General features: G+C 65.7%; 228 protein-coding genes, 4 tRNA genes and 4 pseudogenes (1 of these 236 running past the window's edge). 112 read left to right on the top strand and 124 right to left on the bottom strand.

Annotation, left to right across the window (positions count from 1 at the left end; translation table 11 throughout):
- Positions 1-371, bottom strand: partial view of a GTP 3',8-cyclase MoaA gene (moaA, locus tag J0X25_RS37545; protein WP_207288967.1) — the 5' end (the start) only. Its footprint begins 622 nt before the window's first position; 371 of the gene's 993 nt are visible here — the first part of the coding sequence; the start codon lies at positions 369-371; its stop codon lies beyond the left edge, outside the window.
- A gap of 140 nt (positions 372-511) precedes the next feature.
- Between moaA and J0X25_RS37540 the strand changes: the two genes are divergently transcribed.
- The gene (locus tag J0X25_RS37540; protein WP_207288966.1) at positions 512-736 is read left to right on the top strand and encodes a hypothetical protein; all 225 of its coding nucleotides are present in this window, start codon (positions 512-514) and stop codon (positions 734-736) included.
- Positions 737-782: 46 nt separating this feature from the next.
- On the opposite strand, the gene J0X25_RS37535 is transcribed toward J0X25_RS37540, so the two are convergent.
- From J0X25_RS37535 to J0X25_RS37530, 3 genes and pseudogenes are all read right to left on the bottom strand, one after another.
- Positions 783-3,374 carry an RtcB family protein gene (locus J0X25_RS37535; protein WP_345778480.1) on the bottom strand — a complete coding sequence of 864 codons (2,592 nt, stop codon included), beginning with the start codon at positions 3,372-3,374 and terminating at the stop codon, positions 783-785.
- Positions 3,366-3,674 (bottom strand): annotated as a pseudogene (locus J0X25_RS39925) (RtcB family protein); the annotation flags it as partial. The pseudogene J0X25_RS39925 and the gene J0X25_RS37535, both read right to left, overlap by 9 nt.
- A 169-nt stretch (positions 3,675-3,843) precedes the next feature.
- On the bottom strand, positions 3,844-4,353 hold the full coding sequence (locus J0X25_RS37530; protein ID WP_207288964.1) for an archease: 510 nt from the start codon (positions 4,351-4,353) through the stop codon (positions 3,844-3,846).
- Positions 4,354-4,633: 280 nt separating this feature from the next.
- Between J0X25_RS37530 and J0X25_RS37525 the strand changes: the two genes are divergently transcribed.
- A complete protein-coding gene (locus tag J0X25_RS37525) occupies positions 4,634-5,110 on the top strand; it encodes a GNAT family N-acetyltransferase (RefSeq protein WP_207288963.1) in 477 nt (158 codons plus the stop codon).
- A gap of 125 nt (positions 5,111-5,235) precedes the next feature.
- Here J0X25_RS37525 and J0X25_RS37520 read toward each other — a convergent pair whose 3' ends face one another.
- Positions 5,236-5,928: a YqjF family protein gene (locus J0X25_RS37520; RefSeq protein WP_207288962.1), complete on the bottom strand. Its 693-nt coding sequence runs from the start codon at positions 5,926-5,928 to the stop codon at positions 5,236-5,238.
- Between the two features lie 99 nt (positions 5,929-6,027).
- Between J0X25_RS37520 and priS the strand changes: the two genes are divergently transcribed.
- From priS to bcp, 4 genes are all read left to right on the top strand, one after another.
- Positions 6,028-7,203 carry a DNA primase small subunit PriS gene (priS, locus tag J0X25_RS37515; protein WP_207288961.1) on the top strand — a complete coding sequence of 392 codons (1,176 nt, stop codon included), beginning with the start codon at positions 6,028-6,030 and terminating at the stop codon, positions 7,201-7,203.
- A gap of 10 nt (positions 7,204-7,213) precedes the next feature.
- Positions 7,214-8,173, top strand: a complete 960-nt coding sequence (locus J0X25_RS37510; protein ID WP_207288960.1) for a DNA replication complex subunit Gins51 — start codon at positions 7,214-7,216, stop codon at positions 8,171-8,173.
- Between the two features lie 895 nt (positions 8,174-9,068).
- The gene (locus J0X25_RS37505) at positions 9,069-9,986 is read left to right on the top strand and encodes a polysaccharide lyase (RefSeq protein WP_207288959.1); all 918 of its coding nucleotides are present in this window, start codon (positions 9,069-9,071) and stop codon (positions 9,984-9,986) included.
- A gap of 104 nt (positions 9,987-10,090) precedes the next feature.
- Positions 10,091-10,570, top strand: coding sequence for a thioredoxin-dependent thiol peroxidase (bcp, locus tag J0X25_RS37500; RefSeq protein WP_207288958.1), 480 nt, complete (start codon positions 10,091-10,093; stop codon positions 10,568-10,570).
- A 164-nt stretch (positions 10,571-10,734) separates the two neighbouring features.
- On the opposite strand, the gene J0X25_RS37495 is transcribed toward bcp, so the two are convergent.
- Both J0X25_RS37495 and J0X25_RS37490 read right to left on the bottom strand, forming a co-directional pair.
- Positions 10,735-12,999, bottom strand: coding sequence for a CDC48 family AAA ATPase (locus tag J0X25_RS37495; RefSeq protein WP_207288957.1), 2,265 nt, complete (start codon positions 12,997-12,999; stop codon positions 10,735-10,737).
- Positions 12,996-13,244 carry a DUF7127 family protein gene (locus J0X25_RS37490; RefSeq protein ID WP_207288956.1) on the bottom strand — a complete coding sequence of 83 codons (249 nt, stop codon included), beginning with the start codon at positions 13,242-13,244 and terminating at the stop codon, positions 12,996-12,998. Before J0X25_RS37490 ends, J0X25_RS37495 begins: the two co-directional genes overlap by 4 nt.
- A gap of 309 nt (positions 13,245-13,553) precedes the next feature.
- Between J0X25_RS37490 and J0X25_RS37485 the strand changes: the two genes are divergently transcribed.
- Positions 13,554-14,333 carry an alpha/beta fold hydrolase gene (locus J0X25_RS37485; RefSeq protein ID WP_207288955.1) on the top strand — a complete coding sequence of 260 codons (780 nt, stop codon included), beginning with the start codon at positions 13,554-13,556 and terminating at the stop codon, positions 14,331-14,333.
- Between the two features lie 108 nt (positions 14,334-14,441).
- On the opposite strand, the gene J0X25_RS37480 is transcribed toward J0X25_RS37485, so the two are convergent.
- Both J0X25_RS37480 and panB read right to left on the bottom strand, forming a co-directional pair.
- Complete coding sequence (locus tag J0X25_RS37480) at positions 14,442-14,663, bottom strand: DUF7511 domain-containing protein (protein WP_207288954.1); 222 nt, start codon at positions 14,661-14,663, stop codon at positions 14,442-14,444.
- 210 nt (positions 14,664-14,873) lie between these two features.
- Positions 14,874-15,686 carry a 3-methyl-2-oxobutanoate hydroxymethyltransferase gene (panB, locus tag J0X25_RS37475; protein WP_207288953.1) on the bottom strand — a complete coding sequence of 271 codons (813 nt, stop codon included), beginning with the start codon at positions 15,684-15,686 and terminating at the stop codon, positions 14,874-14,876.
- 173 nt (positions 15,687-15,859) lie between these two features.
- Between panB and J0X25_RS37470 the strand changes: the two genes are divergently transcribed.
- Positions 15,860-16,093 carry a DUF5822 domain-containing protein gene (locus J0X25_RS37470; RefSeq protein WP_207288952.1) on the top strand — a complete coding sequence of 78 codons (234 nt, stop codon included), beginning with the start codon at positions 15,860-15,862 and terminating at the stop codon, positions 16,091-16,093.
- A 71-nt stretch (positions 16,094-16,164) separates the two neighbouring features.
- On the opposite strand, the gene J0X25_RS37465 is transcribed toward J0X25_RS37470, so the two are convergent.
- The 4 genes from J0X25_RS37465 to J0X25_RS37450 form a co-directional block, all read right to left on the bottom strand.
- Positions 16,165-16,704 (bottom strand): HAD family hydrolase, encoded by a 540-nt coding sequence (locus J0X25_RS37465; RefSeq protein ID WP_207288951.1) that lies wholly within the window; start codon positions 16,702-16,704, stop codon positions 16,165-16,167.
- 361 nt (positions 16,705-17,065) lie between these two features.
- On the bottom strand, positions 17,066-18,202 hold the full coding sequence (locus J0X25_RS37460) for an acyl-CoA dehydrogenase family protein (RefSeq protein WP_207288950.1): 1,137 nt from the start codon (positions 18,200-18,202) through the stop codon (positions 17,066-17,068).
- 89 nt (positions 18,203-18,291) lie between these two features.
- Positions 18,292-19,209: a dihydrodipicolinate synthase family protein gene (locus J0X25_RS37455; protein WP_207288949.1), complete on the bottom strand. Its 918-nt coding sequence runs from the start codon at positions 19,207-19,209 to the stop codon at positions 18,292-18,294.
- A 128-nt stretch (positions 19,210-19,337) separates the two neighbouring features.
- Positions 19,338-20,015 (bottom strand): helix-turn-helix domain-containing protein, encoded by a 678-nt coding sequence (locus tag J0X25_RS37450; protein WP_207288948.1) that lies wholly within the window; start codon positions 20,013-20,015, stop codon positions 19,338-19,340.
- A 576-nt stretch (positions 20,016-20,591) separates the two neighbouring features.
- On the opposite strand from J0X25_RS37450, the gene J0X25_RS37445 reads away from it, so the two are divergent.
- Positions 20,592-20,774: a hypothetical protein gene (locus J0X25_RS37445; RefSeq protein WP_207288947.1), complete on the top strand. Its 183-nt coding sequence runs from the start codon at positions 20,592-20,594 to the stop codon at positions 20,772-20,774.
- 115 nt (positions 20,775-20,889) lie between these two features.
- Here J0X25_RS37445 and J0X25_RS37440 read toward each other — a convergent pair whose 3' ends face one another.
- Positions 20,890-22,260, bottom strand: a complete 1,371-nt coding sequence (locus tag J0X25_RS37440) for an HAD family hydrolase (RefSeq protein WP_207288946.1) — start codon at positions 22,258-22,260, stop codon at positions 20,890-20,892.
- 144 nt (positions 22,261-22,404) lie between these two features.
- Here J0X25_RS37440 and J0X25_RS37435 point away from each other — a divergent pair, with 144 nt between their 5' ends.
- The 4 genes from J0X25_RS37435 to J0X25_RS37420 all read left to right on the top strand — a co-directional run bounded on the left by J0X25_RS37435 (position 22,405) and on the right by J0X25_RS37420 (position 25,716).
- Entirely contained in the window at positions 22,405-23,505 is a 1,101-nt protein-coding gene (locus J0X25_RS37435) for a glucose 1-dehydrogenase (RefSeq protein ID WP_207288945.1), read from the top strand.
- Positions 23,502-24,152 (top strand): transcriptional regulator GfcR, encoded by a 651-nt coding sequence (gene gfcR, locus J0X25_RS37430; protein ID WP_207288944.1) that lies wholly within the window; start codon positions 23,502-23,504, stop codon positions 24,150-24,152. Before J0X25_RS37435 ends, gfcR begins: the two co-directional genes overlap by 4 nt.
- Before the next feature lie 306 nt (positions 24,153-24,458).
- Positions 24,459-24,743, top strand: a complete 285-nt coding sequence (locus tag J0X25_RS37425) for a hypothetical protein (RefSeq protein ID WP_207288943.1) — start codon at positions 24,459-24,461, stop codon at positions 24,741-24,743.
- Positions 24,744-25,071: 328 nt separating this feature from the next.
- Positions 25,072-25,716, top strand: a complete 645-nt coding sequence (locus J0X25_RS37420; protein WP_207288942.1) for a DUF4399 domain-containing protein — start codon at positions 25,072-25,074, stop codon at positions 25,714-25,716.
- Between the two features lie 71 nt (positions 25,717-25,787).
- Here the strand turns inward: J0X25_RS37420 and J0X25_RS37415 are convergent, their stop codons facing one another.
- Complete coding sequence (locus J0X25_RS37415) at positions 25,788-26,750, bottom strand: transcription initiation factor IIB (RefSeq protein WP_207288941.1); 963 nt, start codon at positions 26,748-26,750, stop codon at positions 25,788-25,790.
- Positions 26,751-26,912: 162 nt separating this feature from the next.
- On the opposite strand from J0X25_RS37415, the gene rnhA reads away from it, so the two are divergent.
- On the top strand, positions 26,913-27,506 hold the full coding sequence (rnhA, locus tag J0X25_RS37410; protein ID WP_207288940.1) for a ribonuclease HI: 594 nt from the start codon (positions 26,913-26,915) through the stop codon (positions 27,504-27,506).
- A gap of 123 nt (positions 27,507-27,629) precedes the next feature.
- Positions 27,630-28,262, top strand: coding sequence for a DUF7108 family protein (locus J0X25_RS37405; RefSeq protein ID WP_207288939.1), 633 nt, complete (start codon positions 27,630-27,632; stop codon positions 28,260-28,262).
- 30 nt (positions 28,263-28,292) lie between these two features.
- On the opposite strand, the gene J0X25_RS37400 is transcribed toward J0X25_RS37405, so the two are convergent.
- A complete protein-coding gene (locus J0X25_RS37400) occupies positions 28,293-28,652 on the bottom strand; it encodes a PadR family transcriptional regulator (RefSeq protein ID WP_207288938.1) in 360 nt (119 codons plus the stop codon).
- 206 nt (positions 28,653-28,858) lie between these two features.
- On the opposite strand from J0X25_RS37400, the gene J0X25_RS37395 reads away from it, so the two are divergent.
- From J0X25_RS37395 to J0X25_RS37390, 3 genes are all read left to right on the top strand, one after another.
- A complete protein-coding gene (locus J0X25_RS37395) occupies positions 28,859-29,389 on the top strand; it encodes an inorganic diphosphatase (protein WP_207288937.1) in 531 nt (176 codons plus the stop codon).
- Between the two features lie 180 nt (positions 29,390-29,569).
- Entirely contained in the window at positions 29,570-29,704 is a 135-nt protein-coding gene (locus J0X25_RS39870; RefSeq protein ID WP_284145169.1) for a hypothetical protein, read from the top strand.
- Positions 29,705-29,936: 232 nt separating this feature from the next.
- A complete protein-coding gene (locus J0X25_RS37390) occupies positions 29,937-31,280 on the top strand; it encodes an alkaline phosphatase family protein (RefSeq protein WP_207288936.1) in 1,344 nt (447 codons plus the stop codon).
- An 87-nt stretch (positions 31,281-31,367) separates the two neighbouring features.
- Here J0X25_RS37390 and J0X25_RS37385 read toward each other — a convergent pair whose 3' ends face one another.
- Complete coding sequence (locus J0X25_RS37385) at positions 31,368-33,872, bottom strand: ATP-binding protein (protein ID WP_225896700.1); 2,505 nt, start codon at positions 33,870-33,872, stop codon at positions 31,368-31,370.
- A gap of 119 nt (positions 33,873-33,991) precedes the next feature.
- Here J0X25_RS37385 and J0X25_RS37380 point away from each other — a divergent pair, with 119 nt between their 5' ends.
- From J0X25_RS37380 to J0X25_RS37355, 6 genes are all read left to right on the top strand, one after another.
- Positions 33,992-34,405 carry a DUF371 domain-containing protein gene (locus tag J0X25_RS37380; protein WP_207288935.1) on the top strand — a complete coding sequence of 138 codons (414 nt, stop codon included), beginning with the start codon at positions 33,992-33,994 and terminating at the stop codon, positions 34,403-34,405.
- 76 nt (positions 34,406-34,481) lie between these two features.
- Complete coding sequence (locus J0X25_RS37375; RefSeq protein ID WP_207288934.1) at positions 34,482-35,309, top strand: endonuclease III domain-containing protein; 828 nt, start codon at positions 34,482-34,484, stop codon at positions 35,307-35,309.
- A 132-nt stretch (positions 35,310-35,441) separates the two neighbouring features.
- A complete protein-coding gene (locus J0X25_RS37370) occupies positions 35,442-36,584 on the top strand; it encodes an ABC transporter substrate-binding protein (protein ID WP_207288933.1) in 1,143 nt (380 codons plus the stop codon).
- Positions 36,585-36,605: 21 nt separating this feature from the next.
- Positions 36,606-37,748 carry an ABC transporter ATP-binding protein gene (locus tag J0X25_RS37365; protein WP_207288932.1) on the top strand — a complete coding sequence of 381 codons (1,143 nt, stop codon included), beginning with the start codon at positions 36,606-36,608 and terminating at the stop codon, positions 37,746-37,748.
- Between the two features lie 2 nt (positions 37,749-37,750).
- Positions 37,751-38,671 carry an ABC transporter permease gene (locus tag J0X25_RS37360; protein WP_207288931.1) on the top strand — a complete coding sequence of 307 codons (921 nt, stop codon included), beginning with the start codon at positions 37,751-37,753 and terminating at the stop codon, positions 38,669-38,671.
- Positions 38,664-39,467 (top strand): ABC transporter permease, encoded by an 804-nt coding sequence (locus tag J0X25_RS37355; protein ID WP_207288930.1) that lies wholly within the window; start codon positions 38,664-38,666, stop codon positions 39,465-39,467. The genes J0X25_RS37360 and J0X25_RS37355 overlap by 8 nt, the downstream gene beginning before the upstream one ends.
- Positions 39,468-39,888: 421 nt before the next feature.
- Here the strand turns inward: J0X25_RS37355 and J0X25_RS37350 are convergent, their stop codons facing one another.
- The gene (locus J0X25_RS37350) at positions 39,889-41,823 is read right to left on the bottom strand and encodes a beta-CASP ribonuclease aCPSF1 (RefSeq protein WP_207288929.1); all 1,935 of its coding nucleotides are present in this window, start codon (positions 41,821-41,823) and stop codon (positions 39,889-39,891) included.
- Positions 41,824-42,154: 331 nt separating this feature from the next.
- Between J0X25_RS37350 and J0X25_RS37345 the strand changes: the two genes are divergently transcribed.
- The gene (locus tag J0X25_RS37345) at positions 42,155-42,640 is read left to right on the top strand and encodes a DUF7984 family protein (protein ID WP_207288928.1); all 486 of its coding nucleotides are present in this window, start codon (positions 42,155-42,157) and stop codon (positions 42,638-42,640) included.
- Positions 42,641-42,709: 69 nt separating this feature from the next.
- Here J0X25_RS37345 and J0X25_RS37340 read toward each other — a convergent pair whose 3' ends face one another.
- Complete coding sequence (locus J0X25_RS37340; protein WP_207288927.1) at positions 42,710-43,318, bottom strand: hypothetical protein; 609 nt, start codon at positions 43,316-43,318, stop codon at positions 42,710-42,712.
- A 149-nt stretch (positions 43,319-43,467) separates the two neighbouring features.
- Here J0X25_RS37340 and nucS point away from each other — a divergent pair, with 149 nt between their 5' ends.
- Positions 43,468-44,277, top strand: a complete 810-nt coding sequence (gene nucS / locus J0X25_RS37335) for an endonuclease NucS (protein WP_207288926.1) — start codon at positions 43,468-43,470, stop codon at positions 44,275-44,277.
- A 373-nt stretch (positions 44,278-44,650) separates the two neighbouring features.
- Positions 44,651-46,066: an aryl-sulfate sulfotransferase gene (locus J0X25_RS37330; protein ID WP_207288925.1), complete on the top strand. Its 1,416-nt coding sequence runs from the start codon at positions 44,651-44,653 to the stop codon at positions 46,064-46,066.
- A gap of 59 nt (positions 46,067-46,125) precedes the next feature.
- Here the strand turns inward: J0X25_RS37330 and J0X25_RS37325 are convergent, their stop codons facing one another.
- On the bottom strand, positions 46,126-46,464 hold the full coding sequence (locus J0X25_RS37325; protein WP_207288924.1) for a hypothetical protein: 339 nt from the start codon (positions 46,462-46,464) through the stop codon (positions 46,126-46,128).
- 241 nt (positions 46,465-46,705) lie between these two features.
- On the opposite strand from J0X25_RS37325, the gene J0X25_RS37320 reads away from it, so the two are divergent.
- Both J0X25_RS37320 and J0X25_RS37315 read left to right on the top strand, forming a co-directional pair.
- Positions 46,706-47,161, top strand: a complete 456-nt coding sequence (locus J0X25_RS37320) for a DoxX family protein (protein WP_207288923.1) — start codon at positions 46,706-46,708, stop codon at positions 47,159-47,161.
- 107 nt (positions 47,162-47,268) lie between these two features.
- Positions 47,269-47,796: a GNAT family N-acetyltransferase gene (locus J0X25_RS37315; RefSeq protein ID WP_207288922.1), complete on the top strand. Its 528-nt coding sequence runs from the start codon at positions 47,269-47,271 to the stop codon at positions 47,794-47,796.
- A 17-nt stretch (positions 47,797-47,813) separates the two neighbouring features.
- On the opposite strand, the gene mutS is transcribed toward J0X25_RS37315, so the two are convergent.
- Entirely contained in the window at positions 47,814-50,591 is a 2,778-nt protein-coding gene (gene mutS / locus J0X25_RS37310; RefSeq protein ID WP_207288921.1) for a DNA mismatch repair protein MutS, read from the bottom strand.
- A gap of 142 nt (positions 50,592-50,733) precedes the next feature.
- On the opposite strand from mutS, the gene J0X25_RS37305 reads away from it, so the two are divergent.
- Positions 50,734-52,155, top strand: a complete 1,422-nt coding sequence (locus J0X25_RS37305) for a winged helix-turn-helix transcriptional regulator (protein WP_207288920.1) — start codon at positions 50,734-50,736, stop codon at positions 52,153-52,155.
- Positions 52,156-52,194: 39 nt separating this feature from the next.
- Here the strand turns inward: J0X25_RS37305 and J0X25_RS37300 are convergent, their stop codons facing one another.
- From J0X25_RS37300 to gvpA, 4 genes are all read right to left on the bottom strand, one after another.
- The gene (locus tag J0X25_RS37300; protein WP_207288919.1) at positions 52,195-52,524 is read right to left on the bottom strand and encodes a CHY zinc finger protein; all 330 of its coding nucleotides are present in this window, start codon (positions 52,522-52,524) and stop codon (positions 52,195-52,197) included.
- A 177-nt stretch (positions 52,525-52,701) separates the two neighbouring features.
- Positions 52,702-53,241: a gas vesicle protein GvpO, halophile-type gene (gvpO, locus tag J0X25_RS37295; protein WP_226776977.1), complete on the bottom strand. Its 540-nt coding sequence runs from the start codon at positions 53,239-53,241 to the stop codon at positions 52,702-52,704.
- 126 nt (positions 53,242-53,367) lie between these two features.
- Positions 53,368-54,411, bottom strand: coding sequence for a gas vesicle protein GvpN (gvpN, locus tag J0X25_RS37290; RefSeq protein ID WP_207288918.1), 1,044 nt, complete (start codon positions 54,409-54,411; stop codon positions 53,368-53,370).
- Between the two features lie 6 nt (positions 54,412-54,417).
- Positions 54,418-54,708 carry a gas vesicle protein GvpA gene (gene gvpA / locus J0X25_RS37285; protein WP_207288917.1) on the bottom strand — a complete coding sequence of 97 codons (291 nt, stop codon included), beginning with the start codon at positions 54,706-54,708 and terminating at the stop codon, positions 54,418-54,420.
- A gap of 395 nt (positions 54,709-55,103) precedes the next feature.
- Between gvpA and J0X25_RS37280 the strand changes: the two genes are divergently transcribed.
- Genes J0X25_RS37280 through gvpM form a run of 9 tightly spaced genes read left to right on the top strand, consistent with a single transcriptional unit; the run spans position 55,104 to position 59,949 of the window.
- Positions 55,104-55,727: a GvpL/GvpF family gas vesicle protein gene (locus J0X25_RS37280; protein WP_207288916.1), complete on the top strand. Its 624-nt coding sequence runs from the start codon at positions 55,104-55,106 to the stop codon at positions 55,725-55,727.
- Between the two features lie 2 nt (positions 55,728-55,729).
- A complete protein-coding gene (gene gvpF, locus J0X25_RS37275; RefSeq protein WP_207288915.1) occupies positions 55,730-55,984 on the top strand; it encodes a gas vesicle protein GvpF in 255 nt (84 codons plus the stop codon).
- Complete coding sequence (locus J0X25_RS37270; RefSeq protein WP_207288914.1) at positions 55,984-56,601, top strand: DUF7127 family protein; 618 nt, start codon at positions 55,984-55,986, stop codon at positions 56,599-56,601. The genes gvpF and J0X25_RS37270 overlap by 1 nt, the downstream gene beginning before the upstream one ends.
- A complete protein-coding gene (locus J0X25_RS37265; protein WP_207288913.1) occupies positions 56,594-57,616 on the top strand; it encodes a hypothetical protein in 1,023 nt (340 codons plus the stop codon). Before J0X25_RS37270 ends, J0X25_RS37265 begins: the two co-directional genes overlap by 8 nt.
- Entirely contained in the window at positions 57,609-57,791 is a 183-nt protein-coding gene (locus tag J0X25_RS37260; protein ID WP_207288912.1) for a hypothetical protein, read from the top strand. Before J0X25_RS37265 ends, J0X25_RS37260 begins: the two co-directional genes overlap by 8 nt.
- Positions 57,772-58,362 (top strand): gas vesicle protein GvpJ, encoded by a 591-nt coding sequence (gene gvpJ, locus J0X25_RS37255; RefSeq protein ID WP_284145166.1) that lies wholly within the window; start codon positions 57,772-57,774, stop codon positions 58,360-58,362. The genes J0X25_RS37260 and gvpJ overlap by 20 nt, the downstream gene beginning before the upstream one ends.
- Complete coding sequence (locus J0X25_RS37250) at positions 58,359-58,703, top strand: gas vesicle protein K (RefSeq protein ID WP_207288910.1); 345 nt, start codon at positions 58,359-58,361, stop codon at positions 58,701-58,703. The genes gvpJ and J0X25_RS37250 overlap by 4 nt, the downstream gene beginning before the upstream one ends.
- Positions 58,700-59,614 carry a gas vesicle protein GvpL gene (gene gvpL, locus J0X25_RS37245; RefSeq protein WP_207288909.1) on the top strand — a complete coding sequence of 305 codons (915 nt, stop codon included), beginning with the start codon at positions 58,700-58,702 and terminating at the stop codon, positions 59,612-59,614. Before J0X25_RS37250 ends, gvpL begins: the two co-directional genes overlap by 4 nt.
- Positions 59,611-59,949, top strand: coding sequence for a gas vesicle protein GvpM (gene gvpM, locus J0X25_RS37240; RefSeq protein WP_207288908.1), 339 nt, complete (start codon positions 59,611-59,613; stop codon positions 59,947-59,949). The genes gvpL and gvpM overlap by 4 nt, the downstream gene beginning before the upstream one ends.
- Before the next feature lie 167 nt (positions 59,950-60,116).
- Here the strand turns inward: gvpM and J0X25_RS37235 are convergent, their stop codons facing one another.
- The 4 genes from J0X25_RS37235 to J0X25_RS37220 form a co-directional block, all read right to left on the bottom strand.
- Complete coding sequence (locus J0X25_RS37235) at positions 60,117-60,332, bottom strand: hypothetical protein (RefSeq protein WP_207288907.1); 216 nt, start codon at positions 60,330-60,332, stop codon at positions 60,117-60,119.
- Positions 60,333-60,570: 238 nt separating this feature from the next.
- On the bottom strand, positions 60,571-61,608 hold the full coding sequence (locus tag J0X25_RS37230) for a Gfo/Idh/MocA family protein (protein ID WP_425600923.1): 1,038 nt from the start codon (positions 61,606-61,608) through the stop codon (positions 60,571-60,573).
- 558 nt (positions 61,609-62,166) lie between these two features.
- On the bottom strand, positions 62,167-63,228 hold the full coding sequence (locus tag J0X25_RS37225; RefSeq protein WP_207288906.1) for a zinc-dependent alcohol dehydrogenase family protein: 1,062 nt from the start codon (positions 63,226-63,228) through the stop codon (positions 62,167-62,169).
- An 88-nt stretch (positions 63,229-63,316) separates the two neighbouring features.
- Positions 63,317-63,715 (bottom strand): hypothetical protein, encoded by a 399-nt coding sequence (locus J0X25_RS37220; protein ID WP_207288905.1) that lies wholly within the window; start codon positions 63,713-63,715, stop codon positions 63,317-63,319.
- Positions 63,716-63,937: 222 nt separating this feature from the next.
- On the opposite strand from J0X25_RS37220, the gene J0X25_RS37215 reads away from it, so the two are divergent.
- The 5 genes from J0X25_RS37215 to J0X25_RS37195 all read left to right on the top strand — a co-directional run bounded on the left by J0X25_RS37215 (position 63,938) and on the right by J0X25_RS37195 (position 67,519).
- The gene (locus J0X25_RS37215) at positions 63,938-65,797 is read left to right on the top strand and encodes an aldehyde ferredoxin oxidoreductase family protein (RefSeq protein ID WP_207288904.1); all 1,860 of its coding nucleotides are present in this window, start codon (positions 63,938-63,940) and stop codon (positions 65,795-65,797) included.
- The gene (locus tag J0X25_RS37210; protein ID WP_207288903.1) at positions 65,790-66,575 is read left to right on the top strand and encodes a DUF7124 domain-containing protein; all 786 of its coding nucleotides are present in this window, start codon (positions 65,790-65,792) and stop codon (positions 66,573-66,575) included. Before J0X25_RS37215 ends, J0X25_RS37210 begins: the two co-directional genes overlap by 8 nt.
- A gap of 74 nt (positions 66,576-66,649) precedes the next feature.
- Positions 66,650-66,907 (top strand): hypothetical protein, encoded by a 258-nt coding sequence (locus J0X25_RS37205; protein WP_207288902.1) that lies wholly within the window; start codon positions 66,650-66,652, stop codon positions 66,905-66,907.
- A gap of 1 nt (position 66,908) precedes the next feature.
- Positions 66,909-67,268: a hypothetical protein gene (locus J0X25_RS37200; RefSeq protein WP_207288901.1), complete on the top strand. Its 360-nt coding sequence runs from the start codon at positions 66,909-66,911 to the stop codon at positions 67,266-67,268.
- Between the two features lie 89 nt (positions 67,269-67,357).
- Positions 67,358-67,519, top strand: a complete 162-nt coding sequence (locus J0X25_RS37195; RefSeq protein WP_207288900.1) for a hypothetical protein — start codon at positions 67,358-67,360, stop codon at positions 67,517-67,519.
- A 53-nt stretch (positions 67,520-67,572) separates the two neighbouring features.
- On the opposite strand, the gene J0X25_RS37190 is transcribed toward J0X25_RS37195, so the two are convergent.
- A complete protein-coding gene (locus J0X25_RS37190) occupies positions 67,573-67,767 on the bottom strand; it encodes a hypothetical protein (protein WP_225896699.1) in 195 nt (64 codons plus the stop codon).
- A gap of 252 nt (positions 67,768-68,019) precedes the next feature.
- On the opposite strand from J0X25_RS37190, the gene J0X25_RS37185 reads away from it, so the two are divergent.
- A complete protein-coding gene (locus J0X25_RS37185; RefSeq protein WP_226776976.1) occupies positions 68,020-68,298 on the top strand; it encodes a hypothetical protein in 279 nt (92 codons plus the stop codon).
- 84 nt (positions 68,299-68,382) lie between these two features.
- Here J0X25_RS37185 and J0X25_RS37180 read toward each other — a convergent pair whose 3' ends face one another.
- Complete coding sequence (locus tag J0X25_RS37180; RefSeq protein WP_207288898.1) at positions 68,383-69,015, bottom strand: TorD/DmsD family molecular chaperone; 633 nt, start codon at positions 69,013-69,015, stop codon at positions 68,383-68,385.
- A 25-nt stretch (positions 69,016-69,040) separates the two neighbouring features.
- Complete coding sequence (locus tag J0X25_RS37175) at positions 69,041-71,179, bottom strand: hydrogenase iron-sulfur subunit (protein ID WP_207288897.1); 2,139 nt, start codon at positions 71,177-71,179, stop codon at positions 69,041-69,043.
- A gap of 259 nt (positions 71,180-71,438) precedes the next feature.
- Here J0X25_RS37175 and J0X25_RS37170 point away from each other — a divergent pair, with 259 nt between their 5' ends.
- Genes J0X25_RS37170 through J0X25_RS37155 form a run of 4 tightly spaced genes read left to right on the top strand, consistent with a single transcriptional unit; the run spans position 71,439 to position 77,291 of the window.
- The gene (locus J0X25_RS37170; RefSeq protein ID WP_207288896.1) at positions 71,439-74,768 is read left to right on the top strand and encodes a molybdopterin-dependent oxidoreductase; all 3,330 of its coding nucleotides are present in this window, start codon (positions 71,439-71,441) and stop codon (positions 74,766-74,768) included.
- Positions 74,765-75,445: a 4Fe-4S dicluster domain-containing protein gene (locus tag J0X25_RS37165; RefSeq protein ID WP_207288895.1), complete on the top strand. Its 681-nt coding sequence runs from the start codon at positions 74,765-74,767 to the stop codon at positions 75,443-75,445. The genes J0X25_RS37170 and J0X25_RS37165 overlap by 4 nt, the downstream gene beginning before the upstream one ends.
- Positions 75,442-76,131 (top strand): hypothetical protein, encoded by a 690-nt coding sequence (locus tag J0X25_RS37160; RefSeq protein ID WP_207288894.1) that lies wholly within the window; start codon positions 75,442-75,444, stop codon positions 76,129-76,131. Before J0X25_RS37165 ends, J0X25_RS37160 begins: the two co-directional genes overlap by 4 nt.
- Positions 76,128-77,291, top strand: a complete 1,164-nt coding sequence (locus J0X25_RS37155; RefSeq protein ID WP_225896697.1) for a cytochrome b/b6 domain-containing protein — start codon at positions 76,128-76,130, stop codon at positions 77,289-77,291. Before J0X25_RS37160 ends, J0X25_RS37155 begins: the two co-directional genes overlap by 4 nt.
- 288 nt (positions 77,292-77,579) lie before the next feature.
- Here J0X25_RS37155 and J0X25_RS37150 read toward each other — a convergent pair whose 3' ends face one another.
- Positions 77,580-79,175: a class I adenylate-forming enzyme family protein gene (locus J0X25_RS37150; protein ID WP_207288893.1), complete on the bottom strand. Its 1,596-nt coding sequence runs from the start codon at positions 79,173-79,175 to the stop codon at positions 77,580-77,582.
- A 154-nt stretch (positions 79,176-79,329) separates the two neighbouring features.
- Here J0X25_RS37150 and J0X25_RS37145 point away from each other — a divergent pair, with 154 nt between their 5' ends.
- The gene (locus J0X25_RS37145) at positions 79,330-80,580 is read left to right on the top strand and encodes an acyl-CoA dehydrogenase family protein (protein WP_207288892.1); all 1,251 of its coding nucleotides are present in this window, start codon (positions 79,330-79,332) and stop codon (positions 80,578-80,580) included.
- Positions 80,581-80,948: 368 nt separating this feature from the next.
- Here the strand turns inward: J0X25_RS37145 and J0X25_RS37140 are convergent, their stop codons facing one another.
- Both J0X25_RS37140 and J0X25_RS37135 read right to left on the bottom strand, forming a co-directional pair.
- Positions 80,949-82,118 (bottom strand): thiolase family protein, encoded by a 1,170-nt coding sequence (locus J0X25_RS37140; RefSeq protein ID WP_207288891.1) that lies wholly within the window; start codon positions 82,116-82,118, stop codon positions 80,949-80,951.
- Positions 82,119-82,210: 92 nt separating this feature from the next.
- Entirely contained in the window at positions 82,211-83,221 is a 1,011-nt protein-coding gene (locus tag J0X25_RS37135; protein ID WP_225896696.1) for an MBL fold metallo-hydrolase, read from the bottom strand.
- A 175-nt stretch (positions 83,222-83,396) separates the two neighbouring features.
- Here J0X25_RS37135 and J0X25_RS37130 point away from each other — a divergent pair, with 175 nt between their 5' ends.
- A complete protein-coding gene (locus J0X25_RS37130) occupies positions 83,397-84,194 on the top strand; it encodes an enoyl-CoA hydratase/isomerase family protein (protein WP_207288889.1) in 798 nt (265 codons plus the stop codon).
- A gap of 404 nt (positions 84,195-84,598) precedes the next feature.
- Here J0X25_RS37130 and J0X25_RS37125 read toward each other — a convergent pair whose 3' ends face one another.
- From J0X25_RS37125 to J0X25_RS37110, 4 genes are all read right to left on the bottom strand, one after another.
- On the bottom strand, positions 84,599-85,336 hold the full coding sequence (locus tag J0X25_RS37125; RefSeq protein WP_207288888.1) for a 3-hydroxyacyl-CoA dehydrogenase family protein: 738 nt from the start codon (positions 85,334-85,336) through the stop codon (positions 84,599-84,601).
- 43 nt (positions 85,337-85,379) lie between these two features.
- Positions 85,380-86,684 (bottom strand): MFS transporter, encoded by a 1,305-nt coding sequence (locus tag J0X25_RS37120; RefSeq protein WP_207288887.1) that lies wholly within the window; start codon positions 86,682-86,684, stop codon positions 85,380-85,382.
- Between the two features lie 132 nt (positions 86,685-86,816).
- A complete protein-coding gene (locus J0X25_RS37115) occupies positions 86,817-88,421 on the bottom strand; it encodes a class I adenylate-forming enzyme family protein (protein WP_207288886.1) in 1,605 nt (534 codons plus the stop codon).
- A 68-nt stretch (positions 88,422-88,489) separates the two neighbouring features.
- On the bottom strand, positions 88,490-89,260 hold the full coding sequence (locus J0X25_RS37110) for an SDR family NAD(P)-dependent oxidoreductase (protein ID WP_207288885.1): 771 nt from the start codon (positions 89,258-89,260) through the stop codon (positions 88,490-88,492).
- Between the two features lie 282 nt (positions 89,261-89,542).
- On the opposite strand from J0X25_RS37110, the gene J0X25_RS37105 reads away from it, so the two are divergent.
- The gene (locus J0X25_RS37105; protein WP_207290946.1) at positions 89,543-90,544 is read left to right on the top strand and encodes an FAS1-like dehydratase domain-containing protein; all 1,002 of its coding nucleotides are present in this window, start codon (positions 89,543-89,545) and stop codon (positions 90,542-90,544) included.
- Positions 90,545-90,858: 314 nt separating this feature from the next.
- On the opposite strand, the gene J0X25_RS37100 is transcribed toward J0X25_RS37105, so the two are convergent.
- Positions 90,859-91,314, bottom strand: coding sequence for a Zn-ribbon domain-containing OB-fold protein (locus J0X25_RS37100; RefSeq protein ID WP_207288884.1), 456 nt, complete (start codon positions 91,312-91,314; stop codon positions 90,859-90,861).
- On the bottom strand, positions 91,311-92,462 hold the full coding sequence (locus tag J0X25_RS37095; RefSeq protein ID WP_207288883.1) for an acetyl-CoA acetyltransferase: 1,152 nt from the start codon (positions 92,460-92,462) through the stop codon (positions 91,311-91,313). The genes J0X25_RS37100 and J0X25_RS37095 overlap by 4 nt, the downstream gene beginning before the upstream one ends.
- 91 nt (positions 92,463-92,553) lie before the next feature.
- Here J0X25_RS37095 and J0X25_RS37090 point away from each other — a divergent pair, with 91 nt between their 5' ends.
- From J0X25_RS37090 to J0X25_RS37070, 4 genes and pseudogenes are all read left to right on the top strand, one after another.
- The gene (locus J0X25_RS37090) at positions 92,554-92,781 is read left to right on the top strand and encodes an SDR family oxidoreductase (RefSeq protein WP_225896695.1); all 228 of its coding nucleotides are present in this window, start codon (positions 92,554-92,556) and stop codon (positions 92,779-92,781) included.
- 472 nt (positions 92,782-93,253) lie between these two features.
- Positions 93,254-94,723 (top strand): annotated as a pseudogene (locus J0X25_RS39920) (APC family permease).
- A gap of 148 nt (positions 94,724-94,871) precedes the next feature.
- Complete coding sequence (locus J0X25_RS37075) at positions 94,872-95,153, top strand: head-tail connector protein (protein ID WP_207288882.1); 282 nt, start codon at positions 94,872-94,874, stop codon at positions 95,151-95,153.
- A gap of 95 nt (positions 95,154-95,248) precedes the next feature.
- Complete coding sequence (locus J0X25_RS37070; protein WP_207288881.1) at positions 95,249-95,824, top strand: RDD family protein; 576 nt, start codon at positions 95,249-95,251, stop codon at positions 95,822-95,824.
- 15 nt (positions 95,825-95,839) lie between these two features.
- Here J0X25_RS37070 and J0X25_RS37065 read toward each other — a convergent pair whose 3' ends face one another.
- From J0X25_RS37065 to J0X25_RS37045, 5 genes are all read right to left on the bottom strand, one after another.
- A complete protein-coding gene (locus J0X25_RS37065) occupies positions 95,840-96,925 on the bottom strand; it encodes an ABC transporter ATP-binding protein (RefSeq protein ID WP_207288880.1) in 1,086 nt (361 codons plus the stop codon).
- 44 nt (positions 96,926-96,969) lie between these two features.
- The gene (locus tag J0X25_RS37060; RefSeq protein ID WP_207288879.1) at positions 96,970-97,842 is read right to left on the bottom strand and encodes a carbohydrate ABC transporter permease; all 873 of its coding nucleotides are present in this window, start codon (positions 97,840-97,842) and stop codon (positions 96,970-96,972) included.
- Complete coding sequence (locus tag J0X25_RS37055) at positions 97,839-98,792, bottom strand: carbohydrate ABC transporter permease (RefSeq protein WP_207288878.1); 954 nt, start codon at positions 98,790-98,792, stop codon at positions 97,839-97,841. The genes J0X25_RS37060 and J0X25_RS37055 overlap by 4 nt, the downstream gene beginning before the upstream one ends.
- 103 nt (positions 98,793-98,895) lie before the next feature.
- Entirely contained in the window at positions 98,896-100,329 is a 1,434-nt protein-coding gene (locus tag J0X25_RS37050) for an ABC transporter substrate-binding protein (RefSeq protein ID WP_207288877.1), read from the bottom strand.
- A 243-nt stretch (positions 100,330-100,572) separates the two neighbouring features.
- Positions 100,573-102,108, bottom strand: coding sequence for a molybdopterin-dependent oxidoreductase (locus J0X25_RS37045; RefSeq protein ID WP_207288876.1), 1,536 nt, complete (start codon positions 102,106-102,108; stop codon positions 100,573-100,575).
- A gap of 185 nt (positions 102,109-102,293) precedes the next feature.
- Between J0X25_RS37045 and J0X25_RS37040 the strand changes: the two genes are divergently transcribed.
- Positions 102,294-103,229, top strand: coding sequence for a D-2-hydroxyacid dehydrogenase (locus J0X25_RS37040; RefSeq protein WP_207288875.1), 936 nt, complete (start codon positions 102,294-102,296; stop codon positions 103,227-103,229).
- A 57-nt stretch (positions 103,230-103,286) separates the two neighbouring features.
- Here the strand turns inward: J0X25_RS37040 and J0X25_RS37035 are convergent, their stop codons facing one another.
- Together J0X25_RS37035 and J0X25_RS37030 are read right to left on the bottom strand one after the other, a co-directional pair.
- Entirely contained in the window at positions 103,287-104,282 is a 996-nt protein-coding gene (locus J0X25_RS37035) for an MBL fold metallo-hydrolase (protein WP_207288874.1), read from the bottom strand.
- Between the two features lie 3 nt (positions 104,283-104,285).
- On the bottom strand, positions 104,286-105,482 hold the full coding sequence (locus J0X25_RS37030) for an acyl-CoA dehydrogenase family protein (RefSeq protein ID WP_207288873.1): 1,197 nt from the start codon (positions 105,480-105,482) through the stop codon (positions 104,286-104,288).
- Positions 105,483-105,629: 147 nt separating this feature from the next.
- Here J0X25_RS37030 and J0X25_RS37025 point away from each other — a divergent pair, with 147 nt between their 5' ends.
- The 4 genes from J0X25_RS37025 (at position 105,630) to J0X25_RS37010 (ending at position 108,620) form a co-directional block, all read left to right on the top strand.
- Positions 105,630-106,406 carry an IclR family transcriptional regulator gene (locus J0X25_RS37025; RefSeq protein ID WP_207288872.1) on the top strand — a complete coding sequence of 259 codons (777 nt, stop codon included), beginning with the start codon at positions 105,630-105,632 and terminating at the stop codon, positions 106,404-106,406.
- A gap of 865 nt (positions 106,407-107,271) precedes the next feature.
- The gene (locus J0X25_RS37020; protein WP_207288871.1) at positions 107,272-107,415 is read left to right on the top strand and encodes a zinc-ribbon domain-containing protein; all 144 of its coding nucleotides are present in this window, start codon (positions 107,272-107,274) and stop codon (positions 107,413-107,415) included.
- Between the two features lie 62 nt (positions 107,416-107,477).
- A complete protein-coding gene (locus J0X25_RS37015; protein WP_207288870.1) occupies positions 107,478-108,137 on the top strand; it encodes a peptide-methionine (S)-S-oxide reductase MsrA in 660 nt (219 codons plus the stop codon).
- Positions 108,138-108,212: 75 nt separating this feature from the next.
- Positions 108,213-108,620 carry a hypothetical protein gene (locus J0X25_RS37010; RefSeq protein WP_207288869.1) on the top strand — a complete coding sequence of 136 codons (408 nt, stop codon included), beginning with the start codon at positions 108,213-108,215 and terminating at the stop codon, positions 108,618-108,620.
- An 8-nt stretch (positions 108,621-108,628) separates the two neighbouring features.
- Here J0X25_RS37010 and J0X25_RS37005 read toward each other — a convergent pair whose 3' ends face one another.
- Both J0X25_RS37005 and J0X25_RS37000 read right to left on the bottom strand, forming a co-directional pair.
- A complete protein-coding gene (locus tag J0X25_RS37005; protein ID WP_207288868.1) occupies positions 108,629-109,084 on the bottom strand; it encodes a MaoC family dehydratase in 456 nt (151 codons plus the stop codon).
- A gap of 85 nt (positions 109,085-109,169) precedes the next feature.
- Positions 109,170-109,310 (bottom strand): hypothetical protein, encoded by a 141-nt coding sequence (locus J0X25_RS37000; RefSeq protein ID WP_207288867.1) that lies wholly within the window; start codon positions 109,308-109,310, stop codon positions 109,170-109,172.
- Positions 109,311-109,519: 209 nt separating this feature from the next.
- Here J0X25_RS37000 and J0X25_RS36995 point away from each other — a divergent pair, with 209 nt between their 5' ends.
- The 3 genes from J0X25_RS36995 to J0X25_RS36985 all read left to right on the top strand — a co-directional run bounded on the left by J0X25_RS36995 (position 109,520) and on the right by J0X25_RS36985 (position 111,570).
- Positions 109,520-110,059 carry a DUF7342 family protein gene (locus tag J0X25_RS36995; protein ID WP_345778479.1) on the top strand — a complete coding sequence of 180 codons (540 nt, stop codon included), beginning with the start codon at positions 109,520-109,522 and terminating at the stop codon, positions 110,057-110,059.
- A complete protein-coding gene (locus tag J0X25_RS36990) occupies positions 110,059-110,568 on the top strand; it encodes a hypothetical protein (protein WP_207288866.1) in 510 nt (169 codons plus the stop codon). The genes J0X25_RS36995 and J0X25_RS36990 overlap by 1 nt, the downstream gene beginning before the upstream one ends.
- A 282-nt stretch (positions 110,569-110,850) precedes the next feature.
- Entirely contained in the window at positions 110,851-111,570 is a 720-nt protein-coding gene (locus tag J0X25_RS36985) for a DUF2270 domain-containing protein (protein WP_207288865.1), read from the top strand.
- A 256-nt stretch (positions 111,571-111,826) separates the two neighbouring features.
- On the opposite strand, the gene J0X25_RS36980 is transcribed toward J0X25_RS36985, so the two are convergent.
- Together J0X25_RS36980 and J0X25_RS36975 are read right to left on the bottom strand one after the other, a co-directional pair.
- Positions 111,827-111,901 (bottom strand) — tRNA-Val (locus J0X25_RS36980).
- Positions 111,902-111,941: 40 nt separating this feature from the next.
- Complete coding sequence (locus J0X25_RS36975; RefSeq protein ID WP_207288864.1) at positions 111,942-112,193, bottom strand: DUF7553 family protein; 252 nt, start codon at positions 112,191-112,193, stop codon at positions 111,942-111,944.
- Positions 112,194-112,322: 129 nt separating this feature from the next.
- Here J0X25_RS36975 and J0X25_RS36970 point away from each other — a divergent pair, with 129 nt between their 5' ends.
- On the top strand, positions 112,323-114,107 hold the full coding sequence (locus tag J0X25_RS36970) for an adenine deaminase C-terminal domain-containing protein (RefSeq protein ID WP_207288863.1): 1,785 nt from the start codon (positions 112,323-112,325) through the stop codon (positions 114,105-114,107).
- A gap of 90 nt (positions 114,108-114,197) precedes the next feature.
- On the opposite strand, the gene J0X25_RS36965 is transcribed toward J0X25_RS36970, so the two are convergent.
- Positions 114,198-114,731, bottom strand: a complete 534-nt coding sequence (locus J0X25_RS36965) for a cob(I)yrinic acid a,c-diamide adenosyltransferase (protein ID WP_207290944.1) — start codon at positions 114,729-114,731, stop codon at positions 114,198-114,200.
- 97 nt (positions 114,732-114,828) lie between these two features.
- Here J0X25_RS36965 and J0X25_RS36960 point away from each other — a divergent pair, with 97 nt between their 5' ends.
- Positions 114,829-115,002 (top strand): DUF7838 family putative zinc beta-ribbon protein, encoded by a 174-nt coding sequence (locus tag J0X25_RS36960; protein WP_207288862.1) that lies wholly within the window; start codon positions 114,829-114,831, stop codon positions 115,000-115,002.
- A 47-nt stretch (positions 115,003-115,049) separates the two neighbouring features.
- Here J0X25_RS36960 and gcvPB read toward each other — a convergent pair whose 3' ends face one another.
- Both gcvPB and gcvPA read right to left on the bottom strand, forming a co-directional pair.
- Entirely contained in the window at positions 115,050-116,597 is a 1,548-nt protein-coding gene (gene gcvPB / locus J0X25_RS36955) for an aminomethyl-transferring glycine dehydrogenase subunit GcvPB (protein ID WP_207288861.1), read from the bottom strand.
- Positions 116,594-117,931, bottom strand: coding sequence for an aminomethyl-transferring glycine dehydrogenase subunit GcvPA (gene gcvPA, locus J0X25_RS36950; protein ID WP_207288860.1), 1,338 nt, complete (start codon positions 117,929-117,931; stop codon positions 116,594-116,596). The genes gcvPB and gcvPA overlap by 4 nt, the downstream gene beginning before the upstream one ends.
- Positions 117,932-118,147: 216 nt before the next feature.
- Between gcvPA and J0X25_RS36945 the strand changes: the two genes are divergently transcribed.
- Positions 118,148-118,936, top strand: coding sequence for a DUF2270 domain-containing protein (locus J0X25_RS36945; RefSeq protein WP_207288859.1), 789 nt, complete (start codon positions 118,148-118,150; stop codon positions 118,934-118,936).
- A 14-nt stretch (positions 118,937-118,950) separates the two neighbouring features.
- Here the strand turns inward: J0X25_RS36945 and J0X25_RS36940 are convergent, their stop codons facing one another.
- The 3 genes from J0X25_RS36940 to J0X25_RS36930 form a co-directional block, all read right to left on the bottom strand.
- Positions 118,951-120,117 carry an AI-2E family transporter gene (locus J0X25_RS36940; RefSeq protein ID WP_207288858.1) on the bottom strand — a complete coding sequence of 389 codons (1,167 nt, stop codon included), beginning with the start codon at positions 120,115-120,117 and terminating at the stop codon, positions 118,951-118,953.
- Between the two features lie 95 nt (positions 120,118-120,212).
- Complete coding sequence (gene hmgB / locus J0X25_RS36935; RefSeq protein WP_207288857.1) at positions 120,213-121,550, bottom strand: hydroxymethylglutaryl-CoA synthase; 1,338 nt, start codon at positions 121,548-121,550, stop codon at positions 120,213-120,215.
- A gap of 133 nt (positions 121,551-121,683) precedes the next feature.
- On the bottom strand, positions 121,684-123,498 hold the full coding sequence (locus J0X25_RS36930) for a CARDB domain-containing protein (RefSeq protein ID WP_207288856.1): 1,815 nt from the start codon (positions 123,496-123,498) through the stop codon (positions 121,684-121,686).
- A gap of 187 nt (positions 123,499-123,685) precedes the next feature.
- Here J0X25_RS36930 and J0X25_RS36925 point away from each other — a divergent pair, with 187 nt between their 5' ends.
- Positions 123,686-124,459 carry a hypothetical protein gene (locus J0X25_RS36925; RefSeq protein ID WP_207288855.1) on the top strand — a complete coding sequence of 258 codons (774 nt, stop codon included), beginning with the start codon at positions 123,686-123,688 and terminating at the stop codon, positions 124,457-124,459.
- Positions 124,460-124,636: 177 nt separating this feature from the next.
- Complete coding sequence (locus tag J0X25_RS36920; protein WP_207288854.1) at positions 124,637-124,813, top strand: glycine zipper domain-containing protein; 177 nt, start codon at positions 124,637-124,639, stop codon at positions 124,811-124,813.
- Positions 124,814-124,874: 61 nt separating this feature from the next.
- On the opposite strand, the gene J0X25_RS36915 is transcribed toward J0X25_RS36920, so the two are convergent.
- The 4 genes from J0X25_RS36915 to J0X25_RS36900 form a co-directional block, all read right to left on the bottom strand.
- Positions 124,875-125,180 (bottom strand): zinc ribbon domain-containing protein, encoded by a 306-nt coding sequence (locus J0X25_RS36915; RefSeq protein WP_207288853.1) that lies wholly within the window; start codon positions 125,178-125,180, stop codon positions 124,875-124,877.
- Between the two features lie 146 nt (positions 125,181-125,326).
- The gene (locus J0X25_RS36910) at positions 125,327-125,908 is read right to left on the bottom strand and encodes a DUF7110 family protein (protein ID WP_207288852.1); all 582 of its coding nucleotides are present in this window, start codon (positions 125,906-125,908) and stop codon (positions 125,327-125,329) included.
- Positions 125,909-126,030: 122 nt separating this feature from the next.
- The gene (locus J0X25_RS36905; protein ID WP_207288851.1) at positions 126,031-126,375 is read right to left on the bottom strand and encodes a glutaredoxin family protein; all 345 of its coding nucleotides are present in this window, start codon (positions 126,373-126,375) and stop codon (positions 126,031-126,033) included.
- Positions 126,376-126,507: 132 nt separating this feature from the next.
- Positions 126,508-127,848, bottom strand: a complete 1,341-nt coding sequence (locus tag J0X25_RS36900) for a PQQ-dependent sugar dehydrogenase (RefSeq protein ID WP_207288850.1) — start codon at positions 127,846-127,848, stop codon at positions 126,508-126,510.
- 154 nt (positions 127,849-128,002) lie between these two features.
- On the opposite strand from J0X25_RS36900, the gene J0X25_RS36895 reads away from it, so the two are divergent.
- Positions 128,003-128,356 (top strand): DUF7344 domain-containing protein, encoded by a 354-nt coding sequence (locus tag J0X25_RS36895; protein WP_207288849.1) that lies wholly within the window; start codon positions 128,003-128,005, stop codon positions 128,354-128,356.
- Positions 128,357-128,438: 82 nt separating this feature from the next.
- On the opposite strand, the gene J0X25_RS36890 is transcribed toward J0X25_RS36895, so the two are convergent.
- Both J0X25_RS36890 and J0X25_RS36885 read right to left on the bottom strand, forming a co-directional pair.
- Positions 128,439-129,236, bottom strand: coding sequence for a M14 family metallopeptidase (locus tag J0X25_RS36890; protein ID WP_207288848.1), 798 nt, complete (start codon positions 129,234-129,236; stop codon positions 128,439-128,441).
- A gap of 141 nt (positions 129,237-129,377) precedes the next feature.
- Positions 129,378-129,869, bottom strand: a complete 492-nt coding sequence (locus J0X25_RS36885; RefSeq protein WP_207288847.1) for a DUF309 domain-containing protein — start codon at positions 129,867-129,869, stop codon at positions 129,378-129,380.
- 102 nt (positions 129,870-129,971) lie between these two features.
- On the opposite strand from J0X25_RS36885, the gene J0X25_RS39865 reads away from it, so the two are divergent.
- Together J0X25_RS39865 and J0X25_RS36880 are read left to right on the top strand one after the other, a co-directional pair.
- Complete coding sequence (locus J0X25_RS39865) at positions 129,972-130,100, top strand: hypothetical protein (RefSeq protein ID WP_284145164.1); 129 nt, start codon at positions 129,972-129,974, stop codon at positions 130,098-130,100.
- A 113-nt stretch (positions 130,101-130,213) separates the two neighbouring features.
- Complete coding sequence (locus J0X25_RS36880) at positions 130,214-130,531, top strand: hypothetical protein (protein WP_207288846.1); 318 nt, start codon at positions 130,214-130,216, stop codon at positions 130,529-130,531.
- Positions 130,532-130,739: 208 nt separating this feature from the next.
- Here J0X25_RS36880 and lrp read toward each other — a convergent pair whose 3' ends face one another.
- Positions 130,740-131,207, bottom strand: coding sequence for an HTH-type transcriptional regulator Lrp (gene lrp, locus J0X25_RS36875; protein WP_207288845.1), 468 nt, complete (start codon positions 131,205-131,207; stop codon positions 130,740-130,742).
- A 315-nt stretch (positions 131,208-131,522) separates the two neighbouring features.
- Between lrp and J0X25_RS36870 the strand changes: the two genes are divergently transcribed.
- Genes J0X25_RS36870 through J0X25_RS36855 form a run of 4 tightly spaced genes read left to right on the top strand, consistent with a single transcriptional unit; the run spans position 131,523 to position 134,708 of the window.
- The gene (locus tag J0X25_RS36870) at positions 131,523-132,473 is read left to right on the top strand and encodes an ABC transporter substrate-binding protein (RefSeq protein WP_207288844.1); all 951 of its coding nucleotides are present in this window, start codon (positions 131,523-131,525) and stop codon (positions 132,471-132,473) included.
- On the top strand, positions 132,473-133,189 hold the full coding sequence (locus tag J0X25_RS36865) for an ABC transporter permease (protein WP_207288843.1): 717 nt from the start codon (positions 132,473-132,475) through the stop codon (positions 133,187-133,189). Before J0X25_RS36870 ends, J0X25_RS36865 begins: the two co-directional genes overlap by 1 nt.
- Positions 133,186-133,953, top strand: a complete 768-nt coding sequence (locus tag J0X25_RS36860) for an amino acid ABC transporter ATP-binding protein (RefSeq protein ID WP_207288842.1) — start codon at positions 133,186-133,188, stop codon at positions 133,951-133,953. Before J0X25_RS36865 ends, J0X25_RS36860 begins: the two co-directional genes overlap by 4 nt.
- 50 nt (positions 133,954-134,003) lie before the next feature.
- Complete coding sequence (locus tag J0X25_RS36855) at positions 134,004-134,708, top strand: TOBE domain-containing protein (RefSeq protein ID WP_207288841.1); 705 nt, start codon at positions 134,004-134,006, stop codon at positions 134,706-134,708.
- A 72-nt stretch (positions 134,709-134,780) separates the two neighbouring features.
- Here the strand turns inward: J0X25_RS36855 and J0X25_RS36850 are convergent, their stop codons facing one another.
- Positions 134,781-135,137, bottom strand: coding sequence for a DUF7344 domain-containing protein (locus J0X25_RS36850; protein WP_207288840.1), 357 nt, complete (start codon positions 135,135-135,137; stop codon positions 134,781-134,783).
- 216 nt (positions 135,138-135,353) lie between these two features.
- On the opposite strand from J0X25_RS36850, the gene J0X25_RS36845 reads away from it, so the two are divergent.
- Together J0X25_RS36845 and J0X25_RS36840 are read left to right on the top strand one after the other, a co-directional pair.
- Positions 135,354-137,801, top strand: a complete 2,448-nt coding sequence (locus tag J0X25_RS36845) for an ATP-binding protein (protein WP_207288839.1) — start codon at positions 135,354-135,356, stop codon at positions 137,799-137,801.
- A gap of 167 nt (positions 137,802-137,968) precedes the next feature.
- Positions 137,969-138,127, top strand: a complete 159-nt coding sequence (locus J0X25_RS36840; protein WP_207288838.1) for a hypothetical protein — start codon at positions 137,969-137,971, stop codon at positions 138,125-138,127.
- A gap of 61 nt (positions 138,128-138,188) precedes the next feature.
- On the opposite strand, the gene J0X25_RS36835 is transcribed toward J0X25_RS36840, so the two are convergent.
- Positions 138,189-138,368 carry a hypothetical protein gene (locus tag J0X25_RS36835; protein WP_207288837.1) on the bottom strand — a complete coding sequence of 60 codons (180 nt, stop codon included), beginning with the start codon at positions 138,366-138,368 and terminating at the stop codon, positions 138,189-138,191.
- 320 nt (positions 138,369-138,688) lie between these two features.
- Positions 138,689-138,763: transfer RNA gene (locus J0X25_RS36830), tRNA-Glu, on the bottom strand.
- Positions 138,764-138,907: 144 nt separating this feature from the next.
- On the opposite strand from J0X25_RS36830, the gene J0X25_RS36825 reads away from it, so the two are divergent.
- The 4 genes from J0X25_RS36825 (at position 138,908) to J0X25_RS36810 (ending at position 143,076) form a co-directional block, all read left to right on the top strand.
- A complete protein-coding gene (locus J0X25_RS36825; protein WP_207288836.1) occupies positions 138,908-139,645 on the top strand; it encodes a fumarylacetoacetate hydrolase family protein in 738 nt (245 codons plus the stop codon).
- A gap of 83 nt (positions 139,646-139,728) precedes the next feature.
- The gene (locus tag J0X25_RS36820; protein ID WP_207288835.1) at positions 139,729-140,442 is read left to right on the top strand and encodes an MBL fold metallo-hydrolase; all 714 of its coding nucleotides are present in this window, start codon (positions 139,729-139,731) and stop codon (positions 140,440-140,442) included.
- 101 nt (positions 140,443-140,543) lie between these two features.
- Entirely contained in the window at positions 140,544-141,575 is a 1,032-nt protein-coding gene (locus tag J0X25_RS36815; RefSeq protein ID WP_207288834.1) for a DUF8108 domain-containing protein, read from the top strand.
- Between the two features lie 196 nt (positions 141,576-141,771).
- On the top strand, positions 141,772-143,076 hold the full coding sequence (locus tag J0X25_RS36810) for an MFS transporter (protein ID WP_225896691.1): 1,305 nt from the start codon (positions 141,772-141,774) through the stop codon (positions 143,074-143,076).
- A 109-nt stretch (positions 143,077-143,185) separates the two neighbouring features.
- On the opposite strand, the gene J0X25_RS36805 is transcribed toward J0X25_RS36810, so the two are convergent.
- The 3 genes from J0X25_RS36805 to J0X25_RS36795 form a co-directional block, all read right to left on the bottom strand.
- A complete protein-coding gene (locus tag J0X25_RS36805; RefSeq protein WP_207288833.1) occupies positions 143,186-144,277 on the bottom strand; it encodes a DNA topoisomerase IV subunit A in 1,092 nt (363 codons plus the stop codon).
- Positions 144,278-144,326: 49 nt separating this feature from the next.
- Positions 144,327-146,810: a DNA topoisomerase VI subunit B gene (locus J0X25_RS36800; protein WP_207288832.1), complete on the bottom strand. Its 2,484-nt coding sequence runs from the start codon at positions 146,808-146,810 to the stop codon at positions 144,327-144,329.
- A gap of 225 nt (positions 146,811-147,035) precedes the next feature.
- On the bottom strand, positions 147,036-148,043 hold the full coding sequence (locus J0X25_RS36795; RefSeq protein WP_207288831.1) for a two pore domain potassium channel family protein: 1,008 nt from the start codon (positions 148,041-148,043) through the stop codon (positions 147,036-147,038).
- Positions 148,044-148,348: 305 nt separating this feature from the next.
- Between J0X25_RS36795 and J0X25_RS36790 the strand changes: the two genes are divergently transcribed.
- From J0X25_RS36790 to J0X25_RS36780, 3 genes are all read left to right on the top strand, one after another.
- Positions 148,349-150,808 carry a PAS domain-containing sensor histidine kinase gene (locus J0X25_RS36790; RefSeq protein WP_207288830.1) on the top strand — a complete coding sequence of 820 codons (2,460 nt, stop codon included), beginning with the start codon at positions 148,349-148,351 and terminating at the stop codon, positions 150,806-150,808.
- 97 nt (positions 150,809-150,905) lie between these two features.
- The gene (locus J0X25_RS36785) at positions 150,906-151,259 is read left to right on the top strand and encodes a toxin-antitoxin system TumE family protein (RefSeq protein ID WP_207288829.1); all 354 of its coding nucleotides are present in this window, start codon (positions 150,906-150,908) and stop codon (positions 151,257-151,259) included.
- Entirely contained in the window at positions 151,252-151,656 is a 405-nt protein-coding gene (locus J0X25_RS36780; protein ID WP_207288828.1) for an HVO_A0114 family putative DNA-binding protein, read from the top strand. Before J0X25_RS36785 ends, J0X25_RS36780 begins: the two co-directional genes overlap by 8 nt.
- Positions 151,657-151,769: 113 nt before the next feature.
- Here the strand turns inward: J0X25_RS36780 and J0X25_RS36775 are convergent, their stop codons facing one another.
- The 3 genes from J0X25_RS36775 to J0X25_RS36765 all read right to left on the bottom strand — a co-directional run bounded on the left by J0X25_RS36775 (position 151,770) and on the right by J0X25_RS36765 (position 154,518).
- Positions 151,770-153,023: a hypothetical protein gene (locus J0X25_RS36775; RefSeq protein WP_207288827.1), complete on the bottom strand. Its 1,254-nt coding sequence runs from the start codon at positions 153,021-153,023 to the stop codon at positions 151,770-151,772.
- 192 nt (positions 153,024-153,215) lie between these two features.
- Positions 153,216-153,647 (bottom strand): universal stress protein, encoded by a 432-nt coding sequence (locus J0X25_RS36770; protein ID WP_207288826.1) that lies wholly within the window; start codon positions 153,645-153,647, stop codon positions 153,216-153,218.
- A gap of 91 nt (positions 153,648-153,738) precedes the next feature.
- On the bottom strand, positions 153,739-154,518 hold the full coding sequence (locus J0X25_RS36765; RefSeq protein WP_207288825.1) for a sulfite exporter TauE/SafE family protein: 780 nt from the start codon (positions 154,516-154,518) through the stop codon (positions 153,739-153,741).
- 302 nt (positions 154,519-154,820) lie between these two features.
- On the opposite strand from J0X25_RS36765, the gene J0X25_RS36760 reads away from it, so the two are divergent.
- From J0X25_RS36760 to gyrA, 4 genes are all read left to right on the top strand, one after another.
- The gene (locus J0X25_RS36760) at positions 154,821-156,047 is read left to right on the top strand and encodes an ABC transporter ATP-binding protein (protein ID WP_207288824.1); all 1,227 of its coding nucleotides are present in this window, start codon (positions 154,821-154,823) and stop codon (positions 156,045-156,047) included.
- Positions 156,044-156,844 (top strand): ABC transporter permease, encoded by an 801-nt coding sequence (locus J0X25_RS36755; protein ID WP_207288823.1) that lies wholly within the window; start codon positions 156,044-156,046, stop codon positions 156,842-156,844. The genes J0X25_RS36760 and J0X25_RS36755 overlap by 4 nt, the downstream gene beginning before the upstream one ends.
- A 146-nt stretch (positions 156,845-156,990) precedes the next feature.
- Complete coding sequence (gene gyrB / locus J0X25_RS36750) at positions 156,991-158,922, top strand: DNA topoisomerase (ATP-hydrolyzing) subunit B (protein ID WP_207288822.1); 1,932 nt, start codon at positions 156,991-156,993, stop codon at positions 158,920-158,922.
- Positions 158,923-158,943: 21 nt separating this feature from the next.
- The gene (gene gyrA, locus J0X25_RS36745) at positions 158,944-161,418 is read left to right on the top strand and encodes a DNA gyrase subunit A (protein ID WP_207288821.1); all 2,475 of its coding nucleotides are present in this window, start codon (positions 158,944-158,946) and stop codon (positions 161,416-161,418) included.
- Between the two features lie 182 nt (positions 161,419-161,600).
- Here gyrA and J0X25_RS36740 read toward each other — a convergent pair whose 3' ends face one another.
- The gene (locus J0X25_RS36740) at positions 161,601-162,134 is read right to left on the bottom strand and encodes an Rrf2 family transcriptional regulator (protein ID WP_207288820.1); all 534 of its coding nucleotides are present in this window, start codon (positions 162,132-162,134) and stop codon (positions 161,601-161,603) included.
- A 325-nt stretch (positions 162,135-162,459) separates the two neighbouring features.
- Positions 162,460-163,140, bottom strand: coding sequence for a metal-dependent transcriptional regulator (locus tag J0X25_RS36735; RefSeq protein ID WP_207288819.1), 681 nt, complete (start codon positions 163,138-163,140; stop codon positions 162,460-162,462).
- Between the two features lie 85 nt (positions 163,141-163,225).
- On the opposite strand from J0X25_RS36735, the gene rocF reads away from it, so the two are divergent.
- Together rocF and J0X25_RS36725 are read left to right on the top strand one after the other, a co-directional pair.
- A complete protein-coding gene (gene rocF / locus J0X25_RS36730) occupies positions 163,226-164,146 on the top strand; it encodes an arginase (protein WP_207288818.1) in 921 nt (306 codons plus the stop codon).
- 135 nt (positions 164,147-164,281) lie between these two features.
- Positions 164,282-165,451 (top strand): NAD(P)/FAD-dependent oxidoreductase, encoded by a 1,170-nt coding sequence (locus tag J0X25_RS36725; RefSeq protein ID WP_207288817.1) that lies wholly within the window; start codon positions 164,282-164,284, stop codon positions 165,449-165,451.
- A 52-nt stretch (positions 165,452-165,503) separates the two neighbouring features.
- Here the strand turns inward: J0X25_RS36725 and J0X25_RS36720 are convergent, their stop codons facing one another.
- The gene (locus tag J0X25_RS36720) at positions 165,504-166,037 is read right to left on the bottom strand and encodes an acyltransferase (protein WP_207288816.1); all 534 of its coding nucleotides are present in this window, start codon (positions 166,035-166,037) and stop codon (positions 165,504-165,506) included.
- Positions 166,038-166,307: 270 nt separating this feature from the next.
- Between J0X25_RS36720 and J0X25_RS36715 the strand changes: the two genes are divergently transcribed.
- The gene (locus J0X25_RS36715; RefSeq protein WP_207288815.1) at positions 166,308-166,661 is read left to right on the top strand and encodes a DUF7344 domain-containing protein; all 354 of its coding nucleotides are present in this window, start codon (positions 166,308-166,310) and stop codon (positions 166,659-166,661) included.
- Positions 166,662-166,688: 27 nt separating this feature from the next.
- On the opposite strand, the gene J0X25_RS36710 is transcribed toward J0X25_RS36715, so the two are convergent.
- On the bottom strand, positions 166,689-167,504 hold the full coding sequence (locus J0X25_RS36710; protein ID WP_207288814.1) for an Nmad3 family putative nucleotide modification protein: 816 nt from the start codon (positions 167,502-167,504) through the stop codon (positions 166,689-166,691).
- Positions 167,505-167,685: 181 nt separating this feature from the next.
- Between J0X25_RS36710 and J0X25_RS36705 the strand changes: the two genes are divergently transcribed.
- On the top strand, positions 167,686-167,916 hold the full coding sequence (locus tag J0X25_RS36705) for a hypothetical protein (protein WP_207288813.1): 231 nt from the start codon (positions 167,686-167,688) through the stop codon (positions 167,914-167,916).
- A gap of 26 nt (positions 167,917-167,942) precedes the next feature.
- Here the strand turns inward: J0X25_RS36705 and J0X25_RS36700 are convergent, their stop codons facing one another.
- Both J0X25_RS36700 and J0X25_RS36695 read right to left on the bottom strand, forming a co-directional pair.
- Complete coding sequence (locus tag J0X25_RS36700; RefSeq protein WP_207288812.1) at positions 167,943-168,197, bottom strand: hypothetical protein; 255 nt, start codon at positions 168,195-168,197, stop codon at positions 167,943-167,945.
- Positions 168,197-168,661, bottom strand: coding sequence for a type IV pilin domain-containing protein (locus J0X25_RS36695; RefSeq protein ID WP_207288811.1), 465 nt, complete (start codon positions 168,659-168,661; stop codon positions 168,197-168,199). Before J0X25_RS36695 ends, J0X25_RS36700 begins: the two co-directional genes overlap by 1 nt.
- 1,258 nt (positions 168,662-169,919) lie before the next feature.
- Here J0X25_RS36695 and J0X25_RS36690 point away from each other — a divergent pair.
- Positions 169,920-170,459: a type IV pilin domain-containing protein gene (locus tag J0X25_RS36690; RefSeq protein WP_207288810.1), complete on the top strand. Its 540-nt coding sequence runs from the start codon at positions 169,920-169,922 to the stop codon at positions 170,457-170,459.
- A gap of 418 nt (positions 170,460-170,877) precedes the next feature.
- Here J0X25_RS36690 and J0X25_RS36685 read toward each other — a convergent pair.
- Together J0X25_RS36685 and J0X25_RS36680 are read right to left on the bottom strand one after the other, a co-directional pair.
- Positions 170,878-171,119: pseudogene (locus tag J0X25_RS36685) on the bottom strand (DUF7563 family protein).
- A gap of 109 nt (positions 171,120-171,228) precedes the next feature.
- Positions 171,229-171,299: transfer RNA gene (locus J0X25_RS36680), tRNA-Pro, on the bottom strand.
- Between the two features lie 256 nt (positions 171,300-171,555).
- Here J0X25_RS36680 and J0X25_RS36675 point away from each other — a divergent pair.
- Entirely contained in the window at positions 171,556-172,866 is a 1,311-nt protein-coding gene (locus tag J0X25_RS36675; RefSeq protein ID WP_207288809.1) for a 5'-deoxyadenosine deaminase, read from the top strand.
- Positions 172,867-173,065: 199 nt separating this feature from the next.
- Here J0X25_RS36675 and J0X25_RS36670 read toward each other — a convergent pair whose 3' ends face one another.
- The 4 genes from J0X25_RS36670 to J0X25_RS36655 form a co-directional block, all read right to left on the bottom strand.
- Entirely contained in the window at positions 173,066-173,980 is a 915-nt protein-coding gene (locus J0X25_RS36670; protein WP_207288808.1) for an RNA-guided pseudouridylation complex pseudouridine synthase subunit Cbf5, read from the bottom strand.
- 4 nt (positions 173,981-173,984) lie between these two features.
- Complete coding sequence (gene cmk, locus J0X25_RS36665; protein ID WP_207288807.1) at positions 173,985-174,560, bottom strand: (d)CMP kinase; 576 nt, start codon at positions 174,558-174,560, stop codon at positions 173,985-173,987.
- A gap of 63 nt (positions 174,561-174,623) precedes the next feature.
- Positions 174,624-175,571, bottom strand: a complete 948-nt coding sequence (locus J0X25_RS36660; RefSeq protein WP_207288806.1) for a DUF106 domain-containing protein — start codon at positions 175,569-175,571, stop codon at positions 174,624-174,626.
- Between the two features lie 146 nt (positions 175,572-175,717).
- Positions 175,718-178,828, bottom strand: coding sequence for a DUF7289 family protein (locus tag J0X25_RS36655; RefSeq protein WP_425600922.1), 3,111 nt, complete (start codon positions 178,826-178,828; stop codon positions 175,718-175,720).
- A gap of 293 nt (positions 178,829-179,121) precedes the next feature.
- Between J0X25_RS36655 and J0X25_RS36650 the strand changes: the two genes are divergently transcribed.
- Entirely contained in the window at positions 179,122-180,636 is a 1,515-nt protein-coding gene (locus J0X25_RS36650; protein ID WP_207288804.1) for a DUF7289 family protein, read from the top strand.
- A gap of 26 nt (positions 180,637-180,662) precedes the next feature.
- On the opposite strand, the gene J0X25_RS36645 is transcribed toward J0X25_RS36650, so the two are convergent.
- Complete coding sequence (locus J0X25_RS36645) at positions 180,663-181,298, bottom strand: adenylate kinase (protein WP_207288803.1); 636 nt, start codon at positions 181,296-181,298, stop codon at positions 180,663-180,665.
- Positions 181,299-181,357: 59 nt separating this feature from the next.
- On the opposite strand from J0X25_RS36645, the gene J0X25_RS36640 reads away from it, so the two are divergent.
- Complete coding sequence (locus tag J0X25_RS36640) at positions 181,358-181,804, top strand: DUF7975 family protein (RefSeq protein WP_207288802.1); 447 nt, start codon at positions 181,358-181,360, stop codon at positions 181,802-181,804.
- 4 nt (positions 181,805-181,808) lie between these two features.
- Here J0X25_RS36640 and J0X25_RS36635 read toward each other — a convergent pair.
- Positions 181,809-182,085, bottom strand: a pseudogene (locus J0X25_RS36635) (amphi-Trp domain-containing protein).
- 500 nt (positions 182,086-182,585) lie between these two features.
- Here J0X25_RS36635 and coxB point away from each other — a divergent pair.
- Both coxB and J0X25_RS36625 read left to right on the top strand, forming a co-directional pair.
- A complete protein-coding gene (gene coxB / locus J0X25_RS36630) occupies positions 182,586-183,659 on the top strand; it encodes a cytochrome c oxidase subunit II (protein ID WP_207288800.1) in 1,074 nt (357 codons plus the stop codon).
- The gene (locus J0X25_RS36625) at positions 183,656-186,124 is read left to right on the top strand and encodes a cbb3-type cytochrome c oxidase subunit I (protein WP_207288799.1); all 2,469 of its coding nucleotides are present in this window, start codon (positions 183,656-183,658) and stop codon (positions 186,122-186,124) included. The genes coxB and J0X25_RS36625 overlap by 4 nt, the downstream gene beginning before the upstream one ends.
- Positions 186,125-186,505: 381 nt before the next feature.
- On the opposite strand, the gene J0X25_RS36620 is transcribed toward J0X25_RS36625, so the two are convergent.
- The gene (locus tag J0X25_RS36620; protein ID WP_207288798.1) at positions 186,506-186,823 is read right to left on the bottom strand and encodes a DUF7410 domain-containing protein; all 318 of its coding nucleotides are present in this window, start codon (positions 186,821-186,823) and stop codon (positions 186,506-186,508) included.
- A 51-nt stretch (positions 186,824-186,874) separates the two neighbouring features.
- Positions 186,875-188,278: a hypothetical protein gene (locus J0X25_RS36615; protein WP_207288797.1), complete on the bottom strand. Its 1,404-nt coding sequence runs from the start codon at positions 188,276-188,278 to the stop codon at positions 186,875-186,877.
- Between the two features lie 119 nt (positions 188,279-188,397).
- Here J0X25_RS36615 and J0X25_RS36610 point away from each other — a divergent pair, with 119 nt between their 5' ends.
- Entirely contained in the window at positions 188,398-188,661 is a 264-nt protein-coding gene (locus tag J0X25_RS36610) for a cytochrome C oxidase subunit IV family protein (RefSeq protein ID WP_207288796.1), read from the top strand.
- Between the two features lie 133 nt (positions 188,662-188,794).
- Here the strand turns inward: J0X25_RS36610 and J0X25_RS36605 are convergent, their stop codons facing one another.
- The 27 genes from J0X25_RS36605 to J0X25_RS36475 form a co-directional block, all read right to left on the bottom strand.
- Entirely contained in the window at positions 188,795-189,172 is a 378-nt protein-coding gene (locus J0X25_RS36605; RefSeq protein WP_207288795.1) for a nucleic acid-binding protein, read from the bottom strand.
- The gene (locus J0X25_RS36600; protein WP_207290942.1) at positions 189,169-190,329 is read right to left on the bottom strand and encodes a thiolase family protein; all 1,161 of its coding nucleotides are present in this window, start codon (positions 190,327-190,329) and stop codon (positions 189,169-189,171) included. The genes J0X25_RS36605 and J0X25_RS36600 overlap by 4 nt, the downstream gene beginning before the upstream one ends.
- A 221-nt stretch (positions 190,330-190,550) precedes the next feature.
- Positions 190,551-192,020, bottom strand: a complete 1,470-nt coding sequence (gene secY / locus J0X25_RS36595; protein ID WP_207288794.1) for a preprotein translocase subunit SecY — start codon at positions 192,018-192,020, stop codon at positions 190,551-190,553.
- A 3-nt stretch (positions 192,021-192,023) separates the two neighbouring features.
- Positions 192,024-192,524, bottom strand: a complete 501-nt coding sequence (locus J0X25_RS36590) for an uL15m family ribosomal protein (RefSeq protein WP_207288793.1) — start codon at positions 192,522-192,524, stop codon at positions 192,024-192,026.
- Between the two features lie 2 nt (positions 192,525-192,526).
- Positions 192,527-192,994, bottom strand: a complete 468-nt coding sequence (locus J0X25_RS36585) for a 50S ribosomal protein L30 (RefSeq protein WP_207288792.1) — start codon at positions 192,992-192,994, stop codon at positions 192,527-192,529.
- The gene (locus J0X25_RS36580) at positions 192,994-193,650 is read right to left on the bottom strand and encodes a 30S ribosomal protein S5 (RefSeq protein ID WP_207288791.1); all 657 of its coding nucleotides are present in this window, start codon (positions 193,648-193,650) and stop codon (positions 192,994-192,996) included. Before J0X25_RS36580 ends, J0X25_RS36585 begins: the two co-directional genes overlap by 1 nt.
- The gene (locus tag J0X25_RS36575) at positions 193,647-194,195 is read right to left on the bottom strand and encodes a 50S ribosomal protein L18 (protein WP_207288790.1); all 549 of its coding nucleotides are present in this window, start codon (positions 194,193-194,195) and stop codon (positions 193,647-193,649) included. The genes J0X25_RS36580 and J0X25_RS36575 overlap by 4 nt, the downstream gene beginning before the upstream one ends.
- Positions 194,195-194,644 (bottom strand): 50S ribosomal protein L19e, encoded by a 450-nt coding sequence (locus tag J0X25_RS36570; RefSeq protein WP_207288789.1) that lies wholly within the window; start codon positions 194,642-194,644, stop codon positions 194,195-194,197. Before J0X25_RS36570 ends, J0X25_RS36575 begins: the two co-directional genes overlap by 1 nt.
- Positions 194,637-195,362 (bottom strand): 50S ribosomal protein L32e, encoded by a 726-nt coding sequence (locus tag J0X25_RS36565; protein WP_207288788.1) that lies wholly within the window; start codon positions 195,360-195,362, stop codon positions 194,637-194,639. Before J0X25_RS36565 ends, J0X25_RS36570 begins: the two co-directional genes overlap by 8 nt.
- 3 nt (positions 195,363-195,365) lie before the next feature.
- Entirely contained in the window at positions 195,366-195,899 is a 534-nt protein-coding gene (locus J0X25_RS36560) for a 50S ribosomal protein L6 (protein ID WP_207288787.1), read from the bottom strand.
- A 2-nt stretch (positions 195,900-195,901) separates the two neighbouring features.
- Entirely contained in the window at positions 195,902-196,294 is a 393-nt protein-coding gene (locus J0X25_RS36555) for a 30S ribosomal protein S8 (RefSeq protein ID WP_207288786.1), read from the bottom strand.
- Position 196,295: 1 nt separating this feature from the next.
- On the bottom strand, positions 196,296-196,490 hold the full coding sequence (locus J0X25_RS36550) for a 30S ribosomal protein S14 (RefSeq protein ID WP_207288785.1): 195 nt from the start codon (positions 196,488-196,490) through the stop codon (positions 196,296-196,298).
- Positions 196,483-197,025 (bottom strand): 50S ribosomal protein L5, encoded by a 543-nt coding sequence (locus J0X25_RS36545; RefSeq protein WP_207288784.1) that lies wholly within the window; start codon positions 197,023-197,025, stop codon positions 196,483-196,485. Before J0X25_RS36545 ends, J0X25_RS36550 begins: the two co-directional genes overlap by 8 nt.
- Positions 197,018-197,770, bottom strand: coding sequence for a 30S ribosomal protein S4e (locus J0X25_RS36540; RefSeq protein ID WP_207288783.1), 753 nt, complete (start codon positions 197,768-197,770; stop codon positions 197,018-197,020). The genes J0X25_RS36545 and J0X25_RS36540 overlap by 8 nt, the downstream gene beginning before the upstream one ends.
- Positions 197,767-198,123 (bottom strand): 50S ribosomal protein L24, encoded by a 357-nt coding sequence (rplX, locus tag J0X25_RS36535; RefSeq protein WP_207288782.1) that lies wholly within the window; start codon positions 198,121-198,123, stop codon positions 197,767-197,769. Before rplX ends, J0X25_RS36540 begins: the two co-directional genes overlap by 4 nt.
- 4 nt (positions 198,124-198,127) lie before the next feature.
- The gene (locus tag J0X25_RS36530) at positions 198,128-198,526 is read right to left on the bottom strand and encodes a 50S ribosomal protein L14 (RefSeq protein WP_207288781.1); all 399 of its coding nucleotides are present in this window, start codon (positions 198,524-198,526) and stop codon (positions 198,128-198,130) included.
- Positions 198,526-198,969, bottom strand: a complete 444-nt coding sequence (locus J0X25_RS36525) for a 30S ribosomal protein S17 (RefSeq protein WP_207288780.1) — start codon at positions 198,967-198,969, stop codon at positions 198,526-198,528. Before J0X25_RS36525 ends, J0X25_RS36530 begins: the two co-directional genes overlap by 1 nt.
- Positions 198,960-199,409: a ribonuclease P protein component 1 gene (locus J0X25_RS36520; RefSeq protein WP_207288779.1), complete on the bottom strand. Its 450-nt coding sequence runs from the start codon at positions 199,407-199,409 to the stop codon at positions 198,960-198,962. Before J0X25_RS36520 ends, J0X25_RS36525 begins: the two co-directional genes overlap by 10 nt.
- A gap of 10 nt (positions 199,410-199,419) precedes the next feature.
- The gene (rpmC, locus tag J0X25_RS36515; RefSeq protein ID WP_207288778.1) at positions 199,420-199,632 is read right to left on the bottom strand and encodes a 50S ribosomal protein L29; all 213 of its coding nucleotides are present in this window, start codon (positions 199,630-199,632) and stop codon (positions 199,420-199,422) included.
- Positions 199,632-200,663 carry a 30S ribosomal protein S3 gene (locus J0X25_RS36510; RefSeq protein WP_207288777.1) on the bottom strand — a complete coding sequence of 344 codons (1,032 nt, stop codon included), beginning with the start codon at positions 200,661-200,663 and terminating at the stop codon, positions 199,632-199,634. Before J0X25_RS36510 ends, rpmC begins: the two co-directional genes overlap by 1 nt.
- Positions 200,663-201,136: a 50S ribosomal protein L22 gene (locus tag J0X25_RS36505; RefSeq protein ID WP_207288776.1), complete on the bottom strand. Its 474-nt coding sequence runs from the start codon at positions 201,134-201,136 to the stop codon at positions 200,663-200,665. The genes J0X25_RS36510 and J0X25_RS36505 overlap by 1 nt, the downstream gene beginning before the upstream one ends.
- 7 nt (positions 201,137-201,143) lie before the next feature.
- Entirely contained in the window at positions 201,144-201,566 is a 423-nt protein-coding gene (locus J0X25_RS36500) for a 30S ribosomal protein S19 (protein WP_207288775.1), read from the bottom strand.
- Positions 201,563-202,285, bottom strand: a complete 723-nt coding sequence (locus J0X25_RS36495; RefSeq protein ID WP_207288774.1) for a 50S ribosomal protein L2 — start codon at positions 202,283-202,285, stop codon at positions 201,563-201,565. Before J0X25_RS36495 ends, J0X25_RS36500 begins: the two co-directional genes overlap by 4 nt.
- Positions 202,286-202,287: 2 nt before the next feature.
- Positions 202,288-202,542, bottom strand: coding sequence for a 50S ribosomal protein L23 (locus J0X25_RS36490; protein ID WP_207288773.1), 255 nt, complete (start codon positions 202,540-202,542; stop codon positions 202,288-202,290).
- Positions 202,539-203,291 (bottom strand): 50S ribosomal protein L4, encoded by a 753-nt coding sequence (gene rpl4p / locus J0X25_RS36485; protein ID WP_207288772.1) that lies wholly within the window; start codon positions 203,289-203,291, stop codon positions 202,539-202,541. The genes J0X25_RS36490 and rpl4p overlap by 4 nt, the downstream gene beginning before the upstream one ends.
- A 3-nt stretch (positions 203,292-203,294) precedes the next feature.
- The gene (locus J0X25_RS36480; protein WP_207288771.1) at positions 203,295-204,314 is read right to left on the bottom strand and encodes a 50S ribosomal protein L3; all 1,020 of its coding nucleotides are present in this window, start codon (positions 204,312-204,314) and stop codon (positions 203,295-203,297) included.
- Positions 204,315-204,318: 4 nt separating this feature from the next.
- A complete protein-coding gene (locus J0X25_RS36475; RefSeq protein WP_207288770.1) occupies positions 204,319-205,191 on the bottom strand; it encodes a putative RNA uridine N3 methyltransferase in 873 nt (290 codons plus the stop codon).
- A 244-nt stretch (positions 205,192-205,435) separates the two neighbouring features.
- Here J0X25_RS36475 and J0X25_RS36470 point away from each other — a divergent pair, with 244 nt between their 5' ends.
- From J0X25_RS36470 to J0X25_RS36460, 3 genes are all read left to right on the top strand, one after another.
- On the top strand, positions 205,436-208,558 hold the full coding sequence (locus J0X25_RS36470; protein WP_207288769.1) for a PAS domain S-box protein: 3,123 nt from the start codon (positions 205,436-205,438) through the stop codon (positions 208,556-208,558).
- Positions 208,559-208,671: 113 nt separating this feature from the next.
- Positions 208,672-208,742 (top strand) — tRNA-Gly (locus J0X25_RS36465).
- Between the two features lie 295 nt (positions 208,743-209,037).
- Positions 209,038-209,457: a PPOX class F420-dependent oxidoreductase gene (locus J0X25_RS36460; protein WP_207288768.1), complete on the top strand. Its 420-nt coding sequence runs from the start codon at positions 209,038-209,040 to the stop codon at positions 209,455-209,457.
- A gap of 482 nt (positions 209,458-209,939) precedes the next feature.
- Here the strand turns inward: J0X25_RS36460 and J0X25_RS36455 are convergent, their stop codons facing one another.
- Positions 209,940-210,383 carry a DUF4112 domain-containing protein gene (locus tag J0X25_RS36455; RefSeq protein ID WP_207288767.1) on the bottom strand — a complete coding sequence of 148 codons (444 nt, stop codon included), beginning with the start codon at positions 210,381-210,383 and terminating at the stop codon, positions 209,940-209,942.
- A gap of 585 nt (positions 210,384-210,968) precedes the next feature.
- On the opposite strand from J0X25_RS36455, the gene J0X25_RS36450 reads away from it, so the two are divergent.
- Positions 210,969-211,322, top strand: coding sequence for a HalOD1 output domain-containing protein (locus tag J0X25_RS36450; protein ID WP_207288766.1), 354 nt, complete (start codon positions 210,969-210,971; stop codon positions 211,320-211,322).
- 162 nt (positions 211,323-211,484) lie between these two features.
- Positions 211,485-211,793, top strand: coding sequence for an MTH1187 family thiamine-binding protein (locus J0X25_RS36445; RefSeq protein WP_207288765.1), 309 nt, complete (start codon positions 211,485-211,487; stop codon positions 211,791-211,793).
- A gap of 104 nt (positions 211,794-211,897) precedes the next feature.
- On the opposite strand, the gene J0X25_RS36440 is transcribed toward J0X25_RS36445, so the two are convergent.
- On the bottom strand, positions 211,898-212,341 hold the full coding sequence (locus J0X25_RS36440; RefSeq protein WP_207288764.1) for a universal stress protein: 444 nt from the start codon (positions 212,339-212,341) through the stop codon (positions 211,898-211,900).
- Between the two features lie 153 nt (positions 212,342-212,494).
- Between J0X25_RS36440 and mch the strand changes: the two genes are divergently transcribed.
- The 4 genes from mch to J0X25_RS36420 all read left to right on the top strand — a co-directional run bounded on the left by mch (position 212,495) and on the right by J0X25_RS36420 (position 215,217).
- Entirely contained in the window at positions 212,495-213,427 is a 933-nt protein-coding gene (gene mch, locus J0X25_RS36435) for a methenyltetrahydromethanopterin cyclohydrolase (protein WP_207288763.1), read from the top strand.
- Positions 213,428-213,429: 2 nt separating this feature from the next.
- Complete coding sequence (locus tag J0X25_RS36430) at positions 213,430-213,954, top strand: double winged helix-containing putative transcriptional regulator (RefSeq protein WP_207288762.1); 525 nt, start codon at positions 213,430-213,432, stop codon at positions 213,952-213,954.
- 74 nt (positions 213,955-214,028) lie between these two features.
- Positions 214,029-214,754 (top strand): HAD family hydrolase, encoded by a 726-nt coding sequence (locus tag J0X25_RS36425; protein WP_207288761.1) that lies wholly within the window; start codon positions 214,029-214,031, stop codon positions 214,752-214,754.
- Between the two features lie 76 nt (positions 214,755-214,830).
- The gene (locus J0X25_RS36420) at positions 214,831-215,217 is read left to right on the top strand and encodes a hypothetical protein (RefSeq protein WP_207288760.1); all 387 of its coding nucleotides are present in this window, start codon (positions 214,831-214,833) and stop codon (positions 215,215-215,217) included.
- Between the two features lie 26 nt (positions 215,218-215,243).
- On the opposite strand, the gene J0X25_RS36415 is transcribed toward J0X25_RS36420, so the two are convergent.
- From J0X25_RS36415 to J0X25_RS39860, 3 genes are all read right to left on the bottom strand, one after another.
- The gene (locus J0X25_RS36415; protein WP_207290941.1) at positions 215,244-216,308 is read right to left on the bottom strand and encodes a pyridoxal-phosphate-dependent aminotransferase family protein; all 1,065 of its coding nucleotides are present in this window, start codon (positions 216,306-216,308) and stop codon (positions 215,244-215,246) included.
- 130 nt (positions 216,309-216,438) lie between these two features.
- A complete protein-coding gene (locus tag J0X25_RS36410; RefSeq protein ID WP_207288759.1) occupies positions 216,439-218,040 on the bottom strand; it encodes a GTPBP1 family GTP-binding protein in 1,602 nt (533 codons plus the stop codon).
- A 123-nt stretch (positions 218,041-218,163) separates the two neighbouring features.
- Positions 218,164-218,361, bottom strand: coding sequence for a J domain-containing protein (locus J0X25_RS39860; RefSeq protein ID WP_225896689.1), 198 nt, complete (start codon positions 218,359-218,361; stop codon positions 218,164-218,166).
- Between the two features lie 107 nt (positions 218,362-218,468).
- On the opposite strand from J0X25_RS39860, the gene J0X25_RS36400 reads away from it, so the two are divergent.
- Positions 218,469-218,660 (top strand): hypothetical protein, encoded by a 192-nt coding sequence (locus J0X25_RS36400; RefSeq protein WP_207288757.1) that lies wholly within the window; start codon positions 218,469-218,471, stop codon positions 218,658-218,660.
- A gap of 6 nt (positions 218,661-218,666) precedes the next feature.
- The gene (locus J0X25_RS36395) at positions 218,667-218,912 is read left to right on the top strand and encodes a hypothetical protein (RefSeq protein ID WP_207288756.1); all 246 of its coding nucleotides are present in this window, start codon (positions 218,667-218,669) and stop codon (positions 218,910-218,912) included.
- A 180-nt stretch (positions 218,913-219,092) separates the two neighbouring features.
- On the opposite strand, the gene pyrF is transcribed toward J0X25_RS36395, so the two are convergent.
- Positions 219,093-219,893 carry an orotidine-5'-phosphate decarboxylase gene (pyrF, locus tag J0X25_RS36390; protein ID WP_207288755.1) on the bottom strand — a complete coding sequence of 267 codons (801 nt, stop codon included), beginning with the start codon at positions 219,891-219,893 and terminating at the stop codon, positions 219,093-219,095.
- A 274-nt stretch (positions 219,894-220,167) separates the two neighbouring features.
- Between pyrF and J0X25_RS36385 the strand changes: the two genes are divergently transcribed.
- The gene (locus J0X25_RS36385) at positions 220,168-220,446 is read left to right on the top strand and encodes a hypothetical protein (protein ID WP_207288754.1); all 279 of its coding nucleotides are present in this window, start codon (positions 220,168-220,170) and stop codon (positions 220,444-220,446) included.
- Positions 220,447-220,497: 51 nt separating this feature from the next.
- On the opposite strand, the gene J0X25_RS36380 is transcribed toward J0X25_RS36385, so the two are convergent.
- Entirely contained in the window at positions 220,498-220,917 is a 420-nt protein-coding gene (locus J0X25_RS36380) for a VOC family protein (protein ID WP_207288753.1), read from the bottom strand.
- Between the last annotated feature and the right edge of the window lie 76 nt (positions 220,918-220,993).

Here is a 220,993-nt window from a genome sequence, read left to right as displayed (position 1 = left end):
AGCGCGTCCTGAGAGACGTTGACGCGCTCGAGGCCGGCGTCGACGAGATCGGGGGCGCGTCCCGGGAGGAAGGTCCCGTTGGTCGTCAGGGAAACCTCCATCGAATCGGGCGTGCGTTCGATGATCTCTTCGAGGTCCTGCCGGAGCATCGGCTCGCCGCCGGTGAACTTCACCGCGTCCACGTCGAACTCGGCGGCGACCTCGAGGAAGCGAACGACGTCGTCGGTCGACATCTCGTCGTCCTGCGGATCCATCGGGCCGCGCGTGTCACCCAGCCCCTCGTTGTGGCAGTAGACGCAGTCGAAATTACACCGATCGGTGAGGGAGACGCGAACCCCAGTTACCTCCCGCCCGAAGTCGTCGGTGAGCATGCTACTGAGTTGCAGTCGGATCCGCTTAAACGCGCCGGGTATTTCCACCGGTGGTAACCGATTTCGGTTGCGCTTCGAGGACGTCGCCGGGGCGACTCGTCGGCGGAAGACCTACCCGGCCCACGGCCGAACGTGGCCGCATGGACGAGGACATGCTCGAGGACCAGCGGCGGCTGGTCGAACTCATCGAGAGCGAGGGCTGGGACGTGACCGACCTCGAGATTTCGGCCTACGACAGCCCGTGGGCCGACGAGGACGACCCCGAGGCGACGGTAACGATCACGGCGCGAAAGCCCTACGAGAGCGAGGGGGACGACGGAGACGGCGAAGACGACGATGACGAGAATCCGTATCGCCTAAAGTAACCGATAGCGGGACACAGCGCGCGCCATGGGACTATAGGAGTCGAGATCACCCCTTGATGTTACAGACGGGGAACGTCCGCGCGACCTTGTCGCCGATGCCGAGTTCGTCGGAGACGCGGACGACCTCGTCGACGTCCTTGTAGACGCCCGGCGCCTCCTCGGCGACCGTCGAACCCGACTGGGCCTTGACGTAGATCCGATCCTGCTCCTCGAGTTCCTGCTGGACGTCGCCGCCCCAGAACTCGTCTTTGGCCTGCGTACGGCTCATCAGCCGGCCCGCACCGTGGGCCGTCGAGCCGAACGTGAGGTCCATGGAGTTTTCGCCGCCCCGGAGGACGTAGCTCCCGGTGCCCATGCTGCCGGGGATGATCACCGGCTGGCCGACATCGCGGTACGCTTTCGGTACTTCGGGATGACCCGCGGGGAACGCGCGGGTCGCACCCTTGCGGTGGACGTAGAGTTCGCGCTCGTCGCCGTCGCCCACGGCGTGCGTTTCCTTCTTCGCGATGTTGTGGGCCACGTCGTACAGCAGGTGCATGTCCATCTCCTCCCAGGAGCGGTCGAAGACGCGCTCGAAGACCTGCCGCGTGCGGTGCATGATCAGCTGGCGGTTGACCCACGCGAAGTTGATCGCCGCGTTCATCGCGCCGTAGTAGTCCTCGGCGAGCTGCGAGCCCGAGGGTGCGGCCGCGAGTTCCTTGTCGGGCAACTGGTCCAGCAGGCCCTGGTGTTGCTGCTCGATCTTCCGCAGGTAGTCGTTGCACGTCTGGTGACCCAGCCCGCGAGAGCCGCAGTGAATCAGGACGACGATCTGGTCCTCCTCGAGCCCGTAGGCCTCGCCCACATCGCCGTCGAAGACGTCCGTGACGCGCTGGACCTCGAGGAAGTGGTTGCCCGACCCGAGCGAGCCGATCTGGTTCTTCCCGCGATCCTTTGCCTTCTGGCTGACCTTGCTGGCATCGGCGCCCTCGCGCATCCCCTCGTCCTCGCAGTGAAGCAGGTCCTCCTCGACGGCGTGGCCGTGCTCGAGGGCCCAGTCGACGCCGCGCTCGAGGATCTCCTCGACGGTGTCGACGCCGGCTTCGACGATGCCGCCGCCGCCCAGACCCGACGGCACGTTGGCGAACAGCGAGTCGACGAGTTCCTCCTCGCGGCCCTGCAACTCGTCGTAGGTGAGGTTCGTCCGCATCATCCGGACGCCGCAGTTCGATACGACGAATCCGTTTCCGACGAAATTGTGGGCGTCGTGTGTCACGCCAATATCGTATACCGTCCGTTCACCGGCAGGTTCGATGGAGCGAACCTGGGCGGGAATCGTGAGGTCGTCGCCGACGGAAACCGGCTCACAGTACTCTTCGAATCCGGGGAAATCGGCGGGTGGCCGCGGTCGTCCCGTACGCTCGCTCCAGATACTTCGTTCGATGAATCGCTCGTTGATATCGAACTCGGATTTGATATCGGCGGCAGTCGTTCCGCCGTCAGCCATTGCTTTCGCTTCCGTAGCGATCTCTACTCGCCGATCGATCACCGCCTCTTTCCGCTTGAGGTACTGGAGCGCTTTGATAGATTTTCGCCGCTTCTCCTGGTTGTACCGATAGCCAACTGTCGAGAAGAACTGAACGAGGTTCGCAGAGTCGTTTTTGATCCCGAGGCGAAGTCTGATCGTCTCCCGATCGGTGCTCGAGTCGGTTTCGAACCGCTCGATCTCGTTCGTTTCGATACCGAGATCGGCGAGGAACGAGGCCAGATCCGCCATGAATTCCTCGCCAGCGTCCGCGACGTCGGTTATCCGTGTCTGCGACACCTTCGGACAGTACAGGTTCTTGTCGTGCTGGGCCGCAGGGGCGTTCATTTCGGCCCCAAAGTACGCCGAGACGTACAGCGCTTTCTGCCAGTTCGTCAGTCGATCGAAGTACCACGGTGTCGTGAAGTCCGATTCGATCTTCCGTCCGTCGGGTGCTCCCAGCGCGAGCAGCGCTTTCTGGAAGGCCTTCGAGGTCGATCGGGCGCTGTACTCCGTCGTTTCGAACGTCTTTCCGTCGATATCGTGCGATCGGTCTCGTTCGTAGATTTTCGAGGGTGTGAATCCGACCGCTTCGATGTCGTCCTGAATCGATTCGAGATCCTCGGGATCTCCGTAGAACCACGTCTGTCCGCCGGCTCCGATCGCGCCGTCTCCGGTGTGGAACCCGACGAGTTTGAGGAAGCGGTTGAACGCGTCGTCGGTCGATTTCAGCGGGAGGAGATCGCGCTCTTCCAGTGCACGAATGAGTTGCGGATTCTCGTCCGCGAAGTCGTCCTGGCTGAGGACCGTGAACTCCTCAGGTTCTTCGTCCGGGACGCCGCGGAACGGCTGGAGGAGAACCTCGTCGCCTTCGGTGAGCTCCTCGAGCGGCAGCATCCCGTCCGGCGTTCGGAACGGGTGATCCGCTGTCGCGGAGATCCGATCGCCGGTCTCCGTCCCTACTTCGTACACCGTCGCGTTCTCGCGCTCGGTGAACAGCCGAATTTCCGAGGGCGTGAGACGGTCGCTGGCGACCATCGCGTTCTCCTCCTCGAATCGGTCCTCAAGGTTCTCGATCGGAAGCCGGCGACCGTGCTCGAGGAGTACCTCCGTTTCTCCAGTGAGGCAGTTGATGTCGTAGCCGACCGCTCCCGGCGAAATACAGCCGTTTTCGGCGTCCAGTGCCCCGACCCCGCCGACGGGGAAGCCGTAGCCCTGGTGACCGTCGGGCATACAGATCGCGTAGTTGGTGATTCCGGGGAGGTGGGTCGTGTTCGTGAGTTGCTCGAGCGTCTTGTCCTCTGTAATCTGCTCGAGCAACGCTTCGCTGGCCAGCACCCGCGCCGGCACGCGCATGTCGCCCTCCTGCGGAATCTCCCAGACGTACTCGCGTACCCGCTCGAGCGTGATGCCGTCGGCGTCGAAGGTGGTCATACTCGAGCGTCGGGCGCCATCGATGAAAGATGTTCGTCTCTCCGTCGGCTTCGGGAGTCGTCACCAGCCAATCACCGCCGACGGCGTCGGGTCGCACGAACGGACCGTCCGGTCGCAAACGTGGGACTAATATGCCTTTGCGGGGAGTGCGTCTGTCCGACCGCCGGCGTCAAACGTCGAAGACGACGTACGCCTCCCAGCTCGTGTCGTCCTCGCGGCGCTCGAGTCGCATCTCCGAGTAGGTCACGGCCTTCACCTCGCGCGCGTCGACGTCGGCCAGTGGGACGCCGCGGGCGCTGGCCTCGAGGGACCACGCGTCGGGTTCGGCTGCATCGGGTGTGGCTCCGTCGGGTTCGGCTCCATCAGGCTCGGATCCGTCGGTATCGCCGTCCGGCCCCTCGATGGACTCGACGAGGTGGTCGACGGGGAGTGCCGCGCGGACGTCCCGCAGGTAGATCAGTTCGTCCAGGTAATCGAACAGCAGAGCCTCGCGGCCTTCCGCGGTCACCGAGAACGAGAACCGGTCGCCGGTTCCGTCGGGAATCTCGTCGCACGACGCGGCCGCGAGGCCGTCGGCGACGGCGGCGAAGACGGCCTCGAGCGAGTCGCCGTCGGCCGCGACCGCGACGTCGGCGGTGTGATCCCGCAGTTCGAAGCGACGGTCCGGCGCTGGCGTCATGGTCGCGAACGAGTTCGACCGCCGGCGTCGTATGCCCGTCGGTTTCGCGACGGTTCGCATGGCCCGTTCGGGGGGCCGGTACGCGGAGTCGGTTCTCGGAGCCGGTACGCGGAGCCGGTCTCGAGTCACGGTGGGATCGGTTCGAGCCACTGCCCGATGGCTGCGTCTCGAGACGCCGGCGCGTCCCGCCGCCGGACGACTGCAGACAGTCCGCTCGTCTGACGTTACGTCTTCTCGACTGCCGGTGGAATTATATTGACGACGGTGGTAGACCCTGGCAGTGAGCGTCAATATCGACAGTCGGGTCGTCGCGCCGGGGAGCGACGACTACGTCGACGAAGCCTGGCACCTCAAGGAGGAGATCAACAGTCAGGAAGGCGTGCTCAAGCAGCGGTACGACTTCTTTACCGACGCGTATCGCCGCTCGAAGGTCCACTGTTACGTTCAGGACGGGGAACTGATCGGGTTCGCCGCCGTCCGGCGGGACGGCTACATCCTCTTTCTGGCGGTCTCGCCGGGGTTTCGGGGAGAAGGGGTCGGCAAGAAACTCATCGCGCGGGTCGCCGAAGACCACGACTCGATCACGTGTCACGCCCGAACGAGCAACGAGAACGCCCTCCAGTTCTACGAACACCTCGGGTTCGAGATCAAACGCCGCATCGACGACTACTACGAAGACGGCGGCGACGCCTACTACCTGAAACTCGGTTCCGACGTCGGCATCACCGACAAGATCTCGGAACTGATGCGTCGCTGATCGGCCCTCGAGTAGCAGTCGCCTCCGTTCCCGATCAGCGTCGGCGCTCGGCCGTTGTCCCGCTCGTTCTCCGCTTCCGCCTCGAGGTCGGCCACTCCGGGCGCGGAACAGGGTGTAGTCGCTGCTCAGTTGAGGCGTCTGCTCCCGGACGCGATCGTGTCGACGCCGGGACTGTAGAAGTGAACGGGCTCGGTATCCGGCGTCGCGAACCCGTTGGCTCGAAAGAGCGAGTCAGGTTCGATCTCGACGTCGACGTCGTACAGCGACCACGGCTCGTGATCGATGGTGGCGTAGCGAAGCGTTCCGTCCGGGGCTTCGGTGTAGTAGCGGTAGCGCTCCGCGAGGAACGCGGCGAGGGTGTCCGGTTCGGCGGCATACTGGCCCCCACTCGGTTCGTACGTCGCGTCGAACTGCACCGGTCTGGCACCGGGATGGCGGCGGCGACTCGAGAACCGAACGCGGCCGCGTTCGACGGTGAGATCGATACTGGCGTAGTAGTACGGGAGGTGGTGGAAGAGGCGTGCACCGAGCACCCCTAGGATCCCGTCGGCGTCGAGGGAGAAGAAGTAGACTCCCGGCTCGCCGTCGGACGCCACGTAGGTTCGGAGGTTGAGTTCGGGGAGGGAGAATCCCGCCCCCGGGGGGAGTCTCTTCGGCCGGATGTCGACGTTCGTAAACGGAACGGCCGAGAGCCACGCCCGGCCGTCGTACGTCTCGAGTTCGAGCGCGTCCGGGAGGTGCGGTTCGACCACGGACGGATCGACCGGCCAGTTGGCGAAGAGGACGTGGCGCCAGCCCATGTGAAGCGATCCGAGCATTCGTTCGCGCTAGCAGACGATTGGCGCCCGGAAATAGCTCCGCTGGGGGTCGAACTTTCGGCAGGATTATACGCCCCCACCCCCGACTACTCGAGTCGTATGGAGGAGCGAACGAGGGCCTACCTGCGGGGGCGGTTCCGCGACCACTACCGACGGACGGAGATCACGCCGCCGCCCGCGGCCAACGAGCGCGAGTGGGGATTCATCCCGTGGACGGAGGGACCCGACACGACGATGGTCCGCCACCGTTCGCTGCTCGAACTGGGCGACCTCTCGGAGTTCCTCGTCCGAAAACGCCCGCGCCACGTCTACTTCTCGGCCGGCCGGTTTCGCGACCCCGGCGCGAGTTCGATGAGCGCCAAGGACTGGCAGTCCGCGGATCTGGTCTTCGACCTGGACGCCGACCACCTGCCCAGCGTGACCCTCGGCGAGGACACGTACGCCGAGATGCTCGCGAAGTGCAAGGGCGCACTCTTCCGACTGCTCGAGTTCCTCGAGGACGATTTCGGCTTCGAGGACCTCGAGATCGTCTTCTCGGGCGGGCGGGGGTATCACGTCCACGTGCGCGACGAGAACGTGCTCCACTTCGACCGGGAGCACCGCCGGGAGGTCGTCGACTACGTCCGCGGCATCGGCCTCGAGTTCGACGAACTGATCGACACCGAGACCGTCGCGGGACTCGGACGCAAAACGCCGACCGAGCGCCGAACGCTCGAGATCGAGGGGGGCTGGGGCAAACGCACCCACGCCCATTTGATGACGTTCGTCGACGACCTCCTCGAGATGGACGAAGAGGCGGCCTTAGAGCGCCTCCAGGAGTTCGACGGCATCGGCGAGGGGAAGGCGCAGGCGACGCTCAACGCCGCGCGGAACAACCGCCAGCAGCTCGCGGCGGGCAACGTGACGGTCCACACCGCCGTTTCCCAGCTCGCCGAGCGGTTCGCCGAGCGCGCGGTCGAGCGGGACAACGCGCCGATCGACGAACCCGTCACCACCGACACGAACCGGCTCATCCGCCTGCCGGGGAGCCTCCACGGCGGCAGCGGCCTCGAAACGGTCCGCCTCGCGCGCGACGAGATCGAGGCCTTCGACCCGCTGGTCGACGCCGTCCCGGACACGTTCCGGGGCCACGAGGTCACCGTCGACGTAACCGACGGCGGTGAGATCGAACTCGGGGGGGATAGCTTTACGGTCTCGGAGGGAGACCAGTCAGTACCGGAGTACGTTGCCGTGTTCCTGATGGCACGCGGCAGGGCGGAGAAGGAGAAGGAGTGAGAACGAACAGATGAACTTAGACGAGTTACGTTCGGTCCAGAGCAAGGAGCGTCAGAAGGACAGCCTCCAGAATCTGCGCCCCTCGTTCTACCAGGAGGTCGGCGAGTACATCGCCGACCTCGAGGACGAGCGCGACCGCGTCGCCGAGGGGGCAGACGACCCCTTCTCCTCGCCCGAAGTCGGTCGGCTGACCGACGAGATCGAGACCGCCAAGGACGTCGTCGAAGCCATCTACGAGCGTCGGATGGGCAAACTCGTCAAGCAGGCGAGCCTCGCCGCTGCGGGGATGCCAGCCGACGACGAGGGCCTCACGGCGGAAGAGGCCGACCTCTTCGACGACCTCGTCGACCGTATCAGTTCGAACAAATCGCGCGTCCTCGACGTCCTCGAGGGGATCGAGACCGAGGCCGCGACTGGCGGCGGTGCCATCGGCGGGGCCGATGACCCGGCGGGAGCGGGGACCGACCCCGACCCCGAACTCGCCGGTGGGCCTCGAGAGGCCACGGACCCGGCCGGACCCGACTCGAGTCCCGCGCCAGACGCGGATCCAGCGGCCGCCGATCCGATCGAGGACGGGACAGACGACGCGCCCCCGGCGCCGCCCCAGGCACCGCCGGCTGACGCCGATTCCGGCGCCGCTACCGGAACCGAACCCGGATCGAGCGACTCGAGCGGCGTGACGCCGGCCGACGTTATGGGCGGCGACGGGCCGGATCTCGACGACGAAACCGCCGGAGAGTCGCCGGAGGCCTCGGATACTACACCTGCCGATTCCGAACCCGACGCGGCGGCCGACGGCGCTGCCGAGACCGATATCGACCGCGTCACCGTCCGGATCACGCGCGACGTCGGCTCGATTCTCGGCGTCGACGACCGCGAATACAGCCTCTCGAGCGACGACATCGTCACCCTCCCCGAGCAGAACGCCGACCCGCTGCTCGAGCAGGAGGCGGCCGAACCGCTCGAGTAGATTCGTTTCGATCACGCGTGAGAAGGAAGTTGAGTGAATGTCGTTCCTGAACGACGAACTTCGGAGAATCGAAATGTAGTTTCAGTCGCATCAGCCGTTTTTGAGTCTGATATATTTGTCAGTAATCGTTACGCACGTGTGTATCTCCCAATAGCTATTTGAAAGGGGACGTAGCAAGGCATTACATGGCAAGGAGTAGCGAGGGTAGTGGTAGCAGCGATCGAGAGACGAAAGACGGGGAAGGTATCACCAGTGAAGCCAAAACCTTGGAATCCCCGATCGAGACAGGGTCTTTCACCGATGGCAGTGGACTCTATCACCCCAGTCCAAACCCGCCGTTTGAGCCGAAGCCCTGTCAGGATTGCGGGACTCACGTCGACGGTCAGAAGAGAGCCGGATGGTGGTTAGAACGAGAATGCTGGCAGAGTCCGAATAAGTACGAACTGTACTGCATCTCGTGTTGCGTCGAAAAGATGGCGTCGTGGCCGAACTATCCGGACGTTGATACCGAACATGACGTGAAAGAGATCCTCCAGTTGTGAGGTCGTTTCGCTGTCTTTGCATAACCCGTAGCGTCCTCGAGGAGACGGTATGTACTCGCTTCTCTGGAGTTATAGTTGAGAACGCAGTACCGGTTCCATTCGGACGGACGACTCAGAGACGGGATGATGACGCCTGAGTCTGCGCGATACCCGACCAGAATCAGATCCGTGCTCCCGATATAATCACCGAGTCGCGCTGAAGAGCGGTCGCGTCTGCGACGTAGCCATAGGTCTGCTGCAATAGCCGACACAACTCATTACTGTATACGCTATTCAGAACACTTGTGAGCGAGCTTACGGTGAGGCCCATTAGAATACCGTACGCGTAATCCAGATACACGACACTCACGATGGTGAGTAGACGACAGTTCCTCGCCTCTGCGACAGGAGTATCCGTCGCGTCGGTCACCGCCGGGTGTGCGTTCTTTTCAGATGACGGTGATAGCGACGAAAGTGAACTCGCGACGATCGCGTACGACGAGTATTCGGACCCAGGAGCTATCTACGACCAGTCGCTTGCTAACTATAGCGGCACCCCCGAACGGCATCAGTGGACGGACGATCCCGCCGGATCGGACGACATCGTCCTCGAGATCCCGTTCGGCGAGGGCGTCGACCACGCCGGAAACGCCGCGCTCGCACTCGACAATTCCGATCTGGAGGTGACCACAACCGATCACGGGCAGGCGAACCGGGTGTATCAGCGGTTCCAGTTGTACCTTCCGGAAGACTTTCAATTGCCCGATGGCGACACCCTTCGGTTCTGTTACGGTGGGATAAGTTACTCGGCGGGCGGCGCCCACTCCGGTGGCGGGATGCCCGACGGAACGAACGGCTGGTCGAGTCGGCCGTACCTCACGCGTCGCGACGCGGCCGACGGAACACCGGCACCGGACGACGGCTGGCACGTGGGTGAGTACACGTATCATATGGATCAGTCGAGTCCCGAGGCGGGTGATAGAGCGGTGTTTGGCAACGTCGTCGTGGATCCGGGCGACTGGATCACGGTCGAGACCGAAGTCGTCTGTAACACGTGGTCGGGCTCGTCGGCGAACGCAGATGGCGTCACGCGCTGCTGGATCGACGGCGCGCTCGCGTACGAGGAACAGGGATTGAGGTGGACGACCGACGATTCGAATCGGATCGAATTTTGCGGATTCACGGGTTACTACTGGCCGGGTAGCGACGGGAGTCCGACTGCGCAGTCGATCTACTTCAAAAATCACGCCGTCTCGACGACCGCTCGAAACACCGTCGTGACCCAGTCATAAGGCGTTCCGATACCTGCTTCCGCTCTACTGAGGACGAGGTTCAGTTCGCGAATCGAGCCATCACAAACCACAACGCATACGTCGATCCTCTCCAAGAGACGGCCATGCTCGACGTCGGCGACGAAGCACCCGAGTTCGAACTTCCAAACCAGCACGGCGACCTCGTTCGGCGCTCCGATTTCGAGGGCGAGCGCCTCGTCGTCTACTTCTATCCGCGGGCGAACACCGACGGCTGCACCACCGAGGCCTGCGCGTTCAACGACGCGAAACCCGACTTCGACGACCGCGACGTCTCCATCGTCGGCATCAGCGACGACCCGGTCGCGGACCTCGAGTCCTTCGCCGACGACTACGACCTCGCGTTCGACCTCCTCTCGGACGAACACGGCGAGGTCGCGTCGCTGTACGACTCCTACGGCGAGAAACAAATGTTCGGCAACACGTTCGACGGCGTCTTCCGTAACACCTACGTCGTCGACCCCGACGGCCGCATCGAGGCGGTCTACGAGGGCGTCACGCCGGACGGACACGCCGAAGAGGTTCTCGCGGATCTCGAGGACTCGTCGGCGGAAGTCTCCCCCTGAGTGACGTCGGCGGAAGTTTCTCCCTGATCGGACGCTCGTATCTCTCCCTGAGCGGGCTCTCGTAATTCGGTTTCCGGACGCGTGAGCCGTCGGCTCGGCGGGCGAGTGACGCTCGAGAAAAAACTGCGAAACGACCAGTCGGGTCGCGATCCGTTGCGACCGTCTTACTGGAAGGTGCGACCGAGCTGGTCCTTTTCCTGGCCCGGTTCGGCCGTGTTGAACTGCTCTTCGATCTCCTCGTACTGCTCGCGCGTGTCGGGAGTCACGCTCGGGTTGACCTCCTCGAGCGCGTGTTCGAAGTGCTCGCGGCTGAGTCGGACGTTCCCGATGGTGTCGTCGATATCCTCGGGGTCGACCGAGTTGATGAACTCGCGGCTGGCGGCCATCGACGCCTCGCGGCAGACCGCTTCGATGTCGGCGCCGACGTAGCCCTCCGTCTCCGCGGCGAGCCAGTCGAGGTCGACCGCGTCGGCCAGGGGCTTGCCTCGGGTGTGGACCTCGAAGATCTTCTTGCGCCCGCTCTCGTCGGGGACGGGCACGTGGACGTGGCGGTCCAGGCGTCCCGGACGGAGCAGCGCCGAGTCGATCAGGTCGGGGCGGTTGGTCGTGGCGATCACGACGACGTCCTCGAGTTCCTCGAGGCCGTCGAGTTCGGTCAGCAGCTGGCTGACGACTCGTTCGCCGACGCCGGAGTCGCCCTGCTGGCGGCCGCGCTGGCCCGCGATCGAGTCGATCTCGTCGAAGAAGATCACGGTCGGCGCGTTCGCCCGCGCCTTCTCGAAGACCTCGCGGACGCCCTTCTCGGACTCGCCGACGTACTTGTTCAGCAGTTCGGGGCCCTTGATCGAGATGAAGTTCGACTGGGCCTCGTTGGCGACGGCCTTGGCGAGCAGCGTCTTCCCGGTGCCCGGCGGGCCGTACATGAGGACACCCTTGGCGGCCTGCATGTCGAGCTGGTCGAACACCTCGGGGTAGTCCAGCGGCCACTGGACGTTCTCGCGGAGGCGCTCCTTGGTGTCATCGAGGCCGCCGACGTCGTTCCAGGTGACGTCGGGAACCTCGACGAAGACCTCGCGCATCGCGGAGGGCTGGATGCCCTTGAGCGCGTCCTTGAAGTCGTTCTCGGTGACCTCGAGCGTCTCGAGGACCTCGGCGTCGATCTCGTCTTCCTCCAGATCGAGGTCGGGACGGATGCGACGCAGGGCGTTCATCGCGCCCTCGCGGACGAGACTCTCGAGGTCGGCGCCGACGAACCCGTGGGTGTTCTCGGCGTACTGATCGAGATCGATTCCCTCCTGGAGGGGCATCCCGCGGGTGTGGACCTGCAGGATCTCCTTGCGGCCGTCCTTGTCCGGGACGCCGATCTCGATCTCGCGGTCGAAGCGACCGCCGCGGCGGAGCGCGGGGTCGATGTCGTCGACGCGGTTCGTCGCGGCGATGACGGTGACGCGCCCGCGCTCCTCGAGGCCGTCCATCAGGCTGAGCAGCTGGGCGACCACGCGCCGTTCGACGTCGCCGCCGGCGTCTTCGCGCTTGGCGGCGATCGAGTCGAGTTCGTCGATGAAGATGATCGCGGGGGCGTTCTCCTCGGCCTCCTCGAACACTTCCCGCAACTGCTCCTCGCTCTCACCGTAGTACTTCGACATGATCTCCGGACCGGAGATCGTCTCGAAGTGGGCGTCGATCTCGTTGGCGACGGCTTTCGCCATCAGGGTCTTCCCGGTGCCCGGCGGTCCGTGCAGGAGAACGCCCTTCGGCGGCTCGATCCCCAGCTGCTGGAACAGTTCGGGGTGGCGCATCGGCAGCTCGATCATCTCGCGGACCTGGTCGAGTTCGTCGTCCAGGCCGCCGATGTCCTCGTAGGTGACGTTGGGGACGCCCTCGGCGGAGCCGCCGGGGCCCGAACTCACCTGCTCGGCCGGCGTCTCGGAGATCTCGATGTTCGTCGAGTCCGTGATGACGACCGTGCCCGAGGGCGACGTGCTCGCGATCTTCAGCGGCACCGACTGGCCGGAGCTGGCCATCGGGCCGAACGAGAGCGAGAACGGCACCGTCTGGCCCTCGGTGACGGCCTGACCGCTCAGCTTGTCGCGGACGAGCGGACCGATATCCCCGCGAATGCGGAGGTTCTGGGGCAGCGCGACCGTGACCGACTTGGCGGGGTTGACGTCCGCGGGTTCGACGCTGACGTTGTCGTCGATCCCGACGTTGGCCTCCTGTCGAAGGCGGCCGTCGATCCGGATGATTCCTCGCCCCTCGTCCTCGGGGTAGCCGGGCCAGACGCGTGCGACGGCCTGGCTGTCGCCCGCTCCCTGGATTACGATGTAGTCCCCGTTCTCCAGATCGAGTTCGCGCATCGAGACGCGGTCGATCGCGGCCAGTCCGCGCCCGGCGTCCTTCTGTTTCAGTGGTTTAACGGTGAGTTTCATAGATCGCCCTCCATCTCGACAGTCAGGACCCCGTTTTTCATAAACGTGTGCGCGTCGTCTGCACCGTCGGGGAGTTCGAGTTCGTACTGTTCGCCGTCGACGACCACGATGACCGTCTCGTCGACGACATCGACTGCGGTCTCGGCGTGTTCGGTTCCGAAGTCGACGGCCAGCACCGCGGCGTCGTCGTACTCGTATCGACGGGCTACCTGCCCCTCTTCTCGGGTGAATTGTTCGAGAGTCATGCTGTAACTAACCCAAAGTAAGCACTGCTACTATATAAACTTATCGCCAGCAGATTCGATGACGGCGTCGGGGTACCGATCGAGTTAGCTGTTCGTGGTTCACACCACTCGAGTAGCGACTGCGCGGAGCGGTCGACCGGCGCCATCAGCATCGACCGTCGCCGCCTCGCGGCCTGCGCCCCTGGACCGTCGAATCCTCGGGCCCGGTCGGAACCGGTCAGGACAGTATTGGAGTGGAAGTCGCCGCCGGTGTCGGAGGCACCGCGGGAGCCTCGAGAGTTTAAGCGTGCCGCCGTCGTTCGTACGCGTATGGAGACGGTATCACACCACGGCCGCGAGACGGCCTACGAGGTTGCCGACCGCGATGGCGACGGGTCACCCATCTGTTTCGTCCACGGGAGCGGCGGGTCGCGCGACGCCTGGAAGGAACAGCACCGCCTCGCCGACCGAAACCCGATCGTCACGCTCGATCTCAGCGGCCACGGCGACTCCGACGACATCGACGCCCGGCCCGGCTACACGACGCTCTCGGCCTACGCCGACGACGTGGCGGCCGTCCTCGAGGCCACCGAGAGTCGCGTGCTGGTCGGTAACTCGCTGGGCGGGGCCGCCGCCCTGCAGCTCCTGATCGAGCGCGAGCTGGATCTCGACGCGGCGGTGCTCCTCGGCACCGGCGCGCGCATCGGCGTCCTCGAGGACCTACTGGAGTGGCTCGCCCACGATTACGAGCGAGCGATCGAGTTCCTCCACGGGCCCGATCGACTCTTCCACGACCCCGAGCCGGACCTGCGCGAGAAGTCGATCGAACGGTTCCGCGAGGCCGACCAGCAGGTCGTTCGCCGGGACTTCCTCACCTGTCACGAGTTCGACGTGCGCGACGACCTCGAATCGATCGACGTCCCGACCCTCGCGATCTACGGCGAGCACGACCAGTTGACGCCGCCGTGGTACCACGAGTACCTCGCCGAGGAGATCGACGACGCCTGGATCGCCGAACTCGAGGGGGCGGCCCACCTCGCGATGCTCGAGCAACCGACGGCGTTCAACGCGGCCGTCACGGAGTTTCTGAACATCGTCTCCGAACGGTAGGAAGGAGGCGGAGCAGGGCGGAGAAAAGAGGCGAGAGCGGGGCTGAGAACGGGGGTTACGGGCGGACCGGGTCCCGGAGTCGACCGCAGTTGAACCGATGGCTGCCGGCTACCGACGGGTCGCCAGCGAGACGAACGAATCCCCGGTTGCCGTGAGCCACTGGGACGAAATCTCGTCGGCCTCGAGGCCGCGCGGGAATATCGTGCAGACGGCGATATCGTCGTCGTGTTCGACGGTCACGTGCTGGAGAACCGTCGAGTCGTCGCCGGATTCGCGGTCGTCGACCGGTTTCGTCGTCGGTTCGATCGTGGAATCGGGCTGTTCAGACATGGGAGCACACCGCGTCGGTACTACCGAGTACTCGACCGAGACGTATAAACACTGGCGATAAATATACAATATCCCTTTTTGGACATAATATGTCCGTAGTATTCTCGCAGCGACCGATCGTGCTCGGATAGCAGTCGTCGGATAGCCCGTTTACTCGAGCGAGTCGCTCCCGGCAGATCGGCTCGAAAATCAGAGCGAACGCGCGACGGGTCAGTAGATGTCCTCGAGGTCGCTCTCTTCGTGGCTGTGTTCCTCGGCGGGGAAGCTCCCGGACTCGACGGCATCGACGTAGTCGTCGACGGCGGACGCCATCTCCTCGCGGACGTCGCCGAACTGCGCCGAGAACGAGGGCGACCACTCGCTCAGGCCGACCGCGTCGTCGATCACGAGCACCTGGCCGTCGCAGTCCGGGCCGGCGCCGATCCCGATCGTCGGGATGTCGATCGCCTCGGTGATCTCGGCCGCCAGGTTCGCGGGCACGTGCTCGAGGACCAGCGAGAACGCGCCCGCCTCCTCGTGTTCGATCGCGAGCTCGAGCATCCGCTCGGCCGCGTCTCGATCGGTCCCCTGCCGGGGGTAGCCGCCGTACTGATTGACGTGCTGGGGGGTCAGGCCGAGGTGGGCCATCACCGGAATCCCCAACTGGACCATCTTCTCCGTGATGTCGACGGTGTGCGGGCCGCTCTCGAGTTTGACGGCCTGGGCGTCCTCCTCCTTGAGCATCCGCCCGGCGTTCTCGAGGCTCTCCGTCTCGTCGACGCCGAAGGAGAGGAAGGGCATGTCGGCGACGACGAGGGCGTCCTCGGTCGCTCGCGAGACGGCGCCGACGTGGTGGGCCATCCCGTCGACGGTGACGGGGAGGGTCGTCTCGTGACCCAGCGCCGTGTTTCCCACGCTGTCGCCGACGAGGATGATGTCGACGCCCGCTTCGTCGACGATTCGGGCCGTCGGCGCGTCGTAGGCCGTCAGCATCGTGATCGGTTCCTCGCCCGCCTGCTCCCTGACGTCCCGCACGGTAGGCATACCCGTGGATTGGTCGCCGAGGACTAAATACCACCGTGCTTTACCGAAGGGGATCGCGCTCCCGCGCGCCGCTCGCTTCCGAGCGCGACCCGTCTTCAGGAACGCTGGCCCGTTTGGGGACCGAAAGCGCGAGATCCGCGGTAATTAAGAGGCACGGGTCGTCACTGTCAGTCGTGCCAGAACGCGTCGAGACGACGAATCCGGAGGGGGTCGACTACGGCTGGGTGATGCAGGTCACCTTCGTCGCCACGATCGTCGTCGGCGCGCCGATCGTCGCCCTGCTCTCGACGAACGTCGACCTCGCGACGTGGCCCGATCGCGCCGAGTTCGCGATCCGCGTCGGCGCTCCGATCTGGTTCTGTACGGCCCTCGTCGTCTTCGCGTACGCGAAACGGAACCTGCGCTGACGTTCGCCACCGCTCAAACTCGACGCTCGCCATCGATCGACCTCGACGCTCGCTACCGGCCGACCCGCTTCTCAGACGCCCGACGGCCCGTCGCCGACGAATTCGAACGCGACGCCCGCTCGTTCTGCGGTCAGCCGATCCCGGTCGGAGTCGCCCACGAACAGCGCTCGCTCCGGTTCGGCCTCGAGTTTCCGGACGGTCTCGAGTAACGGCTCCGGATCCGGCTTCTGCGTCGCCACCGTGTCCCGACCGACGACCGCCTCGACGGCCCCGGAGAGGTCGTGGCGCTCGAGGGCGATCCGGCAGGCTCCCTCGCAGTTCAGCGAGCAGACGCCGACCGGCACCCCCTGCTCGAGCAGTTCGTCGGCGTGAGCCAGCCGGGGTGCGGTCTCGGCCCCGTCGCGTTCGTGGGCCGCGATCGTCGACTCCACTTCCTCGGCGAGTCCGACGTCGCTCGCGGCCCCGAGCAGGTCCCACAGCTCTCGGCTCGGCGGCTCGATACCTGCGGATTCGTACACCTCGAGGACGTCTCGGGCGACCGCGTCCCAGTCCACGTCGAGGTCGACGAGCGTTCCGTCGAGATCGTAGACGACGGCGTCGTAGGCTGTCACGCACGGGGATAGAGCCGGGAGGTGAATAGTGACTTCGGTATCCGCGACCGTACACGACGAAACCGGTGCGGTTCTATCCGGTCGCGTTCGTCACAGCCGCTCCACGGAGTGCTGCAATCCGACTACCCGGCGTGCGGTGGCGCGCGCTGTCGGCCAGCCGAACGAGAGTGAGGGTGGACGACAACGCCGTGCGAGGGATGAGCGAGGGAGCGCAGCGACCGAGTGAATCGGCTGGGGAGGGCGTGGCGATTCCCAGTTGCCACGATAGCAGAGCACGCGTTTCCGTCTTGGCTCCCTCGAGTTCTACTTGACCCCTCGAGTCCCCCGTTCCACTCGCACCTCTGGCCAGCGAACCGTCGTTCTAGTCGAGCAACTCCCGCGCGATCACCGTCTTCTGGATCTCGGTCGTCCCCTCGTAGATCTCGGTGATCTTGGCGTCCCGGTAGAGGCGTTCGACCTCGCCCTCGGTGACGTAGCCGTAGCCGCCGTGGATCTGGACGGCCTCGTTGGTGACGAACATCGCCGCCTCGCTCGCGAAGTACTTGGCCATGCTGGCCTCGAGCGCCGCGCCGCCCGCGCTCGAGTCGGTCCCTCGCTTCCGGGCCGCGTCTCGAGTTAACAGTCGCGCGGCCCGCGTCCGGGTGGCCATCTCGGCGAGCTTGTGCCGGATCGACTGGATGTCCGAAATCGGCCCGCCGAACTGCGCTCGCTCGTCGCTGTAGGCCAGCGCCTCGTCGAGGGCGCACTGGGCGAGCCCCACGGACTGCGCGGCGATCGCGATGCGACCGCCGGTGAGGATGTGGAACGCGGCGGAGAGTCCCTTTCCCTCCTCTGTAAGCCGGTTCTCCGCGGGAATCCGAACCTCGTCGAAGGTCAGGCTCGTCGTGTCGCTTGCCCGGAGGCCGAGTTTGTCCTCTTTCTCGCCGACGGAGAGGCCGTCGACGTCGCCGGGCACCAGAAACTGCGTCACCGAGTTCGGATCGTCGCGGTCGGTCTTCGCGAAGAGGACGTAGACGCCCGCCCGCTGCCCGTTCGTGATCCACTGCTTCTCGCCGTCGATTACGTACTCGTCGCCCTCTCGAGAAGCTTCGGTCGACATCTCGGCCGGGTTCGATCCGGCGTGGGGTTCCGAGAGGGCGAAGGCGCCGACCGGCCGCCCCTCGGCCATCTCGGGCAGCCAGCGCTCCCGCAGGGCCTCGTCGCCGAACTCGGCGATACAGGAGGTGGCGAGCGAGTGGACCGACAGCGCCGTCGCGACGGCGAGCATTCCGTACGCGACCTCCTCGTTGACCACGGCGGCCGTCACCGGGTCCGCGTCGAAGCCGCCGTACTCCTCGGGTACCGTCAGTCCCGTCAGGTCGAGGTCGGCGAGACCGTCCCAGACGTCCTCGGGAAACGACTGCGTCTCGTCGGCCTCGAGCGCGGTCGGCCGGATCTCCTCGCTGGCGAACTCCCGGACGGTGTCGCGGATCGCCGCCTGCTCCTCGGTGAGTTCCATGGCCGATGTACGGGGGTCCGTGGCAAAAATTTCCGGGCTGGCCGGCGACGCTCGAGGGAGTGCGTCGATCGAGGCGTTTCCCGGCGGTCCTACAGCCCCGGCAGCTCCAGTTTCTCGAGTTGCGCGCGCATCGCCGCGGCCGACTCGTCGTCCTTCAGTCGGAGCGGTCTCCGCAGCGGGCCGGCGTCGAAATCGCGCATCCGGAGGGCGGTCTTGACGCCGGACATGTACGCGCCGCCGTGCTTGAACGCGTCCCGGACGTCGAAGATTCGGCTCTGGAGTTCCCGGGCGCGCGGTCGCTCGCCGGCGTCGTAGGCCTCGTAGCAGCCGACGACGAGTTCCGGGAAGGCGTTCGCGACGGCGCTGACAGCGCCCGAACAACCGACTGCGAATCCGGTGGTGATCAGCGAGTCCGAACCGGCGAGGAAGGTCAGTTCGGGGTGGTTGTCGATCGCTTGCACCAGCCACGGCACGTCCTTGCTCGAGTCCTTGACGCCCGCGAGATTGTCGATGGCCGCGAGTTCGTCGAGGGTCTCGAGCGAGAGTTCGTTGCCCGTCTTGCTCGGAATGTGGTAGACGTAGACCGGCAGGGAGACGGCCTCGGCGACCCGGCGGTAGTGCTCGAGCGCGGCTTCGTGATCGAGCGGGTAGTAGTAGGGCGTGACGACGACGATGCCGTCGGCGCCCGTCGATTCCGCGTGTTCGGCGTGGGCGACGGTCTCGTAGGTGCTCGGCGCGCCGACGCCCGCGATGACCGGCACCTCGTCGCCGACTTCCTCGACGACCGCCTCGACGACGCTCTCGCGCTCCGCGCCGGTCAGCAGCGGGAACTCGCCGTTGGTCCCCAGCGGGAAGACGCCGTGGGCGCCCCGGTCGACCACGAAGCGGGCGTGGTCGGCCGTCCGCTCGTAGTCGACCGACTCGTCGTCGTGGAACGCGGTGACCGTCGGCGGCACGACGCCGTGGAGCCCCAGCGGATCGTCCGCCCCGGGATCGTGATACGACATGGCCGTTCGTCCGCCGCGAACGGGCTTAAAAGACAAGCTTCCCTGACGAGCGCCGGAGTTAGTCCATCGGGCTCGAGACGCCGGCGCTCGGATCGGCTGCGAGCGCGAGAACCGCGCCGTCGGGTCCGTTACTCGGTCGCCAGTTGGCCCGTCGGTTCGTCGAGTTGCTCGCTGGCCAGCACGCGGTTCGCGCGCCGGAGCCGTTCCGAGAGCGCCTGGTGGGAGATGTCGAGTTCGTTGGCCAGTTCCTCGAGCGAAATCTCCCGCGGGACGTCGTAGTAGCCCTGCCGGTAGGCCTCGGAGATAGCCTCCTGCTGGGGCTCGGTCAGCGCCGCGGTCGTCTCGAGGTCCTCGTCCTGGCCGGCCTCGACCATCCGGCGAACGTCGACACGGGCGCCGCGGTCCTCGATGGCCGAGACGGCGTCGGAGAGCTCCTCGCGGTGGGGGAAGAGCAGCCGCAGCGTCCACTGGTCGTCGGCGACCTGCGCGTCGAGCAGCGTGCCGCCGTTGGTGTAGACCGCGCGACAGACCGAGCCGATATCCTCGCCGTACCGGAGCCGGTAGAACCACTCGTCCCCGTCGGCGTCCTCGAGAAGGCACTGGTACTCGGCGACGGTCGAATCGGCCTCGAGGGTCGCCTCGAGGTCGTCGCGGTCGACGTTCGAGAACCAGACGAGGGGCATCGTCCGCGACGGCCCCTCGGCGACGACGCTCTCGACGCGCACCTCGACGTCCGGGAACTGTTCGAACGTCGACGCGAGCGCGAACTCGTCGGTCGAGAGGGTCAGTTCTGCAATGGTCGTCATCGATCGATCACCCCGTACGGGTCGCTCGAGTCCGGTTGAAGAACGATACCGCTGTCCTGAGTGTGGCTCGTGTCGTTGGACCCGAATCGTCTCATAATTTCCTCGCCGATCCACGCTCAGGGGTGGCGAGAGCACCTGTCGGTACCCATCGATCGCTCAGCGGCGGCGTGATCGTCCGCGCCACTCCCGCTCGGATCGTGCTACCAACTGATACTGCGTGCGCTCGGTTGATGAGCAGGCTTTTGCATTCCAGCCGTTTAAGACAGCCTTTCACGGCCCGTGACGGTCAGAACAGGCTGATAACATGCTTCGCTCGGCTGCGGAACCGGAATTCGGTGGCGCGCGCTGTCGGAGGACCGAGCGATAGCGAGGGGATCCGACGGAACTGCGCGAGCGAATCGGCTGGGGAGGGCGTGGCGATTCCCTGTTGCCACGATAGCAGGACGCTTCGCTTCACCTACTCTGGTAATCGAAGCGCCGTTCCATTCGTACACACCATTCGATAGCGGCGAAGAACTGGCTGCACACTACCGACGAGCATAAGATTAATGCTCAGACAAGTCGAATAACTGCATAATGGCCGAGACCTCAGTGCCGAGAATCAATGTTGCTGAACGAACCGAAGTCGGTATGACCCTGCTGGGAATTGTATCGGCGGCTGCTGCATACTACACGGGACAGACTGGAAACTGGGAGCCGTTGATGGCGATCGCTATGGGACTTGCACTACTCGTCCTGTTCGTCACGTCAGAATCGTAAGCACGTGAATCGAACGGACGCATCGATCGAATCGAAATCCCAGTTCAACGACTCGAGCAACCCTTCGATCGTAACATCGCGAGAGCCGTAACCCATAGCACGAACAGTCACCGAGTCACTCGAGTCGCGCGAACCGATTCAACGCGTACACCGTCCGCAGGATGTCGACGCTCTTCCCGCGGTCGAAAACGAGTTCGTCCGTTTCGAGGACGTGCTCTAAGGTATCCTGCGAGGCGTGCTCGGGTGCGGCCGCGATGCCGGCGTCGTTCTCGTGGACCCACTCCATCACGCGCAGGTCGCTCTTGGAGTCGCCCATCACGAGCGCGAAGGGGTCGTCGACGCCCAGCACGTCCAGCGCGCGCTCGACGCCGACGACCTTGTTCAACTCGAGGCTGCCGATCTCGGCCGCGTCGGCCTCGTAGTAGGCGACGTCGATGCGCTCGAGGATAGCCGCGAGCGCGTCGGGCACCGCGTCGGCCGCGAGGTCGGGGTAGGCGCCCTCGCTCTCGAGGACGGCCCGAATCTCGGGGTCCTGCTCGGCGTAGAAGGTGCGCGTCCAGTCGGCGACGGTCTCGCCCTCGAGGTCGGCGGCGCCGTTGTCGTCCGCGGATTTTCCGTTGCCGTCGTCGCTCCCTCCTCCATCCTCGCTCGCTCCACCGTCGTCGCCCGCAGCGCCGTCATCCCCCGTAGCGCCGCCGTCGCTCGTCGCCTCGAGCGACTCACCGATCGCGTCGGCCAGCAGGTCGATCAGGTAGACCAGCGCGGCGTCGATGGTCTCCCGGGCCCGCTGGGAGCCGGTCTCGTAGTTGGGCTTCATCGTGACGTTGAACTCGTTGCCCTGCAGGTGACAGCCCCGGCGGAGGTCCTCCGGGGCCTCGGGGAGCACCCGCGAGCGCACGTCGTCGAAGACGTCCCTGATTCCGGCGTCCAGCTCCTCGTAGAGCAGTTGCTTCGTGTCGGCGCCGTGACCCGGCGCGAACACGCCGGTCCCGGCCTCGTAGACGATCGAGAGGTTCCCGGAGTGGACGATTTCGCTGCCCAGCCCCTGAATCGCGAACCCCTTGACGTTCTCTAGGGTCTGGCCGGTACAGATCACGATCGGAACCCCGGCCTCGTGGAACTCCGTCAGGACGTGCAGCGTGTCGCGGGGGATCTCGTTGTCCGTTCCCCCCGCCGAGCGCAGCGTTTCGTCGACGTCGAGGACGAGGACGTTCACCGCGCGGCCGTACTTGGCCTCGAGGTCCAAGGCGGTGAACGCCTGATCGCGGTCGGCCCGGGCGGCGACCTCCGCGAACGTCTCGCCGGCCGCGAACGCCGAGCGAATCTCGTCCTTGCGCCGCTCGAGTTCCTCGTTCGCGGTCTGCCAGTGCTCGAGCGCGACGCGGGAGTCGATCGCCGGAAAGACGTCGACGAACGCCTGATACTCCCGTAATTGGTCCGTCTCGTACTCGTCGTACAGCTGGTAGACGAGATCGTACCGCTCCATGTCCCCTACCGACCGCGGGCAGCAGGATAATCGTTTCCAGTTGGCCGCTCCAGCGTGACCGATCATACTACCCGATCACCAACGTACAGAATTTTTACTCGACTAGGAATAAATACTTAACAGCAGGCCGCGTAGTGTGATACCATGAAAGCCATCGCAGTCGAGCCCGGGGCGGGTGCGCCGGAACGAATCGAACTCCCCGTCCCCGAACCGGCCCCCGGCGAAGCCCTCGTCCGAACGCTCCGCGTCGGCGTCGACGGTACCGACTACGAGGTCATCGACGGCTGTCACGGCGGCGTCCCCGCGGGTGACGACCGACTCGTCCTCGGTCACGAGGCCGTCGGGATCGTCGAGGAGCCCAACGGAACCGACCTCGAGGCGGGCCAGTACGTCGTGCCGACGGTCCGCCGGCCGCCGGCGGGCGTCGAGACGAACGACTACTTCGAACGCGGCGAACCCGACATGGCGCCCGACGGCGAGTACGTCGAGCGCGGGATCGTCGGCGCCCACGGGTTCATGGCCGAGTACTTCACGAGTCCGGCCGACTGTCTCGTCCCCATCCCCGCCGACCTCGCGCCGGTCGGCTTCCTCGTCGAACCGATCAGCATCACCGAGAAGGCCCTCCAGCACGCGGCCGCGTCGCGGGCCGCGTTCGACTGGCGACCCGAGTCCGCGCTCGTCCTCGGGAACGGCTCCCTGGGGCTGTTGACCGCCGCGATGTTCCGGACGACGATCGGCTACGATCGGGTCTACTGTCTGGGGCGGCGCGACCGACCGGACCCCTCGATCGACATCCTCGACGAACTCGGCGTCACCTACATCGACTCCCGCGAGACGCCGGTGTCGGAGATCGCCGACGCCTACGAGCCGATGGACGTCGTCTACGAGGCGACGGGGTACGCGAAACACGCCTTCGAGTCCATCGACGCGCTCGCCCCCAACGGCGTCGCCGCCCTGCTCGGCGTCCCCGGCGACTGGTCGTTCGAGATCGACGGCGGGCGACTCCACCGCGAACTGGTCCTCCACAACAAGGCCATCGTGGGTAGCGTCAACTCGAATCGCGACCACTTCGCGTCGGCAGTCGACACGCTCGCGGAGCTCCCGCCGTGGCTCCTCGAGGCCGTCGTGACCGGCGTCTACGGCCTCGAGGAGTACGATCGCGCGTTTCCGAACGCGACGACCGACGAACGGTCGGGCGACGACGACACGACTATAAAAACGGCGGTCGAATTCAGCGATATATGAAAAACGTCGACGACCTCATCGAGAGCGCGGCCGAGCTCGCGACCCGGGGGCTCTCGAAGGGAGAGATCGCGGACGAACTGAACGTCTCCCGGGAGACGGCGAGCTGGCTCGTCGAGCGCAGCGGCGCGACGACGGAACCGAGCGACCGACAGCAGGAGGCGCCCGCGAGCCCGGGCGGCCCCCAGGACATCCACGTCGACTGGTCGGCCATCGGCCGGGACAGCAAACGGATGGGTTCCATCGCGGACGCGATGGCGGACATGCTCGTCAAACACGGCGAGGACGTCGACCTGACGATCGGCATCGAGAAGGCCGGCGGCCCGATCGCGACGCTCGTCGCGCGCGAACTCGAGACCGATCTGGGGACTTACACGCCCGCGAAACACCAGTGGGAGGAGGGCGACATCGAGGAGCTCGGCGGGACCTTTAGCCGGAATTTCGCGGGGATCCGCGACCGCGAGTGCTACGTCGTCGACGACACGATCACCAGCGGGACGACGATGCGCGAAACCATCGAGGCCATCCGCGCCGAGGGCGGCGACCCCCTCGCGTGCGTGGTTCTCGCGGACAAACAGGGCCTCGAGGAGATCGAGGGCGTCCCGGTCTACTCGCTGTTGCAGGTCATCAGCGTCGGCAAGGAGGAGTGATCGCCCGGTCGGACCCGCGATCGAACTGCAGCGGCCGATCAGTGCCGGGGTCGAACGCGGGGTCGGACGGACGTTCCGCCGAGTAACTGACGATTTTCTAACGTGCGCCGGATCCCAGCAGGGTGTCCGTTCTCGTCGAAACGGTCGACGCGATATCCTATCAGGCCGCAAGACAATCGCGGTCGACGACCCGAACGCGACCGCTTTTCGGCGGAATCGACGTAACGATAGTTTGCCGCTGAAACACGGGCACTAGGCTCCGAATTCTCTTGCCGGTCAGTCCCCCTCTCTCGAGTGACGAAACAGATGACGGACAGACTTACGCGCCGACGGACGATCGCACTGTGCGGTGGAATCAGCCTCACGGCCCTCGCGGGCTGTGGCGGCGGAGGCGGCGGTAACGGGAACGCCAACGGCGGGGAGAACGGCGGCGAGGAGACCGAAACTGAAGACGGCGAGAACGAAACCGACATCGGCGGCAACGAAACTGAAAACGAGACCAACGAGACCGGAAACGAGACCAACGAGACCGATATCGGCGGCAACGAAACTGAAAACGAGACCAACGACACCAACGAATCCGATATATAGGTGTCCCCCGCCCGAGGAGCGCCGCCACGCCGGTATCGAACGCGCTCCGGGGGTATTCGAGCGGTCCGAGTCGACCCAGGGCGGTCGTCGTCTCGGGGATTCGAACCGTAGCGAGGGCAGGCCGCGACCTTTTCGCCACGAGGCCCCCAGCGAGAGGTACAGCGGAACCGTCCGTCGGGGCGTGTCGATCCGATCGACTCCTGATCACCGTCCCGACGCGCGAACGGGGATCGCCGACTGCTGTCTTCCAGCGACGGCCGCCGACCGAGAGAGTGCCGTTAGCCGTCGGTGTCTCCCCAACGACGCCATCGAACGAGTTAGATCCACCATGACACGATCATCGACGCGACGACGATACCTCACGGCCGGCGTTGCGGCGGGCGCCGCCGCACTCGCTGGTTGCACCGACGTGCTCGAGGGCGACGACGGGAGCGGGGACCCCTCGAACGAGAGCCAAGGCGGGAACGACTCGCAGAACGACAGCGGCGGCGACACGGTCGCCGATATCGATTACGAGGAGGTCGACGGCGAACTCTCCTTCGTCTCGCCCGAAGACGGCGCCGAGGTCTCGAGTCCCGTCTCGGTCGAGATGGAGGTCGAGGGCCTCGAGCTCGACGCAGTCGAGGGAGACGAGACGTCCGAGAACGGAGTCGGTCACCTCCACGTGATCGTCGACCAGGGGTGTATCGAACCGGGCTACGTCATCCCGCAGGAAGACGGCTACCATCACCTGAGCGAGGGCGGACGAGAGATCGAACTCGAACTCGAACCGGGCGAACACGACCTCTGTGCGCAGGCGGGTGACGGCATTCACAACGCCTACGCCCTCACCGACGAGATCACGATCGAAGTCACCGAGGGCGGGGACGGCGGGAACGAAAGCGACGGTGGAAACGAGACCGACGGCGGGAACGAGTCGGCGGCGGGCCTGGGGAACGCGGAGAACGGAACCGACGTCGACGACGAGCAGTAAGCTCCCGGGCGCGGCGGCTGTACGGTCGCTGATCGGCGATTCGGCGCAAAAAATAACGGTGAGCGGACGACCTAGCCGTGGATGCCCATCGCTTCGATCTGTTCCTGATAGCGGTTCCGGATGGTCACTTCCGTGACCTGCGCGACGTCGGCGACTTCACGCTGGGTCTTCTTCTCGTTGCAGAGCAGCGACGCGGCGTAAATCGCGGCCGCGGCGTAGCCGGTCGGTGACTTGCCCGAGAGCAGGCCTTCCTCGGCCGTCTTCTCGATGATCTCGTTAGCCTTGGTCTGGACCTCTTCGGAGAGTTCGAGTTCGGAACAGAAGCGAGGGACGTACTTTTTCGGGTCGACGGGGCGCATCTCGAGACCGAGTTCCTGCGAGATGTACCGATACGTGCGACCGATCTCTTTGCGTTCGACGCGAGAGACTTCCGAGATTTCCTCGAGGGAGCGCGGGATGCCTTCCTTCCGACAGGCGGCGTACAGCGCGGACGTGGCGACCCCTTCGATCGACCGGCCGCGGATGAGGTCTTCCTTCAGCGCGCGTCGGTAGATGACCGAGGCGACCTCGCGGACGGACCGAGGGACCCCGAGCGCGGAGGCCATCCGGTCGATCTCGCTGAGCGCGAACTGCAGGTTCCGCTCCCCGGCGTCTTTGGTTCGGATGCGTTCCTGCCACTTGCGCAGGCGGTGCATCTGACTGCGTTTCTTCGAGGAAATAGAGCGGCCGTAGGCGTCCTTGTCCTTCCAGTCGATGGTCGTCGTCAGCCCCTTGTCGTGCATCGTCTGGGTCGTCGGCGCGCCGACGCGGGACTTCTCCTGTCGTTCCTGGTGGTTGAACGCCCGCCACTCCGGGCCGGGATCGATCTTTTCTTCCTCCACGACGAGCCCACAGTCTTCACAGATGAGCTCACCCCGGTCGGAGTCCTTTACGAGATTGTCCGATTCACACTCGGGGCAGGCACGTACCCCCTCCTGCTCCTCGGTCTCGTCCGTCTCACGCGTTCGCTCCCGCTGGCGGGTGGGCCGTGTCATCGCACTTTTATAGTAGTATCACCATGGTATATAAATCCTCGGGAACCGTTTTCACCATCTGACGCGTATCTCCCGAAATCGGCATCGAGGAGCCTCCAGACGCGAAGTTTACGATTCGGAACCGGAAAGACTTTATCCGATTCCACCGGACAACAGCCCGGAATGCCGGTCATCGAATGCGACGTCGAGACGGCTCGAGAGCGACTCGAGGCGGCGGACGTCTCCGTCGAGTCGGGGAACACGGATCACGAGCGCTGGCGGGCCAGTCGCGGCGGTGCGTCCGCGGTCGCCTACGACGACAAGGTCGTCATCCAGGGCTCGGACCCGCGGGACCTCGAGGCCATCCTGCGCGAGGGCGGCGGGCGCGCCCACGTCTACTTCGACGGCGCGAGCCGCGGCAACCCGGGCCCCGCAGCCATCGGCTGGCTGATCGTCACCGGCGACGGCATCGTCGCCGAGGGCGGCGAGACGATCGGCCGCGCGACGAACAACCAGGCCGAGTACGAGGCGCTGATCACGGCCCTCGAGGCCGCCAGCGACTACAGCTACGACGAGGTTCACGTCCGCGGGGATTCCGAACTGATCGTCAAACAGGTCCGGGGCGAGTACGACACCAACGATCCCGAACTGCGCGAGCGGCGCGTCAGCGTCCACGAACTCCTCCGCGCGTTCGACGAGTGGACCCTCGAGTACGTCCCCCGCGAGGTCAACGAGCGTGCGGACGAACTGGCCAACGAGGCGCTGGATCGGGCCTGACCCGTCGGCCACGGTGCTCGACGGCGCTCGTCGGTTGTTGCTCGCCGTCACTGCGGATCGGCAAGGGGAGACTGCCACTGCGGATCGGCAAGAGGAAAAGTCCTCGAGCGCGTACGCCGCGGTATGACCGACTCGAACGAATCCCTCGCCGACGCCGGCGGTGCCGACGGGGCCGGGGACGAGCCCGCGACCGCGGAACTCCCCGCAGACGTCGTCGACGAGGCCGAGCGGCTCACGCGGATCGCGCGCGAGACGCCCGACGAGAACGAGGCGCAGGCCCGCAGAGAGTGGCGCGCGAGTCTCCTCGAGAACTACGAGTTCACCGCCCGCGTCCGGGAGGACGACGACGCCGTCCTCGTGCTCCACCCCGAGGAGTGGCACGACGCCGAGGAGGGGGTCATCAGAACCGACCGGATCGACGACCTCTCGCGGGCGATCGAGATTCCCCTCGAGGGAACGGACGATCCCGACGACTGGGAGGCGATCGACGCGCACAACCGCGACATCGTCGCTCGAGTCCGGGACCGTCACGGCGACGTCGACGGTGACAACGCCGCGGCGCTGGCCGACTTCGTCGGTAACCACTACGCGAAACGGATCGAGGACCTGACGGGCGCGGAACTCGCGGAGTTCGTGACGGACTACTTCGTCAGGAACGCCTGGCCGTCGGAAAAACAACGCGACGTGATCGAGGAGTCGATCACGCGGATCTACGAAACGGTCGACGAACCGGTACCCGAGTTCCGGGACCGGTAACTGGTGGATTCTGGTGGTGTATCGGCGCGTTCAGTAGCTGTCGTCGACGATGTCGCGGATCTCGTCGGCGCGGTCGTCGTCCGTGACGATCTTCGAGAGCGACCACTCGATGCCGTCGAGGACGGCGTCGTAGCCGTCGTCGGTCAGCGAGTACTGGTTGGTTCGCTTGTCGAGTTCGCTCTTCTCGACGAGCCCGAGGTCGACGAGTTCGTCGAGGTTCGGGTAGAGTCGGCCGTGGTTTACTTCCGTTCCGTAGTAGTCCTCGAGTTCACGTTTGATCGCCAGGCCGTACATCGGCTCTTTGGCCAGGATCGTGAGGATGTTGGTCTGGAACGCGGTGAGTTCGCGTGCAATACTCTGTTCGCCGGTGATTGATTGTGCCTCTGACATACGTGTGCAAATGTCACCAGACTATTTAAGACTTGTCAACTAATTCTCGGTTCGACCGCTCCGCAGCGGGTCGATCAACTCCGGGGCCGCCGGACACTGGTGGTGTTTGTCCGGATCTCATCGTCGAGGTGTCTGGTAACCGTCGTCCGTACTGTGACACTCGATTACGAAAGTACTTTTTGATCCACCCGTGGAGTTTCGGGTACATGGTCAACCTCTGGGAAGACCTCGAAACCGGACCGAACCCGCCCGAAGAGATCTACGCCGTCGTGGAGTGTCTCAAGGGAGAGCGCAACAAGTACGAGTACGACAAGGACGTCCCGGGGGTCGTCCTCGATCGCGTCCTCCACAGCAACGTCCACTATCCGAGCGACTACGGGTTCATCCCGCAGTCGTACTACGACGACGAGGACCCCTTCGACGTGCTCGTCCTCGTCGAGGACCAGACGTTCCCCGGCTGCATCATCGAGGCGCGCCCGGTCGCACTGATGAAGATGGACGACGACGGCGAGCAGGACGACAAGGTCATCGCCGTCCCCAGCGAGGACCCGCGCTACGACCACATCGAGGACCTCGACGACATCCCACAGCAGCAACTCGACGAGATCGACGAGTTCTTCGCGACCTACAAGAACCTCGAGGAAGGGAAGGAAGTCGAGACGCAGGGCTGGGAGGACAGACAGGCCGCCTACGACGCGATCGAACACGCGCAGGATCTCTACGAAGAGAACTTCTGAGAGTCGCTGCCGGCTCGCCACACCCGTTTTTCTCGCTTCTGACGCCGTTCACAGCGGTCTGCACCCACCGTTCCGTCGGTTCGGTCGCCACCGGATTCACGGGAGTTATGGACAGCCGTTCGCTTCATGCATTATGAGCATGGGTAATTTTATCCCCGTTCCCGTCGTGGCTAGACCCGTATGGCAGCACCCAACCCGTCCGCACGACCGTCCCCCTCGGCAGACGACGCGCCCGACGCCGCCGTCGGCATGGCTCACCCGACGGTCGTTCCCGTGAACTTCGACGCCGACGACCAGACCGACCGCGACGACTGAGGGCCGCTGCTCGTCGCACGACGGCCGACAGCCTCGAGTGTGCGCTCGATTCGCACCGAGACAGGTGACGAGCCGGACCAGGCCACCATTCTGCACTGAAACGCCAATCAGCACCAGATCGTCAATCCGATCGAATCGATCGTCGGAACGGTGGCTGGGAGACGGTGACAACCATTCGCAAGGCTGTATCTCGAAACGAACCTTCTTGTATGCGGTCGGACTACCCACGCCCATGGGTCTGTTCGATCGACTGCGGGGCGACGACACTCCCCGAGTCGCGTTTATCGGGGTCGACGGCGTGCCGTACAGTCTCCTGTCGGAGAACGAGGAACTGTTCCCGAACTTCGCCGCGATCGCCGAGGAGGGGACGGCCGGCGAGATCTCGAGCATCGTGCCGCCGGAATCCAGCGCCTGCTGGCCGTCGCTGACGACCGGGAAGAATCCCGGTGAGACGGGCGTCTACGGCTTTCAGGACCGCGAGATCGGTACCTACGACACCTACGTCCCCATGGGACGGGAGGTCCAGGCCGACCGCGTCTGGGACCGCGTCCAGGAGGATGGTCGCAAGGCGACCGTGATGAACGTCCCCGTGACCTTCCCGCCACAGCGCAACGTCCAGCGGATGGTCTCGGGCTTCCTCTCGCCCGGCCTCGACAAAGCGGCCTACCCCGACGACGTTCGGGACTACCTCGAGACGCTCGACTACCGGATCGACGTCAATCCGAAACTCGGCCACCAGGAGGACAAATCCGAGTTCATCGAGGACGCTCACGCCACCGTCGACGCGCGCTTCGAGGCATTTAAACACTACATCGAGGAGGACGACTGGGACCTGTTCTTCGGCGTCTTCATGACGACCGACCGGGTCAACCACTTCCTGTTCAAGGACTACGAGCGCGACGGCGAGTACAAGGACGAATTCCTCGAGTTCTACCAGAAGATCGACGACTACATCGGCCGGCTTCGCGACGCGCTCCCGGAGGACGTCACCATGATCGTCGCCTCCGACCACGGCTTCACCAGCCTCGACTACGAGGTCCACTTCAACGAGTGGCTCCGGGAGGAGGGGTGGCTCTCCTTCCAGACCGACGATCCGGAAGAACTGGACGACATCGCCGACGAAACTAGGGCGTACTCCTTCATCCCCGGTCGGTTCTACATCAACCTCGAGGGCCGGGAACCGCGCGGCTCCGTCCCCGAGGACGAGTACGACGAGGTCCGCGACGAACTGAAGGCGGACCTCGAGGCACTCGAGGGGCCGAACGGGAACCAGGTGGTCGAACGCGTCGTCGAGAAGGAGGAGGCCTTCCGCGGCGATCACGACGACATCGCGCCGGACCTGGTCGCGATCCCGAACAAGGGCTTCGACCTCAAGTCCGGCTTCAAGGCCGACTCCGAGGTCTTCGACACCGGCCCCCGAAACGGGATGCACAGCTTCGACAACACCTCGCTGTACATCGACCATCCGGACGCGACCATCGGCAACGCCGACCTCTTCGACATCACGCCGACCGTTCTCGACCTGCTGGACGTCGACTACAGCCGCGGCGAGTTCGACGGCGCGAGCCTGCTGTAAGGCCGTTCGCTCGCGAGCGACTCGACGATAGCGCGAATTTTCGATCCGTACCGTCGCGGACACTGCCCTCGGAACCTCCGGTCCGCTTCAGTCGTCGCCGTCCGCATCGACTGGCGGTAGCGTGAACGAGAAGGTCGTTTCGTCACCGGGCTGGGAGTCGACCCAGATCTCCCCGTCGTGGCGTTCGACGATCCGTTCGCAGACCGCGAGGCCGATCCCCGTCCCGGCGTAGCCGTCCGCGGCGGGCAACCCCTCGAAGATTTCGAAGATGCGTTCCTGGTCCGCCGGATCGATCCCGATCCCCTCGTCGGTGACGGAGACGATCCAGTCCGTCCCGTTCCGCTCGGCGGCGACGTGGATCCGCGGCGATTCCGCACCGCTGTACCGGATCGCGTTCGACAGGAGATTCTCGAACACCTGTCGCAACTGTCCCTCGTCGCCCTCGACGCGAGGGAGCGACGCGGCGGTGATCTCGGCGTCGCTCTCCTCGATCGCCATCCGGAGGTCGTCTCGAGCGTCGGCGAGAACGCCCTCGAGATCGACCGGTTCGAACTCGTCACCTTGCGTCTCGACCCGCGAGTACTGTAACAGCCCGTCGATCATCGAGCGCATGCGTTCGGCGCCGTCGACGGCGAACTCGAGGAACTCCACGCCGTCCTCGTCGAGTTCGTCGGCGTACCGTCGCTCGATCAACTGGAGGTAGGTGGAGACCATCCGCAGCGGCTCCTGCAGGTCGTGACTGGCGGCGTAGGCGAACTGCTCGAGGCGCTCGTTGGACTCGGCGAGTCGTTCGTTGGACTTCTCGAGGTCCACGACCAGTTCCTCGAGTTCCTCGCGGTACTGCTGGCGTTCGATCGCCTCGGCGAGGACGTTGGCGACGCTCTGAACGAACGTGACGTCCTCGTCGGTGAACGTCCGCCGCTCGGTGTCGTGAGTTCCCAGAATCCCCCACGGCTCGTCGAACGGGCCGATGACGGTGCTGATCCCGCTGTGAACGTCGTGGCTCGTCAGCAGTTCGGGGCCGCTCAGTCGCGGATCCGTCTCGATGTCCTCGACCACGATCGGCCCGTCGTTCGCCAGGGTCACCGCGGCCTGCGACTCCGCTTCGACCGCGGACACCGACGCCTCGCCGACGAGGCCGTCGCGCCACCCGACGCCCTGACGGAGCAGGAGCTCTTCCTCCTCCTCGTCGAGGTCGAGCACTTTGCAGTACTCGTTGTCCAAAACGTCCGCCACGTTTCTGGTCGCCTCGCGCATGAGTTCGTCCAGATCGTCGGTCTCGAGGGCGAACTGACCGAGGTCGGCCACGACCCGTTGCTGGCGGGCCCGCTGCTCGAGCGCTCGTTCGCGCTGCTTGCGCTCGGTGATGTCCTGGGACATCGCGAGGATGCCGAACACTTCGTCGTCGGTGGTCAGCGGGAGCACCCGGAACTCGAACGTTCGCCCCTGAAGCGGCAGTTCGAAGCTGTTCGATTCGCCGTCGAGTGCCGCGCGGTAGTTCGGTTCCATTTGCTCGCGGATCTCGGGCGGGTACACGTCCCGTACGCGTTCGCCCCGGAGGTCGTCGGCGTCGAAATCGAGTTTCTCGAAGCCCTGGCCCTCGACGAGCGTGTGGCGGAGGTCGTCGTCGAGCAGCACCACCGCGCCGTTCGGGAAGTTCTCCGCGAGGGTCCGGTATCGCTGTTCCGACTCCTCGAGCGCCCGTTCGCGCGCCTTGCGCTCGGAGATGTCGCGTCCGATGCCCGCCAGCACCGGTTCCTCGTCGCGGACCTCGAGGGTCGACGCGGCGAACTCGTAGGGAACCCGGGTTCCGTCGCTGGTACACAGTTCCGCCTCGAACTGTGTACGGCCGGTTTCGACTCCCTCCATGATCCCGTTCGTAACCGTCTCGCGGTCGTCGTCGGCGACCAGCCCCGCGAAGGTCATCGACGAGAGGGCCGCGTCCGCGTACCCCGTCACGTCGCTGAGGCTCTCGTTCCACCGCTTGAGGCTGCCGTCCGCCGCGATGACGTAGAAGACGTCGTGGATGGCGTCCAGCACCTCGTCGGTGTACTGCCGGTAGTGCTCGAGGCGCGTATTCGATTCCTCGAGGCGGGTGTTCGTCTCCGCCAGCCGGTGAACCGTCTCCTCGAGTTCCGCCTGCGTGTCCTCGAGTTCGCGGTTTCGCTGCCTGAGTTCGCGCCGCCGCGTCTTGGCCCGGACGTCGTAGCTGCCGACGCCGAAGCCGGCGGCGGTGCTCAGCGCGGTGAGGATCGGCACCCCCGTCCCCGGGTCGTCGACGCTTCCGTCGGGTCGGAGGTGAAAGAGGACGAGCAGGGCCCCCATCGTCCCGAACCCGAGCAGACACCAGCGGAGGATGTCCGGGTAGAACTCGTCGTCGATGCCGGCTCCGGATACCCAGTAACTCCCGTAGACGAGGACGAGACCGGGGCCTGCGATCAGCAGCGTGACGATGAGGACGTTCCCCAGCGCGGTGCCCTGCGAGAGGCGGACGAACGCCCGCCCGACGGCGAGCGCGACGTACAGCACGCCGAGCGCGACGATGCCGACTCTCGCACTGCCGGGCGACAGGAAGCGATTCCGGAAAGGCACGGTACGCACTTTCCGGGATACCGTAATGGATGTTTCGCTGACCGACTCGAGTCGTCGCGACCGCGCCGACGGCGGCTCCACTTCGAGGCCGTTTTCCGCCCGGCAACGAACCCCCGTGCATGGAAGAGGTCATCCGCGCTCGCGGCCACGAGCACGTCTCCGCCGAGCACGCGAGCACGTTCGAGGTGACGACCGACGACTACCTCACCCCCGCGGGGGACTGCATCCTCGCGATCGAGGCCGACCGCGCCCCCGCCGATTTCGATCCCGCGTTCGTCGCGGCCTGTCGGGACGCGGACGCGTCGATCACGGTCACGATCGAAGCGGGCGGCCACTCCGACTCGGTGACGGGACGGGGGGATCCCGACCTCGAGTTCACGAACGAGCGCAGCGCCGTGGGGCGAACGAGCGACTACGTGGACGACCGGACGATCGTGAACGACGCAGAGTTCGCGGCCGAGGGGTTCGACCGCGACCTCGTCGCGGCGCTGGCCGACGGCGCTGACGCGACCGTGACGATCAGCGTGGAGTAGTTCCCGTGCAGTCGTCGCAGCAGGGTGTGGTTCTCCTTCCGTCGTCGTTTTGTCCCGGCCGTCCGAAGACGAGACCATGAGCGACGACGAACCCGCGGTCAACATCAGCGGCGGCACGGAGGGCGGTGGCGTCGCCGCCGAGTTCGACCCCGCGACGGCCGACACCCGCGCAGAGGTGGTCGTCGATCGACTAGGCGAACTGTACTGGCAGAAGACCTACGGCGGGCAGGACGCATTCACCTGTCTCGTTCGGACGATCCTGAGCCAGAACACCAGCGACAAGGCCAGCCAGCCGGCGCACGACGCGCTGATCGATCGGTACGGTGGTCCCGAGACCGACCTCGCGGCGTCGCTCGCCGCGGCCGAGCAGTCGGAACTGGCCGAAACGATCAGCTCTGCGGGCCTCTACAACCGCAAGTCCGAGATCCTCGTCGCGACCGCCGAGTGGGTCCTCGAGGAGTTCGGCTCCGCCGGGGCGTTCGACGAGTTCGTCACGGAAGGAGCACCGGCCGAGGTCCGCGAGACGCTGCTCTCGGTTCGCGGCGTCGGCCCGAAAACCGCCGACTGCGTCCTGCTGTTCGCGGGCGGCCGCGGCGGCGTCTTTCCGGTCGACACGCACGTCCACCGGATTTACCGCCGCATGGGGATCGCACCGGCCGACGCCGACCACGAGGACGTGCGCGCCGTTCTCGAGCGCGAGGTACCCACTGCCAAGTGCGGGTTCGGCCACACGGCGACGATCCAGTTCGGCCGGGAGTACTGCACGGCGCGCAAGCCGGCCTGCCTCGAGGATCCGGAGGCCTGTCCGATGGCCGACATCTGTGAGCAGGTCGGGGTCTACCCCGAGACCGGCGAGGTGATCGATCCCGCCGAGGCGCCGGAGGCGGCCGAATCCGATACCTGAGTTCGAGCCCCGTCGTTCTTGTCGGTTTCTCGAGCAGTATCGGACCGATCGGTAAGAGAACTGGTAACACGTTGCGACGTTCCGTGAAGCCACAATCGTTTTACGTCACCACCAGAGATGACCGGGGTACCAATGGCTGCAGACCCTGATCGGGTTGCAGAGACGAGCGAGAGTGCGACCGAGCCGACAACTGACACCGAGCGTTCTTCTGTCTCACGCCGCCGACTGTTGACGACGACAGCGGTCGGGTCGGCGACCGCCCTCGCCGGCTGTACGGAACTGCTCTCGAGTGGGGGTGGCGATCCGCTCCGCGTCAGCGTCTGGAGCGGGAACTACGCCGACCGGTTCGAGGAATCGGTCGTCCCGAAATACGAAGAGGAGTTCGATGCGGAGATCCAGATCGAACGCGGCTGGAACGACATCCTCACCAACATCCAGACGGCCCCGGACGGCGACCCGCCGTACGACGTCACCATCACGGAGGGGAACTTCTACTACCTCGGCCGACAGGACGATCTCTTCCACGAGATCAGGACGGAGAACGTCCCCAACGCCGACGAACTCATCGATTACTACTCCGAGTTCCGGAGCACGGAGTACGGGATGCCGGTCGACGGCGCGCCCTGTACCATCGTCCACCGCGAGAACGTGGACTTCGAATTCGAATCGTGGAGCGACCTCTCTGCGCCGGCCGTCCAGGAGAGCAACGGGATCGGCGTCGACACCGGCTTCTGGTGGTTCCCGGTGTACGCCGCCGCCGTCGGGATGGACGAGGCGGAACTCGGCGAGGAGATGCACGACGCCGACCTGCACGACGACGTCCTCGAAACGGTCCGGAACTGGCCGATCACCAGCTGGGCCAGCTCCGGCGAGGACATCTGGCAGGCCTTCCGCAACGACGTCATCGACGTCGCCCAGTGGTACTACGAGCAGACGGAGTACGACATCGACGACTACGACGGGCTGACCCACACGATGCCGGAGGAGACGACCGGCTACCTGAACCACTGGTGCGTCGTCAAGGGCACCGACAAGCGCGACCGGGCCGAGGAGTTCATCAACTTCCTCATGGACTCGGAGGTCCAGACGGCGTGGTCCGAGGAGATGCCCACTCTGTTCTGTAACGAGAACACCGAGTACGCCGGCGACCTCGCCGACGACCTGCCGAGCAACAGCGAGGAAGCGTCGAACATCGCCTTCCCGGACTGGGAGTTCCTCGCCGACCACAGCGGCGACCTCTCCGACGCGTTCAGCGAGATCCAGCGCAACTCCTGACGGACCCACCGCTATTCATACATGTCTGAAATCACGCTTGCCGGACTCGAGAAACGGTACGGAGACGAACTCGCCGTCGAAGACGTCTCGGTGACGATCGACGACGGCGAACTGCTCTGCCTGCTCGGCCCCAGCGGCAGCGGCAAGTCCACGACGCTGCGGATGCTCGCCGGCCTCGAGACGCCGACGGACGGCGAAATTCGCATCGACGACGAGGACGTGACCGATCGGCCGGCCTACGAGCGCACGACTGCGACCGTCTTCCAGGACTGGGCGCTGTTCCCCCACAAGACGGTGCTCGAGAACGTCGCGTTCGGGCTGAAGATGCAGGGCGTCGAGAAGGCGGAACGCCGAGAGCAGGCGCGAACGATGCTCGAGCGCGTCCGAATGGAGGAGTACGCCGACGACGATCCGATGAACCTGAGCGGCGGGCAGAAACAGCGCGTCGCACTCGCACGAGCCCTCGCCGTCAACCCCGACGTGTTGTTGCTCGACGAGCCGCTGTCGAACCTCGACAAGCGACTCAGCGAGGACATGCAGATCGAACTCCGCGAGATCCACGCGGACCTCGAGGAGACGTTCGTCCACGTCACGCACGATCAGGACGAGGCGTTCACCCTCGCCGATCGGATCGGCATCATGGCCGACGGGAAGCTGGTCCAGGTCGGCGAGCCGAACGAGGTCTACCAGAATCCGAAGAACCGATTCATCGAGGGCTTCCTCGGCGATACGAACTTCGTCGAGGGGACGGTCGAGCGGACGACGGCGGACTCGGTCCGCGTCGACACGGAGCTGGGACGGGAGGTCGTCATTCCGACGACGAACGGCGGCGCGGACGCGCTCGCCGAGGGCGATTCGGTGGTCCTCTCGCTCCGTCCCGAGGCCCTCTCGATCGAATCGGCGGCGGACGCCGACGGCGAGGCGGCGACCCAGGCCGTTCGCGCCGACGGAAGTACGACGAATTTCGTCGTCGGCACGGTCGAGAACGTCCTCTATCGGGGATCGACGGTTCGGTACTCCGTCGACGTCGAGGGAACGTCGGTGTTCGCCGAACGTACCGTCTCGGACTCCGGCGAGTTCGAGGCCGGCGACGAGATCGGGATTAGCTGGGACGGCGCGGACGTCCTCGCGTTCCGCGACGACGGCTCGAGGGTCGACCTCTAACGATGTCGGGAACGCAATCGTCGCTGCCGGCGCCGATCGCTCGGCTCTGGGAACCGCTCCGGAAGCGGTCGCGCTCGAAGCGGGCGCTGTTGCTGATGGCCCCGCTACTGGTCTTCGAGTTGCTGCTCTTCGTCGCCCCGTTCCTGATCCTGCTGCGGATCAGCCTCACCGGCGGGTCGTCCGACCTTCGCTACGCCGAGGGGACCTGGTCGGTGGACGGCTACGTCGAGGTGTTCACCAACGGCGTGTTGCTCGAGCCCATCATCTATTCGTTCAAACTGGGGCTGGCGGCCACGGCGATCACGGTCGTGGTCGCGCTGTTTTACGCCTACGCGATCCGGCGAGCCGAGGGGCTGGTCAAGTCGGCACTGCTGTTCTCGGTCGTCCTGCCCCTGTTGACGACGCTCGTGATCAAGACCTACGCGTTCCGACCGCTGCTCTCGCCGAACGGAACGCTCAACGACGTGCTCCTGGGGCTGAATCTCGTCTCGGAGCCGATCCAGTTCGCCCCCGGAACGGTCGGCGTGATCGTCGGTCAGGTCTACATCGTCCTGCCCTACGCCGTCCTGGCGATCTACAGCGTCCTGTCGACGATGGACTGGGGGCTCGTCGAGGCCGCTCGCGACCTCGGAGCGAGCCGTCCGCGCTCGTTCCTCGAGGTCGTCGTCCCCCAGGCGATGCCCGGGATCATCGTCGCGACGGTGATCTCCTTCGCCTGGAGCGTCGGCGCGTACGCCGCACCGGGGCTCCTCGGTGCGCGGGACCAGGCGTTCGCGATCGAAGTCGAGAAGCGGTTGCTGTCGAACCTCCAGTGGGAGATCGCGACCGCGTACTCGGTCGTCATGCTGGTGTTGATGCTCGTGAGCGTTGCCGTTCTCACCGTCGCGCTCGGCCGCTTCGGAGGTGAGATGGAGTATGCGTAGAGAGACCCTCGAGAACGCCCTGTTCCGAGCGGGCTATCTGGCGATCCTGACGTTCATGCTGTTGCCCCTCGTCGTGGTCGTCGTGACCTCCTTCGCTGAGTCGGGCAATCTCGCCTTTCCGCCCGAGAGCTACTCGCTGGTCCACTACCGCTCGTTCCTCGAGGAAACGCGCTGGATGTCGGCGTTCGACAACAGCCTCCTCGTCGGCGTCGGGACGACGGTCGTCGCGACGACGCTGGGCGTCACGGCGGCGTTCGGGCACGAACTCGACGACGGCCGGGCCGGGCAGCTGCTCGCGCCCCTCGTCCTCGTCCCGCTGCTGATCCCGCCGATCATTCTCGGGATCTCGATGCGCGTCTACTTCGTCAGGGCCGGGCTGGACGCCTCCTACCTGAGCATCATCCTCGCGCACACGCTGTGGGCGACGCCGCTCGTCTACTTCGTGATGCGGTCCGTCTTCAGCCGGTTCGACTGGCAACTGCTCGACGCCGCGAGGGACCTCGGCGCGGGGCCGATTCAGTCGTTCGTCTACGCCGTCCTCCCGAACGTCAAACACGGGATCTTCGTCGGCGCGCTGCTCGCGTTCATCGTCAGCCTCCAGGAGTTCGTGATGGCGCTGTTCCTCTCGAGCCACGGCACGGAGACGATCCCGGTCGTGGCCTGGCAAGCGCTGCGACAGTCGCTGGATCCGATGGTGAGCGTCGTCTCGACGTTCCTCATCCTCATCTCGATCGGTGCGATCGTGATCGCGACGATCGCGACGAACCTGGACTGGCTCTCGAAGCAACTCTCCTGATCGACCCTCGCCGATCACGATTCTCCCGACGCAGCAGAACACTCGAGTAGGCGTCACTGAACCCGATCAGCCAAAGGGCTTCACGAGATCGGCCTGCCACAGCGCGGTGGCCGACTCGAGCGCGCGACTCGAAATGAGAGCGCGCGCTCGAGTCACGGGGGAGGGCAGGCTCTCGCGCGGCGCGCGGATCCGCGCGCCGCGCCACGGCTGTGCCTGGTGGCCTGCGGAAATCGAAGATTTCCGGGCGACCGGAGCGCCGCCGGCGCTCCGGTAGAATCGTAACGGGCGAGCGATGCGAGGTCGCGAAGCGACCTCGAGGTGGAGTCGCGTGGAGCAACGCTCCACGGACCGTTCGAGCGGGTAAAGCCCGCGAGAAGACGGCGAAGCCGCGGAACGAGCCCGCCAGGGCTCGCCGACGGCTTTACAAGAAGCGGAAGGTCTCGAGGTTCTTCGGCGCGAACGTCCGCATGTTGTAGTCGTGGTACAGCGCCGAGGAGAGGTCCTGGACGGAGCGCTCGTCGCCGTGGACGCAGAGCACCTTCTCGGGGCGCGGATTCATCGTCTTGACGAAGTTCTCGAGGCCGGCGCGGTCGGCGTGGCCGGAGAAGCCGTCGACGGTCTCGACGTCCATGTTCAGCGAGAGGGTGCCCCGAGAGTTGTTGTCGCCCATGGCGCCGACCTCGCTGGTGGGGATCTCGTCCCAGCCATTTTGAATGCGTCGGCCGAGGGTCCCCTGGGCCTGGTAGCCGACGAAGACCAGCGTCGACTCCGGATCCGGGCCGATGTGGCCGAGCCAAGACATGATCGGGCCGCCCTCGACCATCCCCGAGGTCGAGAGGATGATACAGGAGTCGCCGTCGGCGACGTCCTGGCGTTCCTCCTCGCCGCCGTCGATGTGATTGAACTCCTCGGCGAGGAAGGGGTTCTCGTCATCGTGGAAGATCCGGTCGCGCAGGTCGTCGCGGAGGTACTCGGGGTAGGTCGTGTGGATCGCCGTCGCCTCCCAGATCATCCCGTCCAAGTGGACTGGAACGCGGGGGATCTCGCCCTTTCGCATCGCCTCCTCCAAGACGAGCATGATCTCCTGCGAGCGGCCCACCGCGAACGCGGGGATGACGACCTTGCCGCCGCGTTCGGTGGTCTCGCTGATGACCTCCTTGAGCGTGCGCTCTGAGTCGTCCTGATCGGTCTGGTAGTCGTTGCGCCCGCCGTAGGTCGACTCGAGGACGAGCGTCTCGACGCGCGGGAAGTCGTTGACCGCGCCGTTGAACAGCCGGGTGTCCTCGTAGTGGATGTCGCCGGAGAAGGCGACGTTGTAGAGGCCGTCACCGATGTGGAAGTGCGAGACGGCCGAACCGAGGATGTGACCCGCGTTGTGGAAGGTGAGTTTGACGTCCGGCGCGATGTCCGTGACGTCGCCGTACTCGAGCGGGATGGTGTGCTTGATCGCCTCGCGGACCTGTTCGGACTCGTAGGGCGGGGTGCGGCCCTCCTTGGCGGCGACGTCGAGGTAGTCCAGCGTCAGCAGCCCCATCAGGTCTCGAGTGGGTTCGGTACAGTAAATCGGCCCGTCGTAGCCGTACTTGAACAGGAGGGGAATCAGCGCGGAGTGGTCGAGGTGGGCGTGGGTGAGGACCACGGCGTCGATGGTCTGTGGACCCGCGCCGAATGCCTCGGGCGCGTGGAGGTAGGGAACCTCGCCCTCGGCACCGGGCTTGTCGCCGCAGTCGATGAGGATGCGCGTCTCCGGCGTCGAGAGGATGAAGGAGGCTCGACCGACTTCGCGACAACAGCCCAGCGTGGAGATGCGGACGTACTCGTCGTCGGACATCTCCTCGCGGTGGATCTGCCGGCCGACTTTCTCGAGGATGTCCCGTCGCTCGTCGCGTTCCTGCTTGAGGAAGCTCCGGACGTTCGAGACCGTCGAGGACTCGATCGGTGGCGTGCGGACGACTTCGGGCGTCCAGCCCACGTTCTTGGTGATTTCCCGAAGCGTCGACCCGTGGCGGCCGATGACCATGCCGGGCTTTTCGGCCTCGATGACGACCTCGCCGGTGTCGGCGTGGAAGTCCAGGTCGGTGACGCCGGCGTTCTCGGGGATGACGTTCATGATCTCCTCGCGGGCCTCGTCGGGCCGCGAGAGAACGCTCGGGTCCGGGCGGACGGTGATCCGCTTGCGGAGTTTGCTGGCGAGTTGCCGGATGAGGTCGCCCTGTCGCGCGAACTTCTTCGGATCGCGCGTGTAGACGACCACTTCGGGGCCTTCGTATTTCACCGAGGAAACCGAGATATCGCTCGGTAACTCGCTCGTGATCTGTGCTTTCAAATCGTCGAGTTGCTGCTCTACAGTACTCATAGGTCGCCGATTGTGGCTTGCGTGAACTCGCCGCCGGAGAGCGAACGTGTCGGGCCGGTTCTCACGGACGCCGGTGGACGAGACGATTCGACGGTCGGCCGCACTCCATCGTACCGGCGATATCGGTGTGTCGCGTCGCCCACGTGGGACGACGACAAACGTCTCGTAGTCCGGATCATCCGTGTGAGACCGTCTCGCGACGAATACGCTCCCGTCGGTTGTCCTGGTTCGTGCGGGAAGATTCCAGGGAGAACCCGCTTATCGGACGCTATTCTTTGCGTCGTATATAAGCCTTCGCAAAAATCAGGGCCGTCGACCGCGAACTGGGGGTATGCACCTCACGCACGAACGCGTCGTGACGGAGCGAGATTGGGTCGCGAACCGAGCCGAGACGGTCGTTCCGCTCGTCAATCGCGTCCGCGACGATCTCGGCGAGATCTTCGATACCGACGTCGACCACGTCACGGAGGCGCAGTACGTCGCGGCGGTGGACGACGTCTTCGTCGACGGCGATCTGGCGGTCAACGTCGCCGCGCTGGTCGCGATCCTCCGCGAACTCGACGTCGAGGGCGATTACCCGGGCTTCGTCGTCGACGAGATCCTCGGGCGAGAACTGGCCGCGACCATCGCCGGCGAGCAGCCGCTGCGGACCCTCGGCGAGGCGACGTTTCACTACGCCGACCTGCGAGTCCACGGCGAGGAAGACGAGAATGCGGGCGTCGACGACTGCGAGGCGGCGCTGGCGGCCGGCTTCCAGGAGCGCTTGCCGGGCTGGAACTGGACCGAGCGCGAGAGTCCGTTCGGCGTCGACCGATAGCGGATCGACGGATCGAGGCATTGAGGCATCGACGGTTCGAGACATCGACGCCGGAACGCGCGCCTCGAGTTACTCGGCGGTCACGTTTCCGTCGCTCGAGTTCTCGGTCTCGTTCCCGCCGTCCGAATCGCCCGTCTCGTTTCCGGGACCCGACTCGGTTTCGGTACCGTTCTCCTGTTGCTCCGCCTGTTGCTGCCGTTCCTGGAGCATCTGCCGGCGCTGGGCCTGTTGTTCCTGTCGCCGGACGAACGCGTCGTACTGGTCGCCGGGATAGATGCCGCTGATCTCGCCCGATCGAAGCGCGCTCATGATCGCTTCGTCGGAGCCGGTGACGCGGAAGAGGCCGTACTGCGTCTCGGCGTCCTCGATCGAGATATCGCTGCCGTCGGCCGACTCCTCGAACTCCGTCGCGGCCGCTTCGGTCAGATTTTGCTGCTCCGATACCATCCGCTGCTGGGCCTCCTGACGGCTGAGATTGCCGTTCTCGACCTCCGATTGAATCTCCTCGTTGAGAGCCTGCATCTCCTCCCGGTCCGGAGCCACCGCGACCGTGACCGCGTCGCTCGAGTCGCCGTCGGACTGCATTAGCGAGTCGAGTTGCGCACAGCCGGCGAGCGATGCAGCGGCACCAGTGCCGGCGATCTGGATGAATCGGCGGCGGTCGTGACCGTTCGTCATTCGACTCGTACGCATAGATCCCCGAAGATAAGCGTTTTTGACAACCGCTACCACTCGGTCGCGCATCGGTGGCGAGCACGCACCCCCGAGAAGCGGTTCGGATCACCGGTCCGGGCCGCTTTTATTCGCGCGAGGGCTACGCAAACGCAGTGACTTCCGGGACACCGACACAACAGTCCCCGCACGCGGTAACCCTCGAGCGACCCGCCCTCGAGGACGCCCGCGAGGCCATCGCCGACGGCATCGAGCGCGAGGCGCTCGTGACCGTCTTCGGCCGCTGCACCGTCGACTACGAGGGGCGAGCCTCGAGCGTACTCGAGGCCGGCGACCGCCACGTCATGCTCAAACCCGACGGGGCGGCGCTGGTCCACACCGACGAGGGCCAGCAGCCGGTCAACTGGCAGCCCCCGGGCTGCGAGCACGACGTCTACTGCGACCGCGCGGGAGCGGTTGACGGAGACGAAGACAACGACGGCGCCGGAGACGACGACGGAACGGACGCGCTCGTCCTCGAGAGCCTCCGGTCGAACCCCGACGAGCGGCTGCTGGTCCGCTTCCAGCGCGTCCTGCAGGTCTCGACGTTCTCGGGCACCGACGAGAACGAACTCGCCCTCTCGGGGACGGAGGAGGATCTCCGCCAGCGCCTCCTCGAGGAACCCGCCCTGCTCGAACCCGGCTTCACGCCGCTTGCGACGGAACGAGCGACGCCCGCCGGGGCCGTCGACATCTACGGCGAGGATTCGGCGGGCCGAACGGTCGTCGTCGAACTCAAGCGCCGCCGCGTCGGGCCGGACGCGGTGAGCCAGCTCCGGCGCTACGTCGACGCCCTGACGCGGGACCTCCACGCCGACGCCGACGTCCGCGGGATTCTGGTCGCGCCCTCCGTGACCGACCGCGCGGAACGGTTGCTCGGCGAGCACGGTCTCGAGTTCGTGTCGCTCGAGCCGACCGACGGGTGAGTACCACGCACGGGCGCGATCGTCGAACCGCTACACGTCGCTTTCGGACCGTTCTCGGCTTGAGCAGAAAGGGGGCGGGTTTACTGTCGCGGTATCCCGTAGCATGGTGTGCCGACTACCGAGTGCAGTTCCAATGAGACGGATGTTCCCCGTGCAGCCATCGGCAGCGCGCTCTCGAAAGCGACGCGGCGAGAGATCCCCCGACCGATCGCTTCCCCGCAGACCGGCATCGCGTCCGCTACCCTCGACGCGACGGCCCGTCGAAGGCGCAGAACCAGTTACCGTCGCGTTCACGCAGATGCTCCCGCCGTGCGTGGGGGTGACATCCGCTCTGCGTGCGGGTGACGTCCGCTCTGCGTGCGGGTGACGTCCCGTGAGTGCTCGGTTCCGTCCCCCGCCCGTCCGCCCCCGATCGGCGCTCACGCGCACTCGAGTACGGATCGGACTCGCCGTCCTCGTTCTCCTCTCGGCCGCCGTCGTCGTCAACGGAGCCGCGGGCGGCCTCTCGACGGCGTCGGAGGAGGCCGTTCCGAGGGCCCCGCCGACGGAGAACCACACGGTCGTCACCGAATCGGGACGCGCGGGGACCATAACCGCCTACGAACCCGACGGCGACGTGCTGTACTACAACAACTCGCGGACGAAGTACTTCGACGTGGACCCCGTCGAGGGCGATCCGCTGACCGTCGAGTACGCGGCGACCGACACGATCCACACCGAGGGCCCGACCTGTTCCGATCCGCCGTGCGCGCGAAACGTCATCGAGCGCGTCGACCTCGAGACCGGCGACGTCGAGATCGTTTACGAGCGCTACGATCACAAGGAGACCGCCGCGGAGTGGCACGACGCGGATCGCATCGACGAGAGGCACGTGGTCGTCGCCGATATCGTCGCCGATCAGGTGTTCATCGTCGACACGGAGACGGAGGTCGTCGAGTGGCTCTGGGACGCTCAGAGCGATTTCGCCCTCGAGAGCGGCCACGCGTTCCCCAACGATTGGGCCCACATCAACGACGTCGAGTACGTCGACGAGGGCCGACACGAAGGTCGAATCATGGTCAGCATGCGCAACCAGGATCAGGTCGTCTTCCTCGATCGGGAGGAGGGAGTGGTCGAAAACTGGACGCTCGGTAGCGAGAACGAGTACGAGATCCTGCACGAACAACACAACCCCGATTACATCCCCGAATCGCGGGGCGGTCCGGCGATCGTCGTCGCCGACTCCGAGAACGGCCGCGTTCAGGAGTTCCAGCGTGAGGACGGCGAGTGGACGCGCACGTGGCAGTGGGAGGACGACCGCATCCAGTGGCCCCGCGACGCCGACCGCCTTCCGAACGGGAAGACGCTGATCACCGATACGCACGGCAACCGCGTGCTGGCGGTCGACGAGTCCGGCGAGGTCGTCTGGCAGGTCGAGTCGACGATGCCCTACGACGCCGAACGCCTCGAGACCGGGGCCGAGAGCGAGGGCGGCCAGAGCGCACGGGAACTCGGCCTCGAGTCGCGTACGGTCGACGACGGGGACGCCGAAACCGGCGCCGGCGGGTTTCGGCCGGTCGAATTCGTCGGATCGATCGTCGAGTCGATTCTCCCTCACCGACTCTACAACGCGTTGATCTTCGTCGCCCCCGTCTGGGTCGGCGTGACCGAGGCCGCCGCCGTCGTCGTCGGGGTCGCGGCGGGACTCACCTGGGCCGGCCTCGAGACTGCGTGGTGGCTCCGTGACGCTAACGTCGCGTTCCGATCCCCGATCGTCCGCGAGGATGAGGGCGAGGAACGCCGTCAGTAAGGGGGGACCAGGTTTGCGATGAGTTCGGTCGCCGTCACCCGGTTCGAAAAATCATACGTTCAAGCGTCTCGCTGCCTGCTCTCCAGCGATTTCGACCGGATTCGAAACGACAGGAGCGTCCAGACGGCTCGACCGCCGATCGCGCCGACGGTGGTGATGAGCAGGAGCGAGCAGAAGTACCACGGCTTGGCCTGCACCACGGCCAACCCCCTCGTGGAGGCGGGGACGACGCCGAGTGCGAGTAGGTAAAACCCGGTGAGAAGGGCGAGCGACTCTCGACGATAACCGTGCCAGTAGAGGATCACGACGAGCACGCCCGAGAGTAACCCGAGTTGCCCGGAGTGAAGTTCCGGAATCGTGCTGAAAACCGACGAGAGGACGTTCTCAACCGTAGCCATAATACGGTGCTCTCAGCGGAGGGCTATATGCGGTACCCTGTATCTATTCAGCCGATATAGTGGGGGCGGCCGACAGCGACGACTGCGGGGGAATCCGTTCGACCCGAGGTCTGACCGGGACGGTCCCGCGAGGGTCGCCTCGAGAGGCCCCCGAATCCGTAACTCGACGGGGTCACGAATCACTCCCCTGCACGTGCCACGGTGGTCCCTAACTCGGTCGGCACCGCGATTCGAACTGTCGATGAACGTCTTCTCAGAACCAGAGCAGCGAAGCGACAGCACCGACGTCCTGCGATCCGACGGGACCGAATCTGCCGTTACCGAAACGCCGATGTTCCGTCTCGGTCGCATCCTCTTCGGCGGCATCCTCGCGTTCAACGCCCTCGACAACCTCCGGAACCTCCAGGGGCGGGTCGATTACGCCGACGCCAAGGACACGCCGCTGGCTCGCGTTTCGGTCCCCGCGATCAGCGGGAGCCTCCTGCTGGGCGGGCTCAGCGTCGCCCTCTGGCGGGCCCCGGTGGCCGGTGCCACGGCGGTCGCCAGCTTCCTCATCGGCGTCACGCCGATGATGCACGACTTCTGGAACGCGGAGGATGAGGAACAGCAACAGCAGGAACTGATCCACTTCCTGAAGAACACCGCGCTTCTCGGCGGCGCGCTCGCGTTCCTCGAGATCGCCCAGCGCGAAGAGTGACCGGTTCGCCCTCGCTTGCGACCTAGCGAGGAGACGACCGACGTGTCGTTCGTCCGAAGACTTTTCTTCGAGGTCAGGGAACGATCGAACCGACGAGGGATCGATTGATGACTGGCGACCTCCGCGTTCGCCGGGTTCGGCCGGCGGATACCGACCGCATCCAGGACCTGCACGAAACGGCCATGCGAGACGTCGGTGCCTACGTCGAGGACGGACCGGACGACGACCTCGAGGCCGTCACCGAAACCTACCTCGAGTCGGACGGCGAGTTCCTCGTCGGCGAGCGCGAGGATCGAATCGTCGCGATGGGCGCGTTCCGACCGGTCGAGGAGACGGATTACGTGACGGATTTCGTCTCCGATCTTCCGGCGTCGACGGTCGAACTGACACGGATGCGCGTCGACCCCGACCACCAGCGACGGGGGTACGGCCGGCGGATCGCCGCGGAACTCGAGGGGCGCGCCCGCGACCGGGGCTATACGGACATCGTGCTCGATACGATGGCAACGCAGACCGCTGCGCGTGAACTGTACGAGACGCTGGGATACGAGGAGGCGACGCGCGAGCGCATCGATGGGTTCGACGAGCCGTTCGACCTGCTCTTCTATCGGAAGTCGTTGCTCGGTGAGGAGTGAGACGTTTCGGACCGCGGTCAGTCCTCGAGCAGCCGCTTCAATCGATCCAGTTCCGTCAGCGCCTCGACGGGCGTGAGGTGCGCGAGGTCCAGCGCCCGGAGTTCGGCGGCGACGTCAGTTGGAATATCTCCTACGTCGGAGCGTAGCTCCGACGAGGATCGCGAACCAGCGGTTCGCTCACCCCCATCTGCAGTGGCCGCAGCGGGCGCGCCCCCGGCGTCGTCGGTTCCGGCTGACGCGCCTGACTCGTCAGTCTCGTCACGCGTGTCGCCGTTCCCGTCGTCGACCGCATCCGCTCCGGCCGCCTCAGCGACCAGTTCCCGCGAGCGCTCGACCACGTCCGCGGGGACGCCCGCGGCAGTCGCCACCTCGACGCCGTAGGACCCCGTCGCCGCGCCGGGCGCGATTTCGTGGTGGAAAACGACCTCGCCGTCTTCCTCGTCGACCTCGAAGTGGAGCGTGAACGCGGCCTCGAGGTCGTCGGCCAGTTCGGTCAGCGGGTGGTGGTGGGTCGCGAACAGCGTCGTCGCGCCGACCCGGTCGTGGACGTACTCGGTGATCGCCTGCGCGATGGCGAGGCCGTCGGCGGTCGAGGTGCCCCGGCCCACCTCGTCGAGCAAGACGAGCGAGTGCTCGTCGGCTTCCCGCAGGATGGTCGCGAGTTCGTCCATCTCGACCATGAACGTCGAGCGCCCGCCCGCGATGTCGTCGCTGGCGCCGACGCGGGTGAAGATCCGATCGACCGGCGTCAGTCTGGCCGCCCGCGCGGGGACGAAACTGCCGACCTGCGCGAGCAGGACGATCTGGGCGACCTGCCGCATGTAGGTCGACTTACCCGACATGTTCGGACCCGTGATCACCGCCAGCCGTCGGTCGTTCGTCAGGTGGGCGTCGTTCGGGACGAACGACTCCTGCGTGCGCTCGACGACGGGGTGGCGACCGCCCTCGACGTCGATCACGAGACCGTCTCGTCCCTCGCGCTCGAGCATCTCGGGTCGACAGTAGTCGTACTGGGCCGCGACGGTCGCGAGCGAGACGAGCGCGTCCAGCGTCGCGAGCGCGTCGGCGAGGCTCTGAACGCGTTCGACCTCGGCGGCGACCTCCCGGCGAACCTCGCGGAAGAGTTGGTACTCGCGCTCGTCGGCCCGCTGCTGGGCGCCGACGATCTCGTCCTCGCGCTCTTTCAGTTCCGGCGTGACGAACCGCTCGGAGTTCTTCAGCGTCTGGCGGCGCTGGTAGTTCTCGGGCACCGACTCGAGGTTCGGGTTCGTCACCTCGATGTAGTAGCCGTGGACCGAGTTGTGGCCGACCTTCAGCGAGTCGATTCCCGTCCGCTCGCGCTCGCGCTCCTCGAGGTCGTCGATCCACTGCTTCCCGTCCCTGGCGGTCCCCCGGAGGTCGTCCAGGTCCGCGTCGTACCCCTCCGCGATGATCCCGCCCTCGGTGATTTCGATCGGCGGCTCCGCGACGATCGAGTCCTCGATCAGTTCGCGGACGTCCGTCAGCGGATCGAGATTGGCGTGGAGTTCACGCAGGTGCTCGCAGTCCGCGTCGTCGAGTTGCTCCCGAATCTCGGGGACGACCGCGAGCGTATCCCGCAGCGAGCGCAGGTCCCGGGCGTTCGCTCGCTCGCGGGAGATGCGACCGATCAGCCGCTCGAGGTCGTAGACCTCCCGCAGGCGGTCGTGAAGCCGTTCGCGAGTCTGGACGGCCGCTTTCAGTTCGGCGACCGCGTCGTGGCGCGCCTCGATCTGATTCGGATCGAGCAGGGGCCGACGGATCCAGTCCCTGAGTTTGCGGCCGCCGAGCGCGCTGGCAGTTTCGTCGAGCACGCCGACGAGCGTGGCGTCGTCCCGCCCCCGAACCGATCGCGGTTCGAACAGTTCGAGGCTCCGCAGCGCGACGGCGTCGAGCAGCAGGTACTCCCGCGGATCGTAGCGGGTGAGCTGGGTGATGTACTCGAGTCGCTGGTCCGCGTCGCCCTCGAAGACGGCCTCGACGCGGCGCTCGTCGCTCTCGCCGCGTTCCCCCTCGTGCTCGCCGCCGCGGACGTACTCGGCGTACGCGAGCAGCGCGCCGCAGGCCCGGACTTCGACGTCGCTCGCGAGCAGGGCGTCGGGGTTCCGGAAGTACGTCGCAACTTTCTCCCCCGCCCGTTCGATATCGAACGCGCGCGCGTCGAACGGCGTCACCATGCAGTCGTCGGGGACGGGCTCGGCGGGCGCGTCGGGACCGACGACCGCCTCGGAGGGGGCGAATCGGCTCACCTCGTCGGCGATCGACTCCCCGCTGGTCGCGCTCGTCGCGTAGAAGTCGCCGGTCGAGACGTCGAGCAGGGCGAGACCGAGGCGCTCGCCGTCTCGAGCCAGCGCGGCGACGAAGTTGTTGTCGTCGCCGGCCAGCAGTTCGTCCTCGGTGAGCGTCCCGGGCGTGATCACGCGCGTCACCGCGCGCTCGACCACGCCGGACGTCTCGCCGGGTTCCTCCACCTGATCGGCGACAGCGACACGGTAGTCGGCCTCGAGCAACTCCTCGACGTACGACTCGGCGTTGTCGATCGGGATGCCGGCCATCGGGTACTCGCCGGTGGAGTCCTCGCGGCTGGTCAGGGCGATCTCGAGCAGGCGCGCGGTGCGCTCGGCGGCCCCGCAGAACGTCTCGTAGAAGTCCCCCACCTGAAAGAGGACGATCGCGTCGTCGTAGCGGGCACAGAGGTCGTGGTACTGCGCCATCATGGGCGTCAGCTCGTCGCGTTTCTCGGCCATCTCCTCGGGAGGGCCAAGCGCCGGATCCATACGTGAAACCCGCCGTCGAACGCGGAAATAGCTTGCTGGATCGCCCGCTGCCGGTCGGTTTCGGAGATAGTTAGATCAGGTTTATAGTCACGATAACGGAAAAAGCGTATTACGCTCGAGGTTGGAGACCCCGACGAGTAGCATGAGCGCCCGTTCGTCGATCGCGACCCGCGCACTCGCCTGCCTCGTCGCCGTCCTCGTCCTCGGTTCCGGGACGGTTGGCGTCGCCACCGCGGCGACCGGCGGTTCGACGTGGGAGACGACCAGCGACCCGCTCGGGGAGCGTACCGGCACGACGACGGTCGTTCTCGAGACGGTCGTCGTCGGGACGACCGACGCGCTCGAAAATACGACCGACGAGACGACGACGGAACTCGAGAACGCGACGAACGAGACCACTGACACCGTTGATGGGACCGTCAACGAAACGATCGACACCATCGAGAATACGACCGACGAGACGACGACGGAACTCGAGAACACGACCGACGAGACGACGACGGAACTCGAGAACACGACCGACGAGACGACGACGGAACTCGAGAACACGACCGACGAGACGAACGCCCTCCTCGAGAACGTGACCGAACGGGTGACCGCCCCGATCGAGGTGCGCGGCGGGGTCGGTGTCGAGGGGGACGGCTCGAACGTGACGGTCGGAACGGAACTCGGGGTCGCCGCGGCATCGAACGACGACGGGGCGGCCGAGGAGGACTCGAGCGGCGACGATGACGGCGAGGGTACCGGCCCGGCTCCGTCCGGCAGCGGGTCGTCGGGCGTCGATGCCGTGCTCGTCGGCCTGCTCGGCGCGATCACCGCCTCCGGCGCTGCCGCGGGGAGCACCGGTGCGTCCGCCGGGGCCGGGGCCAGCGGCGCGTCAGCCGGCGGCGCCGCGGCCGGCAGCGCAGCGGGTCTCGTGGGCGGTTGGCTGAGCCAGTTCGGCCAGCTTCCCGGCCTGCGCCACCTCCGGCGGGCCGGTTCGACCCTCCCCTGGGAGCTCCTGCCGATCTTCAGGTACAGCCGCTACGACGACTCGGACCCCCTCGAGAACGACCGACGGCGGGCGGTCTACGAGACGATCGCGGCCGATCCCGGCTGCTACCTCTCGCAGGTGAGCGATCGGAGCGACGTCGCGCTCTCGACGGTCCGCCACCACGTCCGCGTCCTCGAGGAGGAAGGGCTGGTGACCTCGGCCAAACTCAACGGCAAGCGCCGTTACTACCTCGACGCGGACGGCAACCGGCCGGGCGAGGGGACCGACGTCGCAGACGCCGAACTCCACGCCGCGCTCGCGGAACCGGCGAAGCGCGGGGTTCTCGAGACGCTCGCAGAGCTCGGATCGGCGCCGAACGGCCGCCTCGCGGACGAACTCGAGCGCGACCCGAGTACCGTCTCCCACCACCTCTCGGCGCTCGAGGACGACGAACTGGTCGTCCGCGAGAAGGACGGCCGAGCGATGGTCAACGAACTCGCGCCGGACGTCGAGGCGACGCTGCGCGACGAAGGGACCCCGTCCGAGGAGGAGTCGGCGGAGCCACCGATGTCGGCCCCCGCGGACGACTGACGGCGGTGTGGATGGGCCGAGTACTCACGTCCGCGATTCTCAGGTACCCGTCTCGAAGTAGCGGTCGGCGTGTGCCTCGCAGCCGGGATTGAACGACGCGCCGCAGGACGGGCACCGATAGTCGGCCTCGAGGTACGCTGGAACGGTCAGTTCGGTCCCGCAGACGCCACACAGCACCGACGGCTCGTCGAATCGGTCGCGCGGCCACGGAATCGCGTCGTGGTCGGCGACAGCCTCGTGGCACCGATAGCAGGGAAAATACGTCTCGCAACAGGCGAACCTGAAGGCGACCACGTCGCGGTCGGTGTGGTAGTGAGCACACCGGGTCTCGGAGCCGACGTCGACGCCGCGAACGGGTGGTCCGGACACGGGTATCGATCGTACTCAGGTGGCGGCAGAACTTTGCGGTTGCGAATCGGCCGTCATAGATCACTTCTCGAGTTCGTGACTGCCAGAAGCGGACCCGTAAGTGCTGGAGACAGCAGCGGCTCGAGCGGCCCTCGGCGGGCCGGTTCGGTCGGGACGACGAGCGCGTGATCGCGACCGCTACTCGAACTGCGCCGTGTCGCCGCGGCGGTAGCGATCGAGTCGACGATAGCCGTGGACGGTCGCGTTCTCGTCGAGTTCGATCTCGTAGCGGCCGACGATGTCCTGCGTGTCGGGGACGGCCCGGCGTTCGACGACCTCGACGATCGCTCGCCAGCCATCGTCGGTCGGCGTGATCTCGCTGACCGCGTCGAACTCCCTGCCGATGAGTTCGCCGGCCGTCGACTGGACGGTCCGGCGGACGGCCAGCACGCCGGCGATCTCGTCGTGGTCGGTGTCGACGTCGGCGTCGACGGACTCCGGATCGGTCTTCTCCTCGTCGGTCATGTCGACCGTGCCGAGCTCTCGACTCTGGCTCTCGGCGTCCGACTCGTCCTGTGCTTGTTCGTCTTCGACTGCTTGACTGTCACTCACGGTTGGATCACTCTCGTCGTGCTGGTAGCAGAACCCGTCGTCCCGGGCCGGTCGCGAGCAGCGCTCGTCGTTCTCGGTGAGCGCCTGACACTGGTCCGCTGATTGTTTCGTATCCGCTTCGGCCATTGGCTTGTTCTGAACCTACGTTCGTTTCGCGTGTGCTGATTCTCCAGGTGTTTCGATCTCGTCTCGAGGCGGTGCGTGCGCCCCGCCCGTTCGACGACGAGCGGGGTCGTGGGTCGTCGACCCGGTTCAGACCGACTCGGCGATCTGCGTCCGTAACTGCGAGACGTCCTCGGGCCCTTCGCCGGCGATCTTCGGCGCGAGCACGTCCATGAAGACGTCGGTCAGCAACTCGTCGTCGAACTCGCCGGCCTCGGCGTCGCCGTCACCGTTGCGCCGGCCGTCGAAGACCGCGAGTCCCTTCGCGGCCGTGATCGCCGCCCGCGTGCCGACGACGAGGTCGAGTTCGTCGCGCAGCGCCCGCGTCTTCGAAACGATCGCCTCGACGTCCTCCTCCGAGAGGTCGACGTGGGAGTTGACGATCGCCCGTTCGGTTTCCTCGTCGTAGTAGTCGATGTGAACGCCGACGAAGCGGTCGAGCAGCGCGTCCTGCTGGCGGTGGACGCCCGCGTACTCGACGTCGTTCGAGGTGAAGATCGCCCGGAACTCGGGGTGGACGTCGATCGTCCGATCCTCGCCGCGCTTGCCCGGTCGCTCGAGGACGCCCTCCTCGAACACCGAGAGCAAGACGTTGTGCGCCGAGGGATCGCTGCGCGAGAACTCGTTGTAGACGAGCGTCGCGCCCTCCCGGACGGCCACCGAGAGCGGGTTGTCCACCCAGCGTTCGCGAACGATCTCGGTCTTCTTGCTGACCCCGCCGACGAACTGGTCGCTCTCCTTGTACCGCTCGCCGCCGGCGTTCGCGCCGACGAGTGCGGCCGTGTCGACCGACTCGTCGCCGTTGATCCAGACGACCGGGCGACCGCGTTCGGCGGCGGCCGACAGCGCAAGCGCCGTCTTCCCACAGCCCGTCGGGCCGATCAGGTGGACCGGCTTCTCCGCTTCGAGCCAGCCGTTGATCCTGTCGCGCAGCGAGGCGACGGCGTCGGTCTCGATGAACGGCTCGGGAGCGACGTCCTCGGGGGCGGAGAGCGGGCTGTCGCCGTTCTTCTCGCCCATCTTCGACGACCTGCGGGCCAGTTCTTTCTTCGCTCGCCGCCCCTCTTTCTGGGAGCGGTCGGTCGCGATCTTCCGACCTCTGACCTTGCGCTTGCGCGAAGAATCGTCGGCCATGGAGCGTTATTGGGAGGCTGATTCGGGTGACGATTCCGGACGCGGTTCGACCTCGAGCTCTTCGAGCTCCTCGAGGTCGCCCTCCGCCGTCGCTTGCTCAATTTTTGCGATCTCCTCCGCGTAGTGGAGGAAGGTGTCGACCGAGGCGACGACGACGCGGGCCTCGATCGTCAGTAGCTCGATCCCGACGACCGAGATTCGTGCCCAGACGTCGATGACGACGCCCTTGTCGAGGATGCGATCCAGTACCTCTGCGAGACTCGAGGAGTCGGGTCTCCGACCTGATGATGCTGCCATACGGATCCGGATACATCCCCTGCTGGTAACACGGATTGGGCTGCGACTGCAAGCCGCCCCCGGCGATCCGCCGGCGATCCCTAGCGTTCGGCCCGGCCACGACGGGCTGCGTCTGCAAGCATCACCATGACCCGTGGTCGCACCGAAATTTCCGTGACGAGTTCCTCGAATACCCGACGGTACCAGCCCGTGCCCCAACGCGTGCGGGTGCCCGGGCAATCGAAACCCCATCCCGTTCCCATGATATCTGTCCGATCGATCCGTCTCGAGACCGGTACCGAACCGGACCGCCAGCCGCGGTCGGGAGTACCACCGACGTCGGAACTACCACCGACGGTCCGCGTTCCGCACGAGCCGACCGACCGAGTCCCGCGCCGCCGGGCGGTGATCGACCGATGACCAACCGGTACGTCTACGGCATCACCGACGGCGAACCCGTGGAGTTCGAGACCGACGCCGTCGGCGGCGCCGACCGCGTCTACACGGTCTCACACCGACGGCTCAACGCCGTCGTCTCCGACATCGACACGACCGACCCGGAGGAGACCGACGAGGACGCCCAGCGACACGACGACGTGCTCCGGGAGATCATGGACCGCGACGGCGTGCCGGGGATCGTGCCGATGCAGTTCGGGATGGCCTTCGAGAGCGACCGCGAACTGAAGAACGTCCTCCGAGGGGCGAGACCGGCGTTTCGGCGCGCCCTGAACGATGTCGAGGGCCGGATCGAACTCGGGCTCAAGATCGTCCGCGAGGAGGACGCCGACGTCGACGGAGACGCCCTCGAGAACGCCGTCGAGGACGCGCTCGACCCCATCGCCGCCCAGTCGGTTCCCAACGACCTGTTCAGCGATCGGCTCGTGCTCAACCGCTCCTACCTCGTCGACCGCGACGCGCGCGGCCAGTTCGACGAAGCGATCGCCGACCTCGAGGAGGAGTACGACGACCTCATGTTCCGCTACACGGGCCCGTTCGCCCCGTACAGCTTCGTCGACGTCACGATCGGAGCCCAACGGTAACCATGTTCATCCTCGACGACCTCCTGATCCGTCCGTTCGTCGGCATCGTGGACACGCTGCACACGATGGCGCTGAGCGAGATGTACGACCTCGAGGCGATCGAGGACGACCTCAAGGAGAACCAACTGCTGTACGAACTCGGCGAACGCTCCGAGGAGGAGTACCGGCGTCGCAAGGACGAACTCGAGGAGGAACTCGAGGTCGCCCGCGACGTCCACGAGCGACTCACGAGCGGCCGCGTAGAGGTGAAACGTTGATGTCACGAGACGACCGCACACCAGAGGACGACCGACGCGACGAATCGACCGACGACCAGGGCCACTGGCTCTCGAGCCTGCTGTCGGCCCTCGAGTGGCTCGACGAGGCGTCGACGTCCGGCCAGCGCCGCGGCGATCGAACGGTCGTCGACTACGACGTCTCGATCCGCTCGGGCGACGCGCTCGACGACCGGATGCGATCCGATCGAGCGCCACGTGCCAGCCCCGATGACGGCCGGGTCGATCCCGATCGGGAGGCCGACCGAGACTGGAATCGCCCGCGGACGCGACGGTACAGGTCGGAATCGTCCGGCTCCTCGGAGTCCGCGATGCCGTCGAGCGACCACCACGTGACGACGCGGGAGGCCGAGGACGAACTGCTGGTCACCGCCGACGTCGCCGGCGCCGATCCGGACGACGTCACCGTCGGCTTCGACGGCGCGACGCTCGTCGTCGCCGTGGACGGCCGCGAACTCGAGCGGATCGAGGTGCCGTGGCCCGATCGAACGGCCGACGCGACGATCAAGAACGGCGTGCTCACCGTCCTGATCGAGCCGTCCTCGAGCGGGGAGCCGGCAGGGGAATCGTCGGCGGAGACGGAGGACAACGATGAGTGACGAGACGACCGACGACGAGAGCTTCGACGCCCTCCTCGACGACGCCGAAGACTGCCTCGCGAACCTCGACGAGTGCCTCGGCGGCGTCGAAAACGTCGACGACCTCGACGACAGCACCCTCGAGTCCGTCCTCGGCGACGTCGAGACGCTCGCGAGAGTCGTGCGCGAGACCGAAGACCTGCTCGAGGCGATCGACCTCAGCGAACTTCCAGAAGCCGTCGACGGGGACGAACTCCTCGAGGCGATCGAGCTCGGGGACATTCCCGAGGTGCTCGCCGACGACGAGCAGGGGGCGAGCGACCTCGTGAATTTCACGCAGCTCTTCCGGGCGATCAACCTGCTGAACGCCTGGGACGCCGCGGATCTGGCCGGTCTCTGGCGGGAGAAACGAGAACTCGACGACGCGATGGACGCCCTCGGGGACGGCGAGGACGCCGGCATGGTCGAAGACGCGATCTCGGACATCGCCAACGGGGACGACGACGACGGCGGCCTGATCGGCGGCGACGACGACGACTTGATCGAGATGGGCGCGGGCGACGCGAAGCAGGCGCTGGGTGACATCAACGTCGCGGAGGACCCGGAGGCCTACCAGATCGCCATTCAGGAGCAGGCGATGAAGGGGATCGACGCCTTCCGGTCGGCGCTGCTCGAGACCCACGAGAAGTTCGAGCAACTCTACGAGTTCAACCGGGAGAAGATGCGCCGCCAGGACACCAGCACGAACTCGCGGAACCCGACCGCGGCGGCGACCATTCCGACCGAACGCCGCGATCTGGGGGGCGGCGCCAAGTACTCGACGGTCCCCCAGAGCGTGAAGCTCTCGACGGCGCCGACCCGGAAACGGATCTACGGCCGCCGGTTCGAGATCGAACGCGAGAAACAGCGACGGAAGGAGGACGACCGCGGGAAACAGCAACGGAGCGGAAACGAACGCGGGAAACAGCGACAGAGCGGAAACGACAGCGAGAAACAGCAGCGGAACGAGAACGAACGGAGCGAACCCAATGATTGAGTTACCGAATTCGATTCGACGGCGACTCGAGGTACTGACGGCCGTCGGGCTGGCGACCGTGTCCACGCCGACGGCTGTGACCGCGTCGGCGGCGACCGACGGGAGCGGTTCGAAGCGGACGGACGAGGTCGCGACGGGTGCGGCCGACGACGGAGGTGAGCGCCGTGGTCGATGACTTCCAGCCGAGCCGCCAGAAGGCCGACCTCGCCGAGGTCGTCGAGATGCTGCTCGACAAGGGGATCGTCATCAACGCCGACATCGCCGTCTCGATCGGCGACACCCAACTGCTCGGCGTGCAGGTCCGGGCCGCCATCGCCTCCTTCGAGACCGCGGCGAAGTACGGCCTCGAATTCCCCGAGGGGACCGACATGCGACGCGTCGCGGCGGCGGTCGACGACCCGTCGATCGCCGAGACCGACCGGCCGAACCCGGTGATCGATCCCACGAGCGGCGTCAACGTTACGCCCGACGAGCAGTACGAAGACGCCGACGGGAGCGAGGGAGATGGCGACGGAGACTCGAGCGACGAGGGGAGCGACGAGATGCCCGACCGCGGCGCGTCCCACCTCGGGGCGCGGCCGGATCCGGACCGGCCCACGAGCGGCGGCTTCGACCTGCTCAGCGACGACACAGGTGAAAAAGAGGAGGCGGAATCCGCCGACGAAGGGGGTGACGAGGCGGACGACGGCGACGCTGACGACGACGCCGAGAAAGCAGAGGCGACGAACACGGAGGGCGAGTCGTGACCCAGATCGACGTCGGCGACGGCGAAGACGCGCGACAGGGGTTAGTCACCCTCGTCGTCACCGTCGTGGAGATCCTGATGGACGCCCTCGAGCGCGAGGCGGTCCGTCGCATGGAGTCGGGGAACCTCGCGGACGAGGAGATCGATCGGCTCGGCCGCCAGCTCGCGACGATCGAGGAGGAGATCGAGGCGCTCAAGGAAGACGAGGGGATCGAGGAGGGCGTCGACGACCTCCGGGGCGAACTCGACGGGCTGGTCAACGACGCGATCGAACAGCTCCACGGCGAACCCACCGCCATCAACAAACCCGGCTACTCCGTCTTCGGAGGTGAGGACGAGTGAGTTCCGACGGCGCGGGTGAACGGGTCGAAACCCTCGAGGACCTCGACGTCGAGGACGCCGTCGACGAGGCGCTGCCCGACTTCGACGACGGGCGGTACCTCTACTGTATCGTCCGGGCCGAGGAGGGTGCGACCCTCGAGACGACCGGCGTCGACGGCGAGCCGATTTCGATCGTCGTCGACGACGGCATCGGCGCGGTCGTCCACGAAACCGACGGGATCTACGACTCGGCGGACCTCGCGCAGGTTCGTCGTTGGCTGGTCCGCCACCAGACGGTCGTCGACGAGGCCGGCGAGGCCTTCGGCACGCCGATCCCGTTCCAGTTCGACACGATCCTCCGGGGCGACGACGCGCGCGTCCGCGAGTGGCTCCGCGAGGAGCGCGACACGCTCGAGCGCGCGCTCTCGGGGCTGGCGGGCCACTGGGAGTACCGCGTCGAGGTCGTCGAGATCGATCCGATCGACGACGACGCGCTGATCGAACAGGACGAGCGATTGCAGGATCTCGCCCAACAGATCGACGACTCGAGCGAGGGGGCGGCGTTCCTGCTCGAGAAGAAGTTCGACCAGCGCCTGAAAGAACTGCGTGCGTCCCGCCGCGAGTCGATCACCGCCGATCTGCAGGAACGACTCGCGGACGTCGCGCGCGAGGTTCACACCCTCGAGCGGTCGCCGTCCGCGTCGCTCTCCGACGAGGTCGCCGGCGAGGGAGCGGACGAAGACGACGGCGAAACCCTGTGTCGGCTGACGCTGCTCGCCCACGAGGACGACGAGGGGGCGATCGGGTCGATCCTCGACGACGTGGCCGCGAACGACGGCTTCGAGGTCAGGTTCACGGGCCCCTGGCCGCCGTACACGTTCGCGCCGGAACTGGGCGGCGACGAATCGACCGACACCCCACCCAACGCATGAGACCGCGAAAGGACGAGGAGACGCTCGTCGACGTGCTCGACGTCCTGCTCAGGGACGGCGCCGTCCTCCGGGCGGACGTGATCGTCTCGGTCGCGGACATCCCGCTGGTCGGGATCAAACTCACCGCGGCCATCGCCGGGATGGAGACGATGACCGAGTACGGCCTCTTCGAGGAGTGGGATGTCGAACGCCGACGATCGGCGCTGAGCCGTCGCCAGCACCAGCGGGATCGGAGCGAACCGCCCGACGAACTCGAGCGGATCACGGTCGGGACCAGTCACGACGGTGCGTTGGCGCAGGAGGACGACGAGGACCGAGACGACAACGAGGAGTGAGCCGAACCGCAAAAGCGGTGGCTACGGACTCACTATCGGCGCCTCGAATCGAGCGGGGCCGAGTCGGAGCGCGTCGTCGGATCGAGGACGAGACGAGGAGATCGAGAACGGAACGGAGAACGTGGAGGGCGACCGACGATGCGACCGGAAGCGACGGTCGCCGGCTGTCAGGCGTACTCCGGTCGTTCCGTCGTGAGTTCGACGTCGCCGGTAACGGTCTCCGTGTCGCGGTCTTCGTCGTAGACGTACTGGCCCGTCGCCCCGCAGAGCGTGCACTCGTAGGTCTCGGAGATCTCGTTGATCATCTCGCCGTCCTCGAAGTAGACGCGGCTCTGGGTGATCTGCAGGAATTGGGCGGTCTCGCAGTTACTGCAGGTGATCATACCCGATCGAAAGCCGCGACCGGTTGTAGTTATCCGGCTTGTAACCGAAAGTGCGGCCGGCCTATGCGGCTCTTACCGCGGTCTGACCGGCCAGCGAGCGAAGCGTCGAGTGACGTGACCGCGGCTCGAATAACAGCACCGTTCGCCGGAGTAATCTGTACATACTGGCCGATAGCGACGCGGACGATCGGCGCGAAGGCGCGTCAGTGACGCGGCCGACGGCCGACTCGAGGGGGCATCACTCCGACACCGCGATTCGGTCGCCGGTACGGGCCGCCTCGTAGGCCGCTTCCGTCAGCGCCGTCACCCGGAGCGCGTCGCGAGCGGTCGCCGGCGGTTCGCTCCCCGTCCGAACGCTCTCGAGGAACGCGTCGGCCCGCGACTGCTCTGTTCGGACGTCGATGTAGGGATCGTATTCGCCGGCGTCGTCGTCGATTTCGGTGATCGTCCGCGGGCCCCACTGGCGCCCCTCGAGGTAGACGGCGCCGTCGTCGTCCCAGAGATGCAGGTGCTCGCGGACCGAGGGGGCGTCGCCGTTGAACGAGAACGTGCCGGTCGCGCCGTTCTCGAACCGGACGTCGAGGTGGGCCCGCCGATCGATCCGCTCGTCGTCGTCGTGAAACTCCATGCTCGCGGCGACCGATTCCGGCTCGAGGCCGGTCGTCCAGAGGACGCCGTCGAGGACGTGGCTGCCGGTGTCGTAGAGGAAGCCGCCGCCGGAGAGGTCCGGATCGAGCCGCCAGGTCCCCCGCGAGTCGTCGATCCAGCCCTGCGTGATCGATGCCGTCAGCCAGTTCGGGGACTGCTCGGTAAAACGCGCTCTGGCCGTTTGAAACGCCGTCTGGAGGTGTCGCTGGTAGCCGACCATCAGCGTCTCCGAACCGCGTTCGGCCCGGTCGGCGAGGTCTCGTGCGCGTTCGAGGTCCGTCGTCAGCGGCTTGTCGCAGTAGACGTGACAGCCGGCCTCGAGAGCAGCGACGACCTGCTCGTAGTGGAGCGTGTGTGGCGTTCCGATCAGGACGGCGTCGATCGGTTCGGCCTCGAGCATCGCCGCGTAGTCGGTGTACCGCCGATCCTCCGGGACCTCGAACTCGGCACCCGTCTCCTCGAGTCGGTCCGTATCGAGGTCGCAGAGCGCCCGCACGGTCGCGTCCGCGTGCCGGTGAAACTGTCCGCCGACGGTCGTCCCGATGTATCCCAGTCCGACGATGCCGATGCGAATCGGGCGTTCCGAGGCGTCGTGGCGCATAGTTTCGAACGCTCGTTCCAGAACCATGCCTCTGCGGGCGTCGCAGGCAAGCACGTATCCGTTCTGGGTTCTGCGGGTTCCGACTCGTTCCCGTCGGTCAACGCACCCTCCCGGTGGCCGACCCACCCTCGCCCCTCGAGTCACTGGGCCACCGGTTCGCGGTTCGAACGTCGACGTAACTGCGCTCTAGTCGGAGACTGTCAGCACGTTATTCAGTGCCTGTAACGGGTTCGCGTCGACTACCATCAGCCAAGTGCCTGCATAACAATGGGTGGAAACGCCATCGACTCGGATGCGGGGAGAACGACCCCGCCGGGTACACGCTCGACTCACTGCGACGCGCTGACCAGCCGATTGCGTGCGTTCGTGCCCGGATGCTCGGAAGTGGACTCGCCCCCGCTTCGAGTTAGCTCATGTCTCTCACGCCAGGGCGGGTTCCCGCCCCCGCCCGGCTTCACCAACCGACTCACCGACGAGCCGCGGCTATCGTCCGGTCGGGAGTGAACGGCCAGTTGCGTTCGACCAGTACCCGTGTCGATCGGCGAAAAATTGTGATCGTGCGGCGCGGGCGTCTCGCGTCGCCGCTCAGAACTCGGTAATGACGGGGATGCCGACCGTCTCGTAGTCGTCCATCGAGGCCAGCGTCTCCGGCAGGTCGTCGAGCGAGAGTCGCTCGCCGATGATCTTGCTCGGCTCGAGCGTGCCCTGCGCGATCAGCTTGAACAGTTCCTCGTAGCGGACCAGCGGCATGCCGAAGGAGCCGTGGAAGTCGATCTCCTGCATCGTCATGATGTCGACTGGCAGTTCGATCTGGCCCTCCTCCTCGCCGGTCGTCAGGCCGACCTGTACGTGGCTCCCCCGCGTGCCGAGGCTGTTGACCGAGTTTTTACAGGTCTCGGCGACGCCCAACGCGTCGATAGAGACGTCGGCGCCGCCGTCGGTGATCGACTGGACCTCCCGGGCCGCGCTGTCGACTTCGGTGACGTTGACCGTCGCGCGAGCGCCGAGTTCCTCGGCGCGCTCGAGTTTGTCGTCCACGAGGTCGATCGCGATCGGGTGGGCGCCCAGCGCGTTCGCGATGTGGATCGCGGAGAGCCCGACGCCGCCGCAGCCGTGGACGGCGACCCAGTCGCCGGGGCGGAGATTCGCGCGGTCGGCCAGCGCGTGGTAGGCCGTCATGAACCGGCAGCCGAGGCCGGCCATCTCGTCGTACTCGACGTCCTCGGGGAGTTTGACGCAGTTGAAGTCCGCTTCCCGAACCGGGAAGGCCTCCGCGAACGCGCCCTGGGAGAACTCGGAGAGTCCGAGCGGAATTACCGTCTCGCAGTTGTTAGCCCGTCCCTCGCGGCAGTGGGGACAGGTCCCGTCGCCGAGGTGGAACGGGACGGCGACCCGGTCGCCCTCCTCGAGCGTCTCGACCTCGGATCCGACCTCGGAGACGACGCCGGCGGGTTCGTGGCCGAGAATCTGGCCTTCGGGGACGCCCGCCCCGATCCAACTCCAGTCCCCCTGCCAGGCGTGCCAGTCGCTGCGACAGACCCCGCACGCCTCCGTCTCGACGATCACCTGATCCGGCTCCGGCTCCGGATACGCGACGTCTTCGATCTCGAGCGGTTCCCCGTGTTCATCGATTACGGCTGCTCGCATGTGATCGTAGTTCTGTAGGATGGTACAAAAGTTTATGAGGTATTGCCATAGTTTGGAATCGGAAACGGACTAGCCGTTTATCGCGCGTTCAGCTGAGTAGTTCGGCGCTTTCCACTGATAATTCCACCGTCACGTCCTGACGGGTCTGTTCGCTGATCTGATCGATGTTTCGCGTCAGGACCTCGAGGACGTCTTCCGGTTCAGGGTAGACCAGCAGGTTCCCGTCCCCGTCTTCCATCACGAGTTGCGTGTCCGCGAGGGTCACCTGATCGCCCTCGATGTGAGCGACGGTGGCCGGGAGCGCCTCCGCGCCGCCGACGTCACCCTCCTCGACTTTCGCGATGTAGAGGGAATCGAGCCCGATCAAGTCCTTGTACTCGCGGACCCGCTCCGCGCACGCGACCATGTCGCGCGTGATCGCCGTCTTCCCCTCGTCGCCGTGCGTCCCCTCGTAGCAGTGTTTGCAGACACGGAGTTCCATCCGCATACCGTGTGGTTCGTGATCGCTCCGCAAGGGGATTTCGCAGGCGATCGTGGCGTTCTCTCTAAATTTGATATTTTCTCGATACGAACTAAAATTCATTCGCCGAGAGTCGTCTCACTACCGGAATATTCAGCAAGGAAAAGTGTGTTCTATAGCGTATATTTTTGGTCGATTTCATCGGTCAAAGCAACGGTTAAAGGAGGTTCGCGCCGTACGAGCTATCCGATGGCACGGGAGTATCCGAGCCGCGTTCTCAGGGTCGACCTCTCCGACCGGACCGTCTCCAGCGAGCCGGTCCCGGAGACGTGGCTCGAGCGCTACATCGGGGGGAAGGGACTCGGCGCGCGGTACCTCTACGCGGACCTCGAGCCGGGAACCGACCCGCTCTCGCCCGAGAACGTGCTGGCGTTCGTCGTCGGTCCGGTGTCGGGGCTGACCCCGGGCGAGCCCCGGTACGCGGCGATCACGAAGTCGCCGCTGACGGGGACCTTTCTCGACTCCTACAGCGGCGGCGAGTTCGCCGGTCGGCTGGCGGGATCGCTCGAGGACCACCTCGCCGTTCTCGTCACGGGCCAAGCCGACGAACCCGTCGTCCTCTCGGTCGCGGACGGCGAGGCGACGATCGAACCCGCAGACGACCTCCGCGGTACCGACGCCGCGGAGACCTGCGCGGCCTTTCCCGACGCCGGCGTCGCTTGCATCGGCCCCGCCGGGGAGCACGAGGTCCAGTACGCCACCATCGCCGCCGACGGCGGGGACCACCACGCCGGGCGGGGCGGCGCCGGCGCCGTGATGGGCTCGAAGAACCTGAAGGCCGTCGTCGCGCGCGGCGAGGCGCCGACGGGACTCGAGGATCTCCGGGAGCGCTACGAACGCCGCTTCGCCGAGAGCGAGGACGGGCGGTGGCAGTCGGCCAGCGGGACGCTCGAGACGATCGACGTCGCGAACGCGGTCGGCGTGCTTCCGACGCGGGGCTGGCAACATAGCCGATTCGACGGCGCCGACGACCTCGGCATCGAGGCGGTCCGCGAGCGCGCCAGCGGAAGAGAACGTCCCGACGACGCGGTCCCTGGCGGGTTTCGGGTCGAGACCGGGGCGGGCGAGAGCGTCCCGCGGGGGGCCACGCCGATCGTCCTCGGGGCCGGGCTCGCGATCGACGATTTCGACGCCGTCGCGACGCTGGGCGCGGTCTGCGATCGCCTCGGGGTCGACGTCATCAGCGCGGGGAACGCGGTCGCCTGGGCCGTCCGCGCCAGTCAGGCGGACCTGCTCGAGCGCGACCTCTCCTTCGGCGACGAAGACGCCGCGAACGACGTGATCCGCGAAATCGCGTCCAGAAAGACTCCGCTGGGCGACGCGCTGGCCGACGGGATCGACGCCGCGGCCGCCGAATTCGGCGGCGAGGACCTCGTCCCGACGGTCAAGGGGATGGACTACTCGTCGTACGATCCCCGCGGCGCGGAGACGATGGCGCTGGCCTACGCGACCAGCGATCGGGGCGCCTGTCACCGACGGGCCAGACCCGTCGAGTCCGAAGCGGTCGGCCGGGCGTGGCCCGACGACCGCGCTCGCGTCGCCGCCGTGGCCGGCGAGCAGAACCGCCGAGCGGTCCTCTGGAGCCTGATCGCCGACGACTTCCTCGAGGACGCCCTCTCCCATGACCTCGGCGCCGAGTGGCTCGCGGCGGTCGGCCGCGAGGTCGACCGCACCGACCTCGCGACCGTCGGCGAGCGGATCTGGACGCTCGTGCGGCTGTTCAACGTCCGAGAGGGCTTTTCCCGCGAGGACGACGCGCTGCCCGACGCCCTGCTCGAGTCCCGTGGCGACGCGGACGGTGGGAGCGGTGCGGCCGGCGACGGTGGCAACGCGAACGGCGACGGCCTCGATCCCGAGCGGTTCGACGCCCTGCTCGAGCGCTATTACCGCTACCGTGGCTGGAACGAGGAGGGGCGGCCGACCCTGGAGACGGTTCGACGACTCGATCTCCGCGAGGTAGTCGACGACTCCACGCCGATCCCGGAGACCGGTGGTACTGGGGCGAGAGCCGAGTCCGAACCGTCCCCGGAGGTGAGCGACGATGACTGATCGGATCGATCTGGACGACCTCGAGACCGGCGCGGACGCGGAGACGGAGGAGGCGGGAAACCGCGGCGACTGGCTGTGGCGCGACGACGAGTCGGCCGAGCCGGCGGACGAGTTCGATTCGCCGTCGCCGGCGACGGGCGGCGCCGCCGATACGATCGAGGACGGTCCCGACCGCGCTCCGGCGCCCCACGTCCCGACGACCGGCGAGAGCACTCCCGTCGGGATTCCGACTGAAGGGAACGGGTCGGGGATTGACGCCTCGAGCGGCACGGCGAATTCGACGGCGGATGCGAGCGGAAACGGAAACGATACCGAATCGATGCGACCGATGGGAACGAAACCGTCGGGCGGGTCGACCGCGGCGGACGGTGCCGAACCGGCGTCTGGTCCTCACGGCGGTGGCGCGGACGAGATGACGATGGCGATCACCTACGGCGCCCTGCACCGCCTCGAGCACCCGGCGGCGGTTTTCGCGAGCGCGTCCGAGTGGAGCGACTGGGTCGGCATCGTCGGCGACGTGCCCGCCTACGTCGTCCAGAAGTTCCAGCGGGATCGGGGGATCGACGTCGACTTCTTCAACGGGACCGGAACCGGACCCGGCGAACGGCTCGCCGAGATCGATCAGAACTCGATGTTTTACGCCGAGCGGATGGTCGTCGTCGGTCTCGAGGGCGAGGACGAACCGATCGCCGAGGCGGCCGACTGGGAGTTCGTCCCGCTCGAGACCGCCGCTGCGAAGGCGGAGTGGCCACTCGAGGACGACGCCGCGTCGGAGTAGTCAGTACCGATGACGGTCCCGCTCGAGTACCGGTGAGCCGGGGAATTTTTACCGCCGGTGTGGTCATCGGTCGCATGGGTATTCGGACCGCGATCGAACACAATCCGCTCGTGACGGCGGGGCTCCTGTTCGCCATCGGCTGGAGCGTGGTGATCGGGGCGCGGATCGTCGATCAGATGGGATCGATCGCCGGCGGCAACTGGGTCGGCCAGCACGGCCTCGGCGGGCTGATGGGGTTGCTCGTCATCGCCGCCTTCCTCGGACTGTTGATCGCCTCGTTCGGCGCGCTCGGCGAACCGGACCCCGCACCGGAAGAGTGGCCGCCCGAGTGAGATGAGCGGTGACGACCGACTCACCGTCCCCGTCAGCGACCGGTTCCGCGAGGCTGCGATCGAGTGGGGCGACAGCCGACTGATGGACGAAAACGACGCCCTCGAGAGCAAGGCCGAACAGGCCTTGCTCGAGATCGAACACCTCGTCGCCGACGCGACCGAGGTCGAGTTCGCGGTCGAGGACGGCGAGATCCACCACCAGCCGAGCGACGACCTCGAGGCGTTTCTCGACCGGCAGGCCGACGCGTACGGGCTCGAGCCCGCGGACGTCCTCGCGATGCACGTCGACCTGTTCGCGCGGGTGTTTCTCGAAGGCGAGGAGACGGGGGGCGCGGACCCGGACGATCCGCGGCCCTGGTGACCTGCGAGGGCGTCATCCCCGCCGATCGCGGCCGACGTATACGCGAACCGCCGCAAAGCTATAAGCGTGTGACTCGTGGACAGCTAGCTATGACGCACACCGACTGGCGTCCGAAGCCGACGCTCGCGCGCAAGCGGGGCAGAGAGGTGTGGGACCACGAGGGGCCACACCGGATCAACGACGGCGAAATCGACGGCGAGATCGAGTTCAGCGACGCCGTCCTCGAGGGGTTCCGGGACGAAGACGACTGAGCCGTGCGTTTCGACACGCGGCCTCGACCGCTGTGGATTCGGTGAGTCGACCGTCAGTAGCCGGTGACGTCCTCGAAACAGCTTCCGCAGCGGTCGATGGCGGCGGACGTGCGGACCTCTTCGCCGGAGACGACCCGCGTCCGGTCGTGGGTCGCGGTCACGAGCGATCCACACGCCGTCGTTCGATGACTTCCGTCGTCGCGGGGCTTGTGTGCGGTGTTCGTTCGGGTATTGAGAATGCGACGCATGGCGATAGCCACGCGAGAACTGTGCTTAGTTCTATCACCCACATAGTTGGTGATAGCGAACCTGAAGAGTCCAATCCCGCGACCCGTCTCGAACGCCGACATCACCCGGGCCGGCAAACGCGATCCCGGACGGCGAAGCGTCGGGACACGGCGTAGCAGCGGTCACACAAGGATTATCTCGTCCGAAATACACAAAATAGATATTAATTCAACGAATTCGGTACGTCGAGCGGTTCGGTCGGTATCGTGGCCGTGGTCACCGTAGTCATCGGTGCACTGGTGCTGGGCTACGGTCCCCTGATCGTCCCGTCGTCGGTACTGGGCGGCGGCTGGATCGCCGCAATTGGAGTTTCCCTGCTCCTCTCGGGCCTGTTCTTCAGCGAGCGGATCGGAGACCGTCTGGATGTCACACCCGGTGGCCGACGCAGGCTCTCGCTGGCCTTCGCCGCCCTCGCCGTGGTGCTGGCGGTCGCGTTCGTCGCCGTCAACGGCGCGACCTTCGAGGCCGGCGAGATCGAGGGAAGTTCCTGAGAGCGGTCTCAGGGTTCGTTCGCGACGTCGACGTGACGAAGCCGGGGGATCGGAGCGTCGCGCGGAACCGGGCCGTCCCGTCGATCAGGCCATCCCCATCGCGATCTCCTCCTCGAAGGCGACGTAGCCCTCGAGGATCGAGGCGACGGCCTCGTAGAACCGCTCGTCGGTCGTCTCGCGGACGTCGGCCGCGAAGGCCGGAATCCACGCCGAGAGGTGTTCCTCGTGAAAGACGCGCTGGTAGCCGACGGCCTCCTCGTGGCCGGCCCGCTGCTGGCGGATCAGGGAGCGGAGGAAGGCGAGTTCGACCGCGATGTAGTCGTTCTCCTCCGGGTAGTCCTCGGGCGGGGACCAGCCGGCCGCGCCGTAACTGGCCTCGACCGTCGCCAGTCCCGCTCCGCGGAAGTCCGTGCCCTCGCGGTAGTAGGTCTCGTGAGGGAGGATCGACGGTCGCGGCCCGACGAACAGCCGGGTGAACTCGCCCTCGAGGTCGTCCTGAACGGGAGCCGTGCCGCGGCCCCTATTGGCCTCGATGAACGCCTCGAGGTCGGAAAACCCCCGATCGAGGTCGTCGCCGACGCTCCCCTCCGGGAGCGTCACCTCGTCGGAGCAAATCGTCTCGACGAACGCCTCGCTCGGCACGTCCGCGAACGCGTCGATCAGGAAGTTCACGAGCTCGAGTCGCGCTTCGTATAGCGCCTGTTGGTTCAGACTCATGGTGGATTCCTGTTTCGGGTCGGTATCATCCGTTTCCACGGTCGTAGAGCAGTTGTGCGCGGCAGTCGCCGCAGTAGTCGAAGACGCTTCCGCGCGCGCCCGGCGCGAGGTCCGCAACGACGTCGCCGACCGCCGACTGGATCTTCCGCGCGGAGCCCTCGCTCGTGAAGGGTTTCCCGCAGTTGTTGCACTCGCGCATCTCGCCGTCGTGGACCGCGATCCAGGCGGGGTCGTCCGCATCGCCGCGGTTCTCGGGCAGCAGCGAGCGGTCGAGTCCCTCGCGCATCGTGATGACGTCCTCGATGCAGCCCTCCTCGCAGGTCCCGCAGTTGACGCAGCGCTCGTGGTTGAACTCGAGCGTCGCCGTCTCCTCGTCGCGCCGGATCGCGTCGGTCGGACAGAGGGTGGAGCACGTGGGCGTCAGCGTACAGCCGTCCCCCACTTCCATCCGACCGAAGTCCGTCAGCCCCCTGATGACCTCGCGCTCGGGGTCGACGTGCTCGAGGATCGCGCGGACGCTCTCGAGCGTCCAGCCGTGGCTGTCGAAGGCCGGGTTCTCGCGGTCAGCATCGGTTTCGCCGGTGGCCTCGTGCTCGCCCGCCGGAACCGGCGAGGGCTCGAGTTCGACCGCGAACGTCGAGATCGCTTCCACGAACGCGCCCGGTTCGTCGGCGTCGGGCGCGAAGAACGCGAACCGCTCGCCGAGCTCGAGGTCGCGGCTGGCCCGGTTGAGTCGGTCGACGAGGTCGGCTTTCGGTTCCGGCCCCGAGTGCAGGCAGTCGCCGCCGCAGCCGACGATCGCGACGCCGTCGGCGCCGGAGGCCAGCGCGTGCATCCCGTGGGCCTCGCCCACGGTGTCGGTACAGTTCACGCGCACGGGGAGGATCGGCGGGTACTCGACGTCGGCCTTGCCCGCGGCGGCCAGTCGGCCGTACTCCGCCAGCGCGTCGTCGGCCTCCTCCGAGCAGACGAAGGCGACGATGGGGGCGTCGACGTCCGACCCCGACCGGTTCAGGAGCCAGCCGCCCTCCTCGCCGGTCGGCCGAAGGAGCGCCTCGACCTCGCGGGCGATGCGCTCGTTCGACGGCTCGCGCAGCATCGTCGCGCCCGTCGGACAGGCGCTGGTGCAGGCGCCGCAGTTCTGACAGGCTTCCTCGTGGAACGCGACCGCGTCGATCCGCGAGCGCTCGACCGCGTCGTGGGGACAGACCTCGACGCACTCGTTGCAGCCCGGCTGGCTCGAGTCGCCGGCCGCGCAGACCTCCATCTCGAGGTCGAGGTGGGCGGGCTTCTCGATCCCGCCGAGATGTTTCCGGACGGCCGAAATCGTCGCCGCGTCGATCGGCGCGGTGTAGAAGCCGACGCGACCGCCCCGCGTTCGCCGGGTCGCCGCGGGGTAGACGATCTGATCGAACTCGAGTTCCCGTTCGACGCCGTCCATCTCGATGGCGTCGGTGGGACAGACGTCCGTCCACGCACCGTCGGGAGCGTCGGGGTCGATATCGACCGGGTAGCGCGTGACCTGCTCGTCCGGGCCTTCGTGGACGCATTTCATGCAGGAGATGCACTCTTCGGTGACGCGGGACTCGAGGCGGACCTCGAACTCCCCGAACCGGCCGTCGACGCCGGCGACGCGTCCGCGCTCGATCGTCACGTGGTCGAGATCCGCCGCGCTGTCGACGTATTCGTCCCCGTCGGCGATCAGGGTGACGTCGGCGTCGTCGGCCAGCGCCGCGGCGGTGTCGGGGTCGGCGACGACAGCGACGCGCTCGCCGGCTTCGCGCGTGAGCGTCCTCGAGGGTGACTCGGCCTCGAGGCCGGCCTGCCGGGCGTTGACCATGCGGGCGGTCTTGGCCGTCGCGCCGGCCTCGTCGTGGACCCAGCCCGCGCCCTCGCGCTGGTCGACGAACGAGACCGCGTCCGGGTGGACCCCCTGCTGCTCGGCGACGCGCTCGAGTTTTCGCTGGACCCGCGACTCGGGACAGGTGACGATCAACTCGTCGAGGTCGTACTCCTCGATCACGTGCTCCATCGCCGGCAGGCCGTCCTCGCAGAGCAGCCGCGAACTCGCCGCGACGTCGACGCCCTCGATCCCCTCCCGAGCCCCCTCGAGGTCGACCTCGCACGTGTCGGCGCAGGAACAGACGAAACTCCCGACTCTCATCCCGTCGTGGTATCCCGTGGCACGATAAGAATATTGCGCCTGTTAATCTCTAACTTATGGCGTTCGTTCGAGATAAACGGATCATATTCCGACACTGTGCAGGTAATAGCCTAATAACCTAGTCAGAGCGTAAATTCCTCGAAGATTACTCGGGCAAATATTGATGGTGGATACCGGGGAAGGCGATAGGTATGGGTGTACGTAGCACACTGCCGGAACGGCGGGAAGGTGCGCGGGCCGCGGAAACGGACGTGATGCCATGAGCGCGGCGGACGAACCGGTTACGATCGATCTCGACCGGCGCTCGTTCGTGAAGGCGAGCGCGCTCGCCGGCGGAATCTTTCTCGGGGGCGGCGTGACGGGCCACGTCCTCGGCACCCAGGAGGATCAGGACGACGGCGTCCCCGAGGGGGAGGACACCGCGAAGGTGATCTGTAACTACTGTGCCGTCGGCTGCGGGTTCAAGGCGGTCAAGGACGGCAACTCGTTCGTCGCCCAGGAGCCGTGGTTCGAGAACCCGATCAACAACGGCGCGCTTTGCTCGAAGGGGGCGGGCATCCTCGAGACCGAGCACTCGCCCAAGCGGCTGAAACACCCGATGCGGAAGGAAGACGGCGAGTGGCGCCGAGTCACCTGGGACGAGGCCTATCGGGAGATCGCCGAGACGTGGCAGGAGACCGTCGAGGAGTACAGTCGCGAGAGCGTGATGCTGCTCGGCAGCGCTCACCACTCGAACGAGGCGGCCTACGCCATCCGGAAGCTCGCGGCGTTCATGGGGACGAACAACGTCGACCACCAGGCGCGGATCTGCCACTCGCCGACCGTCACGGGACTGGCCAACACCTGGGGGTTCGGCGCGATGACGAACACGATCAACGACTACCGCAACTTCGACCTGTTGATCATCCTCGGGCAGAACCCCGCCGAGTCCCACCCGATCGCGATGCAACACATCCTCGAGGGGCAGGCCCGAGGCGGCACGATCGTCTCCATCGACCCCAGGTACACGAAAACGTCGGCCCACGCCGACTACTTCTATCGGTTGCGCCCGGGGACGGACGTCGCGCTGATCTTCGGCCTGCTCAACTACGTCCGAGAGCAGGACGGGCTCGCCGAGGAGTTCCTCGAGGACCGCGTGATGGGGTGGCCCGACGTCGAGACCGAACTCGACCAGTACGACCTCGAGACCGTCGCCGACATCACCTGGATCGATCAGGGAGACCTCGAGGAGATCGGCGATATGATCGTCGAGAACGCGCCCCAGATCCAGGTCGAGTGGGCGATGGGCGGCACCCAGCACAACAACGGGACGCAGAACATCCGCGCGTACGCGCTGTTCAGCCTCGCGACCGGGAGCGCGGCCCGATCCGGCGGCGGCCTGCAGGTCATGCGCGGTCACGCCAACGTGCAGGGCGCGACGGATCTCGGCGTCGACGCGAGCATCCTGCCGGGCTACTACGGCGTCGACGCGCCCGGCTCGTGGGAACACTGGTCGGAAGTTTGGACCCGGAGTCCCTGGACCAGCGGGAGCATCTCCTTCGAAGACCTCTACCGAAACTTCGAGCGGATGCCCAACGAGATGTGGGCGGGCCTCGACGTTCCCGCCTCGGTCGAGGAAGGAGAATCCGAGTCGGAGGACGAAGGAGAATCGTCGGACGGCGAAGGGGGTGGCGGCGGCGATAGTGATAGCGAAGGCAGCGAGGACGAGGGCCTCCAGGAGGACGCCCCGATCGAGGACGCGGATCCTCAGTCGATGATGTTCCAGCGCGGGCTGACCGTCGCCCGCTGGTACGAGGCCGCACTGGGGCAGGAGGAGCGACTGCTCGACTCGAACCTCTACCAGCCGAACCCGCTGAAGATGGCCTTCTTCTGGGGCCACTCGGCCAACTCCATCAGCGAGATGGACAAGATGAAGCGGGCGATGGAGGCGCTGGACCTGCTGGTCGTCGTCGACGTCTTCCCCGCGGTCGCCGGGACGCTGCCCGACGACGCGGACGTCCTCCTGCTGCCGGCCTCGAGCCAGTACGAGCACGTGCGGTCGGTCACGAATTCGCACCGGTCGGTCCAGTGGAGCGAGGCCGCCGCGACGCCGGCCCACAACTCCAAGCCGGACCTCCAGATCATGCAGGAACTGGCCCAGTACATGGGCTTCGGCGAGCACTTCGACTGGGGAAGCGGACCGGAGCAACACAACGGCCGAAGCTCATACGAGGAGACGCTCCGAGAGATCAACCTCGGCGTGCGCTCGATCGGCTACCAGCAATCCCCCGAGAAACTCCAGCAGCACGTCGAGTACGACTGGGCGTTCAGCACCGAGGACCTGCGCGCGGAGAACACCGGGACGCCCGTCGACGGCGACTACTGGTCGCTCCCCTGGCCCTACTGGGGCGACGATCACCCCGGCTCGCCGATCATCTGGACACAGGAGTCCGACCCCCGCGACGGGGGCCACGACTTCCGCGTGAACTGGGGACAGCAGGCTCCGACGCCCGAGGAGTGGTCGGAGATGGACCTCGATAAGGAGTACCCCCTGCAGGAGACCGTCGACCAGCAGGGGGCGGACGGGCTGGACCTGATCGCCGAGTCGTTCGAGGCGCCGTGGTACGACGACGGGGAGATCGAGGGCGTTCCGTCGTATCCCGCCTACGCGACCATCCTGCCCGACGACCCCGCGGAGGCCTCGAGCCAGACGCTGCCAGTTCGGGCCGCCCTCGACGAGGACGTGTCGGTGTACGAGGCGGCGCAGGCGGTCGACGAGCAGTACGACGACGTGGACGTCGACCCCGCGGAGTTCGAGGAGTACGACTCCGAACAGCCGGATCCGCCGACGGGGCGCGGCAAGGCGCGGGGGGTCGTCTGGAACTTCATCGACACGGTGCCGGTTCACCGAGAGCCCGTCGAGAGCCCCCGACCGGATCTGGTCGAGGAGTGGCCGGCCAACGGCGAGCAGACCAACTTCTGGCGACTCGACCAGAACAACGCCAGCGTCCAGCAGCAGGCGACCGAGGCGGTCCACACGGAACTGGGCAGCGACGCCGAGAGCGGCCGGACCGTCATCATGACCTCCGGTCGACAGGTGGAACACCAGGGCGGCGGCGCCGAGACGCGGAACAACAAGTACACCGCCGACCGCCAGCCCCACATGTACGCGGAGATCAGCCCGAGTCTGGCCGAGGAACTCGACGTCGTCGGCGGCGAGGACCACGTCGTCGTCACCTCCGCCGACAAGGGATCGATCCTCGTGAAGGCCAACGTGACCAACCGCGTCAACGACGAGGAGGTCTTCCTCCCTTACCACTGGGGCGGAGTCTTCCACGGCCAGAACCAGGCCGAGAGCTGGCCGGAGGGAACGGAGCCGCTGGCGATCGGCGAGAGCGCGAACATCATCACGCCCAGCGGGTTCGACGCCGAGACCCAGATGCAGGAGACGAAGTCGGGCGTCGTCCACGTCCAGAAGGCGACCCAGCAGGTCGTCGACGACCTCGACATGGAGTTCATCGACTACCCCCAGGAAGAGAACGGTCTCGGCCGACAGAAGCGCTACGACGTCCGCGAGTGGGACATGGAAGAAGGCGGTGAGATACTATGACACAGGAAGGACCGTCCGGCCAGGTGATGGGCGAGGGCGTCATGAGCACCGGCGAGGGGATGCGAATCTTCCCCGACGTCGAGGCCTGTATCGACTGCGGCGGCTGCGTCGTCGCCTGTAAACGCACCTGGGACCGGGAGATCGACAACCAGCGCATCGACATCACGACCATGGCCGAGGGCGTCGCCGGTCCGCAAGGCGAGAACGCCGACAAGACCGAGCGACTGGCCGCGGGCGAGAACCCCGGCGAGACCAGCCTGCCGATGCAGTGTTACCACTGCGAGAACGCGCCCTGCGTCTCGGTCTGTCCGACGAACGCCCTCCAGAAGGAGGACGACGGCTTCGTGACGGTCCACGACGACCTCTGTGTCGGCTGTCAGTACTGCCTGTCTGGCTGTCCGTTCGGCGCGCCGCAGTTCCCGGACAGCGACGACGGCGCGGCCCGGATCGTCGGTACCGGAGGCATCATGGACAAGTGCACCGGCTGTCGCGAGCGCCAGGAGGTCCAGAAGGGTCCGGCCTGCGCCGAGGAGTGCGCGACCGACGCCATCCTCGTCGGCGGCGCCGGCGAGATCGCCGACGAACTCGAGCGACGCGGCAGCCAGCCGTTCTTCAACCAGGAGGCCATGAAGATCATCTTCGGGGCCGAGGACGCCCAATTCTTCGAGGAATCATGAGCGACGACCGACCATCCGACGGCGACGGCTACGAGCACGCCCTCGACCACGAGGACGACGACGTCCGGGCCGCGCGGGACCGCGAGCGGACGACCGACGCGGTCGACCGAACCGAACGCGACGCCGCCCGGAGCCGCGACGCACGGGCCGGGGTATCGTCCGACGAACGACTGAGGGGATCCGCCTCCGGACGGGCCGCCAGCGGGGGGACCAGTGACGGCGGTCACGGCGACGGCGACGACGACGGGAGCGGCGGCCGTTCGGACCGCATCGCCTTCTGGCTCAGCGCGCTGTTCGGCCTCGCCCTGGCGGTCGGCGCCGTCGCGCTCGTCACGGGACGCGCCCCCTTCTTCGAGAACGTCCTGCGGGTTCGGCCGACCGTCGACGGCGGCGGCGTCGGCGCCGACTGGCTCGTCGGCAACACACGGCCGATCCTCGAGGCCGCGATCGCGATCGTCCACTTCGCGGACGTCGTCATGGGGATCTTCATCCTCCTGATGGTGTTCATCCACTGGGCGGCGTTCCGGCGACTGGGAGCGCGAATGCGGCCGCCCGCGGGTTCGACTCGAGCGCCGGAGAGCGCCGCGGCGACCGATGGTGGCGCACCCGAATCGACTGGTGACGGAGACTCGAGTCGCGAGACGACCGACGATACAACTGCCGCCGACGGCGGTGATCGCCCGTGACGAACCTCGATCACGGCAAGTTCTCGCGGGCCACCACGATGTTCCACTCGCTGCTGGCGCTGACGGTGTTCGTCCTGTTCTTTACGGGGTACGCCATCGCCTTCAACACGGAGCTGTGGTGGCTCGTCGAGTTGATGGGCGGCAATCGTGGCGTGCTCTCGATCCACCGACTGGCCGGCTTCGCGCTGATCGCGCTGACCGGCTTCTGGGTACCGTACATGCTGCTTCGCTCGAGTAGCCGGTCCAACTTCCGCGGCGTCTTGCCGGCCGTCGCCGACGTAAAGGCGTTCGTGCAGGACGTCAAGTTCGCGCTGGGTCGGGCCGACGAGCGCCACCCCGCGGCCCGCCAGTTCGGGGGTTACAAGGCCGACGAGGTGCCGCTGATCTCCTACATCGGCAAGGGCGTCATCTGGATCTTCACCGTCGAGTTGCTCCTGCTGATGATTTCGGGGCTGCTCATCTGGCGCAAGACCTGGCTGATCGACTTCTATAACTCCCAGACGGTCGTGATGGCCTTCGTCGCCTTCCACGGCCTGCTCGGGGTCATCATGCTGATGGGCGTGATGTTCCACACCTTCGAGCACGGCTTCCACCCGGCGTTCTACCCCGTCGAAATGAAGGCGTTTCTGCCGAAGGATCGGACGCCGGGCTTCCACGGCGACTCCGACGACTACGAGACGACCGGGATCGAACGCCTCCGACGCAAGCGCTCGTGGCGGTGGACGACGAACGTGATGGGCGTGCTGGTCGTCGTCGGCATCGTCAGCATGATGATGGCCAGCCTCGAGTCGGTCGGAAATCCGACGGCTCCGCCGGGGGTTTACGTGAATTCGCTTCGTATGCTACCGTATGGCGGACCTCCTGTACACGATCTACGCCGTGGCGGTGCTCCTGGTCGCCGTGGGCGGCCTGCTCGGCGTCGTCTTCGCCACGCCGGACGTCACCGACGAGCGGGACCACCGGTACGACGCGCTGGCCGTCGTCGCCGCCGTCTTCATCCTGGCGATGGTGGGCGGCTTCCTGCTGTAGACCGCCACACCCGGCCGACTGCGGCGGCGTTATTACGGGCCGACTGCGGCGACGTTATTGCGGGCCGACTGCGGACAGTCGGTCGACCGGGTAGTTCGGGCTGTCGATTCCTGACGGACTCACGTGAATAATGGATATCAAACACTACCACCTGAGTCGGAGTGACGGAGTGTCGACGACGGAATCGATAGTTACCACCGCGTCGCACGCTATCCGCCGGTTGCCGTCGCTCTCTCCGGACTCGACACCGGCTTGTCGACCGGACCCGACCGGACCTCAACTCGAGAGTCACATCTACTCCGAGATGACCTGATACGCCCTTAGAACGCCTAGCTATCCGACCGGTGTACGGGTGGACGAGCAGTCATCGTACCCATACGTCAGTTGATATACTCTGTATCATCTCTTGAAGCTGATACTCACTCGCCGGGCTCATCGGACTCGCGCTCCTCGAGTCTGTACTTCTGGATCTTCCCGCTGGTCGTCCGGGGCAGTTCGTCGATGAACTCGACCTCGCGGGGGTGTTTGTAGGCGGCGACGCGGTCGAGGAAGTACTCCTTGATCCCCTCGCTCGTCACATCGACGCCCGGTTCGACGCCCGGCGCGGTGACGACGAACGCCTTCGGTACTTCGTTGCGCCGCTCGTCGGGAATCCCGACGACGGCGCCCTCGGCGACGGCCTCGTGTTCCGAGAGGAGTTCCTCGAGTTCGCTGGGGTAGACGTTGTAGCCGGCGGTGTTGATCATGTGCTTCTTCCGGTCGACGATCTCGTAGTAGTTGTCCGCGTCCCGGCGCGCGATGTCCCCCGTTCGGAAGTAGCCGTGCTCGGTGAACGCTCGCTCGGTCGCTTCGGGCATCTCGTGGTAGCCCGACATCACCTGCGGCCCGCGCACGAGGAGTTCGCCCTCCTCGCCCGGCGGGACCTCGTCGCCGCTGTCGTCGACGATCTTGCAGTCGGTCAGGCGGGTCGGCTGGCCGATCGTCCCGTGGCGGAGGCCGAAGGTCGAGTTCGACTGGGAGTGGGTCGCGCCGTTGGTCTCGGTGAGCCCGTACCCCTCGGCCATCTCGACGCCCGCTACGTCCTCGAACTCCTCCTGGACCGCGACGGACATCTTCGCGCCGCCCTCGCCGGCCGACTCGAGGCTCGTCAGGTCGTAGTCGCCGAAGTTCTCGCTGTTGACCATGTCGACGTACATCGCGGTGACGCCGACGTAGTGGGTGATCCCCTCGCGTTCGATCAGCTCCATCGCGGCGTCGGCGTCCCAGTTGGCCGCGCTCCGGAGGAAGACGCTGCCGCCACGGACCAGGGGCTGCCACGCGGTGTGGGTGAACCCGGTAATGTGGTACAGCGGCAGCCAGACGAGGCTCCGAACGTCCTCGTCCGCGATGTCGCTGGGCTGGGAGAGTATCGAGAACATCTGCGCGCGGAAGTTCCGGTGAGTTAGCTGGACACCCTTCGGTTTCCCCGTCGTCCCCGACGTGTACGGCAGCAGGGCGACGTCGTCGTCGGCCCGCTCGACGAAGCGCTCCTCCCCGCGGACGTCGGCGAAGGCGTGCGCGTCCGCGCCCTCGGCTTCCTCTCCGTCGCCGCTCTCGACGACGATCACGACCGGCTCCCGATCGACGTCCTCGAGGGCCTCCCGGAGGAACGGGACCAGCGCCTCGTGGGTGAGGACGGCGGTCGCGCCGGTGTCCTCGAGTTGGTAAGCGAGTTCCCGGCGTCGATACTGCGGGTTGACCGGCGAAACGGCGACGCCGGCCTTGAACGCGCCGAGCGAGCCGATCAGGTAGGGCGGACAGTTCGGCAGGTACTGGAGCAGTACCTCGCCGGGCTCGAGCCCGAGGTCCGCGAGGCCGCCGGCGAATCGGGCGCTCTCCTCTCGGAGGTCGTCGTGGGTCAGCGTGGTCCCGTGGTACTCGATCGCCGTCGCATCGCCGTGGTGGCGCGCGGTCTCGTCGTGCAATCGCGCTACATTCCCCTCTCTAGCGTCGAAGCTGACGTCGTCCAGGTTCATGGCCCACGATATCACGACACACTACTAAAAGGTACCCCGGGCTGACCTGGCTCGCGGCCGGCAGGGAGGTCGGTCGACGTTCGGTCTTTCTTTCACAACGTTGTAGCTGGCCGGTTTGTTGTACATTTACAATGTTGTACGTCTATTCCCCGGTATGGAGTACCACGACTCCGAGAAATCGAAGGAGGTCGCAGGGCGCGTAGAGCAATTCATGGACGAGGTCGTCATCCCGCGCGAGCGCGAGGCGCTCGCCACGGGTGAGCAGATCACGATGGACGAGATCCACGAGATGTGGGAGATGGCCAAGGATCGGGACCTGTTCGCGCCGCAGGTCCCCGAGGAGTACGGCGGCCAGGGACTGGACTTCAGCGACATGCTCCCGTCGTTCGAACAGGTCGGCCGGTCGTTGATCGGCGCGCTCGCGATCCGAGCCAACGCGCCCCAGGAGGGGAACATGCACACCCTCGAGATGGTCGGTACGGAAACGCAGAAAGAAGAGTGGCTCCGTCCGCTCGTTCAGGGGGACATTCAGACGGCGTTCGCGATGACCGAGCCCAAGGTCGGTGCCGGCTCCGACCCGAAGATGCTCCAGAGCACCGCCGTCAAGGACGGCGACGAGTGGGTCATCAACGCCCACAAGTGGTGGACCTCCGACGGGCTCGGTGCCGACTACTACCTGGCGATGGTCCGAACCGACCTCGACGCCCATCCCTACGAGGGCACGTCGATCATCATGGTGCCACGCGACGCCGACGGCGTCGAAGTCCAGCGAAACATCCCACACCTCGGCGGCCACGGCATCACCGAACGCGAAGGCGGCCACGCCGAGGTGAAGTTCGAGAACGTCCGCGTCCCCGTCGAGAACACGATCGGTGAGGAAGGCGAAGGGTTCCGTATCGCTCAGATGCGACTCGGCGGCGGCCGACTCACCCACTGCATGCGCTACTCGGGAATGGCCGAGCGCTCGCTCGACATCGCGAAGGCCTACCTTCAGGAGCGGGAGGCCTTCGGCACGAAACTCGAGGACAAGCAAGCGCTGCGCCACCGCATCGCCGACGCCGAAACCCGCCTGCACGCCGCGCGAACGATGGTTCGGCACGCCGCGCGCGAACTCGACCGCAGCGACGCTCGTATCGAGGTCGCGATGTCGAAGATGTTCACCGCGAACGTCACCAACGACACCATCGACCTCGCGCTGCAGTGTTGTGGCGGCAACGGGATCGGCAAGGACATCCCGATCGCGCACTTCTACGAGAACGTCCGCGCGTTCCGCATCGTCGACGGCGCCGACGAGGTCCACCGCCGCTCGATCGCCCGCTGGGCCTTCGAGGACGTCGACGAGGCCGAGATCGAGAACACGCTGCAGTTCGACGAGGAGCTGCGCATCGACGAACTCGACGAGTAACGAACGACATCGCAGTACCGTTTTTCGAGCCCAATTACCGACGGACAGTGGCGCGTGCTGTCGTCCGGCCGAGCAACGGTGAGGCCGGACGACGAAACCGCGCGAGGGATGAGCGACCGGAGGGAGCGTTAGCGCGGAACCTCCGGTTCCGCGAACCATCCGAACGGACGCTTTGCGTCCGTGAGGAGAAATCGGCTGGGGAGGACGTGGCCACTCCCTGTTGCCACGGTAGCAGCGGTAGAGCGAACTGCCTCGAGTCAAGAGGTACTCGCCTTGCTTCTTTGTAACCCGTCTCGAGCGAGTCAGTCCCGCCGCTCAACAACCATCTCTACACCCAAAACGGAACGCGAAATCGCGTTTCGATGACCTTAGACCCGTTCGATGATCGTCGCGATCCCCTGCCCGAAGCCGATGCACATCGTCGAGAGCGCCCGGTCCTGGCCGGTGCGCTCGAGTTCGTGCGCCAACTTCGTCACCAGCGTCGCGCCGGTCGCGCCGAGCGGGTGGCCGTGGGCGATGGCGCCGCCGTTGACGTTCACGTTCTCCCAGGAGATGCCGGTCTCCTCGAGCCACGCGGCGACGACCGCGGCGAAGGCCTCGTTGACCTCGAACAGGTCGATGTCCTCGAGTTCCAGATCGGTTTTCTCGAGGACCTGCTCTGTCGCCGGAATCGGCCCCGTCAACATCGTCACGGGGTCGACGCCGACGACCTCGGTCTGGACGATGCGGGCCATCGGCTCCCAGCCGTGTTTCTCGGCGGCTTCCTCGCTGGCGACGAGCAGCGCGCTCGAGCCGTCGACGATCCCCGAGGAGTTGCCGGGGTGGTGGCGGCCCTCGCCCTCCTCGCGGAAGGAGAGCGGGAGGTTCGAGAGCGTCTCGAGGTCGGTGTCGGGCCGTGGGTGTTCGTCCTGCTCGACGGTGACCGACTCGCCGTCGAGTTCCGTCTCCACAGGAACGATCTGGTCGTCGTAGCGCCCCTCGTCCCAGGCCTCTCCCCAGCGGCGCTGGGAGTCGACGGCGAGTTCGTCGAGTTCCTCGCGGGTGAAGCCGTACTCCTCGGCGATGCGCTCGGCCCCCTCGCCCTGGTGGGTCAGTTCGTCGAAGTACTCGAAGTAGGTGTCCGTGACGGCGCTCGTGCCGTCCACGCCGTCGGCGCCGTCGGATCCCATCGGCACGCGGGTCATGTGTTCGACGCCGCCGGCGATCAGGACGTCGTGCTGGCCGGCCATCAGGTTCGCGGCCGCGAAGTTGAGCGCCTGCTGGCCGGAGCCGCACATCCGGTTGAGCTGGACGCCGGGGACGATATCGCCCCAGCCGGCGACCATCGGGGCGAGGCGCCCGATGTTGAGCCCCTGCTCGTCGACCGGGGTTACGCAGCCGTAGATCACGTCCTCGATCGTCTCGGGGTCGAAGTCGTTTCGCTCGCGGAGCGCCTCGAGCGGTTTCGCCGCCAGATCCTGCGGGTGCGTGTCGCGGAACGAGCCGTTGCGCTTGCCGAAGGGCGTCCGGACCGCGTCCACGATGACTGCGTTGTGCATGTGTTCCCGTACCACTAGCACGACGAGCGCCAAAGAGCTTACGTCGAGGACGGGGCTCGAGAGCGGCCAGTCCCCCTTGCTACGTCGGTTCGCTACGCCGGTTCGTAGTAACGAACGCCGTCGTCGAGCCGCGATTCGACGCGGCCCCGTCGCTCGAGCGTTCCCAGCGCGGCGACGGTTTCCCGCAGCATCATCACCCGCGTGCGGACGTCGTCGCTCCGATCACGTACGAGGGCGATCGCCGTGACGGACTCCTCGCCGCCCGCACAGCGGTCCGCGAGCCGCTCGACGCACCGATCGAGCCGGTCCTCGAGGTCCGCCCGCGAGCGCTCGATCGTCTCGCGATAGCGGTCGTGGACCGGTCCGTGGCCGGGGTAGACCCGGTCGAACGAGTAGTCCGCGAGCCGGTCGAGGGCCTCGAGGTAGGCGTCGATCCCCTCCCGTACGCCGTCGTCGAAGTTGACGTGGATCGCGGCCGCCCGGAACGGCTCGATGGCCATGTCGCCGGCGAAGACGACCCGCTCACCGCCGAGTTCGGTCCCGTAACAGTGGTGGGTCACGTGGTGGCCGGGGGTGTAGATGGAGTCGAACTCCCGACTCCCGATCTCGACGGGTTCGTCCGCGTCGATCCAGACGTCGACCGCCTCGAACGGCACCGCCTCGCGGATCCCGCGGTGGATCTCGAGCAACTCGTCGGCCGCGACCTCGAGGCGGTCGGAATCGAAGCCCGTCTCGCGCAGGTTCGCTCTGGTCGCCGCTTCGACGGTCTCGAGGTCGCGGCGGAACAGCTCTCGCAGCCGCGCCGGCGCGTAGACGGTCGGGTCGCCGGCCTCGAGGATCGTCCGCACCTGCCCGATGTGATCGATGTGCGCGTGCGTCAGTAGCAGGTGATCGACGTCCCCGGGCTCGTAGCCGATCGCTTCGAGGCCGTCGATCAGTTCCGTTCGGGCCCGCTCGCCGGCCATCCCGGCGTCGACGAGGATCGGCTCCTCGTCGGGGAGGAGGTACGCCGCGGTGTGATCCGGCGGCCACTCGACAGAACACTCGAGACGATGAACTTGCGACTGGTCGCCCTCGGGAGGCGATCGGTTCGTCCGTGACACGGACACGCGTACGAGCCCCGTTTGTGTTATGTTTTGCCACGCGGCAAGGCGGTCGCGGGGGCTCGAGGCTGGTGCGGTTGCTCGAAGCGGACGCGGTTGCTCGAGGCGGGGGACAGCGCTCCATGAGCGGACCCGATTCGCGTACTTATTTGGTGATCGATAGTGACCATCTTCCATGGACGAAGACCTCGAAACTGTCCTGGTGGAGTTCGACAGCGAAACCGGCGTCGGCACGCTCACGATGAACCGCCCGGACGCGCTCAACGCCCTGAACGGCCAACTCAGAGACGACATCATCGCGGGCCTGCAGCGCCTCGAGGCCGAGAACGAGGACGCCGACGGCGTCGCGCTCCGCGCGGTGGTCCTCGAGGGCGCCGGCGAGAAGGCCTTCTGTGCCGGCGCGGACGTCGGCGGCTTCTCCTCGGAGTCGGCCGGTGCGAGTTCCGAGCGCGACCACTACCGGTTCATCCGGGACTTCCCGGCGCCCGTGATCGCGAAGATCGACGGCTACTGTCTGGGCGGGGGCCTCGAGACCGCGCTCGCCTGCGACTTCCGGCTGGCCAGCGAGTCCAGCGCGTTCGGCTTCCCCGAAGTGAACCTCGGCATCCTCCCCGGCGCCGGCGGCGTCCAGTACGTCACGAAGCTGGCCGGCCCCGCCGTCGCCAAGGAACTGGCCATGTTCGGCGAGCACATCTCCGCCCAGCGGGCCGCCGACGAGGGCATTATCAACGACGTCTACGACGACGACGCCTTCGAGGACGAGGTCGACGCGTTCGTCACCAACCTGGCCGGACAGGCGCCGCTGGCGGTGCAGGCGATCAAGGACTCGGCGCACATGGCCGTCCAGTCGGGACTCGAGGAGGGCCTGCGCTACGACAGCAAGCTCTTCCGACAGCTCCTGCAGACCGAGGACTACGAGGAGGGCGCCGCCGCGTTCGGCGAGGACCGCGAGCCCGAATTCGAAGGGAAGTAACTACTCGAGACACCCGTTTCACTCTGCGATCAACGCGAGGAATTGTGTGCACTGACGGTGGCGCGTGCCGAACCGTGGTGAGCGAAGCGCGAACCACGGTGTGAAGCCGCGCGAGGGATGAGCGAGTGAAACGAGCGAATCGGCTGGGGAGGGTGTGGCGACTCCCTGTTGCCACGATTTACACACTGCTCGAGAACGTCGTCTGCTCTCGTAGCCCTGAGTGCGCTGCTCTCGCTGGCGGCTAGGATTTCCACTTCCTCCCCAGCCGATTCGCTCACTCCCTGAGGTCGTTCGCTCATCCCTCGCGCGGCTTCGCGTCGCGGTTCGGTATCCCCTCACCGCGACGCAGCGCGCGCCACTGCACGCCGACTTCTCTGTTCGAAACAATAGCCCGGACCGATTCGTCAGTCCCACTCTTCGCCGAGGCCGGCCAGCGAGAACGGGCCGACGGGGAGGTTGTAGCCGTCCTCGAGCGCCTTGTCGACCTGCTCCTTCGTGGCGATCCCTTCGTCGACGATCTTCTTGGCCTCCTCGCGCATGGCGGCGTGACAGCGGTTGGCGAGGAAGCCGTAGGAGCCGGGGTCGTCGTCGATGGTGACCCGCGTTTTGCCGAGTTCGTCGACCAGTTCCTCGGCGCGTTCGACGACCGCCTCGTCGGTCTCGGGCGCCTGGACGATTTCGACCATGTCCATCACCGCGACGGGATTGAAGAAGTGCGTCACCGCGACGCGCGAGGGATCCGAGACGGCGTTGGCGATCGAGGTCACCGCGAAGCCGCTCGTGTTCGAGTACAGGGGCTGGTCGTCCGTGACCTCGTCCAGATCGCGGAACACCTGTCCCTTGATCGCGAGGTTCTCGGTGACCGCCTCGATGACGAACTCGGTGCCGTCGGTCGCTTCCTCGAGGTCCGTCGTGAACGTCATCCGATCGAGCACCTCGTCCATCTCGTCCTCGGAGAGGTAGCCGCCCTCGACGGCGTCCTCGAGGCCGTAGTTGCCCGACACGACGCGTTCGCGGGCCTCCTCGGCCAGTTCCTCGTTGATCTCCCGAACGCGGACTTCGTAGCCGTTGCGGGCCAGTACCTGTGCGATGCCGGCACCCATGATGCCGCCGCCGACGACGGCTGCTGCTTGCTGTGCCATAAACTCACAACCCACATATGGTCCGATAATAGTTTCGATCGAGTCAATCGGCTTTCACGGGCGTCCGCGAGACCTCCGGGTCCCGCAGGAGCGGCAGGGAGACGATCAGCAGGCAGCTACAGACCAGCACGGCACAGAGGACGTACGTCCACTGGTAGCCGAACCAGCTGTCGACGGCGGGGAGCGCGATCAGCGGGCCGAGGCTGAGCCCGATATCGCCCAACACCTGATAGACGCCGCCCATCCGCCCGATTTCGTCGCCGGGTGTGAGGTCGCCCAGAATCGCGAGCATCGCCGGCGCGGCCGCGCCCATGCCGGCGCCGATCAACACGAGCGCAGCGAACAGCGCCTCGATCGTCGGGACGTACGCGATCAACAGGAACCCCGCGGTCATCGCCAGAAACGCGGGCACCGTCAGCAGCGTCCGGTCGCTGACCATATCGGAAATCCAGCCGGTCACGACCGTCGTCCCGCCCATCGTGAGCACGCCGACGCCCATCACGACGCCGCTGATCCCCGCGGCCTCGAGGACGGCGAGCTCGAGGCCGTGGAAGTCGGCGAAGCGGGCGAGCGTCGAGAGGATGATCCCGCCCCAGAGGAAGCGGACGGTGAAGTTGCCGAACCCGATCAGCAGCACGGTCGGCTGCCTGCGCAGCAGGGCCGGCACCTCGCGGAGCTTCGCGGACCTCGTGTCGGCGCCGCCGTGGACGTCGGGGAGGACGAACGTCGCGACCGTGCCGGCGATCAGCGCGAGGACGCCGGCGGTGAAGAAGGCGATCTCCATCGAGGCGATGTCGGTCAGGAGCCCCCCGAGGATGAGGCCGGTGGGGAACCCCAGCGACTGGCCGCCGCGCATGTAGCCGACCCAGCGGCCGCGGTTGTCCGACGTCGTCACGTACGTGATCGTCGCGAACGCGCCGATGAAGACGAACGCGCTGCCCAGTCCCCAGAACGTCCGCGCGAGGACGAAGACGACCCCCGGAAGCGACACCTCGCCGAAGCCGGGGATCGTCCCGAGGATGATCGGCGGCGTCCGGAGGCCGGCGATGTAGCCGAACGGCGCGAGCGCCTGCGTGAAGAGCCCGATGATCATCGGCGTCCGCGCGCCGACGCGGTCGATGATCGTTCCGGCCGGCGTGTTCATGAAGAGCCGCGCGATCCGGTTGGCAGAGAGGATCACGCTCAGCATCACCGTGCTGATCACGAGCCGCTCGTCGAGTAGCGGCAGCGTCGGGAAGGCGACGCCGGTCGCCACGCCACCGAAGAAGATTCCGGCGATGACCGCCAGCGCGACGGTTCTGATCTCGCCGGTCGAGTACGTGTCGTCCGTCCGCGCGTCGTCCGTCATCGAAGTCTGTGTGTCGTTTCGGTCATACGGTGTTCAAAGTTCCGTTCGGATTCCGTCTCGAAGTCCGAGCCGAAACGGCTGTGATATTCCGTCCTTGCGACGCCGCTCGGCCGCGGAAGCGTCCGCCTCGAGTCATTCGCCGCCGTCCGCGTATGCCGCTCGGAACTCCGCTTCGAGCACCGTCTTCCGGACCTTGCCGCTGCCGGTTTTGGGGAGTTCCTCGCGGATCTCGACGTACCGCGGGTGCTTGTACGGCGCGAGTTCGCCGAGGACGTACGACTCGATCGCTTCCTCGTCGAGGTCTGCACCCTCGGTTGTGGTGACCGCGGCCGCGACGGTCTCGCCCCGTCGCTCGTCGGGGACGCCGAAGACCGCCGCCTCGAGCACCCCCGGGTGGTCGTACAGCGTCTCCTCGATCTCGCGGGGGTAGACGTTGTACCCCGCGGTGAGGATCATCTCCTTCTCGCGGCCCTCGACGTAGTAGTAGTTGTCCTCGTCGCGGGAACCGATGTCGCCGGTTTTGAAGAAGCCGTCCTCGGTGAACACCGCCTCGTTCGCCTCGGGGTTCTTGTAGTAGCCCTTCATCACCTGCGGCCCCTCGACGAGGATCTCTCCCTCCTCGCCGACGCCGAGTTCCTCGCCGTTCTCGTCGACGATCTTCGAGCGCGCGTGGCCGATCGGCTGGCCGACGCTGCCGGCCCGGATCCCGAGCGTCGACCGGCGGAGCGTGTGCGTCGTCGCGGTCGTCTCCGTGAGGCCGTACCCCTCCGAGAGCGGCGCGTCGAACGTCTCCTCGAACTCCCGCTGGACGGGCTTGGGGAGTTTGTCGCCGCCCTGTCCGGCCCGCTGGAGCGACTCGAGGTCGTGCGCGTCGGGGTCGTAGGCCTCGAGCAGGTCGTTGAACATCGTCGCGACGCCGATGAACGAGGGAATGTCGAACTCGTCGATCACCTCGAGGACGCGCTCGGGATCCCACCGGTCGGGCCGGAGCAGGTGCAGCGTCCGGCCGGCACACAGCGAGGAGAGCATCCCGAGCAGCCCCGTGATGTGGTACATCGGGAGGACGATCAGCGCGTCCCCCTGGAGGGGGCTGGCGCTGTACCCCGAGACGCTGGTGGCGATCTGGACCCGGAAGTTCTCGTGGGTCAGCAGGACGCCCTTCGGATCGCCGGTGGTCCCCGAGGTGTAGGGCTGGAGCAGGACGTCGTCGTCCGCGCGGTCGACGATCTCGATCCGTCCCTCGTCGGTACCGCTTTCGCCGAGGTTCGCCAGCGAGTCGCACTCGCCGTCGACGTCGCTCCCTGGCGCCGTGGTGAGGATCTCGGCCTCGAGGTCGGCGACGGCGTTGACGACGTGATCGGCGGGCGATCCGGTGACGACGACCGCTTTCGCGTCGGCGTGATCGACCTGGTACTCGATCTCGCGGCGTCGATAGGCCGGGTTCAGCGGACTGGCAACGATCCCGGTTCGACAGCAGGCCCAGATCACCGCACAGAAGTCGATGCTGTTGGGAACGTAGACGCAGAGCCGGTCGTCGGGTTCGAGGCCGGCCGCGCGGAGGCCGCGCGCGTAGCGGTCGATCAGCGCGTCCAGTTCGCGGTACGTCACGGTTTCGCCGTCGTGTTCGATCGCCGTCTCGTCGGAATCGCCGTCGATCGCTCGCTCGAGGAGCGCGGCGATGTTACCGTCGTACGGCGGGGCCAGTAGCGACTCCGCCGGCACGGGCTCGCGGTCCATATGGCCCGTAATTTGACGATCGGTCCCAAAAGAGTATGGGTACTGGTAACAGGAGACGGGTTCCGGGCTCACTCGAGCCGCGGCGTCCCCATGATCGTGACCGTCTCGCCGACGAGGTACGACGAGGCCGAACTGGCGAGGAACTGCGCGAGGTCGGCGACCTCCTCGGGCGTGCCGATCGTCCGGTCGGCGGTGGTCCGGTCGATGGCGTCGGCCTCGTCCTCGACGCCCATCTGGGACTTGACGCCTTCCGTCGCGACCAGTCCTGGCGCGATACAGTTGACCCAGATGTCGTCTTCCGCCCAGTCGGCGGCGACCGACTTCGTGAAGTTGATCACGCCGGCCTTCGCGGCGCCGTAGTGACTCATCTGCCGCGAGCCCTGTTGCCCGGCTACGCTCGCGATATTGACGATCTTCCCGCCGCCGTGCTCGCGCATGTACGCGGCCGCCACCTGCGAGCAGTGGAACGTCCCGTGCAGGTTGATGTCGACGATGGTCTTCCAGCCGTTCTCGCTGATCTCCGCCGGCGGCGCCTGAAAGCTCGCGCCCGCGTTGTTGACCAGGATGTCGAGCGCGCCGAACTCGTCGACAGTCTGTTCTACCAGTTCCTCGACCGCGTCACGGTCGGTCACGTCGCACTCGAGGGGCAGCGCCCGCCCCTCGGCCTCACTCTCGTTGATCGCCTCCGCGACCGGTTCGACGTTCTCCAGTTCCCGCGAGGTGACGACGACGTTCGCGCCGTCGTCGGCGAACAGCTCGACCATCGCCTTCCCGATACCGCTCGAGGAGCCGGTGACGACGGCCGTCTGTCCCTCGAGGCTGAACTGCGTCGTCGTCATCGGTTCTCCCTCCGCTCTACGCGCGTCGCTCTCGACGCTATCGTGGTGGTTGCTGACATACTTCGTACAGGGGTTCGACGACCTCTTTGTTAAGTGATTCGTCCCTCCGAGCGCTCGCTATCGTCCGTGAGGAGTACGCTTATGGAACTCGTCGCGAAACCATCGTGGCAATGATGCGAAACCGGACCGGGGGTCGATCCCGGACGCGGACGGCGTATCGACGACGAGACGGCCGGCGACTGTGCTCGAATCCTCGAGGTGAGCGCCGTGCCGAATAAGTCGATGGACGAACTCGAGGCGATGGTCGGCGACTCGCGAGCGACCGTCGAGGACTTCCGCATCGAGCGGGGGAAGGTCGAGGAGTTCGCCCGGTCGATTACGGAGCCGGACCCGGTGTTCCGAGACGAGTCGGTCGCTCGAGAACGAGGGTTCGACGCCATCCCGGCCCCGCCGACGTATCCGCGCGTCACCCGGTTCCCGCGCTATCGCCCCGACGACCTCGAGGGGTACGGCTTCGATCTGGGCTTCCAGCCCGAGTACGTCCTCCACGGCGAGCAGTCCTACGAGTACGAGCGCCCGCTACGGGTCGGCGACGTGCTGACGGGTGAGACGACGCTCACGAAGGTCTTCCAGCGCGAAGGCGGCCGCGCCGGGACGATGACCTTCGCCGTCTACGAGACCCAGTACCGCGACCAGAACGGTAACCTCGTGATAACCGACCGCGCGACCGCCATCGAGACCTCCGGCGCGGTCGACAACGACGCGGACGACGGGAACGCGAGCGACGACTCGAGCGACGCTGCGACCGACGATTCGGAGACGGCGGCCGCCAACGGCGGGCAGGTCCCCGCCGCCGAGTCGGTCGATACCGTCCGATCGATCGCCGACCTCGAGGTCGGCGACGCGGGTCCGACGGTCGTCGTCGAGGACCTCGAGCGGATGCACTTCGTGAAGTACGCCGGCGCGAGCGGCGACTTCAACCCGATCCACTACGACGAGCCCTACGCCCGCGCGGCGGGCAACGAGAGCGTCTTCGGACAGGGGATGTTCACCGCCGGCGTCGCCTCGCGGGTCGTCACCGATTGGTTCCCGCTCGAGGCGGTCGACTCCTTCGGCGTCCGCTTCCAGTCGCAGGTCTTCCCCGACGACACGATCGTCGCGACCGGCGAGGTCGTCGACCGACAGGCCGACGGGGGCGCCGTCGGGGTAGATCTCGAGGCGACCAACCAGCACGGCGAGACGCTGCTGACCGGGTCGGTGACGGCGACGTTGGACGACGACTGAGCGGGCGTCTCAACTCATTTCGTTCTCTATCGATCACTGCATAGCGAGACGGCCGCTTGCGGTGGCGCGCGCTGGTGACGCCCCCGAGTACCACGAGGGGGCGTCGATGACACTGCGCGAGGGATGAGCGAGCGACCAGCGGAAGCGAGCGAATCGGTTGGGGAGGGTGTGGACCTCACCGTTGCCACGATAGCAGAGAACCGTCTCTGTCGTCGATTTCATCGCGAGAGAAGCACCGTCGATCCACCTCGGGAACCCTCGAGAACCCTCGAGAACCCTCGAGAAGGGACCAAGAAGGGACGAGATGAGCCGACTTACGCCGGTACGAACACGGGCACGGCGGCCTCGTCGGAGACCTGCCAGAACCGGACCTCGAGCGAGTCACCGACCTCGATCGCATCCGGCGCACAGTCCACCAACGCGAGCAATCGCGGCCCCTCGGCCAGATCGACCGCGGCGACGACGTACGGCGTCCGATCACCGAAGCCGGGTTCTCCCGGCACGTGACACACCGTGTACGTATAGACCGACCCGACACCCTCGCTCCGCTCGAACGGCGGATCCACGGCCCCGCAGCCGGTACAGACCGCCCGCGGGTACAACTGCGCGGTCCCGCACTCCTCGCAGTGCTGGTACAGCAACTCCCCCTCGAGCGTCGCGGCCCAGAACTCCGTATTCGCCCCGGAAGGAACCGGAACCGGTCCCTTCCACTCCTCGCGGCGGTCCTCCACCGTCGCGCTCGAGGCCGACTCGTCCGCGTCCCCAGTCATGCGTCCTCCCTCCGTAAGACGACGGTGCTACTCGAGGATAACACGCCGCCGGTCCCGTGGGCCACCGCGACCTCGGCCCCATCGACCTGCCTGTCACCGGTATAGTCGCCGCGCAACTGCCGCGCCGCCTCGATCAACACGAACACCCCGAAGTGGCCGGGATGGCAGTAGGAGAGCCCGCCGCCCTGCGTGTTCATCGGCAACTCGCCGCCGGGTGCGGTCGTTCCACCCTCGACGAACTCCCCGCCCTCGCCCTTCTCGCAGAAGCCCAGATCCTCGAGCGTCACGAGCGCGGTGTAGGAGAAGGAGTCGTAGAGCTGGGCGACGTCGACGTCGTCCGGCGAGATTCCGGCCTCGTCGAACGCCTTCGGCCCCGTCACCGCCGCTCCGGTCGTGGTCATGTCGGGCATCTCGCTGATGTCCTGTCGGTGGGTGCTCGTCGAGGCGACCCCGGCCACCGCGATCTCGGGCACCCCCAACTCGCGGGCCTTCTCCTCCGAGACCAGCACGACCGCGCCGCCGCCGTCCGAGACCAGACAGCAGTCCAGCAGGTTGAACGGCTCCGCGATCTGCCGGGACTCGAGGACGTCCTCGACCGTGATCGGCTCCCGCTGTGCGGCTTTGGGGTTCATCGACGCCCACTCGCGGGTCGCGACGGCGATCTCGGCGAGTTGCTCCTCGGTCGTCCCGTACTCGTGCATATGCCGGCGCGCGGCCATCGCGTAGGCACCCGGCGGCCGGAAGAGCCCCGTCGGCCGGACGAAGCCGTCGACGGGGTGGGTCACCTCGAGCGACCGGTCCCGTCCGGGGCCGGTTTTGCTCGTCGATCCGTAGGCGATGACGACGACGTCGGCCCGGCCGCGGGCCATCGCGTCACCGACGTGGCCGCAGAAGTTCTCGAACGACGACCCGCCGATCTCGGTCCCCTCGAGCAGCGACGGCTCCTCGAGGTCGAGGTACTCCGCCAGCACCAGCGCGGGCATGTAGTCGTCCCCGCCGCCGACCGCCACGCCGTCCACGTCCTCGAGCGTCAGATCGGCGTCCTCGAGTGCGCGAACGGTGGCGATCCCCGCGTTGTCGAGCCAGTTGCGGTCGGGGGTCTCGCCGAGGTCGCTCTCGGCGACGCCGGCGACGATCGGCTCAGCCACGCCACTCCCTCCGGAATGCAGTGCCTGCCATGGCCCTCGGTTTTCCGACGGGCGCCAAATAGCTTGTGGTGAGTTAACACAGATCTACGGTATGCCCGAGGGTGCCGAAGCCGTCGCGGACGAACTGGCGGACCTCTCACAGGAGGAACTCGCGGCGATCGACGAGAACTTCGCCCGCCTCGCGGACGCGACGCCGATAGGCCACCTCGGCCGCGGGGAGGACGTCGCCCCGCTGGTCGCGTTTCTCGCCTCGGACCACGCCGCGTACATCACCGGACAGGTCGTCGTCACCGGTGGTGCCGACCTGCTGTACTATTAAGCGGTCCCACTGTCGACAGTCGGCGGTTCGCGGTCGCAGGGGTTCGTCGCCGACGCTCGAGGTCACTCGTCCGTGGAACGCGATCGGATTCGATGGCCGACGAAGAGTCCGTTCCATCCGCCGCGACGCCGAAGCCGATCGGCCAGCGCTCGAAAACGGGCACTGATCGTGTCAGTGATTCTCGTGAGAGATACCCGCTAGGTTTACGTCATTCGGCTCATACTTTCACCCATGATCCAACGATCTGTGGGCGTGAGAATAGCTCCGGATGCAGGCGCGCAAGTCACCTCGAGAGCGGGCGCACGAACAGCCCAGGGCGCACGATTCGACGGGTCCGGTGACCGGCGGTCATCGACCGCGACCGACGTGAAATGGCGCCGACGATCGGCCCCTCGAGCGTCCCCGGCGCGAGTGGCCGGGAGCCGACGCCGTCGTGACATCGACCCGTTCCGAGACCGAGTGAGTGACTGAGATGTCCGACGCGGAGTTCAGCCTCATCGACGAGGAGATCGGCCTGTTCGGCGGGACCCTGCTGATCGTCGGGAACGTCATCGCGGTGACGGCGTTCCTGTTGCCCGCCCACCTCATCGCCGACGACGGCCTCGGTCCCGAGGTCGCCGTCGCGATGGTGCTGGTCCTGCTCCCGGTCACGTTCAGCATCCTCAGCACGCTCCAGATCGGCGGCGCGATGCCGGCCGCCGGCGGGAGTTACGTCTACGGCTCGCGGCTGATCGGTCCGTTCTTCGGCTTCCTGCTGCCGTGGATGGTCATCCCGTCGATCTGGCTCGGCCAACTCTATCTCGCCTTCGGCTTCGCCGAGTTCGTGCAGTTCTTCCCGACGTTCGACTGGATTCCGATGTGGGCGCTGATGTACGGCGTCATGATTCCGTTCATCGTGCTGAACGTCCTGGGGATCCGGCTGGTGACGCAGGTCCAGATCGTCCTCGTCTCGATCATCATCGGCGGCATGGTGACCTTCATCGTTCCGGGGGCCTTCCACGTCGATCCCGGGAACTACTCCGGGATGTTCGAGTCGGGCACCGGCTCGTTCTTCGTCGCCCTCGTCTCGCTGTCGATCGCCATGCACGGCTTCAACCTCGCGACGGACCTCGGCGAGGAACTCGAGGATCCCGTCAAAAACATCCTTCGCGTGCTCGCGCTGAGCGCCGTGATCTCGATCACCCTGATGACCGCGCTCGTGGTCGTCGCCGTCGGCGTCGTCCCGCTGGACTTCTACGTCGAGAACCGCGACGCGGGGGTCGCCTACGCCGCCTTCGAGTTCCTCCCGTCGGCGGGCGCGTACCTGGTCGCGGCCGCCGCGGTCGTCGGCGCGTTCACGTCGCTCAACACCCTCTAGACGGCCTACTCGAGGCAGTTGATGCGGGCCGCGCGCGACGAAGCGATCCCGCTCTACTTCGCGAAGCTCCACCCGACGTACCAGACGCCCTACCGAGCGATCTTGCTGCTGGCGGTCCCCGCACTGATCGTGGTGCCGCCGATGAGCCGGACGACGCCGGTCATCATGGCCTCGGTGCTCGCGATCACGTCGCTGGTCGGCGCGATCATCAGTTCCGTCGCGCTGTGGAACCTCCCCAAGCGGTTCGAACGCCGCTACGAGTACGCGATCTACAAGCTCCCGCGGCCGGTCCTGAAGTTCGTCGCCGTCGCGAGCGCGCTCATCGCGGCCGTCTTTCTCGCCGGCGTCTCCCTGGAGATGGGCTGGATCCTCGGGATCGTCCTCGGCTGGATGGCGCTGGCTTACCCGGCCTACCGGTACCGCGTCCGGTCGCTCCGGGAGAAGAAGGGCGTCGACCTGAAACGGCGCATGAAGTCCCTCCACGACTACGAGGAGGAACGCGCCGAAGCCGGATCACGTGCCGGTCGACCGACGAATGGGGATCCGACGACGGACGATTCGGCCTCGTCGGCGGTCGAGGACTGACGCTGCGGTTCTAACCGTCCGTTCTCCGTCTCGAGTCGGCTGCGAACGCCAGCTACACCGATCTCCGCTCGGTGTCCGTCGCCGTGCGAACGGTCCCTGTCACTGTCACCCATAGATATTTACGTCCCGCTGGGAATATCGAGTACATATGAGCGGGGATACCACGCGACAGACATCGGAGAGTGCCGGTCTGGAGAACATTCGCGAGGCGTCGGATGCAGTGGAGAAGTCCACGGCCGGAATAATTCTCGAGAAAATCTGGGAACGGTGGCGAACCGTCGGCGCTATCGTCGTGCTGGCGGTTACGACCGTCCTGCTGTACCGCGTGGACGGGTACCTGTCGATCGACACCCAGGTGTTCGGCGGGATCACCATCTTCCTGCTGCTGTACTTCCTCGTGACGCTCCGCACGGACGTCAGCATGGAATGACCCCGGCGGACGCCGACCCCGAGTACCGGTAGAGGACCAGATATTTTGTACACCTCGACGAATACCGTCGGTATGAACGTCGGGGCGATGACACAGTGATCGACTGGAAGTTAGACGGATTCCTGCCGACGCAGCGGCAACCGGCACCGGTACTGGAGTCCGCGGACGACCGCGACGTGTTGCTCGCACGCGGCGCTGCGGCGGCCATCGACCTGTTCGTCTGTTACGTCCTGATCGAGTTTCCGCTGATCTACGTGCTGGGAGAGGTGTTCAGCGGAACCTACGAGGCTCTCGGCGACTTCGTCGTCCCCCTGTCGCTGCTCGCGCTGCTGCCGATCTACGCCTCCTACTCGTTCGTCTGCGAGTGGCGATACGGTCGGACGCCGGGGAAGGTCAATCGGGGCCTGCTGGTCGTCATGGCGGACGGCAGCCCGTGCACCTACCGCGCCAGCGCCGTGCGGAACCTCCTCCTGTACGTCGACCTGCTGGGCGTCCCGCCGGTCGTGGTCGGTTCGGTATCGGCCCTCGTGACGGGCGGCCGTCGCCTCGGCGATTACGCCGCCGGGACCGTCGTCGTTCGCTCGACGGCGCCGACGGATCGCGACGCGGCGACGTCGGCCGACATGGACGCCAGCGCGGCCGCTCGAGCGGGCGAAAACGGAGAGAACTGACCGCTGGTCGAGCGCTCAGGCGATTCTGACGCCGGAGGTGGCGTCGTACAGTTGGATGTCGTCTTCCCGGAAGATGAGGCTGTACTCCTCGCCGTTCCCATCGAAGTCCGGATCGGTGACGACGACGACTTCACCGAACTCCGTGTCGAAGAAGCTGTGCGTCGCGTCGCCCAGCGGCTCGTCCAGCAGGTGCGTCGCCGGGATGCCGGCGGCGGGGTCGTCGCTGACCTGGATGTACTGCGGTCGGAGGCCGACGCGAACGTCCTCGCCGGCCCAACCCTCGAGGCCGTCGGAGGCCAGGTTGAAACGGTAGTCGCTTACCGCCAGTTCGGCGGTGCCGTTGACGGACCTGACGTTCCCGTCGAAGAACTGCGTCGACGGCTGTCCGATGAACTGGCTGACGAACTGCGAGTTCGGCTCGTCGTACACTTCCTTCGGCGGAGCGACCTGTGCCAGTTTCCCGTCGTTGATGACCGCGACGCGGTCGGACATCGTCATCGCCTCCTCCTGGTCGTGGGTCACGTACAGCGTCGGACAGCCGATCTCGTCGGTCACCTTCTCGATGACCGGCCGCAGTTCGGCCTTGAGCTTGGCGTCCAGGTCCGACATCGGCTCGTCGAACAGGAAGATCTCCGGGTCGCGCACCAGCGACCGGCCCAGCGCGACGCGCTGTTGTTGGCCGCCGGAGAGGTCCGCGGGCATCTTCTTGAGCTGGTCCGTGATCTGGAGCAACTCGGCGGCCTCCTCGACGCGGGCGATCCGTTCCTCCCGGGAGAAGCCGGTGATCTTGAGGCCGTAGGCCATGTTCTCCTGGACGCTCATGTGCGGGTAGAGCGCGATGTCCTGGAAGAGCAGGGCGATGTTGCGCTCCTGGACCGGCTTGTGCGTCACGTCGCGGTCGCCGAATTTGATCGTGCCGCTGGTGGGCTTGTTCAGCCCCGCGACGCAGCGCAGCGTCGTGGTCTTCCCACAGCCCGATGGGCCGACGAGCGTCACGAACTCGCCGTCTTCGATAGTGAGGTCGACGTCGTCGACGGCGACGATTTTGTTGCCCGATTCGTCGTACACTTTCGTCAGATTCCGAATCTCGATGTCTGGCATATGTTGGTTTGTCTCGTGGTGTTAATTGTAAAGGTGGTGCACTCTCAGAGGGCTCTGACCTGGAACCCCTTCAGCAGGTAGCTCTGCATGAAGTAGGCGAACAGGAGCGGTGGCAACGTCATGGCCAGCGAGATCGCCATCAGGTAGGCGTCCGGCAGGAACTGGGCCTGCCCCATCGCCCGGAGGATCCCGGGCGCGAACGTCGTGGTGTCGGTCTGGGGCAGGAGGATCTGCGCGAACGTGAAGTCGTTCCAGGCGAGCGCGAAGGCGAACAGGGCCGCGGCGATGATCGCCGGACGGCACTGGGGGACGACGACGTCGCGGAAGCCCCGCCAGCGCGACGCCCCGTCGACCCACGCGGCCTCCTCGTGGGCCGCCGGGATCGTCATGATGTACTTCCACATCAGCCACACCGCGAAGGGCATCGAGATCGCCGACAGGGCGATGATGAGCCCGGTGCGGGTCCCGAGCAGACCGATATTCTGCCAGATCTGGTAGAGCGGGATCCCGATCACGATGGGGCTGAAGAGGTACCCGATCAGGAGGATCCGCGCGAAGTTCTCCTTTTGCGGGAACTCGAGTCGCGCGAGGCCGTAGCCGGCGAGCAACGAGACGAGGACGACCGTCACGATGGTCCCGATGGCCACCACGACCGTGTTGAACATGTACGTGTACATCTCCGGCTGCGTCAACACGGTGAAGTTATCGAACGTGAAGATGTCCGGCGTGGGGAAGACGGTGACGCTACTCTCGACCGTCCCGTACTGGGTGAAGGCTAGCTGGGTCATCCAGTAGATCGGCCAGGCACCCACGATGACGATGATCGCGGTGCTGACGAGTTTCAGTGCTTCGGTGACTCGCATCTCGCCGTCGTATGAGAGGCCGAAGATGCCTCCCGGTGGTTCACTCTGACTCATGTCGTCGTCTCCACCTCCTCGCTGGGGTTGAAGATTTTGAAGTAGACGATCGCCGACGCCAGCAGGAACAGGAACATGACGACGGAGATCGCGTTAGCGAGCCCGTAGGCCTGGTCCGTGTAGACGGTCTTGTAGGCCAGTACGGGCAGCGTGGTCGTTGCGTTGCCGGGTCCACCTTCCGTCAGCTGCCAGATGATGTCGAACTTGTTGAACATGAAGACCGACCGGAGCAAGACGACGACCAGGACGATCCCCATGAGACGCGGCAGCGTGATGTCGCGGAACATCTGCCACCGGTTCGCACCGCAGACCTTCGCCGCCTCGTAGAACCGATCCGGAATCGCGCGCAACTGCGCGAGCGTGAAGATGGTGACGAAGACGGCGAACTTCCAGGTCCCGATGAGGATCAGCAGCCGCATGGCCCAGTCTCGCGAGCCCAGCGGTGCCTCCCGGCCGCCCCAGAGTCCGAACCACTCGGCGCCCATCATCTGGAAGACGCCGCCGGCCGGGTCGAACACCCGCATCGCCACCAGCGAGACGATGATCGTCGGGATCAGGTAGGCCGTAAAGACCACCGCGGTGAGCAGCTTCTGCCCGCGGGTGATGCGGTTGAGCACCAGCGCCATCCAGAGCCCGACGGCGAGCTGGAGGAGGGTGCTGCCGACCATGTAGATGATCCCTCGCCACAGCGAACCCCAGAACGTGGAGATGTTCAGGACCTCCCGGTAGTTCGCGAGGCCGGCCCACTGCCACTCCGGATTGAGCGTGTGAATGTGGTGTAACGATGCCCAGAACGCGAACGCGATCGGGAGCACCGCGATGAGCAAGTACAGGACAACGACGGGAAGGATGGTGCCGACACCGGCGACCGTTTCCCGTTTGACCGGCAGGTCGTCCCACGGAATGTACGTCCTGCCCGGCCGTATCGATTCTCCGGTTTCACTGGCCATATCTAGGATCCCACTGCATGCATGTATGTTAATCTCACGGTTGGTCATAAACGATTCGCTCGGTCTCGAACACGGCCAAATGAAAATCGGCCGTACTCGATAACTATGCGAACTGCTCCTGGGCGTCCGCGAAGGCTTCCTCGAGTTGGCTGTAGCCCCACTCGTAGGCCTCCTGAACCCCCATCGAGTCGGTGACGACGCGGTTGACCATCTCGCCGTAGAACCACTGCCGTTGCATGTACAGCGACTCGGGCGAGGAGGTGTTCGCTTCGTCGACGCTTCCGTAGTGGTTCCCCCAGATCTCGTCCTGGACGTACTCGAGCTTCTCGAGCAGGTGCTCGTGTTCCTGGAAGAGAGCCTGGTTCCGGAACGGGTCCGACTCGATCACGTCGGAGTACGTCGGCAGGAACCGTCCGGGGTCCGCCTCGTAGAAGCTCGCGGTCTGCTCCATGCTGTCGGCGTAGACCCACTCGAACCACTCCTTGGCACCTTCCGTGTTGCCGCCGTTCGAGAAGATGTGGTAGCCGTCGGGGGCCGGTGCGGAGAGCCAGTTCTCGCTCGGATCGACCCCGTCTAGCATCGGGTACGCGATGATCTCGGTGCTTCTGGCGACGTGGCGTAGCCCCTCTTTGGCCTCCTGGCTATCCTGTCCCTCGGCCGCCTGTGCGGTGACGCCGACCGGCCAGGCGTTGAGGTGATAACACTGGCCGTACTGGCCCTGAACCCACTGACTGAGCGAATCGGCCCAGCCGATACTGGTCGGGTCCGGCGAGTACTGGGAGAGCTGCTTGATGTACTCCAGGACCTGAGTCACCGTGTCCTCGGGCCAGTGGATTTCGAGTTCCTCGCGGGCGTCCGGATCCTTCCAGCGGAGGCCGATTCCGGAGATGCCGGCACTCGCCAGCAGGACGAGGAGTTCGTCCTGGCTCTTGCCGGTCGGTGCGCCGGCCAGTCCGTACCCGCGCATGTCCTCGAAGGGGCCACCGGCCTCGTCGATGGCCTGGGCGTTCTCGAGAACGTCGCTAAACGTCTCGGGCTCGTCCAGTCCGAGTTCCTCGTAGACGTCGGCCCGGTACTGGAAGTTCGAGACGTACACGCCGTGGGGGATCTGATAGATTTCGTCCCCTTCGCCGAGGAACGCCCCGCCGGCGTTCAGTTCTCCGTTGACCTCTTCGATCGCGGAGACGACGTCGTTGACGGGCTCGAGCTGATCGGTCGACCAGATGTCGGCCACCTGGTCGAACGTGGACGTGTTCGCGTCCGGCGGATTGCCCGCCTGGATCAGTTGGGCGAGACGTCCTTCCTGCGTTCCGGACATCCCGCCCTCCTCGATGTTCATCTGGAAGTCGGTCTCGTCCTCGAACTGGGACTCGAGGTCGCCCCAGAGAGACTCCCACGCACCGTTGTAGTAGTCGGTGATGAAGTGAACTTCGTCGTCACTGCCACCACCACCACCCAAACAGCCCGCCATGGCCGCCGTCATTCCCAACCCGGTTCCTGCGAGTACCTGCCGTCTATTGAAGCTATTTTCTGTCATCTGTGATCGACCCACACACGTTCACTGATAACAGGTATATCCAACCATATAAATCTACACTATTTTTTCACGGGATTGACGCTGCCAGCGCGCCCACCTTTTAAATGGGATCGGCTCGGATGCAGTCTTCCGTCGGGAATGGAACGACAGGACTCGCTCGTGCCGCGCTGTCCGCGCGCGCGAAGACGATGTGAGACCGTGCAGACATCGACGGCGTGAAACCCCGCGGACACCACCCCGCGATCACTGCGGTCGGATGGTCTCTGAAACCCAGCCGGTAGCGCCGTCGGGCTTCGGGCCGTCCTCCTCGGGGATCTGGAGGTTTCCCTCGCCGTCTCGGGCCCGGACGATCACCTCGTGTGAGCCCGCCGCTCCGTACTCGTGGCGCCACTGCCGCCAGACGTCTTCCCCGGGGAGCGGTTCGGAGAGTTCGGCTTCGACCCAGGTGTCGCCGCCGTCGGTCGAGACCTCGACGGACTCGATACCCCGGGTCCCGGCGTAGGCGTGGCCCGCCACCTCGAACCGGCCGCTTCCGAGGTGGTTGACCTGCCAGAGCTTGGCGACCGTCTCGACCGGGCCGGTGCCGTGCCAGCCGCGAGGCTCCCAGTATCCCTCGGTGTCCTCCTCGCGAACCTCGATGTCGGTCAGCCACTTCACGTTGATCTCGCCCCAGTGGCCCGGGACGAGGGCGCGCAGCGGCGCGCCGTGTGCCCGGGGCAGCGGTCGCCCGTTCATTCGATAGGCCAGCAGCCCGGGCCACAGCGCCTCGATGGGAAACTCGTTGTAGTAGCCGTCGGTTCCGTGCAGGATCACTCGGTCACCCTGGGGGTTCGCGTCCTCGAGCAGTGCCCTGACCGGCACCCCGCCCCACAGCGCGGTGTCCATCTGCCAGCCGTTGAGCTGGTCGCCGACGCAGCGCAACGTGGCGAACCGGTCCTCGAAGTCCATAGCCTCGACGTCGGCGAAGTCGTACTCCTGTTCGGCCTCGACGGCGCCGGTGATCGAGAGCGTCCACTCCCCGCGGTCGACGTCGGGATCCACGTTGGTAATGTCCACCTCGTAGAACTCAGTGCTGACCAGCGGCTCGAGCCCGTCGACGGGCAGTGACTGCTCTCTCGCCTGTGTGAGTAGCTCGCGGACCTCGGGCCGGGCGTCCTCGGGAATCTCGAGGCCGGACGGGAACGGCTCCTCGCCGGACCCGTGGACGAGGAGGCCGAGTGCGCCTACCCCGACTGCTGACCCGACTGCGCCCAGCACCCGCCGGCGGTCGAACGCGGGTGTGGCGTCCGCGCCGTCGACGAGGCCGGCTGCGACGACCGTTACCAGCAGGACGAGTCCGACCCCGGCGGCGGTGGCGCCGCTCGAGACAGGCGAACCGGTCAACGCGAACGCGAGTGCACCCGGCAGCGCCGCCCCGAGAACGACGCCGACGGCGGGCACGACGCCCGGGAGGACCAGCCGATCGGGGAGGGGTCCGCGACCCCAGATAACCGCCACACCGGGGAGGGCCGCCAGCCCGATACAGACGCACGTCAGTGCGATGGCGGTCACGAAGGCCAATCGGTGGGCGAGCGTCCCCAACTCCGTGATCGCGAACGCCACGAGCGCGTCGGGGCTGAGTGCGAGGACGATGCGATCGAACGGCGCCGCGACGAAAGCCGGCCGTCGACCGACGGACAGGTACGAACCTCCCACGCCACCGAGTCCCGCCGCGAGCGCCACGGCGGCCAGGGGGAGCCACGAGCGCACGCGATCGATCGCACCCTGCCTGTGAGACATTATGTAACAATATGGGATCGTCGGATATGAAACCTTCGCGGCCGCCTCGGGCGTCCCGGTCGCCGACGCGTACTATTTTGTCGCCACACCGCAATGACTGGCACACAAATGCTGTCTCGCAGCGACCGCCAACCACCAGGTGTCACCGTGCGTCGCCGACGCGAACCTCGGGAGGCGACCAGCCCATGACCGTCGTCGTCACGCCGTACATCTTCGGCGGCGGCGGTCCGCGACTGGTCGACGCGATCCGCGACCGTCGGCCCGAGATCGACCTCGAGCACCCCGACGAGGACGACGTGCTCGAGGTGGTCGCGGACGCCGAAATCGTCGTCACGGGACGACTCCCCGAAGACGTCCTCGAGGCCGCCGAGGACCTGCGCTGGGTGCAGGCGCTCAGCGCGGGGACGGACGCGTACGATCACGACGCGCTGGCCGATCGCGGGGTCGCGCTGACGACCGTCTCGGGGATCCACGCGAAACCGATCGGCCAGCAGGTGCTGGGCTACCTCCTGCACTTCGAACGGCGGTTCGATCGTGCGATCGCCCAGCAACAACGGCAGGAATGGGAGCGCTACCTCGGCGGCGAACTCGGCGATCGGACGGTCGGCATCGTCGGCGTCGGCGCGATCGGCTCGCAGGTCGCCGAGTACTGCACCGCCTACGACGCTCGCATCATCGGCACCAAGCGGGATCCGACCGACGTCCCCGCGGCCGTCGACGAGATCTACGGCCCGGACGACCTCGAGTCCGTCCTCGCGGCCAGCGACTACCTCGTCCTCGCCTGTCCGTTGACCGAGGAGACGCGAGGACTGATCGACGCCGACGCGCTCGCGACGCTCCACGACGATGCGGTGCTGGTCAACGTCGCCCGCGGCGAGGTCGTCGACCAGCCGGCGCTCGTGGACGCCCTCGATGCGGACGAACTCGGCGGCGCCGCGCTGGACGTCTTCGAGGCGGAACCGCTGCCCGAGGAGTCCCCGCTGTGGGACCGCGACGACGTGCTCGTGACGCCCCACATGGCGGGGTCGACGCCCCACTACTGGGAGCGGTGCGCCGACGTCTTCCTGCGGAACTACGACACGTTTCGAGCCGACGAGGACCTCGAGAATCGGGTCGTCTGAGTCGCCATCTCGGAACCGGCGGCGTTCTCAGACGATTCGCGGCGGCGCCGTCGAGGGTTACGCCGCCTTCAGCACGGAATAGCTGCGGACGCCGTCGCGGGTCGTGTAGTCGACGCGACCGCGCCGTGTCAGCGTTCCGAGCGCGCCGAGCGTGTCCAGTAGCTGTGCCGGATGGCGAATCTCGCCGATACGGTTCCGCGTGATCTCCATCGGCGTCGCCGGACCGACCGTCACGACGGCCTCGAGGGTCTCGCCGGTCAGTGACTCGAGTTCGGTGCGCATGCGCTCGATGGCACCCCGGGCGTCCGTAAAGACCGGGCCGTGGCCGGGGAACACCCGATCGAACGAGTGCTCCTCGAGTCGATCCATCCCCTCGTGGAACGCGTCGACGGCCTCGTAGGCGCCGTAATCGATTCCCACGTGGAGCGCCCCCGGACGGAACGAGTCGATGAGGCCGTCCCCGCTGAAGAGGACGCGCTGGCCGTCGACGGTGGCCGCGAGGCTCGCGTGGTGGATCTGGTGGCCGGGCGTGTGAATGGGATCGAACTCGAGACCGGCGACCGTCACCGACTCGTCGAACCCGAACCCGACGGCCGCGTCCGGGTCGAGCAGTCGTCGGTTTCGCTCCAGCGACTCACAGGCGCGTTCGGCCTCGTGCTCGATCGCTTCGCCCTGATAGCCCGCGGATCGGCCGATCTCGCGAACCCCGGCGGCCAGTTCGTCGGCGTCGCGCTCGAGTCGCTCGAGCACCGGCGCGGGGGCGTACACGGTTGCACCGCTCTCCCGGAGCAACGGCACCTGGCCGATGTGGTCGCTGTGGGGATGGGTGACGACGACCGCTTCGACGTCCGAAAGCTCGTACCCCTTCGCGGCCAGTTCGTCCCGGATCGTCTCCGCCGCCCGATCGGCCGGGTCGCCGGTGTCGACGAGGATCGGGGCGGGCGTTTCGATCAGGTACGCGGCGGCGTGTTTCGGCGGCCACTCGATATCGAAGTCCAGCCTGGTGATCGGCACCGAGGTCGGTTCCGATGCGCGATCCGTCGGATCCTGCATCGCTCAGATCAGTTCGCGAGCGATCGTTCGTTTCTGGATCTCGTCGGTGCCCTCGAAGATGCGGAAGACGCGCGCCGAGCGGTAGTTGCGCTCGATCGGGAGCTCCTTCATGTAGCCGGCGCCGCCGTGGACCTGCATCGCGATGTCGGCCGCGTCGTTGGCGAGTTGCGCGCCCCGGAGCTTCGCCATCGACTCCTCTTTGCGCGCGCGTTCGCCGTTGTCCATCTTCCAGGCCGCGTACCGGTAGAGCTGGCGGACCTGTTCGATGTCCGTCGCGAGTTCGGCAAGCTGGAAGGAGACCCCCTGCCGGTGGGCGATCGGTTTGTCGAACGTCTCCCGGTTGCGCGCGTACTCGACGGACATGTCGAGCAGGAACTGGGCGGTGCCGACCGAGCCCGCGGCGATGTTGATCCGCCCGCCGCCGATCCAGCTCATCGCTGCCTGGAATCCGTGGCCGACCTCGCCGAGCACCTGGTCCTCGCCGACGCGACAGTCGTTGAAGTAGAGTTCGGAGTGGGTGCCGGGCGTCATCCCCATCGCGCGGTGGATCGTGCCGACCTCGAAGCCGGGGTTGTCGTCGTCGACGAGGAAGCACGTGATCCCCTCGAGGTCGCCGTCTTCGCCGCTCGTCCGCGCGAAGACCATCGCGAAGTCGGCGTACGGACCGTTCGTGATGTAGCACTTCTGTCCGTTGATGACCCACTCGTCGCCGTCCTTCTCGGCGCGGGTGTCCATGTGGTGGGCGTCGCTGCCGTGGCCCGGCTCGGTGAGCGCGAAGCAGGTCGTGATCTCGCCGTCCATCAGCGGTTCGAGGTACTCCTCGCGCTGGTCCTCGTCGCACTCGAGCAGGATGGGCGTCGGTCCGCCGGCCCCGCCGAAGATGGCGCTGTGGAAGCCCGGCGGCCGGTTCGACATGTGCTCCCCGACGATGGCGCGCGTGAGGATGTCGACGTCGCCGCCGCCGACCTCCTCGGGCATCGTCATCCCGTAGAAGCCCGCCTCGACGGACTTCTGTCGGATCTGTTCGACGATGTTCCGATACTCGGGGACCTGTCGATGATCGTCGTCGACGATCTCCTTCTCGTAGTCCGCGCCGAGGAACTGATCGTACTCGTTCTCGAGCGGGGCGACCTCCCGATCGATGAATTCCTCGAGGGCCTTCGTAATCTGCACCGCTTCGGACGGTTCGCTGAAGTCCATAGCTCATATGACAGAACCGCCCACATAAATGTTATCGTATCCCACAGTCTTCGCGGCCCGCGGTCTCGATGGGAACTCGAGCGGCCGTCGGGTTCGTCCGTTCAACAGAGCGGAACAGTTATAATGCTCTGTCCGGGAGATTGTCGTATGGCAACCACCGGCACGGACGAGGGGGACAGGATCCAAGCGGTAGTCAAGACCCTGGATCTGCTGGAGGCGCTCTGGCAGGCCGAAGGCGCCGGCGTCACCGAACTGACCGAGCGAACGGGGCTGGCGAAGAGCACGGTCCACGCGCACCTGACGACGCTTCGCTCGAAGGGGTACGTCGTTCAGGACGGCGACGAGTACCGGCTGAGCCTCCGATTTCTCTCCTTCGGCGAACACGTCAAACGGGCACAGCCGCTGTACGAGGCCGCCGAGCAACCCCTCGCCGAACTCGCAGAACGAACCGGGGAACGGGTCCTCTGTTCGACGGAGCAACACGGCCTCGGCACCGTCCTTCGGGCGTACGACGGCGACCGGTCGGTTCCCACGGGTATCGAGGTCGGGACGCCGATCTACCTCCACTGTTCCGCTGGCGGGAAAGCGATGCTCGCCTACTTCGACCCGGAGAAGGTCGACCGGATCGTCGCCGACTGGGGGTTGCCGGAGTTCACCGACGAGACGATCACGGACTGGGAGTCGCTCGCGGCCGAACTCGAGGAGATCCGCGAGGTGGGTATCGCCTACAACCGGGGTGAGTACCTCCCGGGGATCGTCGCCGTCGCCGCCCCGATCCGCGACAACGACGGGACGGTCCACGGCGCCGTCACTGTCGCCGGTCCCAAGCACCGCCTCGAGAGCGAGTGGGACCGAGAGGAACTGCACGACCAACTGCGCTCCACGGCGAACACGATCGAAGTCAACCTGCTGTACACCGACTGAGACGCAGAGTTGGACGATATCACGGGCTGTTCCGTCCGGTTGAACGCCTGCGTATCCCCTCGATTCCTCTCGTTCTGGCGTCGATCGGACCTCGAACCGGCTCCCGTCCTCGCCAGACCGTTCGGCCGGCCGGAACGTCGCTTGAAATTACACTCATATGTACGTAAAAACACACGGAGCGTCCCGTCGGATGGGTCGATCGTCACTCGATGCGGACGGGAGCAGGCGGTCGCTACTGGAAGAGTCTCGCGCACCGCCCGCGACGAGGGGATCGAGGGAGATTTTCGACTCGCGGGCGGCAGGTGCGTTGCTGACGCTAACTCGGTCCCAACGGCTGACGACAACCATTAGTTCAGGGAGAGTACTCGGTAGTCTTCAGTGCCGTTAATATACTCTTTCTGTTTATTTATGGGTACTCTCTGGATACTTATCCATCTACTGTAGATTAAAGATTGGCTGGTATGGACGTTCTCAAGGAGTGATCGGCCGGAAAACGGCCATATATGGCGATATCGAGGGTTTACTCGAAAGCGGAGCGCCATGTCTCCTACCTCAATATTCTTGCTAATGGAATAAACAAATAAGGAATTATCTGCTCTAGGTCCATAAATATGCCAATATAGAGTTTTAGATAGGAATTTAGCCAACTATTAGGCGGAAAATATCTATGTCCATTGAATTCTATTAGCTATCAGATCTAAATTCTACTATGAGAACTGAGAGTAATCCAGTCGTCGCTCGAAAGTCGTGGAGCGGTTCTCTATCGAATTGGTGTCTTCAACCCGTGACTATCCTCGGGTCTGACCAATCGTGAACAATGCTGGCAGTTCCATTAATGCCAGTTCGAATCCAACGGGGCGGTAGGATGGGGGTCGTTACGAAACTGCGGCACTTCGTCGACGACGACGAAGGGCTGTACGAGTGCCGAAACTGCGGTGCAAAGCTCGACGACGATCGGGACCCGTGCCCGACCTGCGGTTCGGCCGAAATCGCCCACTACGAATTCTGAGGCGTTCCGGGGCGCCGTTACCCCGGCGACGAAGCCATCCGTCCGGAGCACCTGCTATCGGTATGGCACGGACGAACTGGAACGGAAAGGCGTCGACGCTCGAGGACGACGCGACGATGTCGGCGCCGACCGAGACGGCGACGCTGGGCATGGGCTGTTTCTGGGGTCCCGACGCGCTGTTCGGCGCGATGGACGGCGTCGTTCGGACCCGAGTCGGCTACGCCGGCGGGACGGACCCGACACCCAGCTACGGCTCGCTGGGCGATCACACCGAGGTCGTCCAACTCGAGTACGATCCGGAGGCCCTGTCCTTCGACGACGTGCTCGAGGCGTTCTGGGCGAACCACGACTGGGCGTCGTCGGCGCCGAAGCGCCAGTACCGGAGCGTCGTGCTCGCACACGACGATCGGCAGTACGAAACCGCCGTGCGACAGCGGACCGCAGTCGAGGAGCGGGCCGGGACCTCGGCCGCGACCGAGGTCGAACGGCTCGAGGGACTCACCCGCGCAGAGGAGTACCACCAGAAGTACGAACTCCGATCGACGCCGGTCGCTGGCGACGAACTCGCGGATCGCTACGGCGACGGGTTCGTCGATTCGACGGTCGTCGCCCGGCTCAACGGGTTCGTCGCGGGCTACGGTGAGCCCGACCACCGTGACGAACTGCTTGCGGAGCTGGATCTGCCACCGACGGTGGCGTCGGAACTGCGGCGCCGATTCTGAGTGACCCCACGACCGGTGGTCGTCGGATCGACGTCGGATCGGCCTTATTAGTACGTTCGGCTCGAAGTGGCGGCTATGACCGCCGACGATCGATACAAACTGTTCGGCGTCTACCTCTCGGAACCGGTCGCCGACGAACTTCACGATACGCTCTACGAAACGGCGGGTATCGTGGATCTCGAGGACTACTTCGAGGAAACCGCGGACTCCGTGCCTGTCGGCGACCCCGGTGCCGACGCCACTGACGACCTCGTCGCGACCGTCCGCGAGCGGTTCGCCGCCCTCTACGACCGGGCCGACTTCGAATCGGCGGCTGCCGCTCCGTCCGACGAGTTCGTGCTCGTCACGCTCGCCGCCCGCCCCCAGCGCGTCGCAGACGTTCGTGAACGGTTCCGGGCGGCCGCCACGATTCAGGAAGCGGACCTGCGGACCGTCCAGACCGCGATTCTCGAGGCCTATCTGGCGGACGAGGGGTCCGAGTAGCGGATCGGTTACGCCGCTTCGTCCGGGTTTCGGCGGGCGACCATTCCCAGCGCGATCCACGAGATGACGACGTCGCCGTGCTGGTTCGTGCCCTCGATCCGCGTGTCGACGTAGCCGCGTCGCGGATCGCTCTCGGAGACGCGCTTGTCCAGGACCTCGGTCCGGACCGAGATCGTATCGCCGGGTTTGACCGGCTGCTTCCAGCGAAGTTCGTCCACTCCGCGGGCGCCCATGCTGGCCCGATCGTCGACGAATCCGTCGACGAGCAGCCGCATACAGATCGAGGCCGTGTGCCACCCCGAGGCGACGAGTTCGCCGAACGCGGACTCCTCGGCCGCGTCCTCGTCGGTGTGGAACGGCTGCGGATCGTACTGTTCGGCGAACTCGAAGATTTCCTCCTTCGTGACCTCGTACTCGCCGAACTCCTGCGTCGTCCCGATCTCGACGTCCTCGTAGTACTGCATATCAGTGCCAGTGTGATACGTCAACAAGAGTCTGTGGGAACCCGAACATCGCGCTGCGGTAGCACCAGAGCGGCCGGCGGTCGTCTCAGGCCTCCTGTACCTCGTGGATGCTTACCCAGTGGTCCGGATAGGCCGCCTCGTGGTCGCTGGCGTCCCGGTTGGCGTCCGGCCAGTCGCCGCACTCGCGCTCGAGGTTACAGGAATCACAGCGGAGTTGGTATGCCATTCTTTCTCGTGGCACGAACACCGGCTTAAGCGTTGGCCACGGTCGATTGAACAGTCGTTCCGTCGGAGCAGTACGGAGTTTCTTCTGGACGTCCACCAGCCTAACCGCTATGTCAGATGACAAAGCTGACCGAGAGACCTCTGCTGCTAGTGTTTGATTATTTGTACAAAGCCAAATTATTTGAACTGGGCTGTGTAAGAGCCAGTACGATGGCCAACTCGAGCCAGGGGTCGTGGACGGAGAGCACGAGCGGGCGTGAGCGGGTTCGACACGTCGTGGAGTTGTTGGACGAATCGACGCCAGTACAGGAGATTGCGGACCGCGCGGAGGTTTCGCGCGCGACGGCAGACGACGAACTCCAGCGTCTGGAGAGCGACGACTGGGTCACCGAAACGACCATCGACGGCACGAAGGCGTACGATTTGAATCCCGTCCGGATGCTCTTCGACGAAGTAACGGACTTGATCGCGGAGCACTCGCGCGACGAGTTAGAGAGTCAGCTCACGGAGTTGAAAGCGGAGCAGGAGGAGCTCGCCGCGGAGTACGATGCCGATTCACTCACGGCGTTCCGAGAGCAACTCGCTGCGGACGAGTTATCGGCCGAGGAGCTCAGGGAGCGTCGCAACGTGATCGCGACGTGGGAGGCGATTAACACGGAACTCGGGCTCGTGAAGCACGCGCTCCAACTGTACGGAGACGTCGTCGAACTCTCCTCGTCTCGAACTGACTCGCGGTCGACGTTCGCCTGATGGTCGTCTTTCTGGCTAACCGGGCGAACTTACAGCACAAACGGCTCCACGACCGCATCCAGCAACGGCTCGGTGCCGAATTCAACGACGTTCGACGACGGCGTACCGAGCCGCGCGAAGCCGGCCCGTATCGCGTCGTCGGCGACGTGAATCCGCGGCAGTTCCTCGGCGACGACGAGTATCCCGTGACGGCCGCTCGAGTCGAAATCGGGTTCCAACTCCGAACGAGCGATCCGTACGAGCACTACTGGATCAACTGGCTCGAGCCGGATCGAAGCCTGCTCGTCGGCTGGCATCAGGACGACACCCACGGCGATCTCGGTCCGGTACACCTGCAAGTAACCGACGGCTCGACGGTCGTCGCTTACGAGCGAGCGCAGTTCATCGACACGCATCCACTCGACGTGGTCGAACAGCGGCTCGAATCGCTTCCGGATGCGCTCCTCGCCGTCGAATGGGAAGGCGAACGACCGATCGGGTTCGACGCGTCTGCGGCTCTCTTCGAGTAGCCACGCTACCATAGGCCCCGTTCTTCTCCACCCAAGTCGCCTGTTCACAGGTACTCTTCAACTGGTCAGGGAACGAACTACGGTGTGGCTCACGGCCAAATGAGTGCGGTAGTTGCGTGGTTGGCCTTCCGGCTTAGTGACGACTTCCTCGTCCAGTTCGGAAGGAATTGGTGACGTCGATTTGCTAAGTATCCTGTGTACTGTTCGATGTTCTCCCGGACATGACACTCAGGTTATGCCGTCACCATACCTGCTTATGGAGCGAGAAGCTGTCTCTCCGCTATGACCGATTCGAATAGCGACGAGTTCGACCCAACAGCACCAGACCAACGGGAGATCGGCCGGGAAATGGTTGACGACAGTACGGGACTCGGTTCGGTGATGGCCCACGTCTATCGCGGAGAGATCGACCGAGTGGGGACGTGGCGGCAGCGCCTCGACGAGACGACGACGTGGGCGGTGACGCTGATGGCAGCGATCTTGACGTGGGCGTTTTCGAGTACCGATAACCCACACTATATCTTGCTGATCGGGATCGTCGTCGTCACCATTTTTCTGGGCATCGAAGCACGGCGGTACCGGGACTACGACGTCTTTCGCTCCCGTGCTCGAGTCATCCAAGAGAACCTGTTCGCAAACGCCCTCGATCCGTCCCAAGGCACTGAAAATCACGACTGGCGAGCGGAACTGAGCAAGGACTATCGCAGGCCGACGCTGAAAGTCTCGGTATCCGAAGCAGTCGTAAACCGGCTCCGGCGTGTGTACCTTGCGCTGCTCAGCGTCCTAGTGGTCGCCTGGGTCTTCAGGATTACAGCGTTCGGGCCGCGACAAGACTGGCTGACAACCGCTGAAATCGCTCGTATCCCCGGGATTGCTGTGGTTGCCGTTGTGGGTGTGTTCTACGTCGTACTGCTGGGCGTCACCTTCTGGCCCCGCGAGCGCCACGCTAAGGGTGAATTCCGGGAAGGGGACCCGGACGACTGGAAAGAGACAGACCGATAAATCCGTTCGCTATACTGACCAGAGCACCCATACCAACTGCTGTGAAAATAAGGGTCGATACGCTTCTCTGCTTGTCCGCGCTTCCCGCTTGTAAGAGATCACCGGTAGATGAGCGAGTGGGTTGGGGCAGATTTGAACCACGCCAAGACGTTCCGGGTCGCTCACTGCGTTCGCTTCCCGGGCTGCGACTCGTCTGGTTCAAATCTGCCCAACATAACGAATTTGCTGCTCGTGAAATTGCTCGCAGCAAAATTAGTGGGTTGGGGCAGATTTGAACTGCCGACTTCCTCCGTGTGAAGGAGGTATCATAACCGGACTAGATCACCAACCCGCACGGGTTGATATCCGTGCGTTCGACTTAAGGCTTCCTTTCACCGAGCGTCCGACCCGTCTCGAGAGACGACCGCTCGTGCGGAACCCACCCGCCCGCTGACGGCTCGCTCGAGGCCGGACAGCCGCCCTCGAACCGACTCGAGGCGCGTCGGTTCCGGCTCCGGTTCGTCGTCGCGGCCCAGTCCTCGAACCCGAGAGACGGCCGGCTCGAGCGTCTCGGTGAGACCGAGTTTCGCGTGGTCGGCGGCGCGGGCGAGGTAGTAGCGGCTGTCGTGGAAGTGCTTGTTCATGTGATTCTCTCCCGTAGGGAGGCTTGGGTCTATTATAGCCCTTTCGCAGGGGACAGAATCCTCGCGAACCCCAGGCGAGGCCCTTCGGGATCGATTCCCATACAACGCTGGGCGGCCACCACCTCGAGTATGAACGAGTTACAGCCGGTCGCCCTCGAGCGCGAGGGCGCGACCGCCGACCTGGTCGTCGCGGGCGGACGCGTTTACTGCTCGAACCGCCGGGAATTCCTCGAGCGGGACGTCGCCGTCGTCGGCGATCGGATCGCGGCCCTCCTCGAGGACGCCGACTCCGTCACCGGACCCGAGACGACGGTCGTCGACGCCACGGAACGAATCGTCCTCCCGGGGCTGATCGACGCGCACACGCACACCGACCTACAGGCGGTCCCCGAGCGCACGGTCTCCGGGGCGCTCGCGAGCGGCACCACGTCAATCGTCACCGAGACCTCCGGGATCGGCCTCCTCTTCGGGAGCCGAGGGGCCGAAACCGTCCTCGAGCGAACTGAAGGGTTCCCGGTTACGACGTACCTCTCGCTCCCGCCGCAGCGACTCCTCGTCACGTTCGAACCCGCGCGCGGCGGCGACGCGGAGGTCGACGCCCTCGCGGACCTACTCGGTCACGAGCGCGTGGTCGGCGTCGGCGAGATCGACTGGATCCACGTCGTCGGCCGCGAGTCGCCGGTCGAACGGCTCTACGAGCGCGCCCGCGGGACCGACGCCACGATCGTCGGCCACGGAGCGGGCTGTCGCGGCGAGTCGCTCCGGGCGTTCGCGACCGTCGTGGACAACGACCACGAAGCCATCGCGGCCGACGGCGTTCGCGAACGCGCTGCCAACGGCATCCACGTCGTCGGCCGCTGCGGCTCGAACCGGGACGATCTGGGGGCGCTCGCCGAGGCCTTCCCCGACATCGATCGGGCCAGCGTCTCGCTGTCGACCGACGGCGTCTGGCCGGACGACCTGCTCGAGGGGTTCGGGATGGCCGACGTGGTCCGGCGCGCCATCGATGTCGGGATTCCGGAGAAAGCCGCCATCGACGCCGCGACCCGCAACCCGGCCGAACAGTTCGGACTCGACGGGCGGGGCGTCGTCGCCCCCGGCGCGTTCGCGGATCTGCTGGTCGTCGACGGCCTCGAGTCGCTGACCGTCGAGACGGTGGTGGCCGACGGCGACGTGGTCGTCACCGACGGCACGCCGGACGTGGCGGTGCGGGACGACCCCTATCCCGACTACCTCTACGATACGATTTCGGTCGACCTCGCCGAATCGCGGTTCACCGCGCCGCTCGAGGCGGCACCGGACGGTACCGTCCGCGCCATGGAGGTCGGCCGGGGGCTCGTGACGACCGAAACGACGGCCGAACCCGCAGTTCTCGACAACGCCGCCGACGCGGACGGCGAGTCCGACCCCGACCGACTCGGGCCCGACCCGGCCGCGGACGTCCTCACGGCGACGCTGTTCGACCGCGATCCCGCGACCGAGGACCGCGCCTTCACGGGCTTTCTGACCGGCTTCGGCCTCGAGCGAGGCGCCGTCGCTACGAGCGTAACCTGGGAGACGCCCGGCCTCGCGGTCGTCGCCGCCGACACCGCCGACGCGGTCGTGGCCGCCGAACGGGTCGCGGAGACGGGCGGCGGATTCGCCGTCGCTCGAGACGGCGCCGTCGTCGCCGACCTCGCGATGCCGGTCGCGGGGACCGCGTCCGAGGCGCCCCTCGAGGACGCCGTGGCCGAATTCGACGCGGTCGAGGATACCCTGCGCGAGAGCGGCGTCGACATCGAACGACCGCTGTTGACCCTCCAGACGCTGACGTTCCCCGGCGTTCCGGCGCTGAAGCTCACGCACTCGGGGTACGCCGACGTGCTCGGGCAATCGCTGGTCGGCCTCGAGCCGGCGGTCGAACGCGAGTCGTAACGGGCCACAGCGGCAACGCGACCGCAACGCCGCTGCTCAATACTGCGACCGCGCCGGCACTGGCCAGTACTGCGACCGCGACAACGCCGGTCAGTACTGCGGCGCTTCTTCCGGCTCGCCGTCGCGGGCGTTGACCACGCGACCGAACGTGAAGAGGCCGTCCGAGAGGCGATTCAGGTACTGGACGGCCTGCTCGTTGATCGCTTCTTCCGACGCCAGCGCGACGGCGCGGCGCTCGGCGCGCCGACAGACGGTTCTGGCGTGGTGGAGTGCCGCGCCGCGGTCGCTCCCCGTCGGCAGGATGAAGGAGGTCAGCGGCTCGAGTTCCTCGTCGTACTCGTCGATCCAGTCCTCGACGGTCTCGATGTGGTCGGCCCGGATCGCGGGGTCGTCCTCGTCGGGATCGGGGTTCGCGAAGTCGGCCTGGACGACGTGGAGGTGGTTCTGGACCTCCCGGAGGCGCTCGTCGACGTCGTCGTGGCCGGTCGGTCGAGTCGTGCCGATCAGCGCGTTCAGTTCGTCGACGGTGCCGTAAGCTTCGATGCGCGGACTGGCCTTCGAGACGCGGCTCATGTCTCGGAGGTCCGTCTGCCCGTCGTCGCCGCGGCCGGTGTAGATCGCCATGTCCGAGTGGACGGCCGAGGCGTACTTAACTTTCAGCGGGTCGTCGCGGCCGGCAGCGACCGAACCATTAAACAGCCGCCGCGCCCAACGCCCGAGCATGGCTATGGAACTCGAGCACGAGTGTCCGAACTGCGGCACCGAACGGGTCTTCTATCGCGCCGCGAGCACGACGGTCCACCTCGGCGAGAAGGTCAAGTGGCACTGCCCGGAGTGCGACTACGGCTTCGTGCGGATCTCCGACAACGAGACGGTCGTCGACTCGAGCGCGTAACGCCGACGCGGTGAGCGGCGCTGAAGGCGAGTTCGACGCGGCGGTACTCACTCCTCCTCGAGCGCCTGCCACGACAGTCGCGGACTTCGCGCGGCGCTCGTCTGGTCGATCCGTCGGGCCGTCGTCCGATCGGGTGCCGCCTCGAGGGTCGCGTCGTCCTCCGCGGCGACGGCGTTGAAGGCCGCGGCGAGTCGATCGAGCGTGTCCTCGCCCTCGACTTCCGTCGGTTCGGTCATCAGCGCCTCGGGGACGATCTCGGGCCACTTGGTCGTCGGCGGGTGGACGCCGTAGTCGAGCATCCGTTTGGCGACGTCGGCCGCGTCCTGGTCGCCCGCGCTGGCGACGAACTCGTGGTGGAACGGCTCGTAGGGGACGTCGTACTCGATCCGGCTTGCGAGGTAGTTCGCGTTCAACACCGCTTTCGCGCTGGCGTCCGCGAGTCCCTCGTCGCCCAGCCGCGCGATGTAGGCGAAGGCCTTGACGAGGACGAGCCAGTTGCCCTGGTAGCCGTGGACCTTGCCGATTGTCTGTTCGGGGTCGAACAGTTCGTACGTCGGGTCGCCGCTCTTGCTGGTCCCACCCTCGCGCACTCGAGGCGCGGGCAGAAACGGCGCGAGATCCTCGACGACGCCGACCGGGCCCGCACCCGGGCCGCCGCCCCCGTGGGGCGTCGCGAACGTCTTGTGGACGTTGTAGTGCATCACGTCGAAGCCCATGTCGCCCGGGCGAGCGCGGCCGAGCAGGGCATTGAGGTTCGCCCCGTCGTAGTACAGCAGGCCGCCGACGTCGTGGACCATCGCCGCGATCTCCTCGATGTCGCGCTCGAAGAGCCCCAGCGTGTTCGGGTTGGTCAACATCAGCGCCGCCGTGTTTTCCGAGAGGGCCGCCTCGAGCGCCTCGAGGTCGACCCGGCCGTCGTCGTCGCTGGGCAGAGCGACGACGTCGTAGCCCCCCAGCGCGGCGCTCGCGAAGTTGGTCCCGTGGGCGCTCTCGGGGACGATGACCTCGTCGCGGTGGCCCTCGCCGTTGTGCTCGTGGTAGGCCGCGGCGACGCGGATGCCGACGAACTCGCCCGCGGCGCCCGCGGGCGGCTGGAGCGTGACGGCGTCCATCCCGCCGATTCGGCCGAGGTAGTCCTGCAGCCGGTACAGTAGCTCGAGGGTGCCTTGAATCGACCGCTCTGAGCGGTCGGGGTGGACGGCCGCCGTCGGCAGCGCCGCCACGTCCTCGGTGAACTTCGGGTTGTACTTCATCGTGCACGATCCCAGCGGGTAGGGGCCGCTGTCGATCCCGTAGATCATCTGGGAGAGCCGCGTGTAGTGGCGCGCCAGTTCGGGTTCGGAGAGTTCGGGCAACTCGAGGGAGCCGCGCGTGAGGTCGTCGGGGAGCGGCGACTCGGCGTCGTCGCCCGTTTCGTCGGTCGCGTCCGCACCGCCGATCTCGACGCGCGTCAGGTCCTTCTCGGAGAGCAGCGGCTCGTACTGGCCGTTCTCCACGTAGCGCGCCTGATCGTAGCGGACCTGTTCCTCGCCGGCGGTTCCCTCGGGGCCGGCAGCTCCCTCCCCGACGGACCCGTCCTCCCGGTCCTCGCTCATCGGACCACCTCCTCGAACGCCGCGACGAACCGCTCGAGTCGCTCGTCGGGGACGCCGGCGACGCAGACCTGGATTGCGTGGTCGCCGAGGACGTGCACCGCGAACCCGCGTTTCTCGAGGTCGGCGGCGATCGCCGGCGCGGGCTGGTCGATCCGGACGACGAACTCGCGGAGGTGGTGGCGGTCGTGGACCGGCGCTTTGACGCCGACGATGTCGTCGAGGCGCTCGGCGAGGTCGGCGGCGCGGGTGACGCCGCGATTCGCGAGGTCGACCATCCCGCTCGGACCCAGGTACGCGGCGTGCATCGCGGTTCGCAGGGCGACCCAGGCCTGATTCGTACAGATGTTGCTCGTGGCCCGCTCCCGGCGGATGTGTTGCTCGCGGGTCTGCAGGGTGAGCGTGTAGGCCCGCCGGTCGGTCGCGTCCTCGCTGGCGCCGACCAGTCTACCCGGGACCTGTCGGAGGTAATCTTCCGTCGTCGCGAACAGCCCCAGTCCCATCCCGTAGCTCGTCGGCAGCCCCAGTACGCTCGCGTCGCCGACGACGACGTCGGCGCCGACGTCGGCGGGCCGCTGGAGCACGGAGAGCGCGATCGGGTCCGAACCGAGGACGAACAGGGCGTCGTTCTCGGCCGCGAGGTCGCCGACGGACTCGAGGCCCTCTTCGATCGTTCCCCGGACGGTCGGGTTCTCCGCGTAGACCATGACGCACTCCTCGTCGATCAGGTCCTCGAGCGCCGCGAGATCGACGTTGGCGTCGTCGGTCGGGTACGCCTCGACCGCGAGGTCGGTGCCGGCGACGTAGTTCTCGAGCGTCGAGCGTCGGCCCTCGAGCAGGAGGTCGGGAACGAGCACGCGGTAGCCGGTCGTATCCCGGACGCGCTCGGCCAGCGTGGCGGCCTCGCCCAGCGCCGTCGCGGCGTCGTACATCGAGCAGTTCGCGACCTCGAGGCCCGTCAGTTCGACCAGCAGCGACTGGTACTCGAACAGCGCCTGCAGGAACCCCTGCGAGACCTCGGGCTGGTACTGCGTGTAGGAGGTCAGAAACTCCGAGCGGTCCGCGAGATGGTCGACCAGCGACGGCACGTAGTAGCCGTAGTGGCCCCGCCCCAGCAGTTCCGTCAGGTCGTCGTTGCGCCCGAGGATCGAGCGCACGAGTCGCCTCGTCTCCCGCTCCGATCGCGCGTCGATCCCGAACTCCCCGTCGAACTCGACGGCCGCCGGGATGTCGAAGAGGTCCTCGACCGACTCGGCCCCGACTTCCTCGAGCATCCGCGATCGCTCCGCATCCGTGTGGGGAGCGTACGGGCTCCCCGTGGCGTGTGATCCGTGCATGGCTAAGCGTGATCTCGATCGATCGAGTCGATCCGTCTCCCTCCGCGTCGACAGCGGCGTTCGATCCGAGGCACGATACTCGCCTCTAGCGGGTACGGGGTAATGAACGCACTCGTTTCGGCGTGACTATCGGGTATCCGCCGATGGACGTGACTGTAACGATCCCTGCAGTCGCTACACGGACCACTATGCTGACCGGCGGTGTTGGGCGGTCGCATGGTCGACGAACGCGACGACGCCGGGGCGACCGAACGCGACGATCGAAAACGCCCCCACGATGACGCAGCCGAGAGCGGGCGGAACGAACGCACCGGCCGAGACGGTCCGCTCGATCGCGAAGATCAGGAGATCGGCGCGGCGGTCGCAAACGAATCCGAATTCCTGCTCGACGTCCTGCCCCACTTCTACCGCGGCGAGGTCAGTCAGGCCAACAGCGCGCAGGATCGGATCGACCGGACGACCGACTGGGCGATCACGCTGCTCGCCGCCGTGCTATCGCTCGTCTTCTCGAGTCGGAATATGCCCGCGTTCCTGCTTCTAATCGGGATCTTCGTCCTGTCGATCTTCCTGTTCTTCGAGGTGCGTCGGTACCAGTTCTACGACCACTGGCGCGCCCGCGTCCGCTTCGTCCAGGAGAACGTGTTCGCGAACGCCTTAGAGCCGACCGGGGTCGAACACCCGGCCTGGCGCGAGGAACTGAGCGACGACCTCCGGAATCCAACGTTCAAGGTCTCCACCCGAGAGGCGCTCTCCCGTCGGATACGGCGCGTGTACGGACTCCTCTTCGCGGTGGCCGGCGTCGGCTGGGCGTTCAAGGTCACGCTGTTCACGCCGGAACAGCAGTGGACCGAGGCCGCCGAGCTGCCAGGGATTCCCGGTACGGCCGTAGCGGTATTGCTCGCCGTGTTCTTCGCGTGCGTGATCGCAATCGCCCTCTGGCCGGGGGGACGGCAGGCGAAAGGCGAGATCCACGGTGTCGAACCGGGCGACTGGAAGGGCGACTGAGTCGCCGGGGCCGGTCAGGCCTCGGGGTCGGGATCGCCGTCCTCGGCCGCCGCGTCGGGGGCCGACGCCGTTCGCTCGTCGGTCTCCGCGTCGGTGGATTGGGCTCCCGACCGCTCGGGGGAGCCGTCGCCCGTCGTCCCGGCGTCGGTTTCCGGGCCGTCGGCGCGCTCCCGCGCGAAGATGTCGAGCACGACCTTCGCACCGCCGAGGACGACGGGACCGATGAACAGCCCCACGGCACCGAACGTGATGAGTCCGCCGAAGATGCCGACGACGATGATCGCGGAGTTGATCGCGCCCGTCCGGCCGATGAGCGCGGGCCGGAGATAGGTGTCTGAGAGGGTCACGAACAGGCCGTAGACCGCGAGCCCGGCGGCCGCGAGCGGGCGGCTCATCGCGAGGAGATAGATCGAGACGGGGAGCCAGACGCCGAACGCGCCGACGAGCGGCAGCAGCGTGAGCAGGAACGTGAGAACGGTGAGTAACACGACTGCGGGGACCCCCAGTATCGCGAGCCCGACGCCGAGCATCACGGCCTGGATCACCGCGACGAGGACGTTGCTGATGACCGACGCCTGCATGAGCTGGTCCAGTTCCTCGAACAGCTCCCGCTGGACGTCGTCGTCGATCGGGACGACCCGGTAGAGCCACTCGATCAGCCGATCCCCGTCCCGCAACAGCGCGAAACAGACGAACAGCGTGACCGTCAGCCCGATCGCGATCCCCGGTAGCCCGCCGACGACGTCGAGCGCGCCGGTCGCCAGCCCCCGTAGCCCGCCGGTAATCCCGTCCTGATACGACTCGTAGAGGCTCGTGAGATCGACGCTGTACCCGGTCTCGGCGACCATCGACTCGATCGTCTCGAGGTCGACCTCGCCGTTCCGGACCGCGGTCACGAGCTGGCTCGTCTGTCTGAGCGCGACGCTGAGGACGTAGATGATCGGGATCAGGATGACGATCACCGCGACCACGATCGTGATCGAGGCCGCGATCATCGGCCGGACGTGGGCCTCGAGGCGCCGCTGGAGCGGCAGTAGAATGTACGCGAGGACGACCCCGAAGAGGACGTACTGCAGGTACGGCAGGACGATGAGCAGTCCGAGGACGACCCCGACCAGCGCGAGCACGGTCAGGACGGGCTGTTCGACGATCCACGCCGGCGGCTCTGGACGATCTGGCATATCACCGGCTGCAACGCCCTGACGGATTAGTCCACTGTACCGATCGACGGACTGCGAACCGCTCGAGCGGCGGTACCGAGGGGCGAGCTGATCCGCTATTCGACGTACCGATACTTCCGCTCGCCCATGCGACCCCAGCCGTCGAAGACGAACTCTTCGTCGGGCGTCGTGAACTCCTCGACGTCGACGTCCATCTCGTGATTGTGGGCGTCGTGGATCTCCTCGTAGTCGTCCCACGTCATCTCGTAGCGGTCGGCAAGCTGGTCGTCGACGTTCAGCGCCTCGAGCTCCTCGATCCAGCCGTCACGAACCGTTTCGGCGTGGATCTCGGCCTGTGCACCGCTCCCGTAGGAGCCGACGAGCAGCTTTTCGCCGACCATCTCGCGGTCGTTCTCGAGGGCGTGTTTGAGCGCGCTCACGCGGGCGACGTGAACGGAGCCGGTGTACCAGTTGCCGACCTCGCGGGAGATGGTCAGCGTCGGGTCGATCGTGGCGTCGTACCACTCGGCGTAGCGGTCGGTGTCCTTGAGGGCGTCCATGTACTCCAGGAGCGCATCGCGGTACTCGTCGTCGGAGTCGAACGCCTCGGGGCGGGGCTGGCGACCGATCTCCTCGGCCAGTTCGTCCTCGACCTCCGTGTTCCGCGTGACGTGACGGAACGCGAGCAGGGCGGCCTTCCGGACCATGCCCGGGAACGGCGTGTGGAAGGGCGCGTAGGCGAAGTCCTCCTCGTGGACCTCCCCCGCAACGCTCTCGTAGTCCTCGAGGGCCTCGCGCATCCGCGCGAGGTAGACCTGCACGGAGCGTTTGCCGTCGACGCTCGGGAACTGCTGGTTGGGCTTCAGGAAGTCGGTCTCGTCGGCCGAGCCGTACCCCTGCTCGGTGGAGAGTTCGACCAGGTTCGGTTCCTCGCTGATGAGCATCGCGACGGCCCCGGCACCCTGGGTGGCCTCGCCGTCGTCACCCCGCGCGTAGAGCGCGGTGTCGGTCGCGATGACCAGCGCCGAGCGACCGCGATTCCGACCCGCGCGGATCCAGTTGTACGCGTCGTCTAAACTCTGGGTACCTGCGATACAGGCGAACTTCCGTTCGCCCTTGTTGGCGTGGTGGAAGTCCTCCTCGTAGACCTGCTCGAGGCAGCCAGCGACGTACGTCGAAACCGGCTTCGAGTTGTCGAAAGCGCTCTCGGTCGCCACGTCGATACGCCCGATATCGTCCGGCTCGAGGCCCTTGCGCTCCATCAACCGATGGGCGGCGTTGGCCCCCATCGTGACGATGTCCTCGTAACTATCGGGGAAGGAACTGGCGTTCAGTCCCAGCCCTTTCGTGTACTTCTCGGGGTCTTCGCCCTTCTCGGGTGCGAACGTCCCCGGGAGGTCGAGTTTGAGATTCCCGGTCCAGATCTCGATCGCGTCGATACCGACTGCAGTCATGCCTCGTCAATGGAGGTGACGATACATGATATTGTCGTTCGGGGTTTCGACAGTTGCCGAAACGATAACGCTGCCGCCCGGAGTGAGCGCCCTAAACCACCTCCATCCTCGCCGCAATCGGAGCCGGATCGTCTCAGCCCGCAACCTGCGTCCGAGTCGCGGTGGCACTGTTTCCGTTCACGTCGGTGACGGTTAGCTCCAGGGTGTACTCCTGTCCGCTCCCGAGGTTGGAGAACTCCTCGTTATTTCGGCTGGCGCTGGTTCCGCTGACGGCGGCCGTCCGCTCGTCAACGTACGTTCCATCGCGATAGAGTTCCACGGTGACGGTGTCCAGTTCCGCGTCGGTCGACGAGACGGCCCAACTGTATCTGATGCCGACGTTGTTGCCGGGCCGTTGCTCGGTCGTGAACGAGTCGACGCTCGGCCCGCCGGCGCTCTCGATGGTCACGCCCGTCGTCGCCTCGTCGTCACCGCTTGCGACGAGTGCGGTATACTCGCCGGCGTCACCGTCGGTCGTCGACCACTCGAGGGTCACCTGCGTGGACTCGCCCGGTTGCAGCGTGACCGACGCGGCGTCCCGCCGCTGGCCGTCAGTCTCGAGGGTCACGTTTTGCGTCCCGGCGTCGGATCCGTTGTTCTCGACAGTTGCCGTTACCGACAGCGTCTCGCCCTCGGTCACCGGCGAGTTCGTCCCGTCGATGGTGACGCCGAACAGCGGACTGCTCCCGCTCCCGAGCACGATATCGACCGGGACGCGGTCGCCGTCGCCGCCGCTCGAAGCGAACACGGTCACCGTTCCATTGGCTCGAGCCTCGAGTTCGGTCTGGTGGTCGCCGTTCTGGATCGTGCCGCTGGTGGGATCGACCCGTCCGACGCCGCTGTTGCTGACCGCATACTCGACGGTCGCGTCGTCGACCGACGGAGTCGTCTCCACGCTCATCGTTGCCGTATCGCCCACGCCAGCCGCCTCGAAGGTGCAGCGATCGGACGTACACGACACGCGATCATTTTCGGCTTCGATTCGACTCAGGTTCCAGCCGACGTCGTACGCGCCACCACCGTCGTCGCCGTCGTCCGATCTGTGAACGTCGTACTCGTCGGTCTTCGTACCGCCATCACCGATCCCGACTCGAGCGACCTGCAGTTTGTCGTACGTCTCGTTCAGTTCGAGCGTGAGGAGGGACCGGTCATTATCGTAGCCGGCTACTCGAGCGCCCGACTCGCCGTCGGCGAACGTCGTCCCGATCGTATCGTTCCATGCGGTGGGCGCAGCGGTTGGGATCGAAATCGTCACGTGGTTGTTCCCGCTCGCAGGTTCGATCGGCACCGCGTCGGACGGACCGCTGAGCGCGGTCGGATCGAGCGTGATGGCACCGCCGCCGGACTCCGAGAGTTCACCCTCGAGGACGACCAGCCTGATCGTCCCGTCCGAAAGCAGCGGTTGCTCGGTCAGCGTCACCTGCGCGTCGTCGAAGTCGTTGAACGCGAACCCGTGTTCGATCCGCGTCGTCGGTGCCGACCCGTACTCCCTGTAGTCGGGCGTATAGGCCAGCGTCGTCGTCTCGTGATCGCCCGTCAGATTGTCCGGGTTGCCGTCGTACTCCGAATCGGTGTCAGCCCGCGCGTCGACGGTTATATTTGCCGTTCCGGTCGTCTCGAGTCGCCCCGTCGGTGCCGGTGGGTTCGTCGCGAGGGTTCGGGACGGATACTGGGTCCCGAGCGTCACGGCCGTCGATTGCGTCCCGCCGCCGGTTCCGACGTTCTGGATCGCGTTCCGGAGGGTCTGTAACTCGTCGTGGACCTCCTGATTGTGCGCGAACTCGACCCGTTCGTTCTCCGCGGGAACGGCGTTGATCTGATAGAGCGCGAACGCGGAGAAGACGATCGCGAGCAACAGGACCGCCCCGATCTGGACGGTGACACCGCGCTCGTCTCCCCGGCGTACCATGTCGCTGCATTCGCTCGACCCCTTAAACGTGTACTGGCCGACCCGATACCGAGTTCGCTCGCCGTACTGAAGCCACGACAGTCGCTTGGCACCGTCGAGCGCGCCGCTGTTCGCGGCGGATTCCCGTCCGGAGACTGTCCTGAAGGGAGCGGCTTACTATGTGACATCTCGGGGTACTGCTTGCCGTATGCGACCCGTCGAAGATCGGCTCCGGGGCCATCTGGTCGAGGGCGAATCGATCCAGTCGGTGACGGCCGGACGGCTCCTCGAGGCCGGCGCGCGCGGCCGAGCGGCGATCGGACTCACCGAGCGGCGATTCCTCTGTGTCGACGACACCGGTGACTTCGTCGACGTCAGTTACGACTACGTCAGTTCGATCCGCAGGCGGCGGCGAACGAAGATCCGGGTTCGGTCCGAGAGTGGACCGAACCGACTGTTGCACCTCGTGGCAGGTCTCGTTGGGGCGCTCGCGCTGGTAACCGGACTCGTCCTCTCGTCGTCGATCCCGTCGTTTCGAGCCGCCGCGGCGGTCGCACTCGCCGTCGTGACGGTCGCCGTCGCCGTTCCGACCGAGATCGTCCGTCGGCGATCCAGCGTCAGTCGCTCGTACGACGAGATCGCCGTTGGCGTGGGTGGCCTCGCCCTGCTCGGGTTGGTCGGCACCGCGTTCGTCGCCTCGAGCGTGTCGATTCCCCTCTACGTGCTCGCGACCCTCGGCGGTCTGGTACTCGCCGGCTACGCCGTCCGATACCGCGACGAAATCGAGCCCCGAATCGAGGGCCTGGGTCTCGAGCGGGAGGACGAGGCGGTGATCGCCATCACGACCATCGACGGCACCACCGTCCGCGTCGCCGTCGACGCTGACTCGACGTTCGGCCGCGATCTCGGCACGTGGGTCCACCGGCGGGAGCGGGATCCCGCGATCGCGGAGACGCCCGTCGTCGGCACTCCCTCGGACTGACTCGGAATGCGAAACTGACTGTCCGGGTTACGTTGCCGTTACGGGACCCGAAAGCCCCTCAGTGTAGTCCGCGGGCGGGCCGATTGCTGCGCGCGGCGTTCGTTCGATGCGGTGGTGGTAGGTTCGCTATTCAACCTGAATGAAAGGCTTATCGTCTGACACGGCGTACGAGTGGTTATGTCGAGTCGAATAGCGAAGAAAGTCACCCGGGAGTCGATGGGGAAGGGGATCGCAGTCGGCCTCTCCGTCGGGATCGTGATCGGTGTCATGATGGACAATCTGCCGATGGGAATCGCCGTGGGTCTGGCCCTCGGACCCGCGTTCGCCGTCGGCTGGCGGAACGAAGAGCGATAGCTCGTCGGTCCCCTCGAGCCACACGGTCGACTCGTCAGCTACTGGGTAGCCGCGGTGCGCCTCACGAGGGGAGTTTTCCGAGACAGTTCCGACAGTACTGCGCCGTGGGGGCGTTCGACGCGCCACAGGCCGGACAGTGCCCGCTCGAGTCGCCGCCCGTCTCGAGTCGCATCCCGTTCCCCAGGACGGTCAGGACGTCGTCCTCGATCTCCCCGCCCTGTTCGCGGACCAACCGGTCGAGGAAGGCGTCGTCCCGCAGGCGCTCGAGCCCCCGGATCAACCCCAGAAAGAGCAGCGACGGGGCGATTATGACGAAGCCGGCGACGGTGAGTCGGCCGAGCAGCTCGAGGGTTCCGGGATCGTCCATGACGGTGGGTACGGCGCCACGAACAAAACTGCTCTCGAAGGTAAAGGAACAGGTCTCTCGCCCGGACTGTCGATCGTACTATCAAACTGTCAACCGCGAGAGCCGCGGCTCCAGAACGAATCTGCGTCGAACTCGAGACTGATCGGTCAGTCCGAGATGAACTTGTTGTCCCGCCAGTTGACGCCGCCCTGACCGTTGTTGTGGTCTCGAGGCCCCTCGACGACTTCGATGTTGGCCGGGCGCGGTTCGCCCTCGACGATGCGTGTCGCCTCGAGGTCGCCGTCGCGCTCCGAGATCGCCGTCAGCGTGCCCTTCTCGGCTGCTTCGGCGATACCACAGAGGACGAGGAACATCTGGTACTGGAGCAGCGAGTTCTGCAGGACGGTCTCGCGATCGCCCTTGAACGCCGCGAACTCGACGAGTTCGGATTCGATCTCCTCTTCGTCCTCCTCGTCCCAGCTGAAGGCGTTGCGTCGTTCGTCCGGATCCTCCTCGTAGACCCGATTTTCGGTGACGCTGGCTTTGAGCTGGGCGGTCGGCGTATACTTGCTGACCGACTGGTCCTCCGCGACGGCCTTGAGAATGAGCGTGTTGTTTCGCCGCGTGATCTCGACGTCGGTAATCCCGTCCGGGTACTCAGCCTCCTCGATGTGGTCCCGAAGGTCTTCGAGCGGTAGTTCGAGGGTCGAATGCAACCGATATACGTGTCTGGATTCCTCTGTTGACATGGTGGGATGACCTGCGGCGACGGTCGGTTGTTACCTCATACGAGAGCGCGACTTATATGATCTGCTATTGCATCCGTCGTCGACGCACCCGGATAAATTCACTCCCGCGGCTCGCGGTCGAATTACTCCGCGTCGAGGGTCTCGGCCAGTTCGCCCCGTTCCTCGAGTTCTTCGAGGACGTCCGAGCCGCCGACGAACTCGCCGTCGACGAACGTCTGCGGGATCGTCTCCCAGCCGCTGTGGCGGTTCAGGGCGGTGCGGAACTCGTCGAGCGAGTCGAGGACGTCGACGGTCTCGTACTCGTCGCGGTAGCTGTCGATGAGACCCAGCGCCTTTCGGGAGTAGCCACACTGGGGCATGAGTTCGGTCCCCTTCATGAAGAGGACGACCTCGTTGTTCTCGAGGGCGTCGTCGACCTGTTCGTTGACTTCGTCCTGATCGAGCCCCTGGTTCGGTGGGAATTCCATATCCGTGATAAGGCGGCGAACCGGGATAGGCCTTGCGTCCTCGCGGGCCCCAGTGCGTCCTCGTGACTCGTTCCCCGGTGGGCCGACTCGAGCGTCCGAAACACGTACGGCGGAGTCACGATCCGACGGGAATCACGAATTCGCAGCCTCGAGCCTGATGATCCGGTCGTCACCCTCGCGCGGGAACGCGCCGCTCGCGCGGCCGTCCCGGTTCGACGTGAGCAGGTAGAGCGAACCGTCGGGACCTGGTTCGACGTGTCGGAGACGGCCGAACGCTCCGTCGAACAGCGTGTTGACCGTCGCGGTGAATCGATCGTCGAGCCACGGGGCGTCGTAGCGGACGCCGGACTCGTCGCCACCATTGGCGGCTCCGTCGCCGTCGTCGCCGTCGTCTCCGGCATCGGGGGAGAGCGTGACGACGTGGAGGGCGCTCGAGGCGAGTCCGGCGACGAGCAGGCGGTTCTCCCAGAACCCGACGGCGTCGTCGGCGAAGGCGATGCCGGAGGGCGCCATCGTGGTCCCCGGACCGGTGTTGACCACCGGCGGCGCCGCGTCGTCGTACGCGTCGTAGCTCCCGTACTCTGAATCGTCAGGCCCGCCCCGGACGATATCCCAGCCGTAGTTTCCCCCGGGCCGGAGGACGGACACCTCGTCTCGAGCGCTCGGCCCGTGTTCGGCGATCACCGGTCGTCCCTGGGGCGTGAAATCGATACCCTGCGGGTTGCGGTGCCCGAGCGTGTAGGTTCGCCGGTCGCCGTCCGCGCCCCAGTCGGGATTTCGGGGATGGGGATCGCCGTCAGGAGCTATTCGAAGCACTGCCCCCGCCCGAGAGCCGGGATCCTGTGCGAGCGCGGGATCGTCGGCGTCGCCCGTGAGCACCCAGAGCGCCCCCTCGGGGCCGAACGCGATCCGCCCGCCGTTGTGGATCGACGCCCCGGGTATCCCCTCGAGGACCGGCTCGAGGTCGTCGGCCTCGAGATCGTACCGGACCAGCCGATTGCCGATGCCGTTCTCGTCGACCGTGTAGTAGACGAACACCGCCGCCGGGTCGGGATAGTCGGGGTGGACCGCGACCCCGAGCGTACCGCCCTCCCCGGGTGCGGACCGGTTCGGCAGGGCGTCGCCCGGGAGGACGGTCTCGCCGCCGTCGGGCCCGAGAGCCGCGTCTTCGGCCAGCGCGCTCGCGTCGAACCGCCGAACGCCGCCGTCGCGTTCGGTGACGAAAGCGTCGCCGTCGGCGAACGCGAGGTCCCACGGGACCTCGAGCCCGGCGACGACCGTGGTCGCGACGACGTCGTCCTCGGCGGGCGTCCCCTCGCCCGGCCGCCACTCGGGGGTCGACCAGTCGTCGTCTGGTACCGATTCGGGCGTGGCGAGCTCCCTCGCGTCGGGTTCCGACCCCGTACTGCAGCCGGCGATAGCGATCGAGAGTCCGACCGCCGCGAGGAGTCGTCGCCGCGTGCAGGCGTTCATGATCGACCTCACGGCGCCGAGACGGGAGAATACTGGGATCCGCCTCGCTCGACACGACCGCCGTAAGGGGGGCTCGAGCGTCGAGGCTGATCGATTCCAAGCTCTTTAGGCGGGTTTCCTATGCTCCTCCGACGCCTAGGATGGAACAACGGAGATGGAACCAACAGACGCGTTTCGAGTGCTCGCGAGCATCGATCGACAGCTCGTGCTTCACGAGCTCGTGACCGACTCCGAGCCGGTGTCGATCGAACAGCTCTCACAGCGCGTCGCCTCCCGACGACACGGACTGCCCCTCGAACGAATGACCGACGAGCAACTCGAACGCGCGCAGGTCCGTCTCGTCCATCAGCACTTCCCGCTCCTTTGCGACCGGAACCTCCTCGTCGTCGACTGGGAGACCCGCGAAGTGGCGCTGACGGGGAGCCCCGACGTCGACTCGCTGTTCGAGGCCGCCGAGGAACTCGAGCAGTGGCCACCGGACGACCTGATACACGACTTCGCGACGTAGTCGGCGACCCGTCGTTCCCACTCGCGGATAGCGAATCTTCTGCGGATCGATCGAATCCCTCGTGAATCGAGTTCCTCGCCGATCAGTCCGCCGCCGTCGGACTCGAGAGGACGTCCAGTTTCTCGGCCGCGTAGCCGAAGACGTCCCGGTAGCCGTTGGGCGACATGAGGACCGGATAGAACGGCTCCTCGGCGACCTGCGTGTCGCCGTCGGCGGCCGCGAACGGATCGCCGGCGTCGACTTCGGTGAAGTTGTCCACGAAGACCTCGTAGGTGTCGGCCTCCTGCTTGCGGATGACGTCGGTGAGCTGATAGACCGGGAGCTCGCTGTGCATCGTGTCGCCGGGCAACGCCCCGACGGCCGTCAGGAACGACCGCGTCAGTCGGTCGGCGTTCTGGGCGGCCGTCTCCGATCCCTGCATGCCACACTCGACTTCGACCGTGTCGACCGCGGAGAACAGCCGTCCCTCCGCGAAGTTACTCGTCTCGACCATCGCCGCCACCGGGAGCTGTGGGACCACCGCTCTGGCGGTCTCGCTGATCCCGTTGACGATCGCGAACGGCTCGGCGTGACTCTGGGTCGAGTGCATCGAGAAGGTGAGACAGCCCTCGAGTTCGTCGACCAGTCGGTGTGCGAGCCGTCCCTCGTGGGTCTTCGCGTTCGGGTCGCCCGGGAACGCCCGGTTCAAATCCTCGTCGACGAATCGGACCCGTCGCTCGAGCGCCTCTTCGTTCGCGACGACGAGTTTGACCGGCCGTTCGACTGTCGGACACTCGTCGAGTAGGCGCTCGACGGCCCGGACGCCGCAGGGTTCGTCCCCGTGGATCCCGGCGACGACTGCGAGCTCCGGCGTTCCCGACCCGAGCTGTGCAACTCTCATTATCGGACAGTAGGGCTCGGGAGCCATAGGCGATTCGGTCTCTCGCAACGATGAATAGTCACCCGATCCGACGTGGCACGCGGTACCATGCCCCCTGCTGCCGGTATGAACCGGGCGGCGTGGTCCGCGCGGTCCGAACTGTCACTCCTCGAGTCCGTCCGCGTACGCGAAATCCGCCGGGCCGGCGGTCGGCCGCTCGCCGTCGAGGGGGATCGCCCACTCGTCGATCCGGCCCGGTTCCCCGAGCGCGTTCGTGAGGACGGTTCGAACCTCGAGGAGGTCGACGCCGTAGTAGTCTCGCGGGACGTCCCGGAGGTACTGCAGCGCGGTTCGAAAGAGCGATCGCAACCCGTCGTCGTTGTCGAAGTCGACGCGCTTGTACGCGCCGGCGGCGACCTGGACCATCCCGTGCAGAAAGGAGCTCTCGGTCGTCCCGCGGCCGTAGTTGTACCACTCCGCCTCGAAGCAATCGTGGCTCTCGTGGTAGGCACCCTCGTTGAAGAGGCGGACCCCGTGGACCGTCGCGCGCCGGAGCGTCGCGTGGTCCCAGCGCCCCGTTTCGGCGTTCCAGCCCGTCGGCGTACCGGAGCCGGCGGGCGCCGCGACGGTGGGGTCGCTGGTGTGATCGTCCATAGGTCGAGTTGGATCGGCCGACGGGTAATTCCGTCGCCTGACTTAAAGTGGCCACCGAGGCAGCCGAGTATTTATTCGGTTCAGGTCCCGCGATTCGACTAGATGAAACACCCCATCTGGCGCTGCCAGCACTGCGGGGAACGCCTCTACGAGCACATCGACGGGAGGTACCAGTGCCCGAACTGCGGGCAACGGTACGATGCCGTGGACTACGGGACGGCGACGGCCTGATCGGCCGCTGGTTTAGCCGCACATCGCCTCGTTTGCGCTACCGACCGGTATTTAGTAAGCGGCCTGTAGCTGCGGGCCCAACGGTATAGGTACCAAGGCCCCAACGGAGACGTATGGAGACGCGATGGGCGACCGTCGACGGAGTCCACCTGCAGCTACCCGACGACTGCACCGCCGCCGAGCTACGAGACGAACTTCACAAACCGGACGACGCGACACTGATCGCCGTCACGGGTGACCTCGTGTCGGTCGTCCACGACGAGGACCAGCCCCTCACGGAGATGGTCGCCGGCTGTGCGGAGACGTACTACTTCAGACGACCCGACGAGCCCCAGCGAAACGACGTCCTCGGCGCCTCGGAGATCGATACGGCCCTCGAGGATCCCTCGGCCGACGAGACCACGTTCCAGCGGCCCGGAATCGGCCACTGACGCTCGCCGCCAGGTCGAATCGCGGTCGGCCCGCCGCTCGAGGCCGGGGTTCGGTTCTCATCGACGTCTCGTCGCGCCTCGAGCACCGCTGCCAGCGGTATCGGAGCGTCTCTGGCAACAGCAGTCGTAAGCGTCTCTGGCGACAGCGGAAGCGATCGCGCGGGGTAAGTCGACGGTTCTCGACCGCTGCGATCCGTCTCGAGACGATCTAGATGTCGGAACTCTCGCCGTCGAGTTCGAACTGCTCGTTCTCGACGACGGTGTTGAGGACGATGCTCGTGTTCGACTGGTTGATATCGGGGTCGGTGATCAGGGTCTTGATCTGGTCGTTCATGTCGTCGGTGTCGGTGAACTTGCCGATGGCGATCACGTCGTAGTCGCCGGTGACCTCGTAGACCGAAATCATCTGCCGGTGGTCCTTCAGCGTCTCCGTCAGTTCCGGGAGGGCGCTCCCCTCGGCCTTGAGTTGCATGATGGCGGTGACGTCGTAGCCGAGCGCGTCGTAGTCGACGATCGGCGTGTACCCCTGAATGACGTCCGCTTCCTCGAGGTCCGAGAGGTGGTTGGAGACGGTCGTGACGGAGACGTCGAGTTCCTCCGCGAGGCTGCGAAGGCTCGCGCGGCCGTCGTCGAGCAGTTCGTTGACCAGGTCCGTGTCCAGATGTTCGTAGGTCATTTGTATACTATGAAGGACTCCCTATATTAGGGCCTTACGAATATCCAGTTATGTCTCCTGCCCTCGAGCCTTCCAGCAGCAACGGCGTATTTCCACTCGATTTCGGTAGCCAACGGGTGCAGCGAGGGACGATCCGCGCTTTCGCGATCCGTTGCGAACGGCGCGCCCCGGCGGCGACGGAATCGATACCAGCTATCGGTGAGCCGAATCGACGGGCGTGATCCGGCAGATCGCGTGCGATCCCGCCACCGCGTACCCGCTCGTCGGTATTCCCCCATCCAAAGCTATTTCTCCCCGGCCGCTAGCGTGGTATCTATGACGATACAACGGCGTGAGTTCGTCGCCGCGCTCGCGACCGGGAGCGTCGCGGGACTCGCCGGCTGCGCGTCGCTGACCAGCGACTCCGACGGCGGATCGATCACCGGGGAAACGCTGACGCTGACGACGACCTCGAGCACGTACAACACCGGGTTGCTCGACGAACTCAACGCGCCCTTCGAAGATCGGTACGGCGTCACCGTCGACGCCGTCTCGCAGGGGACGGGCCAGGCCCTCGAGACCGCGCGAAACGGCGACTCCGACGTGGTGATGGTCCACGCCCGCTCGCTCGAGGACGAGTTCATGCGGGAGGGGTACGGCGTCAACCGGCGCGATCTGATGTACAACGACTTCGTCGTCGTCGGCGGCCCCGACGACCCCGCGGGAATCGGCGGCGGCGAGGACGTCGTCGCGTCCTTCGAGGCGATCGCCGAGTCGGAATCTGCGTTCGTCTCGCGGGGCGACGACTCCGGCACGCACACGAAGGAACTCGAGCTCTGGGACGAGACGGGACTCGCGGTCGAGGAATTCGGCGACTGGTACGCCGAGGTGGGCGCGGGGATGGGCGACGCACTCAATCGGGCCACCCAGCTGGACGCCTACACGCTGTCCGATCGCGGGACGTATCTGGACATGCAGGACGAACTCGACCTCGAGATCCACGTGCAGGGGCCCATCGAGGGCGGGGCGGAGCTGCTCGCGAACCCCTACGGAATCGTCGCCGTCAATCCGGCGGTCCACGACCACGTCGAGTACGACCTCGCGATGGCGTACATCGGTTTCATCACCGGCCCGGAGGGCCAGGAGCTCATCGAGAACTACACCGCCAACGGCGAACAGCTGTTCTACCCGGAGGCCCTCTCTGAGGACCCGAACTTCCGGCAGTACGTCCCCGAGGGGTGGAACGGCGCGGACGGCGGCGAGTCGAACGATTCATCGGACGGGTGATGCTACTCGAGAGCATCGTGATCGGTCCATCGCTGGCCGCGTTTCCCTTCGAGTGGAACTACGTCTGGAGCATCATCGTCGTCTCGCTGTACGTCAGCGTGATCGCGGTCGCGTTGAGCACGCTGTGTAGCCTCCCGATCGCGCTCGCCGTCGGGTTCGCGGAGTTTCGGGGCAAGCAGTTCCTGACGTCGGTCATCAACACCGGAATGGGGTTTCCGAGCGTCGTCGTCGGCCTCCTCGTGCTGGTCGCGGTCTCGAACCAGGGGCCGCTCGGGTCGCTCGGGCTCGTCTTCACGCGCGAGGCGATGATCATGTCCCAGTTCGTCCTCGCCGCGCCGGTCATCACCGGCGTGAGCCTCGCCGCCGTCAGTAGCGTCGAGGCGAACGTCCGCGACGCCGCCTACGCCATGGGCGGGACCCGACTCGACGTGGCGCTGGTTACGATCAAGGAGGCCCGCTACGGGATCGCGACCGCCGTCCTCGCGGGCTTCGGCCGCGCGATCAGCGAGGTCGGCTCCGTCCTCATCGTCGGCGGGAACATCGCCGGCGCGGACGGCACCTCGAAGACGCGGACGCTCACGACGGCGATCCAGCTCGAGGCCCAGCGGGGTCGGTACGAGACGGCCATGGTCCTCGGCGCGATTCTCCTCGTCCTCGTGTTGGTCGTCAACGGGATCGTAATCCGACTGGGCAGCGACGAAGGGGGGTACCGATGAGCCTCGAGGCGGCGGACGTCTCCCACGGCTACGGGGACGAGACCGTCCTCGACGGCGTCTCGCTGTCGGTCTCACCCGGCGAGGTCGTCGCGATCATCGGTCCCTCCGGCGTCGGCAAGACCACGCTGCTCCGGCTGCTGGCGCTGTTCGACGCGCCCGACGACGGGACGATCAGCTACGACGGCGAGGACGTCTGGCGGGTCGCCGAGGACCGGCGCCTCGCGTACCGCCGCCGCATCGGGATGGTCTTCCAGGAGGCGAGCCTCTTCGACGCGAGCGTCCGCCGGAACGCCCAGTACGGGCTGCGGGTCCGCCAGGCGTGGCCGGATCGGATCCGCCACGAGTTCGCGCGGCTCGTCGGCGGACAAAACGGAACCGGTGACGCGATCGACGCCCTCGAGACCGTCGGGCTGGCCGACAAGGCCGAACAGGACGCTGACTCGCTGTCCGGCGGCGAGGCCCAGCGGGTCGCGTTCGCCCGGGCGCTGGCGTACGATCCCGATATCCTCCTGCTGGACGAGCCCACCTCCGATCTCGACCCCAGAAACACGGCGGTCATCGAGGACGCCGTCGCCGAGGCCCGAACCGAGGGAATCGGCGTCGTCGTCGCGACCCACGACATGCACCAGGCCCGGCGCGTCGCGGACCGCACCGCCGTGTTGCTCGGCGACGGCATCATCGAAGTCGATCGGACGGAGCGCGTGTTCGACGACCCGCGGGACGACCGGACCCGGAAATTTATCGACGGCGAACTGATATACTGACCATCGATGTCCACCCACCGCGCACGCCGCGGTCACCGCTCGAGGCCACCATGACCGTCGAGAAGGAGTACAGTACGCAACTCGCGGTCGACGGCGTCACGATCGAGCGCCGCGACATCGAGATGCTCGACGCCATCGACCGGTACGGGTCGATGCACCGCGCGGCCGAGGAACTGGGCCGCTCGTACGCGCGCCTGCAGAACCGCATCGTCGAGATCGAGGACGCCGTCGGCCCGATCACGGAGCGCCAGCGCGGCGGCAGCGGCGGCGGCGGCACCGAGCTGACCGCGACCGCCCGCGAGCTACGCCAGCAGTTCGACCGCCACGACGCCGAACTCGACGGCGTCGCTCGAGTCACGGAATCGGTCTTCGCGGGCACCGTCCGGGAGCGAACCGGAGAACTCGCGACGGTCGAGACGGCGATCGGGCCGGTACTGGCGCTGGTTCCCGACGGGGCGAACGAGGTACAGCTCACCGTCCGCTCGGACGCCGTCGTGTTGACCGACCCCGACGAGGCGCCCGAGGCCGACGGCACCAGCCTCCGCAACCAGTTCCGGGGGACCGTCGACCGCCTCGAGCCGGGCGAATCGATCACCAGGGTGACGGTTCGGCTCGAGGGCGACGCCGAACTCCAGGCGCTGGTCACGAAATCCAGCGTAGAGCGGCTGGGACTGGCCCCGGGACGGGCGATCACCGCTTCGTTCAAGGCCACCGCCGCGAGGGGGATCCGGATCGACCCGGGCTCGCAGGCGTGAGCGACGCGTATCGACGCTCGAGGAGAGGTTTTTTGGGACCGTTCGAACCGGTGCGACTGGCGGGATAGCGGACTATCGGCGTCGCGCGCGCCGTCCCAGCAGGTCGTTCGGCGGCCAGTTGTCTAGCTCCTCGGCGGCCTCGAACAGCTTATCGACTTCCGCATCGTTGAGGACGATTTCCGTGTCGTCCCAGACGATATCGATGACGTCCGCCTCTTCCATTCGGGGTAGATGGGTGTGGATCAATCGGATTCGAGCGCGCCTGCGTTCCTCATCACTGAGCTTCTCGGGGACGAGTCGGTGTCTCCGGGCGGCGACCTGTCGGGAGAGTTCGGGAATCGAGGCCCGTCCGTCCCGTTCCAGTAGCTCGTGGAGGACGAGCTGACGGTCCGCGCTGGCCAACACCCGGAATGCTTCCCGACGGTCCATGTCAGTATTTGGCCCGACGGCTTCGGGGGGAAAAGCGACTCCGGCTAAATACATTGGTGTTCACCACGAGTCCCCGAACGGAACCCGCTTTTCACCCACGAAATCACAACAAAAACCTCGATCGGTGGTTGAATATCGCCGTTCCGGCGTCCGACCTCTTCGTTTCACGTTCGGTGAAAGAAGCGCTTATACAGTGTCCCCTGATATGGGTCCTAAATGCCTTCCTCCCCGTACGTGGATGTCGACTCGGACGCCGATACCCGCATCCGCCAGCAGGAGGTCGTCGCGGATCTCGGCCAGCGAGCCCTCGAGGCGGACGACCTCGACGGGTTGCTTCGCGAGGCGACCGCCGCCGTCGCCGAGACCCTCGGGACAGAGTACGCGAGCGTCCTCGAGGTGGTGCCCGGCGACGACGCCCTCCTTCGCCACGGCGTCGGCTGGCCGAACGAACTGGTCGGGACGGCGACGGTCTCGACCGATCCGGATTCACAGAGCGGGTACGCGCTTCGCCGCGACCGGCCGGTGATCGTCGACGACCTGCGCGCCGAGGAGCGGTTCTCCCGCGCCGACCGACTGGCCGATCACGACGTCGTGAGTAGCGTGAGCGCGGGTATCGGCACGGTCGAGGAGCCGTGGGGCGTCCTATCTGTGCACGCGACCGAGACGGAAGCGTTCACCGACTCCGACGCCGCCTTCGTCCGGAGCGTCGCCACCGTGCTCGCGTCGGCGATCGAGAACGCGCGGACGGAGCGCCGGTTCGAAGCGATCTTCGAGGATCCGAACATCCTCGTCGGACTGCTCGAACCCGACGGAACGGTCCTCGACATCAACGGGACGGCGATGGAGTACATCGACGCCGACCTCGAGGACGTAACCGGCGAACCCTTCTGGGAGACGCCGTGGTGGGGCGAGGGCGACGGTGCACACTCGGACGTTAGAGAGTGGACGAACCGGGCGGCGAACGGCGAGTACGTCGAGTTCGAGACCGATCTCACCCGCCCGAACGGGGAGCAGTACACGCTCAACGGCGTCTTCAGGCCCGTCACGAACGACGACGGCGACGTCGTCTCGATCATCGTCTCGGACCGCGACGTCACCGAACGCAAGGAGCGCGAACGGCACCTGCGCGACGCGAAGGAACAACTCGAAGCCGCGACCGAAGCGGGCGCGGTCGGAACGTGGGAGTGGTCGATTCCCGAGGACCGGATGACCGCCGGAGCATCGTTCGCCAAAACGTTCGGTCTCGATCCCGACGACGCCCGCAATGGCGTCCCGCTCGAACAGTTCATAGAAGCGATTCACGAAGACGACCGCGACCGGGTCGAACGGGAAATCGAGGAGGCCGTCGAGACCCGCGGAGAGTACGAGGCCGAATACCGCGTCTGGAACGCCGACGACGAACTCCGGTGGGTCGTCGCCCGCGGCCACGTCGAGGCCGACGAGGACGGCGATCCGAAGACGTTCCCCGGGGCGCTGACGGACATCACGGAGCGAAAGCGCGCCGAACTCGAGGCCGAGAAGCAGCGCAAGCAACTCGAGACGCTGTTTCAGGTGTTGCCCGTCGGGGCCGTCGTCGCGGACGCGGACGGCTCGCTGCTCAAAGCCAACGATACCGCCAGGGAACTCTGGGGCGGTGACGTCTTCGACGCGGAATCCGTCGAGGAGTACGACAAGTTCGAGGCGGTCTGGGCGGACTCGGGCGAACCGGTCGGTCCCGAGGACTGGACGATGTATCAGGTGCTCCAGGGCGAGGAGGTCTCGGAGCCCAACATCTACGAGATCAGCACGTTCGACGGCGAACAGCGGATCATCATGGAACACGGGATGCCGGTCAGGAACGAGCGCGGCGAGGTGAGTCGGGCGGTCGTCACGCTGACCGACATCACGGAACGCCGGGCCTCCCAGCGCAAACTCGAGGAGACGGTCGAGAAACTCGAGGCCTCGAACGAACGGCTCGAGCAGTTCGCCTACGCGGCCAGCCACGACCTGCAGGAGCCGCTGCGGATGATCACGAGCTACCTCCAGTTGCTCGAACGCCGCTACGGCGACGCGTTCGACGAGGACGGCCAGGAGTTCCTGGACTTCGCCGTCGACGGCGCCGAGCGCATGAGCGACATGATCGACGCCCTGCTCGAGTACTCCCGCGTCGAGACCCGGGGCGACCCCCTCGAGCCGGTCGACCTCGAGACCGCCCTCGGGGACGTGATCGACGACCTCCAGTTGCATATCGAGGAAACCGACGCCAGAATCTCGACCGGAACCCTCCCCGTTGTGGAGGGCGACGCGAGCCAGTTACGACAGGTGTTCCAGAACCTGCTGGAAAACGCGTTGACCTACCACGGCGACGACCCGCCGCGCGTGCACGTCGACGCCGAGCGATGCGAGGCGCCACGCGCCTCGGAACGAAGCGGCAACGCCGCGGAGAACGGTGGCGAGGAGTGGGTCGTTTCGGTCGCGGACGAGGGGATCGGGATCGATCCCGCCGATCAGGACCGGGTGTTCACCGTCTTCGATCGCCTCCACAGCCAGGAGGAGTACGAGGGGACGGGGATCGGACTGGCGCTCTGTCAGCGCATCGTCGAACGCCACGGCGGCGAGATCACCGTCGACTCCGAACCCGGCGACGGAACGACGTTCTCCTTCACGCTTCCGGCGGCCGAGTGACGCCGGCCACGTGAGACCGGCCGACTGACCCCAGTCGGACGGTCACAGCGCGGACCGAGCGTGGGCGAATCGCCGTTTCTTATCGCGGTGGGTCGCCTCGAGTCGGGGACGGCGGCGTGCATGTGCAGGCTTTAGCGTCTTTCACGTCAGGGAGCAAGTACAGGGAAATGGCCTTTCAACCGCCGACCGAGTGTCCGATCTGTGCCGAGACGCTGGATCCCGATCGAACGCTCGAGGACCATCTCAGACGAGCGCATCCCTACGACGAAGTGATCCAGTACGTCGCGTCCCAGCACGAACAGACGAACGCCCAGCCGCTTTCCTAGCTGGCCGAGCGTCGACGCGGACGTAGCGACCCGGCTGCTGTTCCCGCGACTCCAGCCAGAATTACATCGACGGCGGTAACTCGAGCGCGACGAGGTCGTGGCCGGTCTCGCCGCGATGTGCGTCGCCGATCCGTTCCGCTTCCTCGCGTCCCGTCGTCGCGCACTCGAACGAACAGCCCTCGCACTCCACGAGGAACCGCTTCGGCTCTCCCTGGCCCGGGTCGCGCTCTGTGATTGCCATGAGCCTTCTTCAGCGACACGCTGCTTGAACTCCTCTCCAAAACGGATTGGCGTCGCGTAGTGGACTTTCGGCCCGACTGAAATCTACTGTTTGTTCGTTTGTCAGACCGAGCCGGAATTAGCTCGCTCGAGTGGGGATGGCGATCTCTTTGCTCAAGGCCTGTACACCGTGAGAACTCGAGTGGATGTTATTCGCGGGAACGTGCTCCGTCTGGGATTTGAACTACGCCCAGACGTGCTCGCTACGCTGCGCGCGACTGGTCTACTTCAAATCCCAGAGCGTGCGCTTCCTTCTTCACTCACTTCGTTCGTTCAGAAGAGTGCTCCGTCTGGGATTTGAACCCAGGTCATCGGCTCGAAAGGCCGAAATGATTGGCCGGACTACACCAACGGAGCGTGAACGCAATAAGTCGTTGCCGAGGCCTAGTAAAAAGCGTTCCGTTCCGAGTCGAGGATGACACGGCCTGCCGCACGACGGAATCCCCGCCAGCGCGTGCCGTCATCTCAATCCTTTTGAAGCCGCGTCACGACCACCCACGCATGAAATACGTACGCTTCCGCGACCCAGCAGGGGCCGTTCGGCGCGGCGAACTCGAGTCCGGTCACGTCCACTTCGGAAACGAGAGCTACGCCCTCGAGGACGAGGCGATCGACGTCCTGCCGCCCTGTGAGCCGTCGAAGATCGTCTGTATCGGGCGCAACTACGCCGATCACGCCGACGAAATGGGGTCGAACCTGCCGGATCGACCGATGCTCTTCCTGAAGCCGCCGAACGCGGTCGCCGCCCACGGCGACACCGTCACCGCGCCCGCGGGCAAGGAGCGCATCGACCACGAGGCCGAACTGGGCGTCGTCATCGGCGAGCAGTGTCGCCACGTCCCGGTCTCGGACGCGATGGACGTCGTCGAGGGCTTCACCTGCGTCGACGACGTCTCGAACCGCGACGACCAGAACGAGGAACAAAACTGGATCCGCGGGAAGGCCTTCGACGGCGCCGCGCCGCTCGGTCCGGTGCTCGCGACCCCCGACGAGGTGCCCGACGACGCGTCCGTCCAGTCGCGGGTCAACGGCGAACTCCGACAGGACGGCTCCCGCGAACAACTCATCTTCCCGATCCCCGAACTGATCGCCGAGATCACGACCTACTTAACCCTCGAGCCGGGCGACGTCATCGCCACCGGCACGCCCGAGGGCGTCGGCCCGCTCGAGGACGGCGACGAGGTCGAGATCGAAATCGAGGGCGTCGGTACGCTCGAGCACAGCATTCGACGACCCTGAGCGCGCCGGGACGCAAGGCAACGCGTGCGTCCCTCCCTGCCGCAGACGAACCTTTTTCGACCCGCTCGAGCGAACACACGGGTATGACCGTTCGATTCGGTGCGGTGACCGTCGACTGGCTCGGCCTCGCGACGATCCGACTCGAGGGCCGGACCGGGGCGGTGATCTACGCGGACCCGGGGCCGGAGGAGTACGACGTCCTCGACGACGAACCGAAGGACGCCGATCTGGTCCTCGTCTCCCACGACCACCACTACGACCCCGAGTCGATCCGGCGGGTCGCCCGCGACGACGCGGTCGTCCTCGTCCACGAGTCGATCGACGCCGCCGAGATCGATCGGGTCGACGAGGGGCCCGAGGACCTGCCCTACGACGTCGAGCGCGTTCGCGACGACGAGTCGTTCGTCCTCGGGCCGCTGGACCTGTTCACGACGCCCGCCTACAACGATCCCGCGGGGCCACACGTCGACGACGACGGTAGCCCCTACCACCTCGAGAGGCGGGGCTGTGGCTACGGCGTCACCGTCGACGGCGTCACCGCCTTCTGGCCCGGCGACACCGACGTGCTGCCGATTCACGAGGACCTCGCGGTCGATCTCTTCTGTCCGCCGATCGGCGGAACGTTCACGATGGACCGCCGCGAGGCCGCCGCGCTCGCCGAGCGCATCGAACCGGATCTCGTCCTCCCGGTCCACTACGACACGTTCGAGGCGATCGAGACCGACGCCGACGCGTTCGTGGTCGAGGTCGCGAACCGCGGGATCCCGGTCGTCCTCGACGATCCGACCGGCCGCTGAGCGTCGATCACCGTCTCGGCCGCACTCGGTCCGAGCGCGAGACGAAAATCGCCCTCGCACGAGACCCAAACGTTAGTGTCATTGCGGCCATCAGTTCGCGTATGGGCGGCGACCATCGTTCGGGAGGGCACGCCGGGACCGCGCGATACTGTTCGAACTGCGGCACCGACATCGAGCCGTCGACGAACTACTGTCCGAGCTGCGGCGCCGCGACCGGGAACGCTGCCGGACGGTCGACCGATAGCACCGCACCCGATCGGAGCTGGACCGCCGGGAGAACCGATCGCGGCGACGGCACGGATCGCGAGCGTCTCGAGCGCCGGATCGCGACGGCCCTCGAGGAGGGGTGGGAGCTCGAGCGCGACTTCGGCGATCACGCCGTGTTGATCAAGCGGTCGCTCGGATCGGCCGGCGTGCACGCGCTCATCGCCCTGTTCACGATCTGGTTCACGATGGGGATCGGAAACGCCCTCTACGCGGGCTACAAGTACTTCGGCGACGTGGAGCGGACGGTCGTCCGGCCGGAGTCGGGCGCTCGGATGGGGTCAGTGTCGGCCGACGACTCGGTATCGGCTCAGGCCGACGCGACCGCGAACGGCTCCGCGTCCGCCGGCTCCTACTCGGTCGGACGGATCTTCGTGGTCGGCCTCCTCTGGCTGTTCGGCCTGGCGTTGCTCCTCGAGGGGTCGCTGCTCGCGAGCGGATTCGGCCTGCTCCTCCTCGTGACGGGCGCGGCGATGTCACCGTCGGTTCGCCGGCGGATTCGCGACCGGGAGCCGATCACGACGACCGGCCGGACGCGATCGGTCGAGGAGACCGTGGTTCGCTCGCCCGAGCGGCCGTGTGCCGTCTGCCACGACTCGATAGCGGAGGGAATCGAACGCCGGTACCGCGAGCGGGTCAGGCTCCTCGGCGTCTCGATCGTGACCACCGATCGCGGTGCGAACTACTACTGTCACACCTGTGCCGGGCTCGGGTCGATCACTCGCGACCGCGGGGACGGAAGCGAGAACGAAACCGAGACCGCGGACGCGGCCGCGACGACCGAGACAGGGACGAAAACGGAGGAGACGGGGGCGGAGACGGAGCGATCGGCCGCCGAACCGACCGAAACGAACGCGGGCACGGACTGACGGCCCGCTGTCGGGCCGCTCGAGCGCTGAATCGCGCGCGCCTCCCGCGAGAGGTGGACGCTCGAGGGTGACGGACTGCCGCTAAGGGTCCGAGCGAAACGACGGCCGTCGGATCCGTCGCGGTGTCGAAACGACGAGCTGCTGCGGCTTCCGGTTTGCCAACGTTTTCGGTGATCGACGTAACAGGGGTGGTAGTGTGAGCGTCCGCTCGCTGCCCGGTTGGTCGAGCGTCTGGTCGAACCCGTACCGCCGCCGGTGGCTCCTGTGGGGGATCCTCGCGGCGTTGTACCTGCTGGTGAGCGTCTACCGGCTCTCGACGGCGGTTATGGCGGGCTCGCTGATGGACGCGTTCGGGATCACGGGCGCTCAGCTGGGCCTGCTACACGCGTCGTTTTTCGTCGTCTACGCGCTGATGCAGATCCCCTCGGGGATCCTCGTCGACCGGATGGGTGCCCGGCGGACGGCCACGGTCGGCGCGGCGGTGATGAACCTCGGGGCGATCTGGTTCGCACTCGCCGGCGGCTACGGCGGCGGGCTCGGCGGCCGGTTTCTCATCGGTCTCGGCGGGAGCGTGATCTTCGTCGCGATGCTCCGGTTCTGCGCGAACTGGTATCGGGCAGACGAGTTCGGGACGATGAACGGGCTCTGTATCGCCGTCGGCGGGATCGGCGGCATCCTCGCGACGACCCCGTTCGCCGTCGCGGTCGAGGCCGCGGGCTGGCGAACGGCGCTATTGGCGCTGGGAGCGGGCGGATTCGCGGTCGCGGTCGCGACGTTCGTTTTCGTCCGCGACTCCGCCGAGCGGGCCGGGTTGCCCCAGATCGAGGGCGCGCCCGAGCGGTCGACGCTGTCGGTCCCGGAGGTACGCGAGTTCACCGCCCGCATCGTCTCCGACCGGTGGACCTGGGTCGCCGGCGTCATGCTGTACTGTACCGGCGGGATCAATCTGACGCTCGTGGGACTGTGGGGGATCCCCTACGTCGTCCAGACGTACGACGTCTCGGTGACGGCCGCTTCGACGATCACGCTCTTCGGCGGTATCGGACTCGTCGTCGGGCCGCCGACGTTCGGCCGCCTCTCGGACTACCTCGACCGCGATACCGAATTCATCGTCCTCGGCACGGTCGTCTACACGACCGTTCTCGGTTTCGTCGCCGCGACGGGCGACCCGCCGCTCGTCGCCCTCGGCGCGGTGTTCTTCCTGGCGGGGAGCCTGTTCGGGTCGTTCGTGCTCACCTTCCCGATGATCCAGTCCCGGTACGACGAGCGGGCCAGCGGCATCGCCATCGGGACGATCAACGGCGCGTCGTTCGCCGGTGCGGCCACCTTCCCGACGATCATGGGCTGGGCGCTCGACGCCTACTGGACCGGCGAGTTCCACAACGGCGCCCGCGTCTACACCGAGACCGGCTACCGCGTCGCGTTCGCGATCGGCGCCCTCGCCGGCGTCGTGGCCGTCTGCTGTGCGGTCTGGCTCCATCGCCACGATTACGAAGAGTGAGAAGACGGCGGCGGTGACGGACGGCTGCAGTATCGATCTCGAGCGCGGTATCGGTCTCGAGTCTCGAGTTCCGGTGGCGAAAACGGTTCGAGGGGAGTTCGAGGGGCGTCTAAAGGACGCCCATATCGTTGAGTCGCTCGGGCAGATACGTATCCGTCACGAAGTCCAGGCCGTGGGACGCCAGCGACTGCTGTTCGGACTTCTTCTCGATGTCGAGTTGCAGTTCGATCTGTTCCTCCCAGTAGTCGGTCTGGAACCGCGGGTCCTCGAGTTCGCTCTCGAGGGCGTTGACGTCCGAGTCCGAGAGCGGGTCGGTCGGCAGGTCGTACTCGACGATGTCCGCGGGCTGGATGCCGATGAACTTCGCCTCGGGCGTCGCGAGGTACTCCGAGAGGTGGGCCGACTTGATCGAGCCGTAGGCGACGGAGCCGTAGATGCGGTACGACCACGGGTCGCCGTCTGTAAAGACCACTACGGGGAGGCCGAGTTCGTCGTGGAAGCGCTTCGTCAGTCGCCGGGTGGCGCGTGCGGGCTGGCCCCCGAGGTGGACGACGATGGCGTTGTACTCCTCGTCGAAGCCGTTCTCGACGAGTCGGTCGCGCATGCCGCCGGTCTCCACGCAGAGGACGAAGTCGGCGTCGTTGTCGAGGAACTCGATCATGTCCGGGTTGTTCGGGATCTGGTACCCGCCCTGTCCGACGTCGAGCTGGCAGTGGATGTCGCGGTCGCCGCGCTTGGTCTGCTCGCGGATGTGGATCGGCCCCATCACCTTCGCGCCGGACTCCTCCGGGCGCATGTGGAAGTCCTCGCGGGTGACGCCGGAGACGATCTCCAGGTCCTCGATCAGCCCGTTCGACTCGTCCTGATCGTTGAACTGTGCCTCCGTGTTGTCCCAGCTTTCGGAGAGGTAGTAGAGTTCACGCAGGGTCGACGAGCGATCCTCTTCGAGCTGCTCGGCGAGGAACTCGATGGTGTAGACCGCCTTGAGGAGCTTTCGGGCCCCTCGAACCGAGTTCGCCGACCGCGTCGACTCCCGGTCGCCGTACACCCAGACGTCCTTCTCTTCGTCGTACTCGATGTTGTTCTTCGTCCGCGTCGGCACGGACATGTGTGGAATCTCGCCCAGTTCGAACTGGTCGTAGAACTGTGCCGCGAGGTCGATCAACTGCTCTCTGGCCTGCTGGTCGTTGTCTGCGCTCATTGTTTCACCGTGATTTCACTTCGTTCATCACGAGCCATCATTCGCGCGCTCATGATGACACCGTGAGTTTCTCGCTTTCGACTCCCTTCACGTCGAGATCGTACTCCGCGTCGTCGGCCACCACGTACTCGAGGGCGGCGTCCTCGCCGCTCGAGACGTCGGGTTCCCACTTGACGAACCACTCGCCGTCCATCTCGACGACGGTGGCGTCGTCGGGGAGGTCCGTCGGCTCGGCGGTGACGATGTCCGTGATCTCGAGGCTCTCGTTCGTACTCGAGTTGTTCTCGACGACGACCGACACCGCCTGGCCGTCGCCGTTCTGCTCGACGTCGCGCTCGACGAGCACGTTGTTCATGATCCGGGCGATTGCGTCGCCGATGTCGGGTTCGTCGCGGCCGGTGACCTCGGCGACCTTCGAGGCCATCTCGGGGAGGATCGTTCCCAGGACGTTCTGTTTCTTCCGGCGCTGTTGCATCGAGCGACGCTTGTTGAGGTAGCTCTTGAGTTCGCGGGCCGCCTCGCGAATGGCGAGCTCGATCTCGTCTTCGATCTCCGGCACGTTCGCGACGGCGTCCTTCGATTCGCTGGTGAAGGGGACGTTCGTCGAGGCGACGTGGATCATGATGACGGCCGGCCCCTTCGGCAGGCCGGAGCCCCCGGGCTGGTCGAGTCCGTAGTTGCGCCAGCCGATGGACTTGACCACGTCGGTCGTCGCACACGCGCCGCGCTGGTAGACCAGCGGCACGCGGTTGGCGAATCGCATGACGTTGACGCCGCCCTCGGCCTCGAGTTCGCCGCCGTAGGCGATGCCGGCCTCGACGATGAACGGGTCGCCGCCGTGGACCTCGGCGTCGCGGGTCGCGGAGGAGTAGAAGTCCGCGTCGAACTCCTTCTCGAGGCCGGCCGTGATGAGGTCCTCGGAGATCGGCGCGAGACACCGGGTCGGCGGCGCCATGATGTCGGTCGCGCGCATCCCGTCGACGAGATTGCTGGTGGCGTCGCGATCCTCGTTGAGTTCGCGAACGAGCGGCGGGTCGTCGGGGACGGTCGCCATCACGTCCCAGAGGGCCTCGACGACGTTCTCGCGGGCGGTGTCCCCGAAGGAGACGTCGTCGTACTCCTCGGTGAGGTCCGCGGCGCGGTCGACGTGTGCGCGCAGTTGCGTGTGGGTGAGCCGGTGGCGCAGGTTCCCCTCGTCATCGTCTCCGGCCTCGAGTTCGTCCTCGAACTTGGCCGCGAGCCGCTCGGCGAAGGCGTGGATCACGTCGTCGTCCTTGCGGGTGCTCGTCGCCTCGTCGGCGAGGTCGTAGCAGTCGGCGACGAGTCTGGATTCCGCGGCCGCGTCGTCGTCTTCGCGCTCCGCGTCGGCCTCGTCTTCTCGAGCGTCGATCAGGGCGCGCCAGACGACCTCGACGGCGTTCTCGCGGACGGTGTCGCCGAACGTCGTCCCGTGGTCGGCTTCGACGTCGTCGGCGGCGGAGTCGACGACCGCGAGGAGTTCGTGGTGGGCGATCCGGTCGCGGTCGTCGACCGCGTCGGCGATGGCCGCGGCGAAAGCGCTCGTGGCGTCGGCGCCCTTGTTCGACGTGGCGTCCGAAACCGCGGCCTCGAGGTCGACGTCCTCGTGGCTCGCCGGCGGTCGCCAGCGCATCTCGCGGCCGAAGTGACGGTCTCGGAACTCGTCGATGATCGTGTCGGCGGTCTTCTTCCCGACGCGGGTGAACTCCTCCTGCAGGAACCCGGAGATCGTCTGGGAGTCGGTCGCCGTCAGCATCTTCATGACGGTGCCGAGTTCGACCCCGTGGGGATGGGGTCGGATCTCCTCGGTCTCCTCCGGAAGCTGATCGGTCGCGCGCTCGAACTTGAAGTGTTCCTGGGGCTCGCGCAACTCGAGGCGCGCGTGGGGGTTGACGACCGCCGTGTGCTTGATGTAGTCGTGGAGTTGCTGGCGGGCGCGCATGTTCGCCTCCATCTCGAGTTCGATGCGCGTCCCGTGGGGGCGGTCCCAGGAGGTGGTCTCCTCGACGCTGATCTCGGGTTCGTTGGAGTCGGTGTCGACGATGAGTTCGAAGTACTCGGCCTCGCTCGAGCCCTGGGTTCGGCTGGTGATCTTTGCGGGTTTCCCGCTCGTGAGCTGCGAGTAGAGGACGGCGGCCGAGATCCCGATCCCCTGCTGCCCGCGCGATTGCTCGCGGGCGTGGAACCGGGAGCCGTAGAGCAGCTTTCCGAAGACCTTCGGCAGCGATTCCTTCGTGATCCCGGGTCCGTTGTCCTCGACGATCAGCCGGTAGTAGTCGCCGGCCTCCTCGATTTCGACGTAGATATCCGGGAGAATGCCCGACTCTTCGGCGGCGTCCAGGGCGTTGTCCACGGCCTCCTTGACGGCCGTGACGAGGCCTCGAGCACCGCTGTCGAAGCCGAGCATGTGCTTGTTCTTCTCGAAGAACTCGGCGATGGAGATCGCTTGCTGGTTCTCGGCCAGCTCCTCGGCGATCCCCGCTTCGTCACCGAGTGTCGACTGAAACGACGTCATTGTCCCCTCTTACAAACGGCGGGGCTAAAAGCTGTGTGCTACCGGAGCGGAAGTGAACGCGATCGGACCACGTTCCGCGGTACCACGCCTCGGGCAGCCAGTCAGTTCGGGGAGTGGTTGGTAGTTTCACGACCCGGGACCCACTGGTGACCGTCGTCAGCGACGGCCCGGTCGTCGTCGGGCTGGACGACGGGATCGACGGCTGAATCGTCGTTCGAGGCGTCGTCACTGATCTTCGACCGGCGGCCACTCCCACGCGTCGGCTTCGACCAGGCCGAGCAGGTGACGCCGGCGGTCGGTCAGCTCCGCGAGGCCCTCGGCGAACTCCTGGTCCGAGACGGTCGGAATGTCGTCCTCGCGAAGGCGATCGAGATCCGGCGAGCGCGGGACCGCCGGACTGGGATCGATGAACGCCTCGTCGAGGGCGTCGATGTAGCTCCGGGCGCTCGAGCGCGCGGTTTCGACGACGGCGGGGTCGGGGCTGTGCTCGTCGTCGACGGCGTACCGGAAGAGGGTGAGCGACTCGTCGAGGATGGACACGGCCACGGCCGACGCCTGCTCGCTCTGCTCGCTGTGGTAGTAGTGCAGGATCGGGTAGGACTTGTGTTGCTCGGCGAGCGTGCTCAGATCGGAACCGAGCGTCTCGAGGGTCAGTTCGAGGCCGTCGAAGTTCTCGCCGTTCCAGCCGGCGCGGACGAACGCCTCGCTCCGGTTGCCGAGTCCCGTGACGGTGCTGGCGAACGAGCGCTTGTCGGCGACGGCCCCGAGGACGGAGAGGATGTAGGAGACGCCGAGCGTGACGAAGGCCATTCCGGATGCGGTCGTGAACGCGCTGGCGATCTCCCAGACATCGCCGCCGTAGGTGGGGGAGTAATCGCCGTTGCCGTCGGTGAACATCGTGTACGCGACGTAGTAGATCCGGCCCGCCCAGTCCGCGGTGCCGCCGGTGCGAGTGTTGACGACTGCGAGGGGGGCGCTGGCGAAAACGAACGTCCAACCGACCCAGATGAAGCCGATCCACATGACGAGCGTCAGGGTGAGGATGAGGGGGCCGGCGAGACTGAGCGCCCTGTCGTCGTCCCCCGTCGCGGTTCGGAGGCCGCGCCAGACCCACGTCGTCAGGCGACCGGAGAGCGGGCCGGAGCCGCCATCGACCCAGAGGGTCGTCCAGAGGATATCGACGAATACGGCGACGAGCATGACGATGCCAACGACGAGGTACACCAGTTGCATCGTCCCCTTCTATCAGCAGGAGCACCGTCAACGATGCCCCGGTCACTGCGGCGGGTTTTTCAGCGGGAGGGGACCGGTCGGTATCGATCGGACGATCCGCTGCCCATCGACCGTCGATCCGACGGTTGTCCGGACCGGGTCCGAATCGGTGCGGCCGATGACTCCCATCACGACCCGTGCCGTCATCGATCGTGCCACACCGTCGACGCCCACGTGCTACCCCGTCCGTCCCCAAAATTCGGCCGATCCGTCATTTTCCGGGTCCAACGCCAAACGCTTATAAATTCGTGTCCGGATGAGGACATATGGGATCTTCAGACTCGACGGGCGTTACCGGGGAGGACGTCCGGCGTATCTTCTCGGAGTCGGGGCGGTCGTCGGCCCCGCTCACTACCGCCGAAGTCGCGGATCGATTGGAGCGGTCTCCCCCCGCCGTCGAAGGACGCCTCGAGGAACTCGCGGACCGAGGCGAACTCCGGACGAAGCGGATCGACGAGTCGACCCGGATCTGGTGGCGTGACCAGGAGGAAGCGGGAACGACCCCGCGGACGGGACAGGAGGAGTTCGCCGCCTTCGTGAGCGCCGTGCAGGACTACGCGATCTTCATGCTCGATCCCGACGGCGTCGTCGCGAGCTGGAACGAGGGCGCCGAACGGATCAAGGGTTACGAAGAGCACGAGATCGTCGGCCAACACTTCTCTACTTTCTACTCCGACGACGATATCGACAACGACGTACCGCAGACGAACCTCGAGACCGCCGCGAGCGAGGGACGCGTCGAGGACGAAGGGTGGCGCCTCCGCTCGGACGGCACGGAGTTCTGGGCGAACGTGGTCATCACCGCCATTCGGGACGACGAGGGTCGACTGCAGGGCTTCACGAAGGTCACCCGGGACATGACCGAGCGCCGCGAGTACGAACTGCAACTCCAGCGGGAACGGGACCTCACCGAACGGATCCTCGAGACCGTCCCGATCACGATCGGCGTCGTCACGGAGGACGGCGAACTCGTCCGCGCGAACCGGCGCATGCTCGACCGGTTCGATATCGAGGCCGACGCACTCGCGGCGTACAGTGTCGACTCGTGGGACCTCTACGACACCGAGGGGGAGCTGATTCCGACCGACGAGTGGCCGTGGGCCCGAGCGTTCCGGTCCGACGAGCCGGTGTACAACCAGCAGTATCAGGTCGACATCCCGGAAATCGGCCGTCGCTGGCTCTCGCTCAACGCCGCACCGCTCGAGGACGATCACCACGACGACGATCGCGTCGTCGTCGCGATCGACGACATCACCCCCCAGAAGGAGCGCGAACGGCTACTCCGCCGGGAGTACAACCAGACCGAGAAGCTGTTGCGAACCGCCCCGATCGCGATCGCCGTCCAGAACGCGGAGGGCGAAACGGTGCTGACCAACCGACGGGCACAGGAGGCGCTCGGGCTCTCCGACCAGGAGTTCATCGGCGAATCAGACGGCGACGACTGGGAGGTTCGCAATTCGAACGGAGACCCGCTCGATCCGGACGAGACCCCCGCGGCGCGCGTGCTGGAAACCGGCGAACCGGTGTTCGACGAGGAACTCGTCGTCGACTCCCCGGACGGCGAGCAGTTGCAGTTCCGCATGAACGCGACGCCGATCGTCGGGCCCGAAGGCGAGATCGACCGCGTCGTGACGGCCGCCGAGGACATCACCGAACTGAAAGATCGCGAACAACAACTCGAGGACCGGAAGACCGAACTCGAGACGGAACTGAGCGAGATCCTCGGCCGCATCTCGGACGCGTTCTACGCCATCGACGACGAGTGGCGGTTGACTCACCTCAACGAGTACGCCGCCGAGATCATGCAGGAGTCCAGGGAGGAGTTGCTCGGCCGGAAGATCTGGGAGACGCTCCCCGACGAGACCGAGGAGAGCTGCCGGGAGCGGTTCCAGGAGGCCATGGAGACCCAGGAGCCGGTCAACTTCGAGGTGTACGCGGACGAGTTCGACGCCTGGCTCGAGTACAACGTCTACCCCTCCGAGTCGGGGCTCTCGATCTACTTCCACGAAATCACCGAACGCAAGGAGTACCAGCGGAAACTCGAGAAATCGAACGAGCGCCTCGAGCAGTTCGCCTACGCCGCCAGTCACGACCTGCAGGAACCGCTGCGGATGGTCTCGAGCTACCTCCGGCTGCTCGAGGACCGCTACACCGACCAACTGGATTCCAACGGGGAGGAGTTCATCGAGTTCGCCGTCGACGGCGCCGATCGGATGCGCGACATGATCGACGGCCTGCTGGCCTACTCCCGGGTCGACACGCAGGGCGAACCGCTCGAACCGGTCGACCTCAATACCGTCCTCGAGGCCGTTCTCGACGATCTGCAGGTGAAAATCGAGGAGCACGACGCCGAGATTCTGTCCGACTCGCTGCCCCGCGTTCGCGGCGACGAGAGCCAGCTGCAGCAGGTGCTCCAGAACCTCGTCTCCAACGGGATCGAGTACAGCGGCGACGAACCGCCGCGGATCCACGTCTCGGCCGAACGCGCGCGCTCGAAGTGGGTAATCTCGGTTCGAGACGAGGGGATCGGCATCGACCCCGAGGACCAGGATCGCATCTTTCAGGTGTTCGAACGGCTCCACAGCCGCGAGGAGTACTCGGGGACCGGGATCGGGCTGGCACTCTGTCAGCGCATCGTCGAGCGCCACGAGGGGACGATCTGGGTCAACTCCGAACCCGGCGAGGGGACGACGTTCTCCTTTACGCTCCCTGCGGCCGACTCGTAACGGGTGTATTTCGGGCGGCCCGACTCGAGTCGATTGTCCTGACAGCGACACCTCCATCACGTATTTATCGTTGGCTGTCCAACCAACGGTGTAGTGGATGGAACCGACAGCCAACGACCTCGATGGGTTCGACGATGCGACGGTGTACGAGGACGGGACTGTAGTCCGCGTGTCGATCCGCCGTACCGAGGACGAGGCGTATCCCTCGGGATGGCGATATACGTTCCACTACGGAGCGCTTACTCCTAGTGCCGAAACGCTCGACGATGGGACGATCCGTCGGTACGATAATTCCCACGAGGACACGAAAGGCCACGAACTCCACGCCGCGCCCGATCCAGAGCCGAAACCTGTCGAGTTCACGGACATAGAAGAACTCTACGAGAGGTTCTGGGACGAGATACCAAAACCGCGATTCGATCCATCCAAGGAGACCGATACACATGACTAACAATACCGACGTCCTTCTGATCACGGTCGATGACGAAACCGAACCGTACGAAGAGGGATTACGAGCCATTCGACGACTCGAGGGCGGAGAATCCATCGATCAGGCAGCGACCGTCCGGTTTCCGGACGAATCACACCTGACCGAGGTATTTAACGAGCGAACATACACCCTTTTGCGAGTTATCAGGGACGAAAACCCGGATAGCATTCGTGAAACGGCTCGTCTGGTCGGCCGAGACAAGAAAAACGTCCACGAAGAACTGACGACGCTCGAAGCACTCGGCGTTATCCGCTTCGAGACGGTCGGTCAGGCGAAGCAGCCGGTGTTCCCGTACGACGACCTCGTCGTAACGCCGCTCGCACACGGCTCCGATGACGGTGCGACGGTCGCCCCCTGACACGACCGATTTGCTCGTATTTTCTACAGTGGAAGAATATGAGGGCTTCTGAGATCAGTTCCGGAAAGTACCTGAACGAGAGTGGAGCGCTACGCTGACAGCGTACTCGGACGTTACTGATCTTCTTCGACGATTTCGGCCAGCACTTCGGCGATCTCTCGATTCGTCTCGGGGCTGTAGTGACCGCCTTCGCCGCGCTCGACGTACAGCGACTCGATGTCGTCGTCGGGGTCGAGGTGACGGGCCATGTCGACGGTCTCGAGGGCGTCGTACTTCTCGCCCAGCCGATCCACGAGGTCGCCGTAGATCGGGCCGTGTTCGGACTCGTACTTCGCGTAGCGGAGCTGCTGGACCATCACGAAGACCGGTTTGAAGTCCTGCTCGTCCGCGTAGTCGACGAACTCCCCGATCAGCGCGTCGAACAGCGGTTCGTGGGTCTCGAACAGCCGCTCGTGGTAGCGCACGCGGGGCTGTTCCATCCGCAGGGCCGACTCGGTCTGGGCCGCGTCGAAGTCGACGCCCGGGATCGATCGACCGGTCCGGCGCTCGAGTTCCTTGCAGCCGGTGATCGCGGCGTACCGGAGATACTCCGAACTGTCGAGGAAGTCGGCCGTGTACGGGACCGACGCGTAGTGGGGCTTGAACCAGTGGTCGTAGTGGAAGTCGTTCGTCCGGAGGAAGTCGGCCTTCGACTCGAGGTCGAGCAGTTCCTCCTTCTCGTCGACGGGGCTGTCGATCAGTTTCAGGTCCCCGTCCTCGAGGGTGTACCGCGGTTTGACCGCGAGGATGTTCCCGAACTCCTGGTAGTGTTTCCACACCGAGAGGATGCGGGCGATCGAGGAGGCGGTGACGACCACGAAGACGTAGTCTGTCGGCTCCTCGGGGTACTGGCGCTTCATTCGCAGCAGGGCCTGATCGAGGCCGTAGTTACCGCCGCCGTAGTTGGCGACGTGGGTGTCCAGTTCCTCGGCCATGTAGTGCTGGAAGGTCCCGTCGTCGTCGACCTCTCGACAGAAACAGTAGGAGTCGCCGTAGGTGGAGACGGTAACGTCGTCCGCTCCCGTTTCGTCTCGACTCTTCGCGGGACAGACGCGACTGCCGTACTCGTCGGTCGAGTACGTGACCGTCGTCCGGACCTCCTCACCGGGGAGGTGGTCGCCGGTGTCCTTCTGTTTCTCCTGATTCGGCTGGGGGACCCAGCCTAGTTCGGGGTCGAAACTGCTGAACTTGCCCAGCAGTTCCCGGTCGATCTCGGGGAACTCCTCGGTGGCCACCGCCGGGATACGCTCGAGCGACTTGTACGACACGACCTCGAGTGCGATCGCGAGTCCGACGATCACGACCGCGAGAGCGACGAATGGAAGCATCGGATTGGGGTTTCCAGCACCGGAAGTAAGTGAATTGTGCCGTCATTCCCTACCTTCATCGGCCGTGAAAGGAATACGGGACGTTCGGCCCCGCGATCGAGGAGTCGAACCGATCGATCCAGGCCTCGAGCCGCCGACGATGGTGCCGGCTCGAACCGTCCGTCGACGACTGGCACTGCAGCGATGTGCGGGTCAGCGGACCACGGTCACCGGGACCGGCGAGTGTCTCACGACGACTTCGGCGACGCTCCCCAGCAGGAGGCGTTTGACGCCCGACCGGCCGCGGCTCCCCATCACGACGTGGTCGACGTCTTCGGTCTCGACGAATTCGACGATTTCCTGGGCCGGGGCGCCGAGTCGCGTGCGGGTCTCGATCCGCACGTCTCGCTCGGCGGCGAGTCGTTCGGGGACTGCGAGGCGTTCCTCGACGTCGCCGAAGACGTTCTCGACCGCCTCCGAGACTTCGTCGTCGTCCGTCGCGGTGTTGGGAATCGCGGGCACCGACGAGGTGTCGACGACCGTCAACGCGACGAACTCGCCGTCCGGAAACAGGTCGACGGCGTACTCGAGGGCCTCGCGGGCGCGCTCGGAGTCGTCGAAAGGGACCAGCACTCGGGATGGCATTGGGATCGATATCGCCCCCCAGTTCCTTTAGTCCTCCAGTCGGCGAACGGTGTCGGTCCGGACCGCCGGCGGACGGTTCGCGAATCATCCCTCAGAGGGCGAGGTACGGACCGACGGCGAAGAGGACGACCCCCAGCGCGACCTTCAGCTTCTCGGGGTCGATCGCGTGGGCGACCTTCCATCCCGTGACGACGCCCAGCAGGAGCGGCGTCCCGATGACGACGGCCAGCGGGAGGACCACCTGGCCCTGGAGGGCGTAGCCCGCGGCCGCGAAGCCCGCGATGAAGATCGACTGGACCTGCGCGACGGCGACGGCCAGCAGCATCGGGACGCCGACCAGCACCAGCGCGGGAACCGCGAGCACCGGGCCGCCGATCCCCAGCAGGCCGCTGCAGACCCCTAGAACGAAGCCGAGTCCGGCCAGCGCGACCTGCCCCTCCCGCTCGAGGGGGTCGAGATCGTACAGCGGGCTGAACCCGCGCCGTTCGCGGTAGAGGATGATGCCGCCGACGGTCATCGAGACGCCGCCGAGCAGGATGCCGAACACCGACCGCGGGACGAAGCCGTTGACGTAGGAGCCGACGAGGGCGCCGAGGACGCTTGAAACACTGAGGACGACCGCGATCGAGCGGCTCTGGCCGGTCTTCATCTCGCCGGAGTGGAGGTAGGCGGCGCTCCCGACGAGACCGGTGACGACGAACGTCGCGTGGGCGGTGCCGGCGATCTGGCTCGAGGCCAGCGGCGTCAGCGAGTAGAGCGCGATCGTCACGAAGATCCCGCCGGGACCGATCGCCGTGATGCCGATGCCCGAGAAGAAGGCGATCGAGACGAGCAGCAACACGAGGGAGACGTCGAAAGGAAGTCCGAACATAGAAGGGCGTTATCGGGGGGATTAGCCCAGGGGTTGTGACTCTTATGATCGGGGAACGGGTGTGCTACCCGTGAAATATCGGCATCTCGGGATGATTTGGGGACGGATCCGGCGGCCGTCGATCGGCGGTCCGGAGCCCGCCGGGACTGGCGGGTGTCGCCGTCCGAGCGGAATGTAAACATCCCGGTCACGGCGGTCTCGGCGACTGGAACGACCGTCTCGAGTCCGCGATACCCCAACCGATCGCAAGCGGACCAAAAGCGTCTTCCTTCGCCGAAGCCTCGGAACGTGTCAACGACACAATGGAGAGTGAGTCGACGGAGCTCGAGCGCGCTCGCGGGATCGACGGCGACGACGGGGGTAGCGACGCCACACTCGAGACTGAAGCGACGATCGAGACCGCCGCGCGCGAGCGGAACGGCCCCGCGCTGGCCGTCGAGGGGCTCTCGAAGACGTTCGGGAGCGGAGACGAGGCCGTAACCGCGGTCGAGGACGTCTCGTTCACCGTCGAATCCGGCGAAGTGATCGGGCTGCTCGGACCCAACGGCGCCGGCAAGACGACCACGATCAAGTCCATCCTCGGGCTGATCCTCCCCGACGAGGGCGCGGTCCGGATCCACGGTATCGACGTCTACGACCACCCCAGAGCGGCCTACGACCACGTCGACGCCATGCTCGAGGGAGCGCGCAACGACTACTGGCGGCTCACCGTCCGGGAGAACCTGCGGTACTTCGCGGCGATCCGCGGACGGGATCCCGACGCGCTCGCCGACCGCCACGACGAACTGCTCGAGCGATTGGACCTGTCCGACAGGGCCGATACCCCCGTTCGAGAGCTCTCCCGCGGGATGAAACAGAAGGTGTCCCTCGCGAGCGTGCTGGCCGGCGACGTCTCCGTGGCCTTCCTCGACGAACCGACGCTGGGCCTCGACGTCGAGAGTTCGCTGACGCTGCGGCGCGAACTCGTCAGACTCGCCGACGAGCGCGGACTGACGCTGGTGGTCTCGAGCCACGACATGGACGTCATCGAAGCCGTCTGCGACCGCGTCGTCATCATGAACGAGGGGCGGATCGTCGCCGACGACACCGTCGAGAACCTGCTGGCGGGCTTCGAGACGCAGGGGTACCGGATCGCCGTCCGCGGAGCCGACGAACCGATCCTCGCCGACCTCCGCGAGCGGTTCGACGTGACCGATCTCGAGCGACTCGACGACGACCGCACGCGGTTCGCGGTGGCGGCCGACTCGGCGACGTTCTACCGACTCACCGACGCGATGGAAGCCCACGGCCTCGAACTCGAGGCGGTCGAGACGGTCAAACCGAATCTGGAGGACGCGTTCGTCGAACTGACCGGCGGGAGTGGACACGGCGATGGGGGCGGAGGCGAACACGACGGCGGAGGCGAACGCGACGGCGGGGGCGGACGCGGCAGCGAGGACGGAATTCTCGGCGGCGAGGAGGAAGCTCGTGGCGGCAAGGATGAAACTCGCGGCAGCGATGGCGGAACTCACGGCGGTGAGCGGCGGTGAGCGCCGATCTCCGGTCCGGGCGGACGGGCGGTTACGTCACCCTGCTGCGGGCCGTGATCTACCGCGACCTCCTGATCTGGGTCCGGTATCCCGTCAACGCGGGCCTCAGGCTGTTCATCAACCTGCTGTTCTTCGGCATGCTGTTCTACGGCGGCACCCTGCTGGCGGGCCAGGCGATCGCGGACTCCCTCGAGGGACTGATCGTCGGCTACTTCCTGTGGACGCTGTCGACCGGCGCCTACTCGGGGCTGGTCAACGACGTCCGGGCCGAAGCGAGCTGGGGGACGCTCGAGCGCCACTACGTCACCCCCTTCGGCTTCGGCCCGGTGGTGCTCGCCAAGGCGGTGGCGATCGTCTTCCGGACGTTCCTCACCTCCGCCGTCGTCCTCGCGGTGATGCTCCTGGTGACCGAGACGCGACTCGACATTCACCTCACGACCGTCGTCCCCGTGGCGACGCTCGCGATCACCTCGGCGCTGGGGCTCGGCCTGGCGATGGGCGGACTGAGCGTGCTCTACAAGCGGATCGACAGCGTCGTCAACCTCCTCGGGTTCGCGTTCGTCGGGCTGATCTCGGCGCCCGCGTTCGACCTGTGGTGGACGGCGGCGCTCCCGCTAGTCCAGGGGAGCGCGATGCTCCAGCTGGCGATGACCGAGGGCGTTCGCCTCTGGGAGTTCGATCCCGTCGCGCTCGCGGTCCTCGTCGGGACGGCGCTCGGCTATCTGGGGCTGGGGTACCTCGTCTTCCGGTTCGCGACGCGCCGCGCCCGTCGGCTGGGCGTGCTCGGAGACTACTGAGCGGGTCGTCGCTCCGGTGATGACGACGAGATGCGGAGTTCGGCGACGGGGGATGCAGAGGTCGGCGACGGCGCAAGCGCCTCGCGCGCGAGCGCGTACACGTGACTTTTATTAGGGGCCGGCGGCTATCCGAAAGCAGGTTTTACATGTCCCAGGAAAGCGAGTACGGCGCCGGACAGATTCAGGTCCTAGAGGGCCTGGAGGCTGTGCGAAAGCGACCGGCGATGTACATCGGCTCTACGGATTCTCGAGGACTTCATCACCTGGTCTACGAGGTGGTGGACAACTCGATCGACGAGGCACTGGCCGGCTACTGCGACGATATCACCGTCACGATCCACGAGGACGGGTCGGTGGGCGTCGCGGACGACGGCCGTGGCATCCCCGTCGATACGCACGACGAGTACGACCGCCCCGCACTCGAGGTCATTCTGACGGTCCTCCACGCCGGCGGCAAGTTCGACAACAAGTCCTACCAGGTCTCCGGCGGCCTCCACGGCGTCGGCGTCTCGGTCGTCAACGCCCTCTCCGAGCGACTCGAGGCCGAGGTCAAACGCGACGGTGGCGTCTTCCGCCACGCGTTCGAGGAGGGCGAACCCGTCGGCGATATGGAACGGGTTCGCGATATGGACGACGACGAGGAGACCGGGACGCAGGTCCGGTTCTGGCCAGATACCGGCATCTTCGAGGGCGACGAGTTCTCCTTCTCGACGCTCTCGAACCGGCTCCGGGAACTGGCCTTCCTCAACTCGGGCGTTCGCATCACGCTGCGCGACGAGCGCGAGGCGGACGACGAGGGCGAATTCGTCGAAGATACGTACGAGTACGAGGGCGGCATCCGCGAGTTCGTCGACTACCTCAACGAGACGCGCTCGGCGATGCACGACGACGTCATCTACTTCGAGGACGAGGAGCAGAACATCCAGATCGAGGTCGCGATGCAGGCCACCGAGGAACTGCAGGGCTCGATCCACGCCTTCGCGAACAACATCAACACCCGCGAGGGCGGGACCCACCTCACCGGGTTCAAGACCGCGCTGACGCGGACGGTCAACGACTACGCGAAGGACAACGACATGCTCGACGACCTCGAGAACAACCTCAAGGGCGAGGACATCCGCGAGGGCCTTACTGCGGTCATCTCGGTCAAACACCCGGACCCGCAGTTCGAGGGCCAGACGAAGACGAAACTCGGGAACTCGGAAGTTCGGGGAATCGTCGAGAGCGCGATGCACGAGGGGCTCGGAACCTACTTCGAGGAACACCCCGACACTGCCCAGGCGATCGTGATGAAGGCCGTCGAGGCCGCGAAGGCCCGCAAGGCCGCCCAGAAGGCCGAGGAGCTGACCCGGCGGAAGTCCGCCCTCGAGTCCACGTCGCTGCCGGGCAAACTCGCGGACTGCCAGACCAAGGATCCCGACGAGGCCGAACTGTTCATCGCGGAGGGTGACTCCGCGGGCGGCAGCGCGAAGCAGGCTCGGAATCCGGATTTCCAGGCGATCCTCCCCATCAAGGGGAAGATCCTGAACGTCGAAAAGCATCGGCTGGACCGGATCCTCGAGAACGACGAGATCCGGAACATGATCACCGCCATCGGCGCGGGGATCGGCGACGAGTTCGACATCGAGGACGTCCGCTACAAGAAGATCATCATGGCGACCGACGCCGACGTCGACGGCGCCCACATCCGGACCCTCCTGTTGACGTTCTTCTACCGACACATGCGTCCGCTGCTCGAGGGTGGGTACGTCTACGCGACCCAGCCGCCGCTCTACCGGATTCGCTACCGCGGGGAGACCTACGACGCGATGACGGAGGCCGAACGCGACGAGATCGTCGAAGAGCAGTGCGACGGCAATCCGACGCAGGTCCAGCGGTTCAAGGGACTGGGCGAGATGAACCCCCAACAGCTCTGGGACACGACGATGGACCCCGAGAACCGCATCCTCAAGCAGATCACGATCGAGGACGCGGCCGCGGCGGACAAGATGTTCTCCGTCCTGATGGGCGACGCCGTCGAACCGCGCAAGCAGTTCATCAAGGACCACGCGCCGGAGGCCGAATGGATCGACATTTGAGAGACGTGGTGAGGTGACTACATGAGTTCAGACGTACCCGATCCGACCGACGTAGAGGCTCGAGCGGTAGAGAACGTCCGTATCGAGGACGAGATGGAGCAGAGCTACATCGACTACGCGATGTCCGTCATCGCGGGTCGCGCCCTCCCGCGGGTGGAGGACGGCCTGAAGCCCGTCCACCGGCGCATCCTGTACGCGATGCACGAGATGGGCGTCACCAGCGGTTCGTCCCACCGGAAGTCCTCCTCGATCGTCGGGGAGACGATGGGTGACTACCACCCCCACGGCGACAGCGCGATCTACGACACCCTGGTCCGGATGGCCCAGGACTTCTCGATGCGCTATCCCCTCGTGGACGGTCAGGGGAACTTCGGCTCGATGGACGGCGATCCGGCCGCGGCACAGCGGTACACCGAGGCCCGGATGTCCTCGATCTCCGAGGAACTGCTCGAGGACATCGACAAGGACACCGTCGATTTCTCCGCGAACTACGACGACCGCCTGCGCGAGCCCGACGTGCTCCCGGCGGCGTTCCCGAACCTCCTCGTGAACGGCTCCTCGGGGATCGCGGTCGGGATGTCGACCAACATCCCGCCGCACAACCTGAGCGAGATCGTCGACGCCACGATCGAACTGATCGACGACCCCGACGCGACGGTCGAGGACCTGATGGAGCACGTCAAGGGCCCCGACTTCCCCACCGGCGCGAACATCGTCGGCCGCGACGCCATCTACTCGGCCTACAAGACCGGCCGCGGGCGCCTCCGCGTGCGCGCCGAGTTCGAGGTCGAGGAGTGGAAGAGCGGGCGCAAACGAATCGTCATCACCGAACTGCCCTTCCAGGCGAACAAGGCTCGACTGGTCGAGCGCATCGCCGAGGACGTCAACGAGGGCGAGATCGAGGGCATCAGCGACCTGCGCGACGAGTCCGACCGCGACGGCGTCCGCATCGTCGTCGAACTCAAACGCGGCGCCAACACCGAGGTCGTCAAGAATCGCCTGCTCGAGAATCACCTCGAGCGCACGTTCGGCGTCATCAACCTCGCGCTGGTCGACGGCCAGCCCCAGGTGCTCTCGCTGAAGGAGACCTTGGAGGAGTACATCGCCCACCGCCGCGAAGTGGTTCGGCGGCGCAGCGAGTACGACCTCGCGGAAGCCGAGGACCGCGCCCACATCCTCGAGGGGCGACTGACCGCCGTCGAGAACGCCGACGACGTCGTCGAACTGATCCGCAACAGCGAGGACCGGTCGGCCGCGAAGGACGCGCTTCGCGAGGCCTACGACTTCTCGCAGGATCAGGCCGACCACATCGTCCGGATGCAGTTGGGCAGCCTCACCTCGATGGAGACCGCCGAGATCGAGACGGAGTACGAGGAGGTCCAGGCCGAAATCGAGCGCCTGACGACCATCCTCGAGAGCGAGGCGGAACTCCTGTCTGTCATCAAGGACGAACTCCGTGAGATCGAGGAGGAGTACGGCGACGACCGCCGGACCTCGATCGTCGAGGATCAGGGGACGGTCACCCACGAGGACCTCATCCCCGAGGAGGAGGTGTTCGTGGTCATGACCGAGGACGACTACGTCAAGCGGATGCCCATCGACGACTTCGACCCCCAGGGTCGGGGCGGTAAGGGCATCATCGGCGCGGACGTCAAAGAGGACGACCGCGTGACGACGGTGTTCCGGGCGAACACCCACGACTACCTGCTCTGCTTTACGAATCAGGGGCAGGTCTACCAGCTCAAGACCTACGAGATCCCCGAGATGGGCCGGACGGCGCGCGGGAAATCCGCGGTCAACATCCTCGACCTCGATCCCGGAGAGGACATCACCGCCATCGTCGACACCGACGCCTTCGGCGACGACGAGTTCGTGACGATGGCTACCCGCAACGGCTACGTCAAGCGGACCGCCGGCGAGGACTTCGAGAACATCCGTACGACGGGGATCATCGCCGCCGACCTCGAGGAGGACGACGAACTCGTCGACGTCGAGGTCACCGACGGCACGCAGGACCTCGTCATCGCCACCGAAGGCGGCATGACGATTCGGTTCGACGAGGACGAGGTTCGCGCGATGGGCCGCAACGCCCGCGGCGTCAACGGGATCAAACTGCAGGAGGACGACGCGGTCGCCGGCCTCGTCGCGACCGACGAGGACGACGGCCAGGCGCTGTTGACCGTGACTCGGAACGGCTACGGGAAGCGAACCCGCCTCTCGGAGTATCGCACCCAGTCGCGGTACGGCAAGGGGCTGATCGACATCAAGACGGGCGAGCGCAACGGCCCCGTGACGGCCGTCAAGGCCGTCGACGACGACGACCAGCTCGTCATGATGAGCGAGCGCGGGCAGATCGTTCGCACGCGCGTCGACGAGATCTCGGAGGTGGGCCGCAACACGATGGGCGTCATCGTCATGGACGTCGACGACGACGACGCGGTCGCGAGCGTCGACGACATCCCGGCGGCCGCGGCGGCCGACGCCGGGGAGAACTGATCGGCGCCCACTTCCTCTGATCGGACGCCGCCGGCGGCGTCACTCCGACGACGAGTCGACGGCTCGTCGGGCGAGTTACTCGCGTCGCCGTTGGCGTCGGTTATCTGTGAGCGTCGCTGGCGCCGGGACGTGCAGCGAGAGGAATTACGCAGCGCAGAAACGACCGAAATCGGTAGCGTCGATCAGTGGGCCGGCTCTTCGGCGGGCGCGATCATGTCGTCGATGCGCAGGATGAGGATGTTGTTCGTATCGTCTTTGCCGTCGACGCGGCCCTCGATGACGAGTTTCGACAGCGGCGTCGGACCGACGATGACCGAGTCGTCCTCGTGGATCTCGCCCATCGAACCCTGCATGTGGATTTCGGCCCGGCAGAGTTCGGGGTGGTGGACGCTCGAGAGGTCGATCTCCTCGACGATGATGTCCTCGACGGCCTGGCCCTCGTGCTCGAGGGGGACGGAGGCGGGATCGTCCATCTGCTGGATCTCGAGGGCCTCGTAGGCCGCTGCGGTCGGTTTGTAGCCGCCTTTGGGTCCCGGTACACCTTCTACCAGTTGCAGGGCTTTGAGACTCTGCATCTGGTTACGGATCGTTCCCGGATTACGGTCGACCTGTTCGGCGATGTCCTCTCCTTTGATCGCGGCCTCGGACTCCTTGTGGAGATTCGTCAACGCGCGCAGGATCTTCTTCTGACTGGGGGTGAGTTCGATGGATGACATACTGAATTGTTCGTAATTGATTTCCTTAAACCCGACGGGTGAGCCGGGCCGTTTTGCGAGGATTTCGACGTTTGGACCGGTTGTAGTAAGTCGTTTTGTTTCGATGATCGTCCCCGACCCGCGCTCGGTCGCGCTGGTCTCGTGTGGATTGCTACCACGAGTCGATCCGACCCTCGAGCACGGCGGCGACGAGGACGGCCTCGCGTCGGCATCACCGACGACTCAGCGGCTGCGAAACGGCTGCGTTGTCGACGAAGGCGCCACTCGATCGGTGCGACGCGTAGCCACCCCTCTCGGTCAGTCGTTGCGTCGCTACTCGAGGCAGTTACTGTTCTACTTCCGGCGGTTCCGCCACGCGGACGTGGTGGGCCACGGACTCGGGAAGCGAAACGGTACCGTCGTGATCGCTCGAGCGGGCCGTGACCATGCCGAAGGGGGCGACCTCGACGATTTCGAGTTCGACGCCGGGTCGGACGCCGTGCTCGGCGAGATACGAGAGCACGTCGGCGTCCCGGTCGGCGACCTCCTCGACGACCACGACGTCGCCTTCCGCGAACTCGGTGACGTCGTTGCCGTCGGGTCGCTCGGGCGGCTCGAGGTCGGCGCCGGGGATCGGCGAGCCGTGGGGGTCGACCGTCGGTTCGCCCAGTGCGGCCGCGACGCGGGCTTCGAAGTCCTCGCTGATGTGGTGTTCGAGCCGATCGGCTTCCTCGTGGACCTCCGCCCAGTCGTAGTCGAGGTGTTCGGTCAGGTAGGCCTCGAGCAGGCGGTGGTGGCGGATCACCTCCAGGGCGACGGTCTCGCCCTCGTCGGTCAGGGTGACGCCCTTGTACTTCTCGCGGTCGACCAGCCCCCGGTCCTCGAGTTTGTCGAGCATGCTGGTCACGGTCGGCGACGTGACGTCCAGCTCCGACGCGATGGCGGAGGTCTTGATACGATCGTCGCTCTCGCGCTGGAGCTGGTAGATCGCCTTGAGATAGTCCTCCATCACGTCGCTCAGCATCATCGTCCGCGAGTTTAGACCCATCTACCCCTAAAGCTGTCGCCGTCTCGATCGCCACGGTCAAATCGGGCCACATCGAAGGGTGACCATGAGCAAGACAGTCAGAATCATCGGTGCGCCGATGGACCTCGGCGCGGATCGGCGCGGCGTCGATATGGGACCGTCGGCCATTCGGTACGCGGAACTGGCAGACCGCCTGTCGGATTCGGGGGTCGATCCCGTCGACGCGGGCGATCTCTCGATCCCACGGGCCGAGGAACGCGACCCCGACGCGAGCCAGCCCAGCGAGGGGACGGCGAAGTTCCTCCGCGAGGTCGAAGACGTGTGCACGCGACTGAGCGATCGAGTCGCGGCGACCCTCGAAGACGGCGAGTTCCCCCTCGTGCTGGGCGGCGACCACTCGGTCGCGATCGGGTCGATGCACGGTGCGGCCCGGGCGGCCGACCTCGGCGCCGTCTGGTTCGACGCCCACGCGGACCTGAACACGCCCGAGACGTCCCCGAGCGGGAACGTCCACGGGATGCCCCTGGCCGCGGCGCTCGGTCGCGGTGCGTTCGGCGAGATGCCGTGGGCCCACGCGCCCCGCGTCCGCGAGGAGTCGATCGCCTACGTCGGACTGCGGAGCATCGACGACCGCGAGCGGGAACTCCTCCGCGAGAGCGAGATGACGGCGTACACGATGGCCGACATCGACGAACGCGGGATGACCGCCGTGGTCGCGGACGCCCTCGACGTCGCGACCGACGGTACCGACGGTGTTCACGTCAGCCTCGACCTCGACTGGGTCGACCCCAGAACCGCACCCGGCGTCGGGACGCCCGTCCGCGGCGGCGTCACCTACCGCGAGGCCCACGCCGCGCTCGAGACCGTCTCCGAACGCCACGAGGCCGACGACGTGGTGCGATCGATGGACGTCGTCGAGGTGAACCCGATCCTCGACGAGGGGAACGAGACGGCGACGATCGCGGCCGAACTCACGGCGAGCGCGTTCGGCAAGCGAATCCTCTGAATTCCACGATCCCCCGTCGCTCCACAATCATCACGAGGGCGACAGTACTATTCCCGAGATACGTCGTGTGAGAATACCTAACACGTGCATGATCGTTCCAACACCTTTGTATCGGAGGGTTTCGGACTAGGGAATATGACTGAGAACGTCGTCGTGCTCGGTGCCGGTTACGCCGGTGCTGGCGCGGTCAACAAGCTCCAGTCGGAGCTCGGGGGTAACGCGCGGCTGACATGGATCGCAGACGTCGACTACCATCTGGTTCTACACGAGTCCCACCGCGTGATTCGCGACCCGGAGGTCCGCTCGGACATCACGTTCCCCGTCGACGATATCGCGGACCAGTCGACCCGATTCGTTCAGGACGAGGTCGTCGGCCTCGACGTCGACGAGCAGGTCGTCGAACTCGCCGACAACGAGGACGTCGACTACGACTACGTCCTCGTCGCGCTGGGCAGCCAGACCGCCTACTACGGCATCCCCGGACTCGAGGAGCACTCGCTGACCCTGAAGAGCCTCGACGACGCCCTCGAGATCCACGACGCCATCAAAGAGGCCAGCCAGGAGGCGACCCGCGGCGAACCCGCACAGGTCGTCATCGGCGGCGCCGGCCTCTCGGGCATCCAGACCGCCGGCGAGATCGCGGAGTTCCGCGACGAACACCGCGCACCCCTCGAGATCCACCTCGTCGAAGCGCTCGAGGAGATTTTCCCCGGCAACGACCCCGAAATCCAGCAGGCGCTGCGCGACCTGCTCGAGGACGCCGGCGTCCAGATCCACACGGACGACCCGATCACCGAAGCGAAGGAGGACGTCATCGAGTTCGACGAGGGTGAACCCCTCGAGCACGACGTGCTCGTCTGGACCGGCGGGATCACCGGTCGGGACGCGCTCGACGAGGCCGAACTCGACAAGGAACACAATCGCGTCAACACGGAAGCCAACTTCCAGACCTCCGACGAGCGCGTCTTCGCCATCGGCGACTCGGCGATCGTCGATCAGGGCGACCAGCCCGCGCCGCCGACCGCCCAGGCCGCCTGGCAGGCCGCGGACGTCGTCGGCGAGAACATCGCTCGCGCCATCGAGAACCGGCCGCTGAAGACCTGGGAGTTCGAGGACAAGGGGACCGTCGTCTCCGTCGGCGAGAAGGCCGTCGCCCACGAGGTCAAGCCGGCCTTCGGCATGTCCCTCCCCGTCGATACCTTCGGCGGCTTCCCGGCGCAGAACCTGAAGAAGCTGATCGCCGCCCGCTGGATCGCGACGATCACCTCCTGGAACGTCGCCCGCAAGTCCTGGCCGTCGCTGTAGTCCGGCCCGGAACCCCCTTCGAATTGATCGTCGATCGCCTTTCTAAGCCGTCTCAGGAGTCGTCGGAAGCCGTCTCGCCGTCGTCCGTCCCCATCGGTTCGGCCGGGACGCCGGCGACCGTCGTATCCGGCGGGACGTCTCGGGTCACGAGCGAGTTCGCGGCGACGCGGGCGTTCGCCCCGATTTCGACGCCCGGGAGCACGATCGCGCCGGCGCCGATCATCGCCCGCTCGCCGATACGGACCTCGCCCGTGCGATACTCGTCGGAGAGGAACTCGTGACAGAGGATCGTCGCGTCGTAGCCGACGATCGCCTCGCGCTCGACGGTGATCAACTCCGGCCAGAAGACGTCCGGCGTGGCCTCGAGCCCCCAGGAGACGCCGGGGCCGACGGTGGCACCGAGTCGGCGCAACAGCCAGCGCTTGAGTCGCAGGCTCGGCGAGATCCGAATCAGCCAGACGACGACGTAGGAAATCGCGACGCGGAGCGGGTTACGCGCGCGGGTCCAGTCGGCGAGCGAGTTACCCGGCCCCGGGGTCGGATGGTGTCGGATGCGGTCGTGGCGGGACTCCGTCTCGTCGGTCACTGGCGGGGGTAGACGCTCTCACTACAAGAAACCGCACGGTCGGAGGGACTCGACTCGTCGTCGAACCGTCGTCGACCGCCACCACTCGCTGGCGGGCCGTCGATACCGTCGTGGTCGTCGATCGGTTCGCGGCGAAAATTGGTCCGTCGCACAGTCTATCGTTCGTAACGTTCTCGAGACTAGTATCGTCCGGACTTCGAACCCAAGGGAGACCTACCCAACCAGTTAGGCCAAATTATGGTAACGGAAGCGCCGAATGACAAATCAGCCATGGGGACTCATCCTAACGCACTCGAGCGGGAAACGGTCTACTCACTGCTCGCCGACGAGAGCCGCGAATACCTCCTCTGGCACCTCAGCGCCGTCGAGGAGACGACGACTGATGCGGCCGCCGAGGGGATCGCCGCGTGCAAAAGTGAGACCGGTGCCGAACCGCGCGAGGATGGACGCCGATCGATCGCCGTCCGGCTTGTCCATGATCACCTCCCGCGACTGGATCGTCACGACGTGGTCGACTACGACCCCGCGACCGACGAGATCGAACGGGGGCCAAACTTCGACGACCTCGAGCCGTACGTCGCAGACCTCGAGCTCCCGGTCAATCCGCGGTCGATCAGTAACTGAGCGCGGCCGCGACGGCGACTGGCCGGCTCACCCGGCGGTAATCGCCGCGTGATCGGTCGTGCGTTCCGTCAGCGGGCCGACGCGCCGGCGAAACGCCTCGCCCGAGAGCCCGCAGCGGTAGGCCGGCTTGTACATCATGTTCTCGCCGCCCGCGCGGACGTCCCAGTCGGTCGCGATCGCTTCTCGCAGGTAGTACTGCGCGCGTTCGTTGCCCGGTTTGACGTAGTAGTCGCTCAGTCGGATCGGGTGGCGGTCGAATAGCCCTCCCGGTTCGCGGCCGTCGATCAGGACTACCGGTTTCTCGAGGTAGAGTTCACCACCGCGAGCACGCTTTGTGTGTGCGTTGTCGGGATGGGCCTCGAGGATCGCTTCGCGCTCGTTCCAGGGCAGCTCGGGCCTGACGACGTCGACGCGGTCGACGGTGACGTAGCCGATCAGGTAGCGGTGCGCGCGATCGCCATCGGGACGGCGCAGTCCGGCGTAGAAGCCGACGACGTCGCCCGCCTCGAGGGATCGGAGCCGAGCGACGTAGCCGCTGGTCCGGTGTTCGCCGTAGGTCAGCGCCTCGAAGTTCGGATCGCGGTGGACCGGCCAGGACTCGAGGGCGTCGCCGGTGACGGTCCGGTCGGCGTCGCCGATCGGTCGGGGCTTGATTCGCGTCGTGAGGTCCGCGGCGGTGCCGTCGCTCGCCCGCAGGGACCACGAGCCGAGGGTCTCGCTCTCGTCGGTCTCGCGGGTCTTCTCGGGGATCGGCACGTACTCGAACCGGCCGTCGTCGTACAGCGGGGCCAGCGCCCCGAAATTCGTGCTATCGGCGCCGACCCCGGCGAGGACCACCGTCATATCGCGACCCTGGGGGAGCCGGCGTCCTAAAGCCGCCGATCGGCCCGCGGGTGGGGCCGTCGCGGGGCGCTCCGACGGCCGGCCGGAGACCACCGTACTCGATCGTCCGAACAGTTTCAACAGAGTGACTAGTGCGTTCATATTCAAAATCTTGAAATAATACAGTATGATACGGGGTGGTATGCCCGTGAAGGGAGAACGGTCGGTCGCGATCTGTCGACAGTGCCAGAGCGCCCTCGCGGTGCGGATCCTGTCGGACGGATCGATTCGGCCGATCGGAACGGGAACCACGTGTTCCTGTGGGGGAGAATCGTTCACGGTGCTCGGCGATTCCGAGTCCGACGCAGGGGGGAGCGAGATCGCCGATCGCGGACCCGATAGCGACGACAAACGGCGGCATCCGCCGGCGTAGTCGCCGCCGAGTCCCACCGAACACCGTTATCGCGTCGATCGCGACACGTAGAACAGCGGGACGAGTAGCACGAGAAACAGACACCCCATTACGGCGATGGCGATCCAGATCACCGAGAGCCACGCGTCCGGGACGACGCCGGCGACCTCGAGCGTCCAGAGGAGGCTGTAGCAACCGACGACGACGACCGCGGCGACGTAGCACCGCAGGCCTAGGCCGACCACGCGGTAGAGGGCCGTCTTCGTGAGCCGCGGCGGAAGGTGGTCGTCGAGACCGAACATCAGACGATCACCGTCCGGTCGAGGACGACGGCCTCGCGGTCGCCGTGGTGGGCGACGGCGACGAGGCGGAGTTCGACGTCCCGCGGCTGATCCGGATCGACGGCCTCGCGGATGGTCACGGAGTCACCCACGGCGTCGCGGCGTTCGGTCAGTTCCGCGGTCCCGTTCGGAGTACCGTTGGCGATGGCCGGCGTCCCGTCGGTGGTCGTCGCCGTCACCGTGACGAAGTCGGCGTCGTCCAGCGCGGTCACGCCGAGGGTGACGAAACCGTCCGATCCGTGCTGGACGACCCGCTCGACCTCGACCGTCGCGTCGACGACCGGCGCGCGCTCGGCGTCGTCCCCCCCGCCGATGAGGACCGTCCCCAGCGCCGCGGAACAGACGACGGTCAGTCCGACGACGAGGAGGACCCCCAGAACCGGGTTGATCGCGCGATCCGCGGGGGCGGCGAGTGGGTTGTCCATGGAACCGATACCTATCGACTACCCTGTGAGCGGGCGGGCTTGAATCTACTTGCCGATCGAGTGGCTCGTCTCGAGCAACCGTTCTCGCTCGCTGCGATCCACGGTGGGGCCAGCTCGACACCGAGCAAACGCGTCGCGCCGGACCGACGGCGGCCCACGGCCTCGCCGTCGGCGAGTTTTCCAAACTCTCACGCGGAATCGAAAGAATTATTAGACAAAATGTCATCCCGCTAAATGATCCCGGTGACGATACCGTGGACCGCGTTCCGGGATCGAACCGCGTGGAGTGCCCAATCGAATAGCTGGTCAGATCGTGCCGATGGGTACTTCCACCCGTTTTACGGAATCCTCGAGCGACGAGTCGTGACTCGAGTAGTGCTGCGCGTCACGAGTCGGACCGTTACGGTGAACTCGAGCGTGGTTCGGCGTCGTACTGTACAACCGTGCGGTGGCGCGCGCTGTGTCGCGGCGAGTGAACAACGAGTCCGACACGAATCTGCGCGAGGGATGAGCGAACGACGGACGCGCGGCGCTACGCGCCGCGGAAAGGCGAACGGCGAAGCCGTGAGCCAAGGAGTGAGCGAATCGGTTGGGGAGGGCGTGGCGTCTCCCTGTTGCCACGATAGCAGGACACTGCCCTTCCCGTTCCATCTGGTCGGCGGGACACTGGTCTTCATCTTCTTTCCGCTTAGTCGCATTCGCGTGCGTATCGATCAGACAGCATTCGAGTAGCCCCACCGAAGGGGGCCACCAACATCGACGAGCGGCGCCCGGCGATCCGTGACAGCGAGTCACTCGGATTCGAGACACGAATCGAGCGATCGATCCCGTACTCGAACTCGAGACTCGACCGGAATCGCTCGAGGTTCGAAGCGCGCGCGAGAATTCGGGGGTCGTTCGCCGGACCGATTCGGGATTCGACGCCGCTCGAGGTCGCGGCCACAACCTTTATCGAGAAGTTCCGAACCCCTCGAAATCGCCCGACAGTGCGGGTTCAAGGGTGTGCTGTAACCCCTCTGCAACCCCTTGATTATCACGACTGAAACCGATTCGTGGCTATCTGGAAACACCAACAGTCATACTATGGATTAATTATATATAGGCTGGATTCGCTGGTTGCTATCAGCACCGGACGACGGCAGAAGGCGACGCCGAGGATCGGTTCCCAATCCCCCTCGAGCGCCACTGGGTCGGTTCCGCGCCGCCCGAGATAAGCCTTCCCACCGTTCACGGGTGCGTGAAAACAGACAACGCAACTATGGACCTACACAAATACAGAAACAAGCTGATCGGAAGCGAAGAGGAACGGGCCGTATCGCCCGTCATCGGCGTCATCCTAATGGTGGCCATCACGGTCATTCTCGCAGCAGTCATCGCGGCGTTCGTGCTGGACATGGGCGACGACATGGGTAATACTGGCCCACAAACCGCTACGGACGCCAGTACTAACTCAGGGTGGAACGATTCGAACGCCAATGAATTAGCCTATGTTACTCACACGAGTGGTGACTCCGTTGAGATGGCTAATTTAGAAGTTATCGTTCGTGGACCTGACGGCCAGAACATCCGGACGTTTGACAACACTGATTGGAGCCCGAGTAGCGACGAAGTCCTGCTGGATGGTTCATCGCCAAGTGGTGATGACGTATTCGGTGGAGGTGCACAACTAACGATTGTCTCCGGTGTCTCTGGTAATGATATCGGTGACGAACTATCGTCTGGTGACAAGTTCTCCATCCACCTTGTCCACACGCAATCTGATACGACATTCGCCGAGAAGGAACTCACGGCTCCGTAAGAGTTCCTAAAAATAACTAAGAGGTCATTTTTTGGCGTATCGTTGTACTGGTATCCATCAGAAGTATATTTATAGAATAGTCTGTAATTAGAAGTTCACCTTCAAAGGTGTATAGAGGGGTACCACAACTACATAGCCCGGCTATCAGGTTCTCTTTTAGGTGGTAACCGTAGTCACTCAACTTAAGTCCGTCAATAGATAACGCAAAATATTTATCAATTTGTCCAATCGAATTTCGACACTTGTCCGATATCGGAGTCCGATCACTGAGGTATTCGCGATCGTTGTCGACGCTCACGCCGATTCACCTCGACTCTCGAGAGCGCGGCGAACATCGACGTCGGTTGCTTGATGGGCCGGATGGGCGATGGGCGTACGACTTTCGACGTCGTATAACCTGCTCGCCGGAACGAACACCTCACACATCGGCCTCACCACCGTGCCGGCCGGGCGACGTCTCTGGGTGGGAATCGGGACGTCGAGCCCCGCAGCGGACCCACGGGTCAGACGTCGGTAGGAGTCGCATTCGGAACAGCGATGCGCTCGATCACGGTTATCGCCGTACACCCGGCAGAACTGGTCCGAAACGTGTTCTCTGCAGTGACGGCAGGTCGACTCACTGCTGACAGACGGCCACGGAGCGACCATCACGCCGACCACCCCCGGACGGTCTGTCCGCTAACTGGTAATATCTCGAACCCGAGAACTGGATTTTCGACAGTCTCGAGGGTGCGAGCGGCTAAGAGTTGAACTCTTGGAAAATTTCGAGTGGGACCGCCGAGAATTGAACTCGGGTCCTACGGACCCCATCCGCAGAGGATACCACTACCCCACGGTCCCGCACGTGAATCGACGACCGTCTGCTGTTTAAGGGTGTCGTTTTCCACCAGAGCAGTTCTAAACTCTTACCGAAAAAACTCCACTCAGCGCCAGTAGTGCTCGAGTCACACGTCAATTCACGCGCAAACGAACCAGCGAATTCCGTCCACCGACTGGCGATTCTAATCTTGTGTAGCCAATTCTCCTCGAGCGAGGCCGTGAATGACGGTGAAATGGGGAAAGGAAGCTATTTCCGGGACCGCAATCACCCGTTCGTATGCTCCTTTCGGGCACCGTCGTCGTCGATGCCGGGACGACTATCGAGGAGGGGGCGGTCGTCACCGCGGGCGATTCGATCGTCGCCGTCGGTGACCGTCCCGACCTCCTCGAGCAGTACCCCGACCACGAGCGTCGGGAGTACGATCTTCTCCTTCCGGGGCTGGTCGGCGGGCACGTTCACTCCGTGCAGTCGCTCGGCCGCGGCGTCGCCGACGACACTGCGTTGCTCACCTGGCTGTTCGATTACGTGCTCCCGATGGAAGCCGAGATGGATGCCGACGTGATGCACACCGCGGCAAAACTCGGCTACCTCGAGTGTCTCGAGTCCGGAACGACCACGGTCATCGATCATCTCTCGGTCCACCACGCCGACGCGGCGTTCGACGCGGCCATCGACGTCGGGATCCGCGGCCGCCTCGGGAAGGTGCTGATGGACAAGGACTCCCCGTCGGGGCTGCAGCAGGAGACGCAGACCGCGCTCGACGAAACGGAGGCACTCATTCGGGAGTATCACGACGTGAACGACGGCCGCATTCAGTACGCCGTCACCCCGCGGTTTGCGGTGAGTTGTACCGAGGCGTGTCTCCGCGGGTGTCGTGACCTCGCGGACGCGTACGACGGCGTGCGTATCCACACGCACGCGAGCGAGAACCGCGACGAGATCACGGCCGTCGAGACGGAGACGGGGATGCGAAATATCCACTGGCTCGACGAAGTCGGCCTCACGGGCGATGACGTCGTCCTCGCACACTGCGTCTGGACCGACGAAGCCGAGCGCGAACTCCTCGCGGAGTCCGGGACGCACGTGTGTCACTGTCCGTCGTCGAACATGAAGCTCGCCTCGGGTATCGCACCAGTCGTCGACTACCTCGAACGCGGTATCAACGTCGCACTCGGGAACGACGGGCCGCCGTGCAACAACACGCTCGATGCGTTCACCGAGATGCGACAGGCGAGCCTTCTCCAGAAGGTGGAGACCCTCGATCCGACGACGACGGCCGCGGAAACGGTGTTCGAGATGGCGACGCGAAACGGCGCGGAGGCTGCCGGATTCGAGCGTCTCGGTGAACTCCGCGAGGGATGGAACGCCGACATCGTCGGACTGACGACCGACGTAACACGCGCGACGCCGGTCAACGACGTGTTCTCTCATCTCGTCTACGCTGCACACGGTGACGACGTCGAGCTCACGATGGTCGACGGTGAGGTCCTGTACGACGGCGGCGAACACGTCGGTATCGACGCTGCAGCCGTCCGCGAGCGAGCGCGTGAGTACGCCACCGAACTGAACGCGACGCCGAAAACGTAGGGAGCGCAGTCCGAGTTCGTCGAGCAAACCGAGGTCAAAGCCGATGCCGATGCTGATGCCGATGTCGAGGTGTTCGACGATCACGTATCCACGGTCTCGAGTCGATCGCGAGACGACTGGCGTCGATCGTGAGTCAGCCGCTGTCGATTGTAAGTCAACCGCTGACGATCGCCCCAGGCCTCGAAACCACCAGACCGACTCAGACCAGCACGCGCTCGAGGTCGACCACCACGTCACGTTTCGGATCGTCGACGAACTCGCCGAGACACACCGCCGCCCCGTTGGGCGTGAAACAGGCCACGAGGTCGCCGGCGCTCGCCTCGTCGTCGACCTCGAGGACGCCCGGCGCGTACACCGGGGCGCCGTTCGCGACCTCGCGGGCGGCGCTCTCGGCGATCAGGACGCTCGGGATCCCCTCGAGGATCCGTTCGGCGGGGGCGACGACCTCGCGGAGCGGGTCGGGATCGTCGTCCTCGCGCCAGAACGCCAGCGCGTCGAGGAACTCGTAAGCCGAGGACAGCTCGCGGTCGTCGAACGGCGCCGTCGCGGTCCGGCGTAGGTGGCCCATGTGACCGCCCGTGCCCAGTGCCAGCCCCAGATCGTGACAGAGCTTGCGGACGTAGGTGCCGCTCTCGCAGCGAATGCGCAGGAGGACCTGCCGCTCGGCCGCCTCGAGGACCTCGAGGTCGTAGATCTCGCGTACGCGGAGGCGACGCGCCACCGCGCTCTTGCGGGGCGGTTTCTGGTAGATCGGGCCCTCGAACTCGGCGACGACCGACTCGACGTCTCCGGGCACCGGGCCGTGACACTCGAGGACGGCGACGTACTCCTTGGGACCCTCGAGGAAGACCTGCGCGAGTCGCGTCGCGTCGCCGAGCATGACGGGGAGACAGCCGGTCACCTTGGGGTCGAGCGTCCCGGCGTGGGCCGCCCGATCGATCGTCGCCCCCGCGTCGCGGGCGGCGAGCGTCTCGTCGACGGCGTCGCGCAACCAGCCGCTGACCTGGTGCGAGGAGGGGCCGGGGGGCTTGTCGAGGGTGACGACGCCGAAGGTGAGCAGTTCCGCGGGGGTGCGCTCGTCGGGCGGGCCGCGGAGGCGAGGACGCTGACTCATCGGCTCAGAACTCGTACTCGAGGTCGACGAACGCCTGTCCCTCGTCGCCCGCGGCGTCGTAGGTCTCGACGGCGGTGACGAGCATGTCCAGGACGGCGTCGGGCTCCCAGCGGGCCGTGTTCACCGACAGATCGTAGATCGTCAGGTTCTGGATGTCGATCCCGTAGTACTCCTGATAGCGTTTGGCCTCGCTGGCCTCCCGGGCTTTCGTCTCCTCGGTCGCTCGCTCGGGGTCCTTCCCCTCGCGCTCGGCGATACGCTCTCCGCGCACTCGCGGCGGGGCGTCCAGCCAGAACCGGAAGTCCGCCTCGTCGCCGGCCAGCCAGCCCGCGAGTCGGGACTCGAGCACGAGGTCGTCCCCCTCGCGGGCGATCTCGCGGAGTCGGCGATCGAGGTCGCGGTCGATCTGGTCGTTCTCCTCCGCGAGTTTGTTGAACTCGAGGGGCGTGTAGCCGCGCTCGTCGGCGAGTTCGCGAAAGATGTCGCCGCCGCTGACGTGCTCGAGGCCGAACCGCTCGGCGAGTAACTCCGCTGTCGTACTCTTCCCGCTTCCCGGCGGGCCGGAGACGGTGAGTAACATATCCGATCTGCGCGGCGACAGGTAAAATGGGTTTTGAATCGATCGACGCGCGTCGCTCGCGGCTCAGGTGCCCGACGGCGTCATATCGATGTTCAGGGCCTTGCGCAACAACTGCGTAAAGCCCATCGAGCACAGGAAGTACCAGACGATCCAGGCCCGCATCGGTCCGATCACGCCCGCGTTCCAGCTCGTTTCGCCGACCAGCGGCATGATCACGGTCGATTCCGTGCTCGCGAGGCCGACGCCGTGGACCTTCCAGTACATCCAGAGGAACAGCGGGATCGTCAACAGCATGATCCAGACCATCGGACGGAGTTGCTCCTTGAACATGCCGAGGTTCTCCGCCATGGCTTCCATCTGCTCCTCGCGGGCCTCCTCGAGTTCGTCCTCGAGACGTTCGATCTCGGCCTCGCTGGCGCCGCGCTCCTCGGCGTCCTTCTTGCGCTGGCGGACGTCCTTTTGCTTCTCCTGCATGGCCTTCATTCGCTCCTGGTACTTGCCCATGATCTCGGGGTTCGTCAGGTTCGCCTGCAGCAGCGTCGAGTACAGCCCCGTCAGCAGGGCGATCGAGAGGATCACGGCGTAGAACGGCAACGCGTCGTTCAGCGGCGCGAGCACCGTGTTGATCGTGCTCCCGACCATCGCCTGTACGGAGTCGATCCAGTAGCCGAACATCAACAGGAGGGAGCCGACGCCGGCGAGTTTGTCCCACTGAGACCACTTGGATTGCTCCGCGTCGATCTCGACGTCGCCGCCGTAGTCACCGCCGTCGCCGTCGAGGGCTTCGTCGTACGCTTCGCGGTCGGCGATCTCGAACCCCTCGCCGCCGTCGACCAGTACACCCTTCTCGATCAGTCGGCCCCATTGACCGCTCGTCAAATCGTCGTTGACGTCGGCCCAGTGGACCTCGCCTCCGTTCCGGTCGGCCGCCTCGCGGATGGCCTCGAGGGCCTCGGACATGGAGGAATCCTCGCGGACGAGGTCGTCGATTTTCTCCGCTGTACGCGTCATCTGGTTTGGGCTAGGGCGCGTTCGGTATACAAGTGTTTATCTTCGGTGGCGAACAGAATCGGAATCCAGAACCTGAAACCAGTTCGTGACGACCCGTACGTCGTTTCACCACCCGCTCTGGACCCGTCCCCTGAAAACCGTCCTCGTTAGCCGACGACGATGTAATCGGAGCTGAGATCGATATCGGATTCGTCGATCGAGGCCACGCCATCGTTCCCACTCTCGTTGCTCGAGGTTCCGGGTCCGATGGAATCGATACCGGAGCCGCTAGAACTCCCATCGACGTCGACGCTCACGTCGCCTGGCTCTCCGGCGGCGGTTCCGTCGCCGGAGCTGACCTCGGTCGACTCGCCACCCCCGGGAACGATCCTGATGCTGGGCGTTCCGGGATCGACGCCCGCTCGCTCGACCCGCACGTAGACGATCAGGTCGTTGAAGTTCGGATCGTGCGTCTGAGAGGGGTTCTCCTCGTAGGCGCCGATAGCTTCATTCCAGAGTGCATCGATGCCGTCCTCGTTCGTGGATTCCGTGTTCTCGAACAGGAACACGAACTCGCCGGGACCGAGGTCGAGTTCGTCCCCGCTTTCCGCGATCAGTCCCTGCCGCTCGAGGACCTCGGTGGCACTCAGTTGCTGGGCTGTCCCCGCGGGTAGTGCCGGAATCGAGTTGTCTTCGGCGCTCCGGACCCTGACGTTTTGCAGGTTCTCCCCCTGCGAGGCATCGATCGGACCGAACGCAGTGGTTCCTGGGACGTTAGTACACCACGCCAGATCCCGCTGGGATGGACCCGTATAGTGGGGTAACGTACTCGGGTCGGTAATCTGATCGGCACAGGTGGGGCTTTGCCTCCACCAGTTCCACCTACTGCTCGCGTATCTCGTGTTCCGTAGCGTAAGATCGGTTTCCTCGCCGACCGTGAACTCGTGCCGATAGCTGTCGTCGTTTTTGTTTTGCCACGTCGGTCCGACATTGATGTTGTTTCCGCTAGCGGGATTTTCGAAGGCGTGTATCGATTCTCCGTTGGCGATGATTTCGAGCGTCATCGGTGCGAGTTGGTGATCACCGGTTAATCCGTCACCTGAGACCTGCGAGCCGAGGACCTCGACGGTCACTTCCGCGTCTTCGATTTCGCCGAGTCCAACCCGGTTCGGGTCGACACCGGCGGTAACGGTAAACGGTACCATCACGCTGTCGTCGCCCGACCGGATCGTCATCTTGTACTCCCCGTCGATGAGGGCGCTCTGGTTGAGTTCGAACTCGATCGTCCCGTTCTCGCCGAACGATCGGTCGACGTCGCTCGCGTCGACGTCGAGGTCCGCGTACGGGTCCTCCTCGAGGTCACCGGGTAACTCGCCTTGGTACTCGAGGTCGAGGTCGATCGACTGGGAACCGTCGTCGATCCCCGTGTTGTGGACGTCGGCGCGGATCGTAACCTCGTCGCCGACCGTCGCGTTTCCGTTCGAGAGCGCGAAGTGGGTATCCGGATGGCCGAAGTAGAACGATCCGGTTTCGCTCAGCCCGCCGTCGTCGGTCGTGACGTCGTAATCGTAGACGGTTCCTGGCTCGAGGTCGTACTCGTCGGGATCGACGTCGAAGGCGATCGTTCCCCGTTCTCCGCCGTCGAGCGTTATCGGCTCGGGGATCTCGACGTCGACACCGTGAATTGTCAACGTAACGTCTTCCGTAACGCCGTCGGTCGGGTACGTACTCGCGATACCAGCGCGGACGGTGAATTCACCGTCGGATCGGACGATCTGGTCCCGATCGACGTACTCCCCGTCGACGCCCTCGTCTTCGACGACGACGAATCCACCCTCGCCACTGCTCGCTTCGCCACGAATCGTTCCCGTTCCGACGTCCTCTCCGTCAACGTCGATCGTGAAGTCGTACTCTCCCACCGGCAGCGCGCTCTGGTTGATCGTCCACTCGACAGTACCGTCTTCGCCGTACTCGAGGTGTGGACTCTGGGTGTTCGTGACGTGCGGGAAGTCATCGAGCGTCAGCGTCACGTCCTGGGAGCCGCTCTCGACGCCGATATTCCGCACGTCGAGACTGATCGTCACGTTACCGTCATCCGTCGTCGTCGTGATATCGTCGTTCTCCGGCGCGGTCTTGACGAAATCGATTCCCTCGTTCCCGACGTAGAACGATCCTCTGTCGCTTAGCGAATCGTCCGCGGTCGAAATATCGTACTCGTACGTCTGGCCGGGCTCGAGTGTGTGACGGTACTCTCCCGGGGCGATCCTGAACGGCCTCCGTATTTCGTCATCCTGGTCGCCATTGAACTGCACATTTCTGATCGTCTCACTCACGCCTTCACCGACGACCATGAAGTGAAGGTCTTGCTCGATGTCCTCGTCGACGGTTTTCGCGAACCCAGCCGTTATCTCCAGGTGAGGTGTCGGGTTGAACTCGTCGGGATGGATAACGCGGTTGGTGCCGACAACGGCATCACCTTGCAATCCGTAGTCCGCAGTAACGATAACCTCCGGCGCCTCCGAGACGTTCCTAACGCCCTCGATCGTTACTTCCACGGTGTCGTTGCGTTGCTCCACGGTCACTTCGTCGTGCTCGGCTGCACCGAGTGCGCTCTCGAGGTACGTGTACCACGCCTGATGGTACTCGCTTTCGATGCGAAACGCAATGTCCGGCTCAGCGCAGTCTGTCGCAGCCGATTTGATATCCGCCGTGAGCTGCGTCGACTTGCTGTAGTCCGCCTTCGCTGCGAACTCTGACCCGCCGACGTCCCCTTCGTCGAGTTGCATGATATGAAGCTGTAAGCTCTCGCCGTCGTACCCGATCTGCGGTTCCGAAACGACCGTCGCCTCGCCGTTGCTCCGTTCCCAGATTCCCCCGCCCTGGTGAACGAACGTTCGGTCCTCGAGTTCGTACTCGAGAGAACGAAGTTCGCCGGAGACGGTACAGCTGTCGGCCTCGGAATCGTCTGCGTTGAACCACTCGACTTCGATCGATCCATCGTCTGAGACGGTCAGATCGGCAGTAGACGGAACATCGAGCGGTTGCGGCTCGTCGGAAATGCTCGCGGTTGCGAACGCGTGATCGATCTGATTTACCTGCATGAGCGCACGTTCTCGGTTGCTCTCCCCCTCCATCCCATCGAGCACCGGTCCGGCAGCTACGAAAATCAAAACGGCACCGGCGATAACCATTCCGAAGAGGAGTGCAACACCGACTACCGGTGATGCACCGTGTTCCCCACCTGACCTACACTCGTGCCCAGTACGATCCCCATTCATTTCTTCACTCTAGTTCACGTTCCATTATATATTTATCCGTTTATGTGAGTTTTTGTCTGAAAAGTATTTCATAGAAATCAGTATATTTTACTGCAGTATTTTCCAAGAGATGGTGATTCAAGACCCATATGGTGTGATCTCACCTATGTGAACGTCATCTAACTCATCGAATGTATTTCTCCATTTTTGAACCTTAGATATTATTAATTCTGGCTGCTCTGAACTGATATAAACTGTTCTGAAGTATCTGATCTACCGAGTTTGTTATTGTCGGTACAGTTAAGAAGAGTTGTATGAGCGCATCGCGTGGGGACGATCGAGTAGGTCCCTCGAGACGAGGACAATCGACGCTGATGGGGATGGTATTGTTGATCGGGATGGTCGCAGCCGGCAGTCTCGGTATCTTTCTCGTCGCCGGTGAGATGCTCTCGAGCGTCGAGCAGGATTCCGAAACGGAGCGAGTCGAGCAGGGATTCGTTCAGTTGAGCCAGGAGATGGCGACGGCGTCCTCGGGCAGTGACGTCTCTCGATCGATGGACCTCGACGTCGGGGACTCCGGCGCGGTCGTGATGAGTGAAACCGGCACGCTTCGGATTCAAGGGGGTGACGTCGACAAGAACATCACCATCGGTGCGATCGAATACACTGGCGAGGATGGGACCAGAATCGCGTACCAGGCCGGCGGCGTGTTCCGCGAGACGGGCAACAAGACGCAGGTCGTCTCGGCGCCGCCGATCCAGTACGACGCGGCCTCTGAGACGCTCTCGTTCCCCATCGTCAAGACGCGTGGCGAATCGCGCCTCGACTCCGGGAGCGTCAGATTCACGCACTACGAGACGGATCCGCTCCAGAATACGAGCCTCGTCGCGAACGATACCGTGACGATCGAGATCACCAGCGAGTACTACCGCGGCTGGGAGGCGTACTTCGACCAACAGGCCGGCGCGACGACCGTCCAGAACGTCGAAGTGATCGACGACGATCGCGGGACCGTGACAGCAGAGTTCGGATTCAGGGAGGTTTCGGATGCATTCCAGAACGGGGCGATCTACGCGACTGAATTCGAAACCAAGGGTGGGTCGGATGTCGATGACGCTCTCGCGTCGAAGGCAGCGTATCCGGAGCTAGATAGCGAGATCGAAAAGTACGTCAACAGGACCGATCCTGAGGACGGAGAGGAAAACGTCACGGATCTGGGAACGGTGACTGGTTCCGAGTCCCTCGGTGATGGCCTCTATTTCGCCGACGGGATCGAAGGAGGTCACCTCGATTTCAATCTCAGTAATGGCAATGCGACGCTGGTTGTCGACGGCGATATCAATGCCGACGGTGATACGATCACTGTCAGCGAGTACGAACCCGGAAACTCCCTGAGCATTTATCTGACCGGTGATTACGATGCGAGCAACGGCGGTAATACGTGCGTGACTGCGAACGGAAACGACTGCGAGGACAACGGTGATGCAAAGGTAATTCAAATGGTCGCTTCCTCTGAGTCGGAATTCGACTTCGGATCGGGTGGGAAGGCACGATACGAGGGCGTCATCTACGCGGGCGGCTCCGGAACCGAGTGGAGCAAGCGAAGCAGCTGTCAGAAACAGATCTGCTTCCACTCGAATCCGAGTTTCTACGGCTCGCTGGTCGCTTCGTCGGTCCAAATTCAGGGCGGAAACGGTGGCCTCAACTTTGAGTACGACGAGTCACTTCAGAATTCGGACCTCTCCATCTACCCCGATCCCGACGCGCTGCCGCCACAGATCACCTACCTCAACGTCGCCGAACACATCGTTGAGATCGAGCGGAACTGAGAAACCGAAAAGAGCCGTCGTCCGCGTTACGCTGCGTCTTCGATCGTCGCCTTGACGTCCTCCCAGACCTCGTCCGGCGCCTGTTCGCCGTCGATCCGCTCGAGGTCGCCCTGGTCATCGTAATATTCGATGACCGGTTCGGTGTTCTCGCGGAAGACGCGCAGGCGTTCCCGGACCGTCTCTTCGGTGTCGTCGTCGCGCTGCTCGAGTCGCTCCTCGACCTCGGGATCCTCCGGCGGGTTGTACTCGACGTGGTAGATGTCGCCCGTCTCGGGGTCCAGTCGGCGACCGGTCAGCCGGTGGACGAGTTCCTCCTCGTCGACGTCGAGGTAGAGCACGACGTCCAGATCGGTCATCCCCTTGAGTTCTTCGGCCTGCTCGAGATTCCGCGGATAGCCGTCGAGGACGAAGCCGTCGGCCTGGCTGAGTGCCTCGTCGACGATGGCGTTGACGACCTCGTCGGGGACGAGTTCGCCCTGGTCCATGTACTCCCGTGGGGTGTCGTACTCCGTGTCCATGTCGGAGATGTCCATGTCCTTGTTCGCGCGGAGCGCATCGCCGGTGGTGATGTGGTCGACGTCGAACTCCTCGGTGATCTTCGCGCTCTGGGTCCCCTTGCCTGCCCCGGGCGCACCCAGGATCAGAATTCGTGGCTGTGCCATAGCCGGCCGTTCACCGGCGTCACATAAAGGCTTAAAGAAATGGGCACGTCCGTTCCCGTATGACACGTTTCGACGCGACGGAACCCGCGGAGCGCCGAAAGTTGTACGTCGACGCCATCACCGCCCACCGCGAACGCGGGAGGGGCTTTCTCACCCTCGAGACCGACCCGGGCGCCTTCGCGGCGGATTCCGACGAATCGGACCTCGATGATCCTGACGACGGGGACGGGGCGGACGCCGACCTCGGCGTCCCCTGGATTCAGTTCGCCGACGGGACGATCAACCTCGACTGCACTGACGGGGAACTCGAGACGCTCAAGTCCGTTCTCGGCGAGTTCCCGGCGTTCAAAATCGACGAGATACACCGCCCCGAGGAGGTCGAGGGGGTCAACGTCCGCGTCAGCGCGAAAGCCGACCCCAACCGGATCGCGCAGTGTCTCGACGCGGTCTTCCAGCGGGTCTACAACCTCCCCGCGGACGGACGGGTCTGGGTCGTCGGACTCTGATCCGCTACTCGATGGAGAGGTCGCCGTCGTCGGTCCCGTCGGCGCCGTCCGCCCACTCGAGTTCGAACTCCAACTCGCGTTCACCCGGGCCGTCTGGCGCCGAACTCGAGGGTTCCCGCTCGGCTTTGATCTCGAATGTCGGCCGGCCCGGCGGGGCCGTCGTTACCGATTCCCCGCCCGCCTCGAGCGTGATCGGGTCGCCGTTCTCGAGACTGTCCGCCCCGGTACGGAGGTAGTCGACGATCACGTCACGTTCCGTTGCGTTCGAACTCGAAGGGCACCGCTTCTGGCGTACGTTCACCTTCGGGATGGACGAGATAGCGGATTCCCCGGGAGAGATAACCGGACACTCCCGAGAGGGGGATCGCAGTCCCGCGCCCGCGCAGTCGGGGTGCGCGTGAACGACTGATCGGCCGGTCGCTCGGTAGATCAGCCGGTCGGCAGCCACTGCGCGACGTTCGGCCGGGGATCGCACACAGACAGATCCGAACACGTTCGCTTTGGAACTGCTCACTCCCGACAATATGTGGCATAGAAAACACAAAATCGGGCGGACAACGACAGAAAAAAGAGCGTCGACGCCAACCGAGTGTTGAGGGACTGAGAGGTGATGGCAGGGTGGCACATCGAGGGATCGGTTCGATTCGCCGGACAGGGTGCCGGCACGCGGACGCGATCGACCCGTTTCCAAATAGATAAGTGCTCCCGGCCATCATCCTCCGACATATAAGCGGCATTCAAAACCGAGGTGAATACAATCTACAGCGCACTTACGATCCCCATGCAGGTGGACACGCGCGTCGACGTGTTCGAGAGCATCTTCCTGGTGTTTCTCGGACTCGGGACGCTCGTCGGTGTCGTCGTAGTCGCGTATATCTTGTACAACGCGTACAAGTACCGGGACGACGGCGAAGCGACGACCGACGATTCGGTTCCAACGCTCGGGGAGTTACCGACAGGTGGAAAGGGTGGAAAGAAACTGTTCCTATCGTTCGGTATCAGCGCGATCATCGTCATTTCGCTGGTCATCTGGACGTACGGCATGCTGCTGTACGTCGAGTCTCCTGAAGACGAGTTCGGGGAGGAGAAGGATCCAGTCGAAGTCGAGGTTACCGGCGACAGTTTCGCCTGGTACTTCGAGTACGAGAACGGCGCTGAATCGATTGGCACGATGCGCGTTCCCGCCGATCAGCCGGTCTACATCGAGGCGACCTCCGGGGACGTCTGGCACACGTTCGGCGTACCCGATTTACGCGTGAAAGCGGACGCGATTCCGGGCGAGTACGACGAGACCTGGTTTATGGCCGACGAAGCCAATACCGAACACCAGATTCGGTGTTTCGAGCTCTGCGGTAACGGTCACTCGAACATGTTGGGCACCGTTCAGGTGATGGAACCCGAAGCGTTCGAACAGTGGCTCGACGAGCAGTTACACGTCGAGATGGAGATCGTGAACCAGAACGAAGAGCCGGTCACCGAGGGGTACGAAGTCGAACTCGTCCACGTCAACAACGACCAGTACGACGAGGACCTCCGGTACACCTACACCGCGGAGGACTTCGACAACGGAACGATCACCATCGAGGACATCGAGCAGGGCGGCGAGTACAACGTGACGATCACGTTCGAAAACGACCAGATCGAGACGATCGAAGATTCCATCTCGGTCACCAGTGGACCCAGTGAGACGTTCGAGATCGAAGATCCGAACGCGGCGAACGCAAGCGACGATGGAGGGAATACGAGTGACGACGGTGGGACCGACGACGGATCTACCGACGACGGGAGTGGTAACGAATCGGCCGACGATGGCTCCGGCAACGAATCCGCCGCGGCGGAGGTGATGGCGGAATGAGCGATCTTCCGCCGATGACCTCGGTCAAGCGGTGGCTCGTCACGACTAACCACAAGGACGTCGGGATTCTCTACCTGACGACGGCCCTGTTCTTCCTGCTGCTCGGGGGCATCCTCGCGTTAGTCTTCCGTGCGCACCTGTGGCAGTCCGGCGGCACGGGACTGCTCTCGGGCAACGAGTTCAACCAGGCCGTCTCGGCCCACGGGCTGTTGATGGTCTTCTGGTTCCTCTCGCCCATCGCGTCCGGGTTCGCCAACTACTTCGTCCCGCTGCAGATCGGTGCGGACGATCTGGCGTTCCCGCGACTGAACGCCCTGAGTTACTGGTTCTACCTGTTCTCGGGCATCCTGATCGCCATCTCGTTCTTCCAGCAAGGAACGTACGCTGGCGGGTGGACGATGTACGCACCACTGAACGTGCCGATGTACACCCCCGCGCTGGAGGCGACGGCCGGGAGTAATGCGACGGTCCTCGCGTTGCTGCTGTTCGTCTTCTCGATCACGCTCGGGACGGTGAACTTCCTCACGACGATCCATCGCTCGCGAGCGGAAGGGCTCGGCCTCTGGAACATGCCGATGTTCACCTGGTCGTGGCTGCTGACCGTCTGGATGATGCTGTTCGCGTTCGCGGCCCTGATGGCCGCACTGCTGTTGCTATCGTTCGACCGCATCTTCCTCACGCAGTACTTCGCGACCGACGAGGGCTCGAGTCTGCTGTGGGCGCACCTGTTCTGGTTCTTCGGGCATCCGGAGGTGTACATCGTCTTCTTCCCCGCGCTCGGGATCATGTTCGAGACGTTCCAGACGTTCGCAGGTCGCCGACTGGTCGGCCGCAAGTGGGTCATCATCGCGATGGTCCTCGTCGCGGTCCAGTCGTTCCTGGTCTGGATGCACCACATGTTCCTGACGGCGATCAACCTCGAGATCAAGACGCTGTTCATGGCGACGACCATCGGGATCTCGCTCCCGTTCGACCTGATGGTCTTCGCCCTGATCTACACGATGGTCAAGGGGCGCATCCGCTTTACGACGCCGTTCCTGTTCAGCCTCGGCGCGCTCGTGTTGTTCATCCTCGGCGGCATCACCGGGGTCTTCCTCGGCGCCGTCGTGCTGGACTACGAGTTCCGGGGCACCTACTGGGTCGTCGCGCACTTCCACTACGTGATGGTCTCGGGGGTCACCGCACTGGTCGCCGGCCTCTACTACTGGTGGCCGAAGATCTCCGGGAAGATGTACTCCGAGGCGCTCGGGAAACTCCACTTCGCGGTCTACTTCATCGGGTTCAACCTGCTGTACTTCCCGATGTTCCTCGCCTGGGAGACGCCCCGCCGCGTCTTCACCTACCCCGAGAGCACCCAGCTCTACCACCAGCTGTCGACCGTCGGGGCCTTCGTCCTCGGCGCCTCCTTCCTGATCATGTTCTACAACCTAGGGAAGAGCTGGCTCGCGGGGCCGGACGCCCCCGACAACCCGTGGGAGTTCTCCAGGACGGCCGAGTGGGCGATCCCCTCGCCGCCACCCCTGGAGAACTGGTCCGGTCGACCGAGCTACGCCAGCGGCCGTCTCGAGTTCGTCGACGACGGGGCGGCGGCCACCGACGGCGGCGTCGCTGCCGGCCACGGTGAGGCCCAGGCGACCGAGACCGACCACGAGGAACACGTCGACCACGCCAGCATCTGGCCGCTGGGGATCGGCTTCGGCACGTTCGTGTTCTTCCTCGGCCTGACGGGGATGACCCCGTACATGATCGAGTTCGCGACATCGCGCGGTCTCACCGGCGCCAGCACCGGTCACGAACAGACCGTGCTGTATCCGGCACTCACGGTCGTCGGACTCGCCATCATGGCGGTGACGTTGTTCAAGTTCGGCGTCGAAGAGTTCAACGTGCCCGAGGCGGCGATCGCCGAACGCTGGCCGTTCGGCGGGGTCGGTAACACGAAACTCGGCGTCTGGTTCTTCCTGGCGTCGGACGTCATCGTCTTCGGCGGTGCGATCGGGGCGTACATCTTCATGCGCCTCCACACCGGCTGGGGCGACTGGCATCTCGAGACGATCACGATGGCAGGGCTGTTCAACACGTACGTCCTGCTGACCTCGAGTTTCACGGTGATCCTGGCGCTGGTCTTCGCCGAGCGCAAGAACAAGAAGGGACTACTCGGAACGATGTGCGCGACCGTCCTCTTGGCGCTCGTGTTCATGGGCGTCAAGGCCTACGAGTACAACTACAAGTTCTCGCACGGCGACTACTGGTTCAGCGGGATCGATTACTCGATCTACTTCGTGACGACCGGGCTCCACGCGCTCCACGTCATCCTCGGCGTGCTCGTCGCGCTGTTCATGATCTACCGGATCGTCAGCGTCGACGCCTACCTCGAGGACAACCGGCCGGTGGAGTTCTTCGGCCTCTACTGGCACTTCGTCGACATCGTGTGGGTCTTCCTCTTCCCGCTGTTCTACCTGATGTAGGGACTCCCCACACGGGGTTCGGTCCGTTTTCGCGTTCGGTTCAGTTCGAAGTCGCCAGCCGTCGGCTCGTGAGTCCCCGACGACGGTGACCGCCAGTGTGGCGCACCAAATGCCGCTAGAACGGTCCGTGTGGAACGATGGTTGAGACACGGGGAGTCAGTTGCGCTCGCTCGAGCGATTGACCACTGGGCCGACACTGCGCCGAGAGAGTTCGCAACGATTAGCACCGAGACGGTGCGCGACGGCTGGCGGTCTCGCAACGCGGACGAATCATCGTGAGCAGCGACTGCGTCTCGTTATCGGACGTCCGTCGAATCGTCACACGCATCCATCGAGTCGTTACTCACGGAGCGGGGGAGACGGACGAGTGGCTCTCGTCGCTCACCCGGCCCAGACGAGCGCGTAGAGGAACACGAACATGAAGTAGGTCAGGAAGACGGTGACGGCCGCCTTGACGTGGAACGTAAAGAGGTCGTACTCCTCGTCGTCGCGTTCGTCCTCGAAGGCGGCCTGCTGGTCCGCGGTGAGTTCGTCGGGGTGTTCGACGCCCAGATGAAACGTGGCGTAGCGTTCGCTCCGAAACGGGCGGCCGCAGTGGGGGCAGGTTTCGGCGGACGTCTCCCCGTCCGGTACGTCGTACTCGTGGCTCGTGACGTCCTCTGCGGACAGTTCGACGTCGGCGAGTCGTCCGGCGGTCATTCGTCCGACTAGTGGGCGGGCTCGAGGAAGTGTGTACCGGTGTTCGCCCGATCAGCCGGGGACGTAGACGGCCTCCACCGCGGGGAGGGAGACCAGATAGAGGCTCACGACGGTGAAGAAGATCATCACGACGACGAAGGGATACTGGCTCCGGATCGCCTGGAGTTTGCCGGGGAACAGTTCGAACGAGACGGCGTGGGAGATCCAGACGGCGAGGACGTGGCCGAGAAGGATTCCCGCGATCTCGACGTAGCCGAACCACGACGTCAGCGCGTACTGGATCGGGTTTTCGGGCGGATTCAGGGGTGCGGCCAGCGTATCGATCAGCGACGGCCACAGCGAGATCGAGAAGCCGGCGTAGTGGGCGAAGTGGTAGCCCGCCGCGATCGCGAGCAGCGGCGGCGCGAACCGGATCGCGAGGTATCGCCGGGAAAGGTACGTCTCGGCGCGCTCGCGGGTGCGTTCGGCGGCGATCCAGTAGACCTTCCAGAAGAGCGCGAAGCCAGCGAGCAACAGTCCGAGGTAGACCAGTTGCGGCGGCAGGCCGATCGCGACCAGCGCCTCGACGGTCCGAACCCCCGGTGTCGTGGCGACGAAGCCGCTGTAGGTCAGTTCCCAGACGAGGACGAGCACGAACGCCACCGCGGAGACGTCGGTGACGACGTCGTCGTCGCCGAGTCTCGCCCCGGGATACCGCAGCTCGAGGCCGTCCTCGGTCCGCTGGATCGGCGCGACCGCGCCGTAGAACCGAAACCAGACCGAGAGGGGGTCACCGCGCCGGAACCACGTCTCGGGGGTGAACGCGACCCCGCCGGCGATCGTGAACGCTGAGTAGGCCACCACGACGGCCGCGAGAGCCCGGGGCGAGCTACTCAGGGGCGCGACCAGCTCGAGCCAGATGAGCGTCAGTAACGCGGCGACGGCGGGCCAGGTTCCCAACCGTTCGGGGTAGGTCGCGTAGCCGTTCGGGAGGACGCTCGCGATTCGGCGCCACGGATTGAGCGCGGGCCACGGACTGCCCACGGCGTACGAGAGGATCGTCAACAGCGCGCGGCCGCCAACGAACGTCACCAGGACGGCCGCGCTGAAGTTGCCGATCTGCGGGCCGACGAATCCGACGACGACGACGAACGCTAGCGTGGCGACCCCGAGCGTCCCGAGCACCAGCGAGCCGGCCGCCCGGAGCTGATCCAATGAGACGGCGACCGCATCGTCGTGGAAGCTATCGATGATGCCGCGGTCGGTCACGAGCATCGTCAGCAGCGCCGAGGCGCCGATGACGCCGCCGCCGGTCGCGAGGTAGAGCCACGTCGGGACCGACGTTCCCCCGCTCCCGGTGTAGAGGCCGGCCGCGACGTTACTCGCCGCGACGACGCCGGCACCGACGGCGACGGCCACCGCAGTGAGCGCACAGACGAGCCCGATTCGGCGGGCGACGGCCGAACGTCTACTCATTATTGATCCGTTGGACTGGGATCCCATCTACGTGTCGCTTCCCTCGAGAACCGGCCGCGAGCCGACGCCCTCGATCGTTTGAGGAAGGTATAAGTGGCCGTCATCCGCATTGTACACCAATGGCTGACATCCGGACGTACACCCTCATATACATCGCACTGGTGGCGCTGGCGACGGGGAAGTTCGTCTTCTTCCACTTCGACGCGTTCACCTACCAGATGGCGCTGATCGGAACGATCATCCTGGCGATCGTCAAGGTCGGGTTGATCGCCGGCTACTTCCAGCACCTGCGCGAGGAGCCACGATCGATCTCCTACGTGATGGCGACGGCCGTGTTCATGGTCTTCCTGCTGACCATCGCAGCCGGCTACTCCATCCAGTAATCGCGTTCGCCGCCAACGACCTCCCTCCAGCGCCGTCCGCCATCGGTCTCCGGTTCTTCTCGACTCGAGTTTCGTCCGATCGCACGCCGCTCGAGTCGCGCGTCTCTCTAAAATTCTCGAGGAGCGGCGCTCCTCAGACCGGTTCGAACCGGTAGCCGTCCCAGTCTTGGCTCTCCGGTTCGCGGATGCCGGCGCCGGGCTCGCGGAGTTCCTCGACGGAGACGAGTTCGACCTCGTCGCCGGTCTCGATGTCGTCGGTCGTCGCCTGGCCGATCGCGCGGACCGACTCGCTCTCACCGTCGGCCTCCTCGCCGATCTCGAACTCGACGATGGCGAGGGTGTTCGGTTCGCGGACGCCGGGGGGCGTCGCCGTGCTCGTCGTCCACGTCACTACTTCGGCGGTGTACTCGCTGAGATCGATCGTTTCCACCGGCTCCGCGCCGTCCGGACCGCGCGGGTGGCCGGGATAGCTGATCGAACCGTCCGCGTACCGGTAGGCGTCCATGGTCATCGTGCGGCCTCCATGATAGTGGTAATAACGCAGTTGCCGAACCCGCCGACGTTACAGCAGAGGCCGACGTCCGCGTCGACCTGTCGCGGCCCCGCTTCTCCGATCAACTGTTCGTAGATCTCGACGCCCTGTGCGACCCCGCTGGCGCCCAGCGGGTGTCCCTTCGACTTGAGACCACCCGACGTGTTGATCGGCAGCTCTCCGGTGTCGCGCTCGGTGTACCCCTCCTCGACGAGTTTCCACGCTTCGCCCTGTTCGGCGAAGCCCAGCCCCTCCATCTGCAGGAACTCGAGGATGGTGAACATGTCGTGGAGTTCGGCGACGTCCACGTCGTCTGGCTCGTAGCCGCTCATCCCGAAGGCGCCTTTACCGCTCTCGACGACGCCACCCATCACGGTCGGATCCTCCCGTTCGTGGACGACGTGGGTGTCCGTCGCGCCGTCGATGCCCGAAACCACGACGTAGTCGTCCGCGTACTCCCGGGCGACCGCCTCGGAACAGAACAGGAGGGCGGCCGAGCCGTCGGTGACCGGACAGAAGTCGTACAGCCGCAGCGGATCGGCGATGATCGGCGACTCGAGGATCGTCTCGACGTCGACCGCTTTCTGGAACTGCGCGTGGGGGTTATCGACGCCGTTCCTGTGGTTTTTGGCGGCGACCCACGCGAGACTCTCTCGAGGCGCGTCGAAGCGCTCGAGGTAGTTGCGCGCCGTCACCCCGGCGAAGGAGGGCAGCGTGACGCCGTGTTTGTACTCGGCAGGGTGGGTGACCGACGCGATGATGTCGGTCGTCTCTGCGGTGGTCCGGTGGGTCATCTTCTCGCCGCCGACGAGCAGCGTCATCTCGCTCGCGCCACTGGCGATCGACTGCCAGGCGGCGTACATTCCGGCACCGCCGCTGGAACTCGTCTGGTCGACGCGCTGGGTGTACGCCGGCATCGCACCGAGATCGTGAACGAGGGCGTTCATCACGCCTGTCATGCCCTCGAACTCGCCGCTGGCCATGTTCGATACGTACAGGTGGTCGAGGTCGCCGCCGTCGGCACCCGCGTCTGAGAGGCACTCGAGGCCGGCTTCCGCGAGGAGATCGAGGATCCACGCCCCGTCGCGTTGCCCGAACTGCGTCATCGATGCGCCGATGATCGCTACATCTTGGATTGGTGTCATCCCGTCGACGAGTACCACGAAGTTCGGCGTAAAAATACGGCCCTGCGATAGCAAGTGTGGCGGCACAGCAGCGGTTTCCCTCCGTGGGGTGGTCGCTCGAGGCCCTGATCGCGGGTATCGTTCGAGACGGACGGTGGCACCTCGACGTTCGGGGAACGCAACGAGCGCCGTCGCTAGCGGGTGTCGCGAACGGTGAGAAGAAATGGAGTTCGTTAGTCGCCGCCGCCGAACATCTCGCGCATCATCGGGTGCATCTCCATCATCTGCTCCTCTGCGATCTCTTCGTAGAGCTTGTAGGTGATGGAGACGGCCAGCAGCAGGCCGGTCCCGGTGACGCCGCCGATGGTCCCGAGCATGTTCGCCCAGACGGCCAGCAGGCCGACCAGCGCGCCGCCGATGACGGTCACCTGCGGGATGTACCGCTCCATGACCTTCTCGATGACGCCGACGTTCTGTCGGAAGCCGGGGATCTGCATCCCGGAGTTCTGGATCTGCTTGGCGGTCGCCTCGGGACCCATGTTCGTGGTCTCGACCCAGAAGATGGCGAAGATCGCGCCGCCGACGATCATGAACGTCAGGTCGATGGACATGCGGATCAGCACCTGCCAGGCCTCCTGCCCGACGGCTGCCGTCCACCACATCCAGTCCTGAGGCGAGTAGATCGGCGAGACGTAGTAGAAGAACCCGCCGTCAGGCTGGCCCTGCGAGTAGCTGCCGAGCCAGGCGGGCATCCCGGCCCACTGCGAGTTCAGGATCTGGCCCATGAACTGCACGTTCGCCTGCAGCGCGCGAACGAGGATCATCGGCAGGACGCTCGCGTAGATGAGCTTCACGGGGAAGCGACCGCGAGCACCCTTGACGCGGGCGTGGCTGAGCGGGATCTCGACCCGCACCGACTCCGCGTAGACGACGATCCCGAAGATCAGGATCGTCGTCAGCAGGGCGACGATCTGACCCCCGCCGTCGCTGATCAACAGGGTCATCAGGCCGTCGCTGGAGACCAGCGAGCCGACCTCGATCTGACCGGTGAAGATTAGATACCAGTTGTAGAAGAACCCGCCTTCCGCGGGCTGGATGAACCCGGTGACGAGCTTCTGGCTCACGCTGGCGATGATGAACAGCCCGATCCCGCTGCCGACGCCCCACTTGCTGACGACCTCGTCCATGTACAGGAGGAGGACCCCGCCAGCGAAGACCTGGGCGAATATCAGCAGCTGGATCTGCGAGTAGCCGAGTTCGAGACCACCGAGGGCCAGCGACTGCTGGGCCGGAAGGAAGTCGCCGGCGAACACCATCGGGAGCGCCGTCAGCGCCGTCATGATGACGACGAGCAGCTTCTGCAGCCCCTGGTAGAGCACCTGGTCTCGCGGATCGTCGGTGTCGAGACCGAGCAGGTTCGCACCGCCGAGCAACTGCAAGACGATGCTCGCGGTGACGATCGGTCCGATACCGACCTGCAGGATCGAGCCCATCTCACCGGCCAGCACCGAGCGGAACTGGCCGAAGAGGTCGTTGGCCCCTCCCGTCTGTAGTCCGAGCAGGGCGATGTTCGTCAGGAAGAAGTACAACACGAGGATGCCGGCCGTCCACATCAGCTTGCGCTTGAAGGGAACGTGTCCCTCCGGACGGCGCACTGCGGGCATCCGCGTCAAGACCGGTTCGGCGGCTTCCTTCCATCCCATATGTTATTCCCCGTCCTGTTCAGCGTCGGCTTCGCCGTCGGCGTCGTCGGCCGCTGCCTCCTGTGCTCGTTCCGTCAGCAGCGCCTCGCCGTCGGCAGCCTCGAGTTTCTCCTCGGCGGCGTCCGAGAAGTCGTCCGCCGTGACCTCGAGGGCGTTGCGGACCTGACCGGAGCCGAGGACCTTCACGCGGTCGACCTCGTGGCCGTCCTCGACGACGTCGCGAGCGTCGATCGCGTAGCCGTCGTCGGTCTCCTCGGCCAGTCCGTCGGCGACGTAGAGGATCGCGTCCTCGTCGAGTTTCTGGACGTCGATCTCCGCGACCGCTTCGCGGATGTCCTGCGGTCGCTTGAAGCCGTGTTTACCCTTCGGTTCGTAGTTGTGGAATTCGTGTTTGTCGCGTCCAGCACGGCCGCGGCCGCCGCGGTGGCCCGCACCGCGTCGATTCTTGTGGGAACCGCCGCTGTGAGTCCGTGATCCGCGCTGGCGTCGTTTTTTGCTCGTCATGGTTATCGCATCGATTCTAGCAGGTCGTTAATCTGCCCCGTTGTATGCTTTCCGAGTTGACCGCCCTCGGCCGTCGGTTTCTTGATACCTTCGTGACCGCCTCGCGGCGGGTGAAGTCGCAGCGTCGGTGACAGTCCTTCGTCACGAAGTGTCGTCTCCTCATCGAGGAGCGCCTCGGCTAACGCGGCGAAGTCGTCGTACTCGGTGTTGTCGGCGAGCCACTCCTCGTCGACGTCCGACTGCTTCCCCTCGAGGGGTTCGGCGCGCTTTTCCAGCAGCGTCTCGAGGACGTCCTGGTCCGGTTCGCCGTAGGCGACGAAGTCGTTGACCTTCGTGATCATCCCCCGGTAGGTGTCGGTCTCGGGGACGAGCGCGCAGTGGTTGACGCTGTGGATGTTCAGCATCTCCAGCGTATCCTGTACGTCTTCCTGTCGGTTCACCTCACCGCGAACCTGTACGATTGCCTTCATCACTCGCTCACCTCGGCTTCCTCACGGTCGGTGGTGCCTCGCGAACGCGGGTGACGCGACTGCGAGGCGTTCTCGAGCGCGTTGAACGTCGCTTTCGCGAGGTTGACCGTCGTTCGGGTGTTGCCGTGGCTCTTGGTCCAGGCGTTTTCGATGCCGGCCAGTTCGAGCACGTGACGGACGGTGTCGCTGGCCGCCAGGCCCAGCCCCTCAGGCGCCGGGATGACGTCGACTTCGACGGAGCCGGCCTTGCCGGTCGTCCGGCGAGTCAGCGAGTGGGGCCGGTCGGATCGGTCCTCCCACGACCCGGAGCCGCGGGGGACCTTGATCATGTTCAGCTTCGCGATACCGATCGCCTTCTGGATGGCAGAGCCGACCTGATCGTCCCGACCCTCCGCGTAGCCGACGAAGCCGTCGCGGTTGCCCACGACGACGACGCATCGGAACTTCACGCGGCGTCCGGAGTCGGTCATCCGCTGGACCATGTTGATGTCCAGCACCTCGTCGTCGAGCCCCGGGAGGAGCTGATCGACGATTTCGGGCTCCTTGAGCGGGAGTCCCGAGTTGAGGGCGGCCTCCATCGTGTCGATGTCGCCCTCCTGGACCTTCCGGCCGAGACGGGTGACGGGTTCCCATCCGCTGTCGTTGTAGTTGCTCATTCGAGAATCGCCTCTCGTACCTCGTCGAAGTGTTCTGGGAGTTCGGTCGCGTCGAACTCGCCGCTGTACAGTGGCTCGTCTAACTGCTCGGCGTACTCGGCGATGTGTTCGCCGCGGGTACGCGACCAGTCCGCGAGCACGCTATCGTTGTGCGGAATCTCGAGGCCGGCGTCGATCGCCCCCTCCTGTACCGCGAACACCTTGTTCCCGGGCGTGGCCGTGTTGAGGCCGATGTCGAGGACCGCTTCCTCGAGTCCGGCCTCGACGGCTCGCTGGCCGGCCAGCAGGCCGGTCAGGTAGGCCGCGGAAATGTTACTCGTGGGGGCGTCCCAGCCGTACTCCTCGAGGTCGCTCGAGTGTGCGCTCGCGAGCGTCTCGTCTCCCTGAGGTCCGGGAGTGATCAGCTGCGCCGTAGTGTGCTTGTTGCTCTTACGAGCGACGAGGCGGGGCTTACCCGATTTCAGCAGGCGCAACCTCTGATGGTAGTCAGTCCGGACCTCACGGCGACGCCGCATCGGCACTTTGTATCGTGGTCCTGTCGCCATTATCGGTCACCGTAGTTTTCGTCGATGTAGTTCATCAGGTACCGGACGCTACGGAACTCCCCGCCGCCAGCCTTCTTGTAGAGCTCGCGGTACTGCGTGGGCGTCAGTTCGCCCTTGTCGCGGAGTTCGCGCAGCTTCCGGCGCTGTGCGCGAATCTTGTCCTGCCACTCTTCCTTCTCGTTCTGGCGTGCGCCCTTCTTGCCGCGGCGCTTGCCCGGGCCGTTCTGGTGGCCGTAGGAGCGCTTCGCGTTGCGCTCGCGGGCGCGACCGCGGGAGTTGCCCTTCGGCTCGTCGGCCTGAATGCGACCCTCGTCGACGAGTTCGCGGATCTCGTCGCGGGTGATCGCTTCGGCGATGTCGCCTTGCGCTTCGGGGTCCAGCCAGACGCGGTTCTGGCCGACGTCGAGGACGTCGGCAGCCAGTCGCTTCTGTGCGGAGAGATCAGTCATTGGATTCCACCTCGACTTCCTCGTAGGTCGGGTTCAGGACGCGAACGCCCTGTTCCTCGGCCTGCTCCTCGATGCGCTCGCGCTTGCGAGCGCCGACCGCGGAGGCGATCCGGACGGCTTCGCTGTCGCCGTCGACGCCCTCGAGGTCGTCGAGGTTCTCGACGTAGACCTCCTCGAAGCCGCTGGGGTGTTTCCCGCGGACCGCTTTGGGCGTGCGGTAGCCGGCCTGGACTTTCGGGCCCTTGCCCTTGACGCCGCGGCGCTGCTTGGACAGCTGACCGCGGGGTCGGCGCCAGGATTCGGGCGTCCGCTTCTTCTTGTGGTAGTCCTGTCGGTTGAACTGCGGTTTGCCGACCTCGCGCCGGCGCTGGAGGAGTCGCTGCTCGTCGTCGGAGAGGTCGGGCGTCTTCTCGGTCAGCCCGCGCGGCTGCAGCTCCGTCTCGACGTCTTCGTCGGGCTCCTCTTCTTCTTCGGCGCCCTCGTCTTCGATCTCGGCTTCGGTCTCCTCGGTGACCTCGAGGTCACCGACGTCGGCCTTGATCCGCGCGGCGAGCGCGTTGCCGATGCCCTCGGCCTCGGCCAGGTCGTCCTGGTCGGCCTCTTTGACGTCCTCGATGGACTCGAACCCGGCATCGCGCAGGGCGTCGGCCTTGCTCGCGCCGACGCCGCTGATGTCCTCGAGTTCCTGGGTCTCGTCTGCGGTGTCTTCGTCAGCCATCTATCAGGCACCTCCTTTGGCGGGTTTTTCGGTGATGTAGACCCCGTCCTGGAAGACGCGGGTGTCCTTGCCGCTGACCCGCGTCAGCTGCTCGACGTCCGCCGCCGTCTGACCGACGTCCTCCTTGTTCGGGCCGGAGAGGACGAGTCGTTCGTCGTCGACGGAGACGTCGGTGTCACCGTGGATAGTCGTACGTCGCGCTGCCTTTTCGCCGAGGAAGTTCTCGATGACGATTTCGTCGCCTTCCGCGCGGACCTGCATCGGGAAGTGAGAGTAGAAGACTTCCATCTTGTACTCCCATCCCTCGGTCACGCCGTGGAACGCGTTCGTGATGTGGCTCTCGAAAGTGCCGACGGTCGCGTTGGTTTTCGCGTCCTCGTTGTCACTCTCGATTACCACGCTGTCGCCTTCGACTTCGACGGTCACGTCGGGGTACCAGAGGCGGCGGGTAACGCTGCCTTCCGGTCCGTCGACGGTCACGTCGAGGTGGTCTTTCTCGACGGATACGTCGTCAGGGATGTCCAGTTCGACTCGCATGGTTAGTAGACGTATGCGATCACCTGGCCACCGATTCCCTGCTGACGCGCCTCGTAGTGGCTCATGATGCCACTGCTCGTCGTGACGACGAGCGCACCGAAGTCTCGAGCGGGGAGATAGCGCTTCTCCCACTTCTCGAAGTCGTCGGCGCCGACGCTGTAGCGGGGCTTGACGGGGCCACACTGGTTGATCGCTCCTTTCAGTTCGACCTCGAACTGACCGGCTTTGCCGTCGTCGACGTACTCGAAGCCGTCGATGTACCCGCGGTCGTAGAAGACCTCGAGTACGCTGCCGATCTCGTTCGAGGCGGGCGTTACCTCGTGACTGAGATGTCCGACGCTCTCGGCGTTGTCGAGTCCCGAGAGCGCGTTGCTGAGTGGATCGTTTCCGGTCATGTTATCGGTACTTCTTGAATCCCATGTCGCGGGCGATCTCGCGGAAGCACTGCCGACAGAGGTTGATGTCGTACTTGCCGACCAGCCCCTGTTTGCGGCCACAGCGCTGGCAGGCCGCTTCCTGCCCCGTGCGCTTCGCCGCGTGCTCGCCCGTGCGCTCGGATTCTACGTCGGTTTCGGTTTCGCTTTCACTCATCGTTTGCCTCCACGCTCACGTCGAAGTTCGCCTCGAGGAACGCGATCGCGTCCTCGGGGGTCAGTCGGTGTCGCGACGGGATCGAGCGGTTGGCTTTGTCGCGTTTGGAGACGCGGTAGCCCGGACGCACCAGGTTGACGGTGACGTCCAGCCCGTAGATCCCGACGTTCGGATCGTACTCCTGGCTCGGGAACTCGGTGTGCTCCTCGACGCCGAAGCTGAAGTTGCCCGTGTCGTCGAACTGACTGGCCGAGATGTTCGCGAGCGGGAGCGACTTGTCTAGGAAGTCGTAGGCGTCCTCGCCGCGAAGGGTGACCTTCGCGCCGATGGGGTCGCCCTGGCGAATGCCGAAGTCGGGTTCGGTCTTCTTCGCCTGCGTGCGGACGCTCTCCTGCTCCGTGACCTCCTCGATGATGTCCTCGGCCTTGCCGAGTTCGCGACCACCCTGTCCGACGCCCATGTGGACGACGACCTTCTCGACGCGCGGTTCGCGCATCTCGTGGAAGTCGCCGCCGGACTCGGACTCACTACTCATCGTCATCACCTTCGCTCACGGTTTCACCGTTCGCGTCTTCCGACGACGAGTCGTCGCCAGTGAAGTTCTCGTCGATAACGACGATGTACTCCTGGACGGTCTCGAAGCCGCCGTCGTCCGTGTCGACGCCGATGGTGTTCGGGCCGCTGCCCGGCGTGACGTCGATCGCGTCGATCTCGCCGATCTTGCCGCCGTGGTTGCCACGGACGGCCGTCACGAGCGCGCCCTCTTCGAACGGGAAGTGGGCGACGATCGACTTGTCGTCGTTGTCGATGACGATCGAGTCGCTCGCGTCGTACGCGTTCTCGTCGTCGACGGTGACGTTCGTCCCGTCGTGGAGGGTCAACTGCGTGGCCCCGCCGGGGACCTGCTGTTTGCCCTCGATCTTGCCGAGGCGACTGCCCGCGGCCTCGGCGTCGATCTCGGTCAGCGCGAGCCGACCGCCCTCGTCGGGGAAGACGCGGTAGTACTCCTCCCGACCGGGGAACGCGAGGATGTCGAAGATGCCGATCGGTCGCTTCTCGTCGTTGATCGGCACGCCGTTGACGAGGATCGCGTCCTCGCTCAGGGCGTATCGCGCTTCCTTCTTCGAGTCCACGTAGCCGAGCACGTCCCGCAGCAAGACGACGAGGGGAACGCCCTCCTCGCCGTGGGGACCGGCGCCGGCCTTGACCGTGAACGTCTCCGTCTTGCGCTCGACCGGCCAGGACTTCGGTACCGAGAGTCGTTTCTGGTGTTTCGTCATTCGCTATCACCTTCGAGGCGCGCCTCGCGACGCTCGTCCTCCAGATCGAGCTCCGTGATGCGGACGTTCGACGGGTCGAGGGGCCGTGGCACCTCTTCGCCGTCGGCCGTCTCGATCGTCACGTCCTCGACGTGGATCGTGCCGTCCTCGAGGATCGCGCGCAGAACCTCGCCGGTCTCGCCGGCGTGGTCGCCGCGCATGACCTCGACCGTGTCGCCCGCGTTGACGCGGGTTCGACGGGTGTCGTACTCCTCGCGGAGGTCGTCGGACAGCGTCGCGTGGAGCTGCTTTCCTCGCTCGTGCAGCGGTGCGCGCTCCGTCTGATTTCGCTGTTTGGTTGGTTGTTCGCTCATAGTTCTATACGATCATCGTCGCCGTGGAGGCGATTGCTCCGAAGCGTTCTGCGACCTCGCGGGCGATCGGCCCCTTGATCTCCGTGCCGCGGGGCTCCTCGTTCTCGTCGATGATGACCGCCGCGTTGTCCTCGAACTTCAGGCGCGTGCCGTCGGGCCGGCGGATCGACTTCCGCTGGCGGACGACGACGGCCTCGAGGACCTGGCGTCGCATCTCCGGGGTACCCTTGGTGACCGAGACGGTCACCTTGTCACCGATCCCCGCCTTCGGCTGGCGGTTCTTGGTGCCGTGGTAGCCCGCGACGCTGATGATCTTGAGTTCGCGCGCGCCGGTGTTGTCGGCGCACGTGACCAGCGACCCCTTCTTGAGTCCCTGGGTGACGTCGGCTTTCATCGCCTCCATCACTCATCACCCTCGTCTTCGGCTGCGGCGGCCGCGAAGTCCTCGTCGGAGAGCTCCGGCTCGGGCTCGGCCTGGCCGGTCAGCTCCGCGACGTCCTCCGCGGTCGCTTCGTCGGTTACTTCGACGACCACGTGCGATTTCGTCTTCGACAGTGGTCGGGTCTCTGCGATCTTGACCGTGTCACCGACCGAGAGCGGCTCGAGCACGCCCGGCACGTGTGCCGGGATGCGCGAGCGACGCTTCATGTACCGGTCGTACTTCGGTACAGCCACGTCGTACTCTCGCTCGACGACTACGGTCTTGTCCATGTCCGTCGAGACGACCAGCCCTTCGAGGATCTGACCTCGAACGGGAAGGTCGCCGTAGAACGGACACGTCTCGTAGTCGTATTCCTCCGGGTTATCGGGTTCCGGAGGGGTTTCAACGTCTAGTCCTATTGCCATGGTGAATCACCACTAGTTTCCGTGCGTCGGGCGGGTCGTGAGAGCAGCCGCGATCCATCGACCGTAACGTAGGCCACGTCCTCGCCGGCACCGTCCGGAATGTTCGATTGCTCGGACACCCCGGGTTGAGTATCGGCCAGTTTGGACGCAGTCCCCGACTCCTTGTCGGATTCCCGGATCGCATCCGGGAAGCCGTCGAGGTCCCCTCGACGGAAGTCGGCGGCTTCATCTGTGATCGCGAACTCGAACGTCGAGCCCGATTTCGGCACCATCACTACCCGAGAATTGCAGTTCTCACGGATCTCTATGGAGAGGGTCTTGGTGGTCTCGATGACCACTCGCCCCTCGAGGCCGACCCGCGAAGCGTCGTCACTCTCGACGACGCGGACGGGAAGTCCGTTGAGTTCGTGTCGCGGCAGGGTCTCGGGTGTCAGTGCCATCGTGTATCGATTACTCGTCGTCGAGGTCGCCTTCCTCTCGCTGGATCGTCTTGATCCGGGCGATAGTGCGACTCAGCTCGCCGATACGGCCCGGGTTCTCCGGGGCGCCACCGGCGGCCAGGACGGACTTCTGGTTCAGCAGTTCCGTCTCGAGTTCCTCGAGTTCCTCTTCGCGTTCGGCGGGCGTCATGTCGCGGATCTCTTCGACGTGGAGGATCGCCATCAGGCGTCACCTCCCTCGTCTTCGTCGTCCGTGTCAGCGTCCGCCGCTTCGTCGCCCGCATCGGCTTCAGCCGCTTCTTCGTCCGCGTCGACATCCGCCGCTTCTTCCTCCGCCTCGGCTTCCTCCTCGTCCATTTCCGCGACGAGTTCCTCGGCCTCGGCTTCGACGTCCTCTTCGAGTTCGTCGAGGTCCTCCTCGATCGGCGACTCGTCGGGGATCTCGACGTCTTCCTCGTCCTCGTCGGCCGCGACCTCTTCCTCGATGACTTCTTCGACGTCCTCCTCGAGGTCGTGGTCGGGCTCGACGGCGTCCTCGGCGGGCGCCTCCGCGCCTTCCGCGGTCGCCTCGGCCTCCTCGGGTTCGCCCTCGAGGAGTTCCTCGACGCCCTCGGCCTCGTTGGCCTCGACGGCGTCGGGGACGAGTTCCTCGGGGTCCATGTCCTCGTGGACGCCGAAGTCGTCGGGCAACTCGGCGCCCGGCGGGATGATCTTGACGTCGACCCCGATGGTCCCGAGTTTCATGACGGCGACGCCCTGGCCGTGGTCGACGACCTCTTCGGCGGGTTCGCCGTTGTGCTTGATGTAGCCCCGGTTGAACTTCTCGACGCGCGAGCGGGCGCCCGTGACCTTCCCGGAGAGGACGATCTCGGCGCCGAGCGCGCCGGCTTCCATGATCCGGTCGATCGTCGTGTGCCCGGCCTTCCGGAAGTACCAGCCCCGCTCGAGTGCGTTGGCCAGTCGGTCCGCGACGATCCGCGCGTTGAGGTCGGGTTCGTCGACCTCCTGGACGTCGATCTGGGGGTCCTCGAGGTTGAACTTCTCCTCGAGGGCCGTCGTGACCTTCCGGATGTTCTCGCCGCCCTTGCCGATGACCATCCCGGGCTTCTCGGCCTTGAGGACGATCTGGGTTCCCATCGGCGTCTTGGCGACGTCCATACCACCGTAGCCCGCGCGGCCGAGTTCTTCCTGGAAGAACTCGTCTATCTGGGACCGCTGCAGGCCGTTTTCGATGAATTGGTGTTCGTCAGCCATTAGCTATCATCCTCGTCCTCGGGTTCTTCGATTACGATCTCGACGTCGACTTGCGGCGTGTTCCACGACGACGCACGCCCCATCGCGCGGGGCTTGCGTCCGACCGATTCGCCGACCTTGTGGGCGGCGACGTGGACGATCTCCATCGACGCGCCGTCGAAGCCCTGGTGATCCGCGTTGGCTTCGACGTTCTCGAGGAGGTCGAGGAACTCGCCCGAGACCTTCTCGGGGTACTTGCCGGCGTCCCAGCCGTCGATGTCGGATCGGTGGCCGGCGCCTGCGTTGTGCGACTTGAACGGAACGGACTGCTCTTCGTCGACCACGCTCTGGAGGTACTCCTGAGCGTCTTCGACGGTGCGGCCCTTGATCGCGCGGGCGACCTCCTTGCTGTGCTTGTGGCTCATATGACGCTCCCGAAGCATCGCTTTCGCGGTGGCGTCCGGGTCCGCGTCGACTGAGTAGTTGATTCCCATACGGTGATCACTTCAGTGGGACGAACTTCGAGGAGCGAGTCGCACCGATCCCGGCCTGTCCGTGTTCGACGGACGTGCGGGTCAGCTGGAACTCGCCGAGATAGTGTCCGATCATCTCGGGTTCGACGCGAACGCGCTCGAACGACTGGCCGGTGTAGACCTCGAAGGTCAGGCCGACGAACTCCGGCAGGATCGGCATGTCCCGGAGGTGCGTGCGGATCGGCGCGTTCGCGGTCTCTTCCTCTTCTTTCTCGCGGGCCTTCTCGAGCAGCTTCTGCTTCTCGACGGAGAGACCGCGTTCGATACTTCGCCGCATGCGAGCGGGCAGCAGTTCGGCAACCTCGTCGAGCTCCAGCTCCTGCAACTCGTCGAGCGTGTGACCGCGGTAGGTGAACTCACCTTCGCGGCCGGTTCTGTACTCCTGACTCATTTGTTTCCACCTCGACCGGTACGGCGCGAGGAAATGTCACCGACCTTCCGTCCCGGCGGGGCGTCCCGCGAGACGGACTTGGGTTTGCCGGGGTGCTGGCGGCCGCCGCCACCGAAGGGGTGGTCGACGGCGTTCATCGCCACACCGCGGACGCGGGGCCACTTGGTCCCGCGGGCTTTCATCTTGTGGTACTTGTTCCCTGCCTTGACCATCGGCTTCTCCGTGCGGCCGCCGCCGGCGACGACGCCGATGGTGGCGCGACACTGCGGATCGAGGCGCTTGACCTCGCCGCTGGGCAGTTGGATGACCGCCGCGTTGCGGTCGTGGGTGATCAGGTCCGCGTTGGTCCCCGAGGCGCGGGCGAATCGACCGCCGTCGCCCTGGTTCGCCTCGACGTTACAGACCGGCACGCCTTCCGGGATCTCGGCCAGCGGCAGCGTGTTGCCGGGCTTGATCTCGGCGGAGACGCCGACCTGAATCTCCTCGCCGACGCTGATTCCTTCCGGGACGAGGACGAGGCGCTGTTCGCCGTCCTCGAACTCGATGGCGGCGACGGGCGCCGATCGCGCGGGGTCGTGTTCGATGTCCACGACCGTCCCGCGGACGACGTCGTCGTCCTCGGTCTTCTTGTGATCGAGCTTCGCCTTGTAGCGGTGCGAGGGGGCGCGGAACGTCGAGGTCCCGCGTCCGCGTCGCTGTCCTTGAATGCGGCGTCCCATTCTCAGAACACCCCGATTCGCGAGGCGACTTCCTGTGCGTCGTCGTCCTCGGACAGTTTGATGATCGCTTTCTTCTTGCCTTTCATCGTTACCTGCGTGTTGATGTCCTGAACCGCGATGTCGAATCGCTCCTCGACTTCCTCGCGGATCTCGGGTTTGGTGGCGTCGGGGTTGACGACGAACTGGAGCTTGTTCTCGAAGTCCATGTCGTTCATCGCCTTCTCCGTCACGAGCGGGTGTTCGATGTGCGTGCTCATCGGTCGGCCACCTCCTCGAGTGCGCTCTCGGTCCAGACGGTCAGTCGACCCGGCTGGGCGCCGGGCGCGAGATTCTCCGCGTTGACCTCCGCGGCCGTCGTGACGTCGGCTCCGGCGAGGTTCCGGGCGCCGCGTGACGGGCCGGACTCGCTCGAGGTGACGAAGAGGATCGACTTGGGCTGTTTGTACTTGCGTCCGCGGGTCTTGCCGCGACCCGAGCGGATGCTCTTGCCCTCGTCGGCGCGCTGGATGTCGTCCGCGAGGCCTGCGGCCTCGAGGAACTCGACGACCTCCTTCGTCTTCTGGAGGTCCTCGAAGTCGTCGCTCACGACGACGGGGGTCTCGACGTCCTCGTCGAACTCGTGGCCGCGCTCGGCGACGAGTTCGGCGTCGGTCGTCGCAGCGATGGCGCTGCGAACGGCCAGTTTCTTTGCTTTCGTGTTGATCGATTCGGACTGGTCCTTCTCGGCCTTCGGCGGGTGAGCCTTGCGTCCCTTGACGGTCTGGGGAACGCGGCGACCGCGTCCCTCCTGTCGGGGGACGTGGGCCATCCCGCGGCCGCTACCGAACGATTCGGCCGGCGTTCGCATGCCGGCGAACTCGTCGGCGCCGTAGTCCTGTTTCCGGTTTGCCTGGGCGACGCGGACCGCGCGGGCGATCAGGTCCGGGCGGTAGGTGGTCTCGAAGACCGCCGGGAGCTCGACCGTATCCGCGTCCGAGCCGTCCAGGTCGCGTACTGTTGCTTCCATGTGTTATCCCTGGTTAGATGCGGTGGAGACGTACCGGACCTCGGGGTCGAGGCGCGGCTGGCCTCCGGGTCGGATCGCCGGGCGGAAGCGCACGAGGCGCTTTTGCGGCCCGGGGAGCGAGCCCTTGATCAGCGTGTGCGGTCCGTCGACTTCGCCGTAGTTGACGAAGCCGCCGTCGACCGTCGCGTCGGCGCCGTCGCCGATGTCGACGAGGCGCTTGTTCAGTTCCGTCCGCTGGTGGTAGCCGGTCTGCCCTTGCTGGGGGACCGTCGACCGAACGCGGGACGGATTCCAGGGACCGAGGTTCCCGATGCGGCGGCGCCATCCCTGCCGGGCGTGCTTGCCCTTTCGTTTCTGGACGCCCCATCGCTTGACGGGACCCTGGGTCCCTTTCCCTTTCGTGACGCCGCTGGCGTCGACGTACTCGCCGGCGCGGAACACGTCGTTCATGACGTGTTCGCCGCCGTCGGCGACGATCTCGAGGGCGAAGTCGACGCGCTCGTCGACGGAACCGCCCCCGACGCGCGTCTCCATCACGTCCGGTTTCTTCTTGGGGACCGAGGGGACCTCGGTCGGAACCGTGTGCGTGATGACGCGGACGTCGTCGACGCGTCCCTCCTCGAGGAGGCCCCGAAGCTCGTCTTCGGCGGCGTCGGTGTCGTAGTCGTCACCGGGGAGGTCGAGGACGCGGTCGAGTTCGGGAACGAACTCGTCGGTCCAGACCTCGGTGATCGGTTGCTTTCCATACGGCGTGTCTTCGTACGCACGCAGGGCGACGGCGCGCATCGGCGGCGTCTCCACGATCGTCACGGGGACGGTCTGTTCCATCCCCTCGGTCGGCGAGTTCGCTTGATCGTCGACCATGACGACGTGGGTCATGCCGGCCTTGTAGCCCGCGAAACCCTGGAGCGTCGGCTGTCCTTCGTCGTCCGGCCACGAGTTGAAGCGCGGGACCTCGCTGGTCGCACGCTTTCGTGGGCCGAACCCGAGTGAGCCTTTGCGTGGTGAATTTGCTTGTGGCATTCTATCACTCTCTCAGTGAGAGGGGGGCGAGGGTAGCGAACAGAGCCTCCTCCGTTCGCACGACCTCGCTTCCCTGATCCGGAACCGTGTTTAGCCAGAGGTCGAACCCCGGATCGGCTGTGGGTTCGACTCCGTCATCCCCGTCGTCGTCTGCGTCCTGTGCAGCCGTGACGGCGGATGCCTCGATTCCGAGGATATCCGGCAGCCCTCGCTCGGGCGCGCCGAACGCGACGGTCATTCCGTCGCGGACGCGTCCGGCCAGCGTCTCGAGCCGCCCGACGGTGAGATGCTCACCGAATCGGGAGGCGGCGATGCAGACGCCGGCGTCCTCACGGCCGAGTGCTGCGGAGAGGTCCGTCCGCTCGACTGACAGCCCCGGAAGGGGGCCGTCTTCGAGCTTCGCCCGGACCGGTCGTCGCGAAGAGATCCTGACGGTCACGCGCTCCCCCTCCTCGACCTCCATTGCTGGAGGCACGTTGAGGGAGATTGGGTGTTGCAGTCCGCAATTGACCCGGACGCGCCCTTCAGGTCCGACCTCGGTCACGATCCCTTGTCTTGACGACCCCGAACCGTTCGATTCGGAGCCGGTCTGTGACATGGCGCGGAGCGGCGGCAAGACGCCCGCGTACTCCAGTTCGTCCCGCATCCCCCATGCCTCGTTGCGGAGGTATGGCGGCGTTGCGGCGTACCGCAAGACGGTGCTTACGAACCCGCCGTCGAATCGCCCCGTTTCGCCGTCCCGGTCGGGATAGACGATCAGGCGATCGGCCCGGAAGATCGTCGCCGCGCGGGCGACGTATCCGAGTTTGCGAGTCGCCTCGCGTTTGTCCTCGGCTTCCCGGGAGAGTGACGACGGGACGAGTACGCTGACGGTCATGCCGAAACGCTTCGGCGCCGCGTCACTAGACTGTAGCGATGTGTTGCGGATAGGGTCTTAAAAGGGTAGCGGATTCGATTCCGGCTGTGAACGCCTCACACCCCCGGATTCGTGCCGTGAAGGCACACACTCACTCGCGGTGACGTGTCGAGATCGGCGCGAGTAGTGATGCGCAATGTGACACGAATTCGACGTTGTCGTACCGAGGAATTTTACCGTTCTAACACACATGGTCTCGGTAGTAATGGAATCGCCCTCGCCGACGGAGGCCGAACTCGAGAGCCGAATTCACCAGCAGGAGGTGATCGCCGACCTCGGCCAGCGGGCCCTGGAACCCGAGCCTCTCGACGGGTTGCTTCGAGAGACGGCGACGGCCGTCGCGGAGACGCTCGGTACCGAATACGCGGGCGTGTTCGAGCTAACGTCGGACGGACGGGAGGCCGCGTTACGAGCGGGCGCCGGCTGGCGAGACGGGCTCGTCGGCACCGCGACGGTGTCCGCCGATCGAGAGTCGGCGACGGGCCACGCACTGCACTCCGCGGAACCGGTCGTTATCGAGGATCTTCGTAGCGACGAGTCCGTCTCCGGCTCCGAGCTACTCACCGATCACGACGTCGTGAGCGGGATCAGCGTCGTAATCGGCTCCCTCGAGGAGCCGTGGGGCGTCCTCGGTATCTACGCGAGCGATCGCCGCTCGTTCGCCGAACACGACGCCACCTTCGTCCGAAGCGTCGCGAACGTCCTCGCGGGGGCGATCGATCGGATCGAAACGGAGCGACAACTGCGCGAGCGCGAGACCCAACTCGAGCGGTACAGGGCGTACACCGACGGCATTCTCGACGCGGTCGACGACATGTTCTACGTCGTCGACGAGGACGGCACCTTCCAGCAGTGGAACGACACCCTGACCGCGGTCACCGGCTACGCCGACGCCGAGATCGAGTCGATATCGCCGCTCGAGTTCGTCGCCGAGGAGTACCACGAGCGGACCGCAGCGGGGATCGCCGAGGTTTTCGAAACGGGGAGCGCGCGACTCGAGGTGGAGATCCGCACCAAGAGCGGCGAGCGGATCCCCTACGAATTCGTCGCGGGGAGGCTCGAGAATCCCGACGGAAAACCCGTTTTGGCCGGGATCGGTCGCGACGTCACCGACCGGGAGGAGCGCGAGCGGGAACTGACCAAGTACGAGACGATCGTCGAGACGATCAACGACGGGATCTACGTGAAAAACGAGGACGGGCGGTTCACGATGGTCAACGAGGCGTACGCGCAGTTGACCGGGTACGACCGCGAGGAGCTGATCGGCGAGCACGCCTCCCTCGTCGTCGACGAAGCCACGGTCGAGGAGTCGAAGCAGCGACTGCCGTCGGCGACCGACGACGACTCGAACTCGCCGGCTATGGAAGCGGAGATTCAGCGGGCGGACGGGAGCAGCGTTCCGGCCGAGGGCACCTTCGCGACGTTGCAGACCGACGACGGCGAACAGGAGGAGGTCGGCGTAGTGCGGGACATCTCCGAACGGAAACGCCGCGAGCGGGAACACCGGCGCGTGATACGGGCGCTCGAGGCCGCCCGCGAGGGGATCGGCCTGCTCGACGAGGACGGCGAGTTCATCTACGTCAACGACGCCTACGCGGAGACGTTCCGGTACGAGCCCGGGGAAATGCTCGGCAAGCACTGGAACGAGCTCGGGATCGAGGCCGATCCCGACCGGTTCGTCGAGGAAATCCTCCCGGCGCTCTCGGAGGAGGGCCAGTGGACCGGCACGACGACCTGCGTGCGCAGCGACGGCACCACGTTCCTGTCCCAGCACTCGCTGACCCACACCGGCGACGACGAACTCATCTGTCTCGTTCGGGACGTCACCGAGCAGCGCGAACGCGAACGGAACCTGCGGGAGGTCCGAAATCAACTGGACATGGCGACCGAGGCCGCGTCCGTCGGACTCTGGACGTGGGACGTTCAGGAAGACGTCGTCACGGCGGACGAGTTCCTCGCGGACGCGTACGGCATGGATCCGGAGACGGCCACAGACGGGGCGCCCATGGACGCCTTTTTCGAGCCCATTCACGAGGCGGACAGGGAGCGGACGCGGGCCGAACTCGAGCGCGCCCTCGAGGAGACGGGCGAACTCGAGACCGAGTTCCGCGTCCGGAACGCGGACGACGAGGTCATGTGGGTCGTCTCACGCGCCGAGGTCGAGTACGAAGACGGCGAGCCGGTGCGGATGAGCGGCGCCATCTCGGATATCACCGAGCGGAAACGCCGCGAACGACAGCTCGAGGAGTCAGAACGCCGCTACCGGACGCTGGCGGAGAACTTCCCGAACGGTGCGGTCGGCGTCTACGACGCCGATATGCGGTACACGCTGGTCGAGGGCGCGATCGTGGGCGATACCTTACCCGAGGCGGACCGGACGGAAGGCGAACGCATGCCGGACGTCTTCCCCGACGATATCGTCGGCGAACTCGAGCCGATGTACCGGGCCGCCCTCGAGGACGGCGAGACCGACAAGACGACGATCACGTTCGACGGCGAGCACTGGCGGGTCTGGACGGCGCCGCTGCGGAACGCCGACGGCGAGATCTTCGCCGGGCTGAGCTTCACGCAGGAGATCACCGACCAGATCGAACGCGAGCAGCGACTCGAGGAACTGGTCGCGCGACTCGAGGAGTCCAACGAGCGCCTCGAACAGTTCGCCTACGCGGCCTCCCACGACCTGCAGGAGCCCCTCCGGATGGTCTCGAGTTACCTCCAGTTGATCGAGCGCCGGTACGGCGACGCCTTCGACGAGGACGGTGAGGAGTTCATCGAGTTCGCGGTCGACGGCGCCGAGCGCATGCGCGACATGATCGACGGCCTGCTCGCGTACTCGCGCGTCGAGACGGGCGGAAACGCGTTCGAACCGGTCGACCTGGACGCGGTGCTCGAGGACGTGCGCACCGATCTGCAGGTGATGATTGACGACCACGACGCGACGATCACCGCCGAGCCCCTGCCCCGCGTCGAGGGCGACAGCGATCAGTTGCGCCAACTGTTCCAGAACCTGCTGGACAACGCCATCGAGTACAGCGGCGACGAGCCGCCTCGAGTCCACCTTTCCGCCGAACGGCAGCCGGCGGACGACTGCTGGAAGATCGACGTGGCCGACCAGGGAATCGGTATCGATCCGGACGACACCGACGCGATCTTCGAGGTCTTCCAGAGTCTCCACTCGCAGGGTGAGCACGGCGGCACCGGGATCGGACTCGCCCTGTGCGATCGAATCGTCGAGCGCCACGGCGGCACCCTCTCGGTCGAGTCGGAGCCAGGATCGGGGTCGACCTTCTCGTTCACGCTCTCGATGACGGACGATGGCGATCGGTGACGGCCGTTTCGTCGTACGCATTTCGGCGTCGAGTTGCGTGTGTCGGCATGCCGATGCCGGGTCGATTCGCAACCCTTATACACCCTTCCCGAAGTAGATGTAAGTGCAACCGGGCGCTGGTAGTGTAGTGGTATCACGTGACCTTGCCATGGTCACAACCTGGGTTCAAATCCCAGCCAGCGCATTTCTCCGAACACAACATCACGAGCGTTGCGTAGCAACGCGAGTAATCGTGTTCGGAGAAATCGTACTGGATTTGAACGAGAGAAGTCGCAGCCTGTGAGCGAACGAAGTGAGCGAGCAGGACCGTCTTCGCGTTGTTCAAATCCCAGCCAGCGCAGTGTTCGATATCAGTAGATAGTAGTACGATTTCCTTATTCAGAAGCACATTCGAAATCGAATCGCCGGATTCGGTAACTACAGATACGAATTGATCGTTTTAGCGGTGGACTTATTTGCATTCTTCGTCTCTTCCGGGTATGGAGACGCTCCCGGATGAGACACTGGATCTGTTCGAGAAGCCAGCGAAAGCGACTATTGCGTCGTTTCTTCCGAGCGGGCATCCACAAGTCACGCCAGTGTGGGCCGATTACGATGGCACACACCTTCTCGTCGCTACAAATAAGGGAACGCGCAAACACGAGAATGTGCAACATGATCCGCGTGTGACGGTCACGATCATCGATCCCGACGACTACTATCGATATGTAGAAGTTCGTGGTGAAGTGGAGAAAATGCCCGAAGAGGGGGCACTAGAATTCACCGACCAACAGGCGCAACGATATTGGGGTGTTGACGAATATCCCTACGACCGAGAGTTACCTCGTGTCCTCCTCCATATCAGTCCAGAACGGGTCGTTTCGAAATCGCTAGGATCGCCAGAACGGAATCATTCATGATCAGTGGAGAGATACAGCCCCTGTACTGAACAGCAACTACGTATGCCAACCGAACTTTTGCGCTGCGGGCGCGCCTCCGGAGCGCCCTCGGGAAAATCTCGAGAAAGCGACGCTCTCTCGGACCTCGCGGGATCTTCGATCCCGCTTCGCTTCGATGAAAAGCACTCCTCCCACCCCTCGCGGCTTCGCCGCGCGCCTATTCGCGGCGCTTCGCGCCGCGCTCTCCGGGTCGGTCGTCGGCCCGCTCGCTCACTCCGTTCGCTCGCGGTGAGAGCACACTTTTCCGCCCGAATAGATCGGTGAGGACACCCTTCTTTCGTCTCGCTGTGCTATCCATCCGAAGCCGTGAGGGAAGCAAGCGATCGTCTGGCTGGGGGTCAAATCCCAGCAAGTGATGCTACGTCGTACCAACGCGCGCAAGTGCGCGCGAATTCGAGCCCCCACCGTCCAGAACCAGTGCCCTCGAGCGACAGCCGATTACCCTAATCGATCACGACGGTTTCCGGACCGGGCTCAGATCCCTGCTGCCCGGCGAGGTCCTCGAGCGCCAGCTGGACGTTCCACTTGTTGGCCTTCCAGACGGCGTCGAAGAGGACGCCGAGGACGGGGACGGAGCCGCCGATCGTGTCGACGGCGATGTTCGCGAGCATCCGGAGGAGCATCGACTGGGAGACGCCCAGCCGGGCGGACTCGGCGACGATGTACAGCGAGACGAACGAGGCCACGACGTCACCGGCGCCGGGGAGAATCCCGACGATCGGATCGAGTCCGATCCGGTAGCTCGTGCCGGGGAGGGGGATTCCCTCGTCGAGGACGCGAGCGACGAGGCGCATGCGCGTGATCGCGGCCTCGTCGACTCCCGCGGGGAGGTCACCGTCGAACTCGTCGAGGGCCGCTTCGATGTCGTCGGTCGAACCAGTAGCCATGCCCCGTGGTCGGGCACGCGGTCGAATAAGTTCCCGGGCGGCCGTGGCAAGCGGCCGGCAGCGGGACCGTCGCGTTCCGCCGGAGTGCGACGACGGCCCCCGACGGGAGAATCAGGGGGTGAGTCACGGATGAAAGCGCGTGGATCACTACTCGAGTGTGCGGGCTGTGGCGAACGGCGGCCCGCCGAGTCGGCTGACGAGGCGCGTCGACGGGGCCTCGAGCACCGTTTCGTTCCGGAGACGAGCGCCATACTGAGCGGAGTACTCTGTTGCGAGTTACCCATTCGAGTCCCCTTCTCGCTCGGCGATGCCATCTCCGGTCTCGTCGATCGGGAATCACGTGTAACCGGCAGTTGAATCCGTGAACGATCGGCCGACGAGGAGTAATCGCCCCTTGTGTCGCCGTCGTCTCCGTATCGTTACGATGACTGGTCGTCTCTGTCTATGGTCACTGCCAACTTATAATGGATATATTTGAACTATTAGCTGCCTTTTCGGTCACGTTTGGTTACCTATTTCGCCTGCGAATAGCTTTTATACTCCGAGTAACTAGGAATCAATAGACGATTGAGCGTCCTCCCTCACATGCAAACTGAACTCTCACCCACCACCGACACGGACGAACTGCAGTACGATCAGACGAACGACCGCTACGTCTTCAACCACGACCCCGACGGAACGGCGACGATCACGACCACGATCGTCCACGCGATCGCCTCGATCGCCGACACCGACGTCTCGCAGGGCGAGTTCTCCCTCTACGACAGCGTCGACCCCGACGCGCTCGACCGACTGTTCAGCAGGAAGGCCGACGGCACCGAGCGCTCGAGCGGCCACGTCGCGTTCACCGCCCTCGAGCACGAAATCTACGTCTACGCGAACGGCGACGTCATCATCTACCCGCCGGCCGACGCGCCGTCGTCGCCACGAGCGGACTGATCGGCTCCCGGGTCCGTTCTCGTCTCTCCGATGTTCCGTTTTTCACTCCCTCGAGAGCGACGGCGGTGGCGAACGCGACGGTCGCTTTCGTCGAGGTCCCCGAGCCACGAACCGCAGTCGGTATGGAACGGCTTTAGGAGCGTCGTCGTCGTTAGTGAGTCCATGACAGTAATCGCACTGTTGAGCGTCGCGCCGGTGATCGAGGACAGCATGTCGGGCGAGATCGCCAAGGCCGTCGACGCGCTCGAGGAGTACGACGTCGAGTACGAGACGAATCCGATGGGGACGGTGATCGAGGCCGACGACATCGGGGAACTGTTCGACGCCGCGCAGGCGGCCCACGAGGCCGTCGACGGCGATCGCGTGAGCACGGTGTTGAAGATCGACGACAAACGCGATCGGGAGACGTCCGCGGCGGAGAAAGTTCGGGCCGTCGAAGAACAGTTGGGTCGGCCGGCGAAAAACGAGTGAGGGCACGCGCAGTGGTCCGCAGTCAGTCCATCCACCTGTAGTCCGTCCGTCACTCGAGCGCTCGATGGAGCCTACTCGTTACCTGAGCGCTCGAGAGCGGTCGCTCAGGCGGGGGTAACCGTGACCGGTCGGTCGGTGTGGAGGATTACCGACTGAGCGACGCTGCCGAACAGGATCTTGCCGACGGGCGACTGGCGACGGGCGCCGACGACGAGTTCATCCGCGTCGAGTCGGTCGGCGACGTCGACGATGGCGGCGGCCGGATTACCGGTCGCCGAGTTGACGGTGGCATCGACGCCGGCGGCCGCGAGCCTGTCGACGGCCAGCGACACCGTCTCGGGGAGTTCGGCGACATCTTCCTCGGCGAGGTCAGTTCGGACCTGGCCGATCTGGACGTCCGCGTCCGAGTCCGCGAACTCGAGTTCTTTCCGGACGTGCAGTATTTCGACGGCGACCTCGTCGGCCACGTTCGGAAGCTCGAGGACGGCGTCGATCTGGGCCGTCGCTCGCGCTTCGTTGTCGGCGATCGGGACGAGTACCGTGTACATACCGGAACGGACAGCCGTCTTACATATCAATCCATCCGTCACGCCCATTCGCGGAGAATACCGGGAGCAGAAGACGCACTCGTCCGGCCGGCCGACCGACGCCGGGGACGCGAACTGACAAACTGTTTTACCCCGGGGCGCGAACCCGTCGCCATGGAGAGTCTCAATCGGATGGCGATCGAGCTGGTCGACGAGGCCCTCGACTACGCCGAGGAGTTGAACGTCGGCGGCTTCGACCTCGCCAACGAGGCGACCGTCCTCGACTTCGGACTCGAGTTCGACGGCGGGATCGAGGCGGGGCTGTTGCTGACGGAGATCCAGACGGCCGGGATGGCGACGCCGAGTCACCACCTCGGCGAGGTCGGCGACGCGCCGATCCCGTATATCCAGCTCGCGACCGATCAGCCGGCGCTCTCGCTGCTGTGCTCGCAGAAGGCGGGCTGGGAGCTGACGACCGACGACTTCGAGGGGCTGGGCAGCGGCCCCGCGCGGGCGCTGGTCGCCGACGAGGATGAGTTCCGCCGCGTCGGCTACACGGACGCGTTCGACCTGACCGCGCTGGCGGTCGAGACCGACCAGGAGCCGACCGAAGCGGCCGCCGAACAGGTCGCCGACCTCGCGGAGGTCGAGCCCAGCAGCGTCTTCCTGCTGGCCTACCCCACCGCGAGCCTCGTCGGGAGCGTCACGAACGCCGCTCGAGCCGCCGAACTCGCGGTCTTCCGGCTCTCGGAACTGGGCTACGATCCCCTGGACATCGTCTCGGCGACGGGTCGCGCGCCGGTCGCCCCCGTCGCGGCGGACGAGGAGACCGCGATCGCCCGAACGAACGACGCCATCGCCTACGGCGGGACCGCTCACCTCACGGTTCGCGAGGACGCCGACGTCTTCGACTCGATCCCCTCGACGGCCGCCGAGGACCACGGCCGCCCGTTCGGTGAGGTCTTCGACGATCTCGAGTGGAAGTTCTCGGAGGTCCCCTCGGACCTCTTCGCGCCCGCGAAGGTGACCGTCGACGTCGTCGGCGGCCCGACCTACGTCCACGGCGAGACGGACGAGGACCTGCTCGTCGACTCGTTCGACCTCTGAGCGTGCGCTTCAAACCCGTTCCGGAGCCGCCGAACGATCTCGCGAGCGTTGGGGCGATCCTCGAGGCCGTCCCCGCCACTGCGGGAGCGGTCGACGACTGCTGTGCGCATCTCGTCGCCGAAACGCGACTCGAGGACCGGAGCGAGGCCGAGACGTGGCTGGTCTTTCTGCGAGCACTCGAACTCGTCTCCGCGGAGTCGGCGGGCTACTGCCGGCTGCCAGCGGCCCGTTCCGACGAGTCTCCGACCCTCGATCCCACCGATTCCGGACGAGCGTTTCGAGAGCGCGTCGACGGCGCCGAAGCGGTCCTCGAGAGCCTCGAATCGGCCGGCGAACCGCTATCCGCGGCCGCCGTCGCCGACGAGCTAGCCGCGGATCACGCCGCGTCCGGCCGAGAAAATCGCCCCGCTCGTTTCGAAGTCGACCGTGTCGAGCGCGTTCGACGACTGCTCGAGTGGGCCGTCTTGCTCGAGCGAGTCGAACGAACGGGAGACGGGGACCGCTATCGGCCGGCGGCGCTCGAGTAATGGGGAACCGCCGCGACCGGGACCCCGTTCGAGACGACGATCGATTTTAGGGCCTCCCGCACCAAGTCGGAGCGATGTCTGGGCGTGAACCCGGATCGACCGTCGACCCGACGTCCGAGACCGACGGCGCCGTCGACGCGGTCTGTTTCGATCTCGACGATACCCTCTGTCGGTACACGCAGTCCGGTGCGGAGGTCCTCGAGCGGGCGTTCGACCGCGCCGGAGTCGGCCGCCCGTGGTCGATCGACGACTACTATGACGGGTATCGAAACTACCTCGAGGAGAGCACCGACATCGTCGACCTCCGGCGGCGGTGTTTCGCCGACCTCGCGGTCGCCGCCGGTCACGACCGCGAAACCGGCCGGGCCGTCGCCGACGCCTACGCCGACCTTCGGGACCGCGAGGCCGTCGAACTCGTCCCCGGCGCCCGCGACGTGATCGACGCGCTGGCCGCGGAGTACCGCCTCGGACTCGTGACCAACGGCGCACCCGAGATGCAGCGAACGAAACTCGAGACGATCGGTCTCGACGACCGGTTCGAGACGGTGGTCTGTGCCGGCTACGACGCGCCCGCCAAGCCCGCCGCGGAACCGTTCGACCTCGCGCTCGAGGCGCTCGGATCGACGTCCGAGCGGACGGTCTACGTCGGCAACTCGCTGCGGTCGGACGTCGCGGGGGCCAACGCGGCCGGCCTCCGGTCGGTGTGGGTTCCCGACGGCGAGGCCGTCCCGGAGACGCCCGATCCGCCGCCGACGTACCGACTCGAGACGCTCGCGGAACTGGCGACGCCGCCCTGGTGATCCCAGCGGGAGAACTCTGCGGTCGCGTCGCTCCCGACCGGGCGTTTTTAGGTGCCGTCCGCCGAGGCCCGAACCGATGACCGACCGCGCGATCAACTTTCGGGAGATCGTCGAGGGGATCCGCTCGAGCGCCGACTCCGACCGCGAGGCGGCGGCCGTCGTCACCGTTTCCGGTCGCGATCCGATCGACGTCTGTCAGCGACTGTTTCGGGGACTCGAGTCCCACCCCGACCGCTCCGCGTGCGAGTTCTACCTGAGTCCGAACGCGCGCCGGGGGATCGAACGAGGGCTCGTCGGGAGTGGGACGACCCCGCAGTCGGTCGATTTCCTCGACCGCCAGATACGGACGGACGTCTCGATGCCCGACGACGCGATCCTGTTCATGCGACCGGACGCGGTGACCCTCGGCGGCACGCCAACCGGCGACTCGCCGGTCGGACTGGGAACGATCTCGAACGACTGATCGAAAGGAGGCGGACCGATCTCCGCTCAGTCCAGTACGGCTTCGACGGCGTCCATCGCCCGGTCGACCTTCTCCACGTCGGCGTTGAATCCCATGTGCCCGATTCGTAGAATGTCGTCCTCGAGGTCGCCGAGGCCGGTCGCCAGCACGACGTCCTCCTCGTCGGCGACCCGCTGCTGTACCTCCTTCGCCTCGCCCGGGAGGTGAAACGCCGTCACGGTCGGCGAACTCCGTTCGGGGTCGGGATAGCTCTCGAGTCCGAGTTCGGCGCCGCGCTCGCGACACCGCTCGGCGGCGTTCGCGTGGCGCTCGAAGACCGACTCGAGCCCCTCCTCGAGCAAGCGGTCGAGCGCCGCGTCGAGCGCGGCGACGTTCGCACTCAGGTGCGTGTACGGGAACCCGTCGGAGACATCCCGCCACGGGAGGAAGTTCGTGTAGAGGGAGGCGGGATCGCGCTCCTCCATCCGGTCCCACGCGCGGTCGCTGATCGCGGCGGTCGTCAGCCCCGGCGGAGCGCTGAAACACTTCTGGGAGGCGCCGAGACAGACGTCGATCCGGTCGGTCGGCACCGGCGTCCCGCCCAGCGAGGAGACGGCGTCGACGACGCTCAGCACGTCGTGCTCCTCGAGCAGATCCAGCACGGGCCCCATCTCGTTGAGCGCCCCGGTGGGCGTCTCGCAGTGGACCAGCGTCGCCAGTTCGAACGGTTCGCCCGCGTCGGCGGCGTCCTCGAGTGTCGTCTCGATCGCCTCGAGGTCGTACCCCTCGTCGTACGGCGCCGAAACGAGTTCGGCGGTCCCGTCGTACGATTCCACGAAGTCCGCGAAGCCGTCGCCGTAGAGCCCGTTGGAGACGCAGAGAACGCGGTCGCCGGGCGCGACCAGCGAGGCGATGGCCGCCTCGAGTCCGAGGATGCCCTCGCCGCCGAGCACGACGACGTCGCGGGTCGTTTCGTAGACGTCCGCGAGTTTCTCACAAAGGTCCTCGTAGCGGTCCGCGAACGCGGGGTCGACGTCCGGGTTCGGTTGTACCTCAGCCATCGCCTCCCTGACCGACGGCGGGACGGCCGTCGGACCGGGCGTGAACTGCAGCGTCATACCTCGCCCTGGGAACCGCTCGCAGTAGCGGTTTACGGTTGCGGCGATGGGGTGGCGTGTTACTCGCTCGAGAACGAACCGTGAGAACAGAGAAACCGCGAAGACCAGTGTCGGAGAGCGCCGCTCACTCCATCGGGTGGACCTTCGTCACGGTCCCGACGCCCTTGCTGCGCCCCTCGCGGAAGACGAACTTCTGGCCCTCCTCGATCAGGTACGGGCGGAACTTGAATCGGACGGTGGTCTCGCCCGTGTCGCCGGGCAGCAGGCGCCCGTTCTCGGGGTGGAACGCGGCGGCTTCGCCGATCGTCTCGAGGTGGACGACGGGTTCGTAGCCGTCGCCGATCCGGGTCGGGTGGTTGAGCACCATGACTTCGGCCTCGAACTCCCGAACGGGGTCGGGGTCCGCGTCCCGCGGGAGGAGAACCATCCCGCGCTCGATGGCGCTCTCCTTGACCCCCTTCAGCGCGATGCCAACGATCCGGCCGGCCTGGGCTTTGTCGACGCGGTGGTAGTGCATCTCGATCGACCGCACCTCGACCTCCTGGAAGCGGCCGTCGGGCATCGGACCGAGCAGGAGTTCGTCGCCGGGTTCGACCTCGCCGGACATGACCGTCCCGGAGGCGACCGCGCCGACGCCGGTCACCGAGTAGCTCCGGTCGACGTACATCCGGAACTCGCCGGTGTCCTGGGCGGTCTTGGGCAGGCGATCGAACAGTTCGTCCAGCGTGTCGAGCCCGTCCATCGTGATCGCGCTGGTCTCGACGATCGGGACCACGCGCTCGCTGATCTCCTCGACGGCGGCGTCGACGCCGTGGCGGGCGACTCTGAGCGGCGACTTGTCGACCTCGCGCAGCAGTCGTTCGACCTCGCGCTCGACCTCCTCGATGCGCTCCTCGTCGACGATGTCGGTCTTCGTGATCGCGACGATCGTCGGCAGGTCCGTCGCGAGCAGAACGCCCAGATGCTCCCGGGTCGTGCGCGTCGGTCCATCGTCGGCCGCGACGACCAGCATCCCGTAGTCGAGTTTCTGGCCGACGAGCCCGCGGATCGTCGTCCGGAGCCACGGCTCGTGGCCGACGGTGTCGACGAACGAGACGAGTCGATCGGCCTCCTGGACGACCGCCGCCCGGTCGGCCTTCCGGTTCGGATTCCGCACGTGGACCGGCCCCTCCTCGTCGAAGCCGTAGACCGCGTAGGAGAGATCCGCCGAGAGGCCGCGCTCGACCTCGTGGGGCTGAACGTCGAGGTAGGCGCGCGTGGCTCCGTCGCCGTCGTCGGGGTTGCCGGTCACGAGCGAGCCGACAAGTGTGCTCTTCCCGTGGTCGACGTGGCCCGCCGTCCCGACGACGATGTGTTCGTCGTCGGTCTCGAGGACGCCCCCCTCGCAGATCTGTGCGACGCCCACGAGTCCGTCCTCGATACCCCAGGTCTGGACGTCGTCGATGTGGGCGTCCGCCTCTTCGGCGAGTAAGGAAAGTACGTCCATCGTCTCGGAGAACGTAGCGGGATCGATACCGGCGAGGCCGCCGTCGTCCGTCACGCCGACGACGTACGTCGCCTCGCCGTCCCCCGAGAGCAGTCGATGTCGCAGTTGCGCGGCCAGACTCTCCCGGCGTCCACCCTCGAGGTGGACGTCACGTGACAATCGCTCCTTGAATTCGACGTTGCCACCGTCCTGTTCGCCACGGTCCAGGGCTCGCTCGAGGAGAGCCCGGTCACGGCTCATACAGTTCGATAGCGGCTCACATGGCAAAAACTTTCCCGTGAGGTGTTGGCACGCGACATTAGGAGATCGCTGCCTCGATGGGTCGGGCGAACGGCTCGGGTCCGCCTCGCCCGCCGGCGGCCGTCACTCGGAGAGTCGCTCGTAGGCCGCCGTCACGCGCATGAACGCCGCTCGATCGCCGCCGTTGTCCGGGTGGACTTCCTTGACCCGCTCCCTGTAGGCGGCCCTGATCTCGGCAGCGTCTGCCATGAGGCCAACGTCCAGTATCTCCCGGGCTTCGGCCCGCGTGAGCCGGGTCGGAGAGCGGGATGATCGTTTCACAGTGGCCGTTCGACCGACACCGACCTAAAGCCAACGGCGGATCGAACGCGTCGGCGGCCGACGCGTTCCGGCCCCGGTTTCAAGGCGCTCGAGGTGGAACGTCGCGTATGAGCGTCAGCGGCCTCTGCCAGATCTGCGAGTCCCGACAGGCACAGGAGCGGTGCGCGAACTGCGGCACGCTCGCGTGCGGCCAGCACTACGAGGACGGGAAGGGACTGTGCGTCGAGTGCGCCGGGCAGGCCGATCCGACGCAACCGTCGCCGTCGGAGTCGGAGGACGTCGACATCAATCGGCTCTGAGCCGCCGTGACCACCATCCGCGACGTGCTCGGCGACTCGCTGGCCGTCGGCGAGCGGTTTCGACTCCGCCTCGAGGAGCGCGACGGCCGACTCGTCGCCGCCCATCCGAACGACTCGAGTCCGCTGGATATCGCCGTCGTCGAGGGGCTGGATCGACTCGAGAGCCGACCGCCGGCAGCGCCCGTGACGGTCGAAATCCTCGGTCGCGTCGTCGACGGGCGGATCGCGGGACGCCTGGTTTCTGCGGAGTGAACTGAGTAAGAAATACGACGCGTCACGTCCATCCACCCCTCGTGAGCGAGCACGCGAGAGCGCTCCTCGGCCTGCTGATCGGTGCGGTCCTGCTGGGGCTCTTCAGCTACGTCCGCTTCGGCGTGCCCGACTGAGCGGGACCGCCGGGCGACGCCGACCCCCGACCACTGTCGAGGCTCGTTACTCCCGATACTGATTCAGCCGCTTCTTCAGCCGCTTCGCAGCCTGCCCGCTCGCCTTCGCGAACTCCTCGCCGTCGTTTTCGCCGGCGAAAATGATCCCGCGCGAGGAGTTGACCAGTCCGACGCCGTTCGCGAGGCCGAACTCCACCGCGGCCTCCGCGTCGCCGCCCTGCGCGCCCACGCCGGGGACGAGGAAGGGGAGGTCGGGCACCTGCTCGCGAAGGTCCTCGAGTTCGTCGGGCGTCGTCGCGCCGACGACGAGACCGACGTTGTCGTTCTCGTTCCAGAGGTCGGCCAGCGCGGCCACCCGCTCGTAGACGGGTTCGCCGGTCTCGAGTTCCAGATCCTGAATGTCGGAGCCGCCGGGGTTCGAGGTCCGGCAGAGGACGAAGACGCCGGCCTCCTCGTCGGAGAGGAACGGCTGCAGCGAGTCCCGGCCCATGTAGGGGTTAACCGTGATCGCGTCGACGGTCTCGAGCAGTTTGGCGTACTGGCGGGTCGTGTTCCCGATGTCGGCCCGCTTCGCGTCCAGCAGAACCGGGACGCCCTTGCCGTGGGCGTAGGCGATCGTCTCCTCGAGGGCCTGCCAGCCGTCGGGGTCCTCGTAGAAGGCGGCGTTCGGTTTGTAGGCGGCGGCGTGTTCGTGCGTGGCGTCGATGATCCGGCGGTTGAACGCCCACCGGGGGAGGTCGTACTCCGCGAGGTGGTCGGGAATCCGTGACGGGTCGGGATCGAGACCGACGGAGACGACGCTGTCGACCGTCCGAATGCGGTCGTGCAGGCGATCGAAGAAGTTCATGGCTGCGAGTCGTCCCCCATCGGTCGAAAAGGTTGCTATACGGGGCCACCGACGCGGCGAGACGGGACGTCGCTCGTCGCGTCGACCGAGTACGGCCCGATCGACGGGACCGGTCGATCGGGGGCGAGACGGCCACCGGTGCGACGATCTCGCCGACCGAACCCCGAATCGGCCGGTTCAGGCTCGGTACATCGGGAACGTTCGACTGTGAGCCGTTGTCACTCCAAATCCTTTAGACATCAGCTACTTCGCTTGTATCATCCTTGATCACAGTATGGCAATTCGGAATAACGGAAACGCAAATTCGACGCTCGGACGCCTCCGGAACCGCATCCGTTCGACGCTGTTCGCGGGGGAGGAAGCGTCGACTGACGACGCGGACGCCGACGTAACGGAGGAGTCGGCGGCCGCGACGCCGACGGCACCGGGGAACCTCTTCCACTGTGCGTCGTGTGGCACCGTCTACATCGACTCCGAGAAGCGCGTCTGTTCCGGCTGCGACGAGGGCGTCGAGGAAGTTCGTTCGACGCTCGAGTCCACGGTCGCTCGATAACACGCGTCGCCGATACCGGACCCCTATTGCGTCGACAGCCGCGTCTCGCGGTCAGGTCTCGAGGACTTCGATCAGGTTCGCCTCCGGATCGCGCAGGAAGAGGATCGACGTCCCGCTCTCGGTCGTTCGCGGCTCGCTGATCGTCGGGACGTCGTCGGGCAGGTTCGCGTGGAACGCCTCGAGGTCGTCGACCGACAGTCCGACGTGCGTCGCGCCGGGCTGGTTGAGTCCTGCGGCCGGCGAGCCCCGCGCTTCGGGGTCGTACTCGACGAGTTCGATCCGGATCCCGTCGGCCTCGAGGTGGGCGAACTCGCCGCGGGCGTCCTCGACGCCGACGGCGTCCGCGAACGCCTCGCCGCCGACGCTGAATCGGTCGACCACCTCGAGTCCGAGGACGTCCCGGTAGAAGGGGAGGGTCTCCTCGAGGTTGCTGACGGTGATACCGACGTGGTGTGCGCTGAGCGTTGCCATTGGCTAGCTCTGACGAGGCCTGGGGAAAAACGCTTCCGTCTGCTCGGTCGTCGCGAACCCCGTCGCGTCGGGACGG

The organism is Haloterrigena alkaliphila, assembly GCF_017352155.2.
Lineage (GTDB): Archaea > Halobacteriota > Halobacteria > Halobacteriales > Natrialbaceae > Haloterrigena > Haloterrigena alkaliphila.
Note: the sequence above shows the minus strand (reverse complement) of the source record. Positions and strands in the feature narration are given on the sequence as shown.

Bases quoted from the DNA above. Each gene is read 5' to 3' on its own strand.
- J0X25_RS37540 (WP_207288966.1), top strand. From the start codon at position 512: ATGGACGAGGACATGCTCGAGGACCAGCGGCGGCTGGTCGAACTCATC.
- J0X25_RS37530 (WP_207288964.1), bottom strand. From the start codon at position 4,353: ATGACGCCAGCGCCGGACCGTCGCTTCGAACTGCGGGATCACACCGCC.
- J0X25_RS37520 (WP_207288962.1), bottom strand. From the start codon at position 5,928: ATGCTCGGATCGCTTCACATGGGCTGGCGCCACGTCCTCTTCGCCAAC.
- priS (WP_207288961.1), top strand. From the start codon at position 6,028: ATGGAGGAGCGAACGAGGGCCTACCTGCGGGGGCGGTTCCGCGACCAC.
- J0X25_RS37510 (WP_207288960.1), top strand. From the start codon at position 7,214: ATGAACTTAGACGAGTTACGTTCGGTCCAGAGCAAGGAGCGTCAGAAG.
- bcp (WP_207288958.1), top strand. From the start codon at position 10,091: ATGCTCGACGTCGGCGACGAAGCACCCGAGTTCGAACTTCCAAACCAG.
- J0X25_RS37495 (WP_207288957.1), bottom strand. From the start codon at position 12,999: ATGAAACTCACCGTTAAACCACTGAAACAGAAGGACGCCGGGCGCGGA.
- J0X25_RS37490 (WP_207288956.1), bottom strand. From the start codon at position 13,244: ATGACTCTCGAACAATTCACCCGAGAAGAGGGGCAGGTAGCCCGTCGA.
- J0X25_RS37485 (WP_207288955.1), top strand. From the start codon at position 13,554: ATGGAGACGGTATCACACCACGGCCGCGAGACGGCCTACGAGGTTGCC.
- J0X25_RS37480 (WP_207288954.1), bottom strand. From the start codon at position 14,663: ATGTCTGAACAGCCCGATTCCACGATCGAACCGACGACGAAACCGGTC.
- panB (WP_207288953.1), bottom strand. From the start codon at position 15,686: ATGCCTACCGTGCGGGACGTCAGGGAGCAGGCGGGCGAGGAACCGATC.
- J0X25_RS37460 (WP_207288950.1), bottom strand. From the start codon at position 18,202: ATGGAACTCACCGAGGAGCAGGCGGCGATCCGCGACACCGTCCGGGAG.
- J0X25_RS37455 (WP_207288949.1), bottom strand. From the start codon at position 19,209: ATGTCGTATCACGATCCCGGGGCGGACGATCCGCTGGGGCTCCACGGC.
- J0X25_RS37450 (WP_207288948.1), bottom strand. From the start codon at position 20,015: ATGACGACCATTGCAGAACTGACCCTCTCGACCGACGAGTTCGCGCTC.
- J0X25_RS37445 (WP_207288947.1), top strand. From the start codon at position 20,592: ATGGCCGAGACCTCAGTGCCGAGAATCAATGTTGCTGAACGAACCGAA.
- J0X25_RS37440 (WP_207288946.1), bottom strand. From the start codon at position 22,260: ATGGAGCGGTACGATCTCGTCTACCAGCTGTACGACGAGTACGAGACG.
- J0X25_RS37435 (WP_207288945.1), top strand. From the start codon at position 22,405: ATGAAAGCCATCGCAGTCGAGCCCGGGGCGGGTGCGCCGGAACGAATC.
- gfcR (WP_207288944.1), top strand. From the start codon at position 23,502: ATGAAAAACGTCGACGACCTCATCGAGAGCGCGGCCGAGCTCGCGACC.
- J0X25_RS37425 (WP_207288943.1), top strand. From the start codon at position 24,459: ATGACGGACAGACTTACGCGCCGACGGACGATCGCACTGTGCGGTGGA.
- J0X25_RS37420 (WP_207288942.1), top strand. From the start codon at position 25,072: ATGACACGATCATCGACGCGACGACGATACCTCACGGCCGGCGTTGCG.
- J0X25_RS37415 (WP_207288941.1), bottom strand. From the start codon at position 26,750: ATGACACGGCCCACCCGCCAGCGGGAGCGAACGCGTGAGACGGACGAG.
- rnhA (WP_207288940.1), top strand. From the start codon at position 26,913: ATGCCGGTCATCGAATGCGACGTCGAGACGGCTCGAGAGCGACTCGAG.
- J0X25_RS37405 (WP_207288939.1), top strand. From the start codon at position 27,630: ATGACCGACTCGAACGAATCCCTCGCCGACGCCGGCGGTGCCGACGGG.
- J0X25_RS37400 (WP_207288938.1), bottom strand. From the start codon at position 28,652: ATGTCAGAGGCACAATCAATCACCGGCGAACAGAGTATTGCACGCGAA.
- J0X25_RS37395 (WP_207288937.1), top strand. From the start codon at position 28,859: ATGGTCAACCTCTGGGAAGACCTCGAAACCGGACCGAACCCGCCCGAA.
- J0X25_RS39870 (WP_284145169.1), top strand. From the start codon at position 29,570: ATGGCAGCACCCAACCCGTCCGCACGACCGTCCCCCTCGGCAGACGAC.
- J0X25_RS37390 (WP_207288936.1), top strand. From the start codon at position 29,937: ATGGGTCTGTTCGATCGACTGCGGGGCGACGACACTCCCCGAGTCGCG.
- J0X25_RS37380 (WP_207288935.1), top strand. From the start codon at position 33,992: ATGGAAGAGGTCATCCGCGCTCGCGGCCACGAGCACGTCTCCGCCGAG.
- J0X25_RS37375 (WP_207288934.1), top strand. From the start codon at position 34,482: ATGAGCGACGACGAACCCGCGGTCAACATCAGCGGCGGCACGGAGGGC.
- J0X25_RS37370 (WP_207288933.1), top strand. From the start codon at position 35,442: ATGGCTGCAGACCCTGATCGGGTTGCAGAGACGAGCGAGAGTGCGACC.
- J0X25_RS37365 (WP_207288932.1), top strand. From the start codon at position 36,606: ATGTCTGAAATCACGCTTGCCGGACTCGAGAAACGGTACGGAGACGAA.
- J0X25_RS37360 (WP_207288931.1), top strand. From the start codon at position 37,751: ATGTCGGGAACGCAATCGTCGCTGCCGGCGCCGATCGCTCGGCTCTGG.
- J0X25_RS37355 (WP_207288930.1), top strand. From the start codon at position 38,664: ATGCGTAGAGAGACCCTCGAGAACGCCCTGTTCCGAGCGGGCTATCTG.
- J0X25_RS37350 (WP_207288929.1), bottom strand. From the start codon at position 41,823: ATGAGTACTGTAGAGCAGCAACTCGACGATTTGAAAGCACAGATCACG.
- J0X25_RS37345 (WP_207288928.1), top strand. From the start codon at position 42,155: ATGCACCTCACGCACGAACGCGTCGTGACGGAGCGAGATTGGGTCGCG.
- J0X25_RS37340 (WP_207288927.1), bottom strand. From the start codon at position 43,318: ATGACGAACGGTCACGACCGCCGCCGATTCATCCAGATCGCCGGCACT.
- J0X25_RS37325 (WP_207288924.1), bottom strand. From the start codon at position 46,464: ATGGCTACGGTTGAGAACGTCCTCTCGTCGGTTTTCAGCACGATTCCG.
- J0X25_RS37320 (WP_207288923.1), top strand. From the start codon at position 46,706: ATGAACGTCTTCTCAGAACCAGAGCAGCGAAGCGACAGCACCGACGTC.
- J0X25_RS37315 (WP_207288922.1), top strand. From the start codon at position 47,269: ATGACTGGCGACCTCCGCGTTCGCCGGGTTCGGCCGGCGGATACCGAC.
- mutS (WP_207288921.1), bottom strand. From the start codon at position 50,591: ATGGATCCGGCGCTTGGCCCTCCCGAGGAGATGGCCGAGAAACGCGAC.
- J0X25_RS37305 (WP_207288920.1), top strand. From the start codon at position 50,734: ATGAGCGCCCGTTCGTCGATCGCGACCCGCGCACTCGCCTGCCTCGTC.
- gvpO (WP_226776977.1), bottom strand. From the start codon at position 53,241: ATGGCCGAAGCGGATACGAAACAATCAGCGGACCAGTGTCAGGCGCTC.
- gvpN (WP_207288918.1), bottom strand. From the start codon at position 54,411: ATGGCCGACGATTCTTCGCGCAAGCGCAAGGTCAGAGGTCGGAAGATC.
- gvpA (WP_207288917.1), bottom strand. From the start codon at position 54,708: ATGGCAGCATCATCAGGTCGGAGACCCGACTCCTCGAGTCTCGCAGAG.
- J0X25_RS37280 (WP_207288916.1), top strand. From the start codon at position 55,104: ATGACCAACCGGTACGTCTACGGCATCACCGACGGCGAACCCGTGGAG.
- gvpF (WP_207288915.1), top strand. From the start codon at position 55,730: ATGTTCATCCTCGACGACCTCCTGATCCGTCCGTTCGTCGGCATCGTG.
- J0X25_RS37270 (WP_207288914.1), top strand. From the start codon at position 55,984: ATGTCACGAGACGACCGCACACCAGAGGACGACCGACGCGACGAATCG.
- J0X25_RS37265 (WP_207288913.1), top strand. From the start codon at position 56,594: ATGAGTGACGAGACGACCGACGACGAGAGCTTCGACGCCCTCCTCGAC.
- J0X25_RS37260 (WP_207288912.1), top strand. From the start codon at position 57,609: ATGATTGAGTTACCGAATTCGATTCGACGGCGACTCGAGGTACTGACG.
- gvpM (WP_207288908.1), top strand. From the start codon at position 59,611: ATGAGACCGCGAAAGGACGAGGAGACGCTCGTCGACGTGCTCGACGTC.
- J0X25_RS37235 (WP_207288907.1), bottom strand. From the start codon at position 60,332: ATGATCACCTGCAGTAACTGCGAGACCGCCCAATTCCTGCAGATCACC.
- J0X25_RS37230 (WP_425600923.1), bottom strand. From the start codon at position 61,608: ATGGTTCTGGAACGAGCGTTCGAAACTATGCGCCACGACGCCTCGGAA.
- J0X25_RS37225 (WP_207288906.1), bottom strand. From the start codon at position 63,228: ATGCGAGCAGCCGTAATCGATGAACACGGGGAACCGCTCGAGATCGAA.
- J0X25_RS37220 (WP_207288905.1), bottom strand. From the start codon at position 63,715: ATGCGGATGGAACTCCGTGTCTGCAAACACTGCTACGAGGGGACGCAC.
- J0X25_RS37215 (WP_207288904.1), top strand. From the start codon at position 63,938: ATGGCACGGGAGTATCCGAGCCGCGTTCTCAGGGTCGACCTCTCCGAC.
- J0X25_RS37210 (WP_207288903.1), top strand. From the start codon at position 65,790: ATGACTGATCGGATCGATCTGGACGACCTCGAGACCGGCGCGGACGCG.
- J0X25_RS37205 (WP_207288902.1), top strand. From the start codon at position 66,650: ATGGGTATTCGGACCGCGATCGAACACAATCCGCTCGTGACGGCGGGG.
- J0X25_RS37200 (WP_207288901.1), top strand. From the start codon at position 66,909: ATGAGCGGTGACGACCGACTCACCGTCCCCGTCAGCGACCGGTTCCGC.
- J0X25_RS37195 (WP_207288900.1), top strand. From the start codon at position 67,358: ATGACGCACACCGACTGGCGTCCGAAGCCGACGCTCGCGCGCAAGCGG.
- J0X25_RS37190 (WP_225896699.1), bottom strand. From the start codon at position 67,767: ATGCGTCGCATTCTCAATACCCGAACGAACACCGCACACAAGCCCCGC.
- J0X25_RS37180 (WP_207288898.1), bottom strand. From the start codon at position 69,015: ATGAGTCTGAACCAACAGGCGCTATACGAAGCGCGACTCGAGCTCGTG.
- J0X25_RS37175 (WP_207288897.1), bottom strand. From the start codon at position 71,179: ATGAGAGTCGGGAGTTTCGTCTGTTCCTGCGCCGACACGTGCGAGGTC.
- J0X25_RS37170 (WP_207288896.1), top strand. From the start codon at position 71,439: ATGAGCGCGGCGGACGAACCGGTTACGATCGATCTCGACCGGCGCTCG.
- J0X25_RS37165 (WP_207288895.1), top strand. From the start codon at position 74,765: ATGACACAGGAAGGACCGTCCGGCCAGGTGATGGGCGAGGGCGTCATG.
- J0X25_RS37160 (WP_207288894.1), top strand. From the start codon at position 75,442: ATGAGCGACGACCGACCATCCGACGGCGACGGCTACGAGCACGCCCTC.
- J0X25_RS37150 (WP_207288893.1), bottom strand. From the start codon at position 79,175: ATGAACCTGGACGACGTCAGCTTCGACGCTAGAGAGGGGAATGTAGCG.
- J0X25_RS37145 (WP_207288892.1), top strand. From the start codon at position 79,330: ATGGAGTACCACGACTCCGAGAAATCGAAGGAGGTCGCAGGGCGCGTA.
- J0X25_RS37140 (WP_207288891.1), bottom strand. From the start codon at position 82,118: ATGCACAACGCAGTCATCGTGGACGCGGTCCGGACGCCCTTCGGCAAG.
- J0X25_RS37130 (WP_207288889.1), top strand. From the start codon at position 83,397: ATGGACGAAGACCTCGAAACTGTCCTGGTGGAGTTCGACAGCGAAACC.
- J0X25_RS37125 (WP_207288888.1), bottom strand. From the start codon at position 85,336: ATGGCACAGCAAGCAGCAGCCGTCGTCGGCGGCGGCATCATGGGTGCC.
- J0X25_RS37120 (WP_207288887.1), bottom strand. From the start codon at position 86,684: ATGACGGACGACGCGCGGACGGACGACACGTACTCGACCGGCGAGATC.
- J0X25_RS37115 (WP_207288886.1), bottom strand. From the start codon at position 88,421: ATGGACCGCGAGCCCGTGCCGGCGGAGTCGCTACTGGCCCCGCCGTAC.
- J0X25_RS37110 (WP_207288885.1), bottom strand. From the start codon at position 89,260: ATGACGACGACGCAGTTCAGCCTCGAGGGACAGACGGCCGTCGTCACC.
- J0X25_RS37105 (WP_207290946.1), top strand. From the start codon at position 89,543: ATGGACGAACTCGAGGCGATGGTCGGCGACTCGCGAGCGACCGTCGAG.
- J0X25_RS37100 (WP_207288884.1), bottom strand. From the start codon at position 91,314: ATGACTGGGGACGCGGACGAGTCGGCCTCGAGCGCGACGGTGGAGGAC.
- J0X25_RS37090 (WP_225896695.1), top strand. From the start codon at position 92,554: ATGCCCGAGGGTGCCGAAGCCGTCGCGGACGAACTGGCGGACCTCTCA.
- J0X25_RS37075 (WP_207288882.1), top strand. From the start codon at position 94,872: ATGAGCGGGGATACCACGCGACAGACATCGGAGAGTGCCGGTCTGGAG.
- J0X25_RS37065 (WP_207288880.1), bottom strand. From the start codon at position 96,925: ATGCCAGACATCGAGATTCGGAATCTGACGAAAGTGTACGACGAATCG.
- J0X25_RS37060 (WP_207288879.1), bottom strand. From the start codon at position 97,842: ATGAGTCAGAGTGAACCACCGGGAGGCATCTTCGGCCTCTCATACGAC.
- J0X25_RS37055 (WP_207288878.1), bottom strand. From the start codon at position 98,792: ATGGCCAGTGAAACCGGAGAATCGATACGGCCGGGCAGGACGTACATT.
- J0X25_RS37050 (WP_207288877.1), bottom strand. From the start codon at position 100,329: ATGACAGAAAATAGCTTCAATAGACGGCAGGTACTCGCAGGAACCGGG.
- J0X25_RS37045 (WP_207288876.1), bottom strand. From the start codon at position 102,108: ATGTCTCACAGGCAGGGTGCGATCGATCGCGTGCGCTCGTGGCTCCCC.
- J0X25_RS37040 (WP_207288875.1), top strand. From the start codon at position 102,294: ATGACCGTCGTCGTCACGCCGTACATCTTCGGCGGCGGCGGTCCGCGA.
- J0X25_RS37035 (WP_207288874.1), bottom strand. From the start codon at position 104,282: ATGCAGGATCCGACGGATCGCGCATCGGAACCGACCTCGGTGCCGATC.
- J0X25_RS37030 (WP_207288873.1), bottom strand. From the start codon at position 105,482: ATGGACTTCAGCGAACCGTCCGAAGCGGTGCAGATTACGAAGGCCCTC.
- J0X25_RS37025 (WP_207288872.1), top strand. From the start codon at position 105,630: ATGGCAACCACCGGCACGGACGAGGGGGACAGGATCCAAGCGGTAGTC.
- J0X25_RS37020 (WP_207288871.1), top strand. From the start codon at position 107,272: ATGGGGGTCGTTACGAAACTGCGGCACTTCGTCGACGACGACGAAGGG.
- J0X25_RS37015 (WP_207288870.1), top strand. From the start codon at position 107,478: ATGGCACGGACGAACTGGAACGGAAAGGCGTCGACGCTCGAGGACGAC.
- J0X25_RS37010 (WP_207288869.1), top strand. From the start codon at position 108,213: ATGACCGCCGACGATCGATACAAACTGTTCGGCGTCTACCTCTCGGAA.
- J0X25_RS37005 (WP_207288868.1), bottom strand. From the start codon at position 109,084: ATGCAGTACTACGAGGACGTCGAGATCGGGACGACGCAGGAGTTCGGC.
- J0X25_RS37000 (WP_207288867.1), bottom strand. From the start codon at position 109,310: ATGGCATACCAACTCCGCTGTGATTCCTGTAACCTCGAGCGCGAGTGC.
- J0X25_RS36995 (WP_345778479.1), top strand. From the start codon at position 109,520: ATGGCCAACTCGAGCCAGGGGTCGTGGACGGAGAGCACGAGCGGGCGT.
- J0X25_RS36990 (WP_207288866.1), top strand. From the start codon at position 110,059: ATGGTCGTCTTTCTGGCTAACCGGGCGAACTTACAGCACAAACGGCTC.
- J0X25_RS36985 (WP_207288865.1), top strand. From the start codon at position 110,851: ATGACCGATTCGAATAGCGACGAGTTCGACCCAACAGCACCAGACCAA.
- J0X25_RS36975 (WP_207288864.1), bottom strand. From the start codon at position 112,193: ATGAACAAGCACTTCCACGACAGCCGCTACTACCTCGCCCGCGCCGCC.
- J0X25_RS36970 (WP_207288863.1), top strand. From the start codon at position 112,323: ATGAACGAGTTACAGCCGGTCGCCCTCGAGCGCGAGGGCGCGACCGCC.
- J0X25_RS36965 (WP_207290944.1), bottom strand. From the start codon at position 114,731: ATGGCGATCTACACCGGCCGCGGCGACGACGGGCAGACGGACCTCCGA.
- J0X25_RS36960 (WP_207288862.1), top strand. From the start codon at position 114,829: ATGGCTATGGAACTCGAGCACGAGTGTCCGAACTGCGGCACCGAACGG.
- gcvPB (WP_207288861.1), bottom strand. From the start codon at position 116,597: ATGAGCGAGGACCGGGAGGACGGGTCCGTCGGGGAGGGAGCTGCCGGC.
- gcvPA (WP_207288860.1), bottom strand. From the start codon at position 117,931: ATGCACGGATCACACGCCACGGGGAGCCCGTACGCTCCCCACACGGAT.
- J0X25_RS36945 (WP_207288859.1), top strand. From the start codon at position 118,148: ATGGTCGACGAACGCGACGACGCCGGGGCGACCGAACGCGACGATCGA.
- J0X25_RS36940 (WP_207288858.1), bottom strand. From the start codon at position 120,117: ATGCCAGATCGTCCAGAGCCGCCGGCGTGGATCGTCGAACAGCCCGTC.
- hmgB (WP_207288857.1), bottom strand. From the start codon at position 121,550: ATGACTGCAGTCGGTATCGACGCGATCGAGATCTGGACCGGGAATCTC.
- J0X25_RS36930 (WP_207288856.1), bottom strand. From the start codon at position 123,498: ATGGTACGCCGGGGAGACGAGCGCGGTGTCACCGTCCAGATCGGGGCG.
- J0X25_RS36925 (WP_207288855.1), top strand. From the start codon at position 123,686: ATGCGACCCGTCGAAGATCGGCTCCGGGGCCATCTGGTCGAGGGCGAA.
- J0X25_RS36920 (WP_207288854.1), top strand. From the start codon at position 124,637: ATGTCGAGTCGAATAGCGAAGAAAGTCACCCGGGAGTCGATGGGGAAG.
- J0X25_RS36915 (WP_207288853.1), bottom strand. From the start codon at position 125,180: ATGGACGATCCCGGAACCCTCGAGCTGCTCGGCCGACTCACCGTCGCC.
- J0X25_RS36910 (WP_207288852.1), bottom strand. From the start codon at position 125,908: ATGTCAACAGAGGAATCCAGACACGTATATCGGTTGCATTCGACCCTC.
- J0X25_RS36905 (WP_207288851.1), bottom strand. From the start codon at position 126,375: ATGGAATTCCCACCGAACCAGGGGCTCGATCAGGACGAAGTCAACGAA.
- J0X25_RS36900 (WP_207288850.1), bottom strand. From the start codon at position 127,848: ATGAACGCCTGCACGCGGCGACGACTCCTCGCGGCGGTCGGACTCTCG.
- J0X25_RS36895 (WP_207288849.1), top strand. From the start codon at position 128,003: ATGGAACCAACAGACGCGTTTCGAGTGCTCGCGAGCATCGATCGACAG.
- J0X25_RS36890 (WP_207288848.1), bottom strand. From the start codon at position 129,236: ATGAGAGTTGCACAGCTCGGGTCGGGAACGCCGGAGCTCGCAGTCGTC.
- J0X25_RS36885 (WP_207288847.1), bottom strand. From the start codon at position 129,869: ATGGACGATCACACCAGCGACCCCACCGTCGCGGCGCCCGCCGGCTCC.
- J0X25_RS39865 (WP_284145164.1), top strand. From the start codon at position 129,972: ATGAAACACCCCATCTGGCGCTGCCAGCACTGCGGGGAACGCCTCTAC.
- J0X25_RS36880 (WP_207288846.1), top strand. From the start codon at position 130,214: ATGGAGACGCGATGGGCGACCGTCGACGGAGTCCACCTGCAGCTACCC.
- lrp (WP_207288845.1), bottom strand. From the start codon at position 131,207: ATGACCTACGAACATCTGGACACGGACCTGGTCAACGAACTGCTCGAC.
- J0X25_RS36870 (WP_207288844.1), top strand. From the start codon at position 131,523: ATGACGATACAACGGCGTGAGTTCGTCGCCGCGCTCGCGACCGGGAGC.
- J0X25_RS36865 (WP_207288843.1), top strand. From the start codon at position 132,473: ATGCTACTCGAGAGCATCGTGATCGGTCCATCGCTGGCCGCGTTTCCC.
- J0X25_RS36860 (WP_207288842.1), top strand. From the start codon at position 133,186: ATGAGCCTCGAGGCGGCGGACGTCTCCCACGGCTACGGGGACGAGACC.
- J0X25_RS36855 (WP_207288841.1), top strand. From the start codon at position 134,004: ATGACCGTCGAGAAGGAGTACAGTACGCAACTCGCGGTCGACGGCGTC.
- J0X25_RS36850 (WP_207288840.1), bottom strand. From the start codon at position 135,137: ATGGACCGTCGGGAAGCATTCCGGGTGTTGGCCAGCGCGGACCGTCAG.
- J0X25_RS36845 (WP_207288839.1), top strand. From the start codon at position 135,354: ATGCCTTCCTCCCCGTACGTGGATGTCGACTCGGACGCCGATACCCGC.
- J0X25_RS36840 (WP_207288838.1), top strand. From the start codon at position 137,969: ATGGCCTTTCAACCGCCGACCGAGTGTCCGATCTGTGCCGAGACGCTG.
- J0X25_RS36835 (WP_207288837.1), bottom strand. From the start codon at position 138,368: ATGGCAATCACAGAGCGCGACCCGGGCCAGGGAGAGCCGAAGCGGTTC.
- J0X25_RS36825 (WP_207288836.1), top strand. From the start codon at position 138,908: ATGAAATACGTACGCTTCCGCGACCCAGCAGGGGCCGTTCGGCGCGGC.
- J0X25_RS36820 (WP_207288835.1), top strand. From the start codon at position 139,729: ATGACCGTTCGATTCGGTGCGGTGACCGTCGACTGGCTCGGCCTCGCG.
- J0X25_RS36815 (WP_207288834.1), top strand. From the start codon at position 140,544: ATGGGCGGCGACCATCGTTCGGGAGGGCACGCCGGGACCGCGCGATAC.
- J0X25_RS36805 (WP_207288833.1), bottom strand. From the start codon at position 144,277: ATGAGCGCAGACAACGACCAGCAGGCCAGAGAGCAGTTGATCGACCTC.
- J0X25_RS36800 (WP_207288832.1), bottom strand. From the start codon at position 146,810: ATGACGTCGTTTCAGTCGACACTCGGTGACGAAGCGGGGATCGCCGAG.
- J0X25_RS36795 (WP_207288831.1), bottom strand. From the start codon at position 148,043: ATGCAACTGGTGTACCTCGTCGTTGGCATCGTCATGCTCGTCGCCGTA.
- J0X25_RS36790 (WP_207288830.1), top strand. From the start codon at position 148,349: ATGGGATCTTCAGACTCGACGGGCGTTACCGGGGAGGACGTCCGGCGT.
- J0X25_RS36785 (WP_207288829.1), top strand. From the start codon at position 150,906: ATGGAACCGACAGCCAACGACCTCGATGGGTTCGACGATGCGACGGTG.
- J0X25_RS36780 (WP_207288828.1), top strand. From the start codon at position 151,252: ATGACTAACAATACCGACGTCCTTCTGATCACGGTCGATGACGAAACC.
- J0X25_RS36775 (WP_207288827.1), bottom strand. From the start codon at position 153,023: ATGCTTCCATTCGTCGCTCTCGCGGTCGTGATCGTCGGACTCGCGATC.
- J0X25_RS36770 (WP_207288826.1), bottom strand. From the start codon at position 153,647: ATGCCATCCCGAGTGCTGGTCCCTTTCGACGACTCCGAGCGCGCCCGC.
- J0X25_RS36765 (WP_207288825.1), bottom strand. From the start codon at position 154,518: ATGTTCGGACTTCCTTTCGACGTCTCCCTCGTGTTGCTGCTCGTCTCG.
- J0X25_RS36760 (WP_207288824.1), top strand. From the start codon at position 154,821: ATGGAGAGTGAGTCGACGGAGCTCGAGCGCGCTCGCGGGATCGACGGC.
- gyrB (WP_207288822.1), top strand. From the start codon at position 156,991: ATGTCCCAGGAAAGCGAGTACGGCGCCGGACAGATTCAGGTCCTAGAG.
- gyrA (WP_207288821.1), top strand. From the start codon at position 158,944: ATGAGTTCAGACGTACCCGATCCGACCGACGTAGAGGCTCGAGCGGTA.
- J0X25_RS36740 (WP_207288820.1), bottom strand. From the start codon at position 162,134: ATGTCATCCATCGAACTCACCCCCAGTCAGAAGAAGATCCTGCGCGCG.
- J0X25_RS36735 (WP_207288819.1), bottom strand. From the start codon at position 163,140: ATGATGCTGAGCGACGTGATGGAGGACTATCTCAAGGCGATCTACCAG.
- rocF (WP_207288818.1), top strand. From the start codon at position 163,226: ATGAGCAAGACAGTCAGAATCATCGGTGCGCCGATGGACCTCGGCGCG.
- J0X25_RS36725 (WP_207288817.1), top strand. From the start codon at position 164,282: ATGACTGAGAACGTCGTCGTGCTCGGTGCCGGTTACGCCGGTGCTGGC.
- J0X25_RS36715 (WP_207288815.1), top strand. From the start codon at position 166,308: ATGGGGACTCATCCTAACGCACTCGAGCGGGAAACGGTCTACTCACTG.
- J0X25_RS36710 (WP_207288814.1), bottom strand. From the start codon at position 167,504: ATGACGGTGGTCCTCGCCGGGGTCGGCGCCGATAGCACGAATTTCGGG.
- J0X25_RS36705 (WP_207288813.1), top strand. From the start codon at position 167,686: ATGCCCGTGAAGGGAGAACGGTCGGTCGCGATCTGTCGACAGTGCCAG.
- J0X25_RS36700 (WP_207288812.1), bottom strand. From the start codon at position 168,197: ATGTTCGGTCTCGACGACCACCTTCCGCCGCGGCTCACGAAGACGGCC.
- J0X25_RS36695 (WP_207288811.1), bottom strand. From the start codon at position 168,661: ATGGACAACCCACTCGCCGCCCCCGCGGATCGCGCGATCAACCCGGTT.
- J0X25_RS36690 (WP_207288810.1), top strand. From the start codon at position 169,920: ATGGACCTACACAAATACAGAAACAAGCTGATCGGAAGCGAAGAGGAA.
- J0X25_RS36675 (WP_207288809.1), top strand. From the start codon at position 171,556: ATGCTCCTTTCGGGCACCGTCGTCGTCGATGCCGGGACGACTATCGAG.
- J0X25_RS36670 (WP_207288808.1), bottom strand. From the start codon at position 173,980: ATGAGTCAGCGTCCTCGCCTCCGCGGCCCGCCCGACGAGCGCACCCCC.
- cmk (WP_207288807.1), bottom strand. From the start codon at position 174,560: ATGTTACTCACCGTCTCCGGCCCGCCGGGAAGCGGGAAGAGTACGACA.
- J0X25_RS36660 (WP_207288806.1), bottom strand. From the start codon at position 175,571: ATGACGCGTACAGCGGAGAAAATCGACGACCTCGTCCGCGAGGATTCC.
- J0X25_RS36655 (WP_425600922.1), bottom strand. From the start codon at position 178,828: ATGAATGGGGATCGTACTGGGCACGAGTGTAGGTCAGGTGGGGAACAC.
- J0X25_RS36650 (WP_207288804.1), top strand. From the start codon at position 179,122: ATGAGCGCATCGCGTGGGGACGATCGAGTAGGTCCCTCGAGACGAGGA.
- J0X25_RS36645 (WP_207288803.1), bottom strand. From the start codon at position 181,298: ATGGCACAGCCACGAATTCTGATCCTGGGTGCGCCCGGGGCAGGCAAG.
- J0X25_RS36640 (WP_207288802.1), top strand. From the start codon at position 181,358: ATGACACGTTTCGACGCGACGGAACCCGCGGAGCGCCGAAAGTTGTAC.
- coxB (WP_207288800.1), top strand. From the start codon at position 182,586: ATGCAGGTGGACACGCGCGTCGACGTGTTCGAGAGCATCTTCCTGGTG.
- J0X25_RS36625 (WP_207288799.1), top strand. From the start codon at position 183,656: ATGAGCGATCTTCCGCCGATGACCTCGGTCAAGCGGTGGCTCGTCACG.
- J0X25_RS36620 (WP_207288798.1), bottom strand. From the start codon at position 186,823: ATGACCGCCGGACGACTCGCCGACGTCGAACTGTCCGCAGAGGACGTC.
- J0X25_RS36615 (WP_207288797.1), bottom strand. From the start codon at position 188,278: ATGAGTAGACGTTCGGCCGTCGCCCGCCGAATCGGGCTCGTCTGTGCG.
- J0X25_RS36610 (WP_207288796.1), top strand. From the start codon at position 188,398: ATGGCTGACATCCGGACGTACACCCTCATATACATCGCACTGGTGGCG.
- J0X25_RS36605 (WP_207288795.1), bottom strand. From the start codon at position 189,172: ATGACCATGGACGCCTACCGGTACGCGGACGGTTCGATCAGCTATCCC.
- secY (WP_207288794.1), bottom strand. From the start codon at position 192,020: ATGGGATGGAAGGAAGCCGCCGAACCGGTCTTGACGCGGATGCCCGCA.
- J0X25_RS36590 (WP_207288793.1), bottom strand. From the start codon at position 192,524: ATGACGAGCAAAAAACGACGCCAGCGCGGATCACGGACTCACAGCGGC.
- J0X25_RS36585 (WP_207288792.1), bottom strand. From the start codon at position 192,994: ATGAAGGCAATCGTACAGGTTCGCGGTGAGGTGAACCGACAGGAAGAC.
- J0X25_RS36580 (WP_207288791.1), bottom strand. From the start codon at position 193,650: ATGAGCAACTACAACGACAGCGGATGGGAACCCGTCACCCGTCTCGGC.
- J0X25_RS36575 (WP_207288790.1), bottom strand. From the start codon at position 194,195: ATGGCGACAGGACCACGATACAAAGTGCCGATGCGGCGTCGCCGTGAG.
- J0X25_RS36570 (WP_207288789.1), bottom strand. From the start codon at position 194,644: ATGACTGATCTCTCCGCACAGAAGCGACTGGCTGCCGACGTCCTCGAC.
- J0X25_RS36565 (WP_207288788.1), bottom strand. From the start codon at position 195,362: ATGGCTGACGAAGACACCGCAGACGAGACCCAGGAACTCGAGGACATC.
- J0X25_RS36560 (WP_207288787.1), bottom strand. From the start codon at position 195,899: ATGCGAGTCGAACTGGACATCCCTGACGACGTATCCGTCGAGAAAGAC.
- J0X25_RS36555 (WP_207288786.1), bottom strand. From the start codon at position 196,294: ATGACCGGAAACGATCCACTCAGCAACGCGCTCTCGGGACTCGACAAC.
- J0X25_RS36550 (WP_207288785.1), bottom strand. From the start codon at position 196,490: ATGAGTGAAAGCGAAACCGAAACCGACGTAGAATCCGAGCGCACGGGC.
- J0X25_RS36545 (WP_207288784.1), bottom strand. From the start codon at position 197,025: ATGAGTAGTGAGTCCGAGTCCGGCGGCGACTTCCACGAGATGCGCGAA.
- J0X25_RS36540 (WP_207288783.1), bottom strand. From the start codon at position 197,770: ATGACGAAACACCAGAAACGACTCTCGGTACCGAAGTCCTGGCCGGTC.
- rplX (WP_207288782.1), bottom strand. From the start codon at position 198,123: ATGAGCGAACAACCAACCAAACAGCGAAATCAGACGGAGCGCGCACCG.
- J0X25_RS36530 (WP_207288781.1), bottom strand. From the start codon at position 198,526: ATGGAGGCGATGAAAGCCGACGTCACCCAGGGACTCAAGAAGGGGTCG.
- J0X25_RS36525 (WP_207288780.1), bottom strand. From the start codon at position 198,969: ATGGCAATAGGACTAGACGTTGAAACCCCTCCGGAACCCGATAACCCG.
- J0X25_RS36520 (WP_207288779.1), bottom strand. From the start codon at position 199,409: ATGGCACTGACACCCGAGACCCTGCCGCGACACGAACTCAACGGACTT.
- rpmC (WP_207288778.1), bottom strand. From the start codon at position 199,632: ATGGCGATCCTCCACGTCGAAGAGATCCGCGACATGACGCCCGCCGAA.
- J0X25_RS36510 (WP_207288777.1), bottom strand. From the start codon at position 200,663: ATGGCTGACGAACACCAATTCATCGAAAACGGCCTGCAGCGGTCCCAG.
- J0X25_RS36505 (WP_207288776.1), bottom strand. From the start codon at position 201,136: ATGGGAATCAACTACTCAGTCGACGCGGACCCGGACGCCACCGCGAAA.
- J0X25_RS36500 (WP_207288775.1), bottom strand. From the start codon at position 201,566: ATGAGTCAGGAGTACAGAACCGGCCGCGAAGGTGAGTTCACCTACCGC.
- J0X25_RS36495 (WP_207288774.1), bottom strand. From the start codon at position 202,285: ATGGGACGCCGCATTCAAGGACAGCGACGCGGACGCGGGACCTCGACG.
- J0X25_RS36490 (WP_207288773.1), bottom strand. From the start codon at position 202,542: ATGAGCACGCACATCGAACACCCGCTCGTGACGGAGAAGGCGATGAAC.
- rpl4p (WP_207288772.1), bottom strand. From the start codon at position 203,291: ATGGAAGCAACAGTACGCGACCTGGACGGCTCGGACGCGGATACGGTC.
- J0X25_RS36480 (WP_207288771.1), bottom strand. From the start codon at position 204,314: ATGCCACAAGCAAATTCACCACGCAAAGGCTCACTCGGGTTCGGCCCA.
- J0X25_RS36475 (WP_207288770.1), bottom strand. From the start codon at position 205,191: ATGACCGTCAGCGTACTCGTCCCGTCGTCACTCTCCCGGGAAGCCGAG.
- J0X25_RS36470 (WP_207288769.1), top strand. From the start codon at position 205,436: ATGGAATCGCCCTCGCCGACGGAGGCCGAACTCGAGAGCCGAATTCAC.
- J0X25_RS36460 (WP_207288768.1), top strand. From the start codon at position 209,038: ATGGAGACGCTCCCGGATGAGACACTGGATCTGTTCGAGAAGCCAGCG.
- J0X25_RS36455 (WP_207288767.1), bottom strand. From the start codon at position 210,383: ATGGCTACTGGTTCGACCGACGACATCGAAGCGGCCCTCGACGAGTTC.
- J0X25_RS36450 (WP_207288766.1), top strand. From the start codon at position 210,969: ATGCAAACTGAACTCTCACCCACCACCGACACGGACGAACTGCAGTAC.
- J0X25_RS36445 (WP_207288765.1), top strand. From the start codon at position 211,485: ATGACAGTAATCGCACTGTTGAGCGTCGCGCCGGTGATCGAGGACAGC.
- J0X25_RS36440 (WP_207288764.1), bottom strand. From the start codon at position 212,341: ATGTACACGGTACTCGTCCCGATCGCCGACAACGAAGCGCGAGCGACG.
- mch (WP_207288763.1), top strand. From the start codon at position 212,495: ATGGAGAGTCTCAATCGGATGGCGATCGAGCTGGTCGACGAGGCCCTC.
- J0X25_RS36425 (WP_207288761.1), top strand. From the start codon at position 214,029: ATGTCTGGGCGTGAACCCGGATCGACCGTCGACCCGACGTCCGAGACC.
- J0X25_RS36420 (WP_207288760.1), top strand. From the start codon at position 214,831: ATGACCGACCGCGCGATCAACTTTCGGGAGATCGTCGAGGGGATCCGC.
- J0X25_RS36410 (WP_207288759.1), bottom strand. From the start codon at position 218,040: ATGAGCCGTGACCGGGCTCTCCTCGAGCGAGCCCTGGACCGTGGCGAA.
- J0X25_RS36400 (WP_207288757.1), top strand. From the start codon at position 218,469: ATGAGCGTCAGCGGCCTCTGCCAGATCTGCGAGTCCCGACAGGCACAG.
- pyrF (WP_207288755.1), bottom strand. From the start codon at position 219,893: ATGAACTTCTTCGATCGCCTGCACGACCGCATTCGGACGGTCGACAGC.
- J0X25_RS36385 (WP_207288754.1), top strand. From the start codon at position 220,168: ATGGCAATTCGGAATAACGGAAACGCAAATTCGACGCTCGGACGCCTC.
- J0X25_RS36380 (WP_207288753.1), bottom strand. From the start codon at position 220,917: ATGGCAACGCTCAGCGCACACCACGTCGGTATCACCGTCAGCAACCTC.